The organism is Enterobacter hormaechei ATCC 49162, assembly GCF_001875655.1.
Classification (GTDB): Bacteria; Pseudomonadota; Gammaproteobacteria; order Enterobacterales; family Enterobacteriaceae; genus Enterobacter; species Enterobacter hormaechei.
Window position 1 is genome coordinate 1,941,970 of record NZ_MKEQ01000001.1, and the last position, 230,686, is coordinate 2,172,655.

The following is a 230,686-nucleotide window of genomic DNA, read 5'->3' on the forward strand; positions in this document are numbered from 1 at the left end:
CTGCCAGTGCCCGTCTTTATTAAACAGGCCAAACTGATAGCTATAGGTAAAACGGTTTTCCTGTGCTTCCATTTCCATCCACCAGCCCCAGAACTCGCGTTTTTCGGGTGCAGGCTTCACGTTGACGCAAACAGCCAGGCAGTCGAAAAAAAAGCGATTCTCTTCACACTGCTCTTCTCGAATATACGGGCCAAGAGCCATGAACTTCTTAATCAGTCTACTTTTCGGGTGTCCACTCGGTAACGTCATTGCGATCTCCTTTTGTGAAGCACTGTTTTACCAAACCAACGAAATTTAGCAAACTATTAACACAATCTCTTCGTGATCCAGCGTGTAATCTCTTTAAGCGCTTTGTCAAAATTCTGGTACACGGGGCTGAACGGCACTTCAAGCAGTTTACCCTCCGCAGATGACGACGTGATTAAACGCGACTCCTCTTCCGGGCTAAACGGATCGTTCTTCCAGAAACCGGACATCATCGGGGTTGGGCAACGGCGGCCAAGTAAGCCCTGCGTCTTTAATGAATAACGATTAAGTTCAATGCGTAACGCTTCGTCTGAAGCATCATGCATGCCAAGTCGACTCGCCAACACGTCGAGATACATCTCAGGAACGCTCCCCTGACGCGCAGGATCGCTTAACAGAGCATGTACCACCGGGCCAAGACAGGCGACGGCCTTCAGGCGGGAAGATTCAAGGTAGGCCAGCCGTACCGCGACGTTAGCGCCAAAGCGGAAGCCAAACGCGCCTACCCGGGTGTGGTCAACCCAGGGGATATTCTCCAGCGCTTTTAATGCATGCTGGTGCAGCAGGCTGGAGTCTTGCGTAAGTTTCCATTTGGATGAAAAACCAATTGAAGGCATATCGAGCGTCAGCATGGCGATCCCTTTTGGGGCAAAGTAGCGCTCATACAGGCTGTAATAGTCGATTTGTAACGAGTCCAGCCCACCGCACATCAGAACTGTCGGGAACGGGCCTTCCCCCTCCGGCATGTGCAGGAATCCGGTCACCGGGCTGCCGCCGGGAATGGCGAACTCAATTTCACGCATCCGACCAGGCAGTCGCTGGGCGGCCTCCTCATAAGCCCGGTTTGCCAGCGCCTGCGCCTGCTCCGCCAGTTCGTCGCCTTTTAGATGCGGATAAGCAGCGATGCTGTACAGGTTTGCCGCATGCAGCCAGTGCTTGCCGCTGCGCGTAGCATCTTCTTCCTGGCTCGCTTTTTGCTGCCAAAGCATGGCCTGCTTTGACCATTCGTAGATCCAGTTTCCGCCACGGTAGCCCACCACCGTATCGTAGAGATCGCTGTCGGTGCGCTCAGACTCGCTCATTACGATACGCGCCTGTACGTCGAGGATTTCACGCGGATCGATGCCGCGCCAGATCCACATCAGGCGGTTAATCATTCGATACCAGTGGGGCACGTTTTTACCATCTAACGCTGACTGAACAGCAGGCATTGTCCCCGGATTAAACCGACGCACCAGCGTCGACGTTTCAGGGTGCTTGAAACGGGGTTTGAAGAGAGTTTCGGTGAGATTCGCCTGCGTCATTGCGTTGCCTCCATGGATACGTCATATGAAGACCATTGTAACGCGTGGCAGGCTAAAAAGAACAACGCCCGGCTTAACCGGGCGTGTAAAGTTACGTACTGAAATTAACGACCAGAAATAGGTGGTACGAAGACCACGCCCATATCCCATGGCTGTTCAATCCAGGTATCCTGCGGGATATCAATCACGTAATCATCAACCAGTGGGCGACCCGCAGGTTTCGCGAAGATAGTGACGAAGTGCGCTTTTGGATACATTTCGCGGATAGCGACCGCGGTACCGCCGGTGTCCACCAGATCGTCGATAACGATAAAGCCTTCACCGTCGCCTTCGGCGCGCTTCAGCACTTTCAGTTCACGCTGGTTATCGTGGTCATAGCTGGAGATACATACGGTATCGACATGACGAATACCCAGCTCACGTGCCAGCAGCGCCCCCGGTACCAGACCGCCACGGCTGACGGCAATAATGCCTTTCCACTGCTCGGAAGGCATCAGACGCGCAGCCAGTTTGCGTGCGTGAATCTGCAACATGTCCCAGGTGACGACGTATTTTTCGCTCATGTGAAGTGTCCCAGCCTGTTTATATACGGCTTAAAAAGTGTTCGAGGGGGAAATAGGTTGCGCGAGATTATAGAGATCTGACGCACTAAAAACCAGTGTTACGCGCCATGAGCCTGAGTTTTTACATGCTTAATGCTACCAGCCACGGGAGAAAGTGGTATTCTCAGTTGCATCTCGCAAGCCCGTCTTGTGGTAACGATTAACCTGCTAACCCTGTGACCTGCAACATTGTTTTGCAGCGCAACGACAAGGAGACCTATCGTGTCTGAACTGTCTCAATTATCTCCACAGCCGCTGTGGGATATTTTTGCCAAAATCTGCTCTATTCCGCACCCTTCCTATCACGAAGAACAACTTGCCGAACATATTATGGGTTGGGCGAAGGAAAAAGGTCTGCACGCTGAGCGCGACCAGGTTGGCAACATTCTGATCCGCAAACCTGCCACCGCAGGTATGGAAAACCGCAAGCCAGTGGTATTGCAGGCGCACCTGGACATGGTTCCGCAGAAAAACAACGACACCGTTCACGACTTCACAAAAGACCCGATTCAACCGTACATCGACGGTGAGTGGGTAAAGGCGCGCGGCACAACGCTTGGCGCTGATAACGGCATTGGTATGGCTTCCGCGCTGGCCGTGCTGGCTGACGACAGCGTTGAACACGGTCCGCTGGAAGTGCTGCTGACCATGACTGAAGAAGCGGGCATGGATGGGGCATTTGGTCTCCAGGCGAACTGGCTGCAAGCAGACATTCTGATCAACACCGACTCCGAAGAAGAAGGTGAGATCTACATGGGCTGCGCGGGCGGGATCGATTTCATCTCAACCCTGCCGCTGTCCCGCGAAGCGATCCCTGCGGGGTTCGAGACCTTTAAGCTGACGCTGAAAGGGCTGAAAGGCGGTCACTCCGGCGGTGATATTCACCTGGGCCTGGGCAACGCCAACAAACTGCTGGCACGTTTCCTGGCGGGCCATGCCGCTGAACTGGATCTGCGCCTGGTGGACTTCAACGGCGGTACGCTGCGTAACGCGATCCCTCGCGAAGCCTTCGCGACCGTGGCGGTGCCTGCGGCGAAAGCGGATGAACTGAAAAAACTCGCCAGCGTGTATCTGGATATCCTGAAAAACGAACTGTCAGCCAAAGAGAAAAACCTGACTGTCGTGCTGGAGTCCGTAACAACGGATAAAGCCGCGCTGACTGCGCAGTCTCGTGACACGTTTGTTCAGCTGCTGAACGCAACGCCAAACGGCGTGATCCGCAATTCAGATGTCGCAAAAGGCGTGGTGGAAACCTCCCTGAACGTGGGCGTGGTGACCATGGGCGACGACAGCGCAGAGATCATCTGCCTGATCCGCTCCCTGATCGACAGCGGTAAAGAGTACGTTGTGAGCATGCTGGAATCTCTGGGTACCCTGGCGGGCGCGAAAACGTCTGCAAAAGGTAGCTACCCGGGCTGGCAGCCGGATGCAAGTTCTCCGGTCATGGCACTGGTGCGTGAAACTTATCAGCGACTGTTCAACAGTACCCCGAACATTCAGGTTATTCACGCGGGTCTGGAGTGTGGTCTGTTCAAGAAACCGTATCCGGATATGGACATGGTCTCCATCGGGCCGACCATCACCGGTCCACACTCTCCGGATGAGCAGGTTCACATTGAAAGCGTCGGTCATTACTGGACGCTGCTGACTGAATTGCTGAAAGCGATCCCTGCGAAGTAATTCCTCGTCTGTTGCCCGGTGTCGCTACGCTCACCGGGCCTACGAGTAGCGTAATCTACAGTCCCAGAACCAACTGACGCTCTAGCTGCGGATCCAGCAATGTTACGTGCAGCCCCACCAGCCGGACGCCTCGCCCACCCCGCCGCTCTTCCCACGCCTTTTTCGCCGTCGCGATAAGATCCTCTTTGTTCAGACGCGGCCAGACATGCTCCTGCGTCGTCTGCTGAAAATCGTTAAATTTCAGTTTGATGCCTTGTCGGGCAATGAGCAGATCCGGTTTGATCTTCAGCAAACGTCGTTCAAGCTCAGGATAGAGCTGTTCCGTAATAATGGTTTCACACTCGGTCCAGTCATGAATATCTTCGCTGAGCGTGCGTTCAACCCCGACCGATTTACGCAGCCGTTCGTTGTTGACATCACGATCGTCAATACCCTGACTGCGTTCCCACAATACGCGGCCAAACTTGCCAAAACGCTTAAGCAGCAGCGCCAGATCGCTGCGCTGAACGTCTTCACAGGTGCGTAACCCCATACTTTCCAGCTTCGCGGCGGAGACTTTACCCACACCGGGAATTTTACTGAGCGGCAGCGTTTTTAAAAACGCCGGAACCTCTTCCGGGGTGATGACGTACTGGCCGTTGGGCTTGTTTAAATCGGAGGCGATTTTGGCAAGAAACTTTACCGGCGCAACGCCTGCCGATGCCGTGAGATTCAGCTCGTTAAAAATAGTCTGGCGGATCTCCTGTGCCATCAGGGTGGCGGAGCCGTGGCAGTGCACGCTGTGGGTGACATCCAGATAGGCTTCATCCAGCGATAACGGTTCAATCAGGGAGGTGTAGCGGGAGAAGATCTCCCGAATGTGGCTCGACGCTTCTTTGTAGGCATCAAAACGTCCGGGCAAAAGAGTGAGATGCGGGCACAGTTTCAGCGCCATCGCGGTCGGCATGGCGCTGCGTACGCCAAATTTGCGTGCAGGGTAGTTGGCGGTGCTGATCACACCGCGCTGAACGCGGCTGCCGCCAATGGCGATGGGAATATCCCGCAGCGCCGGGTTGTCACGCATCTCCACTGCGGCAAAAAAGCAGTCCATATCGACATGGATTATTTTGCGCATAGTAAGCCCTCACTCTTTACTGGATAAGTATACAGTAAAGAAATGAGGGTTGAGAAGTGTGCGTGGGAATTGTCGGGTAGCGGCTTTGCCTTACCCGACCTGGAAGACTAAATAATGCGTTGCTGCTCGCGAGCCATCCGCTTTTTCCGTGCATCGCACGGCTCAGGGCAGTCACATACCTTTTCCATACCGATGGAAGAGATGCCTCCGCAGCTGCCCTGAATGCTTTTACGCTTGATGATCCAGCCTAAAGACATACCGAAGATCACCAGCACAAACACCGCAAAAGTCGCCAGAAAGGTCAGCATAATCAGCCTCCGAAATCATCGAGCATGATGTTCTCATCTTCCACACCAAGATCTTTGAGCATCTTGATCACGGCGGCGTTCATCATTGGCGGACCGCACATATAAAACTCGCAGTCTTCCGGTGCCGGATGCTGTTTCAGGTAGTTTTCATACAGCACGTTGTGGATGAAGCCCGTATAACCTGTCCAGTTATCTTCCGGCTGCGGATCGGATAGCGCCACATGGAAGGTAAAGTTAGGGTTATCACGCGCCAGTTGTTCAAACTCATCGTCGTAGAACATTTCACGCAGTGAACGCGCCCCATACCAGAAGCTGATCTTACGCTTGCTGCCGAGTCGTTTGAGCTGGTCAAAGATATGCGAACGCATCGGCGCCATACCCGCACCACCGCCGATAAAGACCATTTCCGCGTCGGTATCTTTGGCAAAGAACTCACCGAACGGGCCAGAAATCGTCACTTTGTCGCCAGGCTTGAGAGACCAGATATACGACGACATCACGCCAGGCGGTGCATCAGGCACATTCGGCGGCGGAGTGGCGATACGCACGTTGAGCATAATAATGCCCTTTTCTTCCGGGTAGTTCGCCATGGAATAGGCGCGAAGCGCTGGCTCTTTAACCTCGGAAACAAAGCGGAAGAGGTTAAATTTATCCCAGTCTGCCCGGTACTCTTCAGGCACGTCGAAGTCGGCATACGCTACAGTGTGTGCCGGACAATCAATCTGAATATACCCGCCCGCGCGGAACGGGACGCTCTCCCCTTCAGGGACACGCAGCTTGAGCTCTTTAATGAACGTGGCTTTGTTATCGTTAGAGATAACTTCGCACTCCCATTTTTTCACGCCGAAGATCTCCTCCGGCAGCTCAATCTTCATGTTCTGGCGCACGGCGACCTGACACGCCAGACGGCATCCCTCTTTCGCTTCACGCTTCGTGATATGCGACAGTTCCGTTGGCAGAATATCACCGCCACCCTCTTTAACCTTCACACGGCACTGTCCACAGGAGCCACCGCCGCCACAAGCAGACGAGACAAATATCCCGTTGCCGGAGAGGGTGTTGAGCAGCTTATCCCCTGCCGGGGTACGGATCTGGTTCTGTGGATCATCATTGATATCAATGATCACATCCCCGGAATTGACCAGCTTCGCACGCGCCGCCAGGATCAGCCCTGACAGCACCAGTACTATCAGCGTGAACATCACCACGCCAAGAATAATTTCCATCTGTTAGCCCTTATAGCTGCACACCGGAGAAGGACATAAAGCCCAACGCCATCAGGCCGGTGGTGATAAAGGTGATCCCTAAGCCACGAAGACCCGCAGGCACGTTGGCATATTTCATTTTTTCACGGATCCCCGCCATGGTGACAATCGCCAGCATCCAGCCGATACCGGAACCGAAACCATACACAACCGATTCACTGAAGTTGTAATCGCGCTGAACCATAAACGAGACGCCACCGAAAATGGCGCAGTTCACCGCGATCAGCGGCAGGAAGATCCCCAGCGCGTTGTACAGCGACGGGAAATACTTATCGAGGATCATCTCCAGGATTTGCACCAGCGCCGCAATCACCCCGATGAAGGTGATGAAGTTCAGGAAGCTGAGATCAATCCCCTCCACCAGCGCGCTGTCCCGCAGCACGAAGTTGAACACCAGGTTGTTAATCGGAACGGAAAGCCCCAGCACAACGGTGACCGCCACCCCGAGACCAAATGCCGTCGAGACCTTTTTAGAAACGGCAAGGAATGTACACATGCCAAGGAAGAAGGCGAGCGCCATGTTTTCAACAAACACCGCGCGCACAAATAAACTCAGGTAATGAGCCATTGTCGGTTACTCCTTTTCCTGCTGTTCAGGCTTCAACGTACGAATCAGCCAGATCAGCAAACCGATAATGAAAAATGCGCTTGGCGCCAGCAGGAACAAGCCGTTCGGCAGATACCAGCCACCGTTCTGTACCGTATCCAGCACCGGAATGCCAAACAGCTTGCCGCTGCCAATAAGTTCGCGCAGGAAACCGACCGTCAACAGGATCACGCCGTAACCCAGGCCGTTGCCGATACCGTCCATAAAGCTCGCCAGCGGCGGCATCTTCATCGCATAGGCTTCAGCACGCCCCATTACGATGCAGTTGGTGATAATCAGACCAACAAACACCGAGAGCTGCTTCGAGGTTTCATAAGCGAAGGCGCGCAGCAGCTGATCGACCACGATCACCAGCGAGGCGATGATCGCCATCTGCACGATGATCCTCACGCTGTTGGGTATGTGGTGGCGGATCATTGAGATAAACATGCTGGAGAACGCTGTCACCAGCGTTACCGCCAGCGTCATGACCACCGCCGTTTCCAGCTTGGTGGTCACCGCCAGAGCCGAGCACACACCCAGCACCTGAAGCGTTATCGGGTTATTGGCTAAAAGTGGGCCAATCAGTACCTTTTTAACTTCTTTCAGTTCACCCGTATCAGCCATTATTCAGCGCTCCTTCACGTACATTCTTCAGGAAGGGACCAAAGCCCAGTTCACCCATCCAGAAATCAAAGCTGTGCTGCACCCCATTAGAGGTGAGCGTGGCGCCGGAAAGGCCATCAACGGCAAATTCATCGCCGGGACGCGCGCCGCCTTTCACCACTTTCAGCGCAGGCTGGCCGTTGTCGTCGAGCACTTTTTTACCGACAAACTGTGCTCGCCAGTTAGGGTTCTCAACTTCCCCACCCAGCCCCGGCGTTTCGCCCTGATCGTAATAAGTGATCCCTTTGACCGTACGGCCATCGGTATCCAGCGCCACGAAGGCGTACATCATCGACCACAAGCCGTTGCCGTAGATGGGCAACACCACTTCCTGTACACGTTTTTGCTCATCACGAACGAGGTAAATCTCCGCGACATTGCTGCGGCGCTTAATGCCTGCCGGATCCTGCGAGGCGTCAAGCGTGGTGCTCATCTGCGGATCTTTCAGCGCCAGCGCCTGGTTGTATTTCGCCGGGTCTTTATCCATCAGCTCGCCGGTTTTTAAATCCACCAGCCGTGCGGTAATACGTTCGGCAAACACCGCGGCGACGTCATCCTTCGTCATGCCTTCCTGCATCAGCCCGGCCACGGCCAGGATGTTACGCTGTTTATCCAGCGCTCGTTGCTCTTGCTGTAGCGGTTTTAACCCTACGGCAGAACCGGCTACCACGATGGAACAGACCAGGCACAGTACCAGCACCACCAGCAGCGTTTTGCTGATGCTGTCGTTATTTTTGATTTCAGCCACGCGCCTTCCTCCGCTTAATGTTGGCGCGCACGACCAGGTAGTCGAACAGCGGCGCAAACAGATTGGCAAACAGAATGGCCAACATCATCCCTTCCGGATAGGCCGGGTTGACCACGCGAATCAGTACACACATCACCCCAATGAGCGCGCCGTAACACCATTTACCTCTGTCGGTAAACGAAGCCGAGACGGGATCGGTGGCCATGAACATCATGCCAAACGCAAAGCCTCCCAGCACGAGGTGCCAGTACCACGGCATGGAGAACATCGGGTTAGTGTCTGAACCAATGAAATTGAAAAGCGTGGCAGTGAGTACCATCCCGAGCATGACGCCCGCGACAATGCGCCAGGACGCCACGCGGCCAAAGAGGATGATGGCCCCGCCGATCAAAATCATCAGGGTAGACACTTCACCGATAGAGCCCGGAATATTGCCGATAAACGCATCAAACCAGGTCACAGCCTGTCCGGTTGCATTATTGACCAGCGTTTCGCCGCCGCCTGCCGCCCACTGTGAGAGTGGCGTCGCGCCGGAGAAACCGTCCGCAGCCGTCCACACCAGGTCGCCCGAGATTTGTGCCGGATAAGCAAAGAACAGGAACGCTCGCCCTGCCAGTGCAGGGTTCAGGAAGTTGCGTCCGGTTCCGCCGAAGATCTCTTTGGCAATGACCACGCCAAAGCTAATCCCCATCGCCGCCTGCCAGAGCGGCAGCGTTGGCGGAACAATCAGCGCAAACAGAATAGAGGTGACAAAGAAACCCTCGTTGATCTCATGCTTGCGAATAATAGCGAACAGAACTTCCCAGAAACCGCCCACGATAAAGACAGTCATATAGATGGGGAGGAAGAAGACAGCGCCCAGCGTCATCATGCTGATCCAGCCAGCATCTGCCGCAAAACTCACTCCCAGTGACTGCGCCAGACGATAGTGCCAGTCAGACTGGATCACCTGCGCCAGCTGTTCTGCATCGTACATATGGTGCAGCGCCGGAATAGTCTGCAACCCAACGTTATACATCCCCCAGAACATGGCCGGGAAGACCGCAAACCACACCAGGATCATCATGCGTTTCAGATCGATGGCATCGCGAACGTGCGCAGCCCCTTTCGTCACCAGACCCGGCGTGTAGAAAATGGTCGATGTCGCTTCATACAGCGGGTAGTACTTTTTGAGCTTCCCTTCGGTAAAGTGCGGCTCAATTTTTTCAAAGAGGTGTTTTAAGCCCATGGTTATCCTTCCTGCTCAATGCGGGTTAACACCTCGCGCAATACGGGTCCATATTCGTATTTACCTGGACACACATAGGTACAGAGCGCCAGATCTTCTTCATCCAGCTCCAGACAGCCCAGCGCCTGGGCGCCGTCGGTATCACCGGCAAGAAGATCGCGCAGCAGCACGGTGGGCAGAATATCCAGCGGCATTACACGTTCGTAGTTGCCAATCGGAACCATTGCGCGCTCACCGCCGTTCGTGCTGGTGGAGAAATTAAACAGCTTATGACGCAGGAAGTGGCCCAGCGTGGTGCGGGTTACGGAGTATTTTTCTGCGCCAGGCAGTACCCAGCCGAACAGCTCTTTCTCGCGCCCTTCAAGTACCACGCTCACCTGAAGATGGAAACGCCCCAGGTACGCGTGCGCATTGACAGCGCGGCGGCCGCTGAGTACTGAACCGGAAATCAGGCGGTTTTCACCCTCTTTCGTTTCCCCCGCAAGCAGTTCATTAATGTCTGCTCCCAGAAGGGTCTTAACCAGACGCGGGTTTACGGCCTGCGGCCCGCCGATAGCGACGATCCGTTCAGCGCACAGCTCACCCGTGGTGAACAGCTTACCAATAGCAATCACGTCCTGATAATTAAGATGCCAGACCTGTTTCGTCAGGCTCACCGGCTCCAGGAAATGAATATGCGTTCCCACCAGCCCGGCCGGATGCGGGCCGGCAAATTCGTTAAAAGCGACCTGCCCTTGCGGATGCCCGCCAAGCTTACCGCCGCTGGCCTGGCAGACATGCACTTTACCCGGCGTCAGACGCGTTAACACGGTGAGACCGGCATCAAAGGCTTTTCGTTCGGCCAGGATAACAGGCTGCGGGTCCGCGCTGAGCGGGTTGGTGTCGATGGCCGTCACGAAGATAGCGGCTGGCACCGTGCCTGGCACGGGCGTTTTGCTAAACGGGCGCGTGCGAAGCGCCGTCCACAGTCCCGACTCCAGCAGTTGAGCCTGCACCGCTTCGCGGCTGAGGGTGGCGAGATCGGCGTCGTCAAAACGCGCAAATTCGCGTTTCTCATCGCCTTCAATTTGAATAACAACCGATTGCAGGACGCGACGCTCACCACGATGGATGGCGACGACGACGCCGCTGGCAGGGGCTGTAAACATAACGCCAGGATTTTTTTTATCCTCGAAAAGCGCCTGGCCTTTTATTACCCGATCGCCTTCCTGAACCAGCATCGCAGGTCGCATGCCCACGTAATCATCACCCACAATAGCGACATGATGAACAATGGCGCCGGTGGTCACGTGCTGTTCAGGCACGCCAGAGATTGGCAGATCGAGTCCTTTTCTGATTTTAAACATGTGTTTAGCAGGTATCCATGAACAACAATCCAGAGAGGCCGGAGTGTACCATTTTCGGCCCGCGCAAGGGCAGTAAATCCGCCGTCCGGCGCGCCGAAATGCGAGCTATTGCGCAAAGTTCCTGGAGTCAGGAGTCTGTGAATGGGTTATAAAGTAAAACTAATTTGTAAACGCAAAGGTTGGCTCTTGCGAAAATCTCCATCGGTGCTAATGTGAGCGCTCCTGTCCAGATTAGTCTGATTTCGGGTGTCTTTTGCCGTTCTGGCAAGTTGGTCATTGTTTTATCAAGGAACCAGTAGTATGCGTAAAATCGCATTGTTCATTGCGATGCTTCTGATACCGTGCATGTCGTTTGCCGGGCTGCTTGGCAGTAATAGTTCAACGACGCCGGTCAGCAAAGAGTATAAACAGCAGTTGATGGGATCCCCGGTTTATATTCAAATCTTCAAGGAAGAGCGCACACTCGATCTGTTTGTCAAAATGGGCGAGACGTATCAGCTGCTCGATAGCTACAAAATCTGTAACTATTCTGGTGGGCTGGGACCGAAACAGCGCCAGGGCGACTTTAAAAGTCCGGAAGGGTTTTACAACGTTCAGCGTAACCAGCTAAAACCGGACAGCCGCTTTTATAAAGCGATTAACATCGGTTTCCCCAATGCCTTTGACCGTGCTCACGGTTACGAAGGTAAATACCTGATGATCCACGGTGCCTGCGTGTCTGTCGGCTGTTATGCGATGACGGATTCCGGCATTGATGAGATTTTCCAGTTTGTCACGGGCGCACTGGTCTTCGGCCAGCCGAATGTTCAGGTCAGCATCTATCCGTTCCGTATGACGGATGCGAATATGGCGCGCCATAAGTACTCCGTTTACACGGATTTCTGGAAACAATTAAAACCGGGCTATGACTACTTCGAGCAGACCCATAAACCGCCGGTGGTGTCCATCGTCAATGGCCGTTACGTGGTGAGTAAACCGCTCAGCCATGAAGTGGTTCAGCCGCAGCTGGCGTCAAATTACGCGGTCCCCGAGACGAAATAGCACCCACTCGCCTGGCATGATCTTCTGCCAGGCTTCGTTGCCCGTCAGCGGCTGCGTCGCAATGACTGTGACCACATCGTTCGGTGTGGTCTCTTTCTGAAAGTCTATCTCCACATCCTGATCGAGCAGCTTTGCAACCCCAAACGGCGCGCGGCGGGTGATCCAGAACAGGTTCGTCGAGCAGAACGCCATCACGTAGCGTCCGTCGGACAGCAGCATATTAAACACGCCTTTTTCACGCAGCTCAGACGCCAGCGAAGCGATATATTTAAACACGGCGGCCATGTTGCCGGGCGTGCGGGGATAACGCTCCGCCAGCTTGTGGAGCAGCCAGCAGAACGCTTTCTCACTGTCCGTTTCACCGACCGGACGGAAGTTGCCCGTCTCCAGTGATTTATAACCCGTAAGCTGCCCGTTATGTGCGTAGGTCCAGTTACGGCCCCACAGCTCGCGCGTAAAGGGATGGGTGTTTTCCAGCGCCACTTCGCCGCGGTTCGCCTGACGGATATGCGCGATCACCGAACAGGATTTAATGGGATAATCCTGCACCAGTCTGGCAATGGGTGAATTAAAACTGGGCTGTGGATCTTTGAACGTGCGACATCCTTTGCCTTCGTAGAAGGTAATGCCCCAGCCGTCTTTATGCGGCCCGGTTCCTCCACCGCGCTGCACCAGTCCGGTGAAACTAAAGCAGATATCGGTTGGCACATTGGCGCTCATCCCGAGCAGTTCGCACATACAGCACCTCCACAAAACGCCTTAACGCAGGAAGGCGTAATTGTTGCAGCCAGTTTGGATTCGGACAGCGCGCAGAAACCGGAGCGTACACGTAGTACGTGAGGATTTCGAGCACTGCCCGGATTCAAAATGGCAAATAAAATAGCCTTCTTACTTAACCATCTCTTTTTCGATCAGTTGTATCAGGATGTGGATCACTTTGATGTGAATTTCCTGAACGCGGTCCGCATAACCGAAGTGTGGAACACGGATTTCAATGTCCGCCGTACCGTCCATCTTACCGCCATCTTTCCCGGTCAGGGTGATCACTTTCATGCCCTTCTCACGCGCGGCGGCAATCGCTTTGATTACGTTAGCGGAGTTACCGGAGGTCGAAATCCCCAGCAGCACGTCACCTTCACGGCCTACGGCTTCAACGTAGCGGGAAAAGATGTGGTCGTAACCGAAGTCGTTGCCTACGCAGGAGATGTGGCTCACGTCGGAAATCGCAATCGCCGGGTAGCCCGGACGGTTTTCGCGATAGCGTCCCGTCAGCTCTTCAGCGAAGTGCATGGCGTCACAGTGGGAACCGCCGTTACCGCAGGAGAGCACTTTACCGCCAGCTTTGAAGCTGTCGGCAAGCAGGACCGCCGCGCGCTGAATAGCGTGAATATTGGCATCATCTTTCAGAAAGTTCGCCAGCGTTTCCGCCGCTTCGTTCAGTTCGTTACGAATAAGATCCTGGTACATGAGGATAATCCTTCAGTATTGATGAAATAACACAGTGGAGTGTACCGGATAGCAGTAAAAGCGAGAAGCTAAAGCCATGCGAATCGTCCGGCGTTTTGATTTTTTGTGCCGGCTAAAACGCGAACAATGTGAACCAGGTTGTAATTATTTTGTAAACACATTGCTAAAGGAAATGACATCAACTACAACCATATCATCACAAGTGGTCAGACCTCCTACAAGCAAGGGAGCTTTTCTTTATGATGATTTTGAGCATTCTCGCAACCGTTGTACTGCTCGGTGTGCTGTTCTATCACCGTGTCAGTTTATTACTGAGTAGCCTGATTCTTCTGGCCTGGACGGCTGCGCTTGGCGTCGCTGGCCTGTGGAATATCTGGGTTCTTGTTCCTCTGGCCATCATTTTGCTGCCGTTCAACCTGACGCCGATGCGTAAGTCGATGATCTCCGCTCCGGTGTTCAAAGGTTTCCGTAAAGTGATGCCGCCGATGTCACGTACAGAGAAAGAAGCGATTGATGCCGGTACTACATGGTGGGAAGGCGATCTGTTCCAGGGCAACCCGGACTGGAAAAAGCTGCACAATTATCCGCAGCCGCGTTTAACCGCCGAAGAACAGGCCTTTATTGATGGCCCGGTGGAAGAAGCGTGCCGCATGGCAAACGACTTCGCCATCACTCACGAAATGGCTGACCTGCCGCCTGAGCTGTGGGCGTATCTGAAAGAGCATCGCTTCTTTGCGATGATCATTAAGAAAGAGTACGGCGGGCTGGAATTCTCCGCTTACGCTCAGGCTCGCGTGTTGCAAAAACTGGCGGGTGTCTCCGGGATCCTGGCGATCACCGTTGGCGTACCAAACTCCTTAGGCCCGGGCGAGCTGTTACAGCATTACGGTACGGAAGAGCAGAAAGATCACTACCTGCCGCGTCTGGCGCGTGGTCAGGAAATCCCATGCTTCGCGCTGACCAGCCCGGAAGCCGGCTCTGACGCTGGCGCGATCCCGGATACGGGCGTGGTCTGCATGGGCGAATGGCAGGGGCAACAGGTGCTGGGCATGCGCCTGACCTGGAACAAACGCTATATCACCCTGGCACCTATCGCCACGGTGCTCGGCCTGGCCTTTAAGCTCTCCGACCCGGAAAAACTGCTGGGTGGGGAAGAAGAGCTGGGCATTACCTGTGCGCTGATCCCAACGTCAACACCGGGCGTTGAAATTGGTCGCCGTCACTTCCCGCTGAACGTGCCGTTCCAGAACGGTCCTACCCGCGGTCAGGATATCTTTGTCCCGATTGATTACATCATCGGTGGCCCGAAAATGGCCGGTCAGGGCTGGCGTATGCTGGTGGAATGTCTGTCGGTGGGCCGCGGTATTACCCTGCCATCGAACTCAACCGGCGGTCTGAAGTCGGTGGCGATGGGGATTGGGGCTTACGCGCATATCCGCCGCCAGTTCAAAATCTCTATCGGCAAGATGGAAGGTATTGAAGAGCCGCTGGCGCGTATTGCGGGCAATGCCTACGTGATGGACGCCGCAGCCTCGCTGATTACCTACGGCATCATGCTGGGCGAAAAACCGGCCGTGCTGTCCGCGATTGTGAAGTATCACTGTACCCACCGCGCGCAGCAGTCGATCATTGACGCGATGGATATCGCAGGCGGTAAAGGCATCATGCTTGGCGAAGGCAACTTCCTGGCGCGCGGCTATCAGGGTGCACCGATTGCTATCACCGTGGAAGGGGCCAACATCCTGACCCGCAGCATGATGATCTTCGGTCAGGGGGCGATTCGTTGCCATCCGTACGTGCTGGAAGAGATGGCCGCCGCGCAGAATAACGACGTGGACGCCTTCGACAAGCTGCTGTTCAAACATATTGGTCACGTGGGCAGTAACAAGGTGCGCAGCTTCTGGCTCGGCCTGACGCGCGGCCTGACCAGCGCGACGCCAACCGGCGATGCGACCAAACGTTACTACCAGCATCTGAACCGTCTGAGCGCCAACCTTGCCCTGCTGTCTGACGTCTCAATGGCCGTCCTGGGCGGTAGCCTGAAGCGTCGCGAACGCATCTCCGCCCGTCTGGGTGATGTGCTGAGCCAGATTTTCCTCGCCTCTGCGGTGCTGAAACGCTATGACGACGAAGGCCGTCAGGAAGCGGATCTGCCGCTGGTGCACTGGGGCGTACAGGATGCGATGTATCAGGCCGAACAAGCAATTGACGACCTGCTGGCCAACTTCCCGAACCGCTTCGTGGCGGGTGCCCTGCGCGTTGTGATCTTCCCGACCGGTCGTCACCATCTGGCGCCGTCTGACAAGCTGGATCACAAAGTGGCGAAGATCTTACAAGTGCCGAGCGCCACCCGCTCCCGTATTGGTCGGGGACAATATCTGGCCCCTACCCCGCATAACCCGGTCGGTTTGCTGGAAGAGGCACTGCTGGACGTGATGGCCGCCGACCCGATTCACCAGAAGATCTGCAAACAGCTGGGCAAAAACCTGCCGTTTACACGACTGGATGAACTGGCAAAACAGGCGCTGGCGGGTGGCATCATCGACAACAGCGAAGCTGCGATTCTGGTGAAAGCCGAGGAGAGCCGTCTGCGCAGTATCAATGTGGATGATTTCGAACCCGAAGAGCTGGCGACACAGCCGGTAAAGCTGCCAGAGAAGCACCGCAAACCTGAAGCGGCATAAGACATTTCATGCCCACAAACCCCGCCCCGCGCGGGGTTTTTTATTGCCACATTTTCTGGTAATGACGTGCTACAGTGTCAAAAAGTGTTTATTAAGGAGCCTGTATCGTGCCTGGTTTAAAGATTTCTGTTTTGCAGCAACCTTTAGTGTGGATGGACGGCCCCGCCAACCTTCGCCATTTTGATCGCCAGCTGGAAGAGATGACCAGACGCGATGTGATTGTCCTGCCGGAGATGTTCACCACAGGTTTCGCGATGGAGGCAGCAAAACAATCTATGCCGCAGGACGAGGTGGTGGCCTGGATGCACGCCAGGGCACAGGAAACAAACGCGCTGATTGCCGGTAGCGTCGCACTCCAGACCGGGCGCGGCCCGGTCAACCGTTTTCTGCTGGTCGAGCCGGAAGGAAAAGTCCATTTCTACGACAAGCGCCACCTGTTTCGCATGGCGGATGAGCATCAACACTATGAAGCCGGAAACGAACGCGTGGTATTTGAATGGCGCGGCTGGCGTATTTTGCCGCTGGTCTGCTATGACCTGCGCTTTCCGGTGTGGTCACGCAACCGCAACGATTATGATTTAGCGCTGTATGTCGCCAACTGGCCTGCGCCACGCTCGCTGCACTGGCAGGCTTTACTGGCAGCGCGCGCGATTGAAAATCAGGCTTATGTTGTTGGCTGTAACCGCGTAGGAACGGACGGCAACGGGCATCACTATCGCGGCGACAGCCGGGTAATCAGTCCGCAGGGTGAAATTATTGCCACCGCCGAGCCGCATCAGGCAACGCGAATTGATGCTGAGATTTCGTTAACGGCGTTAAAAGAGTATCGGGAGAAGTTTCCGGCCTGGCAGGATGCAGACCCGTTTACGATCGGATAAACGCAACCCGCGGTGTTACCCTGGCTTATTGTCTTGCGTAACATCGGGGAAAAGCAGAAATGAAAAAGGCCCACGTTATAAATAACGTGGACCTGAATAGTGGCGGAACGGACGGGACTCGAACCCGCGACCCCCTGCGTGACAGGCAGGTATTCTAACCGACTGAACTACCGCTCCACTGTTCCCGTTTGGGGAACGAGGCGAATATTACGGTTTGCCTCTGAACTCGTCAACGCTTTTTCTCAGGTTTTGAATCGTTTGCTGCAAAATTCACCCAAACGGCGATTTAACAAACGTTTCAGCACATTTTTACGTGCGCCACAGACAGCTTCCGCCCTTCTTCTGTACTAAATCGAGACGAGATTCATGGTTCATCAGTTCTTCATCACTGGCTAAAACAACCCGCAGGCGATTCGCCTGACGCACAATGCGCTGAATCCCCCCTTCATCACGCGTCTGCTGGGATTCATTTTCCATACTGAATTTCATCGACGTTTGCCCGCCGGTCATGGTCAGGTAGACATCGGCCAGGATCTGGGCATCGAGCAATGCGCCGTGCAGCGTTCGCTTGGTGTTGTCTATCTCATAGCGAGAGCACAGAGCATCAAGGCTGTTACGCTTGCCGGGGAACATCTTCCTTGCCAGCGCCAGGCTATCCGTGACCTTACAGAACGTATTCGTCTTGGGAATATCGCGGTTGAGCTTGCTGAACTCATAGTCCATAAAGCCGATATCGAACGACGCGTTATGAATGACAAGTTCCGCACCCCTGATGTAGTCGAGAAATTCATCTGCGACGTCAGCAAAGGTGGGTTTATCCAGCAAAAACTCATCGGCAATCCCGTGAACGCCGAACGCTTCCGGATCCACCAGCCGATCGGGTTTGAGGTAAACGTGGAAGTTGTTGCCCGTAAGACGACGGTTCACCACTTCAACCGCACCAATCTCAATGATTTTGTGCCCTTCGTAGTGAGCGCCAATCTGGTTCATACCGGTGGTTTCGGTATCGAGAACAATCTGGCGAGTAATTGCAGTGCTCATAGCGGTCATTTATGTCAGACTTATCGTTTTACTGAACGTTTCAAATACAGGAAGTCTACCAGAGATGCGTAAACAGGTAGAAATTTTCACCGATGGATCTTGTCTTGGTAACCCAGGGCCCGGCGGCTATGGCGCCATTATGCGCTATCGTCAGCATGAAAAAACTTTTAGTGAAGGCTATTTCCTGACCACCAACAACCGCATGGAGTTGATGGCTGCCATCGTGGCGCTGGAAGCCTTAAAAGAACATTGTGACGTGGTGCTGAGTACCGACAGCCAGTATGTCCGCCAGGGCATTACCCAGTGGATCCATAACTGGAAAAAACGCGGCTGGAAAACCGCAGAGAAAAAACCCGTTAAGAATGTCGATCTCTGGAAGCGTCTTGATGCCGCCCTAGGTCAGCACGAAATCAAATGGGAATGGGTAAAGGGGCACGCAGGTCATCCCGAAAACGAACGCTGTGACGAGCTGGCTCGCGCGGCGGCCTCCAACCCGACCCACGAGGATGCAGGTTATCAGCCTGAATCCTGATCACGGTTTTTTGTACTGCCGCGTGGCCCCCACAGTCTGGCGGATCCGCGTTTTCGATTTGCTTTGCTTCATTGGGTTAAGCGTAAGGGGGATCGTCCTCTTACGCGCCACAATAAATTGCATGCAGCCCAGTGCGGGGAAATGGGTACTTAACAAAACCCCTCCTTTACGCGTCCAGGGAATGACCTGAAAACCTCCGTAGCTCAGCACTTCAAAATTTAACAGTGAAAGCCAGTCCAGCTGGCGCATCAGGGTAAACATGCGGCTGTTATACGGCGGCGTGCGACGCAACACGGGCGTGAGTTTACGTAGCCCCATCAGACTCAGCGGATTGAAGCCGCTCAGGATCAGCCAGCCGTCGTCAATCAAAACGCGGTCCGCTTCCCGCAGCAGGCGATGGGGATCGCTGCACCAGGGCAGAGTGTGGGCGAGCAGACAGGCATCAATGGATTTTTCCGCAAACGGCAAATGCAGCGGATCCGCTTTCACCTGAACCGGAGAGCCATTAAGCGATACGCTAACCTGATGCGAGATAGCGCAGCTTTCGGTATTGATTTCTGCGCTCAGATTGCCAATCTTAAGCAGGTGAAAACCATACATTTTCGCGAGCCAGGGTTTAAGCTGAAGTTCTAACGCCTCGCGATAATATTCACCCCAGGGCAATTCTGCCCAACGTTCCGGTGGTGCGACAGTCTGAGGTATCCTTGCCGGTTTCATCAAAACACCCGCCACGCTATAAGAGGTAATGCATGAATCTTATCAGTATTTCCGCCTTTCAGGACAATTACATCTGGGTTTTAGTCGACGACGATCGCAGATGCATCATTGTGGATCCGGGCGAATCCGCACCGATCCTGCACGCGATAAAAGAAAACGGCTGGCAACCAGAAGCGATTCTCCTTACCCATCACCATCACGATCATGTCGGCGGTGTTCCCGATCTCCTTGCGCACTATCCCCATCTTCCCGTTTACGGACCGGCAGAGACACAAAATAAGGGTACGACGCAAGTCGTTGTAGAAGGCGAAAGTATCCTCATCCTCGGGTGGGAGTTTTCCGTATTTGCTACGCCAGGTCACACTTCCGGTCATCTCTGTTTCTACAGCAAACCTTATCTGTTTTGCGGCGACACGCTGTTTTCCGGCGGCTGTGGACGGCTCTTTGAAGGTACGCCAGAACAAATGTATCAATCTTTACAAAAAATTAATGCACTGCCTGCCGACACCGTCATTTGTTGCGCACATGAGTATACATTAGGGAATATGAAGTTTGCCGCGAGCATTCTGCCAGAGGATCGGGCGATTCAGGATTATTACCTGAAAGTGAAGGAGTTACGTGCAAAAAACCAAAAAACACTGCCCGTAATTCTGAAAAATGAGCGCCAAATAAATTTATTTTTAAGAACGGATAATGCTGATTTAATTAATAAAATTTATCAAGAAACAAATTTGTTACAACCAGAAGCGCGATTTGCATGGTTAAGGTCAAAGAAAGATAACTTCAGATAATTGCGGGTTGCCTTTTCAAATTTTCGCCGTTATCATCGCTCGTCTTTTAAGCAACTATTGACACACACATGAAGGCAAAAGCGATATTACTCGCCTCTGTCCTGCTTGTAGGTTGCCAGTCACAAAACGGCAGCAACGTACAACAGCACGCACAGAGCCTTTCTGCGGCTGGTCAAGGGGAAGCAGGGAAGTTTACGAGTCAGGCGCGATGGTTGGACGATGGGACATCCTTCGCGCAGGAACAAGACTTGTGGGCCTCTATTGGCGACGAGCTAAAGATGGGAATTCCGGAAAACAGCCGGATTCGCGAACAGAAACAGAAGTATTTGAGAAATAAGAGCTATCTCCACGATGTAACATTACGGGCAGAGCCGTATATGTACTGGATAGCCGGGCAAGTTAAGAAACGTAACATGCCTATGGAACTGGTACTACTACCCATAGTGGAGAGCGCTTTTGACCCGCACGCGACGTCTGGCGCCAATGCAGCAGGCATATGGCAGATCATTCCGAGCACAGGGCGAAATTATGGTTTAAAACAGACCCGCAACTACGATGCGCGTCGTGATGTTGTCGCTTCAACGACAGCCGCTCTCGACATGATGCAACGTCTGAACAAGATGTTTGACGGCGACTGGTTATTGACTGTCGCGGCGTATAACAGTGGTGAAGGTCGTGTACTGAAGGCAATGAAAGCGAATAAAGCGCGTGGTAAATCCACAGACTTCTGGTCGCTCTCACTGCCACAGGAAACAAAGATTTACGTACCGAAAATGCTGGCTTTGAGTGACATTCTCAAGAACAGTAAACGTTACGGTGTACAACTGCCAACACCAGACGAAAGTCGTGCACTGGCGCGTGTCCGCCTCAGCAGCCCGGTTGATATTCAACAGGTTGCCGATATGACGGGTATGTCGGTAAGTAAGCTTAAAACCTTTAATGCAGGTGTTAAAGGCTCCACGCTGGGTGCAAGTGGCCCGCGCTATGTGATGGTTCCGCAGAAACACGCGGAGCAGTTACGAGAGTCTTTAGCTTCGGGTGAAATTGCAGCCGTTCAGTCAACGCTGATCGCTGATACGTCGCCTGTAAGCAGCCGCAGCTATAAGGTGCGTTCAGGTGATACGCTTTCAGGTATTGCTTCACGTCTTGGCGTGAATACGAAAGATCTCCAGCAGTGGAATAATCTGCGCGGGTCCAGTCTGAAAGTGGGTCAAACGCTGACCGTAGGTGCAGGTAGCAGCGCACAGCGTCTCGCTAAAAACAGCGATAGTATTACCTATCGCGTACGTAAAGGCGACTCGCTGTCCAGTATTGCTAAGCGTCACGGCGTAAACATCAAAGATGTGATGCGCTGGAACAACGATACTGACAACCTGCAACCTGGCGACCAGCTGACGTTGTTTGTGAAAAACAGCGCTACGCCGGATTCCTGATAGTACGATCGTTTGTTAAAAAGGCACCGATTCCCCTCGGTGCCTTTTTTGTTTATCCCGCTTTTTGCGCTTCAGCCATAATGGTGTCGCTGGTAAACGAACCATCGTAATGCAGTTCAAAGTACGCCTTCACGTCAGCAGAGGCGCTCTCCTGATACAATCGGATCGCCTGCGTCAATGCCTCTGGTGTGCGCATCCGCGCAATCCATGACGCGAACTCCAGCGGCAAACGGTCGGTTATCAGCGAGCGTGAAATCAAACCGGCTTCGGTGATAAACGTCAGCCACTCGCCACTGGAGTAGTTTTGTACGTGCGAGGTATCACGCAGCGCTTCAACCGTCTGGAGCCAGATATTCCGTACCGGATGTCCGGGAGACATTACGTCCATGATGATGAAGGTTCCGCCCGGTTTGAGCACCCGTTTCACTTCCCGTAATGCCTGCCCCACATCATGCCAGTGGTGTGCAGAGTAACGGCTAATCACAACCTCAAACGACGCATCCTCAAAGGGTAAAGATTCCGCGTAGCCCTGGCGCGTCGTGATGTTATTCAACCCTTTCGCTTTCGCCGCCTCAGCAACAACATCCAGCATCTGGCTCGATAAATCATACGCCGTCACCTGAGCGACCTGCCGGGCGGCGGTAAAACTGGCGTGCCCCGCCCCGCAGCCTAAATCCAGCACGTGCGCGTCAGGGAACGCGGCGAGCCGATCACCGAGACGCACCAGATCGCGGCCAGAGGCATGCACGGCGCTGCTCAGATACGCGCCAGCCTGAGAACCGAACTGTTTTTCGACGTTGTCATGATGGGAGTGTGTTGTTGTCATGTTGCTGTCCTTTTATGGGTTAAAAAATAAAGGGCAGCACCCGCACAGGCCTGCCCCACGGCAGACCTGACGCACCATTATTTATCAGGTTTGCCGGGACTGAATTCTACTAGTAGAGGATTATGATCGGAGGCGCGCGTTACCAGAACGGAAGCATCGTGCACGCTTAAACCCCGATAGAAGACGAAATCGAGAGGACGACCAAACGCTTTCTTACGCTGGTCATCGCTAAAACGAACTTCACGCAGCGACATTTCCCGCGCGAAGCGGTACAACGCGTTCATACGCGGACGGCTCCAGGCATTGAAATCCCCGGCCATGATGATCGGCCCACTGTGGTGAGCAATCTGATCGCCAATAGGAAGTAACTGCTTACTGTACACATCAACACCCAGGCTGAAGTTCACCGCATGAATGTTTACCACCATCAACAGCCGGGTATCCGGCAATGGATAGACCGTGACCAGCGCCGATTTTGCCAGACGCAGAATTGGCTCACGTTCACGCAGCGGGCAGCAATAGACCGGATGTGCGGCTGAAAGGGTCATCACCCCAGAAGGATGCTGTGGCAGAACAAAGGCAGGCACCTGGTCGGCTGCGAGATAGTGAGTCGTTGCAAACCTGACCAGCTCTGGCGTGGTTTGCGCCTCCTGTAACAAAACCAGATGCGCATCTTTACCAAAATTTTTAAGTACGGATAACCACTCCGCACGCTGTTGTTTAAAGATGTTCCACACCAGTACGCGAATTTTTTCGTCACTGCTTAATGGCGTGCCCGCAGGTAATGCCTGACCCAGGCTCGCAAACGACCCCGGAGGTAAGATCCTCTCCGCGGGCATTCCGGCAACATAACGCATGGCATAGGTATTTTTTCGCACTTTTGGAAACGACCTCTGTAACATGAACCAGCCCGGAAAACGGACTGGTTCTAATGTTATAGGGATTTTAGGTCACACTTTCAACGCAATTACTGAGAAACCGCTTTCCAGTTTTGTAAGCAAGCACTTACTGATACCTATCCAAGGGCGACGCGAGCGGGTTTATCAAGCCGTCCACTCAGACCAATAAGAAGGAAAGCGACAAGCACAATCACCGCGCCAATCCATGGCGTTTGGGTTAATCCAACGTGTTCAACCGTCTGACCCCCTATAACCGATCCGAGGGCGATACCGATATTGAATGCGGCGATATTCAGGCCGGATGCAACATCCACCGCATTGGGCGTATAACGTTCGGCTTTCTGCACAACATACACCTGCAATCCCGGTACGTTACCAAAAGCGAAAATCCCCATAACCAATACCGTTACCAGCGCGGCGTAATGTGTCGACGCGGTGAACTGGAAAATCATCAGCAGGACAACCAGCGCGGCGAAGATGAATTTCAGCGCCGGTACTGCACCATGCTTATCCGCAAGCTTGCCGCCCCAGATATTGCCGATTGCGACGGAGATACCGTAGCCCAGTAAAATCCAGCTCACTGCGCCCGGAGAAAAACCAGCCAGCTCCTGCATCATCGGTGCAAGGAAGGTGAACGCAGTGAACACCCCACCATAACCCAGAGCCGTAACGGCATAGATCAGCAGCAGGCGCGGGTGTGTAAGAACCTTAACCTGATCGCTCAGGCTGGCGCTCGCACGCCCCGGTATATTCGACGGAACCAACAGCAGGCTGGCCACCAGAGCAATCACCCCCAACAGCGATACCGCGAGGAAGGTTTCACGCCAGCCAAAATGTTGCCCAATAAACGTTCCTAACGGCACGCCGGTGACCAGCGCGACGGTTAAGCCGCCAAACATAATCGCAATGGCTGACGCCGCTTTCTCTTTTGGCACCAGGCTGGTTGCAATAGTGGAACCGATAGAGAAGAAGACACCGTGCGCAAGGCCTGTCAGCAGACGGGCAATGACCAGCGTGGTGTAGTCCGGAGACTGCCACGCCAGAATATTGCCGGCGGTGAAGAGCACCATCAGAGCTACTAACAGTTGTTTACGCGGAAAGCGTCCTGTCAGTGCGGTCAGCACAGGCGCCCCAACCGCGACACCTAACGCATAAATAGATACCAGCAGCCCGGCAGAAGGCAGTGAAATAGCGAGTTGATCAGCAATGGTAGGAACAAGCCCTACGATAACAAATTCGGTCGTGCCGATTGCGAAGGCACTGATCGTCAGGGCAAGAAGCGCCAGTGGCATAAAATACTCCGTCTCTTCAGGATTAAGATGACAGGCAGTATGCGCCAGTGTTTAAATAACAAAAATGGTTAGAATCTCAATAGAATTTTGCAGGTGATGCAATAATGAAAGCCACATCGGAAGAACTCACTATCTTTGTTGCCGTGGTGGAAAGCGGCAGTTTCAGCCGTGCGGCCGAACAGCTCGGGCAGGCGAACTCCGCCGTCAGCCGCTCGGTGAAAAAGCTGGAGATGAAGCTCGGGGTGAGTCTGCTCAACAGAACAACGCGCCAGCTCAGCCTGACGGAAGAAGGTGAACGTTATTTTCGCCGCGTTCAATCCGTTTTGCAGGAGATGGCGGCAGCAGAAACGGAAATTATGGAATCGCGTAGCACCCCGCGTGGGCTGCTACGCATTGATGCGGCGACGCCGGTTGTGCTTCATTTTCTGATGCCGTTAATCAAGCCCTTTCGGGAACGCTACCCGGAGATGACCCTGTCTCTGGTCTCTTCAGAGACGTTTATCAACCTGATTGAGCGTAAAGTTGATGTGGCGATCCGCGCGGGAACCCTGACGGATTCAAGTTTACGCGCTCGCCCTCTCTTCACCAGTTACCGCAAAATTATCGCGTCACCGCAATATATTGCAGAGCATGGCAAACCGGAGACGGTTGAAGAGTTAAAGCAGCATCTGTGTCTGGGCTTTACAGAACCTGTGTCGCTGAATACCTGGCCCGTGGCCTGTCATGACGGACAACTTCATGAGATCACCTGCGGACTTTCGTCTAATAGCGGGGAGACGCTGAAACAGCTATGTCTTGAAGGGAATGGGATTGCCTGCTTATCAGACTATATGATTGATAAGGAAATCGCTGCGGGTCAGCTTGTAGAACTCATGGCTGACAAACGGTTACCTGTAGAGATGCCTTTTAGCGCCGTGTATTACAGTGACAGAGCGGTAAGTACGCGCATACGCGCCTTTATCGACTTCCTGAGTGAACATATCAAAACAGCTCCCGGAGGAGCTGCGTGAGGGTTTAAAGCTACAGAGGGTGGGTTATTTATTAATCCCAGTCAGGTGCTAACCCTTCCGGGCTGACCAGACGATCGTTGCATTCCAGTGCGGCGATCGCTTTTTTATCTTCATGATCAAGCTGAAGATCACGCGCTAACAGGTTACTCGCCAGGTTTTCACGTTTGGTTGAAGACGGGATAACGGCATAGCCTTCACCCATCGCCCATGCCAGGATCACCTGCGCAGCTGTCGCGTTGTGTTTTTCAGCGATGCGTGCAATCACCTCATCTTTCAACGCTTTACCATATGCCAGCGTCATGTAAGAGGTGATGTGAATGCCATGCTGTTGCGCCCAGTCCACAACGTTGCGGTTTTGCAGGTAGGGAGAGAGTTCAATCTGATTGGTGGCAATATTCTCTTTACCCACTGCGGCAATAGCCCTTTCCATCAATGGGATAGTGAAGTTAGAAATGCCAATTTCACGCGTTAAGCCCTGCTCTTTTGCCTCCAGCAGCGCCTGCATGAATTCCTCCACAGAAACGGCATCATCAGGTGATGGCCAGTGGATCAGCGTCAGGTCAACATAATCCGTACGCTGCTTTTTCAGACTTTCCTTCAGGCTTGGGATCAGCTTGTCTTTGCTGAGATTCTCAATCCAGATTTTGGTGGTGATGAAAAGCTCGTGGCGCGGTACGCCGCTCTCTTCGATAGCCTGGCCTACGGCAGCCTCGTTATCATAAATCTGCGCCGTATCAATAGCGCGATAGCCCAGCTCGAGTGCGGTTTTAACAGATGCGATAACAACGTCGTCTTTCAGGCGAAAAGTACCCAGACCCAGTGCAGGGATAGTCATATGATTCCTCAATCGTTATGTTCGTAAACTGAGGAGAATTATCGCTGTGGTTGTTATGACAAAAAAGATCGTAAAACGCAGAGGATTTTTGCTAATTTCGCAATAATTAAACGACAGATAAGAAAAAAGCCCTGAGCGTTAGCTCAGGGCTTTTAATAAGTGGCGGAACGGACGGGACTCGAACCCGCGACCCCCTGCGTGACAGGCAGGTATTCTAACCGACTGAACTACCGCTCCACCGAATACTTCTGTAACCACCGGATTAATGCACCGGCTTACTACTTAATTTGATGCCTGGCAGTTCCCTACTCTCACATGGGGAGACCCCACACTACCATCGGCGCTACGGCGTTTCACTTCTGAGTTCGGCATGGGGTCAGGTGGGACCACCGCGCTAAAGCCGCCAGGCAAATTCTGTTAATCTGTATCAGGCTGAAATGTGATTGTCTGTCTCTTCGCCAAAACATCTTCGGCGTTGTAAGGTTAAGCCTCACGGTTCATTAGTATCGGTTAGCTCAACGCATCGCTGCGCTTACACACCCGACCTATCAACGTCGTCGTCTTCAACGTTCCTTCAGGAGACTTAAAGTCTCAGGGAGAACTCATCTCGGGGCAAGTTTCGTGCTTAGATGCTTTCAGCACTTATCTCTTCCGCATTTAGCTACCGGGCAGTGCCATTGGCATGACAACCCGAACACCAGTGATGCGTCCACTCCGGTCCTCTCGTACTAGGAGCAGCCCCCCTCAATTCTCCAGCGCCCACGGCAGATAGGGACCGAACTGTCTCACGACGTTCTAAACCCAGCTCGCGTACCACTTTAAATGGCGAACAGCCATACCCTTGGGACCTACTTCAGCCCCAGGATGTGATGAGCCGACATCGAGGTGCCAAACACCGCCGTCGATATGAACTCTTGGGCGGTATCAGCCTGTTATCCCCGGAGTACCTTTTATCCGTTGAGCGATGGCCCTTCCATTCAGAACCACCGGATCACTATGACCTGCTTTCGCACCTGCTCGCGCCGTCACGCTCGCAGTCAAGCTGGCTTATGCCATTGCACTAACCTCCTGATGTCCGACCAGGATTAGCCAACCTTCGTGCTCCTCCGTTACTCTTTGGGAGGAGACCGCCCCAGTCAAACTACCCACCAGACACTGTCCGCAACCCGGATTACGGGTCTACGTTAGAACACCAGCCATTAAAGGGTGGTATTTCAAGGGCGGCTCCACGCAGACTGGCGTCCACGCTTCAAAGCCTCCCACCTATCCTACACATCAAGGACCAGTGTTCAGTGTCAAGCTATAGTAAAGGTTCACGGGGTCTTTCCGTCTTGCCGCGGGTACACTGCATCTTCACAGCGAGTTCAATTTCACTGAGTCTCGGGTGGAGACAGCCTGGCCATCATTACGCCATTCGTGCAGGTCGGAACTTACCCGACAAGGAATTTCGCTACCTTAGGACCGTTATAGTTACGGCCGCCGTTTACCGGGGCTTCGATCAAGAGCTTCGCGTTGCCGCTAACCCCATCAATTAACCTTCCGGCACCGGGCAGGCGTCACACCGTATACGTCCACTTTCGTGTTTGCACAGTGCTGTGTTTTTAATAAACAGTTGCAGCCAGCTGGTATCTTCGACTGATTTCAGCTCCGCCCGCAGGGGCTTCACCTACATATCAGCGTGCCTTCTCCCGAAGTTACGGCACCATTTTGCCTAGTTCCTTCACCCGAGTTCTCTCAAGCGCCTTGGTATTCTCTACCTGACCACCTGTGTCGGTTTGGGGTACGATTTCGTGTTACCTGATGCTTAGAGGCTTTTCCTGGAAGCAGGGCATTTATCACTTCAGCACCGTAGTGCCTCGTCATCACACCTCAGCGTTAATAAGGTACCGGATTTACCTGGAACCTCCGCCTACATGCTTAAACCGGGACAACCGTCGCCCGGCTGACATAGCCTTCTCCGTCCCCCCTTCGCAGTAACACCAAGTACAGGAATATTAACCTGTTTCCCATCGACTACGCCTTTCGGCCTCGCCTTAGGGGTCGACTCACCCTGCCCCGATTAACGTTGGACAGGAACCCTTGGTCTTCCGGCGAGCGGGCTTTTCACCCGCTTTATCGTTACTTATGTCAGCATTCGCACTTCTGATACCTCCAGCATGCCTCACAGCACACCTTCAACGGCTTACAGAACGCTCCCCTACCCAACAACGCATAGCGTCGCTGCCGCAGCTTCGGTGCATGGTTTAGCCCCGTTACATCTTCCGCGCAGGCCGACTCGACCAGTGAGCTATTACGCTTTCTTTAAATGATGGCTGCTTCTAAGCCAACATCCTGGCTGTCTGTGCCTTCCCACATCGTTTCCCACTTAACCATGACTTTGGGACCTTAGCTGGCGGTCTGGGTTGTTTCCCTCTTCACGACGGACGTTAGCACCCGCCGTGTGTCTCCCGTGATAACATTCTTCGGTATTCGTAGTTTGCATCGGGTTGGTAAGCCGGGATGGCCCCCTAGCCGAAACAGTGCTCTACCCCCGAAGATGAGTTCACGAGGCGCTACCTAAATAGCTTTCGGGGAGAACCAGCTATCTCCCGGTTTGATTGGCCTTTCACCCCCAGCCACAGGTCATCCGCTAATTTTTCAACATTAGTCGGTTCGGTCCTCCAGTTAGTGTTACCCAACCTTCAACCTGCCCATGGCTAGATCACCGGGTTTCGGGTCTATACCCTGCAACTTAACGCCCAGTTAAGACTCGGTTTCCCTTCGGCTCCCCTATACGGTTAACCTTGCTACAGAATATAAGTCGCTGACCCATTATACAAAAGGTACGCAGTCACCCCATAAAGAGGCTCCCACTGCTTGTACGTACACGGTTTCAGGTTCTTTTTCACTCCCCTCGCCGGGGTTCTTTTCGCCTTTCCCTCACGGTACTGGTTCACTATCGGTCAGTCAGGAGTATTTAGCCTTGGAGGATGGTCCCCCCATATTCAGACAGGATACCACGTGTCCCGCCCTACTCTTCGAGTTCACAGCATGTGCATTTTCGTGTACGGGACTATCACCCTGTACCGTCGGACTTTCCAGACCGTTCCACTAACACACACGCTGATTCAGACTCCGGGCTGCTCCCCGTTCGCTCGCCGCTACTGGGGGAATCTCGGTTGATTTCTTTTCCTCGGGGTACTTAGATGTTTCAGTTCCCCCGGTTCGCCTCGTTAACCTATGTATTCAGTTAACGATAGTGCAACGGATTGCACTGGGTTTCCCCATTCGGACATCGCCGGGTCAAAGGTTCATATCACCTCGCCGGCGCTTTTCGCAGATTAGCACGTCCTTCATCGCCTCTGACTGCCAGGGCATCCACCGTGTACGCTTAGTCGCTTAACCTCACAACCCGAAGATGTTTCACTTCTGATTGCGAAAATTTGAGAGACTCGAACACACATGAGCTGTGTGTCGTTTCAATTTTCAGCTTGATCCAGATTTTTAAAGAGCAAAACTTCGCAGTGCACCTTTTCAGGTTCACTCTGAAGTTTTCTTGTGTTCGCAGTAAAAGATGGTGGAGCTATGCGGGATCGAACCGCAGACCTCCTGCGTGCAAGGCAGGCGCTCTCCCAGCTGAGCTATAGCCCCATCGTAGTCACCTCTGTACCGGTAATTCTTCCTGAGACAAGGCGTGGAATAACGAAGCATACTTCAGTATGTGAGTTATTTCGCAACGCAGTATTCAGGGAGAATTTGGTAGGCCTGAGTGGACTTGAACCACCGACCTCACCCTTATCAGGGGTGCGCTCTAACCACCTGAGCTACAAGCCTGTAGAGGTTTTTTACTGCTGTTTTTCATCAGACAATCTGTGTGGACACTACAAAGGCAGGTTCTTTAAGGTAAGGAGGTGATCCAACCGCAGGTTCCCCTACGGTTACCTTGTTACGACTTCACCCCAGTCATGAATCACAAAGTGGTAAGCGCCCTCCCGAAGGTTAAGCTACCTACTTCTTTTGCAACCCACTCCCATGGTGTGACGGGCGGTGTGTACAAGGCCCGGGAACGTATTCACCGTGGCATTCTGATCCACGATTACTAGCGATTCCGACTTCATGGAGTCGAGTTGCAGACTCCAATCCGGACTACGACGCACTTTATGAGGTCCGCTTGCTCTCGCGAGGTCGCTTCTCTTTGTATGCGCCATTGTAGCACGTGTGTAGCCCTACTCGTAAGGGCCATGATGACTTGACGTCATCCCCACCTTCCTCCAGTTTATCACTGGCAGTCTCCTTTGAGTTCCCGGCCTAACCGCTGGCAACAAAGGATAAGGGTTGCGCTCGTTGCGGGACTTAACCCAACATTTCACAACACGAGCTGACGACAGCCATGCAGCACCTGTCTCAGAGTTCCCGAAGGCACCAAAGCATCTCTGCTAAGTTCTCTGGATGTCAAGAGTAGGTAAGGTTCTTCGCGTTGCATCGAATTAAACCACATGCTCCACCGCTTGTGCGGGCCCCCGTCAATTCATTTGAGTTTTAACCTTGCGGCCGTACTCCCCAGGCGGTCGACTTAACGCGTTAGCTCCGGAAGCCACGCCTCAAGGGCACAACCTCCAAGTCGACATCGTTTACGGCGTGGACTACCAGGGTATCTAATCCTGTTTGCTCCCCACGCTTTCGCACCTGAGCGTCAGTCTTTGTCCAGGGGGCCGCCTTCGCCACCGGTATTCCTCCAGATCTCTACGCATTTCACCGCTACACCTGGAATTCTACCCCCCTCTACAAGACTCTAGCCTGCCAGTTTCGAATGCAGTTCCCAGGTTGAGCCCGGGGATTTCACATCCGACTTGACAGACCGCCTGCGTGCGCTTTACGCCCAGTAATTCCGATTAACGCTTGCACCCTCCGTATTACCGCGGCTGCTGGCACGGAGTTAGCCGGTGCTTCTTCTGCGGGTAACGTCAATTGCTGAGGTTATTAACCTCAACACCTTCCTCCCCGCTGAAAGTACTTTACAACCCGAAGGCCTTCTTCATACACGCGGCATGGCTGCATCAGGCTTGCGCCCATTGTGCAATATTCCCCACTGCTGCCTCCCGTAGGAGTCTGGACCGTGTCTCAGTTCCAGTGTGGCTGGTCATCCTCTCAGACCAGCTAGGGATCGTCGCCTAGGTGAGCCGTTACCCCACCTACTAGCTAATCCCATCTGGGCACATCCGATGGCAAGAGGCCCGAAGGTCCCCCTCTTTGGTCTTGCGACGTTATGCGGTATTAGCTACCGTTTCCAGTAGTTATCCCCCTCCATCAGGCAGTTTCCCAGACATTACTCACCCGTCCGCCACTCGTCAGCAAAGCAGCAAGCTGCTTCCTGTTACCGTTCGACTTGCATGTGTTAGGCCTGCCGCCAGCGTTCAATCTGAGCCATGATCAAACTCTTCAATTTAAAAGTTTGATGCTCAATGAATTAAACTTCGTAATGAATTACGTGTTCACTCGTTGAGACTTGGTATTCATTTAGTGTCCGAGGACATTAAGAATCCATGTCACTTTGAGTGCCCACACAGATTGTCTGATAAATTGTTAAAGAGCAGTTGCGACGCGCTTCAGCGCTCTGTCGCGAGGTGGCGTATATTACGCTTTCCTCTTTCAGAGTCAACCCTGATTTTCAGGATTTTTTCTCTTCAACCGACCGGTCTGTCTGTGAAGTGATTCACATCCGCCGTGTCGATGGAGGCGCATTATAGGGAGCCGCCGAGGAATGACAAGCGGAAAAATGCATTTTTGTTTTAACCGCTCACCTTTTCACCAAAACGTCTATTTTTGGTGCTTTTTAATCTCTTTTGGCAGATCTGCCAGACTCTTTATCACCCAGTCGGCTGCATTTTCTGCTTCTGGGGTGACCGGCTTACCGGTACGCACTAATACTTTAGTACCTACACCTGCCGCCGCCGCTGCCTGCATATCTTCCAGTTTATCGCCCACCATATAAGATGCGGCCATATCAATGTGCAGGAATTCCTGTGCAGAGATAAACATGCCCGGGTGTGGTTTACGGCAATCACAGGTCTGACGATACGCTTCTACGCTTCCCTGCGGGTGATGCGGACAATAATAGATGCCATCAAGATCGACGCCGCGATCGGCCAGGGACCAGTCCATCCATTCCGTCAGCGTCTCGAATTGCGCTTCGGTGAACTTACCACGCGCAATACCAGACTGGTTAGTTACCACCACCAGCGCATAGCCCATCTCTTTCAACTGGCGCATGGCATCTATTACGCCCTCGATAAATTCGAACTCATCGATCTCATGCACATAGCCGTGATCCACATTAATCGTGCCATCACGATCGAGAAAAATTGCGGGTACAGATTTTGCCACCGGTTTGCTCCTGAAAAAGGCTTGTTCAGCTAGTATCTCATGAATCGCAGCGCAATAAAGTGCTCATCGCACAGAGGTGGATTGATTTAGACGTCTGGATGCCTTAACATCCATTTTGTTTACGGTCATTCCCCGTATCTGGCAGAAGAAAATGCCACGGCTAACTTACTTACGATAAAAATAATCTAATGATTAAACTTTCCAATATCACCAAAGTGTTCCAGCAGGGGAACCGAACCATTCAGGCGCTGAACAACGTCAGCCTGCATGTGCCTGCTGGTCAAATTTATGGCGTCATTGGCGCATCGGGTGCAGGTAAAAGTACACTGATCCGTTGTGTTAACCTGCTTGAGCGCCCAACCCAGGGCAGCGTAGAAGTTGGTGGCCAGGAGCTTACCGCCCTCTCAGAAAAAGAACTCACCAAAGCGCGTCGCCAGATTGGCATGATTTTCCAGCACTTTAATCTGCTGGCCTCACGCACCGTTTTCGGTAACGTTGCGTTACCGCTGGAACTGGATAACACACCGAAAGAAGAAGTGACGCGTCGTGTCACCGAACTGCTGGATTTGGTCGGTCTGGGGGATAAGCATGACAGCTACCCGGCAAATCTGTCCGGCGGGCAAAAGCAGCGTGTCGCAATCGCGCGCGCGCTGGCCAGCAACCCAAAAGTGCTGCTGTGCGATGAAGCCACCAGCGCATTAGATCCGGCAACCACACGCTCTATTCTGGAGCTGTTAAAAGACATTAACCGTCGTCTGGGCCTGACTATCCTCCTTATTACGCACGAAATGGATGTGGTGAAACGCATCTGTGACTGTGTGGCAGTCATCAGCAACGGTGAATTGATTGAGCAGGACACGGTGAGCGAAGTCTTCTCGCACCCGAAAACTCCGCTGGCTCAGCAGTTCATCCAGTCCACGCTGCATCTGGATATTCCGGAAGATTATCTGGAACGTTTAAAAACAGACGCAACGCCTGACAGTGTCCCGATGCTGCGCATGGAGTTCACGGGTCAGTCCGTTGACGCACCGCTGCTGTCCGAAACCGCGCGTCGCTTTAACGTGAATAACAACATTATTAGCGCGCAGATGGACTACGCCGGTGGCGTGAAGTTCGGCATTATGCTGACGGAAATGCACGGCACACAGGAAGAAACCCAGGCGGCAATCGCCTGGCTGCAAGAACATCACGTAAAAGTAGAGGTACTGGGTTATGTCTGAGCCGATGATGTGGCTACTGGTTCGCGGCGTTTGGGAAACGCTGGCAATGACCTTCGTATCGGGCTTCTTTGGTTTTGTGATTGGGCTGCCGGTCGGCGTACTGCTGTACGTCACGCGCCCGGGTCAAATTATTGAAAACGCGAAGCTGTATCGCACGCTCTCTGCGCTGGTGAACATTTTCCGCTCTATTCCGTTCATTATTCTGCTGGTGTGGATGATTCCGTTTACTCGCGTGATCGTCGGGACGTCGATTGGTTTGCAGGCGGCTATTGTCCCGCTGACCGTAGGCGCTGCACCGTTTATCGCCCGTATGGTGGAAAACGCCCTGCTGGAAATCCCAACCGGCCTGATTGAAGCCTCCCGCGCGATGGGTGCGACGCCAATGCAGATCGTGCGTAAAGTTCTGCTGCCTGAGGCGCTGCCTGGGCTGGTGAATGCAGCAACCATCACGCTTATCACCCTGGTCGGTTATTCTGCGATGGGCGGCGCCGTGGGTGCTGGCGGTTTAGGCCAGATTGGATATCAGTACGGCTATATTGGCTATAACGCTACCGTAATGAATACCGTTCTGGTATTGCTGGTTGTGCTGGTTTACTTAATCCAATTCTCTGGCGATCGTATCGTCCGGGCTGTTACGCATAAATAACGTTACAAACAACACAAACTCGACGAGTTAAGGACATAACATGGCGTTTAAATTTAAGACCTTTGCAGCAGTAGGCGCACTGATTGGTTCGCTGGCACTGGTGGGTTGCGGTCAGGACGAAAAAGATCCAAACCACATCAAAGTAGGCGTTATCGTCGGTGCAGAGCAGCAGGTTGCTGAGGCCGCGCAGAAAATCGCGAAAGAGAAATATGGTCTGGACGTTGAACTGGTGACCTTCAACGATTACGTTCTGCCGAACGAAGCGCTGAGCAAAGGCGACATTGACGCTAACGCCTTCCAGCATAAACCGTATCTGGATCAGCAGATCAAAGATCGCGGGTACAAGCTGGTTGCTGTCGGTAACACCTTCGTTTACCCGATTGCCGGTTACTCCAAGAAAATTAAATCTCTGGATGAACTCCAGCCGGGTTCACAGGTTGCCGTCCCTAACGACCCAACCAACCTCGGCCGTTCCCTGCTTCTGCTTCAGAAAGTGGGCCTGATTAAACTGAAAGAGGGGGTTGGCCTGTTGCCGACTGTTCTGGACGTAACCGAAAACCCGAAAAATCTGAAAATTGTTGAACTGGAAGCCCCTCAGCTGCCACGTTCTCTGGACGATGCACAGATCGCGCTGGCCGTTATCAACACCACTTACGCCAGCCAGATCGGCCTGACCCCAGCGAAAGACGGTATCTTCGTTGAAGACAAAGATTCCCCGTACGTCAACCTGATCGTGACTCGCGAAGACAACAAAGACGCGGAGAATGTGAAGAAATTCCTCCAGGCATATCAGTCTGAAGAAGTGTACCAGGAAGCCAATAAGGTGTTTAACGGCGGCGCTGTTAAAGGCTGGTAATCTCCCCTCAGTGTAATATCATCAAGACGGGCATTTGCCCGTCTTGTCATTTGTGCGGTCAACTGCTTCAATATCTGACGTTTTGATTATCCACTGAGGAATTATTATGCGTGCTTTACCGATCTGTCTTTTAGCACTGATGCTGAGCGGCTGTTCTATGCTAAGCAGATCTCCTGTTGAACCTGTTCAAAGCACTGCAACCCCGCCAAAAGCGGAGCCAGCAAAACCGAAAGCGCCTCGCGCTGCGCCGGTACGTATTATTACCAAAGCCGACGAACTGGTCGGTAAGCCATTCCGTGAACTGGGCGAAGTAAGCGGCGAATCCTGCCAGGCAACGAATCAGGACTCCCCACCCAATATCCCGACAGCCCGCAAGCGCATGCAGATTAACGCGTCCAAGATGAAAGCCAACGCGGTACTGCTGCACAGCTGCGAAGTCACCAGCGGTACGCCAGGTTGCTATCGCCAGGCGGTATGTATCGGTTCTGCGCTTAACATTACGGCGAAATGAGTTCATTTCAGTTCGAGCAGATAGGCGTTATCCGCTCCCCTTATAAAGAAAAGTTCGCCGTGCCGCGTCAGCCGGGTCTGGTCATGAATGGTGGCGGCGAGCTTCACCTTGTCGCGCCGTATAATCAGGCCGATGCGGTGCGCGGGCTTGAGGCGTTCAGCCATTTATGGGTAGTCTTTGTGTTTCACCAGACCATGGAAGGTGGCTGGCGTCCCACCGTGCGTCCTCCTCGTCTGGGCGGAAATGCCAGAATGGGTGTCTTTGCCACCCGCTCAACCTTTCGTCCCAACCCCATCGGGATGTCTCTGGTCGAACTGAAAGGCATACGCTGTCAGAAAGATCAGGTGATCCTGGAGTTAGGTAGCCTTGACCTGGTTGATGGCACGCCGGTCATAGATATTAAGCCTTACCTGCCCTTTGCCGAAGCGCTGCCGGATGCCCGGGCAAGCTATGCTCAGGACGCACCGCAGGCCGATATGCCGGTTCACTTCACTTCTGAAATAACCACGCAACTCAGCCAGCTGGAAACGCGTTATCCTCGACTGCGTGACTTTATCGTTGAAGTGCTGGCGCAGGACCCCCGTCCCGCCTACCGCAAAGAAGAGGAAGCCGGAAAAACGTACGCCGTCTGGCTGCTGGACTTTAACGTGCGCTGGCGCGTGACTGCGGCGGGTTTTGAAGTGTTTGCCCTGGAACCCAGGTAATTTTGTTCTCCTCTCTTTTGGCATCTTTGCCACACTGGTAAACTAAACCACTTTTTTGTGTCAGGCTGGTGTTTCAGCCTGTTCCAATCGTCGAAATGGAACCGTAACAACATGCGTACTAGCCAATATCTGCTCTCCACTCTGAAGGAGACACCTGCCGACGCCGAGGTGATCAGCCACCAGCTGATGCTGCGCGCCGGGATGATCCGCAAGCTGGCCTCCGGGTTATACACCTGGCTGCCGACCGGCGTGCGCGTCCTGAAAAAAGTCGAAAACATCGTGCGTGAAGAGATGAACAACGCCGGTGCTATCGAGGTGTTAATGCCGGTCGTTCAGCCCTCTGAACTGTGGCAGGAGAGCGGTCGCTGGGAGCAGTACGGTCCTGAACTGCTGCGTATTGCCGATCGTGGCGATCGTCCATTCGTGCTCGGCCCAACGCATGAAGAAGTCATTACCGACCTGATTCGTAACGAGCTGAGCTCTTACAAACAGCTGCCGCTGAACTTCTTCCAGATCCAGACCAAGTTCCGTGACGAAGTGCGTCCACGCTTTGGCGTCATGCGCTCTCGCGAGTTCCTGATGAAAGATGCTTACTCTTTCCATACTTCTCAGGAATCGCTGCAAGAGACCTACGACAAAATGTACGCGGCCTACAGCAAAATCTTCTCCCGCATGGGTCTGGATTTCCGTGCTGTCCAGGCTGATACCGGTTCAATCGGCGGTAGCGCCTCCCATGAGTTCCAGGTACTGGCGCAGAGCGGCGAAGACGATGTGATCTTCTCTGACTCCTCTGATTACGCGGCGAACATCGAATTTGCAGAAGCGCTGGCACCAAAAGAACCACGCGGCGCGGCAACGCAAGAAATGACGCTGGTTGATACGCCAAACGCGAAAACCATCGCCGAGCTGGTTGAGCAGTTTAATCTGCCGATCGAAAAAACCGTAAAAACCCTGCTGGTGAAATCGGCTGAAGGTAGCGCTTATCCGCTGGTTGCCCTGCTGGTGCGAGGCGATCACGAGCTGAACGAAGTGAAAGCCGAGAAACTGCCGCAGGTTGCCAGCCCGCTGACCTTCGCAACGGAAGCGGAGATCCGCGCCGTGGTGAATGCAGGTCCTGGTTCTCTGGGTCCGGTGAACCTGCCTGTTCCGGTGGTCATTGACCGCACCGTTGCGGCGATGAGCGACTTCTCTGCTGGCGCAAACATCGACGGTAAACACTATTTCGGCATCAACTGGGATCGTGACGTAGCGACGCCGGAAGTGGCTGATATCCGTAATGTGGTCGCAGGCGATCCAAGCCCGGACGGCAAGGGTACCCTGATGATCAAACGCGGTATCGAAGTAGGCCACATCTTCCAGCTGGGCGATAAGTACTCGCGTGCAATGAACGCTGCCGTTCAGGGCGAAGATGGTCGTAACCAGGTTCTGACCATGGGCTGCTACGGCATTGGCGTAACGCGCGTTGTTGCTGCCGCTATCGAGCAGAACTATGACGAACGCGGAATCGTCTGGCCGGATAACATCGCGCCGTTCCAGGTGGCGATCCTGCCAATGAACATGCACAAGTCTTACCGCGTGCAGGAGCTGGCTGAGAAACTCTACGCTGAGCTGAGCGCGAAAGGTATCGACGTGCTGATGGATGACCGTAAAGAGCGTCCTGGCGTGATGTTTGCTGACATGGAACTGATCGGTATTCCACACACCATCGTCATCGGCGACCGTAACCTCGACAGCGACGAGATTGAATACAAGTACCGTCGCAACGGCGAAAAACAGATGATCAAGACGGGCGACATTCTTGATTACCTGGTGAAAGCCATCAAAGGTTAAGCAACAAAAAACCCCGCCAGTGCGGGGTTTTTTAATGGCTATATCTTATTTGCTTTCGCAGTCTTTACCCGCAGCAAACTTCGCGTCTTTATCTGCCACCAGCGTCTTCACCAGCTCGCCGCTATCCGGATTTGGCTCCAGCGTAAAATGCCCTTCAACCGTCAGCAACACGGGCTTACTGTCATTGCCGCGCGCGACGGCATAGTCACGCTCCAGTTGGGCATTGTTCGCCACGCTGACTTTCTTCCCGGTAGCACAGTCCGTGAATATCGCCGCATCCGCCATGTAGAAATACATCCCTCGCATCGCCATTGGGGTGGCTGGCAGGGTCGCTTTCACCGGGGCCAACGTGTAGTTGAACTGGGATTCAATCGGATTGCCTTCGCGATCGAGCATTTCCATCCCCTCGCCTTTGGCGCGGAAATACGTTTTATCGCCCGTGGTATCCGTCAATACCAGCTTCTCAGCCGTACGCGCCCATGTTCCGTAAGTTGCGAAAGAAGACGGCTCTTTCGCCCCCTGGTAACGCTGGTTCATTACCCAGGTGCCATCTTTTTGCAGGAACAGAGAGGTTTCGATGCCCTCGCAATCTGCACATGGCAATACGCCGCGCCAGCTCTGCTGCATCGGCTTTAATTCTTCGTTTTGCGTTGGCTGTAGTACCTGCGTTTCTGAACGGTTGTTACAGCCAAAAAGCGCGAACAGGCTTGTCACGGCCAGCGCTGATAATAATGCTTTTTTCACAATACTTTCCTTATGAAAAAGGGTGTCCCTTTCGTCACATTACGGGTGACGGACTTTGCCACGCAGTGATTTTACAGTGGATTTTTGCGCCTTCGATGACAACCGACGTTCTTTCGATGCCCGTGTTGGACGGGTTGCCCGGCGACTTTTTTGCACAGCCGTCAGCTCCTTGATGACCGCGACCAGCCGGGCTATTGCCGCTTCCCGGTTAAGTTCCTGGCTGCGATACTCCTGCGCTTTAATCACCATTACACCCTCGCTGGTGATCAGGTGATGGCTGGCGGCAAGCAGGCTTTCTTTATAATACTCTGGCAGGCTGGAGGCCCGAATGTCAAAGCGCAAATGGATAGCCGTTGAGGCCTTGTTAACGTGCTGCCCCCCTGCTCCCTGGGCACGGATGGCGGTGATCTCCAGCTCGTTATCAGGGATGCTGACGTTTCGGGACAAAACAATCATGATGCGGGCTGCCAGGCCGTGAGATGTATTTCCAGATTATTCTGAGAATCGGAAAGCCAGATAGCCCCGTCCTGAATGGTTGCCTGTAGCGCCATCGTCCGGCTGGCGAACGCACTCAGCTGCGAAAGCTGTTCATCATCCAGATACCAGACGGTCAGGTTTTTGAACTGCGCACATTTATTTTTGATTTGTTGCCACCAGATCTCCGCGGCGCGCTGGTTGTAGGCAAACAACGCCACTTCAGCAGACTGGGTGCACGCCTTTTTGATCCGGCGTTCATCAGGCAGGCCAAGCTCAATCCATAAATCAATACCCAGATGATCGTTGCGCAGCCAGGCTTCCGGTTCATCTTCCGCGCTTAAACCACGGGTAAATTGCAGACGGTCGTCGGCATACTTAATCCACGCCAGCAGACGCAGCATCATGCGCTCCTGGGTTTCAGAAGGGTGACGCGCCAGCGTCAATGACGCATCCAGAAACTGGTTACGGTCAAGATCTGCCACATTGACCACAGCTTTATAAATTGTCGCTTTCAGCGCCATGAGAGAACTCCTTTCGATTCAGGCGTACATTGTAGCGAAAACCGCGGCAAAAGGCTGTTACGAGGTGGTGCTTCCCTCTTATCAAGGCGCTGATATTGCTTAAATGAGTATGGTATAGTCACCTTGCTAAACCGAGTTTAACTTCGTAGGCTTAATGATATCTCACAGTAAGTCAGTACGCTGGCAGGAGGTGATGTGAATAATTATTGTGAGTTGATTCGCAAACGGTATGCGGAAATCGCCAGCGGAGATCTGGGGTACATCCCGGATGCGTTGGGCTGTGTATTGAACGTGCTAAATGAAGTGGCCTCTGATGAGAGCCTTTCTGAATCGGTCAGGGAAAAAGCAGCGTATGCTGCGGCGAATTTACTGGTGAGCGATTATGTCGATGAATGATACTTATCAACCCATCAATTGTGATGACTATGACAACCTCGAACTCGCCTGCCAGCATCATTTAATACTGACGCTGGAGCTAAAAGATGGCGAAGTGCTAAAGGCTAAGGCCAGCGATCTGGTTTCCCGTAAAAATGTGGAATACCTGGTTGTGGAAGATGCAGGTGCAACGCGTGAGCTACGCCTCGACAAGATTGCCAGTTTCAGCCATCCGGAAATCGGCACCGTTGTGGTGAGCGAATCCTGATAACAAACGGGCAGCCAGGCTGCCCGTTACGCTTTCCATTCAAACTTCACACCGGCTTCGGCCCACCCTGCCTGAGTAATAAACACCCCTGCCGCCGCGATGAGCGTGTCGCCGTAAAACAGAAGCGGCGTGGTATCACGTCGCCAGGGCGGAACGCTCTGTTCCTGCCAGATTTTCTTCAGCTTACGCCCGCCGTTACGCCCGACGATATGCAGCATGCCGCTGGCCCTGAAGCGTATGGTGACGTTCTCGTCCGGCTCAGGTAGACGCACATTACCCGATGGGCTTAACGCAACGACACCCGCATTCAACGGTAGCGTTAATGCTTTCGCTGGCGATGGCCAGTCGAGCACAACGTCAGCCATCGACGGCACAGATTTTACCCACCAGAGTTGCCCCTTATAACGCCTGACGTCAAATCCATTCAGATGTATACACGGTGCGGCATCTTCCCGCGCCTCTGCTACTTCCTCCCAGATACGGTTGAGCATCGCCCGGGACGGCATTGCTGCACGATGGGTAGCCAGCCAGCGACGAATCAGAGCAGCCCGACGCACGGGGCTCATCACGTTTAACGGCGCAATGTTCAGGGCACCGTCAGCGGTAATCAGCGAATTCAGCTCCTCGTTCAGCAACTCATCCAGCAAGCTTTCCTGTTCAGCACAAAGCATGGCGCTTCTGGCCGCCGCTTCGGAAAAATGCGCCCAGCGTTCGCTCAAAAGCGGTAAAACGCGCAGACGCAGGAAGTTACGGTCGTAACTGTCGTCCTGATTGCTTTCGTCTTCAATCCAGCGCAGATGATGCTGCTGCGCCCAGGCTTCCAGTGACGCGCGCATCTCGCCCAGCAGCGGACGGATGAGCTCTGTACCGGCAAAATCAGCGCGCTCAGGCATGGCGGATAAACCCGCAGGTCCGCTGCCCCGCTTAAGCGCCAGTAAAAATGTCTCGCACTGATCGTCCAGATGCTGCGCGGTAACTAAGGCTTCTCCAGGCTGTAATGCGCCGGAAAACGCGGCGTAGCGGGCTTTCCGTGCCTGCGCCTCAATACCCAGCCCTTCATCCTCAAGCGTAACGCGCTCAACAATCAGCGGGATTGCCCACCCTGAGCACACCGCTTCGCAGTGCGCCACCCACTCGTCGGCATGTGGGCTTAAGCCGTGATGGATATGCATCGCCCGCAGCTGGACGTCAGGCTCACGGTCACGCCAGAGTTTTAGACGGTGAAGCAATACGGTGGAATCCAGGCCACCGCTAAACCCCACCAGCAGCTGGCGGTAGGGCGAAACGGCGTGCGCGATAGCGGGTAGGGTCATAGAAAATTACACATAAAAAATGCCCGAAGTGAACGGGCATTATCACACAAGACGGTGATTACTGCTGGTAAAGCTCCAGCGGAAGGCCGTCCGGATCGTTGAAAAAAGTGAAACGTTTATCGGTAAAGGGATCGACGCGAATCGCTTCACAGGCCACGCCGTGGGCTTCCAGATGCTTTACCGCACTGTCCAGGTCATCGACGCTGAAGGCCAGGTGGCGCAGGCCGCAGGCTTCCGGGCGCGAAGGACGTGCTGGCGGGAAAGGAAAAGAGAACAGTTCAATCACATATTGTCCGTTTAACGCCAGATCGCCTTTCCAGGAGTCGCGCTCCTCACGGTAGGCCTCGCTTAACAGCGTAAAGCCGAGAACGTCGCAGTAGAACGCCTTACTTTTCGCGTAATCGTTGGCAATGATCGCAATATGATGAACAGCTTTTAAACCCAGCATAGTTTCTCCTTTTTATGATGCCCAGAACGTTACAACCGACAACCTGCCCCTGGCAAGCGGCCCCTTTTATTTTAAGACTCTCACCCAGTACACGCCGTTATCATCGCGTTTCGCACCATGAATATCCGTCTCAAAACCGGGATAGTGGCGCCCCACCGAACAGAGCATCAGCAGGAAATCAAGCACCGCCCGGCTCTCCTCGGTGATCATCTCACCCGGCATCAGCAGCGGCACGCCCGGCGGATAAGGCAGGATCATGTTGGCCGACACGCGTCCGACCAGGTTCTCCAGCTCAACGGTTTCAACCTCCCCTTTTACCTGGCGTTGCCACGCTCTGTGCGGCGTCAGCTTCATTTCCGGCAGGACATCAAATGCCTGCAACATCAGGCGCGGCAGATCATGCTGGCGGATCAGCCTGTGGATCCCCTGGGCCAGATCCTGAATACGCATGTTGCGGTAAAAGTCAGGATCTTCCGCGTAGAGATCAGGCAGCATATTCTTCACCCGCAGGTTCAGATCGTATGCGCGCTTGAACTCCATCAGTCCGCGCAGCAGCCCCATCGCGCGGGTTTTATCGATCCCGATGCTGAACAGGAAGAGCAAATTATAGGGGCCGGTTTTCTCCACCACCACGCCGCGCTCATCGAGGAACTTCGCCACCAGCGCAGCCGGGATCCCCTCCTCACCCATCACGCCCTGCTCATCCATACCCGGCGTCAGGATCGTCACCTTAACCGGATCGAGGAACATATGGTCCGCATCCGCATCCCGGAAGCCGTGCCAGCTCTCCCCCGGCGCGACGGGCCAGCATTCTGCTTCATCAATCTCTTCCGGCTGCCAGATATCAAAGAACCAGCCGTCCGCTTCATCTTTAAGCCGCTGAACCTCTTTACGGAAATGCAGCGCCCGCTCGACCGAACGATTGATCAGGCGTTTACCCGGATTACCCCGCAGCATCGCCGCCGCCGTTTCGATGGACGCCACCAGCGGGTAGCTCGGCGACGTAGTGGTGTGCATCATAAAGGCTTCGTTAAACGTATCCTCGTCGTACTCGCCTTTAATATGGATTAACGAAGCCTGCGAAAACGCGGCCAGCATTTTGTGCGTCGACTGCGTTTCGAAGAACACTTTGCCCGGCACCCGCTCGCCGCTCATCCCGCTTTTACCGGAATAAATCGGGTGGAAATTGGTATAAGGCACCCACGCAGAGTCAAAGTGGATCGACGGCACATCCAGCGTCTGCTTGATCCAGTTCGTGTTGTAAAGCAGCCCGTCATAGGTGGAATTGGTGATCACCGCATGGACGGGCCAGCTTGCCTCGGGGATCGCCGCGATCTTGGTTTCAATGGCGTCATGCGCGAACTCACGGCGAGGAATACCGCCGAGGATCCCCAGTGCATTACGCGTTGGCGACAGCCAGAGAGGCACCACGTCGCTCATCATCAGCAAATGCGCCAGTGATTTATGGCAGTTGCGGTCAATCAGCAGCGTACTGCCGGCAGGCGCGGCGTACATCCCGACGATTTTGTTCGAGGTTGAGGTACCGTTGGTCACCATGTAGCTTTGCTCGGCGCCAAAGGTACGGGCGATGTACTCTTCAGCTTCCAGATGCGGACCGGTATGATCCAGCAGAGATCCCAGCTCGGTAACCGAAATCGACACATCCGCTTTCAGCGTGTTGCCGCCGAAGAAATCGTAGAACAGACATCCCACCGGACTTTTTTGATAGGCCGTTCCCGCCATATGGCCTGGCGTACAGAAGGTGTACTTCCCTTCATTCACATAGGTGAACAGCGCGCGCGTAAACGGCGGTGTGATGTTATCAAGGTATTCACCGGTGTACTGTTGAATGCGGGTCGCAATGTCCTCGGCAACGCCGAGTGAGTATTCGAAAAACCACAGCGCCATACGCATATCGTGCGCGCTGACGTCCATGGTTGAGTGAGTGTTGATAAAGGCGTACAGCGGAAGATATTCGTTGAGCTTATTGATATCGCTGCACAACTCCATGTCGTATTCGTCCCAGTCGAATATCACGCCACAGATACGCGGATTGTGTTCGATAAATTTCAGCAGGTCGGCGCTGTTTTGCGGCCATATCAGCTGATATCCGCGTGCTTTAAGGGCTTGCTCCAGCTCCTTGATAGGTTCGTCTTTATAAAAGACGCCGTGTGGCCCCATGATGGCAATGATGTTCATGGTTTACCTCCTTGAAAAACATCAGATAAGCATAGTTAAGGTAAACGGCAGGTATAAAAAAAGCCGCAACAATGTGCGGCTTTTAGGATAATTGTGAGGCTTACGCGTAACCGTAGGTCATCAGACGCTGATAACGACGGTTGAGCAGATCTTCTTTGCTCAGCACGTCCAGGTCCGCCAGGTCTGCCAGCAGCTGTGCTTTCAGGGAAGCCGCCATCACTTCCGGCTTACGGTGTGCGCCACCCAGTGGTTCAGGGATAACGGTGTCGATCAGCTTCAGCTCTTTCAGACGCGGGGCAATGATGCCCATCGCTTCCGCAGCCAGTGGCGCTTTATCGGCGCTTTTCCACAGAATGGAGGCACAGCCTTCCGGAGAGATAACGGAATAGGTGCTGTACTGTAGCATATTCACTTTATCGCCCACGCCAATGGCCAGCGCACCGCCGGAACCACCTTCACCGATAACGGTACAGATGACCGGCACGCTCAGGCGAGACATCTCACGCAGGTTGCGTGCGATGGCTTCAGACTGACCGCGCTCTTCCGCGCCAACACCCGGGTAAGCACCCGGCGTGTCGATGAAAGTGATGATTGGCATATTGAAACGCTCAGCCATCTCCATCAGACGCAGGGCCTTACGGTAGCCTTCTGGTGCTGGCATACCGAAGTTACGACGGATTTTCTCTTTGGTTTCACGGCCTTTCTGGTGACCAATGATCATCACCGGACGTCCATCCAGACGCGCGATCCCACCGACGATAGCTTTATCGTCAGCGTATGCGCGGTCGCCTGCCAGTTCGTCAAATTCGTCAAACGCCAGGCGGACATAATCCAGGGTGTACGGACGCTGTGGATGACGCGCCAGCTGGGCGATCTGCCATGCGCCGAGATCGGCAAAGATTTTGCGCGTCAGTTCTACGCTTTTTTCGCGCAGACGATGCACTTCTTCGTCGATGTTAATATCCAGTTTTTCATCCTGACGGCTTACGGCTGTCAGAGAATCGATTTTCGCTTCCAGCTCTGCAATCGGCTGTTCGAAATCAAGGAAATTCAGACTCATAGTATTCCTGTATTAGTCAAACTCCAGTTCCACCTGCTCCGAACCAATGAGGCCACGGAGATCGTTCAGTAAACGATCGCTCGGAGAGACACGCCACGTTGCACCAAAGCGCAACCGCGCACGTGCATCCGCCCTCTGATAGTAGAGATGTACTGGAATGGTCCCCGAGCGGTGGGGTTCCAGAGACTGACGGAGTCGGTTTAAAAGCTGGTCATCAATTTGCCTGTCCGTCAGCGAGATAGCAAGCCCGCGAGCATATTTTTCCCGGGCTTCGTCAATGTCCATCACTTCGCGGGCGGTCATTTTAAGCCCCCCGCTGAAGTCATCAAAGCTGACCTGTCCGCTGACGATAAGTATGCGGTCTTTTTCCAGCAATTGCTGGTATTTATCCAGCGCGTCGGTGAACAACATCACCTCCAGACGCCCGGAACGGTCATCCAGGGTACAGATGCCGATACGATTGCCGCGCTTGGTGACCATTACCCTTGCAGCAATCACGAGCCCCGCAGCCGTGGTGATTTTACCACGTTCTGTCGGATGCATGTCTTTAAGCCTGTGGCCGCCGACATAGCGCTCAATTTCTTTGAGGTACTGGTTGATCGGGTGCCCCGTCAGGTACAGGCCTAACGTCTCACGCTCCCCATCCAGCACCACCTGTTCTGGCCAGGGCTGGCAGTTGGAATAAGACTGCTCAATCTGCTCTGGCTCTTCCGCCAGCACGCCGAACATATCCGCCTGGCCAATGGCTTCCGCTTTCGCGTGCTGATCCGCCGCTTTCAGCGCATCGCCAAGCGAGTTCATCAGCGCGGCGCGGTGTGGCCCCAGCCTGTCAAACGCGCCGGACATAATCAATTTTTCCAGCACGCGGCGGTTCAGTTTTTTGGTATCGGTGCGGGCGCACAGATCAAATAACTCGCGGAAATAGCCGCCGTTGTTACGCGCTTCGATGATCGCCTCGATCGGCCCCTCACCCACGCCCTTGATCGCGCCGATCCCATAGACGATTTCCCCGTCATCGTTAACGTGGAAATGATACAGGCCCGAGTTAATATCCGGCGGCAGGATCTTCAGGCCCATGCGCCAGCACTCGTCCACCAGGCCAACCACCTTCTCGGTGTTGTCCATATCGGCGGTCATTACCGCCGCCATAAACTCAGCGGGATAGTGAGCCTTCAGCCACAGCGTCTGATACGACACCAAAGCATAGGCGGCGGAGTGAGATTTGTTAAATCCGTACCCGGCGAATTTCTCCACCAGGTCGAAGATTTTCATCGCCAGTTCGCCATCGACGCCGTTTTTCTTCGCCCCATCCTCAAAGATGGAACGCTGCTTGGCCATCTCTTCCGGCTTTTTCTTACCCATCGCACGACGCAGCATGTCTGCGCCGCCAAGGGTATAACCAGAAAGCACCTGGGCGATCTGCATGACCTGTTCCTGATACAGGATGATGCCGTAGGTCGGCTCCAGTACCGGTTTCAGGCTTTCATGCTGCCACTGCACGTCCGGGTAGGAAATCTCTTCGCGCCCGTGTTTACGGTCGATAAAGTTATCCACCATCCCCGACTGCAACGGGCCCGGACGGAACAGGGCCACCAGCGCGATCATATCTTCGAAGCAGTCAGGTTGCAGACGCTTAATCAAATCTTTCATGCCACGGGATTCAAGCTGGAAGACGGCTGTCGTCTCCGAGCGTTGCAGCATGTCGAAACTTTTCTTGTCATCAAGCGGGATGGCCGCGATATCCAGCGGCGGTTCGCCGTTCTTCTCGCGACGGGCGTTGATCATCTCCAGCGCCCAGTTGATGATGGTTAGCGTACGCAGGCCGAGGAAGTCAAACTTCACCAGCCCGGCGTATTCTACGTCGTTCTTATCAAACTGGGTGACCGGGTGCTGGCCCGCTTCGTCGCAGTACAGCGGCGCGAAGTCGGTAATTTTGGTCGGGGCGATAACCACGCCCCCCGCATGCTTACCGGCATTTCGCGTGACGCCTTCCAGCTTGCGCGCCATGTCGATCAGCGCTTTCACCTCTTCGTCGGCTTCGTAGATTTCCGGCAGCTGAGGTTCGGCTTCAAAGGCTTTCGCCAGGGTCATGCCCGGATCGGGCGGCACCAGCTTAGAGATACGATCGACAAAACCGTACGGGTGGCCCAGGACGCGGCCCACGTCGCGGATAACCGCTTTCGCCGCCATCGTACCAAAGGTAATGATCTGCGAAACCGCATCACGACCGTACATATCAGCCACGTGCTCAATCACCTGGTCGCGTTTTTCCATGCAGAAGTCGACGTCGAAGTCGGGCATGGAGACACGTTCCGGGTTAAGGAAACGTTCGAACAGCAGGTCGAATTCCAGCGGATCGAGGTCGGTGATTTTCAGCGCGTACGCCACCAGCGAGCCAGCGCCGGAACCACGGCCCGGACCAACCGGTACGCCGTTATCCTTCGACCACTGGATAAACTCCATTACGATCAGGAAGTAGCCCGGGAACCCCATCTGGTTGATCACCTGGAGTTCAATATCCAGGCGCTCGTCGTATTCAGGGCGCTTCTCTTTACGAACCGCTTCATCCGGGAAGAGGAATTCCAGACGCTCTTCCAGACCTTCTTTCGATTTCATGACCAGGAAATCTTCCGTGGTCATGTCGCCCGTCGGGAACTGCGGCAGGAAGTATTCGCCGAGACGCACGGTAACGTTACAGCGCTTGGCAATCTCTACGCTGTTTTCCAGCGCTTCCGGGATGTCGGAGAATAGCTCGCACATCTCCTCTTCATTGCGCATGTACTGCTGCGAGGAGTAGTTGCGCGGGCGTTTTGGATCGTCGAGGGTGAAACCGTCGTGAATAGCGACGCGAATTTCGTGCGCGTCAAAATCGCCCGGCTCAAGGAAGCGCACATCGTTGGTGGCCACCACAGGCAGACCACGCTCTTCCGCGAGGGCGACTGCCGCATGCAAATAGCTCTCTTCGTCCGCACGTCCGGTACGGATCAGCTCCAGGTAATAGCGATCCGGGAAATACTCTTCGTAGAACGAGACGCACTGATCCACCAGCGCGTTGTTACCGCGCAGCAGACATTTGCCGACATCTCCCATACGGCCACCGGAGATCAGCAGCAAACCTTCGTTCAGCTCCGCCAGCCAGTCGCGGTCAATCCATGGACCCAGTGCGCCGTAGCCACGCTGGTAGGCCTTTGAGATCAGCAGAGTGAGGTTCTGATAACCCGTGTTATTCATGGCTAACACGGAGATTTGCGTCAGTTCATCGCCGATGAGATCGCTCTGCACGTGAAAATCCGCGCCGACGATAGGCTTTAATCCTGCGCCATGCGCCGTTCCGTAGAACTTCACCAGGCCACACAGGTTGGTAAAATCGGTGATCGCCAGCGCAGGCATGCCAAGCGAGGCCGCCTTTTTTACCAGCGGCCCGGTCTTAGCCAGCCCATCGATCATGGAGTAGTCGCTATGCACCCGCAGGTGTACGAAACGTGGTTCAGCCATCTTCAGATCCCGCGTTACTTAATTGCTTGCGTCTTGATTCAGGACACCAGTCCCAGCGCGCGTTTCACCGGGCCAAAGCTGCGCCGATGATGTTCAGTTGCGCCATGTTCAGCCAGCTTTTCCAGATGGAAAGCCGTTGGATATCCCTTGTGCTGGGCGAAACCATACGCGGGATAAGTGAGGTCCAGCGCGGCCATTTCGGCATCGCGCGTCACTTTGGCAATGATTGACGCCGCACTGATTTCTGCGACGCGGCTATCGCCTTTTACAACAGCCATTGAAGGCATCGGCAGCGCCGGGCAACGATTACCGTCGATCAGCACATATTCAGGCACAATCTTCAGACCAGCAACGGCACGCTGCATCGCCAGCATGGTGGCATGCAGAATATTCAGATCGTCGATCTCTTCCGGCTCTGCGCGCCCGAGACTCCAGGCCAGCGCCTTCTCTTTAATTTCATCGAACAGCGCCAGGCGACGCTTTTCGCTCAGTTTTTTCGAGTCGTTCAGGCCAACGATCGGGCGGGCTGGATCGAGGATCACCGCCGCGGTCACAACGGCACCGACTAACGGGCCACGACCGACTTCATCCACACCAGCAACGAGGTGGGTATGGGGATAAATAAATTCCATCATTGTGCTAACTCCAGCACCGCATCGGCCGCCTGCTCATCAGCATTACAGCGGATCAGTTGATGCAGTTCGCGGAAGGTATCGTGCATCTGGTGACTGGTTTTACCGTTGGCGAGCAGCGGCAGTAATGCCTCCGCCAGCGCCTGCGGCTGGCATTCATCTTGCAAAAGCTCTTTCACCAGCTCGCGACCCGCAAGCAGGTTTGGCAGGGATACGTAATCTGTTTTTACCAGACGCTTTGCCAGCCAGAAGGTAAAGGGCTTCATGCGATAGCCGACCACCATCGGGCATTTCGCCAGCATACACTCCAGCGCAGCCGTACCAGAGGCCAGCAGTGCGGCATCGCTCGCAAACATCGCTTCCCGCCCTTTCCCGTCCAGCAGGCGGACGTGAAGATCCGGGGCGACATCGGCCTTGATACGCTCAAACTGCTCGCGGCGTTTGGCATTCACCAGCGGCACGACCACTTCAAGATCGGGGTACGTCTTGCGAAGAATCTGCGCCGTTTTCAGGAAATCGGCACTGAGCATTTCAACTTCCGCACCCCGGCTTCCCGGCAGCAGCGCCAGACAGTGCACATCATGCGGAATGCCCAGTGCGTCACGCGCGGCGTTTTTATCCGGATCCAGCGGCATGGCATCCGCCATGGTATGACCGATAAAACGGCACGGAACATTAAATCTGTCGTAAAACGCTTTTTCGAAAGGCAGAAAAGCCAGCACCAGATTGGTGGACCGTCCGATTTTGAAAACGCGTTTCTGTCGCCACGCCCACACGGACGGACTGACGTAATGGATCGTTTTGATCCCCTGCTTTTTCAGGTTCCCTTCAAGGGTAATATTGAAATCAGGCGCATCAATGCCGACAAACACATCGGGCTTGAGGTCGGTAAAACGGCGGGTAAGGTCGGCGCGGATATGCAGCAGGCGGCGCAGGCGGCCCAGCACCTCGACGATGCCCATCACGGCCAGCTCTTCCATTTCGTACCAGGCTTCACAGCCTTCGGCCTGCATCAGCGGCCCAGCCACGCCCACAAAGCGGGCATTGGGTACACGGGCTTTAAGCGCGCGGATAAGACCTGCACCAAGAATATCGCCGGAGGTTTCTCCGGCGACCAGGGCGATGGTAAGCGGACGACTGTCGACCATTAACGAATCAGACCACGGGTTGAACGTTCAAAGAATTCCATGAACGTTTTCACTTCAGGGTGCTTATTCGCCAGCTCGGCAATTTCCGGCTTAGCCTCTTCCAGCGTTTTACCGCTACGGTACAGCAATTTGTACGCGTTGCGGATCGCGGTAATTGCTTCGCGGCTGAAGCCACGACGCTTGAGGCCTTCAATGTTCACGCCAAACGGCGTGGCATGGTTGCCCTGCGCAATCACAAACGGTGGGACGTCCTGCGCCACACCGGAGCATCCGCCGACCATCACGTGTGCACCAATGATGCAGAACTGATGGACTGCGGTCATGCCGCCAATAATCGCGAAATCATCGACCGATACGTGTCCCGCCAGCGTTGCGTTGTTGGCGAGAATACAGCGGCTACCCACGGTACAGTCATGCGCAATATGCGCATTAACCATAAACAGGTTGTCGCTGCCCACCTTCGTCAATCCACCGCCTTGCGTTGTACCACGATGAATGGTGACGCTTTCGCGAATGCGGTTACGATCGCCGATTTCCACGCGGGTCGGTTCGCCAGCATACTTAAGATCCTGGTTAACTTCGCCGATGGAGGCGAACTGATAGATCTCATTGTTGCAGCCAATGGTGGTATGACCATTCACGACAACGTGAGATTTCAGTACTGTACCCTCACCAATTTCGACATGGGGTCCAACAATACAAAACGGGCCAATGTGGACGTTAGCGCCAATGATGGCACCCGTTTCCACAATGGCGGTAGGATGAATAAAGGCGGATTTATCAATCACGTATCAGGCCTCCCGGCTACGCGCACACATCATTGTCGCTTCGCAAACAACTTTGCCGTCAACCATAGCTACGCCTTTGAAGCGAGTCAGGCCGCGACGCGTTTTTTCAAAAGTGACTTCCATGATCATTTGATCACCAGGCACGACCGGACGCTTGAAGCGCGCTTCATCGATACCCGCGAAGTAATAGAGTTCACCCGGCTCCAGTTTACCTACGCTTTTAAACGCCAGAATACCGGTTGCCTGTGCCATCGCTTCCAGGATCAACACACCCGGGAAGATAGGCTTACCAGGGAAGTGCCCCTGGAAGAACGGCTCGTTAACGGAGACATTTTTCACTGCGCGCAGAAAACGACCTTCTTCAAAATCCAGCACACGGTCTACCAGTAAAAACGGATAGCGGTGCGGCAGAAGTTCTAAAATCTCTTCAATATGCAGAGTATGAGTGTCAGTAGTCAAAATACTCTTCCTGTCAAATGTACTAAGTAGCAATAATAACACGGCCTGCCGGTTTATAAACAAAGCCGACAGGCCGGGAAATTTAGCGTTAAACGGATGAACGCTTAGTCTTGTTGATCGATTTTGCGCTCAATCGCTTTGAGTCGCTTGCTCATATCATCAATATTCATCACCAGTGCAGCTGTTTTACGCCATACCTTGTTCGGTTGCAGCGGAATACCTGAGGAATAAACGCCAGGCTCAGTGATTGGACGCATCACCATGCCCATCCCCGTCACCGTGACTTTGTCGCATATTTCCATATGGCCATTGATCACGCTGGCACCGCCAATCATGCAGTAACGGCCAATTTTCAGGCTGCCTGCCATGATAACACCACCCGCAACTGCGGTATTGTCGCCAATCACAACGTTATGTGCAATCTGGCACTGATTATCTATGATAACACCGTTACCAATAATGGTGTCGTCAAGCGCACCACGGTCGATGGTTGTGCAAGCGCCGATCTCAACACGATCGCCAATAATCACGCGACCCAATTGAGGGATCTTAACCCAGTTACCCCGATCGTTGGCGTAACCGAATCCGTCAGAACCAATCACCGTGCTGGACTGTACGAGGCAATTCTCGCCAATCTCAACCTCATGGTAGACAGAAACATTGGCCCACAGACGAGTCCCTGCGCCAATTTTCGTATTTTTTCCAACAAAGCAGCCAGGACCAATCACCACGTTATCACCCAGCACTACGCCGGACTCGATAACGGCGTTTGCGCCGATTGCTACGTTGTTACCCAGCTGAGCCGTCGGATCAATCGCAGCACTGGCTGCAATGTTCTGTGCCGGCTGCGGCGTGGTATCAAGAATTTGAGCCATGCGCGCATAGGTCAGGTAGGGATTTTTCACTACCAGTGCAGCGCCAGAGGCAAACGGAAGATCGTCCTGCGTCAGAACAACGGCAGACGCCTGGCACTGGGCCAGGTGTTCACGGTACTTAGGGCTTACCATGAAGGTAATAGTGCCTGCTTTAGCAGATTGCATGGACGCAACAGCGGTGATGACGATATCGCCATCACCGTGTAATTCTGCATCCAACTGCTGAGCTAAATCAGCCAGTCGAATTGAAGGCATTACTTATTTAACCTGTTTCAGAACATCAGCGGTGATGTCTTTAACATCGCTGCTGTTGAATGCAACGGCGTTCGCATCAACAACCAGATCGATGCTCTGATCGGCTGCTACTGCTTTAACGGCAGACTGAATACGCGTCACCAGTTTGCCACGCTCTTCGTTAGAACGACGCTGACGATCCTGCTCGAAAGCCTGCGCTTTCTGAGAGAAGGTCTGGCGCTGAGACATGACATCTTTTTCCAGTTTGCTGCGCTCGCTCGCTTTCATGGTAGAACCATCACGCTGAAGACGCTGCATCTTGGACTGAAGATCACCTTCCATACGTTGCAGTTCGCTCGCACGGCCTTTGAATTCGTTTTCCAGCGTTGCAGAAACACCGGTTTTCTGTGCAACTTGCTGGAACAAATTACCCATGTTGACGATTGCAATTTTGTCCGCTGCCTGAGCAGAAGTTGCCATCGCTAAACCGAGACCTGCAGCTAATAACCACTTTTTCACAATTAACTCCTTACCATCCCATTGGCACCCGAGGGGTGCCGTTCTTTGCGTGGCAAGGCGACCGTTTTACCGATCGCCGGTTGTCAGCGCTACACTGCCAACGCATTCCATTGCAGCGGATTATTACCAGGTTTTACCAATGTTAAACTGGAACTGCTCCGCTTTGTCTCCATCGTATTTCTTAAACGGCTGGGCGTAAGAGAAGACCAACGGCCCCAGCGGTGACATCCATTGTAATGCGATACCTGCGGACATGCGAATGTTGCCCGGATCGCTGTAGTCTGGCACACCAGCTGCACGCATCTGGGCGGTGTTCTCCCAGTTGGTGTCCCACACCGTACCTGCGTCCATAAAGAAGGAGGTACGCACAGAGTTCGCATACTTGTCGCTGATAAACGGCGTCGGCGTGATGAACTCGAGGCTCGCCACGGCCATAGCGTTACCGCCTACCGCATCATCAGAGCTACATACTTGCTTAGGATCACGGCTTGCGCAGTTATCTTCGTCATTACCGCCGTAATAAACCGCTTTCGGACCAATGTTATTGGACTGGAAGCCACGCACGGTGCTTGAACCACCGGCGTAGAAGTTCTCATAGAACGGCAGCTCTTTGCTTCCGATACCGTCACCATAACCCCAACGGGTACGACCCAGAACGACCCACTTGTGATCTTCATCAATTGGGAAGTAGGACGCCGTATCCAGCGTGACCTTGTAGAACTCGTTATCCGAGCCAGGGATAGTCACTTTACCGTTCAGGTTGACGCGTGAACCTTCCGTCGGGAAGTAACCACGGTCAAGACGGTTGTAGGTCCAACCGTAGTTGAAGGTGAAGTCATCCGCGGCGAAACCGTTGTCATCGCTGGAGGTACTCGCCGACTGACCGATGGAGTCCAGATAACGCCACATCGCCACCTGCGGTTGCATGTTGGACAGGTCGTTGTGCACGTACCCTAAACCTGCACGCAGGGTGTTGTATTCGTTAACCGGGAAGCCGAGCGTACCATCCAGACCGTAACTCTTGTTGGTATACGAGGAGAGGTCCGCGTCGTCCGCTTTAAAGTCGTTATAGAAGATACGACCGCCCAGGCTTACACCGTCTACGGTGAAGTATGGGTTGGTAACGGAGAACTCAGAGTAGGTCTGGTAGTCGTTTTTCGTCCCGTTGATACCGACAGAGTAGCCTGTACCCAGCCAGTTATCCTGCTGAACACCGACCTGGAAGCTCACGCCACTTTCAGTACCGTAACCAATACCGAAGTTGAAGCTACCGGTATTACGTTCTTTAACTTTATAGACGACATCAACCTGATCCGGACGACCCGGTACACGCTGAGTATCGGTATCGACCGTTTCGAAGTAGCCCAGACGGTTCAGACGCTCTTTACCCTGGTCTACCAGATCGCTTCCCAGCCATGCCCCTTCCATCTGGCGCATTTCACGGCGCAGAACAGAATCTTTAGAGGTGTCGTTACCTTCGAAGCGGATCTTACGCACGTAGAAACGGTTGCCCGCATCAACGTTAATGTGAAGCTTAACGGTTTTATCCGTGTCGTTAATTTCCGGCTGCGTTTGCACACGCGGATACGCATAACCATAACGGCCGAGCAGCTTCTTAATGCTGTCTTCCATTTTGGTGACTTTAGATCCGCTATACAGATCGCCCGGCTGAATTTTGGTCAGCGATTCAATTTCAGCTGAATGCCCTGCCAGGTTGCCGCTGACTTCAACACCCGAAAGCGTGTACTTATCGCCTTCTGTGATGTTAACGGTAATGTAGATACCTTTCTTGTCCGGAGTCAGACTCACCTGAGTTGAATCGATGTTGAAACGGGCGTAACCGCGATCCAGATAGTAGCTGCGCAGGGTTTCAAGGTCACCCGCCAGTTTCTGTTTCTGGTATTTACGATCGCCCACCACGTTCCACCACGGCACTTCGTCACGCAGCTGGAAGTTGGAGATCAGTTCGTCGGTGCTGAACGCGTGGTTACCCACGATGTTGATTTGCTGGATCTTCGCAGAAACACCTTCCTGGAAGACCAGTTTCAGATCAACACGGTTACGTGGCAGCGGTGTAACAACCGCTTTAACGCTCGCGCTGTATTTACCGACGCTGTAGTAGAAGTCTTCCAGACCTTTTTCAATGTCTGCAAGGGTTGTGCGGTCCAGAGATTCCCCCACACGAACACCCGATGCCTCAAGGTTCTGCTTGAGCATGTCATCTTTCACCGATTTGTTACCGGAGAAAGTGATGCTGGCAATCGTTGGACGTTCTTTTACCTGAACCACCAGCGTATCACCATCGCGCAGGACGCGGACGTCCTCAAAGTTGCCAGTGGCAAACAGAGCACGGATGGTGTTACTGATATCTTCATCATTAACCGTATCGCCGGGGCGCACAGGCATACTGAGGAGGGCCGCACCAACGGCGACACGCTGAAGGCCTTCGAAATGAATATCTTTCACTACGAACCCGTCAGCACCGTATACGGTCGCGCTGCTAAACAGCAGCGACGCTATGAGCAACTTTTTCATCGCCATCGTTATTATGCGTTCTTCCTAACTAACTCTCTTACAACCGAGAGAAATCATTGAAAAGTGCAAGCCCCATTAACAGCACCAGCAAAATCGAGCCAATGCGATAACTAAAGTCTTGAACTCGCTCGGATACCGGTCCGCCTTTTAGCTTTTCAATCGCTAAAAACAGCAGATGGCCCCCATCTAATACGGGAAGCGGGAACAGGTTGATTATCCCCAGGTTCACGCTAATCAGCGCAAGGAACATGAGATAGTAAATCACCCCGAACTCCGCTGACATCCCAGCCCCCTGAGCAATCGAAATTGGCCCACTGAGGTTGTTCAGTTTCACATCACCGGTTATCAATTTCCCCAACATGTTGACCGTTAGCTTCATCAGCTGCCATGTTTTATCCGTGGCCTCAACGATGGCGCTAAACGGCCCATACTGGCGTATTGTTTTGTACTCGTCTGGCAGTGGGATCACTTTCGGCACAACGCCTGCAAACCCTTCCGCCTTACCGCCGCCCGATTTGGTATCCGGGGTGAGGGTCAGTGAGAGCGCACTCCCCTGCCTTTCCACCTCCAGCGCAAGCGGCGTGCCTGGATTATCGCGCACCAGAGTAACAAAGGTCATCCATTGTGTTAATGGCTGACCATCGACTTTAACGATCCTGTCACCCGCTTGTAAACCTGCTTTACTTGCCGCCGACTTGGCCTGTACTTCGGCTAATACCGGCTCGATCTGCGCGCCGCGCGGTCGAATCCCCAATGCGGCGACAGGATCTTCTTTGTCTGGCTCAAAGCGCCAGTGGCGTAAATCCAGCACTTTTTCCTGCCGCTGGTCGGAACCAAAAGGAGATACGCTGACGGTTGTCTGCTCATCACCGATTTTGGCAACCAGTTGTAACCTTACGGCATCCCAATCAGGGGTTTCGATACCATCAATCGCTTTAAGTTCCATTCCCGGTGTAATTTGCGCCGTTGCCGCAACAGAACCCGTGGTGATTTCGCCCACAACCGGGCGTACGCCAGGCACGCCGATGATGAACACCAGCCAGTAGGCGAAGATAGCGAAGATGAAATTGGCTACCGGACCGGCAGCAATGATGGCAGCACGTTGTCCAACGGTTTTGTTGTTAAACGCGCGATGTCGAAGTTCAGGGGCGACAGGCTCAACGCGTTCGTCGAGCATTTTGACGTAGCCGCCCAGGGGAATCAGAGCAATGACAAACTCGGTGCCATGCTTGTCGGTGCGCTTCCAGAGCGATTTACCAAAGCCAATCGAGAATCGCTCTACCCGCACACCACAGCGCCGGGCAACCCAGAAATGGCCAAATTCATGCACGGTAATCAGTACACCCAGTGCAACAATGAACGCCGCCAGATTCCAGAGAATGCTCAGCATAAAACCTTCCGTTATATCGTCCCAAACACCAGTAAAAGCAGGCAAGCAAACACTGGAACAGCCGCAGTAAGGCTGTCAATGCGATCCAGTATTCCGCCATGTCCTGGAATCAGGTGACCACTGTCCTTAATCCCTGCTTCACGCTTAAACATACTCTCGGTTAAATCACCCAGTACCGATGCCAGCGCCGCGAAAATCGAACATACCAGCAGCGTAGAGGGGGCAACCTCAAGATTCGCCCAGACGCCGTAGCCCCAGGAGATGATCGCTGCCGTAAACAGGCCGCCGATGAAACCTTGCCAGGTTTTGCCCGGAGACACCTTTGGCGCCAGTTTATGTTTGCCGAACAGTTTACCAAACATATAGGCCCCGGAGTCAGCCCCCCAGACGAGAATCATCACATAAAGCAGCCATATCGCACCGCTATAGTGGTTTTCATCATAGTGCCAGGCGCGCAGCGCAACCATACCCCAGAAAAACGGCACAATGGTGAGCAGGCCAAAAATAAGGCGCAACACTTTAGAGTTACGCCAGATTGCCGCAGAGCCCGGATAGAAAAGCACTAAAACAAGCGCAGCAATCCACCAGGCCAGCGATATCCATAAGGATCCGGCAACCAGCGGCTGGTGAACATCGTGATGATATTCAGGCAAGGTATACAGCATCAGGGCCAGTAAAAAACCACAGAGTACCGCCAGCCATACCCGCTGAGTGCGCGAGGTAAAGCCGCTAAGCTGCCCCCATTCCCACGCGGCGAGCATACACACCACCAGCGTAACAATGGCGAATCCCACCGGAGGCAGTAAAAACAGCGCTGCGATGACGACGGGTATTAATACAAAAGCGGAAATCAGGCGATACTTCAGCAAAAGCTACCCCCATCAGGCGTTATCGCCACCAGGCTCGGTGCCGCCGAAACGACGCTCTCGATTGGCAAAGGCATGCAGCGCACCTTCAAAGTCTTGTTCATCAAAATCTGGCCAAAGAACATCCGTAAAGTAAAGTTCGGCGTAGGCGATTTGCCACAGCAAAAAGTTACTTATGCGATGTTCCCCCCCTGTCCTTATAACCAAATCCACGGGTGCCAGTTCATTCATGCAGATTTGCTGACTCAGCGCCTCTTCATCAATCTGGTCGGGACTTAACAGCCCTTCCTGAACCTGCTCAGCCAAATGCCGAACCCCCTGGATAATATCCCAGCGTCCGCCGTAATTCGCCGCGATATTGAGCGTCAGGCCGGTATTATTTTCCGTCAGCGCTTCTGCTTTGCGAATCCGTTCCTGTAGACGTGAGTTAAAACGACTGGTATCGCCAATAATACGCAAGCGGACGTTGTGGCGGTGCAGGCTTTTTACTTCACTATCGAGCGCCCACACAAACAGTTCCATCAACGCAGTCACTTCCTGCGCAGGTCGATTCCAGTTTTCACTGCTAAAAGCATAGAGCGTTAACGCATCAATGCCGTTATTGGCGGCAAAAGAAACGGCGCGGCGAACAGATTTCGCCCCAGCTTTATGCCCAAAGGCTCGTATCTTCCCTTGTCTTTTCGCCCAGCGGCCATTGCCATCCATGATGATTGCAACATGGCGACAGCCATGTGCTGGCAAGTTTTCGCTTATTGGTTGATTCGCAGACAACATAACGCGTTTTTAGTCCCTGAAAGGATTTAACGGTACACAGGAATACTGAAGCCTATACATAAAAAAGCCGTGTCAAACCACGGCTTACCTGACCACTTAAAGCCAAATACCTGCGATCAGGTGGCGCAGACTATATCACTGAAGCCCAACGCTAACAAATAGCACGACGACTAGTGCTTGCTTTATCACCAGCTTGCGAGACGTGTCACCTGTTTACGCGCAACAATACGTGCCTGTTCATCCACGGCCAGCACCTCTTCCACGCTCTGCGGCTCACGCAAATCCATCATCTCCAGCACGGATAAATTCAACGCAGCGATGTCGGTAAAGCGGATCTGCTGATTCAGGAATGCGTCAACGGTCACTTCATTGGCTGCATTAAGCGCGGTTGTTGCCGCCTGCCCCTGATCGAAGGCCGTCATCGCCAGTTTCAGGCACGGATAACGGTCGTAATCAGGCTCGCTAAACGTCAGTGAACTCAGCTTGCAAAAATCGAGTGGCTTAACGCCTGATTTTACGCGGTTTGGCCACGCCATCGTATGAGCGATAGGCGTGCGCATATCCGGTTCGCCCAACTGTGCCAGCACGCTGCCGTCCTGATAGCGCACCATCGAGTGAATCACCGATTGCGGGTGGATCAGCACTTCCATCTGTTTCGCCGACGCATTGAACAGCCAGCGAGCTTCAATGTATTCCAGACCTTTGTTCATCATGGTGGCCGAATCGACGGAGATCTTACGCCCCATTGACCAGTTCGGATGGCGACACGCCTGATCCGGCGTCATTGCGCTCAATTCAGACAGTGGCGTTTCACGGAACGGGCCACCAGACCCGGTAAGCAGAATCGACACAACGCCATTCTGCTCCAGGTCAGCGTACCCCAGGTTTTGTTGAAAAGGTTGAGGCAAACTCTGAAAAATCGCGTTGTGCTCGCTATCGACCGGCAAAAGTCGCGCCCCACGCTTTTTAACCGCCTCCATAAAGAGGCGTCCGCAGGTGACCAACGACTCTTTGTTCGCAAGCAGGACATCTTTTCCCGCATCAATAGCGGCAAGCGTCGGCAGAAGACCCGCCGCCCCGACGATTGCCGCCATGACCTGATCAACTTCATCAAGCGCGGCCATATCGCACGCCGCCTGTTGCCCGCTGAGCACCTCGGTACGGCAGCCCTTCTCCTGCAACAGCGCTTTCACCTGCCGGGCGCTCTCTTCATCATCCATCACCGCAAAACGGGGGGTAAACTCCAGGCACTGTTCGACCATTCGCTGCACGTTTTTTCCGGCCACAAGCGCGGCCACGGTGTAACGGTCAGGATTATGACGTACAACGTCGAGAGTGCTGCAACCGATAGAGCCGGTCGAGCCGAGGAGAGTGAGATGCTTCATGAGATGCCCAAAAGTTAGACCAGATAAAAGCAAAACGCCGCCAGCAAGACTCAACGTCCTTCTGAACGGCGTTTATCAGTGTACAGCGAAAATCAGAACTGCATCAGTTCCGCTTCTTTTTCTGCTAGCGCCGCATCAATTTTCTTGATGGCAGCGTCAGTCATTTTCTGAATGTCGTCCTGAGAACGACGATCGTCATCTTCGCTGATCTCTTTTTCTTTCAGCAGTGCTTTCACTTTATCGTTCGCGTCGCGACGTACGTTACGTACGGAAACACGACCCTGCTCAGCTTCACCGCGAACCACTTTGATCAGGTCTTTACGGCGTTCTTCCGTCAGCGGAGGCAGTGGAACGCGGATGTCAGCACCCGCAGAGCTTGGGTTCAGACCCAGGTCAGATGCCATGATCGCTTTTTCAACGGCCGGGCTCATTGAGCGGTCGAACACGTTGATTTTCAGGGTACGGGTATCTTCTACCGTCACGCTCGCCAGCTGACGCAGAGGCGTTGGCGTACCGTAATATTCTACGATGATGCCATCCAGCAGGCTTGGGGAAGCACGGCCAGTACGGATTTTGCTGATTTGGTTTTTGAACGCTTCTACGCATTTGTCCATGCGTACTTCAGCATCTTTTCTGATGTCGTTAATCACGTTACGAATCCTTGAAAACTTGTCTCAGGCAGACTATCCGCCAGCACAGCGCTACAGGTGTGCTAAGTATAGTCGCGTTTAATTCATGACAACGCCAAAGGCGCGCCCGGGTAAGATACCACTTCGAAATAAAGCGGAATCTTACCTGTATTTATCGCCGACGGAAATTATTCCGTGATCAAAGTGCCTTCTTTTTCGCCCATAACAACGCGACGCAGCGCGCCAGGCTTGTTCATGTTGAAGACACGGATCGGCAGTTTGTGGTCACGAGCCAGCGTAAAGGCGGCAAGATCCATCACTTTCAGCTCTTTTTCCAGCACTTCGCTGTAGCTCAGCTGATCGTACATGGTCGCAGACGGATCTTTTGCCGGATCGGCAGTAAACACGCCATCCACTTTGGTCGCTTTCAGCACCACATCGGCTTCGATTTCGATACCGCGCAGGCAGGCTGCGGAATCGGTGGTAAAGAACGGGTTACCCGTACCGGCGGAGAGGATCACCACGCGGTTGTTGCGCAGCAGGCTGATGGCCTCTGCCCAGCTGTAGTTATCGCATACGCCATTCAAAGGAATAGCGGACATCAGGCGAGCGTTCACATAGGCGCGATGAAGCGCATCACGCATCGCCAGGCCATTCATCACGGTTGCCAGCATACCCATGTGGTCGCCCACTACGCGGTTCATCCCCGCTTTCGCCAGACCAGCACCACGGAAAAGGTTGCCACCGCCAATGACCACGCCAACCTGAATACCCAGTTCGACCAGTTCTTTGATTTCCTGTGCCATGCGATCAAGGATGCTTGCGTCAATACCGAAGCCTTCCGATCCTTGCAGCGCTTCGCCACTCAGCTTAAGCAGAATGCGTTTGTACACGGGTTTTGCATTGGTAGCCATGTTTCTTTCCTGAGACTGTCAACGATTAAGATGGGGTTAATTCTGGCGACATGATATGTCGCAAATCAGCACAGCGATACTGGAGCCTGTCTGATTTCGTGAGACGGGTGACAAAAAGAAGCCGCCCTCAGGCGGCTCCTTTTCAATCATTAAGACTGCTTGGACATTGCAGCAACTTCTGCTGCGAAGTCAGTCTCAACTTTCTCGATGCCTTCGCCCACTTCGAAGCGGATGAAGCCAGTTACATCAGCGTTGTGCTCTTTCAGCAGCTGAGCAACAGACTTGCTTGGATCCATTACGAAAGGCTGGCCAGTCAGAGAAACTTCGCCGGTGAATTTCTTCATGCGGCCTTCAACCATTTTCTCTGCGATTTCTTTTGGCTTACCAGACTGCATCGCGATGTCCAGCTGAACCTGGTACTCTTTCTCTACCACTTCAGCAGACACGTCTTCTGGCTTAACGAATTCTGGTTTGCTTGCAGCGATGTGCATTGCCAGCTGTTTAACCAGCTCTTCGTCAGCGCCTTTAGCCGCAACCAGAACACCGATACGCGCGCCGTGCTGGTAAGAGCCCAGAACGTCACCTTCCAGAGAAGCAACGCGACGGATGTTGATGTTCTCACCGATTTTAGCAACCAGCGCAACACGCTCTTCTTCGAACTGTGCTTTCAGAACTTCAACGTCAGTGATTTTGCCTGCAACCGCGGCGTCCAGAACTTTGTTAGCAAATGCCTGGAAACCAGCATCTTTAGCAACGAAGTCAGTCTGGCAGTTAACTTCCAGAATGATGCCGTAGGTGCCGTCGATTTTGGTGATGATCACGCCGTCAGCAGCAACGTTGCCTGCTTTCTTAGCTGCTTTGATCGCACCGGATTTACGCATGTTTTCGATTGCCAGCTCGATATCGCCGTTCGCTTCGGTCAGCGCTTTTTTGCAATCCATCATGCCTGCGCCAGTACGCTCACGCAGCTCTTTTACCAGGGATGCGGTAATTTCAGCCATTCTTAAATCCTCGGGAGATGTGAACTGCCCGGCCGGGAGCCAAACAGTATAAATTGAAAAAAGGGGCCGATAATGGGCCCCTATTCATACACGGTACTAATAAGGGGTAAAACCTTATTATTCAGCTTCTACGAAGCTTTCTTCCGCCTGAGAAGCCAGATCCTGGGAACGGCCTTCACGAACGGTAGCAGCTACAGCGCTCAGGTACAGGCTAACAGCACGGATTGCGTCGTCGTTACCCGGGATAACGAAGTCAACACCGTCCGGATCGGAGTTGGTATCAACGATAGCGAATACCGGGATACCCAGGTTGTTAGCTTCTTTGATTGCGATGTGCTCGTGGTCTGCATCGATTACGAACAGCGCGTCTGGCAGGCCGCCCATATCTTTGATACCGCCCAGGCTGTTTTCCAGCTTGTCCAGTTCACGAGTGCGCATCAGCGCTTCTTTCTTAGTCAGCTTATCGAAAGTACCGTCCTGAGACTGGGTTTCCAGATCTTTCAGGCGCTTGATGGACTGACGAACAGTTTTCCAGTTGGTCAGCATGCCGCCCAACCAGCGATGGTTCACGAAGAACTGGTCGCAGCTGTTAGCAGCATCTTTCACAGCTTCGCTTGCAGCGCGCTTAGTACCAACGAACAGAATCTTACCTTTACGGGAAGAGATCTTGTTCAGCTCAGCCAGGGCTTCGTTGAACATTGGTACAGTCTTCTCAAGGTTGATGATGTGAACTTTGTTACGTGCGCCGAAGATGAAAGGCTTCATTTTCGGGTTCCAGTAACGGGTCTGGTGACCGAAGTGAACACCAGCCTTGAGCATGTCGCGCATGGAAACAGTTGCCATGTTTAAAACCTCTATATTGAAAGTTGGGGTTATGCCTCCACGTATCCCATATTACCGACCCCGAAGGGCACCCCGGAATATGTGCCGATACGTGTGTGTTGTTACACAAAGTGAGATTTGTCGCTCCCGTCCAGCCTGTGTATCTGAGATGGATCGGAAGTCCGGCGCGCTTTATACCACAAAACACGGTCAGAAACCAATAATTGTTGGCGGAGTGTGCTGTTAATGATTCTCAATTTGGCACGGGGTGCGCCTGACTGATACCATTGACAACACTTACACTAGTATTGTCGAAAAAATCGACACCGATGGACAGATTACATGGCTATCTCTATTAAGACACCTGAAGAAATTGAAAAGATGCGCGTCGCCGGTCGTCTGGCCGCGGATGTGCTGGAAATGATCGAACCGTTTGTGAAACCGGGCGTCAGCACTGGCGAACTGGATCGCATCTGTAACGACTATATCGTCAACGAGCAGCACGCGGTTTCCGCCTGCCTCGGCTATCACGGCTTCCCGAAATCCGTCTGCATCTCTATTAATGAAGTGGTGTGCCACGGCATTCCGGATGACGAGAAGCTGCTGAAAGATGGCGACATCGTCAACATCGACGTGACCGTCATTAAAGACGACTACCACGGTGATACCTCTAAGATGTTCATCGTTGGCAAGCCCACCATCCTTGGCGAGCGCCTGTGTAAAGTCACCCAGGAGAGCCTGTACCTGGCACTGAAGATGGTTAAGCCGGGTATCCGCCTGCGTACCCTCGGTGCGGCTATTCAGAAATTTGTGGAAGCGGAAGGTTTCTCCGTGGTGCGCGAATACTGCGGTCACGGCATTGGTCGTGTGTTCCATGAAGAACCGCAGGTTCTGCACTACGATGCAGACGACGGCGGCGTGGTACTGCAAAAGGGCATGACCTTCACTATCGAACCGATGGTCAACGCGGGTGATTACCGCATCCGTACCATGAAAGATGGCTGGACGGTAAAAACCAAAGACAGAAGCTTGTCTGCCCAGTACGAGCATACTATTGTGGTAACAGACAACGGCTGCGAAATTATGACGTTGCGCAAGGATGACACCATCCCGGCGATACTGACGAACATTGAGTAATAAGAAGCCGGCGAATGCCGGCTTTTTTAATGGCGATAGCTTTTTCTTATGGGTGGCGCACGATGAGTAATCTCTTACCCGAACAGTATGCTAACACAGCACTTCCCACCCTCCCCGACCAGCCTGACAACCCGGGCGTCTGGCCGCCGCATGAGCTGACCTGCGCGCATATCAAAGCCCACATGGCGGTTTTCCATCGCTGGCTTGGGAGCGCGTTCGACGCGGGCGTGTCTGCCGAACAGCTTATTGAAGCGCGTACCGAATTTATCGACCAGCTCCTGCAACGTTTGTGGATCGACTACGGTTTCGGCCAGGTGAGCGACGTCGCGCTGGTTGCGGTCGGCGGTTATGGCCGGGGTGAACTGCATCCGCTCTCGGATATCGACCTGCTGATCCTCAGCCGCAAAAAGCTGCCGGACGAACAGGCGCAGAAAATCGGTGAATTGCTGACGCTGCTGTGGGACGTCAAACTGGAAGTGGGCCACAGCGTGCGCACCCTGGAAGAGTGTCTGCTGGAAGGGTTATCTGACCTGACCGTCGCCACCAACCTGATTGAAACCCGCCTGCTGATTGGCGACGTCGCGCTGTTCCTCGAACTGCAAAAGCACATATTCAGCGACGGCTTCTGGCCCTCGGAAAAATTCTTCGCCGCGAAGGTCGACGAACAAAACCAGCGTCACCAGCGTTATCACGGCACCAGCTATAATCTCGAACCGGATATCAAAAGCAGCCCCGGTGGCCTGCGCGATATCCACACCCTGCAATGGGTCGCCCGCCGCCATTTTGGGGCAACATCGCTGGACGAAATGGTCGGTTTTGGTTTTCTGACCGAAGCCGAACGTAACGAACTTAATGAGTGTCTGCATCTGCTCTGGCGCATCCGTTTTGCCCTGCACCTGGAAGTCACCCGCTACGATAACCGCCTGCTGTTTGATCGTCAGCTTAGCGTGGCGCAGCGCCTGAATTATCAGGGCGAAGGCAACGAGCCGGTCGAGCAGATGATGAAGGATTTCTTCCGCGTCACCCGCCGCGTCTCTGAGCTGAATCAGATGCTGTTACAGCTGTTCGATGAGGCGATCCTCGCGCTGACGGCAGACGAAAAACCGCGTCCGATTGATGACGAATTTCAGCTGCGCGGCACGCTGATCGATCTGCGCGACGAAACGCTGTTCATTCGCGAACCGGAAGCGATCCTGCGCATGTTCTACACCATGGTGCGCAACAGCACGATCACCGGGATCTACTCCACCACCCTGCGCCATTTACGCCATGCACGGCGTCATCTGAAGCAGCCGCTGTGTTACATCCCAGAGGCGCGCTCGCTATTTCTGAGCATGCTTCGTCATCCGGGCGCCGTCAGCCGCGGTCTGCTGCCGATGCACCGCCACAGCGTATTGTGGGCCTATATGCCGCAGTGGTCGCATATTGTCGGGCAGATGCAGTTCGACCTGTTTCACGCCTATACGGTAGATGAGCACACGATCCGCGTCATGCTGAAGCTGGAAAGTTTCGCTAAAGAAGAGACGCGATCCCGCCATCCGCTGTGCGTTGATCTGTGGCCGCGTCTTTCTCACCCGGAACTGATCCTGATCGCCGCTCTGTTCCATGATATCGCCAAAGGACGCGGCGGCGACCACTCGGTGCTGGGCGCACAGGACGTGCTGAAATTTGCCGAGCTGCACGGCCTGAACTCGCGTGAGACACAGCTTATCGCCTGGCTGGTTCGCCATCATCTGCTGATGTCGGTTACCGCTCAACGTCGTGATATTCAGGATCCGGAAGTCATCAAGCAGTTCGCCGAAGAGGTGCAAACGGAGAACCGCCTGCGCTACCTGGTTTGTCTGACGGTGGCCGATATCTGCGCCACCAACGAAACCCTGTGGAACAGCTGGAAGCAGAGCCTGCTGCGCGAATTGTATTTCGCCACCGAAAAACAGCTGCGACGCGGGATGCAAAACACCCCGGACATGCGCGAGCGTGTGCGCCACCATCAGTTGCAGGCGCTGGCCCTGCTGCGCATGGATAACATCAACGAAGAGGCGCTGCATCAAATTTGGGCGCGCTGTCGCGCTAACTACTTTGTGCGCCACAGCCCAAACCAGCTTGCCTGGCACGCCCGGCATCTGCTGAAGCATGACCTGACGAAACCGATGATTCTGCTCAGCCCGCAGGCCACGCGTGGCGGAACGGAGATCTTTATCTGGAGCCCGGACCGGCCTTATTTGTTTGCAGCGGTCTGTGCCGAGCTGGACAGGCGTAACCTGAGCGTTCACGACGCGCAGATTTTTACCACCCGCGACGGCATGGCGATGGATACCTTTATTGTGCTGGAGCCAGACGGTAGCCCGCTGTCGTCGGATCGTCACGAAGGAATACGCTTCGGTCTGGAGCAGGCTATCACCCAGCGCAGCTGGCAGCCACCGCAGCCGCGTCGCCAGCCGGCAAAACTGCGCCACTTTACCGTCGATACCGAGGTCAATTTCCTGCCAACCCATACGGATCGTAAATCGTTTCTTGAACTGATCGCGCTCGACCAGCCAGGACTGCTCGCCCGCGTCGGCCAGGTTTTTGCCGATCTGGGAATTTCGCTTCACGGCGCCCGAATTACAACCATTGGCGAGCGAGTAGAAGATTTATTTATAATCGCCACCGCCGACCGGCGTGCCCTTAATAATGACCTGCAACTTGAAGTGCAACAACGGTTGACAGCAGCCCTCAATCCAAACGATAAAGGGTGACGTGTTTTTTAGTGAAATGGAAAGAGTAAACAATGCAGCAGTTACAGAACGTTATTGAGTCCGCTTTTGAGCGTCGCGCCGACATCACTCCGGCAAATGTGGATACCGTGACCCGTGAAGCGGTTAACCAGGTTATTTCCCTGCTGGATTCCGGCGCGCTGCGCGTGGCAGAAAAAATCGACGGTCAGTGGGTCACTCATCAATGGCTGAAGAAAGCTGTGCTGCTCTCTTTCCGTATCAACGATAACCAGGTTATCGACGGAGCAGAAAGCCGCTACTTCGATAAAGTGCCAATGAAATTTGCGGAGTACGACGAAGCGCGCTTCCAGAAAGAGGGCTTCCGCGTAGTACCACCGGCGGCGGTTCGTCAGGGTGCCTTCATCGCACGCAACACCGTGCTGATGCCATCCTACGTGAACATTGGCGCCTACGTTGACGAAGGCACCATGGTGGACACCTGGGCTACCGTCGGCTCCTGTGCGCAGATCGGTAAAAACGTTCACCTGTCCGGCGGCGTGGGCATCGGTGGCGTTCTAGAGCCACTTCAGGCTAACCCAACCATCATTGAGGACAACTGCTTCATCGGCGCACGTTCCGAAGTGGTTGAAGGCGTGATCGTAGAAGAAGGTTCTGTGATCTCCATGGGCGTCTACATTGGCCAGAGCACCCGCATTTACGATCGCGAAACCGGTGAAATCCACTACGGCCGCGTTCCAGCCGGTTCCGTTGTGGTTTCCGGCAACCTGCCGTCTAAAGATGGCAAATATAGCCTGTACTGCGCGGTCATCGTGAAAAAAGTGGACGCGAAAACCCGCGGTAAAGTGGGCATCAATGAACTGCTGCGCACCATCGATTAATCGGGTATAACAAAAAGCGGGGGCAACCCCGCTTTTTTTATATCCGAAGGTGGCGAAAATAGATTTTTTCGTTAATTATTCATAGGTTATGTTGAGATCAAGGGTACCGCTATGTACGATAATCTGAAAAGTCTGGGCATTACCAATCCTGATGAAATTGATCGTTATAGTCTCCGCCAGGAAGCCAATAACGATATTTTGAAAATCTATTTTCACAAGGACAAAGGAGAGTTTTTCGCCAAAAGCGTGAAGTTTAAATATCCACGCCAGCGTAAGACCGTTGTCGCTGACGGTATCGGTCAGGGATATAAAGAAGTACAGGAAATCAGCCCTAACCTGCGCTACGTGATCGACGAACTTGATCAAATCTGCCAGCGCGATCGCAGCGAAGTCGATCTGAAACGTAAGATCCTTGACGACCTGCGTCACCTTGAAAGCGTTGTCACCAATAAGATCAGCGAAATTGAAGCGGATCTTGAGAAATTGACGCGGAAATAAAAGCAAAACGGCAATCCTTGATTGCCGTTTTTAATGTTTGCGCCCTCTCCCCGTGGGAGAGGGATGGGGTGAGGGCACCAGACCGCACTCAGTCATCTCTGTTCATCCAGCTGCAACGCCACATACAGCAGTAGCCGGTCGTCGAAATTTCCTAAATCCAGCCCCGTCAGTTCCGAGATCCGGTTTAGCCTGTACTCCAGCGTATTCCGGTGAATAAACAGCGCTTTTGACGTTGCCAGCGGCTGCACGTTATGCCGGAACCACGCCTGCAACGTGCGGCGCAGCAGCCCGTTGTTGTCCATCGCTTTCAGACGCACCAGCGGACGCGCCAGCTCGTTGGCCTGCCAGCCACCGCGCAGGCTGTCGAGCAGGACCGGCAGCATCAGATCCTGATAAAAATAACTGCGGCTCTCCGGCATGCGCTGTTTACCCACCATCATAGTAGTGCGCGCCGTTCGCCATGAACGGGCGATACTTCCCGGCCCGGTAAAGTAATTCCCCAGCGCGACGCGAAAACGGAGCTGACCGTTCTCCTTCATGCGCTCGATGAGTAACTCAACGCGACGACGATGATCTTCCGCGTCCCAACGGCCAAACTGATTAAGTGCAGGCTTGAGCACCACCATCTCGGTTAAAGAGACAATCGCCACCAGGTTGTTACGCTCGGGGGTCGCCAGCATATTTTGCAGCTGCTGTAGCTCCACCATGGCGCTGTCCACACCAAGCTGGCCGCTATCCACCTCGATAACGGCGACCACGCGCGGCTGATTCAGGTCGATACCCAGACGCTGCGCCCACTCGCTCAGGGCAGGCGTGTGCTCTTCCGCCTGAATCAAGTTCATCACCAGCTCTTCACGCAGGCGGCTGTCCTGGGCAAGCAGGTGCATCAGACGCGACTGCTCCAGCATCATCTCCGCCGTCATGCAGACCAGTTCGCCGTATTTACGCAGCGATTCAGGATCGCCGGTCAGACCGATAACGCCAACAATTTCCCCTTCCAGACGCAGCGGCAGGTTGATCCCCTGTCGGACCCCGTGCAGATGTTTCGCCACGGCGTCATCGATGTCGACCACGCGCCCCTGAGAGAGCACCAGCAACGCTCCTTCGTGCAATTCACCAATACGCTCACGATCGCCGCTGCCGATAATGCGCCCTCGGGCGTCCATTACGTTGATATTGGTATCAATGATGCGCATGGTGCGCGCCACGATATCCTGCGCCATTTTGGTATCAAGATGCCAGCCAGCCATATAACCCTCCCGTGAGCAGAGCTCAAGCATAGGGAAGTTCAGCTAAGGCTGCATTGTGCAGATGCCCAAAGGCAGAGAGAGATGTATGGAGTTGTGGGAAAGGTCACAGAAAAGAGAAAGCCCCTGCGAACAGGGGCTTAAGAAGATTACTGCATCAGGAGATAAATAGAGGTATCACCACGCTGAATATTCAGCGCCAGCACGGACGGCTTGCTGTCGAGAATTTTGCGCAGTTCAGCGATGTTTTTCACCGGCTGCTGGTTCGCGCCCATGATCACATCACCTTTTTTCAGGCCGATACGGGCAGCAGGTGAGTTCGCTTTCACGTTGTTCACCACCACGCCTTTATCTGCCCCTTTGTTGCTCATCTCAGCACCTTCAATACCGCTGAAGATGGTGCTGGAATCCACCTGATTCTGGCTGCTCTGTTGCAGTTCCAGGCTCACGTTAACCGGCTTACCTTCACGCAGCAGGCCGAGGGTCACTTTACTGCCGATTGGCATAGAACCCACTTCCGCACGCAGGGCTGCAAAGCTGCTGATCGGTTTACCGTTCAGCGAGGTGATCACGTCACCCGCTTTAATGCCAGCTTTCGCCGCCGAGGAGTTCGGCATAACCTGGCTTACGAATGCGCCGCGCTGAGCGTCCACTTTCATCGCTTTCGCCAGCTCGGAGTTCAGTTCGGTACCCATGATACCCAGCTCACCGCGTTTCACCTGTCCATACTGCACCATCTGCGCAGTCAGGTTTTTCACCATGTTGCTCGGGATAGCAAAGCCGATACCGATGTTGCCACCGTCCGGTGCCAGGATAGCGGTGTTGATACCGATCAGCTCACCGTTCAGGTTAACCAGCGCACCGCCGGAGTTACCGCGGTTAATTGCCGCATCCGTCTGGATGAAGTTTTCATAGTTTTCCGCGTTCAGGCCGCTACGCCCCAGCGCAGAGACGATACCCGAAGTCACGGTTTCGCCCAGACCAAACGGGTTACCGATGGCGACGGTGTAGTCACCGACGCGCAGCGCGTCAGAGTCGGCAAGTTTAATCGCCGTCAGGTTCTTCGGATCCTGGATTTGGATCAGCGCGATGTCGGAGCGCGGGTCTTTACCGACCACTTTGGCGTCAAATTTACGACCATCGCTCATCTGCACTTTAATGGTGCTGGCGTTATCTACCACGTGGTTATTGGTCACCACGTAGCCTTTCGCTGCATCAATAATGACGCCCGAGCCGAGTGCCATGAATTTCTGCTGCTGGCCGCCGCCCTGACCGTCATCCCCTGCACCGCCGCCCTGACAGAACGGGGAACTCTGGAATGGCGAACCGTCCTGGCAGAATGGCGAATTGTCGCCGAAGAACTGCTGGAAATTACGCGGCATACGCGGCGTATTGACGGTTGTGCTGCCCTCAACGTTAATACTCACCACCGATGGCATCACTTTTTCGAGCATCGGGGCCAGGCTTGGCATCTGCTGCGCAGTCGCTGCCGAGGAAGCTGTCTCGGCCGCCATCGCCAGAGGGGACAGCGCTAAACCTAAACTCAGAGCCAGTGCACTCATTGCTAATGTGGTTTTTTTCATGTTTCTCAATCTCGATTTACCAGATAACGCAAAATTGCTGTGTAACTCAGATTCGTTTTATACCGCTTAGTTCCGGGAATAAGTTTATGGAAAAAGTAAAAATTTATTGGCCGTCTTTACAAAACTCATGGCTTATTCAACGGCCATAAGCTTGCGGTATTCATCCCAGGCATACAAATCTGTCATTCCACTGATATAGTCCTGGATAAGACGACAGCGATAATAATATTCCAGAACTGGCCATTGGGAAGAATGGCGATCTATTTTACTGACGGCTTCAATGTATGCCAGCCGGTGGCGGGTTGAAAGCTTCTGATAGAGACGAGATTCAATCGGCAGGCGGCGAACACGTTCATTTTCGACCAGCTCGCTGAACTCATCGACCGTCAGCTGGAGCAGCGGGCCATAAATTTCCAGCAACCCGCTGATAACCCGGTATCCTTGCAGCTCCAGCTGTTCGACATCCGGGTGACTGAAAACGTGGCGAACGGCCACGTTTTTATATAATTCAAGCAGCTGACTAAAACTGCTCTCATCTTCCAGCAGGGCATGATTAAATTCCCCGCTAAATATCATCGGCAAATTATCAATGAAACGGGCGGCCGCATACGGCACCAGTTTATTCAGCGTGTTGACCCGCAAATACATAAAGAACTGGTCTTCGGTACTACGACTTAGCGAATTTGAACGCGATTTATCCCAGGCATTCTCCACGACCTGCGCAAACAGAGAACCTTTTTCATGCTCTCCCCAGGCATCATGAAGATGCTGGTACAGTTCCTCGACGCTGAATATTCTTTTTTCCACTGCGTCTTCCAGATCGGCCACGCAATAAGAAATGTCGTCAGCGGCCTCCATAATCCACGTCAATGGAAAACGGCCATTGGGCGTCAGGGAAAGTTCTTTACGCAACCGCGCGATGTACCCTTCTTCTGATAGGTAATAGCCCGGTTTTTTCATCAGGTAGCTATGGGTGGCGGGCGTTTCTCCGGTCCACCATGCGGGACGCGTATATTTAAGAATACAGCCCACCTGCGCCCAGGTCAGATTCATGCGCATCAGGGAGTGCACCAGGCGGATCCCCTGCGCGTTACCTTCGAAATGGCACAGATCCTGACGCACCTTACGGCGCAGATCGTTCAGGCTATCTTCACCTTCACGCAGGCATAAATCGCGTACCACACAGCGGTCGTCGCTGAGCGGCTGGCTTATGGCGTCAGAGGGAAAAAGCCGCTGTTTAAACCAGTCGTTGATGGCGGCCTCGCCGAAGTGACCAAAGGGAGGATTGCCGATATCGTGCATCAGGCAGGCCATCTCAACGATACTTTCGAACGGCCCGGTCAGTTCATCCAGCCCGTAGGTGTCGAGCAGACGTTGCTCTTTAAGGCGGCTGAGGATCTCTTTTGCAATGTAGCGCCCCACCTGCTGCACTTCCATGGAGTGCGTTAACCGCGTACGCACCGCGGCGTTACGCTCCAGCGGGAACACCTGGGTTTTTTGCTGTAACCGGCGGATGGCGGGCGAGTTGATGATGCGTCCGCGATCGCTCTCGAAAATACGCAGGATTTCATGTTCATTCTTTTCGCCCTGCGGCGAACGGTAACGTCGGTGCCAGTTAATTTTGGTGCGAAAATCGATTGGTGACATGTGCTCCCCCGCGTGAGAATGCGTTTCCCCTTAACCGCATGATAGACTATGCATCTTAACAAGGCACATCGCGAGTAAATCTATGAAAATCGGCATTATTGGTGCAATGGAAGAAGAAGTTACGCTGCTGCGTGACAAAATTGAGAACCGTCAGACCCTCTCCCTCGGTGGCTGTGAAATCTATACCGGCCAGTTGAACGGCGTTGACGTGGCTCTGCTGAAATCAGGCATCGGTAAAGTTGCAGCTGCACTGGGCGCGACCCTGCTGCTTGAACGCTGCAAGCCTGACGTTATCATTAATACGGGTTCTGCGGGCGGGCTGGCGCCGACGCTGAAAGTGGGTGATATCGTGGTTTCCGACGAAGCGCGTTACCACGATGCAGATGTCACCGCATTCGGCTACGAATATGGTCAGCTTCCGGGCTGCCCGGCCGGGTTTAAAGCGGATGATAAGCTGATTGCCGCCGCTGAAAGCTGCATTAACGAGCTTAACCTCAATGCGGTGCGTGGCCTGATCGTCAGCGGCGATGCCTTTATCAACGGCTCTGTCGGTCTGGCGAAAATCCGTCATAACTTCCCGCAGGCTGTCGCCGTTGAGATGGAAGCCACGGCGATTGCACACGTGTGCCATAACTTCAGCGTGCCGTTCGTGGTCGTTCGTGCGATTTCTGACGTGGCGGACCAGCAGTCCCACATCAGCTTCGACGAATTCCTGGCCGTGGCGGCCAAACAGTCCACCGTGATGGTGGAAACCCTGGTGCAGAAACTGGCGCGTGGGTAAGTTGTCGTTCAGGGCGCTGGCCGCCCTGCTTCTGCTCGCCCCGGCCTGGCTCATCGCCGCACCGCGGGTGATCACTCTCTCCCCTGCCAATACGGAACTGGCGTTTGCCGCCGGGATCACGCCCGTTGCGGTGAGCAGCTTTTCCGATTATCCCCCTCAGGCCGCCCACATCGAACAGGTTGCCACCTGGCAGGGAATGAATCTGGAACGCATCGTGGCGCTGAAGCCCGATCTGGTCCTCGCCTGGCGCGGCGGTAATGCCGAACGGCAGGTAAATCAGCTCTCGTCGCTGGGAATAACGGTGAAATGGGTGGACGCGGTGAGCATCGAACAGGTCGCGCAGGCCCTTCGCGAACTCGCGCCCTTCAGCCCTACTCCACAACGCGCCGTGCAGGCTGCACAGCAGATGCTCAACGACTATGCTGCGCTAAAAACCCGGTACGGTACGCAACCGAAACAACGCGTTTTTCTGCAATTTGGCAGCCAGCCGCTGTTCACTACCGGGAAAGGTTCGATCCAGAATCAGGTGCTTGAGACCTGTGGGGGTGAGAACATCTTTGCCGAAAGCCGTATCCCCTGGCCGCAGGTCAGCCGTGAGCAGGTTCTGGCGCGACAACCGCAGGCCATCGTGGTGGTCGGAAATGCGAGCGAGATTCCTAAAATAGAACAATTCTGGCATCAGCAGCTTAAAATTCCGGTCATCGCACTCAACAGCGACTGGTTTGAACGCGCCAGCCCGCGTATTATCCTCGCCGCAAAACAACTCTGTGCCAAACTGGCAGAGAGTCACTCAAACAGATAAATACCCCCTTCGAGGATTTAACGATGCTCGTGTATTGGCTGGATATTCTTGGCACAGCCGTTTTTGCTATCTCCGGCGTTTTGCTTGCCGGAAAACTACGCATGGATCCGTTTGGCGTCCTGGTGCTCGGCGTTGTTACGGCGGTGGGAGGCGGAACGATCCGCGATATGGCGCTGGCAAACGGCCCGGTATTCTGGGTAAAAGATCCCACGGATCTGGTGGTGGCGATGGTCACCTGTCTGTTAACCATCGTGCTGGTTCGTCAGCCTCGCAGACTGCCAAAATGGATATTGCCGGTGCTGGATGCCGTCGGTCTGGCGGTCTTTGTGGGGATAGGCGTGAATAAAGCCTTTAATGCCGGGACTGGCCCGCTGGTGGCAATCTGCATGGGCGTGTTAACCGGCGTGGGCGGAGGGATTATTCGCGACATACTGGCGCGAGAAGTCCCGATGATCCTGCGAACGGAAATCTACGCGACGGCCTGTATTATCGGGGGGATTGTTCACGCCACGGCGTATTACACCTTTGCTGTCCCGCTGGAGAATGCGGCGATGCTGGGGATGGTGGTGACGCTGGCGATCCGTTTAGCGGCGATACGCTGGCACCTGAAGCTGCCGACGTTTGCGCTGGATGAGAATTCAAGATAGGTGTCGTTTATAGGCCCGGTGACGCTTCGCTTACCGGGCCTACAATCTGCATTCAGGCTTAAATACTGAACGAAGAACCACACCCGCAGGTGCTGGTCGCATTGGGGTTAGTCACCACAAAGCGTGAACCTTCCAGACCTTCAGTGTAGTCCACTGAACCGCCTACAAGATATTGCAGGCTCATCGGGTCAACCACCAGCGCGACGCCCTGTTTCTCGATAGTCATATCACCATCGTTGACCTGATCGTCAAAGGTAAAACCATACTGGAAGCCGCTACAGCCGCCACCGGTAATATAAACACGCAGTTTCAGATCCGGATTGTCCTCGTCGGCAATCAGGGTTTTCACTTTTTTCGCTGCTGCTTCGGTAAATTCCAGCGGCAACGCTACGTCATCACTCATCTTATGCTCCCATGAATACTGCGACTGCTATTGGGCAAAAATCACCCAATTCTTGTTGTCATTATCTAATACCCTGGTAATTCATTCAAGTATTCTGCTTCAGGGCCTGCTCAGCTTCCTGTTTCGCCAGGGTACGGGCAAGAATGGTGGAGTATAGCGGTTTTCCACCCAGGAATTGGGCTAATAGTGTCGCGCCGAGACAGGTAATGATCATTGGCAAAATGAGCTGGTAATTGTCGGTCATTTCCAGCACCAGCACGATCCCGGTCAGCGGCGCGCGCAGGGAGGCCGCCAGCAGCGCCCCCATTCCCGCAACCGCAAACGTCCCCGCATCCAGATGGTAGGCCGGGAAGCCTGCCGCCGCCGCCATCCCGAACGCCGTGCCCAGCAGCGTACCCAGCGCCAGCATTGGGGCAAAAATGCCGCCCGGTGCGCCGGAGGAGAAGCATAATACCGTGGTGATGACGCGAGAAATAAACATAAACAGCAGCAGGCCAACGCTGAAATTCCCCGCCGCGGCAATGGGAATCAGACCGAAACCGCCGCCCGCCGCATTCGGTTCGATAAAACCGAGGATCCCGCACACGCCGCCGAGCAGGCCGCCCACCAGCACCCATTTGGTGGTATTGCCGCCGTGGATGCGCTGAAACATATCCTGCGCACGTAAAATCAGGGTATTGAACAGCGGGCCGACGATGCCAAAAATCATCCCCAGCACCAGATACAGCCACAGGGTATTGACCGGCGCGTTGGTCAGCTTGCCTACCTCAATCACCGCGCCTTCGCCGTTGACGATGCGAAAGACGATGCTCGACATAATCACGCCGGTAAACACCGCTTTAATGGAGATAAGGTTGTAGCGGAACTGAGCGCGCATCTCTTCGATGATAAACAGTATCCCCGCCAGCGGTGCGTTAAACGCCGCCGACAGCCCCGCCGCGGCCCCCGTCGCCAGCAGCGTATGGCGCGCTTCAGCGCTGCGCATGCGGAACAGATCGCCAACCATGCGTCCGACGTTGCCGCCCAGCTGTACCGTCGGCCCTTCCCGTCCGAGCACCATGCCCGCCCCGAGCGTCCCCATGCCACCGATAAATTTTACCGGGAGCACCCGCCACCAGCGGACCGGACGCAACTCCTCCAGCGCCCCCTCAATTTCAGGGATCCCCGAGCCGCCGGCTTCGGGCGCGAATTTACGCACCAGAAAATACCCCACCATGGCAAACAGCGCTGAAAGTCCAAATGCCAGCACCCAGACCAGCCATTCCCGATCGGCAAAGCTGGCGACGGTACCAATGCGCCAGTTGAGTACCGCATTGACCGCTTTCTCGAACGCGACACCCACCAGCCCGGCCAGCGTACCGACCACGGCGGCTGCCAGCAGAATGGCTAACGGGGTTTTGTCACGGTTGAGCAGCCGCCGGATACTGACCCGGTGCTTCGCGCGCGTAAATTGTTGTTGTTCAAATGAAGGCGTGTTCTCGTTCATTACCTGTTCTGTTTCGTCATACAAAAGGCCGCAGGGATTCTACCAGAGACAATCCCCTCGTCCTCTGAAAAATACTTAACAATTGTTAAGCCTTCTGAGGGGCAAAAATTTTATAACCTCTTCCGAATCACTTAGAATAGCTGCCTTAACTTATTTCTACGAACCAGGAACGACGCCATGAGCAAGTCTGAAAACCTCTACAGCGCAGCCCGCGAGCTTATCCCAGGCGGCGTGAACTCACCTGTGCGCGCCTTTACCGGCGTGGGTGGCACCCCGCTGTTTATCGAACGTGCGGATGGCGCATATCTGTATGATGTGGATGGCAAAGCCTATGTCGATTATGTCGGCTCCTGGGGCCCGATGGTACTGGGCCACAACCACCCGGCGATCCGCAACGCGGTGATTGAAGCCGCTCAGCGCGGTCTGAGCTTCGGCGCGCCAACCGAGATGGAAGTCAAAATGGCGGAGCTGGTCACCGAGCTGGTGCCTACGATGGACATGGTGCGTATGGTGAACTCCGGTACCGAAGCGACCATGAGCGCTATCCGCCTGGCACGCGGTTTTACCGGCCGTGACAAGATCATCAAGTTCGAAGGTTGTTATCACGGCCATGCCGACTGCCTGCTGGTGAAAGCCGGTTCCGGCGCGCTGACCCTCGGTCAGCCAAACTCGCCTGGCGTACCAGCGGATTTCGCGAAGCACACCCTGACCTGCACCTACAACGATCTGAACACCGTTCGCGCGGCGTTCGAGCAGTATCCGCAGGAGATTGCCTGCATCATCGTTGAACCGGTGGCGGGCAACATGAACTGCATTCCACCGCAGCCGGATTTCCTGCCGGGCCTGCGCGCGCTGTGCGATGAGTTCGGCGCGCTGCTGATTATCGACGAAGTGATGACCGGTTTCCGCGTGGCGCTGGCGGGGGCGCAGTCATACTACGGCGTGGAGCCGGATCTGACCTGCCTCGGTAAAATCATCGGCGGCGGCATGCCTGTCGGCGCGTTTGGTGGTCGTAAGGACGTGATGGAAGCCCTGGCTCCAACCGGTCCGGTTTACCAGGCGGGTACGCTCTCCGGCAACCCTATTGCGATGGCGGCGGGCTTCGCCTGTCTGACCGAAGTGGCGCAGCCGGGTATCCATGAAACCCTGACGGACCGGACGACGCAGCTGGCAAACGGCCTGCTGGAAGCCGCTGAAGACGCGGGTATTCCGCTGGTGGTAAACCACGTGGGCGGCATGTTCGGGATTTTCTTCACCGAGGCAAAAACCGTGACCTGCTATCAGGACGTGGTGAAGTGCGACGTGGAACGCTTCAAACGCTTCTTCCACCTGATGCTGGAAGAAGGCGTGTACCTGGCGCCGTCAGCGTTTGAAGCGGGCTTTATGTCCGTGGCGCACAGCGAAGAAGATATCAATAACACCATCGACGCAGCGCGTAAGGTGTTTGCGAAGCTTTAAGGGCATTGCCGGGTGGCGCTAACGCTTACCCGGCCTACGATGTTCCCCCTCTCCCACAGGAGAGGGCATTACCGACTCTGCTTTCTCAGCAGATAAATAAAGTACGGCGCGCCAATAAAGGTCGACAGCAGGCCCGCCGGGATCTGATACGGGAACAGCACCATCCTTCCACACCAGTCAGCAAAGACCAGGATCACCCCCCCCGTCAGTGCTGAGATCACGATATGCGGCAAAGTCCTGCGAAAGCCCATCATACGGGCGATATGCGGCGCCATTAATCCGACAAAACTGAGCGGGCCGATAGTCATGGTGGCCGTCGCCGTCAGGCACGCGGCCAGCAGCAACAGGGCGATACGCGTTGGTGTCAGCGCCACCCCGACCGCGCGTGCAGTGTCCCCACCCAGCGGCAAAATGGTCATCCAGCGACGGCACAGCGGCACAATCGCCAGCAGCACGATCATCACGATCCCGGTATGCACCACCTGACTGCCAGTAGCGTTGTATGTTGAACCGGAAATCCATGTCAGGATCTGCGCCATGCGCGGATCGCCGCTCGCCTGCAACATCATCAGCAGCATGGTAAACGCGGTGCTGAGCGCCATCCCGGCCAGCAGCATGCGGTGAGGTGAGAACCCCCCTCGCCCGGAAGCGATCAGAATAATCATCAGCGTGACAGCCGCACCGATGCTGCCGGCAGGCATCAGCCAGCCGAACGCATTCCCCGGCACGAGGAACAGCATCAACACTACGCCAAACGCGGCCCCGGAACTGATCCCTAATACTTCCGGGCTTGCCATCGGGTTGCCGGTGAGACGCTGGATTATACAGCCCGCCACCGCCAGCATGACGCCCGCAATCAGCGCGGAGAAGATCCGCGGCCAGCGCCACTGCATGAGTTCATGCAGCAAATCCCCCGTCGCCCAGTGCCAGCCCGTGGCGTCGCGTCCCAGTGAAAGTGCGGCAAACGAGGCGATAATCAACACCACAAGCCCGGCAAGGCTGAACCACACCACCGACTGGCGCTCGGCATGTACTTTATCTCCGGCATCCATTGCCGGGGCGCTCATGCTGCGCAGGCGCGGCAGCAGCCACAGCAGCAGCGGCGCGCCGATCAGGGCGGTCACCGAGCCGGTGGAGACTTCCATCCAGACGCGCGCCAGCCAGAGAATGAGTTGATCGGAAAGCCAGAGGATCAGCGCGCCAATCAGCGGGGCCAGCATCAGACGCGCCAGCAGACGGCGCGCGCCGAGCATTTTTGCCAGCAATGGCGCAAACAGGCCGATAAAACCGATGATGCCGACGGCGTTAACCAGTAACGCGCTCAGCACAATCGCCAGGGTCAGGGCTGCCAGACGCGCCAGCGACAGCGCCAGCCCCAGATTGCGCGCCACACCGTCATCCAGGCCCATCAGCGTGAGCGGACGCAGCAGCAGCAGCGTCAGCACCACGCCGCCGAACAGCTGCGGCCACAGGCGCTGGACGATACTCCAGTCGGTCTGGGTGAGCGTGCCGGTACTCCACATAAACATGCTTTGCAACTGGTCGTGGTGAAACAGTACCAGCAGTTGGTTGATCGCCCCGCAGTAGAGGCTGACGACCAGCCCCGCGAGGATCAGCGTGACCGGCGAGAGACGTTTTCCCCAGGCCACGCCAAAGACCAGCGCCCCCACCACGCACGCACCTGCCAGCGCGGCGAACTGCGCGGTTAATGCGCCCGGCAGGGTCCAGAGAGTGGTAATGGTGATCCCCAACTGAGCCCCCGTCGCCACGCCCAGCGTGGTCGGCTCCGCCAGCGGGTTACGCAGCACCTGCTGAAACAGTACGCCCACCAGCCCCAGCCCCGCCCCGACCAGCAGAGAGATAGCCAGACGCGGCAGCAGGCTGTAGTGGAACAGCATTTGCTGAATATTATCGATATCCGGCGCGGCAAACGCGGCTACCCACTGATCCCGGGGTAACGCCGTGGTCAGGTTAAAGCCGGTTAACGCCAGGGCCGCCAGAAAAATGAGCGCCAACAGTAACATCGGGAAACGGGCCATCCGCGTGCTCATGCCTTGCCTCCCAGTGCATTGTCCAGCACGCGAGCAAAATGCATGGCCGACAGCGTCGCACCGTAAAACCAGACCGCTGGCGCGCGCAGGAAGCGCCGCTCGCGCACGAACGGCATTGCCTGCCAGAGCGGGGTCGCCATCAGGGTTTGCATTTCGCGCTCATTGCCGTGGTCAAAGCACAGAACATCGACATCACGAAATGCCGCCAGACGGTCAATACCTACGGCGGTACTGCCCCAGAACGTCATCTCGCCTTCCCAGGCATTACGAATGCCAAAGCTGTCGAGCACTTCCTGGAACAAACAGTTTTTTCCAAAAACCAGCATATGGCGGGCATCCAGCAGAGTCACCATCAGCAAAGGCCGATCGCCACGGTGGGCAAAGCGCGGCTTAAGGGAACTAATCAGCGCATCAAATTCATCGAGGTGTTTTTTCGCTTCAGCCTCACGGTTGAGGAACTGCGCCATCTCGTGGATGGAATTTTTGGCCATGGTCAGCGGCTTTTTACCGTCGCTAAAGGAAAAGCCCCGTCCGGGGGCAATCTTTGCCATGGTCTCTTCCGACGGGCCATACCCCGCAGACCAGAATAAATAAGACGGTTTCATCTGGGTGAGAAGCTCAAGGTTCGGCTCCGTACGCAGACCGATGTCGATGACGGAGTCCGGCAGTTTGGGCTCATTCACCCACAGGGTGTAGTTGGGAATATCGGCCACGCCGTAAGGCGTCACGCCCAGCGCCATCATCAGTTCGACGGGCAACCACTCCAGCGCCACGATGCGGTGCGGATCGATAGCGGCAGCGCGGGCCTGGCCCATCTTTAACAGCAGCGGTGAGAGCGCCATGGCCGTCAGCAGGCGACGGCGGCTAATGAATGTTGATTCCAGCATCAGTAGACAAAGCTCACGGGTGCAGCCCCGGCCGGGTGAGGCAAGATGCCCATAGGAATGCCGTAGATATGCTCCAGCGTTTCGCTGCGCATCAGTTCGGCAGGCGTGCCCTGAGCGATCATTTCACCGCCGCGCAGCGCCACCAGATAGTCGCAATAGCGCGCGGCCATATTGATATCATGCAGAACGGCAATCACCGTCAGGCCACGCTGTTGGCTTAAGCGATGCACCAGCGCCAGGACGTCGACCTGATGCGCAATGTCCAGCGCCGACGTGGGTTCGTCGAGCAGCAGGCAGCGGCTGTCCTGTGCCACCAGCATCGCGATCCACGCGCGCTGACGCTCGCCACCGGACAGGCTATCCACCAGACGGTGCGCCAGCGGTTTTAACCCAACCAGCGCGATCGCCTCTTCCACTTTCTCTCTGTCAGCGACGCCAAAACGCCCGAGCGCACCGTGCCACGGATAACGTCCAATCGCTACCAGCTCGCGCACCGTCATGCCCTCCGCCTGCGGTAACTGCTGCGGCAGATAGGCCACCTTGCGGGCAAAGGCCTTACTGTTCCAGCTCGCCAGCGGCTGGTCATCCAGCAGAATGTCACCCTCGGACGGCGGCTGATGGCGGCCCAGCATCTTCAATAACGTCGATTTACCGGAACCATTGTGCCCGATTAAACCGGTCACTTTACCTGCGGGAAACGTCAAAGAGAGCGGATGCAGCAAGGTGCGCCCGGGTACGCGAAAGGAGAGATTGTTGAGCGTGAAGGTGGAGTCGGATTGCGTTTTATTATCCTGCATGTCAGCCAACTTAAATAAAAAGGGCACGGCGAACCGTGCCCATAAAGAGGTTAGAAGCGGAAGGTCGCCGTGGCAACAACCTGGCGTCCTGCTCCCCAGTAGCATGCATACTCACTGTAGCAGCTGGAGACGTATTCCCGGTCAAAGATGTTGTTCACGTTGACGCCGACGGAAGAGCCCGGCAGACCGAAGCGCGCCAGATCGTATTTCACGGTCGCATCCGCCAGGGCATAACCCGCGACGTTAAAGGACTCATAGGCTTTAGGCGATGCTGCGGAGTAGTACGTCACTGTGTTTCCGATGTAACGCGCGCCCGCACCGACGGTCAGGCCACTCAGCGCCGTCTCGTGGAAGGTGTAGTCCGCCCACAGGGATGCCATATTACGCGGTACTTCCGCCGGACGACGGCCTTCATACCAGGTATCGTGAGTATATTCCGCATCGGTATAGCTGTAAGCCGCCGTCACGTTCACGTTAGCCGACACCGCCGCTTTCGCTTCCAGCTCAAAGCCACGGGAGCGAATTTCACCGCCCTGCACGCTAAAGCCGCTGGTCGGGTTCGCCGGATCGGCAGTCAGGTTGTTGTTCTTGGTCAGCTGGTATACCGCTGCCGTCACCACAACAGGCAGATCTTTCGGAACATACTTCACGCCTGCTTCATACTGCTTGCCGCGCGCCGGATCGAACGGTTTGCCGCCCTGGGTGGTACCAGAGAGCGGTTCGAAGGATTCACTGTAGCTGAAGTATGGGGTAATCCCGTTGTCGAACAGGTAGTTAATGCCCCCGCGCCAGGTGAACGCCTGATCGTTAATTTCCGCGGTGGTGCCGTTATTACGGTTAAAGGCAGACGTTTTCGCAAAGTCATAGCGGCCACCCAGGGTGAGTACCCACTTATCCCATTCCGCCTGATCCTGCGCATAAAGCCCGGTCTGCTCCTGGCGATTGAGCATGGCATACGGGAAGTTCACATTGACGTTCGCATTGCCGTGCTGCGGATTGTTCATACTGATCGGATCGGCAGTACCGTAGTCAGCATCGATGTCATTGCGCATACGAAGGTAATCCACGCCCGTCAGCAGCGTATGGTCAACGGCGCCGGTCGCGAATTTCGACTGGAGCTGTGTATCAACGGTGAACGAGTTGAGATCTTCATCTGAGCGCACGTACGCCCGGCTGATCTGGGCCGGGGCGATATAGCCGTTACCGTACACTGAACGGTAAAGCGTGTTGATTTTGGTGTAACGCAGGTTCTGACGCACGGTGAAGGTGTCGTTAAATTCATGCGCGAAGCTGTAACCCACCATTTTCTGACGACGGGAGATCTTATTGTCTTCATCGCCTTCGTTAAAATCGGTCGGCAGCTTGTGCGCCTTTCCGGCTGCATCATAGTAAGGCACAACGGTACCTTCACGCGGCAGCCAGCCATAGTAGCCTGCATCCGGATCGCTCTGGAAGTTGCTCAGGAAGGTGAAATCGGTTTTATCATCAGGACGCCAGCTGAAAGACGGTGCAATCGCGTAACGAGTAGACTTCACCATTTCCTGCTGCGCGTTCTCGCTGCGGCCCAGGCCGGTCAGACGGTAGGACCACACGCCGTCATCGTCAATCGCGTCGCTGAAATCAAACCCAGTCTGCCAGAGGTTATCCGTCCCCATTTTGAACTGAATTTCTTTCAACGGTTCCGTGGTAGGACGCTTGCTGACCATACTCACTACGCCGCCCGGATGGCTTTTGCCATACAGTACGGACGTCGGGCCACGCAGCAGCTCTACGCGCTCAAGGAAGTACGGATCCATGGACGCTTCAGAGTAGTTGTCACCCTGCAACTTCATACCATCCAGATACTGGTTGGTATTCACGGTGCTGGAGGTCGTGAAACCACGAATCGAAACCACATCGTACGTTGTTGATGCGCCGCGCGTAGCGAACACGCTTGGGGTATAGGCCAGCGCCTGTTTCACCGTCCCCGGTTGTTTCATGTCCATCTCTTCACGTGTGACCACGGAAATAGACTGCGGGGTTTTCTCGATCGGTGTATCGGTTTTCGTCGCCGTTGCGGTACGTTTTGCCGCAATGGTCGGTGCAGGACCCCAGGCACTTTCCTGCGCTGCCGGTGCGGCAGTCACGGTGATAGTTTCTTCTTTGTTGGGGGTTTCAGCGGCCTGTGCATAAGCAGACATGCCGGCAACCGCTGTGGCTACGACGGCTGCGAGTTTACGCAGCGACGTGTTAATTGGCTGAGCAGTATTGGAAAGCGCCATGATGGATCTCTGATGGAAAAGGTGAATGATAACGTAAACGAGAATTATTATTATGACCGCAGAATAATATGCGAAACGCTGACGGCATAGCAAGCGATATGCGGCCCTACAAGAATTAAGGGTTTAAGAAATAATCAACGGAAAATAGGTCGTTAATCAGGATTGAAAACGGGGTTAAGAAAATGAGTTGCTGAGGTAAAAAAATACCCCCTTCCGCAGAAGGGGGTATGTGTCAGTTCCCGCCGAACATATCCTTGATCCAGCCAGCGACGCCGTCGCTGTCTTTCTTCTCTTCCTGCTGCTGCGGCTGTTGCTGTTGCTGCTGCGGCTGAGAAGACTGGTCAAACGGATTGCCCGTTGGCTGCTCCGGCTGGCTTTGCTGGCACAGCGCATCCGGATTGGTCGTCCAGACCGGCAGCGAACGTACACCACCGCCGCAAATGAAGTTACCCGAGCTGTCCACGCCCATATCGACGATATCTTCCGGCGCAACGAGGTTCAACGGCACCGGAGACTGATTCGCGAGGTAGCGCTGGTAAATCGACATCGCGCCGCTTGCACCATACAGTCTGGTCGGCTGGTTGTTATCGCGGCCCACCCAGGTAATGACCACTTCACGACCATCAATACCGGCAAACCAGGTATCCACGTTGTTGTTGGTGGTCCCGGTTTTCCCCGCCAGATGCAGGCCAGGATATTTCGCCCCCAGCTGACGGCCCGTACCACGCTGGACAACCTGCTGCATGGTCCACAGCGTCATGTAAGCCGCCTGCGCCGGAACGGCACGTTCAGCCTGCGGGAAGCTTTGATACAACACGGAGCCATCTTCGGCAATCACCGAACGCAGGGCGGAAAGCGGCGCACGGTTACCGCCGCTGGCGATGGTCTGGAACGCCTGGGCCACTTCGATTGGCGTCAGGTTAAGCGCCCCCAGGATCATGGCTGGCACAGGGTGCAGCTGATCTTTCGGCACGCCCAGCTTCTGCCAGGTATCGGTGATGGCGGGCAGGCCCAGCGCCATCCCGAGGTTCACCGTAGGCACGTTCATTGAGCGGGTTAACGCATCCACCAGCATCACCTGACCGCTGAACTGTCTGTCATCGTTCTGCGGAGACCATACCTGACCATTAGGCTGGCGCAGGGAGATAGGCGCATCGGCAATCCAGGTGTTCAGGCGGTAAAGATTCGGCTGGCTCAGCGCGGTCAGATACGTTGCCGGTTTTGCCAGAGAACCAATTGAACGACGCGCCTGCATCGCGCGGTTGTAGCCCGCATACTGCGGCTCGGCACCGCCCACCATCGCGCGAACTTCGCCGGTGTTGCGGTCAACCACCACCATCGCGGTTTCCAGATCGCTCAGCTTACGCTGCTTCTTCAGAACCGGAATGCCTTCTACCGCCGCTTTTTCTGCCGCATCCTGCGCCACGGAATCAAAGGTAGTGAAGATCTTCACGCCGGAGAGATCTTTAACTTTATCCCCGAGCTTCGACTGCAACTCCTGACGCACCATCTGCATAAACGCAGGCTGCGGAGAGATCACCCCACCGCGCGGCTGAACGCCCAGAGGACGCGCGCTCAGCATGTCGTACAGCTCCTGGTCAATCACCTGCTGTTGTTGCAGCAGACGCAGCACCAGGTTACGACGCTCCAGCGCCAGTTTCGGGTTACGCCACGGGTTGTAGATCGACGCGCCTTTCACCATGCCCACCAGCAGTGCCTGCTGGTCGAGACTCAGCTCTTCCACCGGACGGCCAAAGTAGTACAGGCTCGCCAGCGGGAAGCCGCGGATCTCGTTATCACCGCTCTGACCGAGGTACACCTCGTTCATGTACAACTCAAGGATACGATCCTTGCTGTAGCGCGCATCCATTAGCACGGCCATGTACGCTTCGTTGGCTTTACGCCAGTAAGAGCGTTCGCTGGAGAGGAACAGGTTTTTCACCAGCTGCTGGGTGAGCGTACTCGCGCCCTGCACCGTACGTCCGGCGGTCAGGTTCGCCAGCACCGCACGACCAATGGAGTAGAGGCTAATACCGTCGTGCTCGTAGAAGTGGCGATCCTCGGTTGCCAGCAGGGTATCCACCAGCAGATCCGGGAAGCCGTTACGCGCCACGAACAGGCGCTGTTCGCCGTTTGCAGACGACAGCATGGTGATGAGACGCGGATCGAGACGGAAGAAACCGAACTGGCGATCGTTATCCATGTTCTCAATGGTTTCCAGACGATCGCCATCAAAGGTCAGACGCGCGCGCACCTGCCCCTCTTTGCTGTCCGGGAAGTCGAACGGACGGCGGATCATCTCAATGCTTTTCGCCTGGACGGTAAATTCGCCCGGACGGGTCATTTTCGTGACCTGCCGATACTGCGTGGCTTGCAGCAGCTTCACCATCTCGTTCTTGCTGATGGACATGTCCGGCTCAAGGTTCACCATGCGGCCATACACTGCCGCAGGTAATTGCCACACTTTCCCGTCGATACGGCTGCGGATCTTCTGATCCAGATAAACGCCGTAAATCGCGATCAGAACAACAAAAACAATGAACAGCTTCAGCAACAGCCAGAACCAGCCGCGCTTACCACGAGGCTTACGCCCTTTGCCTTTCCCTTTACGCGGCATCGGTTCTTCATCCTCATAATCGTCTTCATAGTCATCGTCATACTCCTCATCTCTGAGGCGACGACGGCTTACCTTTTCTTTCGCCGGACGCGTTGGCTTTCCCTTACGTCCTATTGGCTCGCGGTCATTCCCCGCCATGCTTTTTCTCCGCAACATTCAGGCGCAAAGGCCAGATTTTCTTATCCTGCACAGGTCAGTGAAAGAAGAAATCTCTCAAAGTGTGTTTCTCCCTCTCCCCGTGGGAGAGGGCCGGGGTGAGGGCATCAGGCCGCACTTTCCCCATTACGAATATTTCTTCGTGCGCCGTGTCGGCGCGGTATTCGCCGGATCGTCCGGCCAGACGTGTTTGGGATAGCGCCCTTTCATCTCTTTCTGCACTTCACGATAGCTCCCCGCCCAGAACGCCCCGAGATCGCGGGTGATCTGCAATGGACGATGCGCAGGCGAAAGCAGCTCAAGCACTAACGGCACACGCCCTTCAGCAATGGACGGCGTGGTGGCCTCACCAAACATCTCCTGCATCCGAACCGCCAGCGCGGGCGGATTATCCTCATGATAACGAATGGCAATCCGGCTTCCGGTTGGCACAGTGTAATGCCCAGGCAGTTCACTATCCAGACGTTGACGTAACGACCAGTCCAGTAAATTCTGTAACGCTGCCTTAACATCAAGCGCCTTAAGAGCACGCAGCGAGTGTACGCCGCTCATCTGCGGCAGTAGCCACTGTTCCAGCGTCGCGAGCAGCGTCTCATCATCCACCGTCGGCCACCCCTGTTCCGGCAGCCACTTCGCGGCACAGTGCAGGCGAATGCGATACTGTTCGGCCTCCGGCGTCCAGTTCAGTACGCTTAGCCCTTTTTCCCGAATGCCGTTCAGCATCGCCTGGTGTAACTCTTCTTCCGACGGCTTCGCCAGCGGTTTCGTCCCGAGCGTCAGTTTACCAATCTGACGACGACGAAACGCCTTCAGCGTGCCCTGGGCATCGTCCCACTCCACGATGTCCGATTGCTGAAGCAGCTGCGGACAGGCGCGCGTCAGGGCGTCAATATCCACGGCTATCGCCTGCAAAATACGCGCGTCCGGGGAGTGGCTGCCCTGTAACAGCAGAGGGGCAATCAGCCACTCATGTCGCGTCAGCGCATCGTCGCTGTCCAGCATCGCGCCCATCCCGTTTGCCAGCTGATAACGACCATCCAGCCCGCGACGGCGTGCGATCCTGTCCGGGAAGGCCTGGGCCAGCAGAGGGGGAATGTTATCGCTGTCAGGTGAACCGCCCCGGCAATTCAGGCGTTTACACAGCTGCTGCGCCCGTTGTTGCCAGTTTCCCTGGTTGCGTGAAAAGGCCTGCCCCAGATCGCTGCTGCCACCGCGCGGCGGCTCCTCAAGAATAGCCGCCAGTTTTGCCGCCGTGGCAATTTCATCTTCGCCCTGCGCGGCCACCAGCATCGCCGCCAGACGCGGATCGTTGCCCAGTGCCGCCATTTTCTGGCCGCGCGCCGTCAGACGTTCGCCTTCCAGCGCGCCAAGCTGGGTCAGCAAGGTGCGCGCGGCGGCGAGGTTCACGACAGGCGGAGGATTAAGCCAGGTGAGCTGGTCAGGATCCGGGCAGCCCCACTGCATCAGATCCATCACCAGCCCGGAGAGATCGCTTTGTAAAATCTCTGGCGTGCTCTGCAATGCCGCACGCTCCGCCTGCTCGGCGCTGGTTAAATGCAGGCAAATACCCGGCTCAAGACGCCCTGCTCGCCCTGCGCGCTGCACCATCGAGGCCTGGCTGATGCGCTGCGTCAGCAGCCTGGTCAACCCGGTACGCGGATCAAAACTGGCCACCCTCTCCTGGGTACTGTCCACCACCAGACGAATACCTTCGATGGTCAAACTGGTTTCCGCGATATTGGTCGCCAGCACCACTTTGCGCTGCCCCGCCGGTGCGGGAAGGATCGCCTGGCGCTGTTCGGCCAACGGCAGCGCACCGTAGAGCGGACACAGCATAACGTCACTGTTCACACGGGATGCCAGTTGCTCCTGTACGCGCTGGATTTCGCCTACGCCGGGTAAAAACAGCAGCAGCGAGCCGGGTTCCTGACGAAGTAATTCGGCGGTGGCGGTGGCCACGGCTTCGTCAAAGCGCTGATGGGCAGGAAGCGGCTGATAACGGCGCTCGACCGGGAACGCACGCCCTTCAGAGGAGATCATCGGCGCGTCAGGGAGCGTCTGCCGGAGCCGCTCGTTATCCAGCGTCGCCGACATAATCAGCAGCCGAAGGTCGTCGCGCAGCCCCTGCTGAACGTCGAGCAGCAGCGCGAGGGCCAGATCGGCCTGGAGGCTGCGCTCGTGAAATTCATCAAGGATCACCAGCCCGACGCCGGTCAGCTCCGGATCGTTTTGCAGCATACGGGTGAGAATGCCTTCAGTTACCACCTCCAGCCGCGTGGACGGGCCAACGCAGGTTTCGGCGCGCATCCGGTACCCTACCGTCTCGCCCGGTTTTTCATTCAGCAGTTCCGCCAGGCGCTGCGCCACATTGCGTGCCGCCAGCCTGCGCGGCTCCAGCAGGATAATTTTCCCGCTGATGTTCCCCGCGCGCAGAATTTGCAGGGGCAGCCAGGTGGATTTACCCGCTCCCGTGGGCGCGCTGAGCAAAACCTGCGGTGCATGTGCTAAGGCGGCAAGAAGCTCAGGAAGGACGACGGCAACGGGCAAAGAGGACACTTACGGCTCCAGAGGGTTAACATTAATCGGCGTACATTGTAGCATCGGCGCATATCATTACCGAGTCTTGCGCATGTCTGAATCAAAACGGCTATTCTTCGCCATTGAATTACCCACCACGCTTCAACGGCAAATTGTTCGCTGGCGCGCCAGCCACTTCCCCGCGGACGCGGGCCGCCCCGTCGCCGCCGCCAATATGCACCTGACGTTAGCGTTTCTCGGCGATGTAAGCGCTGAAAAGCAGCGTGCGTTAAGCGCAATGGCCGGACGCATTGCTCAGCCGGGGTTTACGCTGCATCTTGATGATGCCGGGCAATGGCTGCGCTCTCGGGTGGTCTGGCTGGGGACGCGTCAGCCCCCTCGAGGGCTGCTCCAGCTCGCAAACATGCTGCGGGCGCAGGCCGCGCGCAGCGGCTGTTATCAAAGCCCGCAGCCGTTTCATCCCCACATCACCCTGCTGCGCGATGCGGGTCAGGCCACGGCTATCCCGCCACCGGGCTTTCACTGGTCCTTTCAGGTGAATGAATTTGCGCTTTACGAATCTGTCTTTGTACAAGGACGCACCCGCTATACGCCGCTCCAGCGCTGGACGCTGGGCGACACGCTAAGGAATTCTGATGAAGTTTAGCCCTGCCCTCCAGCCCGCCACGCTGATCCAGCGTTACAAACGCTTTCTCGCTGACGTGATCACGCCTGAGGGCGAAACGCTCACCCTGCACTGCCCCAACACCGGTGCCATGACCGGTTGCGCCACGCCGGGTGACACGGTCTGGTATTCCACATCAGAAAATACTAAACGCAAATATCCCCATACCTGGGAAATGACCGAGACGCAAAACGGGGCATTTATTTGCGTGAATACCCTGCGCGCAAATCAGCTGGTTAAGGAAGCCCTGACAAATGGAATTTTTCCTGAACTGATTGGTTACGGCACGCAAAAAAGCGAAGTGAAATATGGCGATGAAGGCAGCAGAATTGATTTTCTGTTACAGGCGGAAGACCGGCCTGAGTGCTATATTGAAGTGAAATCAGTGACGTTAGCGGAACAGGAAAACGGCTTCTTTCCGGATGCGGTAACGCTACGTGGCCAGAAGCATCTGCGAGAGCTAATGAGTGTAGCGGCGGCGGGCAAGCGCGCCGTGTTGCTGTTTGCGGTTCTGCATTCAGCCATTGAACGGTTTTCCCCGGCCCGTCATATTGATCCTAAATACGCGCAATTGTTGAATGAGGCACAAAAGCAGGGGGTAGAGATTTTCGCTTATAAAGCGGAACTTTCTGCCGATAATATGACTCTGAGATCGTCTCTTCCCATTGTCTTATAAGGGATTAGACGATTGACTAATAAGTGTTCTGGCCGCGTGCGCAAATACGCTTTTCCTCACAGGGTTGTCAAGTGTTACGTTTAGATAATTGCCATACGGAAAAGCATCTGCTATTTATAGCGACCTGATTTTTCCCCCAACACGGGGATCGATAGTGCGTGTTAAGGAGAAGCAACATGCAAGAAGGGCAAAACCGTAAAACATCGTCCCTGAGTATTCTCGCCATCGCTGGGGTGGAGCCGTATCAAGAGAAGCCGGGCGAAGAGTATATGAACGAAGCCCAGCTGTCGCACTTCAAGCGTATTCTTGAAGCATGGCGTAATCAACTCAGGGATGAAGTCGATCGCACCGTTACACATATGCAGGATGAAGCTGCTAACTTCCCGGACCCGGTCGACCGTGCCGCTCAGGAAGAAGAGTTCAGCCTCGAACTGCGTAACCGTGACCGCGAGCGCAAACTGATCAAAAAGATCGAAAAAACGCTGAAGAAGGTCGAGGACGAAGATTTTGGCTACTGCGAATCCTGCGGTGTTGAAATCGGCATTCGTCGCCTGGAAGCGCGTCCAACAGCCGATCTGTGCATCGACTGTAAAACGCTGGCAGAAATCCGCGAAAAACAGATGGCTGGCTAACGCCTGCCCTCTCACTACTCTGCTAAGGCGGGAGTCTCTCCCGCCTTGTTACCGTTGATATGTCTGAATCTCACTATATTGGGCGCTTTGCGCCATCTCCCTCCGGTGAATTACACTTCGGCTCATTAATTGCCGCGCTCGGCAGCTACCTACAGGCTCGCGCCCGTCAGGGTAAATGGCTGGTCCGCATTGAAGATATCGATCCTCCGCGTGAAGTTCCCGGTGCAGCAGAAACTATTCTGCGTCAGCTGGAACATTACGGTCTTCACTGGGACGGCGAGGTACTCTGGCAGTCTCAGCGCCATGATGCCTACCGTGAACGTCTGGCGTGGCTTGCTGAACAGGGCCTTTCCTATAACTGTACCTGCACGCGCGCGCGTATTCAGAGCGTAGGTGGCGTTTATGACGGCCACTGCCGTACGCGGCACAACGGCCCTGAAAATGCCGCCGTACGGCTGATACAGCGTTCTCCGGTGATGCAGTTTACCGACGCACTCTCAGGCACCATTCAGGCGGATGAACGCCTGGCGCGTGAAGATTTTATTATTCACCGTCGTGATGGTTTGTTTGCCTATAACCTGGCGGTGGTGGTTGATGACCATTTCCAGGGCGTCACGGAAATCGTGCGTGGGGCAGATCTGGTTGAGCCTACCGTGCGGCAAATATCGCTTTATCAGCAGTTTGGCTGGACGGTGCCGGATTACATCCATCTGCCGCTGGCGGTCAATGAACAGGGAAATAAGCTGTCAAAACAGAATCATGCCCCGGCGCTGCCTGACGGCGATCCGCGCCCGGTTTTGATCGACGCGCTGCGATTTCTCAACCAGAATGTAACGCAGGAATGGCAGGAGCTGAGTCTGGATGAATTGCTGAAAAGGGCGATTGCTGACTGGTCGCTTATGACCGTGCCAAAAATCCAGCATTCTCAAATGCGTTGCGCTGAGCTATGATTAGCCGCTTTTTTGATAACAAAACACACTACGAGGTGTACTATTTTTACCCGAGTCGCTAATTTTTGCCGTAAAGTGCTGAGCCGCGAAGAGAGCATGGCGAACGACGCTATTGCACAGCCACACATGTCGGTCATTCCGCGTGAGCAGCACAATATTTCCCGCAAAGATATCAGTGAAAATGCCCTCAAGGTGCTCTATCGTCTGAATAAAGCAGGCTACGAGGCCTATCTCGTCGGCGGCGGGGTTCGCGATTTACTGCTGGGCAAAAAACCAAAAGATTTCGACGTGACGACCAGCGCCACGCCTGAACAGGTGCGTAAATTATTCCGCAACTGCCGTCTGGTTGGCCGCCGTTTCCGTCTGGCGCACGTGATGTTTGGGCCGGAAATTATTGAAGTGGCGACCTTCCGCGGTCATCACGAAGCGGGCGTCAACGATCGCACGACTTCCCAGCGCGGCCAAAACGGCATGCTGCTGCGCGACAACATCTTCGGCTCTATTGAAGAAGATGCCCAGCGTCGCGATTTCACCATCAACAGCCTTTACTACAGCGTGGCGGACTTTACCGTACGCGATTACGTTGGCGGCATGCAGGATCTGAAAGATGGCCTGATTCGCCTGATCGGCACGCCGGAAACGCGCTATCGCGAAGATCCGGTCCGGATGCTGCGCGCCGTGCGTTTCGCCGCCAAGCTGAATATGCGCATCAGCCCGGAAACCGCAGAGCCGATCCCGCGCCTGGCGACGCTGATTAACGACGTGCCCCCTGCCCGTCTGTTTGAGGAGTCGTTAAAGCTGCTCCAGGCAGGCTACGGGTTTGAAACCTACAATCTGCTGCGTGAATACAACCTGTTCCAGCCGCTGTTCCCGACCATTACCCGCTACTTCACCGAAAACGGTGACAGCGCAATGGAGCGGATAATTGCGCAGGTACTGAAGAACACGGATACCCGTATTCATAACGATATGCGTGTGAATCCGGCGTTCCTGTTCGCGGCCATGTTCTGGTATCCGCTGCTGGAAACGGCGCAGCGCATCACCCAGGAGAGCGGTCTCGCCTATTATGATGCGTTCGCGCTGGCGGCAAACGACGTGCTGGACGAAGGCTGTCGCACGCTGGCGATCCCGAAACGGATCACCACGCTGGTGCGTGATATCTGGCAGCTTCAGCTGCGTATGTCCCGCCGTCAGGGTAAACGCGCCTGGAAGCTGATGGAGCATCCGAAGTTCCGCGCCGCGTTCGATCTCCTCTCTCTGCGTGCTGAAGTTGAAAGGAATCAGGAGCTACAGCGTCTGGCGCAGTGGTGGGGCGAGTTTCAGGTTTCTGCGCCACCGGAGCAGAAAGATATGCTTACGGATCTGGATGATGAGCCGGCACCGCGCCGTCGTCACCGTCGCCCGCGTAAGCGCGCACCGCGTCGTGAAGGCACGGCATGACCCTTGCGTATATCGCCATCGGCAGCAATCTGGCCTCTCCGCTGGAGCAGGTTAACGCTGCCGTGCAGGCCCTGGGGGAGATCCCCCACAGCCGCATTGTTGCGCTCTCCTCATTTTACCGTACGCCACCGCTCGGCCCGCAGGATCAGCCTGATTATCTGAACGCCGCCGTGGTGCTGGAAACGACCCTTGACGCAGAAACGCTGCTGGATAATACCCAGCGTATTGAGCTACAGCAGGGTCGCGTTCGCAAAGCCGAACGCTGGGGACCGCGCACGCTCGATCTCGATATTATGCTTTTCGGTCGCGAGGTGATTAACACCGAACGCCTCACCGTTCCGCACTACGACATGAAAAATCGGGGGTTTATGCTCTGGCCGCTGTTTGAAGTCGCGCCCGATCTCACCTTCCCTGACGGCACCTCGCTGCAAGCCGTTCTGCAACATCTCAACGCGGATAAACCGGCCCGCTGGTAATCCCGTCTCCGCATCGATTAGCCATTCATTATTTGTGGTTAATCGATTGCCTAAAATCATTGTTCCCTCGAATGTTACTGTTAGAATGCGCAAAGATTCGCTTTTGGGTCATCAGGAAACAGTATGAAACCAACCACCATCTCCTTATTGCAGAAATGCAAACAGGAAAAAAAACGCTTCGCCACTATCACCGCGTATGACTACAGCTTCGCAAAACTGTTTGCCGAAGAAGGGATCAACGTCATGCTGGTCGGAGATTCGTTAGGGATGACGGTACAAGGACATGATTCCACTCTGCCGGTCACGGTCGAGGATATTGCTTACCACACCCGCGCCGTGCGCCGGGGTGCCCCCGCCTGCCTGCTGCTTTCCGATCTGCCGTTTATGGCCTACGCCACCCCGGAACAGGCCTTCGAAAATGCGGCGACAGTGATGCGCGCCGGTGCCAATATGGTCAAAATAGAAGGCGGCGCCTGGCTGGTCGATACGGTGAAAATGCTCACCGAGCGCGCCGTGCCGGTTTGTGGCCATTTGGGCCTGACGCCGCAGTCTGTCAACATCTTTGGCGGCTACAAGGTTCAGGGACGCGGCGATGCGGCGCAGACCCTGTTTGATGATGCCGTGGCGCTGGAAGCCGCAGGCGCGCAGCTGCTGGTGCTGGAGTGCGTGCCGGTTGAACTGGCCAGGCGTATCACGGAGGCGCTGTCGATTCCGGTGATCGGCATCGGCGCGGGCAACGTGACCGATGGCCAGATCCTGGTCATGCACGACGCCTTCGGGATCACCGGCGGACACATTCCAAAATTCGCCAAAAATTTCCTGACAGAAGCAGGCGACATGCGTGCTGCTGTGCGGCAGTATATTGCCGAGGTTGAGTCCGGCGTCTATCCGGGCGAAGAACACAGTTTCCATTAAGGAGTCTCGTTGTGCTAATCATTGAAACCCTGCCGCTGCTCCGCCAGCATATTCGTCGCGCGCGTCAGGAAGGTAAACGTATCGCCCTGGTCCCAACCATGGGCAATCTGCATGACGGCCATATGAAGCTGGTCGATGAGGCGCGTGCGCGGGCAGATATCGTGGTGGTGAGTATCTTCGTTAACCCAATGCAGTTTGACCGCGCCGACGATCTGGCACGCTATCCGCGCACCCTTCAGGAAGATTGTGAGAAGCTCAAAAAACGTCATGCGGATATCGTCTTCGCACCGGCCCCGGCGGATATCTACCCGCAGGGCACCGACGAAGCCACCTTCGTTGACGTTCCGGGCATTTCCACCATGCTGGAAGGAGCAAGCCGTCCAGGCCATTTCCGCGGCGTTTCCACCATCGTCAGCAAGCTGTTTAACCTGGTGCAACCGGACATCGCCTGCTTTGGCGAGAAAGATTTCCAGCAGCTGGCGCTGATCCGCAAAATGGTTGCCGACATGGGCTACGACATTGAGATCGTCGGCGTGCCGATTGTGCGTGCGAAAGACGGTCTGGCGCTCAGCTCCCGTAACGGCTATCTAACCGCCGAGCAGCGCAAGATCGCGCCGGGCTTAAGCAAGGTGATGAACACCATGGCCGAACAGCTTCTGGCGAAAGCGTTAAGTTCCGAGGAGATCGTCGCTCTGGCGGAACAGTCGCTGAACGACAACGGCTTGCGCGCTGATGATATTCAAATTCGTGATGCGGATACGCTGCTTGAACTCACGGAGTCCAGCAAACGCGCGGTGATTCTGGTGGCGGCATGGCTCGGTCAGGCACGCCTTATTGATAATAAAGTCGTTGAGCTGGTGTAGTTCTTCACTCCTGAAAATTGAAGGTAAACGTAATGATTCGCAAAATGCTGCAAGGTAAGCTTCACCGTGTGAAAGTCACCCAGGCCGACCTGCACTATGAAGGCTCCTGCGCGATAGATCAGGATTTTCTCGACGCGGCGGGTATTCTTGAAAACGAAGCCATAGATATCTGGAATGTAAACAACGGCAAACGCTTCTCAACGTATGCGATCGCCGCCGAGCGCGGATCGAAAATCATCTCTGTTAATGGCGCTGCGGCGCACTGCGCAGATGTAGGTGATATCGTGATTATTGCCAGCTTTGTCATGATGTCTGATGAGGAAGCGCGCCGCTGGCAGCCGAAAGTCGCCTACTTCGAAGGTGACAACGACATGAAACGCACCGCGAAAGCCATTCCGGTTCAGGTAGCCTGATCCTCACCTTTCAGGGCTGTAAACCTTACAGCCCTTTTCCCTTCTCTCTCATATTCCATATATATAAATTATATTTCACAGAAATATTTCATTATCAATTTTACACCATTGAAATAATTTCGCTTGCAATAAAGGGACATTGCCCTGACAATTTTCACCCCTTAATTCCCCCCCCCCAAAGAGAAACCTTTATCACGCCCATAATATATTCACCGCAAAACTGAAATATAATTATACATTCTCAAACATTATTAAACGCAAATCTTATTCAGTGTCTTAACCATCTAATTTCACTTACATAAAATATAATATTATTCAAAAGATATAGTTTTGCTTAATGACAACCTAATAAAAACTAAATATTAAACGCCGATAAAATAATATTATCATTAGTCTGTTCTATGAATTCACAGAACAAATATTTAGCGGCAAATCAAATATTTTTTTATAAATGGATGTTTAACATGTTTAACAAAACGATTTTAGCTACTGCTGTGGCGGTTATGGCAATGGGTTCTGTTTCGGTCATGGCTGCTGACGTTGGCGTGATTACTTTTGATGGTGCGGTCACCGATACCACCTGCGTAATCACCACCAACAACGGCGTTGATGCCAACAACGTCACCGTAACCCTGCCAGTTGTTAAAAAAGCTGACGTGGAAAAAACCACCGTTGACGCAGGCGTGGGTTCTAAGGAGTTTGAACTGCACCTGAGCAAATGCCCGGATACCGTGAAAAAGGCCTCCGCCGTATTTACCTCCCAGCAGTTCGCAGACCTGTCAAACGGTACGCTGAAAACTGACCCAACCGTGGCTGGCGCGGCTAACAACGTCAGCCTGGCGCTGTTCAACAACACCGCAGCCCTGACCGACCGTATCAAAGTGGGCCAGCCGGGCACAGCAACACAGACTGTGGACATTACCGCAGGCGAAGGCACCCTGGCTTACCGCGTTGCGTACGTACCGAGCGCAGACTGGAAGTCAGGCACCAATGACATCACTTCCGGTAAAGTCAGCAGCAACGCAACCTTCACCATGGTCTACCCGTAATCGTTTGATTAATACATGCGCTCACGGATGAGGTGGGCGCATTTTTTGTTTAAGGATAAATATGATGCGCCCCATTAAAACGTGTTTCACCGCGCTTATGTTAAGTGCGGCTTTTTGCGTTTCCCATTCAGCCTTTGCCGATATTGTTATCTCCGGCACCCGCGTTATTTACCCGCAGTCGGCAAAAGACGTGACGGTAAAAATGGAAAACCGCGGTAATAAACCCTTATTAGTTCAGACATGGCTGGATGATGGCCGTGACACCGCTAACCCACAGGAAATAAAGCTGCCGTTTATCGTCACGCCGCCGGTTTCCCGCGTTGACGCGGCAAAAGGCCAGACGGTACGTATTACCTATCTTGGTCAGCCTTTGCCCGCAGACAGAGAAACAATGTACTGGTTTAACGTGCTGGAAGTACCACCAAAAAGCAAAGACGTTGATGCGCAGAATATGCTGCAACTGGCATTCCGCACGCGTATCAAAATGTTTTATCGCCCGGACGGCCTGAAAGGCGAACCGGCAGTCGCGGCTGGCCAGCTGAAATGGTCCCAGCAAGGCAGCACCCTGACGGCGCGTAACGACTCTCCGTTCTATGTCTCGATAGCGAGAATGGACGCCACGATCGGCGGCAAGAAAATTGAGATTGAGCCGCACTACGTTTCGCCGTTTGCCACCCAGAGCTACAGCGTAAAAGAAGCTGCATCAGCGCGAATTTCCAAAGTCACCTACATCTCAATCAATGATTATGGTGGCTCTGAAAACCACGACGCAAACGTGAATTGATCGCCATACCAACAAAAATTGACGTTCAACTTTTAGCCGCTAACGGATTAGTGATTGTATGTTATTTCGCCGCTCATTACTTTGTCTTGCCATCTGCACGGCCCTACAGACTACAGCTTATGCCGCTGAAGCCCCGGCTGCGCCATCTTCAGAGAGCGAAGAGGTCGAATTCAACGATCAGTTTTTGTTCAATACCGGAACAAGCATTGATGTTAGCCGCTTTTCCCGGGGCAACCCGGTGGTGCCCGGCACGTTTAAAACGCAGGTCACCCTTAACGGACAGAAAAAGCTGCTGACCGATTTCACCTTTAAAGATAACGGTACGCCGCGCGCTACCCCGTGTTTTACGGCGAAACTGTTGCTACAAGCAGGCGTAAAAGAAGCGCGTCTGAAAGAGGTGACAAGCGAGGAGAGTTTCGACGATCGCGCACAGGAGAGCTGCCTTACGCTCGACAAGGCTCTGCCGGGGTCGTCCTGGGACTACGATCCGGGCACCCAGGAGCTTAGCCTCAGCGTGCCGCAAATTTATATCGATCGCCGCCCCGGCGGTTATGTCGATCCTTCCCTTTGGGATGATGGCATAACCGCGGGCATGCTCTCTTACGATCTTAACGCCTGGCACAGCGAAGGTTCCAGCGGCTCAGAAGACACCGTCTACGCGGGGCTGAAGTATGGTCTGAATCTGGGCCCCTGGCGTTTGCGCTCGCGCGGAATGCTCGACTGGGATCAGGACGACGGTACCGACTATTCCAGCCAGGAAGTTTACCTACAGCGAGACATCACGGCGCTTCGCGCGCAGATGCTGATTGGCGACTCTTACACCCGCGGTGAAACCTTTAACTCGTTCAGCCTGCGTGGTCTGCGCATGTATAACGACGACCGTATGCTGCCGGGCGGGATTTCCACCTACGCGCCAACCATACGCGGCGTGGCAAACAGCAACGCCAAGGTCACCGTCACCCAGGGCGGAAACAAAATCTATGAAAGCACGGTGCCACCGGGCGCGTTTGAGATCGACGATCTCAGCACCACCGGCTACGGCAGCGATCTGATCGTTACCATTGAAGAGTCTGATGGTAGCAAGCGCACCTTCTCGGTGCCCTACTCGTCCGTCAGCCAGATGCTGCGCCCGGGCTATAGCCGCTGGGATATCGGCGTGGGCGAACTGCACGATACCGGCATGCGGGATAAACCGCGCGTCGGCTACCTGACGGGCTACTACGGTCTGAGCAGCCTGTTTACCGGCTATGCGGGTATGCAATATATGGACACCGGCTACTGGTCTGGCTTGCTCGGTCTGGCGATGAATACCCGCATCGGTGCCTTTGCGCTGGATGTCACCCACTCCGATGCGGATGTGGATGGCATTGGCAAGCTGAAAGGCCAGAGCTACCGCCTCTCCTGGAGTAAGTTGCTGGAAGATACCAACACCTCGTTTAACGTCGCGGCCTACCGCTTCTCAACGGAAGACTTCCTGACGCTGAACGACGCCGCATCGCTGGCGGAAGATGTGAAGTATCGCGATACCGAACGTAACCCGGGCGACACCGGCGAAGATGTGTATAACCACTTCCAGCGTATGAAGAACCAGGTCCAGCTCAACGTCAGCCAGCCGGTTCGCGTTGGAGAGGAGGATTACGGCTCGCTGTACGCCACCGGAAGCTGGCAGGACTACTGGACAGAGTCCAGCTCCTCTTCACAGTTCTCCGTCGGCTACAACAACAGCTTCTGGCTGGGCAGCTACAGCGTTTCCCTTCAGCGAACCTACGATGAGTACGGTGAAAAGAATGACAGCATCTATCTCAGCCTGACGATCCCGCTGGAAAATCTGCTGGGCCATAACAAACGTCCGGGTGGATTCTCGACGGTGTCGGCCAACATGAACTCGGACTTCAAAGACAGTACTTCTTTTAACACCAGCGCGAATGGTAACACCGACGATTACCGCTTCAGCTACAGCGTCAACACCAGCACCAGCCGGGCAAACAGCGGCGATCTTAACCAGATCGGCGGTTACGGTAACTATAACAGCCCGTATGGCCCGCTCAGCCTGTCGGCCTCCGCCTCTGACGACAACAGCCGTCAGTACTCCCTGAGCTACAGCGGCGGCATGCTGGTGCATTCCGGCGGTATTACGCTGGCACCGGGAAGCATTGGCGATACCGACACGCTGGCGCTGGTCAGCGCACCGGGCGCCAAAGGCGCTCACCTGACCGTGGGTGACGGCGTCATTGGTAGCTCCGGCTACGCCATCATGCCGTATCTCTCCGCCTACCGTGAAAACACGGTCGGGATTGATATCTCGCAGCTTGAGTCCGACGTCGAGGTGAAAAGCACCAGTACAGTGGCGGTGCCGCGCAGCGGCGCGGTTCTGCGCGTGGATTTCGAAACCGATCAGGGGCGTTCGTTGCTGCTCGATCTGCATCGTTCCGACAACAGTTTTATTCCGCTCGGAGCGGACGTGCTTAATGAACAGGGTCAGTCGGTGGGTTCCGTCGGACAGGCGGGCCAGGCCTACGTGCGCGGCGTTGAAGACAGCGGCACGTTACGCGTGGTGTGGGGCAACGAGGTGAACAACGCCTGCACCGTCACCTACCGGATTACGGCATCGGCACAGAAAGTGGGGCTGACAACCATGCTCACCAACCAGACATGTCAGATGCAATGATTTTTTAACAGGGAGTTAATTTGAATGAAGAAAATGATGTTACTGACGCCGCTCAGCACCCTGCTGGTGCTGGCGCTGAGCTCACAGGCGATGGCCGCAAGCCTTGACGTCACGTTTACGGCAACGCTGCGTGAAACCACCTGCGACATGAAAATCGAGGGCGGCACCGGTGATGGAAACAATAATACCATTCCCATTGGTACTGGCGGTAAAACCAGTCTGGCAGATATCGTCAGCGGCTCGGATGCGGCAAGTACCACGTTCAAGCTGAAGATTGTTAATTGCCCGGCCAGCCTGGCGAAGCTGAAAACCACGGTAACAGGCTCAGCATCCGGGTATGTTAAAGCAGGCATTGTCAATGCGGCCACCACTTCCCCTGCGGATTACATGGCAGTGACCGTTGCGCGTGTTTCCGCGCCAGATGCGCCGTTTGAAGTTAACTCTACCGATGACAGCAAACGTCTGGTCTGGACGACGGCAGAAATCAGCAGCAAAGAAGTACCGCTGGTGGCGCGTCTGGTTGAGACCCAGGCTGGGAAAGCCACGACCGGTAACTTTAGCGCCATCGCTACTTTTAACTTTACTTACGAATAAGCGGAAGGATACGCAATGATGAAAATGAAACCGTCCACCCTGATTGCGCTGGCCGTTTCCGCGGGGTTGTTCTCTGGTGCCGCCAGCGCCATTACCGGTACCAGCAGCGTGAAGGCGACATTTACCTCTACGATTGAGGCCGGTACCTGTACCGCACAGATTCAGGACGCCAGCAGTAAGGCCATTTCCACGCTGCCCTTTGGTGATGTTTTCAAATCAGACCTGGTTGCACAAAGCCGCAGCGAGCCCTTCAAGATCGCGTTTTCCGGTTGCGCAGGCGTGAAAACGGCCACCGTGACGGTACAAAAAAAATCCTGTTCCGGTGCGAATGCTGACGGTGACTCCTTCGCAGCGGGTAATGCCACGGCATTCGAAGTATGGAAAGGGACAGCGGGCAACGGCACCCTTTTAAGCTGTAACACGCCGACAGACCAAAAGGTGACCATCAGCAGCGGAGCGGCGAAGCTCGATTTAGCGGCGCGCATTGTGTTAGCCAAAGGTCAAACGATTGATAAAGTCACGACGGGTAACGTCAGCGTGCCGGTCACTTTCGTTGTGACCTACCAGTAACACAATACAGGGGCAGAACAGCCATGTTGCACAACCATCAAAAGGTGCTAAGAAGATTCACCGTCCTGGCCGCACTGCTAACCTGGTATTGGTCTGCCCCATGCCTGTCCGCTGAGACAGGCATGGATATTACACTCAATGCCAACATTGTCGAAAACACCTGCCAGGTGTCGATCCCTGACGACGGTCAGGTGCATTTACCGACGGTGAGTAAATACTGGTTTTATAACCCGGACGGCAGCAACCGCCTGATGCCGACAGACGCCGCCTCCGGCACGCTTTTTAAGGTCCGGGTGGAAAGCTGCGGGGATGACGGCGCGAGCGTGCAAAAACTGAATTTCAGCTTCCAGCCGCAAAGCAAACAGTGGCCGACCGCAAGCCGCCAGGTGTTTATCAATGAAACGCCCGTCGCCGAAGGGGGCGCGGAAAATACCGGCGTGGTGATATTTTCGAAAGCTTTAAATACCAACGTCCTCAATGCCGACGGCACCTCCAGCGTGGTGCTGGATGCCGGAACGGGCAGCTGGGCGAAAGACTATCAGTTCTACGCGCGCTTGCAGAACACCGGCACGGTTAAGGCCGGGAAAGTCACCAGCCGCGTCGTTGTCGATGCGACGTACAACTAGAGTAAAAGGGAAAAGATACTCATGAAACAAAAAGGACAAATAGATGTAATTGCCCTGACAAAGCTCCTCATTGGGGCGTTGTGCCTGGTGCAAAGCTATGCCTATGCCAATGAATGCCATTTTGGCGCAGAAGGTGAAGGCGGCACCTCCACCATTATCAACGGCACCTCAAGCACGCCGGTCTATTTCATAGAGCAGCTACAGTTTGACCACCCCAATGTTATAGAAATTGGCGGGCCTTACGAGGCAAAGCTGACTCCTCCTCTCTGGTCTGAGTGTGACCCAGGTGGTGATGGCAAAGGGATGGAGAATATTACCTATGACTCTTTCGGTGAGGATGTGGCGAAATGGCCCACCAACATACCAGGGATTTATTATGCCGTTCGCGTCTATAGCAATAATAACCCCGGAGCCTGGTTTAAGACGACCAACGGTAAATGGGCATCGCTGGGCGTTCAGGCGCCAAACGAAAGTAAAGACTGGAAGATCCAGATCAAGCTTTATCAGACCCAGGAATTTAGCGGTAACCTGAACTACAGCACAAAAATCACCCCGCAGGCATCGAAGCGGATCGGCGGTATGTCGATTGGCAATCACACTGACAGCGACAACCTGCCCTGGTGGTTTGAGGTCACGACGGCCAGCTTCAGCATTCCCGTTTCGGCATCAACCTGCCAAACGGCAATGGTGAATAACGGCTCTAATACCGTCGATTTTGGCGAAGTGATGGCCTCCGATATCAGGGATACGTCCTTTTTCCCACGAAAGTATTTCAGCCTTCAACTCAGGGGCTGTAATAACGTGACGGCTATTCAGTATAAGGTGACGTCCAAAACGGCTGACGGGACCGGCGCGTACATCCCCAATTCGCTGACATCGTCAGATGCGGCGACAGGCGTCGTCGCCGGGTTTTCGAAGATATTCATTACTAACCCTCCGAATGGTGGAGACATCAATGACCCGGCGTTTGTGTACGTGCCCTTATACGGCGAAGGTGGCAGTTACGTTTCAGGGACCAACTCAAGCATCGATCTGCCGTTCGAGGCATGGATGGGCAGGGACTGGGCTACTCCCGTTAAGCCAGGCAATTACCGGGGCATCGCCACCTTCACCATAAACTATTTATGATTCACCCCTGCGGCTGATTGCTGATCAGCCGCGACATGGTCTCCAGCGAATCCGTTCTTAAAATATACAAACGTTTCAGTAAGAACGGATTATCCCCCGGCTTCACCTTCCCTTTCACCGTTGTCACCGCCAGATGAAAACCGGCATCATTGGCCGCCTTTATCGCTTTATTGTCATACCCGCCAAACGGGTACGAAACATAGAGCACGCGCGGATTAAACTGCGCCAGCGCCCGGCGCGAACGTTCAAAATCGAACAGGATCACGTGATAGCTGCGGCTCAATAAGATAGGGTGTTTATACCCATCCACACGATGCAGGAAGTGGGTGTGAGACTGAATGTCGAACACATCCTGAATGGCCTTGATTTCCTGAACGCTCATAAACTGTAGCGATTTCGGGTCCCACTTCTGAGGGTGGCCTTTGATTCGTGACGAAATGATAAACGCCGTCGCATTGAAGCCATACTCTTTCAGCACCGGATACGCGTAGCGGCTCACCGACTTCAGGCCGTCGTCAAAGGTAATCACCACCGCCTTCGCGGGCAGGTTCATTTTATTACGCACGTAGCCTTCCAGCTGGTACATCGTCAGCGTGGTGTAACCCTGATCGCGAAGCCAGGTCATCTGGTTGCTGAACGCGCGCACACTGGTGGTCGTGGAGGTGTGACGAAAACGGGTGTTCTCTTCATCACGCAGGATATGGTGGTAGGTCAGCACCGGGATGCCGTTATCTTCCTGGGCATCCAGGCTGCTGATCCACGCCAGGCGGTTACCGATGCGGATCTGATACCAGGTCTGGTTCAGGCGGTCTTTCAGCTTATTCAGAATCGGATAACGCAGGTTGGCGCTCAGGGTGCCAAACGGCGCACTTCCGCTGCTGGGAGCGTTATACACCGGGGTATCTTTCCAGGTGATGAGGTTTTGATTACTGAGCGGCTTGTTCAGATCGCCCAGGCTATCCTCCACGCGCTGCTTACCCTGCACTTTCTCAAGGTGGTCTTTATCAATAAAACCGGTCCCGAACCCGAAGCGAAATTCATAGTAATCCGCCGCGGCCGGAAAGACGGCGAGGATCTGCCCGGCGCGGACATTGCCCACGTTCACGACGGCATTTCCCACCTGCGCCCAGATGGCCGCATCTTCGGTGGTTTGCATATATTGGGCAGGTAGGCCTTGCTGACTGGTCAGGCTGGCAGACGCTCCACCGGAAACCAGTAGCAGAAGGATAAAGATAAGGCGCATGAGCATGGGATATAAATCGACACGGAAAATCAGTCGCCATTGTAGCAAAAGCGACATCAATACCAATGTTTAATGCTTATACAGATCGTGAAGCAGGACGAAAGGCGGGTTCTTCTGCTGCTGGTGCCACAGGCTGCTCACGCCCGGCGCACCCTGCGCCACAATGGCGTGGCGAAACTCAGCGCTGCTTAACGTTGCCCGCAGCGGATACATCGCTTCAAGTAATGGCAGGCTGATACCGGAGATCACTTCGCAGTTATCGTGCTTATGGCTCATTAACGCCGCTGAACGGTAAGGCGCCGCGCCCGATCTGTCGGTAAGAAAAATCACGCCGTCACCGGTGTCAGTTTCATGCAGCGCGTCGCACATCATCCGGCTGAGCATATTGGTACTCAGCCCTCGCCAGTAATTTACCGCACGACATTGCGCCAGAGGGCCAAATTTGGCCTCCAGCTTCAGGAACATTTCCTGTGCCTCTTCATCGTGGCAGGTGATAACCCAACCCAGCATAACGTCTCTCCTTAGCAGGCGAGTAGTTTACCCGGGTGAAGGTTAGTTTACGGTGATAACTGTCAAAGAAAGTGCCCGGCAGACAGAACGTCGCCGGGCTGAAGTTTAGCTACGCAACCCACGTCCACGCTGGATCAGATACCAGCACAGCAAATAGAACGCCACGATAAATACCGCCAGCACCACAACGGTGGTGAACAGCGGGACATCGGTAATGCCGAGGAAACCAAAGCGGAAACCGCTGATCATATAGACAATGGGGTTCAGGTGCGACAGCGCCTGCCAGAACGGCGGCAGCAGCGTCAGGGAGTAAAACACCCCGCCCAGATAGGTCAGCGGCGTCAGCACGAAGGTCGGGATCAGGCTGATGTCATCGAACGTTTTGGCGAACACCGCGTTCAGCAGACCGGCCAGTGAGAACAGGATCGCCGTCAGCAATAATGTAAGCGCCACGAACAGCCACGAATGCACCTGGAACGGGACGAAGAACAGCGAAATCGCCGTCACCAGGATCCCCACGCAGAGACCGCGCGCCACGCCGCCGCCCACGTAACCGGCGATGATGACGTGCGTCGGCACTGGCGCCACCAGCAGCTCTTCAATGTTGCGCTGGAACTTAGCGCTGAAGAACGACGAGGCCACGTTGGCATAGGCATTGGTGATCACCGCCATCATGATCAGGCCCGGCACGATAAACTGCATATAGGTGAAACCGTGCATCTCACCGATGCGGGAACCAATCAGATTACCGAAAATGATGAAGTAGAGCGTCATGGTGATCACCGGCGGCACCAGGGTTTGCACCCAGATGCGCATAAAGCGGTTAATCTCTTTCGCCCAGATGCTTTTCAGCGCGACCCAGTAAAGATGCGTCATGCCTTGTCTCCTTGTTTATCGTGCACCAGAGAGACAAACAGCTCTTCCAGTCGGTTCGCTTTGTTACGCATACTTAATACCTGAATGCCCTGCGCGCTCAGCTGAGAAAACACGCTGTTGATCCCCTGCTCGCGCAGCACTTCCACTTCCAGCGTCGAGGTATCGACCAGGCGATAGTTATACCCCTCCAGCTTAGGCAGGGCGCTTTTCGCCGCCAGATCGAGGATAAAAGTCTCTGATTTCAGCTTGGAGAGCAGATTTTTCATCGAGGTGTTTTCCACCAGCTCGCCATGCTGAATGATGCCGATGTTGCGGCACAGCATTTCCGCCTCTTCCAGGTAGTGCGTGGTCAGAATGATTGTCGTCCCTTTATCATTCAGATCCTTCAGGAAGCCCCACATGGAACGACGCAGTTCAATATCCACGCCCGCGGTCGGTTCATCGAGGATGAGCAGCTTTGGCTCATGCATCAGCGCACGGGCAATCATCAGGCGGCGTTTCATCCCCCCGGATAACATCCGCGCACGCTCGTTACGTTTTTCCCACAGGTCAAGCTGTTTCAGGTACTTTTCGCTGCGCTCAAGCGCCTCTTTGCGCTCAACGCCATAGTAACCCGCCTGGTTAACAACAATCTGCTGCACCGTCTCGAACGGGTTGAAGTTGAACTCCTGCGGCACCAGCCCCAGCTGGCGCTTGGCGTTCACCACATCTTTTTGCAGATCGTAGCCAAACACGCTGACGCGGCCCGAGGTTTTGTTGACCAGCGAGCTAATGATCCCGATGGTGGTGGATTTCCCCGCCCCGTTCGGCCCCAGAAGCGCATAGAAATCTCCCGCTTCGACTTTAAGATCTATCCCGCGCAGCGCCTGAACGCCCCCCGGGTAGGTTTTTTTGAGCTGTTCAAGCTCCAGTGCAATCGCCATGAATTCAACTTACCTTAAGTTCTGACACACGTTGTGTGGTTTCATTAAAAGTCGGGTTACCCTATAGTAGCGCAACGCAATCACTTGGTTACAGGTCGCTAACCTCCATGAACGACATAGATACACTCATCAGCAACAATGCACTATGGTCAAAAATGCTGGTGGAGGAAGACCCCGGATTTTTTGGAAAACTCGCACAGGCGCAGAATCCGCGCTTTCTCTGGATTGGATGTTCCGACAGCCGCGTCCCCGCCGAACGTCTGACCGGTCTTGAACCGGGCGAACTGTTTGTTCACCGCAATGTGGCTAACCTGGTTATTCATACCGATCTCAACTGCCTTTCGGTTGTTCAGTATGCCGTTGACGTTCTGGAGGTTGAACACATCATTATTTGTGGCCACTACGGCTGCGGCGGTGTACAGGCGGCGGTCGAAAATACAGAGCTGGGGTTAATCGATAACTGGCTGCTGCATATCCGTGATATCTGGTTCAAACATAGCTCACTGCTGGGCGAAATGCCGCAGGAGCGCCGTCTCGACACGCTGTGTGAGCTGAATGTGATGGAGCAGGTGTATAACCTGGGCCACTCTACCATTATGCAGTCGGCATGGAAACGCGGGCAAAAGGTCTCTATCCACGGCTGGGCGTACGGTATTCACGACGGCCTGCTGCGCAATCTGGAAGTGACCGCCACCAACCGTGAAACGCTGGAACAGCGTTACCGCTCGGGAATTGCCAACCTCAAGCTTAAGCACGTTAACCACAAATAAACAAAGCCGGGTGGCGGCTGCGCCTTACCCGGCCTACAAGAGCCTTTCGTAGGCCCGGTAAGCGGAGCGCCACCGGGCAACACGCCACGATTACTCGTCCAGCATCACGACCTTGCCAACATACGGCAAATGACGATAACGCTGCGCGTAATCAATGCCGTAACCCACCACGAATTCGTCCGGGATGGAGAAACCCACAAACTCCACCGGCACCTGCACTTCACGGCGCTCAGGCTTATCCAGCAGGGTACAAATCGCCAGTGATTTTGGTTCACGCAGGCTCAGGATCTCACGCACTTTTGAGAGCGTGTTGCCGGAGTCGATGATGTCCTCAACGATCAACACATCTTTGCCACGAATATCTTCATCCAGATCTTTCAGGATTTTCACATCACGGGTTGTGGACATGCCGCTGCCGTAGCTGGAGGCGGTCATAAAATCGACCTCGTGTGGCACCTGCACCTCACGGCACAGGTCTGCCATGAACATGAAAGAGCCACGCAACAGACCGACCAGCACCATCTCGCTGCCGCTGTCCTTGTAATGTTCGGTGATTTGACGACCCAGTTCGGCGATACGCGCTTTGATCTCGGCTTCCGGGATCATCACTTCAACAGTATGTTTCATATTACTAACCAAATGATTTTAGTGAAAATCTCTCAATGCGGATGACTCTCGCTCCGGCATCGATACGCAAGCCAGCCATTATACCAGCAAATGGATAACCCTGGCGTATGAGTTATAAAAGCAATATTTGTGATTCCGATCACAGTTGTTAATACCTATAATTAATTGCTAGCAAATAATTAACAAAACTGACGAGTACTTTTCTATGGCTGAAACAAAAACTAAACAGCCGCGTCTACTGGTGACATTAACAGCCGCGTTTGCCGCATTCTGCGCGCTGTATTTGTTAATCGGTGGCGTATGGCTGGTCGCTATTGGCGGCTCCTGGTACTACCCGATTGCGGGTCTGGTTATGGTTGGCGTAACCATCCTGCTCTTACGCAGAAAACAATCTGCTTTGTGGCTGTACGCAGCGTTACTGCTCGCAACCATGATCTGGGGCGTCTGGGAAGTCGGGTTCGACTTCTGGGCGTTGACGCCGCGCAGCGACATTCTGGTCTTCTTCGGTATCTGGCTGATCCTGCCGTTTGTCTGGCGTCGTCTGATCGTCCCTTCCAGCGGTGCCGTGGCCGGTCTGCTCGTTGCCCTGCTGATTAGCGGCGGCATCCTGACCTGGGCCGGATTCAACGATCCACAGGAGATCCACGGTACGCTGAACACAGAAGCCACGCCAGCTGCGGCTATCTCGCAGGTGGCTGACGGCGACTGGCCAGCCTATGGTCGTAATCAGGAAGGTCAACGTTACTCCCCGCTGAAGCAGATCAACGCGGACAACGTGAAAAACCTGAAAGAAGCCTGGGTATTCCGTACCGGCGACCTGAAGATGCCAAACGATCCGGGTGAGCTGACCAACGAAGTGACCCCGATTAAAGTAGGCAACATGCTCTACCTGTGTACGGCGCACCAGCGTCTGTTCGCGCTCGACGCGGCCACCGGTAAAGAGAAATGGCACTTTGATCCACAGCTGAACTCTAACCCATCGTTCCAGCACATCACCTGCCGTGGCGTCTCTTACCACGAAGCGCGTGCCGATAATGCCAGCCCGGACGTCATTGCCGACTGCCCTCGCCGCATTATGCTGCCGGTGAACGATGGTCGCCTGTTTGCCATCAACGCTGAGACCGGCAAGCTGTGCGAAACCTTCGCCAACAAAGGCATCCTGAATCTTCAGACCAACATGCCGGACACCACGCCGGGTCTGTATGAGCCGACCTCCCCGCCAATCATCACCGATAAAACCATCGTGATTGCCGGTTCGGTAACGGATAACTTCTCTACGCGTGAAACCTCCGGCGTTATCCGTGGTTTCGACGTGAACACCGGTAAACTGCTGTGGGCCTTCGACCCGGGCGCGAAAGATCCCAACGCGATCCCATCGGATGAACACACCTTTACCTTCAACTCGCCAAACTCCTGGGCGCCTGCCGCGTATGACGCGAAGCTGGACCTGGTATACCTGCCGATGGGCGTGACCACGCCGGATATCTGGGGCGGTAACCGTACGCCAGAGCAGGAACGTTACGCCAGCGCCATCGTGGCGCTGAACGCAACGACCGGTAAACTGGCATGGAGCTACCAGACCGTTCACCACGATCTGTGGGATATGGATATGCCGTCCCAGCCGACGCTGGCGGACATTACCGTTAACGGCAAAACCGTTCCGGTGATTTACGCCCCGGCGAAAACCGGCAACATCTTCGTTCTTGATCGCAGCAACGGTAAGCTGGTTGTTCCAGCGCCGGAAAAACCGGTTCCGCAGGGCGCGGCCAAAGGCGACTACGTCAGCAAAACGCAGCCGTTCTCTGACCTGAGCTTCCGTCCGAAGAAAGATCTCAGCGGCGCAGACATGTGGGGTGCCACCATGTTTGACCAGCTGGTGTGCCGCGTGATGTTCCACCAGCTGCGCTACGAAGGGATTTTCACTCCGCCATCAGAGCAGGGTACGCTGGTCTTCCCGGGTAACCTGGGGATGTTCGAATGGGGTGGGATCTCCGTTGACCCTAACCGTCAGGTCGCTATCGCTAACCCAATGGCGCTGCCGTTCGTGTCCCGTCTGATCCCACGCGGTCCGGGTAACCCAATGGAGCAGCCGAAAGACGCGAAAGGCAGCGGTACCGAAGCCGGTATCCAGCCGCAGTATGGCGTGCCTTACGGCGTGACCCTGAATCCGTTCCTCTCTCCGTTCGGCCTGCCGTGTAAACAGCCTGCCTGGGGTTATATCTCCGGTCTGGATCTGAAGACCAATAAGATCGTCTGGAAGAAACGTATTGGTACGCCACAGGACAGCATGCCGTTCCCGATGCCGGTTCCGGTGCCGTTCAATATGGGTATGCCAATGCTGGGTGGCCCAATCTCCACCGCCGGTAACGTGCTGTTCATCGCGGCAACCGCAGATAACTACCTGCGCGCGTACAACATGACCAACGGTGAGAAGCTGTGGCAAGGCCGTCTGCCTGCCGGTGGACAGGCAACACCGATGACCTATGAAGTGAATGGCAAGCAGTACGTTGTCATCTCTGCGGGTGGTCACGGTTCGTTTGGCACGAAGATGGGCGACTATATTGTCGCGTATGCGTTACCTGACGAAAACAAGTAACTGAAAAGCCCGGTGGCGCTAACGCTTACCGGGCCTACGGGTGCCCTATGCAGGCCGGGTAAGGCGAAGCCGCCACCCGGCTTTTTTATACGGTAAAGCCCAGCATCATCCCCGTATCTTCGTGCTCCAGCAGATGACAGTGGGCCATATAGGCAAACTCTTTCGGCGCCTCGTGGTCAAACTTCACCAGCACCTCGCTGACGCCGCCTTCCACTCTAACCGTATCTTTCCAGCCCATGCGATGCGCCTCCGGCGCTTTACCATTTTCAGAAAGAATGCGGAACTGCGTGCCGTGGATATGGAACGGGTGCAGCATCATGTCACCTTCGCCTGAAATCACCCAGCGCTCGAACTGCCCCTTCGTGGCGGCAAACATCGGGGTAGTCATATCAAATGCTTTACCGTTGATGCGGTTGGCATTGTGGAAATCAAACCCATGACCGCCGTGATCCATGCCGCCCATTTTGCCGTGGTCCATATTCATATGGCCCATCATCTGTCCGTGGTGCATTCCCGCCATGGCCTGATTGCCGTACTTCTTCATCAGTGCCTGCATGCCCATCATGTCGAGCATAGGATCCATGGAGAGCTGAAGTTTACGCTGCGTAAGCCCATCCAGTGACGGGAGTGCTGGCAGCGTGGTGAGGGTGTCCGGCAGCGTACCAGAGGCGGTGATCTGTAGCGGCTGAATGCGCAACACCGGATGCGGTTTATCAAACGGCGCAACGGCCATCCCCATCTGGCTGACCGGCAGAGTCACCAGATCAAACGGTTTGCCGTCACTGATGTCCACCAGCACCTCGAAGCGCTCGCCCATCAGCATCGGTAGCTCGCTCACTTTTACCGGCTCCGGCAGCAGACCGCCGTCGCTTGCCACCACGTAAAGCGGGCGTTTATCGCTAGTGGCAAAGTTCAGCGAGCGGGCATTACAGCCGTTAAGCAGGCGTAAGCGCAGCCAGCCTTTTGGCGCGGCATGCTGCGGGTAGATCGCGCCGTTGGTCAGTAGCGTATCGCCAAACCAGCCCACCGCCGCGCTCATTACGTCCAGCTGATAGTCAATTTGCCCGTCAGCGCCGAATTTTTTGTCCTGCACAATCACCGGGATATCATCGATACCCCACTGTTTCGGCAGGCGCAGCAGGCGGCTTTCATCGTCTTCAATCAGCACCAGACCGGCCAGCCCCATCGCGACCTGATGGCCCGTTTTGCCATGTTGATGCGGGTGGAACCAGCAGGTCGCCGCACGCTGGTCAGGGGTAAAGGTTACGCTGCGTTTACCGCCAGGCTTGATGATGCCCTGAGGCCCCCCATCCACTTCGCCCGGCACTTCCAGACCGTGCCAGTGCAGCGTGGTCTCTTCCGCAAGCGTGTTATGAATGTCTACCGTCACCGCCTTCCCTTTGCGTAACTGCAACGCCGGGCCGAGCAGATTACCGTTATAACCCCACGTTGTCGCAGCGTGCTGACCGAACGTGGTTTTACCGACCTGCACAACAAGCTGAATGCGGCTACGGGCATCTGCGGCGAGTAATTCAGGAATGGGTAAAGCCGGTCTGTCGGCGGCAAAAACGGCGCGGCTCCAGAGTGGTAACGCGCTGGCAACCCCCAGCGCGGCAGAATATTTCAAAAAATCACGACGTTGCATGTGCATTTCCTTATTTCCAGCAGGCGATCTTTTGAGCATAAACCCTCCCCTTACCGGAAGGTCAAGCACGGCGGCAATAATAAAGATCGTCGGCCTGGCATCAAGTATGCTAACGTTAATTTTCCGTGATGCAGTGGTAAAGGCAATGAAGACGTTTTTCAGAACAATTTTGTTCGCCAGCCTGATGGCGATGTGTGCGAACAGTTATGCGCTAAGTGAAAACGAAGCGGAAGATATGGCCGATTTAACGGCAGTTTTTGTTTTTCTGAAGAACGATTGTGGTTACCAGAATTTACCCAATGGGCAAATTCGTCGCGCACTGGTCTTTTTTGCCCAGCAGAACCAATGGGACCTCAGCAACTACGACAGCTTCGACATGAAGGCGCTCGGTGAAGACAGCTACCGTGATTTAAGCGGTATTGGCATTCCCACTGCTAAAAAATGCAAAGCGCTGGCTCGCGATTCACTCAGCCTGCTCGCCTACGTGAAGTAACCTTCCCGACGCCCCTTGTTGACCCGCTAACCGCTTCACGGCGGTTTTTGTTGCGCCCATCTGCCGGATGTAATGGATGTTAACGAAGGAGGTGCTCCCCATGACCGATAAAACGGTATGGCAAGAAACGCTGCATGACCAGTTTGGTCAGTATTTTGCCGTGGATAACGTGCTTTATCATGAAAAAACCGATCATCAGGATTTGATCATCTTCGAAAACGCTGCCTTTGGCCGCGTAATGGCGCTGGACGGCGTGGTGCAAACCACCGAGCGCGACGAGTTTATCTATCATGAAATGATGACCCACGTTCCGCTGCTGGCCCACGGCCACGCGAAGCACGTGCTGATTATCGGTGGCGGCGACGGCGCGATGCTGCGTGAAGTCTCCCGCCATCAGAATGTCGAAACCATCACCATGGTGGAAATCGATGCCGGGGTGGTGTCATTCTGCCGCCAGTATCTGCCCAACCACAATGCCGGTAGCTATGACGATCCGCGTTTTAACCTGGTTATCGACGATGGCGTTAATTTTGTTAACCAGACTACGCAAACGTTTGATGTCATTATCTCTGACTGTACCGACCCTATCGGTCCGGGCGCGTCGCTGTTTACCTCGTCGTTTTACGAAGGCTGCAAGCGCTGCCTGAATCCAGGCGGGATTTTTGTGGCGCAAAACGGCGTCTGCTTCCTGCAACAGGATGAAGCGCTTGATAGCCACCGTAAGCTGAGCACCTATTTTGCTGACGTCAGCTTCTATCAGGCGGCGATCCCCACGTACTACGGCGGGATCATGACCTTTGCCTGGGCGACGGATAACGACGTTCTGCGCCATCTCTCCACCGAAATTATCCAGGCCCGCTTCCATCAGGCCGGGCTTCAGTGCCGATACTACAATCCGGCGATCCACACCGCAGCCTTCGCGTTGCCTCAATATCTGCAAGACGCGCTGTCCTCAAAGGAGGTGAACTAATTGAAAAAGCTTAAACTGCATGGCTTTAACAATCTGACCAAAAGCCTGAGTTTTTGTATTTACGATATCTGCTACGCCAAAACAGCAGAAGAGCGCGATGGTTACATCGCCTATATCGATGAACTCTACAACGCCAACCGTCTGACCGAGATCCTGTCAGAGACCTGCTCAATTATCGGCGCGAACATCCTGAATATCGCGCGCCAGGATTATGAACCTCAGGGTGCGAGCGTCACCATTCTGGTGAGCGAAGAGCCGGTTGATCCGAAGCTTATCGACAAAACCGAGCACCCCGGCCCGCTGCCGGAAGTGGTTGTCGCCCACCTGGATAAAAGCCACATCTGCGTGCACACCTACCCGGAAAGCCACCCCGAAGGCGGGCTGTGCACGTTCCGCGCGGATATTGAAGTGTCGACCTGCGGCGTGATTTCCCCGCTGAACGCGCTGAACTATTTAATCCACCAGCTGGAATCCGATATCGTCACCATTGATTATCGCGTGCGCGGTTTTACCCGTGATATCAACGGGATGAAGCACTTCATTGATCATGAGATCAACTCCATTCAGAACTTCATGTCCGAGGACATGAAGTCGCTGTACGACATGATGGATGTGAACGTCTATCAGGAGAATATCTTCCATACCAAGATGATGCTTAAAGAGTTCGATCTTAAGCACTATATGTTCCACACGAGACCGGAAGATTTAAGTGAAGAGGAGCGTAAGGTCATTACCGACCTGCTCTGGAAAGAGATGCGCGAAATCTACTACGGCCGCAATATTCCGACCGTGTAAACGTGACCCGGAGCAGGGACGCTTCGGGAGTTACTTCTGTTTCATAAAGTCGCGGTAGGCGTTCACCACGCTCAGGAAGTCTTCCACGCCGCACAGCGACAGGCTCTCTTCGTCGTAGTAGCTCATCCCCTCTTCCATCTCATCACCCGAGAACTCAAGCTGGTTGGCGCGCACCATCACCTCTTCGCCATCCATCCACAGGGTGTACTCATGCCCGGCGCGCTGCCAGGATCGTTCACTGCCTTTCACCGTTTCCGCCGCCTGTTCGACTTCATCCAGCAGCGCGAGGTTCTCTTTCACCTCTTCGTTAAACCAGTGTCCAACGGCTTCGTGGCCCATCGACATACGCACTTTCACCACACCGGTGATGTCGCGCAGAAATTCGTAATCCATAGCGTTTTCCTCTGCAAAGCCATTAGGGTAATTATCGCAGCAGAGAGGAAGAAAAAAAGCGGGAGAGGCGGGAGGAATGAAAATAAAAAAAGAATCCCCCCTCACCCTGCCCCTCTCCCCAAAGGGGAGAGGGAATATAACCCCCCTCGCCCCTTTGGGGAGAGGGGATGGGGGTGAGGGGTCGTTTTTTATACCGCGGTCTGGAAGATCACCCCGTCAGCCTTCTCGGTATACTGAGAGAGCTGGTCGAAGTTCAGATAGCGATAGGTATCCACCGCCGTCTTATCAACCTGAGCCACAAAGGTCTGGTACTCTTCCGGCGTTGGCAGTTTGCCAATCAGCGCCGCAACCGCCGCCAGCTCCGCAGAGGCCAGGTAGACGTTCGCCCCGGTACCTAAACGGTTCGGGAAGTTACGGGTAGAAGTGGACACCACCGTCGCACCGTCGGCCACGCGCGCCTGGTTACCCATGCACAGTGAGCAGCCAGGGATTTCGATACGCGCTCCGCTCTTACCAAACACGCTGTAGTAACCCTCTTCGGTCAGCTGCGCCGCATCCATACGGGTTGGCGGTGCCACCCACAGACGGGTCGGCAGCTGGCCTTTGTGGGTATCCAGCAGCTTACCGGCAGCGCGGAAGTGGCCGATGTTGGTCATGCAGGAGCCGATGAACACTTCGTCGATCTTATCGCCCTGCACGTCAGAGAGCAGACGCGCATCGTCCGGATCGTTCGGTGCACACAGGATTGGCTCTTTGATATCCGCCAGATCGATCTCAATTACCGCCGCGTACTCTGCGTCAGCATCGGCTTCCAGCAGCTGCGGATCCGCCAGCCATTTTTCCATGCCCTGGATACGACGCTCCAGCGTACGGCGGTCACCGTAGCCTTCTGCAATCATCCACTTCAGCAGCACGATGTTGGAGGTCAGATACTCAATAATCGGCTCTTTGTTCAGCTTGATGGTACAGCCCGCCGCAGAACGCTCGGCGGAGGCATCGGTCAGCTCGAACGCCTGTTCCACTTTCAGATCCGGCAGACCTTCAATTTCCAGGATACGGCCAGAGAAGATGTTTTTCTTGCCTTTCTTCTCAACGGTCAGCAGACCCTGTTTGATGGCATACAGCGGGATCGCGTGCACCAGGTCGCGCAGGGTAATGCCAGGCTGCATTTTGCCTTTGAAGCGCACCAGGACGGATTCCGGCATGTCCAGCGGCATCACGCCAGTCGCGGCAGCAAACGCCACCAGACCGGAGCCCGCCGGGAAGGAGATCCCAATCGGGAAACGGGTGTGGGAGTCACCGCCGGTACCCACGGTATCCGGCAGCAGCATGCGGTTCAGCCAGGAGTGGATGACGCCATCGCCCGGACGCAGGGATACACCGCCGCGGTTCATGATGAAGTCTGGCAACGTGTGGTGCGTGGTGACGTCAACCGGCTTCGGATACGCCGCGGTGTGGCAGAAGGACTGCATCACCAGGTCAGACGAGAAGCCCAGGCACGCCAGGTCTTTCAGTTCGTCACGGGTCATTGGGCCAGTGGTGTCCTGAGATCCCACGGAGGTCATTTTCGGTTCACAGTACGCGCCAGGACGGATACCGGCGACGCCGCAGGCACGACCCACCATTTTCTGTGCCAGCGAGAAGCCGCGATTGCTTTCCGCCACATCTTTCGCCTGACGGAACACGTCACTGTGTGGCAGACCCAGCGCTTCACGCGCTTTGGTGGTCAGGCCACGGCCGATGATCAACGGGATACGGCCACCGGCACGCACTTCGTCGATCAGCACGTCGGTTTTCAGCTCGAAGCTGGCCAGCAGTTCGTTGGTTTCGTGGTTGCGCACTTCGCCTTTATACGGGTAGACGTCAATCACGTCGCCCATGTTCAGGTTGCTCACGTCCACTTCAATTGGCAGCGCGCCCGCATCTTCCATGGTGTTGAAGAAGATTGGCGCAATTTTGCCGCCGAGGCACAGGCCGCCGCCGCGCTTGTTCGGCACGTGCGGAATGTCGTCGCCCATGAACCACAGCACGGAGTTGGTAGCGGACTTACGGGAAGAGCCGGTACCGACAACGTCACCGACGTAAGCCAGCGGGAAGCCTTTCTTCTGAAGTGCTTCGATCTGTTTGATTGGGCCAACAACACCCGGCTGATCCGGCTCAATGCCTTCACGGGCGTTTTTCAGCATCGCCAGGGCGTGCAGAGGGATATCCGGGCGAGACCACGCATCCGGTGCCGGAGAGAGGTCGTCGGTGTTGGTTTCACCGGTCACCTTAAAGACGGTCACGGTGATTTTTTCCGCCAGCGCCGGGCGGTTCAGGAACCATTCGGCATTAGCCCAGGACTGCATCACCTGCTTCGCGTATACGTTGCCCGCTTTGGCTTTTTCTTCTACATCATAGAAGTTATCGAACATCAGCAGCGTGGAAGAGAGCGCTTTAGCGGCAATCGGTGCCAGCTTGTCGTTATCCAGCGCGTCAATCAGCGGATGAATGTTGTAACCACCCTGCATGGTGCCGAGCAGTTCAATGGCTTTTTCAGGAGTAACCAGTGGGGAGGTGGCTTCGCCTTTGGCGATAGCAGCAAGGAATCCGGCTTTTACGTAGGCAGCTTCATCTACGCCAGGCGGTACGCGGTTGATCAACAGATCTAACAGGAATTCTTCTTCGCCCTCAGGCGGGTTCTTCAGCAGCTCGACGAGCGCGGCCATTTGGGTTGCATCTAACGGTTTGGGTACAATTCCCTCGGCGGCACGTTCTGCTACGTGCTTACGGTATTCTTCTAGCACGACGGTTCTCCTCGCTCTCATTGTCATATGCGGCGGGCGTTCTCTTCACGCTCCTGTGAGACAGCAGTTTGTAGGGTAAATGCCCGATACCGCGTCGGGCAGCATAGCAGGATTTCTGCACAGTGTTAATCTGTTTACAAAAAAGCAACATTAAAAAATTTGCTGAATCGTTAAGCATGGTGTAGCAGGGAGACGAGACGAATTTGGGGCACAAAAAAACCGCCTGATAGCGGTTTATTTGTTGCCTTGCGGTGGTAGCACACCGGGTTGGCAGATTTGCGGCAACACCAACGTGAAATATTGTGCATCACCGCCAGTTAGCTTGCAAGCCACTATCACGCTTTTGCGTAGCGCCTTCCCATTACGTATGAAAGCCCATGTAATTGCATTTTTTGCCTTCTTCAGAACCATTGAATTGACTATTCTTCTCCGCGGCCTGCTTCGCTGGTGTAGCAACCAGTCACCGGGCCCGGGAGCAGTTCCGTAACCTACGCGGCAACACCAACTTGCCTAGTTCTGCCTTTCCCGGTGAAGAATGAACCCGCGTAGCCTGTACAGGAACGCACGCAATGGAGATGCGAATCACTGCGCTGATCGTTGTGATCGGTTTACTGCTAACCGCGCTGCACGGTGGCTGGAATATATCCGACATCACGGTGCTGTTTGTAGTTAACCTCGGCAACTAGCTGCTGGCCGCTCGCAAGAGCGGCCTTCTGAATCCCCAGCGGTTTTTACCGCATCGCATATAATTGTGTAATAAATGCACACACTCTTTATCCGGACGTACCAGACGCTTCCCAATAAAAGTCAAAACAGTAAAAGACGGGTGATTGATACTCACGCCAACCGTAACGCCTCACGGCACAGCGCTTGTCTCGTTGGAGTCATTTTATGAAGTTGCCCTTTAAGCCACATCTGCTTGTCCTTCTGTGCAGTGCCGGGCTGTTTGCCGCCTCTGGCGTGATGTTTGTCAAAAGCCGTGCAACGGAGCCTGTTGCACCGGCCCCCATCGCACAACAACCGGCAGCACCGGCTACGCCTGCTGCGGCACAGCCCGCCCCAGTCGTCACGCCAACTTATACTGCGGCGCAAATCGATCAGTGGGTTGCTCCCATTGCGCTCTACCCGGATGCCCTGCTGTCGCAGATCTTAATGGCGTCCACCTACCCGTCTAACGTTATCCAGGCAGCGCAGTGGTCCAAAGACAACCCTAAAATGGAAGGAGACGCTGCGATTCAGGCCGTTGCCAGCCAGCCCTGGGATCCCAGCGTAAAATCGCTGGTCGCGTTCCCTCAGCTGATGTCGCTGATGGGTGAAAACCCGCCGTGGGTACAAAATCTGGGCGATGCGTTTCTCGCACAGCCGAAGGACGTGATGGATTCGGTGCAACGCTTGCGCCTGCTGGCACAACAAACCGGTGCGCTGCAATCCACGCCGCAGCAGACGGTCACCACCGTAACGAAGCCCGCACCGGCAAAAACAACATCAACAACGGCAACGGAAACAACCACCAGCCCGACCGTTATTAAGATCGAGTCCGCCGATCCGCAGGTGGTTTACGTCCCCACCTATAACCCGAATACGGTTTACGGTACATGGCCCAACACCACTTACCCGCCGGTGTATCTGCCGCCCTCCCCCGGCGAGCAATTCACCGACAGCCTGGTCAAAGGTTTAGGTTTCAGCCTCGGGGTCGCAACAACCTATGCCATCTTCAGCAATATCGACTGGGATGATGACGATGACTGGGATCATCACCATGATGACTGGGATAATCGCGGCGGCTATAACCACAACGGTGACAACAACATCAATATTAACGTTGATAACTTCAACAGAATCAGCGGGCAGCATCTCACCGATATCAATCGCACCTGGCAGCACAATCCGGCCTATCGTGAGGGCGTTCCGTACCCAAATAACCAGCTGGCTAACCGTTTCCACTCCACAAATACCGCCACCGGCCTGAGCGCAACGCAGCAAAAGCCGGTTAATCGCGACAGCCAGCGCCAGGCCGCGCTCAGCCAGATGGAGAAATCAACGGGGAAAACTCTCCCGCACACAGGCTCGCGGGATGCTCAGCGTCTGGCCTCGACGCAGCAGTTAAAGCAGATTTCGCAGCGCAATAACTACCGTGGGTATGACACCAGGCCGCAGACCGTAAAACGCGCGAGTGCGCCGCAGCGTGAACATCATCAGGCTGCCGTGCACAGACAGGAGAAGCGGGTTTCACAGACGGTACAGCAGCCAGCCAGGCTGCATCGGGCCAATGCCCTGAGCGGCAACGACAGCCGCTCCGCGAACTGGCAGGCGCAGCAGCAGCGCGGGGCACAAAGCCGGCAGCTCGTTACTCGTCAACATCAGCCGCGCCAGCTCACTGGCGAACGCGCTGAACGCCATGAATTCCGTCATCGTTAAGGGAGCCGACATGAAACGTCAATTACTCAGTGGAATGGTGTTGTTCATGGTCTCGGCGACCGTCATGGCCCAGCAATCGTTCAGTTCACCAGAACAGGCGACCAGTGCGCTGGCAAGCGCCATCAGCGAGCAAAACGAAAGTGCCATGAACAACCTGCTCGGTGAAAACTGGCGCGATTTTCTGCCGCCCGAAGGCGTTGATCCTGATGCGGTCGATCGCTTCCTGCGCGACTGGAAAGTGCGTCATAACACCGTTGTCGAAGGGGATACGGCGCATCTTGTGGTCGGAGACAGCGGCTGGCAGCTTCCCATTCCGGTAATCAAAACCGCCTCCGGCTGGCAGTTTGACATCAAAGAAGGGGCCGAGGAGATCCTCACCCGCGAAATTGGGCGTAACGAACTCGCCGCCATTGAAGCCCTGCATGCCTACGTGGTTGCTCAGCAGAGCTACTTTGCGATGAACCAGACATACGCGCAGAAGATAGTCAGTTCTGAAGGGAAAAAGGACGGGCTGTACTGGCCCGTTTCGCCTGGCGAAGCGCCAAGTCCGCTTGGCCCGGCGTTCAGTCCGAAAGAGCCAGGTGCGGGATACCACGGCTATCGCTTCCGCATCCTGCCAGATAATAACGGCTTTGCGATGGTGGCCTGGCCGGTTAGTTACGGCCAGTCAGGAGTGATGAGTTTTATGATCAATCAGGATGACAAAGTGTACCAGAGCAATCTCGGCGGTGAGTCAGCCAGGAAAGCCCAGGCATTGACCATGTACAGACCCGATACATCCTGGCAACCCGTTGCGCCTTGATAGTATGATTGCACTTCGCCAGCAGGGGCGAGAGAGTGAGGAAAACGCCTCCAAAGAGGCGTTTACAGAGCTGAAGAGGCTTATTTCGTCTATGCTTTCAGGCAAGTACAGATGAATTATTTAACAAAGCTATAGGTAACATTCCCCTGCAAATCTGCTGGCATCTTTGTGATATCTGTTCTGGCCTCTTCGCCCCATTCAAAGAGACGACCATCGTTGCGCAGAGCGCAAAAACGATAGCCGCAGGCATAGATAGCACGAATATCATAGAGCTCGTTTGCAACAGGCGTGGTGTCACCGCCCTCCCCAGGATGCCCCCAAGCCACTACGGAACCATCACGGCGAAGCGCGGCAAAAGCCCCCCATCCAGCGGACAGAGAAACCACATCGGACAAATCCGCAGGCATCTTTTTTTCAAAATGTGTAGCAGATCCCCAGCAGTACACTTTTCCTTCAGAAGTTAAAAAAGCATAACTGCTATTAGCTGCCCCCTGGACATCTATAATATTCGTCAGACTGGCAATCTCCTCCGGAAGCTCGACCAGAGAATAATCCTGCCCCCAAAACACGACGCTGCCGTTCTGTCTCAAGGCAATAAAAGTCGAACTGGTACAATGTACGGAAACAATATCCGTCAGACTGGCGATGTTATCCGGAATGACAGCACCATACCGGGTACTTCCCCATGAAAAAATACTGCCTGAAGCTCTGAGTGCGACAAATGCACCAACGTTGCTATAAAGGGTGATCACATCATTCACTTCTTTCAGATGTACCGGCAACTCACCACCATAGGCTGCATCCCCCCAGGTAATAACATGGCCATTTTGGGTAATTCCCGCAAAGGCATATTCTGTAGTCTGGATGGCAATGAAGTCTTTACGCTCGGCAATGTCTGCTGGAAAATCATTATGTGAAGTACCATCTGTCCACTGCACTACCTGGTTATTAGCCCGCAATGCCAGATAGGTATAATTACCCTGATCTGTAAAATATTGGGCCACTTTAATATCTACAATATCATCCAACGCCGCCACGTTATCCGGTAAAGGGTTATCATCATCGACGGACCAGGTAAATACCTGACCATTGGCATTAACCGCAGCAGACACATCCCAGCCACCGTAAACGGCTCTGACGTTATGATTTCGATCGCTTGTTGGTGATGTACCACCATTTTGGGGCATTCCCCACGCTTCAACAGTACCGTCATTTTTAATGACCGCTAATGCGGAACCCGAACCACCAAAATTACTGATATTAATGACGTCACCCAGTCGATAAACATCGGAATTTGCCAGCAAGCGTACATCTGGACGAGTGTCAGTAAAAACGGGGCCGGTAAAGCGAGATGTGGTCTCATCTTCATACCACCAGTCAACGCTCACCGGTTGCAGCGTTTCTTTATCCAGGGCAACGAGTTTATGCGTCGCACTTGCCCAGCAACTTCCTGATTGAGTTCTGGCCCCCATTACTTTTAAATCACGAATATCAGATGTTAATTCATTACTTTTCATAATAATACCCTTTCTGGAGTAAAGTAATCATCCGAACAGTAATACACCCTTTATAATTTAAGTCAAATTAACTAACCCACTATTAAAAACAATAAAAATATTGGAAACATATAATCGCTTTTAAAAAAGAATTGGAATAATTTGAACTATAAATACACTCGCCAATTAGCATATAAATAATTGATTGGTTTTCTTATTAACATTAACAGTTAGCAATTTGGAATTACAGCCAAAAAAAACGCCTCCATCGGAGGCGTTTCGCAATCAAGAAGAAACTTATTTCTTCTTCGCTTTCGCGTTTGGCAGGTCGGTGATGCTACCTTCAAACACTTCTGCCGCCAGGCCAACGGACTCGTGCAGAGTCGGGTGAGCGTGGATGGTCAGCGCGATGTCTTCCGCGTCACAGCCCATTTCGATAGCCAGACCGATTTCACCCAGCAGCTCGCCGCCGTTGGTACCGACAATCGCACCACCGATCACACGGTGAGTCTCTTTGTCGAAGATCAGTTTGGTCATACCGTCTGCGCAGTCGGACGCGATAGCACGGCCAGAAGCAGCCCACGGGAAGGTGGCGGTTTCGTAGCTGATGCCTTTCTCTTTCGCTTCTTTCTCGGTCAGACCGACCCATGCCACTTCTGGCTCGGTGTAGGCGATAGATGGGATCACTTTCGGATCGAAGTAATGCTTCATGCCAGCGATAACTTCAGCGGCAACGTGACCTTCGTGAACACCTTTGTGCGCCAGCATTGGCTGACCGACGATATCGCCGATAGCAAAGATGTGCGGCACGTTGGTGCGCAGCTGTTTGTCAACGCGGATGAAGCCACGGTCGTCCACTTCCACGCCAGCTTTGCCCGCGTCGAGGTTTTTACCGTTCGGCACACGACCGATCGCCACCAGCACGGCGTCGTAACGCTGTGGTTCGGATGGGGCTTTTTTGCCTTCCATGGAAACGTAAATACCGTCTTCTTTCGCTTCAACGGCAGTCACTTTGGTTTCCAGCATCAGGTTGAACTTCTTGCTGATGCGTTTGGTGAAGACTTTAACGATGTCTTTGTCGGCAGCCGGGATAACCTGGTCGAACATTTCAACCACGTCGATCTTTGAACCCAGCGCATGGTACACGGTCCCCATTTCCAGACCGATGATGCCGCCGCCCATAACCAGCAGACGCTCAGGAACGGTTTTCAGCTCCAGCGCATCGGTGGAATCCCACACGCGTGGATCTTCATGTGGAATGAATGGCAGTTCGATTGGGCGAGAACCTGCCGCGATGATCGCGTTGTCGAAGTTGATCACGGTTTTGCCGTTTTCGCCTTCCACTTCCAGGGTGTTCGCACCGGTGAATTTACCCAGACCGTTTACCACTTTCACTTTACGGCCTTTGGCCATACCCGCCAGACCGCCGGTCAGCTGAGTGATAACTTTCTCTTTCCAGGTACGAATTTTGTCGATATCGGTTTTCGGCTCGCCGAAGACGATACCGTGTTCAGCCAGCGCTTTGGCTTCTTCGATAACTTTCGCTACGTGCAGCAGCGCTTTAGAAGGGATACAGCCGACGTTCAGACAAACACCGCCGAGGGTGTTGTAACGTTCTACGATGACGGTTTCCAGACCTAAATCCGCGGCGCGAAATGCTGCGGAGTAACCTGCCGGGCCTGCCCCAAGTACTACGACCTGAGTTTTGATTTCTGTGCTCATCATGACCTCTTAATGTATACCCGTCGTCCACCGGGTCGTTCTATCCGCCCGTATTTTACAAAATTGTTAACAATTTTGAAACAACAAACGGCTCACGAATTATCGCTTTCACCAATAACCTCAAAAACCCCATGAGATTATCAGAAAAAAGCCGGCCGACTGGCCGGCTTTTCGATTACATCACCAGGCGGCGAATGTCGCTCAGCATGTTGTTGATGATGGTGATGAAACGCGCACCATCAGCCCCGTCGATCACGCGGTGGTCGAAGGACAGAGAGATTGGCATCATCAGACGCGGCACGAACTCTTTGCCATTCCACACCGGCTCCATCGCGGACTTGGACACACCGAGGATAGCCACTTCCGGCGCGTTAACAATCGGCGCGAAGTGGGTGGTACCCAGGCCGCCGATGCTGGAGATAGTAAAGCAGCCGCCCTGCATTTCGCCGGCAGTCAGCTTACCATCACGCGCTTTTTTGGAGATGGTGGTCAGTTCACGGGACAGCTCGGTAATGCTCTTCTTGTTCACGTCTTTGAAGACCGGAACAACCAGACCATTTGGCGTATCAACCGCAACACCGATGTTGATGTATTTCTTCAGCGTCAGCTTCTGGCCATCTTCGGACAGGGAGCTGTTGAAGCGTGGCATCTGCTCAAGGGCAGCGGCAACCGCTTTCATGATGAAGACCACTGGGGTGAATTTCACGTCCAGCTTACGCTTCTCAGCTTCGGCGTTCTGCTGCTTACGGAACGCTTCCAGATCGGTGATATCGGTTTTGTCGAAGTGGGTAACGTGCGGGATCATCACCCAGTTACGGCTCAGGTTCGCACCAGAGATTTTCTGGATACGGCCCAGCTCCACTTCTTCGATTTCACCGAACTTGCTGAAGTCCACTTTCGGCCATGGCAGCATGCCCGGGATACCGCCGCCAGCGGCTGCCGCAGGTGCAGCTTCGGCGCGTTTCACCGCGTCTTTCACGTAAGCCTGAACGTCTTCGCGCAGGATGCGACCTTTACGGCCTGTACCCTTCACTTTCGCCAGGTTCACACCGAATTCGCGCGCCAGGCGGCGAATCAGCGGGGTAGCGTGGACGTAAGCGTCGTTTTCAGCGAACTCTGATTTTTCTGCTTTCGCAGCAGGGGCAGCCGCTGGTTTAGCAGCCTGAGCCGGTGCAGCAGCCGGTGCCGGAGCAGCCGCGGCAGCTGGAGCGGCGGCAGGCGCCGCGCCTTCCACTTCGAAGACCATGATCAGAGAGCCGGTAGACACTTTGTCGCCGGTGCTGATTTTGATCTCTTTAACAGTACCCGCGAACGGCGCAGGCACTTCCATAGAAGCTTTGTCGCCTTCTACGGTGATCAGTGACTGTTCAGCGGCAACTTTGTCGCCCACTTTCACCATCACTTCGGTCACTTCAACTTCGTCACCGCCGATGTCCGGTACGTTAACGTCTTTCGCGCCGCCAGCCGCTGCTGGTGCAGCAGCCTGTGCCGGAGCAGCTTCCGCTTTCGCTGGAGCCGCAGCGCCTTCAGCGCCCGCCACTTCGAAAATCATGATCAGGGAACCCGTGGACACTTTGTCACCGGTGTTGATTTTGATCTCTTTAACGGTACCGGCGAACGGTGCAGGTACTTCCATAGAGGCTTTGTCGCCTTCTACGGTGATCAGTGACTGCTCAGCCGCAACGGTGTCGCCCACTTTCACCAGGATTTCAGTGACTTCTACTTCGTCACCGCCGATGTCAGGCACGTTCACTTCTTTCGCTGCCGCGGCAGCGGCTGGAGCAGCGGCGGCCGGAGCGGCTTCTTTCTTCTCTTCCTGCGCAGGTGCAGCAGCTGCTGCACCGTCGGCGGAATCGAAAATCATGATCAGTTTGCCAGTCTCGGTTTTATCGCCAACAGAGACTTTGATCTCTTTAACGATGCCAGCCTGAGGAGACGGGACTTCCATAGAGGCTTTGTCGCCTTCTACGGTAATCAGCGACTGTTCAGCTTCAACTTTGTCGCCCACTTTGACCAGGATCTCGGTGATTTCAACTTCATCAGCCCCGATGTCCGGTACATTGATTTCGATAGCCATTATTCTTTTACCTCTTACGCCAGACGCGGGTTAACTTTATCTGCATCGATGTTGAATTTGGTAATTGCGTCCGCAACCACTTTCTTATCGATTTCGCCACGTTTAGCCAGTTCGCCCAGTGCTGCTACAACCACGTAGGAAGCATCAACTTCGAAGTGGTGACGCAGGTTTTCGCGGCTGTCAGAACGACCGAAGCCGTCAGTACCCAGTACGCGATAATCATCAGCTGGAACGTAAGTACGAACCTGCTCTGCGAACAGTTTCATATAGTCAGTAGACGCCACCGCTGGCGCGTCGTTCATCACCTGAGCGATGTACGGAACGCGTGGGGTTTCCATTGGGTGCAGCATGTTCCAGCGCTCACAATCCTGGCCATCACGCGCCAGTTCAGTGAAGGAAGTCACAGAGTACACGTCGGAACCCACACCGTAGTCTTTCGCCAGGATCTGCGCTGCTTCACGAACGTGACGCAGGATAGAACCGGAGCCCAGCAGCTGAACTTTACCTTTGCTACCTTCAATGGTTTCGAGTTTGTAGATACCTTTACGGATACCTTCCTCGGCACCTGCTGGCATTGCCGGCATGTGGTAGTTTTCGTTCAGGGTGGTGATGTAGTAGTAAATGTTCTCTTGCGCTTCACCGTACATGCGCTGCAAGCCGTCATGCATGATGACTGCCACTTCGTACGCGTAAGACGGGTCGTAAGAGATACAGTTCGGGATAGTCAGAGACTGAATGTGGCTGTGGCCATCTTCGTGCTGGAGACCTTCACCGTTCAGGGTCGTACGACCAGAAGTACCACCGATCAGGAAGCCGCGAGCCTGCTGGTCGCCTGCCTGCCAGCACAGGTCACCGATACGCTGGAACCCGAACATGGAGTAGTAAATGTAGAACGGGATCATCGGCAGGTTGTTGGTGCTGTAAGAGGTCGCAGCAGCCAGCCAGGATGCGCCTGCACCCAGTTCGTTGATACCTTCCTGAAGGATCTGACCTTTCTCGTCTTCTTTGTAGTAGGCAACCTGCTCACGGTCCTGCGGGGTGTACTGCTGGCCGTTCGGGCTGTAGATACCGATCTGACGGAACAGACCTTCCATACCGAAAGTACGCGCTTCGTCGGCGATGATTGGAACCAGACGATCTTTGATCGACTTGTTCTTCAGCATCACGTTCAGGGCACGAACGAAAGCGATGGTGGTAGAGATCTCTTTGTTCTGCTCTTCCAGCAGCTGAGAGAAGTCTTCCAGCGCTGGCAGTTCTAGCTTCTCGGTGAAGTTAGGCTGACGAGCAGGCAGGTAGCCTTTCAGTGCCTGACGACGTTCGTGCAGGTACTTGTGCTCTTCAGACCCTTCCGGGAAGGTGATGTAAGACAGGTTTTCAACCTGCTCATCGGTCACTGGAACGTTGAAACGGTCGCGGATATAACGCACGCCGTCCATGTTCATTTTCTTAACCTGGTGAGCGATGTTTTTACCTTCTGCGGTATCACCCATGCCGTAACCTTTGATGGTGTGGGCCAGGATCACAGTCGCTTTACCTTTGGTTTCACGCGCTTTTTTCAGTGCAGCGTAAACTTTCTTCGGATCGTGACCACCGCGGTTCAGCGCCCAGATCTGCTCATCAGTCCAGTCTGCAACCAGGGCTGCGGTTTCAGGATATTTGCCGAAGAAGTGCTCACGTACGTAGGCACCGTCTTTGGATTTGAAGGTCTGGTAGTCGCCGTCAACGGTTTCGTTCATCAGCTGGATCAGTTTACCGCTGGTGTCTTTACGCAGCAGCTCATCCCAACGACCGCCCCACATCACTTTGATCACGTTCCAGCCTGCACCTGCGAAGATGCCTTCCAGCTCGTTGATGATCTTGCCGTTACCGGTTACCGGACCATCCAGACGTTGCAGGTTACAGTTGATGACGAAGCACAGGTTGTCCAGCTTCTCACGGGTCGCGATGGTGATCGCGCCTTTAGATTCTGGTTCATCCATCTCACCGTCGCCCAGGAAGGCGTAAACGGTCTGCTCAGAGGTGTCTTTCAGACCACGGTGTTCCAGGTACTTCAGGAATTTAGCCTGGTAGATCGCACCGATTGGACCCAGACCCATAGATACGGTCGGGAACTGCCAGAACTCAGGCATCAGTTTAGGGTGCGGGTAAGAAGACAGACCCTTACCGTGAACTTCCTGACGGAAGTTGTTCATCTGCTCTTCAGTCAGACGACCTTCCAGGAAGGCGCGTGCATAGATGCCCGGAGAGATGTGGCCCTGGAAGTAAACCAGATCGCCGCCATCTTTCTCGTTCGCTGCACGGAAGAAGTGGTTGAAGCACACTTCGTAAATGGTCGCAGAAGACTGGAAGGACGCCATGTGGCCACCCAGCTCCAGGTCTTTCTTGGATGCGCGCAGAACGGTCATGATGGCGTTCCAGCGGATTGCAGAACGGATACGGCGTTCCAGATCCAGATTGCCCGGGTATTCCGGTTCGTCTTCGACGGCAATCGTGTTTACGTAGTTGCTAGCCCCTGCACCTGAAACCACTTTCACGCCGCCTTTGCGTGCTTCTGAAAGCAGCTGATCAATCAGATACTGAGCGCGCTCAACACCTTCTTCACGGATGACCGATTCGATCGCCTGTAGCCAGTCGCGAGTTTCGATCGGATCCACGTCATTTTGGAGACGTTCTGACATGGGGGTATTCCTTATCTATCTAATACGTTGATTTGTCTGGAACCTGTCCCATTGTATTTTCGCCAGAAAACACAATAAGACAGGTTCTGCGTTTAGTTGCCGCGCTCTAAAAGTACCTGGCGCTTAATCCTTTCGTTGCTGTATGCGGCGTAATGAACGTTCGCGACGCGATTGTTCACGGCTGCGGTCCAGCAAGATTTCCTCAATGAAAGCCAGATGGCGGTGCGACGCTTCGCGCGCCTGCTCCGGTTCCCCGGCCATTATCGCCTCGAATACTCGGGTGCGATGGTTGCTTACCAGCGGGAGCATCTCCCGACGGGCATACAACAATTCAAAATTCTGACGAACGTTCTGGGCCAGCATCGGCTCCATGCAGCGTAGCAGATGGAGGAGCACCACGTTGTGTGCTGCTTCGGTGACGGCGATTTGATACTGGACAACGGCGCTGGACTCGGCGTCTAAATCGCCGGACTGCTGTGCCCGTTCAATGGCCTGATGCAGCTCGCGAATACGCACGCGGTCTTCATCAGTGCTGCGAAGGGCGGCGTAATAGGCCGCGATACCTTCCAGCGCGTGACGGGTCTCAAGCAGATCAAACTGGGATTCTGGGTGGTCAGAGAGAAGTTCTACCAGCGGGTCGCTGAAGCTCTGCCACAGGCTGTTTTGCACAAAGGTTCCGCCACCCTGGCGACGGAGCAACAGGCCCTTTGCTTCGAGACGTTGAATCGCCTCACGCAGAGAGGGACGTGAAACGTCGAACTGTTTTGCCAGCTCGCGTTCTGGCGGGAGTTTCTCGCCCGGGCGCAGTGTCCCTTCGAGAATTAAAAACTCCAGCTGCTGCTCAATCACATCGGAAAGTTTTGGTTGGCGAATTTTGCTGTAGGCCATATTCCCTGTCTTACGCCTTTTTGCCCTGAGTCAATTGGTCTTACCAATTTCATGTTCGTATCGCTAAAGTAACAAAGTATTCACCTTCTGTCCATATTGGTTTTGATTGAAATCAGTAAACCCGGCACATTTTAACAACCTTACAGAACTAACGTTTCAGGAATGTAACTTTGCACAAATGAAATGGTTACTACCAAAGAGGCAGTTTTAACCATAATGAAACGAGGGTTTTTGCAATCTGAAGCGATTCAACAGGGCAAAAAATGAAAATTCACCCTCTTCTGCCGCATTTCTATTCTATAGGTTGGGGTAGGAGGGGTTAACGTACCGATTTACAATTGGTTTCTTTTTATTCAAGTCGTCATCATCCCTTCATAAAGCAGGTGCATTCGCTGGCACTTATCACTATTCTGGCGCTAACGGAAGCCATCTCCGCTTTTTTCGGTATCGTTAACCGTAAAGAAATAAATACAGAATATGGACTTTCATAATTACACACGCACAGCGTGAACATAACAACCACACACGAGGTTTCAAATGGAAGCTCAACAGCATGGCGATCAGCTAAAGCGCGGCCTTAAAAACCGCCATATTCAGCTCATCGCCCTGGGCGGTGCTATTGGTACTGGCCTGTTTCTGGGCAGTGCATCGGTTATCCAGTCGGCCGGTCCGGGCATTATTCTGGGTTACGCGATTGCGGGTTTCATTGCGTTTCTGATCATGCGCCAGCTTGGTGAAATGGTCGTTGAGGAGCCGGTCGCAGGCTCCTTCAGCCACTTCGCCTATAAATACTGGGGCAGCTTCGCGGGCTTCGCCTCCGGCTGGAACTACTGGGTGCTGTACGTCCTGGTTGCCATGGCTGAACTGACCGCCGTCGGGAAATACATCCAGTTCTGGTATCCCGAGATCCCCACCTGGGCGTCGGCGGCGGCCTTCTTCGTTATTATCAACGCCATTAACCTGACCAACGTAAAAGTGTTCGGTGAGATGGAATTCTGGTTTGCCATCATCAAAGTGATTGCCGTTGTGGCGATGATCATCTTCGGCGGCTGGCTGCTGTTCAGCGGAAACGGCGGCCCGCAGGCAACCGTACGCAACCTCTGGGAACAGGGCGGCTTCCTGCCGCACGGCATGACCGGCCTGGTGATGATGATGGCGATCATCATGTTCTCATTCGGCGGTCTGGAGCTGGTGGGCATCACCGCCGCAGAAGCCGATAACCCGGAGCAGAGCATCCCGAAAGCCACTAACCAGGTTATCTATCGTATTCTGATCTTCTATGTAGGCTCCCTGGCAGTCCTGCTCTCCCTGCTGCCATGGACGCGCGTCACGGCGGATACCAGCCCGTTTGTGCTCATCTTCCACGAGCTGGGCGATACCTTTGTGGCGAACGCGCTCAACGTCGTGGTGCTGACCGCCGCGCTCTCCGTTTATAACAGCTGCGTTTACTGCAACAGCCGTATGCTGTTCGGCCTGGCGCAACAGGGCAACGCACCGAAAGCGCTGCTTACCGTTGATAAGCGTGGCGTACCGGTTAATACCATCATCGTGTCGGCGGTCGTGACGGCGCTGTGCGTTCTGATTAACTACCTGGCACCGGAATCTGCCTTCGGCCTGCTGATGGCGCTGGTGGTTTCCGCGCTGGTGATCAACTGGGCGATGATTAGCCTCGCGCACATCAAGTTCCGCCGTGCCAAGCACCAGCAGGGCGTAACCACCCGCTTCCCTGCCCTGCTCTATCCGCTGGGGAACTGGGTTTGCCTGCTGTTCATGGCAGCTGTGCTGATCATCATGCTCATCACCCCGGGCATGGCGATTTCCGTATACCTGATCCCGGTCTGGATTGCGATCCTCGGCGTGGGCTATATGGTGAAACAGAAAAATGCCAAAACGGTGAAAGCGCACTAAGTGTTTTCTCGCTGTACTCGCGGTTGCGGGTACAGCGTCTTGTTACCTTCCTCACAAATTCGCGCCAACAGCAAAATCCTCCATATCACCGCCTTTATATTGCAACGCATATATTCGTTTGCCAGCGAATAATTCTCTCCATACCGAACCCCGGAGAGCTGTCGATGAATAACAACAAACTGTCAGTAAAAGAAAAGATCGGCTATGGCATGGGTGACGCCGGATGCAACATTATCTTTGGCGCCATCATGTTATTTGTTAACTATTTTTATACGGATATTTTTGGTCTGGCTCCTGCACTGGTTGGCGTTTTGCTCCTGTCCGTACGCGTCATTGATGCCGTAACGGACCCAATCATGGGCGCGATTGCCGACCGGACCCGCAGCAAATATGGCCGGTTTCGTCCATGGCTGCTGTGGATTGCCTTCCCCTACGCGCTGTTCAGCATTCTGATGTTCACCACGCCGGAGTGGAGCTATAACAGCAAAGTTATCTATGCGTTTGTCACCTACTTCCTGCTGTCACTCACCTATACCGCCATCAACATTCCGTACTGCTCGCTCGGCGGCGTGATCACCAACGACCCGAAAGAGCGCGTTGCCTGCCAGTCCTATCGTTTTGTAATGGTTGGTATCGCCACGCTGCTGCTGTCGCTAACGCTCCTGCCGATGGCCGACTGGTTCGGAGGGGACAACAAAGCCAAAGGCTATCAGATGGCGATGACCGTGCTGGCGCTGATTGGTACCTGCATGTTCCTGTTCTGCTTCGCCACGGTGCGTGAGCGCGTGCGTCCGGCGGTGCAAACCCACGACGAACTGAAAAACGACCTGAAGGACGTGTGGAAGAACGACCAGTGGGTGCGGATTCTGCTGTTAACGCTGTGCAACGTCTGTCCTGGCTTTATCCGCATGGCGGCCACCATGTATTACGTGACCTGGGTAATGGGGCAAAGCACCCATTTCGCCACGCTGTTTATCAGCCTGGGCGTTGTCGGCATGATGTTCGGCAGTATGCTGGCGAAAGTGCTGACCGACCGCTGGTGTAAGCTGAAGGTCTTCTTCTGGACCAACATCGTGCTGGCCATTTTTTCTACCGCTTTTTACTTCTTCGACCCGAAAGCCACCGTCACCATTGTGGTGCTCTATTTCCTGCTTAATATCCTGCACCAGATCCCTTCCCCGCTGCACTGGTCCCTGATGGCCGACGTGGATGACTACGGTGAGTGGAAAACCGGGAAACGCATCACCGGGATCAGCTTCTCCGGCAACATCTTCTTCCTGAAGCTGGGTCTGGCGATTGCCGGGGCGATGGTGGGCTTCCTGCTCTCCTGGTACGGTTATGACGCAGGCGCAAAAGCGCAGAGCGCGGACGCCATCAACGGGATTGTGCTGCTCTTTACCGTCATTCCTGGCATTGGATACTTGATTACCGCGGGCGTAGTACGTCTGCTGAAGGTGGATCGCGAAACCATGAAGATGATCCAGTCCGATCTGGAAAAGCGTCGCACCAACTATCGCGAACTGAACGATTATCAGGAACTCAAAGCCGTCGAGACAAAATAAGGAAAGCCGAATGCAAACCTGGCCCAACCCGTTTATTGAACAACGCGCCGACCCGTATATCCTGCGCCACGAAGGACAATACTACTTTATTGCCTCCGTGCCGGAGTATGACCGGCTGGCGATCCGCCGCGCGGACTCGCTGGAAGGTTTACGCGACGCTAAAGAGGTGGTTGTCTGGCGTAAGCCCGACACCGGCCCGATGAGCCAGCTGATTTGGGCACCGGAGCTGCACCACATTGACGGCAAGTGGTACATCTATTTTGCCGCCACGCATACCCAGGCGCTTGATCAGCTCGGGATGTTCCAGCATCGCATGTTCGCCATTGAATGCGCAGATCGCGATCCGCTCACCGGTACGTGGGTGGAAAAAGGGCAAATCAAAACCCCGTTTGACACCTTCGCGCTGGATGCCACCACCTTTGTTCATCAGGGTAAACGCTGGTATCTGTGGGCGCAAAAAGCCCCGGACATTTCCGGTAACTCCAATCTTTACCTGTGTGAAATGGAAAATCCGTGGACGCTGAAAGGCGAGCCGGTGATGCTCAGTAAACCAGAATTTGACTGGGAGTGTCGCGGGTTCTGGGTCAACGAAGGCCCGGCGGTGCTGTTCCATGGCGATAAGCTTTTTATCAGCTACTCCGCCAGCGCCACCGACGAAAACTACTGCATGGGGCTACTGTGGACAGAGATAAGCGCCGATCCGCAAAACCCGGCAAACTGGCATAAATCCCCGCGCCCGGTGTTCGTCACCAGCTACGAAAACCGTCAGTACGGGCCTGGCCATAACAGCTTCACGCAGACGCCGGAAGGCGACGATGTGCTGGTCTATCACGCGCGAAACTACACTGAAATAGAGGGCGATCCGCTTTACGATCCGAATCGCCATACTCGCATGAAGCTCGTCCGCTGGGACGAAAACGGGATGCCTGACTTCGGCATCCCGCCTGCGGATACGCTGTAACGGCTTCGGCGCGCTGGTTCAGACCAGCGTGCCGTAAATCGTCAGTAGCGCCACAATGACCACCACCACAAACGACGTTTTCTTCGCCATCGAGACGGCAGCTTTTGGCGTTTCGACTTTGTCCGTGTGCGGCTCACGCGCCAGCGAGAATTGTGCCAGTCGGGTCAACACCTGATACTGCGCGGTATGGCGGTCTGCCAGAGAAGCAAACCACGCGGGCAACGCTTTTTCACCGTGGCCGATAAGAGCATAAACAACCCCTACCAGACGCACCGGAAGCCAGTCGAGCACGTGCAGGATGGCATCAATGCCGGACTGTAGACGTTCATGCGGCGTCAGGTAGCGGGCAAGCCATGTCTGCCAGGCGCGGAGGAACGCATAGCCCATCAACAGTACCGGTCCCCACGGGCCGCCCACCACAAACCAGAACAGCGGCGCCAGGTAGTAGCGGAAGTTGATCCACAGCAGCGCGTTTTGCAGCTCGCGCAGGAACTCGCGTTCATCGCAGTCCGGCGGTACGCCGTGGATCATCGTCAGCTCGCTCGCCATCGCGCCGCGCGCGTGGGCATCATCCCGGGAGGCGGCCTTAAGGTAGGCGTGATAGTGCAAACGCACCTTGCCCGCACCAATACACAACACGCCGAGCAGGATCCACACCACCAGCAGCGGCACGTTGAAAAAGAGGCCATAAAGCGAGCGCAGGAGCAGAAACGTAATCGCCATCACACCTGCCGTCATCAGCAGCGTGCGCAGCATGGAAAAATGCCTGATGCGGCGGAATAACACTTCCAGCCGATGATCCAGATGCCAGTGCTCACCGAGCTTAAAGAGGCGTTCAGCGATCATAACCAGCAGCATGGTAAACAACGTCATGTTATCTCCTTATCTGACGACGTGGTAAGCATGGCGTGAAACCGGGACCAGTCAAACGCCGGGCCGGGGTCGGTTTTTCTTTCGGGGGCGATGTCACTGTGCCCTGTTATATTTTCGGCTATTGCGGGATAGCGCGCGATTAACGTTTGCGTCACAGCAACCAGTTTCTGATACTGCGCATCGGTGTAAGGCGTGGTGTCCGTTCCTTCCAGTTCAATCCCGATAGAGAAATCGTTGCAGCGCTCGCGCCCCTGATACAGCGACACGCCTGCATGCCAGGCACGCTTATCAAAGGGAACATACTGAACCACTTCGCCATCACGACGGATCAGACAGTGCGCCGATACGCGCAAATGCGCAATCTCAGCAAAGAAGGGGTGGGCATCGGGATCTATCGTTCCAGTGAATAACGCATCGATCCACGGACCGCCAAACTCACCCGGCGGGAGACTAATATTGTGAACCACCAGCAGTGTGGGCTTTTCATCCTCCGGGCGGCAGTCGTGGTGCGGCGACGGTACATGCCGCGCGTCCACCAGCCATCCGTCTTCTAACAACATGCTGGAACTCCTTATCTATGGTGCTGTTACTCGGTTCAGAGTAGCATGTTTCAATATTATGATTCGTTACCAATTTGGAGTTTTATCATGCCGCCTCGCCGCTATAACCCCGACCACCGACGTGACGCGCTTCTGGAACGTATTAATAGTGATATCCCGGCAAGCGTTGCCCATGCCCTGAAAGAAGATCTCGGCGGCGACGTCAGCGCCGATAACGATATTACCGCCCAATTGTTGCCAAAAGAGACGCGCTCGCACGCGGTGATTATCACCCGCGAAGCGGGAGTGTTCTGCGGCAAACGCTGGGTTGAAGAGGTCTTTACCCAGCTGGCGGGCAACGACGTGCAGGTAACATGGCACGTTGAAGACGGTGATGCGGTCACGGTGAATCAGCCACTGTTTGAGCTGGACGGCCCTTCCCGCGTCTTGCTGACCGGCGAACGCACCGCACTCAATTTTGTGCAAACGCTCTCTGGTGTCGCCAGTGAAGTACGCCGCTACGTTGACCTGCTGGCGGGTACGCGCACCCAGCTGCTGGATACCCGTAAAACCCTGCCGGGCCTGCGTACCGCGCTGAAGTACGCGGTGCTCTGCGGCGGCGGCGCTAACCATCGTCTGGGGCTATCCGATGCCTTCCTGATCAAAGAGAACCACATTATTGCCTCTGGCTCGGTGCGTCAGGCGGTGGAAAAAGCCTTCTGGCTGCATCCGGATGTGCCGGTCGAAGTGGAAGTGGAAACGCTGGAGGAGCTGGACGAGGCCATTAAAGCGGGGGCTGACATCATCATGCTCGATAACTTCAACACGGAGCAGATGCGTGAAGCGGTCAAACGCACAAACGGCCAGGCGCAGCTTGAGGTGTCCGGCAACGTGACGTTCGACACCATCCGCGAATTTGCTGAAACCGGCGTCGATTACATCTCCGTTGGCGCTCTGACCAAGCATGTACGCGCCCTCGACCTCTCGATGCGCTTCAAATAATTTGTCCTCCCCTCTCCGCCCGGAGAGGGGAAATACGAAACCGCTCGCAATTACGCTGTCCTTCACTGCAACACTGAATCATTTCCCTGAAAGCCCCTTCACGTTCACGCTTTTGCCCCTCGTTTCTGCGCGCTGGCACTGCCACAGTAGCGCCACTTAACGTAAGGAGCAGACATGAACAGACAACAAGGATTTACCCTGATTGAGCTAATGGTGGTCATTGGCATTATTGCCATCCTGAGCGCGATTGGCGTCCCGGCCTATCAGAACTACCTGCGAAAAGCGGCGCTCACCGATATGCTGCAAACGTTTATCCCCTACCGCACCGCCATAGAACTTTGCGCCCTGGATCATGGTGGCGTGGAGCGCTGCGACGCAGGCACCAATGGCATCCCCTCGCCCGCAACCACACGTTACGTTTCAGCGATGAGCGTGGCAAAGGGGACCGTATCGTTAACAGGGCAGGAAAGCCTTAACGGGCTTGAAGTGCTCATGACACCGATCTGGAGCGACGGTAACGGTATGACGGGCTGGACGCGTGACTGCAAAGTTGCGTCCGACACGGCGCTCAAACAAGCCTGTGAAGATGTTTTCCGCTTCGACAACAACTGACAGGAGTGGACAATGAATACCGAACAGCTTATGACGCTCTGTCAGCGCCATCACGCACTGCTACTCGCAAGCGACACCGATATGATCAGCATTGCGGTGGTGGGTAATCCTGCCTCTGAGCTGATGGAGGCGTTACGCTTCGCCACGCAGAAACGTATTGATATTGAGTGCTGGACGGCCGAACGGATGGAAAAACGGCTCCAGTCCGCCTCATCCTCACATCTGCCGGGCATAGCGCCAAACTCAGCCGCTGATGTGCTCAATACAACGTTGCAGCAGGCAGTAAACCAGCGGGCGTCTGACATCCATATTGAACCGACGGAGCACAGCTACCAGATCCGTTTGCGAATCGACGGTGTTCTTTACCCGCAACCGCCGATCTCTGCCGCCCTCGGTACGACGCTTGCCGCGCGCCTGAAGGTGCTGGGCCAACTGGATATTGCGGAGCGCCGCCTGCCGCAGGACGGTCAGTTTACGGTGGAGCTGGCAAGCGTCCCCGTCTCTTTTCGTATCGCAACCCTTCCCTGTAGCGGTGGAGAAAAAATCGTGCTTCGTCTGCTTCACCAGGTGCAGCAAGCGCTGGAGCTTGAACAGCTGGGGATGAGTGCAGACCAGCAGGCCCGTTTTGCCGGTGCGCTTAACAGCCCTCAGGGGTTAATTCTGGTCACCGGCCCGACCGGTAGCGGGAAAACGGTAACGCTGTACAGCGCGTTGCAGGCGCGAAATACCCCTGACGTCAATATTTGTAGCGTGGAAGATCCCGTTGAAATCCCGCTTGCAGGCTTAAACCAGACGCAGATTAATCCTCGTGCGGGGCTGACCTTCCAGAGCGTGCTGCGCGCCCTGCTCAGGCAGGATCCTGACATCATTATGGTGGGTGAAATTCGTGACGGCGAAACGGCAGAAATTGCCATCAAGGCCGCACAAACCGGGCATCTGGTGCTGTCCACGCTCCATACTAACTCAACGACTGAAACGCTGGTACGGCTGCAACAGATGGGCGTCGCGCGCTGGATGATCTCCTCGGCACTCTCAATGGTGATTGCCCAGCGGCTGGTGCGCCGGTTATGCCCGTACTGCCGACAGGAAGCCAGCCGCCACACCGAATTACCGCGCGCGTTGTGGCCCCGGCCGCTTCCTCGCTGGCAACCTACCGGCTGCGATCGCTGTTACCACGGTTTTTATGGTCGCGTAGCCATTTTTGAAGTGCTCGTCATCGACGACACACTCCGGCAGGCCATTGCCAGCGGAGCAAGCACGGAGGTGATTGGATCCAGCGCACGTCAGGCGGGAATGACCTCTTTGTTTGAGCATGGCTGCATGGCCGTGGAGCAAGGGCTGACTACGCTCGAAGAGCTGTTGCGTATCCTGGGAATGCCCGATGGCTGCTAATTCACTCTGGCGCTGGCGTGCCCTGACCTCCGGTGGGGACGTGCAAACTGGCACCCTCTGGGCCATAGACCGTGACGCAGCTTACACGGCTCTGGTGCTTAAACAGCTGCACCCGCTGGCGCTAAACCGCTGCCAGCAGCGCCACCGATGGCAGGTGCAGCACTGCTACGATATTTTTCGCCAGCTCGCCACGCTGCTACAGGCCGGACTCACGCTGTCCCAAAGCCTGCACATGCTGGCGGAACAGCATCCTTTACACCAGTGGCAGGCGCTGCTGCACAGTCTTGCTGATGACCTGAGCGAAGGCTGCGCCCTGTCGGAGTCCATGAAGAAATGGCCTGACGTGTTTAGCCCACTTTATGTCTCGATGGTAAAAACGGGTGAGCTGACGGGAAAGCTTGAAGCGTGCTGTCGCCAGCTTGCGCAGCAGCAAAAATCTCAGCAGCAGCTAAATGCTAAGGTGAAGAAAGCGCTGCGCTACCCGCTGATCATCCTGACGCTGGCCTTTTTCGTGGTGCTGGCGATGGTGACGCTGGTTTTGCCGGAGTTTGCTGCAATCTACAAAACGTTTAACACCCCGCTCCCTTTGCTCACGCAGGCAGTCATGGGGCTGGCGGCCCTGGTTCAGGCGCACATCCTCACCCTTTTGGCTCTGCTTGTAGTGATGATTCTCCTCGCCTGTAAACTGCGGCGGCATCCGCGCTGGCAGTATGTCTTGTTACACGTACCGGTAATGGGCACGCTGTCGCGCGGGCAAAAACTGGGGCAGATTTTTACCGTGCTGTCATTAACCCAGCAGGCCGGAATTGCCTTTTTACAAGGCCTGGAGAGTGTGGAAGAGACCGTTGAGCGTGGCTACTGGCAGGACAAAATCCGCGGGATACGCAGCGATATCGAACAGGGGATGCCCGTGTGGTCCTCCTTCCAGAAGGCCTCTGTTTTTACGCCATTGTGTATTCAGCTCATTCGCACCGGAGAAGTGTCGGGTTCACTGGATGTGATGCTGATGAATCTGGCCCGCCACCATACGGAACAGACATTTCAGCAGGCAGACAATCTGGCGGCGCTTCTTGAGCCTTTGCTACTGGTCGTGACGGGACTGATTATCGGCACGCTGGTGGTGGCGATGTATCTGCCGATTTTCCATCTGGGGGATGCAATGAGTGCGGGGTAATGCTGGCGCACGAACGCGCGCCAGCCGTAGCCGTCAGAGGCTATTAAATACGCGGTTTTCCTGCTCCTGAACGCGGATAAACGTCGTGCGTTTGGTCAGCTCTTTCAGGCGGGAAGCTCCAACGTAGGTGCAGGCAGAACGCAGACCGCCGAGGATATCGCGCGCCGTGTTTTCAACCGGACCACGCAGGGGCAGCTTAACGGTTTTGCCTTCCGCCGCACGGTATTTCGCGACACCACCCACGTGACGGGTCATCGCAGATTCAGAGCTCATTCCGTAGAACAGCATGAATTTCTCGCCGTTCTCTTCCACGACGGTACCGCCGCTCTCTTCGTGGCCTGCCAGCATGCCGCCGAGCATCACGAAGTCAGCGCCGCCGCCGAAGGCTTTTGCGACATCGCCTGGCATAGTGCAGCCACCGTCGCTGATGATCTGGCCGCCCAGTCCGTGCGCAGCGTCAGCGCATTCAATTACCGCAGACAGCTGCGGATAACCCACACCGGTTTTCACGCGCGTGGTGCATACGGACCCAGGACCAATACCCACTTTCACAATGTCGGCACCGGAGAGGATCAGCTCTTCACACATTTCACCGGTCACCACGTTGCCCGCAATGATGGTTTTGTTTGGCCAGGCTTCACGCGCCTTGCTGACGAACTGGACGAAATGCTCGGAATAACCGTTTGCCACGTCAATGCAGACAAAATTCAGCGCCGGATTTGCGTTCAGGATCTGTTTGGTTTTCTCGAAATCTGCATCAGACGTACCGGTCGAGACCATCACATGCTTCACCACGTCAGCCGGGGCGGAGGCGACAAACGCATTCCACTCCTCAGGGCTGTAGTGTTTGTGTACCGCAGTAAGGATGTCGAATTGCGCCAGTGCGGTCGCCATCTCGAAAGTTCCGACGGTGTCCATGTTGGCCGCGATGATCGGCACGCCAGACCACGTCTGACCGGAATGCTTAAAGGTGAATTGACGTTCGAGTTCAACGTCTGAGCGACTTTTCAGTGTAGAGCGTTTAGGGCGGATAAGAACGTCTTTGAAACCTAACTTCAGATCTTCTTCGATACGCATGTGCGGATTCCTGGGGTTAGAGGCAAATATATTAAAAGCACAACTCCAGTGACGCTATCATACGCACTAATACCTGCTCCGCAAGACTGCGAAATTCTCTTTTTTTACGCTACAATCCTATAAATTTACCTGGTAAAAAGCGGGTAAAGAGAACTAAACATTCGCTGTTGTAAGTTTGAATTTTAAGCAACTGATTTTAAAAATGAATAATTCCCAGGATCTGATTTAATGGGGTATATCGTCGCATTAACCGGCGGCATCGGTAGTGGTAAAAGTACCGTTGCGCACGCGTTTGCTCGTCTCGGCATCACGATTATCGACGCCGATATCATTGCCCGTCAGGTGGTAGAACCGAATACACCCGCCTTAAACGCCATCGAAGCGCATTTTGGTCGCCGTGTGATACAGGCTGACGGTACCCTGAACCGTCGCCAGCTGCGTGAATGCATATTTTCTGATTCTTCGGAAAAGGCCTGGCTTAATGCCTTGCTCCACCCCATTATCCATCAGGAAACTCAGCGTCAAATTGCCGCAGCCCGTTCGCCCTATGTGATGTGGGTGGTTCCGCTCCTGGTAGAAAATCAGCTGCATAAGAAAGCCGATCGGGTACTGGTGATTGATGTTGCACCCGAAACGCAAATCCAGCGAACCATGACCCGCGACCACGTTTCGCGTGAACATGCAGAACAAATTCTTGCCGCACAGGCCACGCGCGAAGCGCGCCTCGCCGTTGCGGATGATGTTATTGATAATAACGGCGCACCAGATGCTATTGCATCGGATGTTGCTCGTCTGCACGCGCAGTATCTGACCTTCGCCGCGCAGGCCGTTGCACAGGAAAAACCATAATGTCGACTCATATTCTTTTTGAGCACCCGCTTAACGAAAAAATGCGTACCTGGCTACGCATAGAATTTCTTATTCAACAGCTTTCACAACATCTGCCTGTCAACGATCACGCCACCGCGTTGCATTTTTTCCGCAACGTGGGCGATCTGCTTGATGTGATTGAACGCGGCGATGTCCGCACTGAGCTGTTGAAAGATCTGGAGCGTCAGCAGCGTAAGTTACAGGCCTGGGCCGAAGTACCGGGCGTGGATCAAAGTCGAATTGACGCTTTACGCCAGCAGCTGAAAAACAGCAGCACGACGCTGATGGCCGCGCCGCGCGTCGGGCAATTTTTACGTGAGGACCGTCTGATTGCGCTGGTGCGCCAGCGCCTGAGCATACCGGGCGGGTGCTGTAGCTTTGACCTGCCGACGCTGCATATGTGGCTGCACATGCCGCAGGAACAGCGCGATCGCCAGGTGAACGGCTGGCTGAGCAGCCTGGAGCCGATGAATCAGACGTTATCGCTGATCCTCGATCTTGTGCGTAACTCTGCCCCGTTCCGCAAGCAAACCAGTCTCAACGGTTTCTATCAGGATAACGGCGACGACGCCGATCTTCTGCGTCTGAATCTGTCTCTTGGCGAGCAGCTTTACCCGCAAATTTCCGGACATAAAAGCCGTTTCGCGATCCGCTTTATGCCGCTGGACAGTGAACATGGCACCGTGCCGGAACGCCTCGATTTTGAACTGGCCTGTTGTTAAGGAGTGCCAATGTCTGACGTAACTACCGTAAGCTGCCCAACCTGTGGCAAAACTGTCGTCTGGGGTGAAGTGAGTCCATTTCGCCCATTCTGCTGCAAGCGCTGTCAGTTGATTGACCTGGGCGAATGGGCGGCGGAAGAGAAACGCATTCCGAGCGAAGGCGATCTCTCTGATAGTGATGACTGGAGCGAAAACCAGCAATAACGTTCAAAGCCTGCTGGCGCTTCGCTTAGCAGGCCTAAGGTTGGGCAACCAGCCGGAGGATCACAGGCTCATTGGCAGGCGGGAATTTTTCCGCATCGCTGGCCTGAAGTTCAATCCAGCTACCTGGCTGCCCCTCTTTTCCCCAGGGCTCACCTTCCCAGTTTTCCACCAGCCAGAACCACAGCGTAATGTGACGATCCGGGAACTGGTACTCCAGCTTATCGAACAGCGTTGCGCCAAGCGGGGTGATGCCCACCTCTTCCTGAAGCTCGCGCACCAGCGCCTGCTCCGGCGTTTCACCTGATTCGATTTTCCCGCCCGGGAATTCCCATTTGTTAGCCATGTGCGCATCGGCGGCACGCTGGGTTATGAAGATCTGGTTTTTCGGGTTGCGAATGATCCCGACAGCAATTTGCAGTGTTTTCATGGTGTCACTTCCATAAAAAAGGCGCAGATATCTGCGCCTTTTCAATTTGTTATGTTCTTAGCTCAGACGGCCGTGGCACGCCTTGTATTTTTTGCCAGAACCGCATGGGCACGGATCGTTACGACCGACCTTACGATCGCCCGTCTGCGCTGCGATTGCCGCTGCGGCTTCGCTTTCATCGGTCTGATGGCTCAGCTGCTGCATCTGTGCCAGACGCTCAGCTTCTTCACGGCGCTGCTGCTCCATCGCTTCCACTTCTTCCGGCATACGCACCTGAACCTTGCTCAGGGTGCTGATGACTTCATACTTCAGCGATTCCAGCATGGCAGCAAACATGGAGAAGGATTCACGCTTGTACTCCTGCTTCGGATCTTTCTGCGCATAACCACGCAGGTGGATACCCTGACGCAGGTAGTCCATCGCCGCCAGATGTTCTTTCCACAGGGAGTCCAGCGTCTGCAACATCACGCCTTTCTCGAAGTGACGCATCATCTCGGCGCCAACCACTTCTTCCTTACGCTTGTAGACGTCCAGCGCGGTTTCGTAAATACGTTCGCGCAGGGTCTCTTCGTGCAGCTCAGGCTCTTTGTCCAGCCACTCTTTGATTGGCAGTTCGAGATCGAAGTCGTTTTTCAGACGTTCCTGCAAGCCTTCGATATCCCACATCTCTTCCAATGACTGCGGTGGAATGTGCGCGTCGATAGTGGCTTTGAACACATCTTCACGAATGCTGTTGATGGTTTCGCTCACGTCGGACACGTCCAGCAGTTCGTTACGCTGGGTGTAGATCGCACGACGCTGGTCGTTGGCAACGTCATCATATTCCAGCAGTTGCTTACGAATATCGAAGTTGCGGCTTTCCACTTTACGCTGGGCGTTAGCAATCGCTTTGGTGACCCACGGGTGCTCAATGGCTTCGCCTGGCTTCATGCCCAGCTTACGCATCATGCCAGACACACGGTCAGAGGCGAAAATACGCATCAGCGCATCTTCCATAGACAGGTAGAAGCGGGAAGAACCGGCATCACCCTGACGACCCGCACGACCACGCAGCTGGTTATCAATACGACGAGATTCGTGACGCTCGGTACCAATGATGTGCAGACCACCGGATGCCAGCACCGCGTCGTGACGCACCTGCCAGTCGGCTTTGATCTGCGCAATTTGCTCTGGGGTTGGGTTTTCCAGCTCCGCCACCTCGGCCTGCCAGCTACCACCGAGCATAATATCGGTACCACGACCCGCCATGTTGGTGGCGATGGTCACGGCAGCCGGATAACCCGCCTGCGCAACGATATCCGCTTCTTTAGCGTGGAACTTGGCGTTCAACACGTTGTGCTTGATGCCTGCTTTGGTCAGCTCGTTAGACACCACTTCGGATTTCTCGATGGAGATGGTCCCCACCAGTACCGGCTGGCCATTGGCAGTACGGTCGCGAATATCTTCGATGATCGCCTGAATTTTTTCCGCTTCGGTCATGTACACCAGGTCCGGCATATCTTTACGGATCATCGGACGGTTGGTTGGCACAACCACGGTATCCAGCTTATAGATGGAGCTGAATTCAAACGCTTCGGTATCGGCAGTACCGGTCATCCCCGCCAGCTTCTCATACAGACGGAAGTAGTTCTGGAAGGTGATGGAGGCCAGCGTCTGGTTTTCGTTCTGAATGTCCACGCCTTCTTTGGCTTCCACAGCCTGGTGCAGGCCATCGGACCAGCGACGCCCCTGCATGGTACGACCGGTGTGTTCATCGACGATGATGACTTCACCGTCTTTGACGATGTAGTCAACGTCGCGGGTAAACAACGCATGCGCGCGCAGTGCGGCCGTTACGTGGTGCATCAGCATGATGTTGCTCGGGGAGTACAGAGACTCGCCCTCTTCCATAATGCCTTCAGCCACCAGCAGCTCTTCGATTTTCACCAGGCCGCGTTCGGTCAGGTTGACCTGACGTGCTTTTTCATCCACGGAGAAGTGGCCTTCACCCTGGAAGGTATCAGAGTCTTCTTTCTCCTGACGCAGCAGGTGAGGAATGATTTTGTCGACTTTACGGTACATCTCGGAGCTGTCTTCAGCCGGGCCGGAGATGATCAGCGGGGTACGCGCTTCATCGATCAGAATGGAGTCAACCTCATCCACCAGCGCATAGTGCAGTTTACGCTGGACGCGCTCTTCCGGGCTGAACGCCATGTTGTCACGCAGGTAGTCGAAGCCGTATTCGTTGTTGGTGCCGTAGGTGATGTCCGCATTGTACGCTTCACGTTTGGCCGGTGCCGGCAGGCCGGACATGTTAATGCCCACGGTCATACCGAGGAATTCGAACAGTGGACGGTTGTTTTCGGCGTCACGCTGCGCCAGATAGTCGTTGACGGTAACAACGTGAACGCCCTTACCGGTCAGCGCGTTCAGGTATGCTGGCAGCGTTGCGGTCAGGGTTTTACCTTCACCGGTACGCATTTCCGCAATGCAGCGCTCGTTGAGCACCATCCCGCCCAGCAGCTGCACGTCGAAGTGACGCATGCCGAACACGCGTTTACTGGCCTCACGCACTACGGCGAAGGCTTCCGGGATCAGGCTCTCTAAGGTTTCGCCTTTCTCCAGACGCGCGCGGAATTCCGCGGTTTTCGCTTTCAGCTCATCATCAGAGAGCTTCTCCATCGCCGGTTCCATACCGTTGATGACGTTCACAGCTTTGCGCATGCGGCGCAGGGTACGATCGTTACGACTACCAAAAACTTTGGTTAACAATTTGATTAGCATAATAAATTCTCAAACGCCCCAGACGGGCAGATAAATTAAGGTATTGAAAAAGGTTAATTTAGCTGAGGCGTTGTGGCCCGGCACGGATGCCATGAACCTGGCTAATCCATGTCGAAACAGAGAAGGATGCGGGGGAAACAAAATCCGTTTGCGCCGTCTGAGTCACGGTCACAGGCGGCTGGTTATCCTGCGTCAGAAGCGCATTAAGCGTATCGAGCAGGGCAAGATGCTGAGCCTGAACCGGCAGCGTCTCTTCGGCAACAGGCATCGTTTGCGGCGCCATCGCGAACGACAGATGGCGAATAACCGTGCGAATGGCGTGTTGCTGCCAGTAATCAACGGAGAAATTAGGACGACGGCTGGCTTCAAGCCATGCGAGATTAGTAAAATTAACCCGCGTAGTAAGATCGTGTTTGGTGGTGCTGGAACGGGTGGGTGTCGCCGCGTCTGCACTGTTGCTGAGCACAGGCAAGCCGAAACTCGCCGCGACCATCCCTAATAAGAGATGCGGCCAGAAGTAACGTCTGCCAAATTGTCGCCAGCGCGTCAGTATTCCGCTCACTTGCTCCACCACGTTCGCCCGCCAGTGCAGGCTGAGTTCAGTTATTCTTTTTTAGCGCCCAGATATTACCACTAAAGCCAATATACAGCAGCAGGAATGACACCTTGCAGCAGGTAAAAACGGTCAATAATGCAGCGAACACACCGTTATTCGGCACCCGACACAGGCCGAGGGTGAGAGGGACAATTAAAGAAGGGTAGAAATAAAAACGACTGGCTTCCCTGGTCGGAGAGAGTACCAGGTGAACCAGTCGCTTTTCTTACGAAACGGTGTGAACCGTTACGCCAGGACCATAGTTGGTGCTTTGAACGCCAGCGGCAGTTCAGCTTCGTCTTCGAAGGTCACGTACTCCCAGGCTTCCTGTTTTGCCAGGACTGCCTGCAACAGTTTGTTGTTCAGTGCATGACCGGATTTAAACGCGGTAAAGGCACCAATGATATTGTGACCACACATGAAGAGGTCGCCGATCGCGTCCAGCATTTTGTGACGAACAAATTCATCTTCAAAACGCAGGCCGTCTTCGTTCAGTACGCGATAATCGTCAACAACGATGGCACAATCGAAGCTGCCGCCCAGGCACAGGCCGCGGGATTGCAGATATTCGATATCACGCATAAAGCCGAAGGTACGTGCTCGGCTGATCTGACGCATAAACGCATCCGCAGAGAAGTTCATCGCATAGCGCTGGGTGCTGGAGTCAATCGCCGGATGGTTAAAATCGATGGTGAAGTCCAACGAGAAACCATTGTACGGTTTGAATTCAGCCCATTTGTCGCCATCTTCGACGCGAACGGTCTCTTTAATGCGAACAAATTTCTTCGCGCAGTTCAGTTCTTCGATGCCGGCATCCAGCAACAAATAAACGAACGGAGCAGCACTCCCGTCCATAATCGGGATCTCTGGCGCATCGACTTCAACAATAATGTTGTCGATACCCAGACCCGCCAGGGCGGCGTTCAGGTGCTCTACGGTAGAAATCCGCACGTCATGCTCGTTCACCAGACAAGTACAGAGCATAGTATCACGCACAGATTTGGCATCGGCCGGAAAATCTACCGGTGGATTCAAGTCGGTGCGACGATAGATGACCCCGGTATTGGCCGGCGCAGGGCGTAACGTCAGCGTGACTTTCTTGCCGGTATGTAAACCGACACCCGTCGCCTGAACGATACGTTTAAGTGTCCTTTGTTTGATCATCGTATAATCTCGCCAAATTAACTATCCAACCGAGAGTGTATATCACTAACGGTGGGCCAGTTTAGCACAAAGAGCGCAAATCCCCAAATTCCAGCCAATTCTTAGTCAGCTTGCTTACGCAGGAACGCCGGGATATCCAGATAATCTGGCTCTTTTGCCGTTTGTGGAGTCGGGTCGTTCACCACTTTCGCAGCCGGTTTTTGCTCCTGAGTCAGAGGCGCCATGCCGTGCTGCTGGTAACGATCCATCACCGGCTGCTGAGTCTGTTTATTGGTCACCAGGGTGATCTCAGGACGCTTGTCCATACCGATACCGGTGGCCACAACGGTCACACGCAGTTCGTCGTTCATTTCCGGGTCAAGGGAGGTACCGATCACGACGGTCGCGTTGTCAGAGGCGAATGCACGGATGGTGTTACCCACGGTTTCGAACTCATCCAGACGCAGGTCAAAGCCAGCGGTGATGTTGACCAGCACGCCGCGCGCACCAGACAGATCGATATCTTCCAGCAGTGGAGAAGAGATCGCCATTTCAGCGGCTTCTTCCGCACGGTCTTCACCGCTTGCCACGCCAGAGCCCATCATCGCGTAGCCCATCTCGGACATCACGGTGCGAACGTCTGCAAAGTCAACGTTCATCAGGCCAGGACGGGTAATCAGTTCAGCGATACCCTGAACCGCGCCTTTCAGCACGTCGTTTGCCGCGCCAAAGGCGTCCAGCAGAGAGATACCGCGACCCAGCACTTTCAGCAGTTTGTCGTTCGGGATGGTAATCAGAGAGTCCACGTGTTTGGACAGCTCGGTGATACCCTGCTCCGCGAAAGCCATACGCTTCTTGCCTTCAAAGTTGAAAGGCTTGGTCACGACAGCAACGGTCAGAATACCTAAATCTTTAGCGACTTCCGCCACAACAGGTGCTGCACCGGTACCTGTACCGCCGCCCATACCCGCTGCGATGAAGACCATGTCTGCACCGTCCAGTGCAGCGCGCAGCGCTTCACGATCTTCTTCAGCCGCGTTGCGGCCCACTTCCGGGTTAGCCCCTGCTCCCAGACCTTTGGTGATGCCACCACCGATCTGAATCGTCTGGCCAACAGCCGTTTTACGCAGTGCCTGCGCATCGGTGTTCACCGCGAAGAATTCAACACCTTCAATGCGCTCGCGCACCATGTGCTCTACGGCGTTACCGCCGCCGCCACCGACGCCGATGACTTTAATCACCGCGTCGTTGGTTAATTCCATAGGTTCAAACATAATCTCTCTCTCCGTTGTGCCTGTCGCCCGAGACCGCTAATTCTCTCCGGTCTCTTAAAAAATTAAAATTCTTTTCGCAACCAGGTGTTAAGTCGTTTGACCCACGACCCCACCGAGACGCGTTTTTCCACCTCTGCCTCACCACTTAAATGGGATTCTTTCCCGTAGTGCAGCAGGCCCACCGCCGTTGAATAGTACGGCTCCTGAGCATAATCCGTTAAACCGGTGATATTCAGCGGCGCACCAATACGCACCTGCGTATGGAACACGCGCTGAGCGCAGGCCGCAAGACCTTCAATTTGCGCTGCCCCGCCGGTTAATACAATCCCCGCCGCGAGATGATGTTTCACACCCTGCTGGCGAAGCTGTTCCTGTAACTGCAAAATCTCTTCGTTGACCAGGTTGAGCAGCTCGGTATAACGCGGCTCAATTACCTCTGCCAGCGTCTGGCGTTGCAGGCTGCGCGGCGGTCGCCCCCCTACGCTCGGCACCTCAACGCTCTCGTCTTTGCCGACGATAGAGCCCAGCGCGCAACCATGGCGCACTTTAATCGCCTCTGCATCGCTCGGTGGCGTACCAAAGGCGTAAGCGATATCGCTGGTTACCACATTCCCGGCGTACGGGATCACTTTGGTGTGGCGCAGCGCACCGCCGGTATACACGGCCATGTCCATTGTACCACCACCAATATCGACCACACAGACGCCCAGTTCACGTTCGTCTTCGGTCAGTACGGAGTAGCTCGCGGCAAGACCGGCGAAAATTAGTTGGTCAACTTTCAGGCCACAACGTTCAACGGCTTTTACAATGTTCTTTGCCATATCGTTGTGACATGTGATCAGGTGCACTTTTGCCTGCATACGCACGCCCGACAGACCGACCGGATTCTTGATGCCTTCCTGGTAGTCGATCGCGTATTCCTGCGGGATCACATGCAGCACACGGTGCTCGTCGCGAACACGCACGGATTTCGCCGTGTGGACAACGTTCTCCACGTCTTCCTGCGTCACTTCTTCTTCGGAAATCGGCACCATACCGATTTCATTCTGGCAGCTGATGTGCTTACCAGAAAGGGCCAGATAGACAGAGGAAATCTGGCAATCTGCCATCAATTCAGCCTGGTCGATGGCGCGCTGAACGCATTTCACCACCGACTCAAGGTCGTTTACCCCACCTTTATCCATACCACGGGAAGGGCAGCTGCCCACGCCAATGATATTGACCATACCGTCGGGCAGAACTTCCCCTACCAAAGCGGCAACCTTCGCGGTGCCAATCTCCAGTCCTACTACCAATTTTCTGTCCGTCGACTTGATCATTGTTGTTCTGCCTGTACCTGTGCCTGATTTTGTTGCTGATTAGGTTCCTCGACCGGAGCCGGCTCCCAACCGACTGCTGCGCCTGAGTCATAGCGCAAATCAACGTAGCTTATCCGTTTGCCATCCGCCTGCGCCTGCTGCTGTAAAACCGGGTAAAGTTCTACAAATCGCGCCAGACGTTTCATTGTGTCGCCACGGCCAAGATTGAGCTTAATGCCATTCGTTAAGGTCAACTGCCAGGAACGGCGCGCCGTCATCGCAGCATCTTTTAACGTAAAGCGATCCTTAGCCAGCACCTGCCCCATCTCACGAAAACCCTGCAATACTTCGTTTTCGCTGCCTTCCGGGCCATACAACATCGGTAAATTCTGCTTGTTGACACGATCGCTCGGGACGCTGAACGAATTTCCGTCTACGTCAACCATATGCTGATCATTCCAACGCGCAATCGGCACATATTCAACCAGATGAATCTTCAATTCATCAGGCCATTGCTTTCTGACACTCGCCTGTTTTATCCACGGCAGACGTTCAATCTGACTCTGAATAATGTTGACGTCCTGCGTCATAAAGGTGCCAGGCGACCCAAGCGCCAGAATCGACTGGCGAATATCATCATTACGCGTGTAGTGACGCTCCCCGGTCACCACCAGCTTCGACAGCGGCAACCGCTGCGCGTCTTCCATCCAGCCCAGCACCATCCAGCCGCTGATAAACACGGTGCACAGCACCCCGAGCAGGAAGATGATCCCTGCAAGACGCGTTCCATTACTCCGGCGCGAAGAGGAATATTCTTCTTCGTCATCGCGGTTGCGCGTGTTCAATGCAGCCTGAGACATATCAGCCCGCCTGGTCCAGAATACGTACGACTAATTGCGAGAAGCTCATTCCCGCCTGACGCGCCGCCATCGGCACAAGGCTATGGCTGGTCATACCCGGAGACGTATTTGCTTCCAGCAGATAAAATTGCCCGTCACCGTCAAGCATCACGTCAATGCGTCCCCAGCCACGACATCCCAGAACATTCCAGGCTTTAAGCACCAGAGACTGTAATTCGGCCTCACGTGCTGCTTCAAGACCAGCTGGGCAGAAATATTGCGTCTCATCAGAGAGATACTTCGCCTCATAATCATAGAAGACTCCGGCGGGTTGGATGCGAATTGACGGTAAAATTTCTTCGCCAAGCATCGCGACGGTAAATTCGGGTCCGCTAAGCCATTTTTCAATCAGAACTTCTTCATCATGTTGAAATGCCAGTGCTAAAGCGTCAGCCAAATCTACAGCTTTATCAACTTTAGACATTCCCACGCTCGACCCTTCACGGCTCGGCTTAACAATAACCGGTAAGCCCAGTGCCGCAATGCGTGTATTAACGCTGTCCGACAGGCCCAATTCAAATTCACGACGCGTCAGTGCAACCCATGGCGCAACGGGCAGACCCGCGCCCTGCCACAGCAGTTTGCTGCGCAGCTTATCCATGGAGATGGCCGATGCCATTACGCCGCTGCCGGTATACGGCATACCGATCAGCTCCAGCAGCCCCTGTAACGTGCCATCTTCACCGCCGCGACCGTGCAACGCGATAAAGGCTTTATCGAAGCCCATCGCTTTCAGTTGCGTAACGTCCACCTCTTTCGGATCAACCGGGTGCGCGTCTACGCCACCTTCACGCAGGCCCGCCAGCACGGCAGCGCCCGAATTCAGGGAAACTTCGCGTTCAGCGGAAGTGCCGCCAAACAGGACAGCAATCTTATCAGCCATGACGCTCGTCCTCCTGAGTTTGCGGCTTCAGTTTGATTTCAGCTAAGGTACGGGCGATTTTGCCGATATTTCCCGCGCCCTGAATCAGGATCAGATCGTTACCTGTCAGGACCGGGGCGAGCATTTCAGCTACCTGCGCCGGGTCGGGAACCAGAATAGGATCCACTTTACCGCGTCCGCGGATGGTACGACATAAAGAACGACTGTCCGCGCCCGGAATTGGCGTTTCACCCGCGGCATACACATCCAGCATCAGCAGGGTATCAACCTGCGAAAGCACGTTGGCAAAATCGTCGTACAGATCGCGAGTACGCGTGTAACGGTGCGGCTGGAAGATCATGACCAGATTCTTTTCCGGCCAACCCGCGCGTGCCGCTTTGATGGTTGCGTCCACTTCGGTCGGGTGGTGACCGTAATCGTCAACCAGCATCGCTGTGCCAGGCTTACCGTTTACTGGCTCCAGCGGGAATTCACCGAGGAAGTCGAAGCGACGGCCCGTCCCCTGGAAACTCTCCAGCGCGCGCAGGATCGCCTCATCGTCAATGCCTTCTTCTGTCGCAACAGCCACCGCCGCCGCCGCATTGAGAGCGTTGTGACGTCCCGGAGCGTTCAGGGTCACATGCAGAAGCTCTTTATCCTGACGTGCCAGTGTAAAATGCCCCTGCGCACCAACCTGCTTATAATCTTCTACGCGTACATCAGCGTCTTCACTGAAGCCGTAGGTCGTAATTTGACGCCCGACGCGCGGCAGCAGCTCGCGAATAACCGGGTCGTCCACGCACATCACCGCACGGCCATAGAACGGCAGGTTGTGCAGGAAATTGATAAAGGTCTGCTTTAAGTTCTCGAAGTCGCCCTGGTAGGTATCCATATGGTCAGCTTCGATATTGGTGACAATCGCCACCATCGGCTGGAGATGCAGGAACGACGCATCGCTCTCATCCGCTTCTGCAATCAGATAACGGCTGTGGCCCAGACGCGCGTGTACGCCAGCGGCTTTCACCAGACCACCGTTGACGAATGTCGGATCGAGACCCGCTTCCGCATAAATGCTGGAGACCATCGCTGTTGTGGTGGTTTTGCCGTGCGTACCGGCCACCGCAATGCCGTGACGGAAACGCATCAGTTCCGCCAGCATTTCCGCGCGACGGATCACCGGAATACGCGCCTCATGCGCCGCAACGATTTCCGGGTTATCCGCAGAGATCGCGCTGGACACCACAACCACGCTCGCATCGCTCACGTTTTCCGGGCGATGATTGAAATAGATAGTCGCCCCCAGCGACGCCAGCTGCTGCGTAACAGGGTTTGGCGCCAGGTCAGACCCGCTGATCTGATAACCTTCGTTAGCTAACACTTCGGCAATACCGCCCATGCCAGCACCACCGATGCCGACAAAGTGAATGTGCCGGACGCGACGCATCTCGGGCACGATAGAACGCAGTTTTGCCAGTTGTTGTGTATTCATTCTCTAAACGCCATCGACTACTTCAAAAAAATCGTGCAGCGCAACACGCGCTGCGAGAATTATGCCTGGGCTGCCAGGCTCACTTCTTTTGCCACCCGTTCCGTTGCATCCGGGATAGCGGTCGCGCGTGCGCGATGCGCCATCTCCAGTAATACATCCCGGTTCCAGCCCGCCAGGGTGGTGGCGACCGCATCGGCGGTAAATTGTGGCTGCTCAAAAATCTTCGCGGCACCCGCTTTCTCAAGCGGCAGCGCATTCCAGTACTGCTGTCTGTCTTTGTGCTGGAACGGCACGAACAGCGCCGGCAAACCGGCGGCGGCGATTTCGCTCACCGTCAGCGCGCCCGAACGACAGACCACGACATCGGCCCAGGCATAGGCTGCGGCCATATCATCAATAAATTCAGTCACTTTATGCTGCGGCTGACCTTCCTGCGCGTAGGCCTGCTCAACGGTCTGCTGAGCGCCCTTCCCGCTCTGGTGCCAGAGGGTCACGGCATCACCCAGTTTTGCCGCAACCTGCGGCATCGTCTGGTTTAAAATACGTGCGCCCTGGGAACCGCCGACGACCAGCACGCGCACCGGTCCTTCGCGCCCCGCCAGACGCGCATCTGGCAGCGGCAGCGCCAGCACGTCCACACGCACCGGGTTCCCTACAACATCCGCTTTCGGGAATGCCCCAGGGAAGGCCTGCATAACTTTGGTGGCGATTTTTGCCAGCCATTTGTTGGTCAAGCCAGCAATACCGTTCTGCTCATGCAGAACAACGGGGATGCCCAGTGACCACGCCGCCAGTCCGCCAGGACCGGAAACATAACCGCCCATGCCGAGAACGACGTCGGGCTTAAAACGCTTCATAATGGCGCGCGCCTGACGCCAGGCATTGAAAATGCGCACCGGCGCCAGCAGCAGCGCCTTGATCCCTTTGCCACGAAGGCCAGAAATACGAATAAAGTCGATCTCGATACCGTGTTTTGGTACCAGGTCGGCTTCCATACGGTCTGCGGTTCCCAGCCAGCGTACCTGCCAGCCCTGTTCCATTAAATGGTGCGCAACCGCCAGTCCCGGGAACACGTGTCCGCCGGTACCGCCTGCCATCACCATTAACCGCTTCGGTTGATTCATCGTGAACCTCGTGTAAACGCCTGGGCTTTCTCCAGACGCGTCTCATAATCTATGCGTAACAAAAACATGATGGCTGTCGACATGATCAACAGACTCGAACCACCATAACTGATCAACGGCAACGTCAGACCTTTGGTCGGCAGCATACCCGCCGCCGCCCCTACGTTTACCAGCGCCTGGAAGCTAAACCAGATACCAATTGAGCAGGCCAGGAAACCGGAGAAGCGGTGGTCGATCTCTAGCGCTTTTCGGCCAATCGACATGGCGCGGAAAGCGACGAAGAATACCATTAATAGCGCCAATACCACACCGATATAACCCAGCTCTTCACCAATAATGGAGAAGATGAAGTCGGTGTGCGCCTCCGGTAAATACTCCAGTTTTTGCACCGAGTTGCCCAGGCCTTGTCCCCAGACTTCGCCGCGGCCAAACGCCATCAGCGACTGCGTCAGCTGATAACCGCTGCCAAAGGGATCTTCCCACGGGTTCCAGAATGAGGTCACACGGCGGATACGGTATGGTTCAGCGAGGATCAGCAGCACCACCGCCGAAATCCCCATTCCAATGATGGCGATGAACTGCCAGAGCTTCGCCCCTGCCAGGAACAGCATTGCCAGCGTGGTGACAAACAGTACGACTACCGTACCGAGGTCGGGCTGTGCCAGCAGCAGGATCGCGAGCACCAGAATCACGCCCATCGGTTTTAAGAAGCCGCGCAGGTTGTTGCGCACTTCATCAACTTTACGCACCAGGTAGTTCGCCAGATAGCAGAACAGTGACAGCTTGGTGAACTCCGCTGGCTGAATACGCAGCGGCCCGAAGGCAATCCAGCGCGATGCCCCGTTAACGGAACTGCCGACAACCAGTACGATCAACAGCATGATGATTGAGGCGATGAGCATGGCGGTGCTGTGCCGCTGCCAGAACGACATCGGCAGGCGTAAGGTGATCATTGCCAGGCAGAACGCGAGAATGATGTACAGCCCGTCACGCTTGGCAAACAGAAACGGATCGTTTGCCAGACGCTGTCCGACTGGCATTGACGCCGAGGTGACCATAATAAAGCCGATCGCCGCCAGCCCCAGCGTAAGCCAGAACAGCGTGCGGTCGTACATGATCAGGCTGTCGGAATCTTTATCCCGTGAAGCCATCACCCAGCCTTTCAGCGCCGTAAACAGCCATACCAGGATACCAAATCCTGGCAGGCGCGGCATTTTCAGGCGAGGGAGAGATAAACGCATCAGCCTAACTCCTTCGCCAGGCGGGTAAAGAGATCGCCCCGCTGTTCGAAATTCTTGAATTGATCGAGGCTGGCACAGGCTGGCGAGAGCAGCACCATATCGCCGGGCTTCACGCGTGGGGCGATAAGCCGCATCGCCTGCTCCATGGTCTCGGTTTGCTCGGCAACCTCAGGACGCAATGCCGCCAGCTCACTGCCATCGCGACCAAAGCAATACAGGCGCACGTTATCGCCGTTGAGGTACTGCTTCAACGAGGAGAAGTCAGCCGATTTACCGTCGCCGCCCAGCAGCAGATGCAGCGTGCCATCAACGTGCAGACCGTTCAATGCCGCCTCGGTGCTCCCCACGTTGGTCGCTTTGGAATCGTTAATCCAGCGTACGCCGTTGTGCTCCAGCGCCAGCTGGAAGCGGTGCGCCAGGCCGGTAAAGGTGGTCAGCGCCTTCAGGCTTGAAGATCGCGGCAGGCCAACGGCATCCGCCAGCGCCAGCGCCGCCAGGGCATTGGTGTAGTTATGCTGGCCGGAAAGCATCATCTCTTTCACGTTCAGCACCTTCTCACCTTTCACCCGCAGCCAGGTTTCGCCCTGCTGACGATTAAGGTGATAGTCACCCATGTTAATACCGAAGCTGATGCAGCGATCGTCTGCGCCGCGCACCGGCATGGTGAGTGCATCATCGGCATTCACGACGCAAACTTTGGCATTTTCATAAACACGCAGCTTGGCCGCGCGGTACTGCTGCAAGCCGAACGGATATCTGTCCATATGATCTTCGGTGACGTTGAGGATCGTCGCCGCCGCCGCATGCAGACTTGAAGTGGTTTCCAGCTGGAAACTTGAAAGCTCCAGAACGTACAGCTCGCACCCTTTATCCAGCAGCATCAGTGCAGGCAGGCCAATATTACCGCCGACGCCGACATTTTTGCCCGCCGCCTTCGCCATTTCCCCCACCAGCGTGGTGACGGTGCTTTTACCGTTCGAACCGGTAATGGCAACGATTGGCGCCTGCGCTTCCCGGCAGAACAGTTCGATATCGCCAACAATCTCAACGCCAGCCTCCGCCGCGGCACTCAGCGAAGGATGCGCCAGCGCCATACCCGGGCTGGCAACAATCAGATCGGCGGCCAGCAGCCACTCATCATTCAGACCACCCAGGTGGCGTTCAACCTGCTCCGGCAGCTTGTCCAGACCCGGCGGAGAGACACGCGTGTCCATCACGCGCGGCGTCACGCCGCGCGCAAGGAAAAAGTCCACGCAGGAGAGACCAGTAAGGCCCAACCCGATGATAACGACTTTTTTGCCCTGGTAATCTGCCATGATTAACGTACCTTCAGCGTTGCCAGGCCAATCAGCACCAGCATCAGCGAAATAATCCAGAAACGCACAATGACGCGCGGCTCCGGCCAGCCTTTCAGTTCATAGTGGTGGTGAATCGGTGCCATACGGAAGATGCGCTGACCGCGCAGCTTGAAGGAACCGACCTGCAAAATCACCGACAGGGTCTCAACCACAAACACACCGCCCATGATCACCAGCAGGAACTCCTGACGCAGCAGCACGGCGATAATGCCCAGTGCACCGCCCAGCGCCAGTGAACCGACGTCGCCCATAAAGACCTGCGCCGGATAGGTGTTGAACCACAGGAAGCCCAGACCCGCCCCGACAATCGCCGTACAGACGATCACCAGTTCACCCGCGTGGCGCAGATAAGGAATGTGCAGATAATTAGCAAAGTTCATGTTACCGGTCGCCCACGCCACCAGCGCGAAGCCGCCAGCGACAAACACGGTTGGCATGATCGCCAGGCCGTCCAGACCATCGGTCAGGTTGACGGCGTTACCGGTGCCGACGATGACAAAATAGGCCAGCAAGATGTAGAACAGCCCCAGCTGCGGCATCACGTCTTTGAAGAACGGCACCACCAGCTCGGTGGCCGGGGTGTCTTTTCCTGCCAGGTAAAGCGCAAACGCCACGCCCAGCGCAATTACTGACATCCAGAAATACTTCCAGCGGGCAATCAACCCTTTGGTGTCTTTGCGCACAACTTTGCGGTAGTCATCCACAAAACCGATGATCCCGTAGCCAACCAGAACGGTCAGCACGCACCACACGTAAGGGTTGGACGGATAAGCCCACAGCAGAACGGAAACCACAATCGCAGTCAGGATCATGATCCCGCCCATGGTCGGCGTACCGCGCTTGCTGAAATGCGATTCCGGACCGTCGTTACGCACAACCTGGCCGAAAGAGAGTTTTTGCAGACGGGCAATCATGCGCGGGCCCATCCACAGCGAGATGAACAGCGCAGTCAGCAGGCTGACGATGGCGCGAAACGTCAGATAGGAAAAGACGTTAAAGCCTGAATAATATTTGACCAAATGTTCGGCCAGCCAAACTAACATGTCCCGTTCTCCTGTAATGCGTGCACAACCTCTTCCATGGCGGCACTACGTGAACCTTTAACTAAAACAGTCACAATCTGTTTTTCTGCAATCAATGCCTTCAGGCGTTCGATCAGTGCAGATTTATCGGCAAAATGTTCGCCAACTTCACTGGCATCAGAGATAGCCTTGCTCAGCGTGCCTGCGCTCAATACGCGGTCAAGCCCTGCGGCTTTCGCCGCTTCGCCAACCTGAACATGGCAGGCTTCGCTTTCATCACCCAGCTCGGCCATATCGCCAACAACCATCACGCGGTAGCCCGGCATCTCAGACAAGACCTGCACGGCCGCCGTCATGGAGCCGACGTTGGCGTTGTAGGAGTCATCCAGCAGGAGTTTGTTTTCAGCCAGCTGGATCGGGAACAGACGCCCCGGCACGGCTTTTAAATTCGCCAGACCCGTTTTGATCGCAGCGTGTGAGGCACCCACCGCCATTGAGAGCGCGGCCGCAGCAAGCGCATTGGCGATGTTATGACGACCCGGCAGGGGGAGCAGCACGTCGATGTCGCCCGTTGGGGTTGTGAGGGTGAACTCGGTGCCGTGTGACGTCACATGAATGTTGGTCGCCGAAAAATCACTGTTTGCCGCATTCGGTGAGAAGCGCCAGGTTTTGCGTGAACCAATGATGCTCTGCCAGTTCAGCCAGTCGTTGTTATCGGCATTCATAATGGCGATGCCGTCATCCGGCAGGCCGGTATAAATTTCACCTTTCGCTTTTGCCACACCGGCCAGCGAACCAAAACCTTCAAGATGTGCCGCCGCCAGGTTATTCACCAGCGCCGCTTCCGGACGCGTCAGGCTCACGGTCCAGGCGATTTCGCCCTGATGGTTGGCCCCTAACTCAATCACCGCATATTCATGCTCGTGGGTCAGGCGCAGCAGCGTCATCGGCACACCGATGTCATTATTAAGATTGCCCGCCGTATAAAGCGTGTTACCGCACTGGCTAAGGATCGCCGCCGTCATCTCTTTAACGGAGGTTTTACCCGAGGAGCCCGTCAGCGCCACGACGCGAGTCGGCACCTGCTGACGAACCCATGCCGCCAGCTCGCCAAACGCCAGGCGCGTATCTTTCACCACAATCTGCGGCAAATCGATATCGAGCTTACGACTGACCAACAGCGCGCCCGCGCCGTTTTCTTTGGCCTGTTGCGCAAAATCGTGGGCGTCAAAACGTTCGCCCTTCAGCGCCACAAACAGGCAGCCCGCCGTCACCTTACGGGTGTCGGTGGTCACAGCCTCAATGGTCAGATCCTGACCGTGCAGCATCCCCTGCAATACCGCAGCGGCCTGGCTTAACGTAATGCTAATCATGCCACCACTCCCAGCAGACGCGCTGCCGTCACGCGGTCGGAGTAATCGAGACGACGATTGCCGACAATCTGATAATCTTCATGACCTTTACCGGCCAGCAGAACCACATCGTTCTCCTGCGCCTGCATAATGGCGTTAGTCACGGCCTCCGCACGGCCTTCGACCACGCGCGCACGGCCCGCATCCAGCATGCCCGCCAGAATGTCATTGATAATGGCGCGCGGCTCTTCGGTACGCGGGTTGTCATCGGTCACCACCGGAATATCCGCGAACTGCTCAGCGATCGCGCCCATCAGCGGACGTTTGCCCTTATCGCGATCGCCGCCGCAGCCAAACACGCACCAGAGCTTACCTGCGCAATGCAGGCGCGCCGCTTCCAGCGCTTTTTCCAGCGCATCCGGCGTGTGGGCGTAATCCACGACCACCGTCGGCTTGCCCGGAGCGCTGAACACTTCCATGCGGCCACAGACCGGTTGCAGACGCTCAGCCGTTTTCAGCAGATCCGCCATCGGATAACCCAGCGCCAGCAGCGTCGCCAGCGCCAGCAGCAGGTTACTGACGTTAAAAGCCCCCATCAGGCGGCTTTCAATTTCACCTTCGCCCCAGGTGGAAGCAAAGCGGATCGTTGCCCCGCTGTCGTGGTAGTTCACCTCAACGGCCTTCAGCCAGCGGCCACGACAGTTTGGATTGATGCGATCTTCCATCGACACCGCTACCGCATCCGGCAGTTTTTCCAGCCAGCGACGACCGACTTCGTCATCGGCGTTGATGATGGCCTGCCCGTGGTGGTGAGTGGAATAAAGCAGCCATTTCGCCGCTTCGTAGTGCTCCATATCACCATGATAATCAAGGTGATCGCGGCTCAGGTTAGTAAAGACAGAGGCAGCGAATTTCAGCGCTGCCACGCGGTGTTGTACCAGCCCATGGGAGGAAACTTCCATCGCCGTGAAGGTCGCCCCCTGCTCTGCAAGGCCTGCCAGCACACGCTGCACGTCAACCGCCGAGCCAGTGGTGTTTTCCGTCGGGCTTACTTTGCCCAGAAGACCGTTCCCCACCGTGCCCATGACGGCGCCGGTTTCGCCCAGCAGCTGCGCCCACTGCGCCATCAGCTGAGTGGTGGTGGTTTTTCCGTTGGTTCCAGTCACGCCAACCAGTTTTAACTGGTCGGAAGGTTCGTTGTAAAAACGTCCTGCCAGCGCGGAGAGACGCTCATTCAGTTGGCTGAGATAGATGACCGGCACGCCGTGCATTTCACGGATCTCACCGTCTGTTGCCTCATCTTTGGCCTCAGCAATAATGGCAGCAACACCTTGCGCAATCGCCTGCGGGATATAACGACGCCCGTCCGCCTGATGACCCACCACTGCCACAAAAAGATCGCCAGAAGCCGCTACGCGGCTGTCCAGTACCATCTCTCGCAGTGCTCGCGCAGGTAGCATAGGCACCCACGGAGCAAGAAGGTCGCGCAAATTACGATCTGCCACCTGTTCCCTCGCCTTGATTAATTACAAATTCACTTTTTTCGCCCGTCGCCAGCGCATCCGGTTCAATGTTCATGGTGCGCAACACGCCGCCCATAATAGCCCCGAACACAGGCGCGGAGACGGCGCCGCCGTAGTATTTACCCGCCTGCGGATCGTTGATAACGACCACCAGCGCAAAACGCGGATTGCTTGCAGGCGCTACGCCTGCGGTATAGGCAATGTATTTGTTGATATAGCGGCCGTCCGGCCCCACTTTTTTCGCCGTACCGGTTTTAATGGCGATGCGATAGCCCTTAATCGCGGCCTTCACGCCACCACCACCGGGCAGCGCGACGCTTTCCATCATATGCACGACGGTACGAACGATAGATTCCGGGAAAACACGTTCACCGGGAACCGGTGGATCAACTTTGGTGATCGACAGCGGACGATAAATGCCATAGCTGCCAATCGTTGCGTAGACTCGCGCTAACTGTAACGGGGTTACCATTAGCCCGTAGCCGAAAGAGAAGGTGGCCCTCTCTATGTCAGACCACCGTTGTTTTTGAGGATATAAGCCACTGCGTTCTCCGACCAACCCCAAATTGGTCGCCTTTCCCAGCCCAAAACGTGAGTAAGTATCTACTAACGCTGAGGACGGCATCGCTAACGCCAGTTTTGACACACCGACGTTACTCGACTTCTGTAAAACCCCGGTCAGGGTCAGTTCGCTGTAACGTGCCACGTCTTTAATTTCGTGACCGTTAATTCGATAAGGGATCGTATTCAGAACGGTATTTTCGTTGACGATGCCTCGCTGTAGAGCCGTCATCACCACCATGGGTTTTACGGTTGAGCCGGGTTCAAACACATCAGTGATGGAGCGGTTACGCATTGCATCTTTTGCTGTACCGGCAAAATTGTTCGGGTTATATGAGGGGCTACTGGCCATCGCCAGCACTTCACCTGTCGCCACATCCACCAGCACGGCACTGCCCGATTCCGCCTTGTTAAACGCGACGGCGTTGTTCAGCTCACGATAGACCAGCGCCTGCAAGCGCTCATCAATACTCAGGGCCAGGTTGTGCGCGGCCTGGCTGTCTGTCGAGGAAATGTCTTCAATGACGCGACCATAGCGGTCTTTACGCACGATTCGCTCACCAGGCTGGCCGGTAAGCCATTTGTCGAAGCTTTTTTCTACGCCCTCAATCCCCTGGCTATCCACGTTGGTGAAGCCAATCAGGTGTGCGGTGACTTCGCCGGAAGGATAGTAACGGCGGGATTCTTCCCGCAGATGAATGCCGGGCAGCTTCAGTTTCTTAATGTAGTCAGCCATGTCAGGGTTCACCTGACGGGCAAGATAGATGAAGCGCCCTTTCGGGTTGGCGTTAACGCGTGACGCCAGCTGATCCAGCGGCATTTTCAACGCGTCTGAGAGCGCCTTCCAGCGGTTATCAAGGGTGATCCCGCCTGCGTCGTGTAGCTCTTTAGGATCGGCCCAGATCGCCTTCACCGGCACGCTCACCGCCAGCGGACGGCCGGAGCGGTCAGTGATCATCCCACGAGAGGTAGACACTTCCTGCACGCGCAGAGAACGCATATCACCCTGACGCACCAGCATGTCAGGCGCGATGATTTGTAGCCATGCCACGCGTCCAAGCAGGAAACCCAGCGCCAGTAAAATGCAGCCGCAAAGCAACGCAAAACGCCAACTGACAAAGTTGGCCTGTTCTTCCTGGCGTTTTGGTTTTAGCGTTTTTGCCGCTGCTTTCATGCGTCGCGTTTTCCCTTATTTTTGTACTACGATATTTTCCTGCGAAGGATCAACATGCTGCAATTGCAGTTTTTCCGTTGCGATCCGTTCAACCCGGCTGTGATCGCCAAGCGCGTTTTCTTCAAGGATCAGATTTCGCCATTCAATATCCAGCGCATCGCGTTCCAGTACCATCTGTTCGCGCTGCGCAGTTAATAAACGGGTATGGTGAGCGGTGGTAACCACCATGACTGCCGTCACAATGATGCAAATGAACAAGCAGAGTGGCAGCTTCCCAAACCGCAAAAGATCGTCGCCGATCACGCCAGGCAAGGCATGGCGCTCGTTGCTTCCTAACGATCCCTTAACTTTGCTTAGGGTCTCTGTCACTCTGCTGATCATGCGTTCGTCCTCTCTGCAATACGCAGCACTGAACTACGGGCACGTGGATTCTCTGCCACCTCTTCTTCGCCCGGCATCAACTTGCCTAATGCTCGCAACTGACGGCCTCCCAGCTTTCTGAGTTGTTCTTCCGTCATCGGCAGCCCTGCTGGAACCTGTGGACCGCGGCTCTGTTCACGCATAAAGCGTTTTACGATGCGATCTTCCAGCGAATGGAAGCTGATGATGGATAACCGCCCACCCGGGGCCAGCACGTCGAGCGAGCTTTTTAGCGCCAGCTCTATTTCCTCCAGTTCACTGTTTACCCAGATACGAACCGCCTGGAAGGTACGGGTCGCAGGATGTTTGTGCTTGTCCTTCACCGGCGTTGCCGCCGCGATGACTTCTGCCAGCTCTTTGGTACGGGTCATTGGCTCAACGCGGTTGCGTTCCACGATGGCGCGGGCAATACGTTTGCCAAAGCGTTCTTCGCCAAAGGTTTTGATCACCCAGGCGATATCCGCTTCGTCAGCAGTTTGTAACCATTCTGCGGCAGACTGACCGCGAGTAGGGTCCATACGCATATCCAGCGGTCCATCACGCATAAAGGAGAAGCCGCGTTCTGCATCATCAAGCTGGGGTGAAGAGACGCCAAGATCGAGAAGAATCCCGTCGATCTTGCCCGTCAGGCCGCGCTCGGCTACGTAATCCGCAAGCGCAGAGAAAGGTCCATGCACGATGGAAAAGCGAGGATCATCGATGGTTTGCGCAACGGCAATCGCCTGAGGATCGCGGTCAATTGCCAGCAGGCGTCCTTCCGCTCCAAGCTGAGAGAGGATCAAACGCGAGTGACCACCGCGACCAAAAGTGCCATCAATATAGATGCCGTCTGGACGAATATTCAGGCCGTTAACGGCCTCATCCAGCAGCACCGTTGTATGTTTATAATTTTCCATCATATTTATAGAGACAAGTCCCGCAGCCGTTCCGATAATGTTGCGGAATCAGACTGCTCAGCGTCGATATCTTCCTTGACCTGTTGATACCAGGTCGTTTCGTCCCACAGTTCAAACTTGTTGAACTGCCCGACCAGCATCACTTCTTTAGTCAGACCGGCATGTTGCCGCAACACAGGCGCAATCAATAATCGCCCGGCGCTATCCATCTGACATTCACTGGCATGTCCCAATAACAGCCGCTGTACGCGGCGTTCCTGCGGGTTCATGCTCGACAGTCGCGACAGCTTTTGCTCAATGATTTCCCATTCAGGCAAAGGGTAAAGCAGCAGGCAGGGGGAGTTGATGTCAATGGTGCAAACCAGTTGACCCGAAGCGTTCTCGATCAGCTGGTCGCGGTATCGGGTTGGTACCGATAAACGCCCTTTGCTGTCGAGATTGACTAACGTTGCTCCACGGAACATGCCAGCCTCACCCCTCCTCACCACTTTAACCCACAAATTCCCACCTGAAGGAGTTTACGGAGCGAGGGAAAAGCTTGTCAAGCCAGGACTCTCTCCGTATGGACCCGAAACCATCCTATTTACAGAGTAAGCGTGACCTGGCTAATAACTACACAACTGGCGAGGCAAAATTAACGTTATGAATATTTGTAAGAAAAAAACCGAATATGCACACGAGCGTTAAGACTCACTCAATATCATCGCAGGGAAATATAAAGTGTCAGTTTGCGACGCGGGCAGCATTTTAAGGCATATCGCCGGGGGATAACAGCACCAGATTAATCCCAAGGCAATATGGATCCGTGCGTGTGTACTGAGGCCTGGCGGGGGGGAGTAAAAATGGCTGAATATTCATCGGCTGGCGCCTGTTTGTAACAAAACAATACAAAGAAATGCCCGTTAAAATTTATAAATGCGTTTTTTAACGCCAAAAAGGATTCAGAAAAATAGCAGGCTATCAATCTTAGAGATAAATCCTAATTTTTATCCGGGAATTATTTGCCGCAATAAATGGGCTGCAAAAGGGGCAGTTTTACCGCCCCTGAGAAAATATTAATGGCGGCTCAAAATTCCGCGCCGGTAGAGATTACGTTTGATACGCGTCAGCCCGGGTTTCGGTTTGCGGGGTTCGTCCAGACTTGCCAGAACAATCTCAAGCACGCGCTCGGCGACGTCGCGGTGACGCTGAGCCACGGCCAGCACCGGACATTGCAGGAAGTCGAGCAGTTCGTTATCGCCGAAGGTCGCAATCGCCAGATCGGATGGCAGCTTACCGTCACGACGTAATGTTACGTCCATCACCCCCTGCAACAGGGCAAACGAGGTGGTAAACAACGCCTGCGGCATGGGGTGCGTTTCCAGCCATTTCTCAAACAGCTGAGCAGCCGCTTCCCGCTCATAGCTGTTGGCATACAGATAATGAACGTCACGCGGATCGTCTTTCCACGCCGTACGGAACCCTTGTTCACGCAGGAAGCTCACGGAAAGTTCAGGTAACGCGCCGAGATACAGCACCGTTTCAGCCGGGAAGGTACGCAGCTCGGCAGCCAGCATTTCTGCATCGTCCTGATCGGCACCGACGACGCTGGTGAAATGTTCGCGATCAAGCGCACGATCGAGTGCCACAATCGGGAACGGATCGTTCGCCCAGCGCTGATAGAAAGGATGCTCTGGTGGTAAAGAAGTCGACACAATGATGGCGTCAACCTGACGTTGCAGCAGATGCTCAATGCAGCGCATCTCGTTGTCGGGCTGATCTTCGGAGCAGGCAATCAGCAGCTGATAGCCACGCTGACGCGCCTGACGTTCCAGATAGTTGGCGATACGGGTATAGCTGGTGTTTTCCAGGTCCGGGATCACCAGACCAATCGAGCGGGTGCGCCCGGCACGTAAACCTGCGGCGACAGCATTCGGATGGTAATTATGCTCACGAACGACTGCCATTACTTTCTCAACGGTCTTATCGCTGACACGGTACTGCTTTGCTTTACCGTTAATCACATAGCTGGCCGTGGTTCTCGACACGCCGGCGAGCCGGGCGATTTCATCCAGTTTCACAATTGCCCCTCAAAAAAGAAAAAGTCCATGGCCCTGTCAAGGTTATGGTTAAATATTTTAACATCTAAACGCAGAATAGCTTTCACGGCAACCGCTTTTGTCCGCGTTGTCGGCGGATTACGCAAAAAAAAGCCCGGCTTTGGCTACCGGGCTGAAAGAGGCGAACCTTTTGCGCTACTCACGCATGATTTTATCGCCGCGCGAGAGGCCAACCACGCCAGAGCGCGCAACTTCAACAATTTTTGCCACATCCCTGACAGAGGCCAGGAACGCATCCAGCTTATCGCTCGTTCCGGCAAGCTGAACAGTATATATAGAAGGCGTGACGTCGATGATCTGCCCACGGAAAATATCCGTGTTGCGCTTGACCTCTTCACGGCCATAACCGCTGGCCTGAATTTTCACCAGCATCACTTCACGTTCGACGTAAGCCCCCTGCCCCAGCTCGCTGACGCGCAACACGTCCACCAGCTTATGCAATTGCTTTTCGATCTGCTCAAGCACCTTCGCATCGCCGACAGTCTGGATCGTCATGCGGGAGAGCGTGGGATCATCGGTCGGCGCCACGGTCAGGCTTTCAATGTTGTAGCCGCGCTGCGCAAAAAGCCCAATGACGCGCGACAGTGCGCCCGACTCATTTTCCAGTAATACAGATAATATCCGGCGCATATCAGGTTCTCTCCGTTTTGCTTAACCACATTTCATCCATACCGCCACCACGAATATGCATCGGATAAACGTGTTCTGTACCGTCAACGATGACATCCATGAAGACGAGGCGATTGTTTTTAACGTGTTCAAGCGCTTCGCCGAGCTTCGCTTCCAGCTCAGACGGATCGGTTACCCGCATGCCAATATGGCCATAGGCTTCAGCCAGACGGACAAAGTCCGGAAGTGACTTCATATAAGACTGGGAGTGACGGCCAGAATAAATCATATCCTGCCACTGTTTCACCATGCCGAGGTAACCGTTATTCAGGTTAAGCACCAGCACTGGCAGCTCATATTGCAGTGCGGTAGAAAGTTCCTGAATATTCATCTGGATACTGCCATCACCCGTCACGCAGATAACCGTTTCGTCTGGCAACGCCAGCTTCACCCCCAGCGCGGCGGGCAGACCAAAGCCCATCGTGCCCAGCCCGCCTGAGTTGATCCAGCGACGCGGTTTATCAAACGGGTAATACAGGGCTGCGAACATCTGATGCTGGCCCACGTCAGACGTGACATACGCATCGCCCTTCGTCAGACGCCAGATCGTCTCGATCACCGCCTGCGGCTTGATGTTCTCACTTTGCGTGTCGTATTTAAGGCACTGACGACCACGCCATTGCTCGATTTGCTGCCACCAGTCGCGGATCTCGTCCAGCGGTTGAGATGCGGTCTCCTGCGCCAGCAGATCCAGCATTTGATCCAGCACCTGTCGGGCATCCCCCACGATCGGCACATCCGCCGGCACCGTTTTAGAGATAGAGGTAGGATCGATATCAATGTGCAGCACCGTCGCATTCGGACAGTATTTCGCCAGGTTGTTGGTGGTGCGATCGTCAAAACGCACGCCGACGGCAAAAATCACATCTGAATTGTGCATCGTCATATTGGCTTCATAGGTGCCGTGCATACCCAGCATGCCCAGCGCCTGACGGTGAGTGGCCGGAAATGCCCCCAGCCCCATCAGCGATGACGCGACAGGAAGATTAAGCTTCTCAATCAGTTCGCGTAGTTGCGTTTCACAGGCTGCATTGACGGCGCCGCCCCCCACGTAGACTACGGGTTTTTTCGCAGCCAGCAGCGTTTGCAGCGCACGCTTAATCTGGCCTTTATGCCCTTGCGTTGTCGGATTATACGAACGCATGCTCACCGACTCAGGCCACAGGTAAGGCAGTTTATTTGCCGGATTGAGAATATCTTTTGGCAGATCGACAACCACTGGCCCGGGACGACCGCTGGCGGCCAGCCAGAAGGCTTTTTTCAGCACGCCCGGGATATCTTCCGTTTGCTTAACCAGAAAGCTGTGCTTCACCACGGGGCGTGAGATCCCCACCATGTCGCACTCCTGAAACGCATCATAGCCAATCAGTGACGTCGCCACCTGACCGGAGAGAATGACCAGTGGAATGGAGTCCATATACGCAGTCGCAATGCCGGTAATGGCATTGGTCGCCCCCGGACCGGAAGTGACCAGCACAACCCCCACTTCGCCGGTGGCGCGGGCCAGGCCGTCAGCCATATGCACAGCCGCCTGTTCATGACGAACCAGAACGTGATCGATTCCGCCTACCGTGTGCAGCGCATCATAAATATCGAGAACCGCCCCTCCGGGATAGCCGAACACTTGTTTCACGCCCTGATCGATAAGCGATCGGACGACCATTTCCGCGCCAGACAACATCTCCATGCTTTGCCTCCAGGCTTTTGTTATAGACGGTCTACGGAATTCATTTCCGCGCCGTCTTCTGACAGGGTAAACCCGTCTTATAATGTGCAGAGTGATTGATACCTTAACCGCTCGTTATGAGGCAGGCAATTAGCAAACGGAATGCGGGAAAGGGCAATAAAAGCAGAAAAAACAGCTGTCAGGCACGAATGTGGTGAATTCGTCTGGTATGAGTGGAGAGACTAATAATTCGTCTCTTAAAAAGAGGATGAATCAGGAAATCATCTATTTTTAAGCATCCGCGAGTCACAAAAAAAAATCGTGCAGTACAAAATAGTGTTTGTATAAAAAATCACAGAATAAACCGCATGCCGCCATGCGGTTTATTCCCCCTGACTTATCGACGACAAATATTGATCAGCAGCTCTTCCATCCACTGATGCCCTTTATCCCGACCCGCGGCTTCATGCCAGGAGAGATAACAGGTACGGCTATTAAGCTTGAGCGGCAGAGGTAAAATTTGCAGGCTCAGCGATTCAGAGAACTCTTCAGCAAGCCAACGTGGTGCAATAGCGACTAACTGCGTCTGAGAAACGACATTTAATACGCTGACCATGGCCATGCCCTGATAGGCCACGCTGGCTTGTTTATCGGCTGTGTCATACCACGGCTGACTGAAGGAGGCATATCTGTCGAGAGCAACAACGGCGTGCTGCTCGCTATAAACATCGCTTTCACGCAGCGGTGAATTCATGCGTGGATGTTTTTTGCTGGCGACTAATACCATTTCATCTTTGAATAATGGAACACAGGCAAACTCTGGACGGCGAAACTCTTCGTAGCCCAGAACGAACTCCGTTTCCTGATAACGAAGCTGGTGCTCAGTGTTTTGATTCAGTGATGATTTAAAAACAAGATGAATATTAGGGGCGATCTGTTCAACTTTATTATATATAACAGACGTCAAATAATTATCTAACGGACTGCAAACGCAGAGATGGAAAACCCGCTCACTGCTTAAAGGTTCAAAACCCGAGCCGGGAAGCTCATTTTGAACCAGCTGTAGCGCCTGACGAATTGAACCGAATAGCTGGAATGCACGCGCCGTGGGCTGAATACCTCTGCCATAACGGACGAATAACTCGTCGTTAAACATCACCTTAAGTCTGGCTACGGCATTACTCACGGCAGGTTGAGACATTCCCAGAGATTGTGCTGCTCGCGTGATATTCTGCTCCTGCATAACTGCATCAAATACAGTTAACAGGTTGAGATCCACTGTGCGTAACTGAGGCTTAACGCCATCATAAGCCTGTGGTTGATTAATATTATTTTCTGGCATTTCTGACTCCACTGTCACGCTAAATTCCCTTTGCCAAAGTACAGTAATAACTTCGAAAAATATGATTTACCATGCATATACAACAAGCGAAAGGAAATTATTTAAAATTCGGAATATATAAAGAACCTTCATTCAAAAGATGGCATTTGGCATCCCGTAAATGAAAAGCTAAAAAACGTTCAAATGATATCTGTAACTTTAATGCAGGCATGAAACCATAAACCGGGCAAATATACAATCACCGCCCTCGTTAATAATGACTTAAGTATTATTAAACTATGAAGGGCGGACACCGTGAATTCATTAACAAAATGATATCAATATTGATAACTTTCCCACCCGCAATCCATTCACAGGACTTATAACTCAATGAAATAAAACGTATTCCATTTCACAGCATAACGGTAAAAATACTGTGTTCAATTGCTACCAATTATATTCAAATTATTCCAGAGATGAATCATCAGTCCAATAATAGACAATTAAATCGGTTAGCTACATCAAAACCAGCACAATTAGCTAATGTGTTTATCCTGTGTTGCGTGGCCGTTTTGCCTGAGAGGGGTTGACATGCGTCGGCGTATCCAGTACCACTAAAAGCATATCGCATTCACCTGGAGCACAATTCATGATTCGCACCCTTCGTTTCACCGGTCTACTACTACTAAACGCATCCACTGTGCGCGGTAGACTGGCGGGCGAAATTCAGCGTTGAATCGTCTTCAGTAAAACGAGAAACCCGCGCCACTGCGCGGGTTTTTTTATGCTCGTAGCAAGGCGCCCTAAGACAGACAAGGACCTAACCCATGAGCCAGCAAGTCGTTATTTTCGATACTACTTTACGTGACGGTGAACAGGCATTACAGGCGAGCCTGAGTGTTAAAGAAAAACTGCAAATTGCGCTGGCCCTCGAACGTATGGGTGTAGACGTAATGGAAGTCGGCTTCCCTGTCTCCTCGCCGGGTGATTTCGAGTCAGTACAGACCATCGCCCGCACCATTAAAAACAGCCGCGTGTGCGGTCTGGCTCGCTGCGTTGAGAAAGATATCGATGTGGCTGCGGAATCCCTGAAAGTTGCAGAAGCCTTCCGTATCCATACTTTTATTGCCACCTCCCCTATGCACATTGCGACCAAGTTGCGCAGCACGCTGGATGAAGTAATCGAACGTGCGGTGTATATGGTCAAACGCGCGCGTAACTACACCGATGACGTCGAATTCTCCTGTGAAGATGCGGGACGCACGCCGATTGAAGATTTGGCCCGTGTGGTAGAAGCCGCCATCAATGCCGGTGCCAGAACCATCAACATCCCGGACACCGTCGGCTACACCATGCCGTTTGAGTTCTCCAACATCATTACCGGCCTGTACGATCGCGTGCCAAATATTGATAAAGCCATTATCTCCGTTCACACCCATGATGATTTGGGTCTGGCCGTAGGCAACGCCATCGCCGCCGTCCACGCCGGTGCACGCCAGGTAGAAGGCGCGATGAACGGCATCGGCGAACGTGCCGGTAACTGCTCACTGGAAGAAGTGATCATGGCGATCAAGGTGCGCAAAGACATCATGAACGTGCACACCCGCATTAATCATCACGAAATCTGGCGCACCAGCCAGACCGTCAGCCAGATTTGCAACATGCCAATTCCGGCGAATAAAGCGATTGTTGGCACTGGCGCGTTCGCTCACTCCTCCGGTATCCACCAGGATGGCGTGCTGAAGAACCGTGAAAACTACGAAATCATGACGCCGGAGTCCATCGGTCTGAACCAGGTTCAGCTGAACCTGACCTCACGCTCTGGCCGCGCGGCGGTGAAACACCGTATGGAAGAGATGGGTTATCAGGACAGCGACTACAACATGGATCAGCTGTACGACGCGTTCCTGAAGCTGGCTGACAAGAAAGGCCAGGTATTCGATTACGACCTGGAAGCGCTGGCATTCATCAACAAACAGCAGGAAGAGCCAGAGCACTTCCGTCTGGACTACTTCACCGTTCAGTCAGGCTCAGGCGATATCGCTACCGCTTCCGTCAAGCTGGCCTGCGGGGATGAAATCAAAGCGGAAGCCGCCAACGGTAACGGCCCTGTGGATGCTATTTACCAGGCGATTAACCGCGTCACGGAGTACGACGTAGAGCTGGTGAAATACGACCTGACGGCGAAAGGGCACGGTAAAGACGCCCTGGGCCAGGTGGATATTGTCGTCAATTACAACGGTCGCCGCTTCCACGGCGTGGGTCTGGCGACAGATATCGTCGAATCCTCCGCGAAAGCGATGGTGCATGTCCTGAACAACATCTGGCGCGCCGCCGAAGTCGAAAAAGAGTTGCAACGCAAAGCTCAGAATAAAGAGAACAACAAGGAAACCGTGTGATGTCGAAGAATTACCATATTGCTGTGTTGCCGGGTGACGGTATTGGCCCGGAAGTGATGGCACAGGCGCTGAAAGTACTGGAAGCCGTTCGTTCGCGTTTTGCGATGAAAATTACCACCAGCCACTACGACGTGGGCGGTATTGCGATTGATAACCACGGTACACCGCTGCCGAAAGGGACTGTGGAAGGCTGCGAGAATGCCGACGCTGTACTGTTCGGCTCCGTGGGGGGGCCTAAGTGGGAACACCTGCCGCCAGCCGGGCAGCCAGAGCGCGGCGCGCTGCTGCCGCTGCGTAAACATTTCAAACTGTTCAGCAACCTGCGTCCGGCGAAACTGTACCCGGGGCTGGAAGAGTTTTGTCCGCTGCGCGCGGACATCGCGGCCAACGGTTTCGACATCCTGTGCGTGCGTGAGCTGACTGGCGGCATTTACTTCGGCCAGCCAAAAGGTCGCGAAGGCAGCGGTCAGCATGAGAAAGCGTTTGATACCGAGGTCTATCACCGTTTCGAAATTGAACGTATCGCCCATATCGCGTTTGAGTCAGCGCGCAAGCGCCGCCGTAAAGTGACCTCCATCGATAAGGCGAACGTCCTCCAGTCGTCTATTTTGTGGCGCGAAATTGTCAGTGAAATCGCTAAGCAGTACCCGGACGTTGAGCTGTCGCACATGTACATCGACAACGCGACGATGCAGTTGATCAAAGATCCGTCCCAGTTTGACGTGCTGCTGTGCTCCAACCTGTTCGGCGATATTCTGTCTGATGAGTGCGCGATGATCACCGGTTCCATGGGGATGCTGCCCTCCGCCAGCTTGAACGAAGAAGGCTTTGGTCTGTACGAGCCTGCGGGCGGCTCCGCGCCGGATATCGCAGGTAAAAACATCGCTAACCCGATTGCGCAGATCCTCTCTCTGGCCCTGCTGCTGCGCTACAGCCTGGATGCAGGCGATGCAGCAACCGCAATTGAAAACGCCATTAACCGGGCGTTAGAAGAAGGCGTCCGTACCGGTGATTTAACACGCGGCACGGCGGCAGTCAGTACCGATGAAATGGGCGACATTATTGCCCGCTATGTCGCTGAAGGGGTGTAATCATGGCTAAGACGTTATATGAGAAATTGTTTGATGCGCACGTTGTTTACGAGGCGCCAGACGAAACCCCGCTGCTGTACATTGACCGCCATCTGGTGCACGAAGTGACCTCCCCTCAGGCATTCGACGGACTGCGTGCGCACAAGCGCCCGGTGCGTCAACCGGGGAAAACCTTTGCCACGATGGATCACAACGTCTCCACCCAGACTAAAGACATTAATGCCTCTGGCGAGATGGCGCGTATCCAGATGCAGGAGCTGATCAAGAACTGCAACGAATTTGGCGTGGAGCTGTACGATCTGAACCACCCGTATCAGGGTATCGTCCACGTGATGGGGCCTGAGCAGGGTATCACTCTGCCTGGCATGACCATCGTCTGCGGTGACTCCCACACCGCGACACACGGCGCATTCGGCGCCCTGGCGTTCGGGATTGGGACCTCTGAAGTTGAGCACGTTCTGGCGACACAGACCCTGAAACAGGGCCGCGCCAAAACCATGAAGATTGAAGTGAAGGGTAAAGCCGCACCGGGCATCACCGCGAAAGATATCGTGCTGGCGATTATCGGCAAAACCGGGAGCGCGGGCGGCACCGGTCACGTGGTGGAATTCTGCGGCGACGCCATCCAGGCGCTGAGCATGGAAGGTCGCATGACCCTGTGTAACATGGCCATTGAGATGGGCGCCAAAGCAGGCCTGGTCGCGCCGGACGAAACCACCTTTAACTATGTGAAAGGCCGTCTGCATGCGCCGAAGGGTCAGGATTTTGACGACGCGGTCGCGTACTGGAAAACCCTGAAAACGGACGAGGGGGCAATTTTTGATACCGTTGTGACGTTACAGGCGGAAGAGATTGCGCCGCAGGTCACCTGGGGCACCAACCCGGGCCAGGTGATTTCCGTCAACGACAGCATTCCTGACCCGGCCTCCTTTGCCGATCCGGTCGAACGCGCCAGTGCGGAAAAAGCGCTGGCTTACATGGGGCTGAAACCCGGCGTACCGCTGACCGACGTGAGCATTGATAAAGTGTTCATCGGCTCCTGCACCAACTCCCGTATCGAAGATCTGCGTGCAGCGGCAGAGATTGCCAAAGGCCGCAAAGTGGCGCCGGGCGTGCAGGCGCTGGTAGTGCCAGGCTCCGGGCCGGTGAAAGCCCAGGCGGAAGCGGAAGGTCTGGATAAGATCTTTATTGAAGCAGGCTTCGAGTGGCGTTTGCCTGGTTGCTCCATGTGCCTGGCGATGAACAACGACCGCCTGAATCCGGGCGAGCGTTGTGCCTCCACCAGCAACCGTAACTTTGAGGGTCGTCAGGGTCGCGGTGGGCGCACCCACCTGGTCAGCCCGGCAATGGCCGCCGCTGCGGCAGTGACCGGTCATTTCGCCGATATTCGCAGCCTGAAATAAGGAGACAATCATGGCAGAGAAATTTACCCAACACACGGGCCGGGTTGTCCCGCTGGACGCCGCTAACGTCGATACCGATGCGATCATTCCAAAGCAGTTTTTGCAGAAAGTGACGCGCACGGGTTTTGGTGCACATCTGTTCAACGACTGGCGTTTTCTCGATGATAAAGGCGAAGTTCCTGATCCGGAGTTTGTCCTGAACTTCCCGGAATACAAAGGAGCATCCATTCTGCTGGCACGGGAAAACTTCGGCTGCGGCTCGTCACGTGAACATGCGCCATGGGCATTGACCGACTACGGCTTTAAGGTGGTTATCGCCCCGAGCTTCGCGGATATCTTCTACGGCAACAGCTTCAACAACCAGCTGCTGCCGGTGACGCTGAGTGACGAGCAGGTCGATGAACTGTTTGCGCTGGTACAGGCGAATCCGGGGATTTCGTTTGAGGTGGATCTGGAAGCCGAAGTGGTGAAAGCCGGGGATAAGACCTACAGCTTCAGCATTGATGCTTTCCGCCGCCACTGCATGCTGAACGGTCTGGACAGCATTGGCCTGACGCTCCAGCACGAGGACGCCATCTCCGCCTACGAGAAAAAACAGCCTGCGTTTATGGGCTAAAGGCAATGGCCCGCAGGGTGCGGGCCATTGATAAGGGTGCGTTGAGGCTCAACCACTCTGGAGAGGCGGGGAAAGTTTCCCCGCCAATACCGCTAACGTTTTGCTTCGTAAGCCAACACTGCCGCCAGCTCTGTTTTCTCCTGTCTGAAGTGCAGCTCGCACAGCGAGTCGCGTACCATCCAGGTGAAGATCAACAGCGTCGTACAGATCAGAAACAAACCTAACAGCAGAGTACGTTTTGGCATTCCAGCCTCCTTATTGCTTTTCGGCAATGAAGAGACTAACCTCGCAATGTTGGTTGTGAAGTTGGTCTCCCCATCAGTTTTTTGATGTGGGACTCTCCACTGTTTGCCTCTTGCGAAAGCCTGAGGCAAACAGCCTCAAGCACCCGCCACGCACTCTATGCGCCTTCTCTGCGCCTGTCAGAAAGTCGTTTCATTTCGTGAAGCCGCCTTCCAGAATCAAACGTCTTTAACCCGGCAGGTCAACATCAGCGTGACCACCGAAATCGCTGCAATCACCCAGTAAACCGAGGCATGGCCATAGCTTTGCGACAGCGCGCCCTGAATCACCCCTGCCAGAATCACCCCGGTAGAAATACTGTTGGTAAAGAGCGTGGTCGCGGAGCCTGCGCGCCCCGGCATTAAATCCTGGAACCAGAGCATGCCGATCCCGGCAACGATGCCAATAAACACCGCGTTAAACAGCTGCAACGCCAGCAAGGCTTCACGCGAATGGAAAAGGATCAGCCCCGCGTAGAACAGTACCCCAGCCGCCACGGCGACGATCATCATCCGACGCTTTCCGAGACGTTTGACGTAGTAACCCGCCAGAATCATCGCCGGGATCTCCAGCCCGGCAGCGGTGCCCATCAGAATACCCGCGAGCTTGTCCGGCAGTCCCAGATCGCTGCTGATCCACAGCGGCATATCAATGATGTACATGGTGTTGCAGGTCCACATCAGCGTGGAGGCGATAAACAACAGGCGAACGTTTTTATCCTGCCAGCCGCTCACCTGGGTGATGGGTTTGTCCATCGTCTGCTCTACGCGCGCCACTGATGGCAGCGCAAAGGCTATCAGCGCCAGGCTGATGGCAAAAATCCCCGCAGCGATGGTGAACATGGCGGTGAAACCGTAATTCAGCGCCAGCATGAACGCCAGCGGAGGGCCGATGACCCACGCGAGAGAGAGCTGCGCGCGCATCACCGAGCTGAACATCACCACTTCCCGCGCCGAGTTGTCGGCGTACTCCCGGGCCAGGGCGAAGAGCTGCGGCATGGCGGTATTCGCGAGCGAGGCCAGCAGTACGCCGCAGGTGATAAGGGTCAGGTAATGGCGGTTGAAGGCAAACAGCAGAGCGTTGCCCACGGCCATGGCGCAACAAAAGAGGATCAGCTTACGGCGATCGCCCTGGCTGTCGGATCGTTTCGCCAGCCCCAGGCTGACGAGGATCCCGGCAATGGCGTTGACGGTATAGAACAGGCCCACCCAAAACGGCTGCGCCCCCACCTCGCGGCTGAGAAACAGGCTTAGCGTCGGCGCCTGTAGCGCACCGGCCACGCCCATCATGAAGGCCACCAGCATAAAAGCGGCGTACACGCCGTTCAGGCGTCGCCCCATCGTCATCAACCAGAGCATGCGCAAGTCCTTATGAAAGCGAATCGAATTGGGTGAAATAGTAAACGAAAAAAGCCAGCAAAAACATTTTGCTGGCGGGTGATTAGCACCAATACTCAGTCACACATGATCGAGGCGAGTTAGCGAGAAGAGGTCGGTTTCGTAACGTCCCACTGCATCAGTTCTTCTAACGTTTTCAGCCGCTGCTCTGCGCACTGGCGGGCCAGCCAGGACGATCCTTTTGTCGCTGAAAAGTACTGCTGATAAAACTGACGTGCGGTAGACCTCTTCATAATTTACCTCCTCGCTTCATCGGGAAGCATTATTGGCCTAATATAGGGATTAATAAATTGCTGATTTTTTGTCAGGAGTTCCTCTTTTATGCCATCCGGTCGACTGCAACAACAATTTATCCGCCTCTGGCAGTGCTGCGAGGGGCAATCGCAGGAGACCACGCTCAACGAGCTGGCTGAGCTTCTCAACTGCTCCCGGCGTCATATGCGTACCCTCCTTAACACCATGCAGCAGCAGGGCTGGCTGAACTGGGAGGCCGAGGCCGGACGCGGCAAGCGCTCGCGCCTGACATTCCTTTATACCGGCCTGGCATTACAGCAACAGCGGGCGGAGGATCTGCTGGAGCAGGACCGCATCGATCAGCTGGTACAACTGGTAGGCGATAAAGCCGCCGTACGCCAGATGCTGGTCTCGCATCTCGGGCGCAGCTTTCGTCAGGGACGCCACATTCTGCGGGTGCTTTACTATCGCCCAATGAAAAATCTGTTGCCCGGTACGGCGTTACGTCGTTCAGAAACCCACATGGCCAGACAGATTTTCAGCGGCCTGACGCGGATAAATGAGGAAAATGGGGAACTGGAAGCGGATATTGCCCACCACTGGCAGCAGCTTTCCCCCCTGCACTGGCGTTTCTTTTTACGCCCCGGCATTCATTTCCACCATGGACGCGAACTGGAGATGCGTGACGTTATCGACTCTTTAACGCGCGCCCGTACCCTGCCGCTCTACTCACATATCGCACAGATCCACTCCCCGACGGCCTGGACGCTGGATATTGAGCTGTCGCAGCCGGACAAATGGCTGCCGTGGCTTCTGGGCTATGTCCCCTCGATGATCCTGCCTGCCGAGTGGCGATCCCTGAACAATTTTTCCAGCCTGCCGATTGGTACGGGCCCCTACGCCGTTTCGCGGAACAACAACAATCAGCTTAAGATCCGCGCCTTTGATGACTACTTTGGGTATCGGGCGCTGATCGACGAAGTGAACGTCTGGGTGTTACCGGATCTCAACGAAGAGCTGAGCGCAGGCCTGACCCTGGAAGGGCCAACGGCTGGCGAAAAAGCGTTCGAGAGCCGCCTGGAGGAGGGCTGCTACTACCTGCTCTTTGACAGCCGCAGCCATCGCGGAGCAAACCACGACGTCCGCAAGTGGATCAGCCATATTCTGGCGCCCGCTAACCTGATTTATCACGCCGAGGAGCAATACCAGACCTGGTGGTTCCCGGCCTATGGCCTGCTTCCGCGCTGGCACCATGCGCAGCCCGTGCGCAGTGAAAAACCTGCCGGACTGGAGACCATCACCCTCAGCTACTATCGCGATCACATTGAGCATCGTTTCATCGCGAAGATCATGAGCACGCTGCTGGCGGCCGAAGGCGTGACGCTGGCGATACAGGAAGTCGATTATGATGAATGGCACCGCGGGGATGTCGTTAGCGATATCTGGCTCAACAGCGCGAACTTCACGCTGCCGCTTGATTTCTCGCTCTTTTCTCACCTGTATGAAGTGCCCCTGATTCAGCACTGTATCAACCGGGACTGGCAGCAGGACGCCGCGCGGTGGCGGGCAGGCGAAATGGATCTGGCCGCCTGGTGTCAGGAACTCCTGGCCGGGCAGACGATCGTACCGCTGATCCACCACTGGCTGCTGATCCAGGGACAGCGCAGCATGCGCGGCCTGCGGATGAATACCCTGGGCTGGTTTGATTTTAAATCCGCCTGGTTTGCGCCGCCGGAGCCATAACGCTTTCGTAATATTCACCAAATCATTACAATAACGCCGTTCTCAACGGGGTGCTGCATCACTGATGTGCGCTGAGATAATACCCGTCGAACCTGATCCGGATAACGCCGGCGAAGGGATTTGAGGCTGTCTCTCAAAATCCTTTGCCACTCAACCCTGAGGTGCAAAGTGTTAAAAAACGTTCTTCCTCTGCTGTCGCTGTTTGCGCTGCCTGTTTTTGCTAAGCCCGTTCTGACGGTCTACACCTACGACTCCTTCTCCGCCGACTGGGGCCCTGGCCCTGTGGTCAAAAAAGCCTTTGAAGCCGACTGCAACTGCGAGCTGAAATTCGTGGCGCTGGAAGATGGTGTGTCGCTGCTCAACCGTCTGCGCATGGAAGGCAAAAACAGCAAAGCCGACGTGGTGCTGGGGCTGGATAACAACCTGCTGGAAGCCGCCACCCAAACCAGACTGTTCGCCAAAAGCGGCGTGGCGGCAGATGCCGTCAACGTGCCGGGCGGCTGGAAAAACGACACCTTTGTTCCCTTTGATTACGGCTACTTTGCGTTCGTCTACGACAAAAATAAGCTGAAGAACCCGCCAAAAAGCCTGAAAGAGCTGGTCGAAAGCGACCAGAAGTGGCGCGTGATTTATGAAGATCCGCGTACCAGCACGCCGGGTCTGGGGCTGCTGCTGTGGATGCAAAAGGTCTACGGAGACAAAACGCCGGAAGCGTGGCAGAAGCTGGCCGCGAAAACCGTTACCGTCACCAAAGGCTGGAGCGAAGCCTACGGCCTGTTCCTGAAAGGCGAAAGCGACCTGGTACTGAGCTACACCACCTCTCCGGCCTACCACATTATCGCCGAGAAGAAAGATAACTACGTCGCCGCGAACTTTGCTGAAGGACATTATTTGCAGGTGGAAGTGGCTGCCCGCACCGCCGCGAGCAAACAGCCGGAGCTTGCTGAAAAATTCCTGAAATTTATGGTTTCACCGGCCTTCCAGAATGCTATTCCGACAGGAAACTGGATGTACCCTGTCACTGACGTTGCGCTGCCGGCAGGTTTTGAGCAACTGAACAAACCGCAAACCTCACTGGAATTCACGCCGCAGCAGGTTGCCGCCCAGCGTGCCGCATGGATAAGCGAATGGCAACGCGCCGTCAGCCGCTGATCCCCGGCTGGTTAGTTCCCGGGCTGCTCGCCGCCATACTGATGGTGGTCGTCAGCCTGGGGGCATTCCTTGCGCTGTGGTTTAACGCGCCAGAGAGCGATCTGCTCGCCCTCTGGCACGACAGCTATCTCTGGCACGTCATTCGTTTCTCCTTCTGGCAGGCGTTTCTCTCCGCACTGCTGTCGACGATCCCGGCTATCTTCCTCGCGCGCGCACTCTATCGCAGACGTTTCCCCGGCAGACTGGCCCTGCTACGGCTGTGCGCGATGACGCTCATCCTCCCGGTACTGGTGGCGGTGTTCGGGATTCTGAGCGTCTACGGTCGGCAGGGCTGGCTGGCCTCCCTCTTCAGCCTGCTTGGCCTGGAATGGACCTTCTCCCCCTACGGCCTGAAAGGCATTCTGCTGGCGCATATTTTTTTCAATATGCCGATGGCGACGCGCCTCTTTTTACAGGCGCTGGAAAACATTCCCGGCGAGCAGCGCCAGATTGCCGCCCAGCTTGGCATGCGCGGCTGGTCGTTCTTCCGTTTTGTCGAATGGCCGTGGCTGCGACGCCAGATCGCCCCGGTTGCCGCGCTGATTTTTATGCTCTGCTTCGCCAGCTTTGCGACCGTGCTTTCTCTCGGCGGCGGGCCGCAGGCCACCACCATTGAGCTGGCGATCTATCAGGCCTTAAGTTACGACTACGATCCGGGGCGCGCCGCGCTGCTGGCGATCGTCCAGATGGTGTGCTGTCTGGCACTGGTGTTACTCAGCCAGCGGCTAAGCAAAGCGATCCCCGCAGGCAGTAATAACGTGACTGGCTGGCGCGATCCGCAGGACAGCCTGCACAGCCGCGTCTCGGATTTCATGCTGATCGCGCTGGCACTCCTGCTTCTGCTGCCCCCGCTGCTGGCCGTTATCGTTGATGGCCTGAATCGCAATGTGGTGTCGGTACTGCAACAGCCTGTCCTGTGGCAAGCGACGTGGACCTCATTGCGCATCGCGCTGGCAGCCGGGCTATTGTGTGTGATCCTGACCATGATGCTGCTCTGGAGTAGCCGCGAACTCTACGCGCGTCATGCCCGCAAAGCCGGACAGGCGCTGGAGCTGACGGGCATGCTGATCCTGGCGATGCCGGGCATTGTGCTGGCGACCGGATTCTTTTTACTGTTTAACAGCACCCTCGGCCTGCCGGAAAGCGCCGACGGCATCGTCATTTTTACCAACGCCTTAATGGCCATCCCGTATGCGCTGAAGGTGCTGGAAAACCCGATGCGGGATGCAAACAGCCGGTATAGCCTCCTGTGCCAGTCCCTTGGCATTATGGGCTGGCGGCGGCTGAAGGTGGTCGAGCTACGCGCCCTGAAACGACCGCTCGCCCAGGCGCTGGCCTTTGCCTGCGTGCTGTCGATTGGCGATTTTGGCGTAGTCGCCCTCTTTGGCAACGAAGATTTCCGCACGCTGCCGTTCTGGCTTTATCAGCAAATTGGCTCTTATCGCAGTCAGGATGGCGCGGTCACGGCGCTGCTCCTGTTGCTGCTGTGTTTTGCCTTATTTACCGTTATCGAAAAACTTCCGGGGCGTGATGTTAAAACTGACTGATGTAACCTGGCTTTATGAGCACCTGCCAATGCGTTTTACCCTCTCCGTTCGTCAGGGAGAGCGAATCGCAGTGCTTGGCCCAAGCGGGGCCGGAAAAAGTACCCTGCTCAATCTGATTGCCGGTTTTTTGCAGCCTGCCAGCGGGTCGATCGTCATTGATAACGGCGAGTATACCTACGCTCCACCGGCTAAGCGTCCGGTGTCGATGCTGTTTCAGGAAAACAATCTGTTTAATCACCTTACGGTGTGGCAGAACATCGCGCTGGGTATGGATCCGGGCTTAAAGCTCAACGCTGCGCAACGTCAGAAGCTGGAGGCGATCGCCGGACAGATGGGCCTGTCTGCGTTTATCCCCCGACTACCGGGCGAACTTTCCGGCGGCCAGCGTCAGCGCGTGGCATTGGCTCGTTGCCTGGTACGCGAACAGCCGCTGCTGCTGCTCGACGAACCCTTTTCGGCACTCGACCCGGCCCTGCGTCAGGAGATGCTCTCGCTGGTTGAAGAGGTATGCAAGCGCGAGCAACTGACGATGCTGATGGTGTCGCACAGTATTGAGGATGCTGCCCGCATCGCGCCGCGATCGGTAGTGATCGCGGAGGGACGCATTTTATGGGATGGAGAAACAGAAGAACTTCTGAGTGGTAACGCGGGGGCATCTTCATTGTTGGGCATTCGTGCGGTCTGACGCCCTCACCCTGGCCCTCTCCCACGGGGAGAGGGAAAACACCTTAACGGCTCACGACCTTCAACAGGATCTCGCCATATACCGGCATCAGCGGGTGGCGGATCAGCGCCACCAGCGCGACCACGGCCACGCCCAGCATCAGCGGAGCCAGCCAGAGCAGGCGCGTGCGCGGGAGATAGCGCGTCAGACGATCGACACTGGCTTTCGCACTGCGCCATAAGCGCCAGCAGAGCCAGACCGCCAGCCACAGCAGCACCGCCGTTGCCAGCAGCAGCCATTTAAACTCACCGCTTTGCATACCGTCAGGGATATCAATAGCCGCGCCCGCCAGGATCCCCGGCAGGAAGTAAAACGGCGGCCAGAAGACGCAGCCGATGATGTTCGGCACCACGAATTTCGCGACGGGCAGATCCAGCATCCCGGCAACCATTGGCACCAGCGGACGCGTTGGGCCAACGAAGCGCCCCACGAGGATGGTGAACATGCTGTGCTGATGCAGCGCGTGCTCGGTTTTATCCAGCAAGGCTTTGTTCTTTTTCATAAACGACCAGCGGTGCAGCGGCTTCTTAAAGCGCCAGCCCAGCCAGAAGGAGATCCAGTCCCCCAGTAAACAGCCGATAATACCGGCCATCCACGCCTGCCAGAAATTGACTTCGCCGCTGCCGATAAGCGCGCCAAGCCCCGCCATCATCACGGTGCCGGGCAGGATCAGCCCAACCAGCGCAAGCGATTCCAGAAACGCCACCAGCGCCACGGCGATGAGCGAATACATAACGGACTGGGTAATAAAATGTTCCAGCAATGCCTGCATAACTATTCCGGTCAGAAAACGAATCAGCGATTCTGCTTAGCGCCCCGCACCGCGTCAAGGCATCAATTGTCTGAATAGTTTACAGGATGCGCCTGAAGTTCACCTGAATGTTTACCGATTATTCACATCCCGCGCGAAATTCGCTCGGGCTGGCCCCGGTGCACTTCTTAAACACGCGAGAGAAATAGAGCTGATCTTCAAAGCCCACGTTACGTCCGACGGTGGCGATAGGCATTCGGGTGGTGCTAAGCAGGAGTTTCGCCTGGCTGATGCGCTGATCCTCACGCCAGCTGAGCACGCTCACCCCAAGCTGCTGGCGGAAGAGATGAGAGAGCCGTGACGGCGACAGGCACACGTGCTGGGCGACGCTGGCAATATCAAACTGGCTGTCGGCCAGATGGTCGCTGATGTACTGACAGGCATCGCGGACGCGGTTGTCCAGCGGCGGGTTAAGGGATTCGTTGATGGCTTCCATGCGGCGCAGCAGCACCTGTTCAAGCAGGTTAATCGCCAGCAGTTCGGCGTAGCGTCCGCCCGCCTGCCCCGCTTCAATAATCTGTGCGAACAGCTCACGGAACTGTGCCAGATGCGCCTCATCCGGGCGATAAAAACCGGTATGGGCGAAAATGGCTGGCCATGAGAGCCATTCCTGCCAGTAGGCACGCGGACGGAAATAGACCCACTGGTGATACCACTCTTTGGCATCCGGGTGTCGCCCGTAGTGGTGGATCTCCCCCGGCGGGAACAACAGCATATCGCCAGGGCGACAGATGAACTGCTGATCACCGTTTTTGATCACCCCTTCTCCGCGTACGGTCAGGTTCAGGATATATCCCTTCATACCAAGAGGGCGGTCGACGTAGAAATCGAGATATCCCTCGGCCTCAATGGGCGTCAGCCCCGCCACCAGATGGGCGTTAAATGAGTAGCCCGGCAGTAAGGGATCGTTTTGCGGTTCGGCCATAGATTCAGTTCTCCCAAGGGTCCTGAAGGAAACCAATTGTCCATATCGATAAAAGCAGGTTAAAAATGGCCCGCGAAAAGATCCAAAAGGCATCACGCCTCTTTTACGTCCGCCATGTTTCAGCCTTTCCCCCTGATTTCTCCGCCAGTACAGGCAGATAAGCAGTAACAAAAGTGTCTATAAGTACGGCAGAAATGTCCACATTGAATATTTGCACGGCGTCACACTTTCCGTTGCTACAGCAATTTAGTCCATAAGATTAGCGGATCCTGCCTGACGATTTTTGTCCCCAGTCTCTAATGTTCTTCCATAACCTGTTTTTTGGATGGAGCAACACCATGGCAATTGCAATTGGCCTCGATTTTGGCAGCGACTCAGTTCGCGCGCTGGCAGTGGACTGTACGACTGGCCTGGAGATAGCAACCAGCGTTGAGTGGTATCCGCGCTGGCAAGAGGGGCGCTACTGCGATGCGCCGAACAACCAGTTCCGCCACCACCCGCGTGATTACATTGAATCAATGGAAGCGGCGATCAAAACCGTGCTGGCGGAGCTGACGGACGCCCAGCGGGCCGATGTGGTGGGGATTGGCGTCGACAGTACCGGCTCAACGCCTGCTCCTGTCGATGCCGAAGGCCGCGTGCTGGCGCTGCGCCCGGAATTCGCCGATAACCCGAACGCCATGTTCGTGCTGTGGAAAGACCATACCGCCGTGGAAGAGGCGGAAGCCATCACCCGCTTATGCCATCAACCAGGCAAAACGGACTACTCCCGCTACATCGGCGGGATCTACTCCAGCGAGTGGTTCTGGGCCAAGATCCTGCACGTTACCCGCGCGGACGCGTCGGTCGCACAGGCTGCGGCGTCATGGATTGAGCTGTGCGACTGGGTTCCCGCCCTGCTCTCCGGCACCACCCGCCCGCAGGATATCCGCCGCGGCCGTTGCAGCGCCGGGCATAAATCGCTGTGGCATGAAAGCTGGGGCGGTCTGCCTCCGGCGGCGTTCTTCGACGAACTCGACCCGATCATCAACAAAAACCTGACATACCCGCTGTTTACCGACACCTTCACCGCCGATATTCCGGTCGGCACGCTCTGTGAAGAGTGGGCGACGCGTCTCGGCCTGCCGCAAAACGTGACCATTTCCGGCGGCGCCTTCGACTGCCATATGGGTGCCGTGGGCGCAGGTGCGCAGCCAAACACGCTGGTGAAAGTTATCGGCACCTCCACCTGTGACATTCTGACGGCAGATAAAACCAGCGTCGGCGACCGCGCGGTGAAAGGCATCTGCGGTCAGGTTGACGGCAGCGTGGTGCCTGATTTTATCGGCCTTGAAGCGGGTCAGTCCGCCTTCGGTGACATCTACGCCTGGTTTGGCCGTGTGCTCGGCTGGCCACTGGATCAGCTGGCTGTCGCGCATCCTGAACTGAAAACGCAGATTACCGCGAGCAAAAAACAGCTCCTGCCGCAGCTTACAGAAGCCTGGGCAAAAAATCCGTCTCTCGACCACCTGCCGGTCGTGCTGGACTGGTTCAACGGCCGCCGCACGCCGTTCGCCAACCAGCGTCTGAAAGGGGTGATTACCGATCTCAACCTGGCGACCGACGCGCCCGCGCTGTTTGGCGGCCTGATTGCCGCCACCGCGTTCGGCGCGCGCGCCATTATGGAGTGCTTCATCGACCAGGGCATTGACGTGAACAACGTGATGGCGCTGGGCGGCATCGCCCGTAAAAACCCGGTGATTATGCAGGCCTGCTGCGACGTGCTGAACCGGCCGCTGCAAATTGTGGCCTCCGATCAGTGCTGTGCGCTGGGCGCCGCGATTTTCGCTGCCGTGGCCGCAGGCGTTCATGCGGATATCCCGACCGCGCAACAGCATATGGCGAGCGCCGTCGAAAGTACGCTCCAGCCACAGACTCAGCAGGCACAACGCTTTGAACAGCTTTATCAGCGCTACCAGCAATGGGCAAAAAGCGCCGAACTTCACTATCTCCCTGTCGCCGCCCCGGCCAAAAGCACCGCGGACACTACGGCAACCCTGACACATTAAGGACACGATGATGACCATTTTTAATAATTATGAAGTGTGGTTTGTGATTGGCAGCCAGCATTTGTACGGACCGGAAGCGTTGCAGCAGGTGACGAAACACGCGGAGCACGTTGTGAATGCGCTGAACGCGGAAGCTAAACTGCCGTGCAAACTGGTGCTGAAGCCGCTGGGAACCACCCCGGACGAAATCACCAACATCTGCCGCGATGCCAATTACGACGACAAATGCGCCGGCCTGGTGGTGTGGCTGCACACCTTCTCACCGGCCAAAATGTGGATCAACGGCCTGGCTATCCTCAACAAACCGCTGCTGCAATTCCACACGCAGTTCAACGCCTCCCTGCCGTGGGACAGCATCGACATGGACTTTATGAACCTGAACCAGACCGCGCACGGCGGCCGCGAGTTCGGCTTCATCGGCGCGCGTATGCGTCAACAGCATGCCGTGGTGACCGGCCACTGGCAGGACGGCCAGGCACAAAAACGCATTGGCTCCTGGATGCGTCAGGCGGTCTCCAAGCAGGATACCCGTCACCTGAAAGTGGTGCGTTTCGGCGACAACATGCGCGAAGTGGCGGTTACTGACGGTGATAAAGTGGCCGCACAGATCAAGTTTGGCTTCTCCGTCAACACCTGGGCGGTGGGCGACCTGGTGCAGGTGGTGAACGACATCAGCGATGGCGACGTTAACGCGCTGGTGGACGAGTACGAAAGCAGCTACCGCCTGACGCCTGCGGCACAGGTCAACGGCGACAAGCGCCAGAACGTGCTGGATGCCGCTCGAATTGAGCTGGGCATGAAGCGTTTTCTGGAACAGGGCGGCTTCCATGCCTTCACCACCACCTTTGAAGACCTCCACGGCCTGAAACAGCTCCCGGGACTGGCGGTACAACGTCTGATGCAGCAGGGCTACGGCTTTGCGGGCGAAGGCGACTGGAAAACTGCCGCTCTGCTTCGCATCATGAAGGTGATGTCGACCGGTCTACAGGGCGGCACCTCTTTTATGGAGGACTACACCTACCACTTCGAGAACGGCAACGATCTGGTGCTCGGCTCGCACATGCTGGAAGTGTGTCCCTCCATCGCGGTTGAAGAGAAACCGATCCTCGACGTGCAGTACCTCGGTATTGGCGGCAAAGCGGATCCGGCCCGTCTGATCTTCAACACCCGTACCGGCCCGGCCATCAACGCCAGCCTGATCGACCTCGGCGACCGCTTCCGCCTGCTGGTGAACTGCGTCGATGCGGTTGAAACCCCGCACTCTCTGCCGAAGCTGCCGGTCGCCAACGCGTTGTGGAAAGCGCAGCCTGATCTGCCAACCGCGTCAGAGGCCTGGATCCTGGCGGGTGGCGCGCACCACACCGTCTTCAGCCACGCGCTTGACCTGAACGATATGCGTCAGTTCGCCGAGTTGCACGACATCGAGCTGACCGTGATTGATAACGACACCCGTCTGCCAGCCTTTAAAGACGCGCTGCGCTGGAACGAAGTCTATTACGGTACAAAACGCTAAGTACGCAATGCCCGGTGGCACTGCGTTTACCGGGCCTACGATCCTGTAGGCCGGATAAGCGAAGCGCCATCCGGCACTGGAGACAACCATGTTAGAAGATCTCAAACGTCAGGTGCTCGAAGCCAACCTGGCGCTGCCAAAACATAACCTGGTGACCCTGACCTGGGGCAACGTCAGCGCCGTTGACCGGGAAAAAGGGCTATTCGTGATCAAGCCTTCGGGCGTGGATTACACGGTGATGACCGCAGAAGATATGGTGGTGGTCAGCATCGAAACGGGTGAAGTGGTGGAAGGCAACAAAAAACCCTCTTCCGATACGCCCACCCACCGCCTGCTGTATCAGGCCTTCCCGACCATTGGCGGCATTGTGCACACCCATTCGCGTCACGCGACCATCTGGGCGCAGGCGGGCCAGTCCATTCCGGCTACCGGTACCACCCACGCGGACTACTTCTACGGCACCATTCCCTGCACGCGTCTGATGACCGATGCGGAGATCAACGGTGAATACGAGTGGGAAACGGGGAACGTGATTGTCGAAACCTTTGAAAAACAGGGTATCGACGCGGCGCAAATGCCCGGCGTACTGGTGCACTCCCACGGCCCGTTTGCCTGGGGTAAAAATGCGGAAGATGCGGTGCATAACGCGATCGTGCTGGAAGAAGTTGCCTACATGGGGATCTTCTGCCGCCAGCTGGCGCCGCAACTGCCGGATATGCAGCAAACCCTGCTGGATAAGCATTACCTGCGCAAACACGGCGCGAAAGCGTATTACGGGCAATAGAGTGTAGGCCGGATAAGCGCAGCGCCATCCGGCTAAGCAGACACTGTATAAAACCCCAGCAAACCCACCTCAACCAGGCTATAATCAGGCCTGGTTTTGTTTTATGGGATAGCGGCGTGGCACAGGCGCAAGAAGGCTTTTTACTGACCCGACACTGGCGGGATACCCCTCAGGGTACGGAGGTTGCGTTCTGGCTGGCAACGGACAACGGTCCGCTGCACGTTACGCTGCCGCCGCAGGAGTCCGTGGCTTTTATTCCCGAACACCACGTCGAAAAGGTCAAACAGCTGCTGCACGGTGAAAACGGCTGGCGCCTCACGCCGCTTGAACTGAAAGATTTTCATCGCCAGCCCGTGCATGGCCTCTACTGCCGCGCCCATCGCCAGCTGATGCGCTATGAAAAACTGCTCCGCGACGCGGGCGTGACGCTCTACGAAGCGGATATCCGTCCACCGGAACGTTTTCTGATGGAGCGGTTTATCACTGCCCCCGTCTGGGTGGACGGCACCGCGCAGAACAGCAGTCTCGTTAACGCGCGCCTCAAGCCTAACCCGAATTATCGTCCACCGCTGAAGTGGGTCTCGCTGGATATAGAAACGACCCGCCACGGTGAACTGTACTGCATCGGCCTTGAAGGCTGCGGGCAGCGGGTTGTCTATATGCTCGGGCCGCCGAACGGCGATGCGTCCGCGCTGGATTTTCATCTGGAGTACGTTAACAGCCGCCCGCAACTGCTGGAGAAGCTTAACCAGTGGTTTGCCGAGCATGACCCGGATGTATTGATCGGCTGGAACGTGGTGCAATTTGACCTGCGCGTGCTGCAAAAACATGCCGAGCGTTACCGCATCCCGCTGATGCTGGGGCGCGGCAACAGTGAGCTGGAGTGGCGCGAGCACGGATTTAAGAACGGCGTGTTCTTTGCCCAGGCCAACGGTCGCCTGATTATCGACGGCATCGAGGCGCTGAAATCGGCCTTCTGGAACTTCTCGTCTTTCTCGCTAGAAGCGGTAGCACAGGAATTGCTCGGTGAAGGCAAATCCATCGACAATCCCTGGGACCGAATGGACGAGATCGACCGGCGCTTTAACGAGGATAAACCGGCGCTCGCTACCTATAACCTGAAAGATTGCGAGCTGGTGACGCAGATTTTCCACAAAACCGAGATCATGCCCTTCCTGCTTGAGCGCGCAACGGTAAACGGTCTCGCGGTCGACAGGCACGGCGGCTCGGTAGCGGCCTTCAGCCACCTCTATTTCCCGCGGATGCATCGGGCGGGCTATGTCGCGCCTAATCTCGGGGACGTGCCGCCGCAGGCCAGCCCCGGCGGTTACGTGATGGACTCCCGGCCAGGATTATATGACTCCGTTCTGGTACTGGATTATAAAAGCCTGTACCCGTCGATTATCCGCACGTTCCTGATTGACCCGGTGGGGCTGGTGGAGGGGATGGCGCAGCCAGACGATGCGCACAGCACCGAAGGTTTTCTCGGGGCACGCTTCTCGCGCGAAAAACACTGCCTGCCTGAAATTGTGGGCAACATCTGGCACGGCCGGGACGAGGCGAAACGCCACGGCAATAAGCCGCTGTCACAGGCGCTGAAAATCATTATGAACGCCTTTTACGGCGTGCTGGGCACCAGCGCCTGCCGCTTCTTTGATCCCCGTCTGGCGTCGTCCATCACCATGCGCGGGCACGACATTATGCGCCAGACAAAAGCGCTGATCGAATCCCGGGGCTATGACGTGATTTATGGCGACACCGACTCCACCTTTGTCTGGCTGAAAGCCGCCCATTCAGAAGACGATGCCGCGCAAATCGGCAAAGAACTGGTCGCTTTCGTGAACGCCTGGTGGCAGGAACAATTGCAAAAAGAGCGGTTAACCAGCGCGTTAGAGCTGGAGTTTGAAACCCATTTCGCCCGCTTTTTAATGCCGACCATTCGCGGGACCGACCAGGGCAGCAAGAAGCGCTACGCCGGACTGATTCAGGAAGGCAACACGCAGCGGATGGTGTTTAAAGGGCTGGAGACAGTGCGCACCGACTGGACGCCGCTGGCGCAGCAGTTCCAGCAGACACTCTATCTGCGGGTGTTTCGCAATGAGCCTTATCAGGATTATGTGCGCGACACCATCGCCAGCCTGATGGCGGGCGAACTTGACGCGCAGCTGGTGTATCGCAAGCGCCTGCGCCGCCCGCTGGCGGAGTATCAGCGTAACGTTCCCCCCCCCGTGCGTGCCGCGCGGCTGGCGGACGAAGAGAACGTTCGCCGGGGACGCGCGCCGCAGTATCAGAACCGGGGAACAATCAAATACGTCTGGACAACTAACGGTCCGGAGCCCGTTGATTACCAGCAGTCTCCGTTCGATTACGATCACTACCTCACCCGCCAGCTTCAGCCGGTTGCGGAGGGAATTTTACCGTTCATCGATGACGACTTTGCTACACTAGTGACAGGACAACTTGGGCTATTTTGACGCGTGACGAAACCGTTGCCATCCAGTACCATAGCGCCCTTTCCATTCCCGGACCCATTTTTCGATGACCGTCTTTTTTGACGGGGTCGAACTATTGCCTGCAATTAAAGATTAGAGCCGAACAACTATGCCTTTTACACTTGGTCAACGCTGGATCAGCGATACAGAAAGCGAACTTGGATTAGGAACCGTCGTTGCCGTCGATGCGCGCATGGTTACCCTCCTTTTCCCTGCTACCGGTGAAAACCGCCTGTACGCTCGCAATGACTCCCCTGTTACCCGCGTAATGTTCAACCCGGGTGACACCGTGACCAGCCACGAGGGCTGGCAGCTGAAGGTTGAAGACGTAAAAGAAGAGAATGGACTGCTCGCCTACATCGGAACGCGTCTTGATACCGACGAGACGAATGTCATCCTGCGCGAAGTGCTGCTCGACAGCAAACTGGTTTTCAGCAAGCCGCAGGACCGTCTGTTTGCCGGGCAAATCGACCGAATGGATCGCTTCTCCCTGCGCTACCGCGCGCGTAAGTTCCAGAGTGAACAGTACCGCATGCCGTGGAGCGGCCTGCGCGGTCAGCGTACCAGCCTGATCCCCCACCAGCTGAATATCGCCCATGATGTGGGCCGTCGCCATGCGCCTCGCGTGCTGCTGGCTGACGAAGTGGGCCTGGGTAAAACCATCGAAGCAGGCATGATCCTGCACCAGCAGCTGCTCTCTGGCGCCGCCGAGCGCGTGCTGATTGTGGTGCCGGAAACGCTGCAACACCAGTGGCTGGTCGAAATGCTGCGCCGCTTTAACCTGCGCTTCTCCCTGTTCGACGACGAGCGCTATGCCGAAGCCCAGCACGACGCGGACAACCCGTTTGAAACCGAACAGCTGGTGATCTGCTCCCTGGACTTCGTGCGCCGCAGCAAGCAGCGCCTGGAGCACCTGTGCGACGCGGAATGGGATCTGATGGTCGTCGACGAAGCACACCACCTCGTCTGGAGCGAAGACGCGCCAAGCCGTGAATACATGGCGATTGAGCAGCTTGTCGAGCGCGTACCGGGCGTTCTGCTGCTGACCGCAACGCCGGAGCAGCTGGGCCTTGAGAGCCACTTCGCCCGTCTGCGCCTGCTCGACCCGAACCGCTTCCACGATTTTGAGCAGTTTGTTGAGGAACAGAAAAACTACCGTCCGGTGGCAGACGCCGTCGCGCTGCTGCTGGCAGGTAATCGTCTCTCTAACGATGAACTTAACACCCTGAGCGATCTGATTGGCGAGCAGGATATCGAGCCGCTTTTGCAGGCCGCGAACAGCGACAGCGATAACGCGGGATCTGCGCGTAAAGAGCTGATCGACATGCTGATGGACCGTCACGGCACCAGCCGCGTGCTGTTCCGTAACACCCGTAACGGCGTGAAGGGGTTCCCGAAACGCGAGCTGCACACCATCAAACTGCCGCTGCCGACCCAGTACCAGACGGCGATTAAAGTCTCCGGCATTATGGGCACCCGTAAATCTGCGGAAGATCGCGCGCGCGACATGCTCTACCCGGAGCAGATTTATCAGGAATTTGAAGGGGACACCGGCACCTGGTGGAACTTCGATCCGCGCGTGGAGTGGTTGATGGGTTATCTGACCGCGCACCGTTCCCGGAAGGTGCTGGTGATCTGCGCCAAAGCAGCCACCGCCCTGCAACTGGAACAAGTGCTGCGCGAGCGCGAAGGTATTCGCGCTGCCGTGTTCCACGAAGGCATGTCTATTGTCGAGCGCGACCGCGCCGCAGCCTGGTTTAGTGAAGAGGACAGCGGCGCGCAGGTTATGCTGTGCTCCGAAATCGGTTCTGAAGGCCGTAACTTCCAGTTCGCCAGCAATCTGGTGATGTTCGATCTGCCGTTTAACCCGGATCTGCTGGAGCAGCGTATCGGGCGTCTGGATCGTATCGGTCAGGCGCATGATATTCAGATCCACGTGCCGTATCTGGAGAAAACCGCCCAGTCCGTTCTGGTTCGCTGGTATCACGAAGGTCTGGATGCGTTTGAACACACCTGCCCGACCGGTCGCACCATTTACGATCAGGTGCATGCGGATCTGATCGGTTACCTCGCGGCCCCGGAAAACACCGAGGGTTTTGATGAGCTGATCAAGTCCTGCCGCGAGAAGCACGACGCCCTGAAAGCCCAGCTGGAACAGGGGCGCGATCGCCTGCTGGAGATCCACTCCAACGGCGGTGAAAAAGCGCAGCAGCTTGCCGAAAGCATCGAAGAACAGGACGACGACACCAGCCTGATCAGCTTCTCTATGAACCTGTTCGACATCGTCGGCATTAACCAGGACGATCGCGGTGAGAACATGATCGTCCTGACCCCGTCCGATCATATGCTGGTGCCGGATTTCCCGGGCCTGCCGGAAGACGGTTGCACTATCACCTTTGAGCGTGATGTGGCGCTGTCGCGCGAAGACGCACAGTTCATCACCTGGGAACACCCGCTGATCCGCAACGGTCTGGATCTGATCCTCTCCGGCGATACCGGCAGCAGCACCATCTCCCTGTTGAAGAACAAAGCCTTGCCTGTGGGCACACTGCTGGTGGAGCTGATCTACGTTGTGGAAGCGCAGGCGCCGAAACAGCTTCAGCTTAACCGCTTCCTGCCGCCAACGCCGGTGCGTCTGCTGCTGGATAAAAACGGTACAAATCTGGCCGGTCAGGTGGAGTTTGAAAGCTTCAACCGTCAGCTGAGCGCGGTGAACCGTCATACCGGCAGCAAGCTGGTGAATGCGGTGCAACAGGACGTGCATGCCATTCTGCAACTGGGTGAAACCCAGGCCGAAAAAGCGGCCAGAGCGCTGATCGATGCGGCGCGCAGTGAAGCCGGTGAGAAGCTGTCTGCCGAGCGGTCGCGTCTGGAAGCGTTGAAAGCGGTGAACCCGAACATTCGTGACGATGAACTGGCCGCAATCGAGAGCAACCGCCAGCAGGTACTGGAAAGCCTGAATCAGGCGGGATGGCGTCTCGACGCCCTGCGTCTTATCGTTGTGACGCATCAGTAAGCGGAGCGCAAGATGATAATGGAGCCCTACAATCCCCCGATGGATCCGTGGCTGGTCATTCTGTATCAGGACGAGCACATTATGGTGGTCAACAAGCCGAGCGGCTTGTTGTCCGTGCCGGGGCGTCTGGACGAGCATAAAGACAGCGTGATGACGCGTATCCAGCGTGATTATCCTGAGGCCGAGTCTGTCCATCGTCTGGATATGGCGACCAGCGGTGTGATTGTGGTGGCGCTGAATAAAACGGCAGAACGCGAGCTGAAGCGTCAGTTCCGCGAGCGTGAGCCGAAGAAGCAGTATGTCGCGCGCGTCTGGGGTCATCCGGCGCAGGCGGAAGGGCTGGTAGATTTACCGCTGATTTGCGACTGGCCGAACCGGCCTAAGCAGAAAGTGTGTTATGAAACCGGCAAGGCCGCGCAAACCGAGTATGAAGTGCTGGAGTATGCGCCAGATAACACCGCGCGCGTCCTGCTAAAACCGATTACCGGGCGCTCCCACCAGCTGCGAGTGCATATGCTTGCGCTGGGTCATCCTATTCTGGGGGACAGATTCTATGCGCCGCCGGAAGCGCTGGCGTTAGCGCCGCGCCTGCAACTGCATGCGCAGACGCTCACCATCACCCACCCGGCGTTCGGCAACGCCATGACCTTTAAGGCGCCGGTGGATTTCTGAAAAAATGGCCCGACAGTGTCGGGCCATTTTTTTATTTGAAACCTTTCTGCTCTTTAATCAGCTCGTAGGCTTTCTGGATTTCCTGCGCTTTCTGTTTCGCCATCTCCATCATCTCTGGCGGCAGACCTTTCGCCACCAGCTTATCCGGATGGTGCTCGCTCATCAGTTTGCGATAGGCGCGTTTGATGGTCGTGGCATCGTCAGAGGGCTTCACGCCAAGCACGTTACAGGCATCTTCAAGCGTAGGGCCACGCTGCGCCTGCTGCCAGCCGCCGCCAGAGGATTGGTGCTGATAACCGCCGCCAAAGTGCGCGCCACCCTGCATCATGCGCAGGAACTGGTCGAACTGCATGCGGGAAATGCCCAGCTCTTCGGCAATCACATACAGAACGTCCCGTTCATTCGGATGCAGAGAACCATCCGCGAAGGCAGCCTGGATTTGAATTTCCAGAAACATCCGAATTAAATCAAAGCGCCCGAAACAGATGCTACGGAACTGCCGCATTTTTTCACGCAGCGGGTAGTGATCGGATTTGCCAATCCGAAACGCATTCTGCGCCGCGATGCGGGATTCGCCGTGCAAATTCATGCGATCCATAAAGACGCTGGCAACCTGAATATCGGCTTCCGTTACGCGCCCTTTTGATTTGGTTAAATGCCCCATCACCTCGAAGGTGGTGGAGAAAAAGAGTGACTGGCGCTCGCGCTGGTTGGCAAACCAGGCCATTTTGCGGCTGCGTGCTTTGTCAAACATATGGCCGATAATGAGGCCAAGAACGACACCCCAGAATCCGGCACCCATAATAATTGCGAACGCAACGCCGATTATTTTACCCCAATACTGCATATACTCCCCGAATGGTCATGTTCCTGGCCGACGCAACGCCATCATTACAGTGGTCGCGCCACGGTCAATTGAGGGACATCGCCTATAATTTGCATTATCATACTCGTCATTCGATAGCGAGCCTAACACTCTGGCGCGCAAACGGGCAGGATTAACGCTGGTACTGCGCTGATGAGTAAGATAGTCTCTGAGCGTTTGTAAGCCGTAGCCACTGATGACGGAACAATAAAATACAACGTATGAAAAAACGTATCCCCACCCTTCTGGCCACAATGATTGGCACCGCCCTGTATAGCCAACAGGGACTCGCAGCCGATCTCGCCTCGCAGTGTATGCTTGGCGTCCCAAGTTACAATCGCCCACTGGTGAAAGGCGATACGAATGACTTACCCGTCACCATTAATGCCGACAGCGCAAAAGGTAATTATCCTGACAACGCGACCTTTACGGGCAATGTCGATATTAACCAGGGAAACAGCCGCCTGCTGGCTGACGAAGTGCAATTGCACCAGAAGCAACCGGAAGGTGCCCAGGCGCCTGTCCGTACCGTGGATGCGCTGGGTAATGTGCACTATGACGACAACCAGGTCATCCTGAAAGGTCCGAAAGCCTGGTCGAATCTGAATACCAAAGATACCAACGTCTGGGAAGGTGATTACCAGATGGTGGGTCGTCAGGGGCGCGGTACCGCAGACCTGATGAAACAGCGCGGCGAAAACCGCTACACCATTCTTGAAAACGGCACGTTTACCTCCTGTTTGCCAGGGTCAAATACCTGGAGCGTTGTGGGCAGTGAAGTGATCCATGACCGTGAAGAACAGGTTGCTGAGATCTGGAACGCCCGTTTTAAACTTGGCCCAGTGCCTATTTTCTATAGCCCTTACCTGCAACTTCCCGTGGGTGACAAACGTCGTTCAGGTTTCCTGATCCCGAACGCCAAGTACAGCACGTCGAACTACTTTGAGTTCTACCTGCCGTACTACTGGAACATTGCGCCCAACATGGACGCCACGATCACGCCGCACTATATCCATAAGCGCGGTAACATCATGTGGGAGAACGAGTTCCGCTATCTGACCAAGGCGGGCGCGGGTCTGATGGAGTTTGATTATCTGCCATCAGATAAGGTGTTCCAGGACGAGCATCCGAGCGAAGGTGATAAGCACCGCTGGATGTACTACTGGAAGCACGCCGGGGTATTAGATCAGGTGTGGCGCTTCAACATCGACTACACCAAAGTCAGCGATCCGTATTACTTCAACGACTTTGACTCAAAATACGGTTCGAGTACCGACGGTTACGCCACGCAGAAATTCAGCGTGGGCTACGCCATTGAGAACTTTGACGCGACGGTGTCGACCAAGCAGTTCCAGGTGTTTGATACGCAATCGCGTAGTACCTATGGTGCCGAGCCGCAGCTGGACGTGAACTGGTACCAGAACGATGTGGGGCCTTTCGACACGCGCGTTTACGCTCAGGCGGTCCATTTCGTCAACACCAACTCGGATATGCCGGAATCAACGCGTCTGCATATCGAGCCGACGATCAATCTGCCGTGGTCAAACGACTGGGCGAGCCTGAATACCGAAGCCAAAGTGATGGCCACCCACTACCAGCAGAAGAATCTGGACTGGTATAACAAACGCTATGGCACCGATCTTGAAGAATCGGTAAACCGTACGCTTCCGCAATTCAAAATGGACGGGAAGCTGATCTTCGAACGTGATATGGCTCTTCTCGCGGATGGATACACCCAGACGCTTGAGCCACGTATGCAGTATCTGTACGTGCCATATCGCGATCAGAGCAAAATTCAAAACTACGACTCGTCGTTCCTGCAATCTGACTATAGCGGTCTGTTCCGTGACCGTACCTACGGCGGCCTTGACCGTATCGCGTCTGCTAACCAGTTAACGACCGGCGTCACAACGCGCGTATATGATGATGCTGCCGTTGAACGTTTTAACGTTTCTGTTGGTCAAATCTACTATTTCACCGAGTCTCGTACCGGTGATGACGACATTAACTGGGAGAAAGACAACAAAACGGGCTCACTGGTATGGGCGGGCGACACCTACTGGCGCATGACGGATCGTTGGGGTCTGCGCGGTGGTGTTCAGTACGATACACGACTGGACAATATCGCGACGGGCAGTGCTGCCATCGAATATCGTCGTGATGAAGACCGCATGTTGCAGTTGACGTACCGTTACGCCAGCCCGGAGTATATCCAGGCGACGCTGCCAAACTATGCGAATACAGACCAATACAAAGACGGTATTTCACAGGTGGGTACCGCCGCGAGCTGGCCGATCGCCGATCGTTGGTCAGTCGTCGGTGCCTACTACTATGACACGAATGCCCAAAAACCTGCTGACCAGATGCTGGGTCTGCAATATAACTCCTGCTGTTACGCAATACGTGTCGGTTACGAACGCAAACTTAACGGCTGGGATACGCAAAACAGTCAGGGCAAATATGATAACGTGATTGGCTTTAATATCGAGTTGCGCGGCCTGAGTTCTAACTACGGTCTGGGCACGCAGCAGATGCTGCGCTCGAACATTCTGCCGTATCGTAGTTCATTGTAATGTGCTTGATTTACAACGTAATCCGCTTTGCGGTTAATTGAAATGGAAAAAGTATGAAGAACTGGAAAACGCTGCTACTCGGTGTCGCTATGGTTGCGAATACCAGCTTCGCGGCCCCACAGGTTGTCGATAAAGTCGCGGCTGTGGTTAACAACGGCGTCGTGCTTGAAAGTGACGTTGACGGTTTGATGAAATCTGTAAAGCTCAACTCGGGTCAAGCAGGTCAGCAACTTCCGGATGACGCTACGCTGCGCCACCAGATCCTGGAACGTCTGATCATGGATCAGATTGTCCTGCAAATGGGCCAGAAAATGGGTGTGAAGATCTCTGACGAGCAGCTCGATCAGGCGATCGCCAACATTGCAAAGCAGAACAACATTACCCCGGACCAGATGCGTAGCCGCCTGGCCTATGACGGCATCAGCTATGCCACCTACCGTAATCAGATTCGTAAAGAGATGCTGATTTCAGAAGTGCGTAACAATGAAGTCCGTCGCCGCGTCACCATCCTGCCTCAGGAAGTAGATGCCCTGGCAAAACAGGTGGGGAATCAGAATGACGCCAGCACTGAGCTGAACCTGAGCCACATCCTGATCCCTCTGCCGGAAAACCCAACCTCCGATCAGGCGGCTGCGGCGGAAAGCCAGGCACGCGCTATCGTTGAGCAGGCGCGTAATGGCGATGACTTCGGCAAACTGGCTATCACGTACTCCGCTGACCAGCAGGCGCTGAAAGGCGGCCAGATGGGCTGGGGCCGTATTCAGGAGCTGCCCTCTCTGTTTGCCCAGGCGCTGAGCACTGCGAAGAAAGGCGACATCGTCGGTCCAATCCGTTCCGGTGTGGGCTTCCACATTCTGAAAGTGAACGACCTGCGCGGTCAGAGCCAGAACATTTCGGTTACCGAAGTGCATGCGCGTCATATTCTGCTTAAACCGTCTCCGATCATGACTGACGATCAGGCCCGTGCGAAACTGGAACAGATCGCCGCAGACATCAAGAGCGGTAAAACCACCTTTGATAAAGCGGCAAAAGAGTTCTCTCAGGACCCTGGCTCTGCTAACCAGGGCGGTGACCTGGGTTGGGCGGCAGCCGATATTTACGATCCGGCTTTCCGCGATGCGTTAATGAAGCTGAATAAAGGCCAGATGAGCGCGCCTGTGCACTCTTCCTTTGGCTGGCACCTGATCCAGCTGATGGACACCCGCAACGTGGATAAAACCGACGCGGCGCAGAAAGACCGCGCGTATCGCATGCTGTTTAACCGTAAGTTCTCTGAAGAAGCCGCAACCTGGATGCAGGAACAACGCGCCAGTGCTTACGTGAAAGTGTTGAGCAACTAATGAAACCGCATCGTGTGGTGATCACTCCCGGCGAACCCGCCGGGATTGGGCCTGACCTTGTGGTTCAGCTCGCCCAGCGCAGCTGGCCGGTAGAGTTGGTTGTCTGCGCAGATGCAACACTGTTACAAGACCGGGCTGCTTTGCTTGGTCTGCCTTTAACGCTCCTCCCTTACGTTGAAGGCCAGCAGCCTGCACCGCAGCAGGCTGGCACCCTCACCCTGCTTTCTGTCCCGCTCCGTGCGCCTGTTGTCCCCGGTGAGCTACATACCGAAAACGGCCACTACGTTGTCGAGACGCTGGCGCGCGCCTGTGACGGTTGCCTTCAGGGCGAATTTGCTGCCCTGATCACCGGTCCGGTGCATAAAGGCGTAATCAACGACGCGGGCATTCCGTTTACCGGGCATACCGAATTTTTCGAAGAGCGTTCGCACAGCCCGAAAGTGGTGATGATGCTGGCAACCGAAGCGATGCGCGTTGCGCTGGTAACTACGCACCTGCCGATCAAAGCCATTCCTGATGCGATTACGCCTGACCTCCTGCGTGAGATCATTGGCATTTTGCATCACGATCTGCAAACCAAGTTCGGCATTCCGCAGCCGCACGTTCTGGTCTGTGGTCTGAATCCGCATGCGGGCGAAGGCGGACATATGGGCACCGAAGAGATCGACACCATCATTCCGGTGCTGGAAGAAATGCGGGCGAAAGGGATGCACCTCAGCGGGCCTCTGCCTGCCGACACCCTTTTCCAGCCCAAATACCTGGATAATGCTGACGCTGTGCTCGCGATGTACCACGATCAGGGCCTGCCCGTGCTAAAATACCAGGGATTTGGCCGCGGGGTGAATATCACCCTCGGTTTACCCTTTATTCGAACGTCCGTTGACCACGGTACTGCGCTGGATCTGGCAGGCCAGGGAAAAGCGGATGTCGGCAGTTTTATTACGGCGCTTAATCTCGCCATCAAAATGATAGTTAATACTCAATGACTAATCGAGTCCATCAGGGCCACTTAGCCCGTAAACGCTTCGGGCAAAACTTCCTCAACGATCAGTTTGTGATCGACAGTATCGTTTCTGCCATTAATCCGCAGAAAGGCCAGGCCATGGTCGAAATCGGCCCGGGTCTTGCCGCGCTGACCGAGCCGGTTGGCGAACGCCTTGACGAACTGACCGTTATCGAACTCGACCGCGATCTGGCCGCGCGTCTGCAAACGCACCCGTTCCTCGGGCCGAAGCTGACGATTTATCAGCAGGATGCGATGACCATGAACTTTGGCGAACTGTCAGAAAAAATGGGACAGCCGCTGCGCGTGTTCGGTAACCTGCCGTACAACATCTCCACCCCGCTGATGTTCCATCTGTTTAGCTATACTGATGCCATTGCCGACATGCACTTCATGTTGCAAAAAGAGGTCGTTAACCGTCTGGTTGCAGGGCCGAACAGTAAAGCGTATGGTCGTTTAAGCGTGATGGCGCAATATTACTGCAACGTGATCCCGGTATTAGAAGTACCGCCTTCCGCGTTCACGCCACCGCCAAAAGTTGATTCTGCGGTTGTCCGCCTCGTGCCACATAAAACGATGCCGTACCCGGTCAAAGATCTGCGCGTGCTGAGCCGTATTACGACAGAAGCCTTTAACCAGCGCCGTAAAACGATTCGTAACAGCCTTGGCAATCTGTTTACCGTTGACGTGTTAGCTGAGTTGGGCATCGACCCGGCAATGCGTGCGGAAAATATTTCCGTAGAGCAGTACTGCAAGCTGGCTAATTACATCAGCGCCAATGCGCCGCCGAAGGAGAGCTAAGCCATGATTGATTCGCCCCGCGTCTGTGTTCAGGTTCAAAGCGTCTACATTGAGTCCCAATCCACACCGGATGAAGAACGTTTTGTCTTTGCTTATACCGTAACCATTCGCAATCTGGGGCGGATGCCTGTGCAACTGCTCGGGCGCTACTGGCTTATCACCAACGGCAACGGCCGTGAAATTGAAGTCCAGGGTGAAGGTGTGGTCGGTGAACAACCCCATATCGCCCCTGGCGAAGAGTATCAGTACACCAGCGGTGCGGTAATTGAAACGCCGCTGGGTACCATGCAAGGCCATTACGAAATGGTCGACGCCGACGGTAATGCCTTCCGCATTGCTATTCCTGTGTTCCGTCTCGCCGTACCTACACTTATTCATTAATCTAATGTCTACATATCTGATTGGCGACGTTCACGGTTGCTACGATGAACTGATCGCATTATTAAAACAGGTCGACTTCACCCCCGGGCAGGACACGCTCTGGCTGACGGGCGACTTAGTGGCGCGCGGTCCCGGTTCCCTGGACGTCCTCCGCTATGTCAAATCGCTGGGTGACAGCGTGCGCATGGTGCTGGGCAACCACGATCTGCATCTGCTGGCCGTATACGCCGGGATCAGCCGTAATAAGCCGAAAGACCGCATTACTCCCCTGCTTGAAGCACCGGATGCCGATGAGTTGCTCAACTGGCTGCGTCGCCAGCCGCTGCTCCAGATTGACGAAGAGAAAAAGCTGGTGATGGCCCATGCAGGCATCACGCCCCAGTGGGATCTTGAGACGGCAAAAACCTGCGCGCGCGACGCGGAAGCGGTGCTGGCGAGCGACTCCTATCCGTTCTTCCTTGATGCGATGTACGGCGACATGCCGAACAACTGGAGTGATGACCTCAGCGGCCTGGCGCGACTGCGTTTTATCACCAATGCCTTTACACGGATGCGCTACTGCTTCCCGAACGGGCAGCTGGATATGTATTGCAAAGATACGCCGGAAAATGCACCTGCGCCGCTTAAGCCGTGGTTTGCGATTCCGGGCCCCGTGACAAACGACTACAGCGTGGTCTTTGGACACTGGGCATCGCTGGAAGGAAAAGGCACCCCGGAAAATATCTATGCGCTGGATACCGGATGCTGCTGGGGCGGGGATTTAACCTGCCTGCGCTGGGAAGATAAAACTTACTTTGTGCAGCCATCCAACCGACAGCTGGACTTAGGTGAGGGTGAGGCGGTCGCCTCCTGAGGATGTTTATCCTCTCCCTTTGGGGAGAGGATAAAACCGTTAACGACGTTCCAGAATTTCGAAGCAGTAGCTGTGTGAGTTCTGCGTATCCGCATCGTGAAATTCACTGAATACGGACTCCCACTCGTCCGGATCGTAATCCGGGAAATGGGTATCCCCTTCCACTTCCGCATCAATGTGCGTCAGATACAGTTTCTGCGCTTTTGGCAAGAACTGCTCATACACACGACCACCGCCGATCACCATGATCTCTTCGGCATCGCCGCAGGCGGCAATTGCTTCATCAACGGACTTAACCCATTGAACGCGATCGTCAGTGCCCGGCTGGCTACTGATCACAATATTCTTACGACCCGGCAATGGACGACCAATCGACTCCCAGGTCAGGCGGCCCATCACTACCGGCTTGTTTAACGTAGTACGTTTAAACCATGCGAGATCGGCAGGCAGGTTCCACGGCATGGCGTTTTCCATGCCGATAACGCGGTCTACCGCCAGCGCTGCAATCAGACTGATCATTGAAAATTTCCCGGATGCAAAAAATTGCCGCCACTATACGGAAAGCTTAATCTTTCGTCGACTGGCGGCAGGGTAAAGAATTAGAAATTTTTTAATATTGCTGGCAACTCCACTTCACGCAGAAGGGTTACTCTGCGGTTCATCCGCAGGATCACCGGTATGCTTGCCCTCTTCCGTTCCTTGCCAGCCATGGCGCTGAACCAGCGACAGGTGATTACGATCCTCATTGATGATCTCCGTCAGCATGGTACTGGTGCGTTTAAACACCGCTGCGCGTTCGGTTGCCGTACTGCTCGCCATCGCCACCATCTCCTCCACCATCTCATGATTAAAACGGCGGAAAAGATCTGCACGCTCACGCGCTTCATACGCGCCAAGCCCGAGGCTTTCCAGCGCCATGCGGCCAGATTTGAGCGCACCTTCAAAGGTTTCACGTTCAGGCGCTGCCACTCCAGCCTGACGCAGCTGGATGTAATGATCGACATCGCGCGCGCGGGAAATAATGGTCAAATGCGGAAAGTGTTCTTTGACCAGCTCAACCATCTGCATGCTGGTCTCAGGATCGTCGATGGCGTTAATCAGCACCTCGGCCTTCGCCGCTCCGGCGGATTCCAGCAGGTCAACCCGGGTCGCATCGCCGTAAAACACCTTCATATCGAATTTACGCAGCGTATCGACATGGTCAGGATCGTGATCGAGGATAACCATTTTCACACCGCTGGAGAGCAGTAAACGGCCGGTGATCTGCCCGAAGCGGCCAAATCCGGCGATGATCACGCGCGGTTGCTCCTCGTCGATCTCATCGGCTTCTCGCTCCTGTTCGCTTCCTGCTTTTTCCAGGCGCGTCAGCAGCACCAGCAGGATCGGCGTTGCGGCCATCGACAGCGCGACCGCCAGCGTCAGGGCTTTTGCCCATTCGGGATCGAGTACATTTGCCATTTGCGCAGCGCCAAAGACCACGAAAGCAAACTCACTCCCCTGCCCCAGCAGCACGGCAAACCAGCGGCGCTGCGGTTTTGGCACATTTAACGGGCGGGCAATCAGCCACAGCATCGCCATTTTAATGACCAGGAAGCCCACCAGCAGAATGATGATGCGCAGCGGATGGGTTACCAGCGTCCCGAAGTCGACAGACATCCCGACGCCGATGAAAAACAGCCCCAGCAGCAATCCTTTAAACGGTTCGATATCGCTTTCCAGCGCGTGACGGTATTCGGAGCTTGCCAGCAAGACCCCGGCAAGGAAGGCGCCCATTGCCATCGACAGCCCGGCCTCTTCCAGCAACAATCCAAAACCAAACACCAGGAATAACGCAACGGCGCTGAAGACTTCGCGCAGGCCAGAGCGAGCAACAAAGCGCAGCAGCGGACGCGTTACGTAACGACCCAGCAGAACAACCAGCGCCAGCGCACCGACCACCTTCAGCGCCGATAATGCAAATGCCCCCAGCGTCGTAGATGCGCCGCTGGTTGCCAGCAGCGGGATCATCGCCACCAGCGGGATCGCGGCAATATCCTGGAACAACAGCACGGAGAAGGTGCTACGCCCCATTTGCGACACCGTCAGGTTACGCTCGTTCATTGCCTGCATGGCTATCGCCGTCGAGGAGAGCGCCAGCGTCATGCCAATCAGCGCCGCGACTTTCCACTCCATTCCGAGCAGGATACAGAATCCGCCGAGCAGCAAACCGCAGGCCAGCATTTGCAGAGCGCCTCCGCCAAACACCGAGGCGCGCAGTTTCCACAGCCGCTGCGGATCCAGCTCCAGGCCAATCACGAACAGCATCAGCACCACGCCGATTTCTGCAAAATGCAGGATCGACTCGGCATCCGTCACCAGCCGAAAGCCCCAGGGGCCAATGACACATCCGGCAATCAGATAGCCGAGCACCGAGCCAAGCCCCAGGCGAACCGCCACGGGCACAATTAATGCCGCCGCGCCGAGGTAAATCAGCGCCTGTATCAGCGTATGGCTATCCATTGTGGGCCTCCTGCCACTCAAGCAAGCGTTGTTTGTAGTGACGAGCCTGCGCCTGCAAGGTTTCATCGTCACAGACAAAGGTACAGTGCATCGCAAAAGGCGGAAGCCAGTTCAGACCACAGTAAAGGGCCGTCGCCTGTAGCGGTTGCGCCAGCACCTCAAAGCCGGGGAAAGCACCAATATCAAAGTGGCTTTCCCCCCCGCCGGTGGTTACGGCCCACATCAGGCTTTTGCCCTGTAGCGCGTTGCCGCCGTGTCCGTATGCCCAACCGTGGGAGAAAACTTTGTCGATCCACAGTTTCAGCAGCGGAGGGGTGCTGTACCACTGCATTGGATGCTGCCAGACGATCAGGTCGGCACGGGAGAGCGCCTCCTGTTCAGCAGCGACATCGATATTAAAGTCTGGATAGCGTTGATAGAGGGAACGTATCTCTACGTTTTCAAGCGTCCTTGCCTGCTCAAGCATCCGCTTATTGGCATGCGAGTGCTGCGGATAGGGGTGCGCATAAATTATCAGAACCATGAATATGCCTGTCTTTTACTTTTCTTGTAGCAATGAGTGTAGACAGTTACCACCCCGACTGAAAGGGACTAACTAAGGCCGTCAGGTAAAACGCAAGTATTGGCAATCTTCTCAACCGTGCCCACGTTACCGCGGCTCAAGAAAGCGAGCGAGGTGTGTAATGAATTCATATTATAAAGCAGTCATACTCAAACATATTATTAACGGATGTTTTTAGAATATCTTAAGTCATTATGTAATAAATTAACCTGTACATAACCCCTTGAAAAAATAATAATTTTATGCTCTTTTTTTGAGTTCACCTTTTTACGCGATCAATATACGTTTTCATACACGTTAACTTGATGTTCCCTTCTCACTCAAATGGATGTGTACATGAGCAATAAACGCTTTAATTTAAACAATACAACTAAAACTCTGGGAAAGATATTTCCTGCCTTGTTAATATGTACGCCAGTAGTTGCATTTTCTGCCACCATTGACCAATCAACATCTGTCCCTCAAAATTTCTCCACCGATACTGAATATGTTATAAATCAAGATGTCACGATATCTTCCGCAGATAGTGAAGCGGCGGTATCTGTCTCTGGATTTACTACCACCAACGCCACTAATAATGGCAATATTTCTGGCGCGGGAAATGGCCTGGATATTAATACTGGTGATCAGAGCATGGTAATTAATAATGGCATCGGTGCAACCATTTCCTCCACCACCGCAAATGCTGTTAATATTCAGTCAATGCTCGGTAATTTTACTAACAGTGGAAATATTATCGGCGCGGAAAATGGCATAGCTGTCAGCGAAAACTCTTCCGCAGTAACCATTATCAATACCAGCACTGGAATAATAAAAGGAAAAACGGGTCTAAGTACTCACGTTGGCATTGGCATTAATAACAGTGGCGCAATTATAGGTACAAATGGTGATGCTATTATGGCAACTCATGGCAACACCAAGCTTACTAACAGTGCCCTTGTGCAGGGAACCGAGAACGGTATCAATGTAAAAGATACTGCAAAATTGGATATCAAGAATAGCGGAACGATTAGTGGCGATACAGCCGCTATTATGTTTGCCAGTAATAAAAATAACGCCCTGGTGCTTGATACGGGTTCCGTCCTTGTCGGTGACGTTATTTCCACCAATTCCACGGGAAACAATCTCTCTCTGATCGGCACCGGCACAGAAGACAGTAACTTTGTTGGCCTGAATGAAGGCGACGGCTTTGCCAGCGTCACAATGAACGGCGAAAGCTGGGCGCTGTCGGGCGATCTCGACATTATTGGCTCTGGCGATTCCTTACTGGTAGAGACCGGCGCATTAACCCTGTCGGGTGCGGTATCCAACACCGGTAATACACGCGTTGCCAAAGATGCCTCTCTGCAACTGGGTGATGGCGAAAAAACCGCAACGCTCAGCGGTGGACTGACTAACAACGGTACCGTCATTTTTAATCAGGGCAGTGATTTCACGTTTGCCACCGATATGACCGGTAGCGGTAACGTCGAAAAAGTAGACGCCAACACTCTGACCCTGACGGGCAATAATAGCTACACAGGGGATACCGTTCTGCACGGCGGCACCACGCTGGTCGCCAGCGGCGCGCAACTTGGTGTCGAGGGCAGTAACGCCACCGTTACCGTTGAAAACGGCGCGACCTTTGCCACCGCAGGTGAAGTGAACAACAACGTTGCTATTCTTACCGGCGGTACGCTGGCAGCGTGGAATGCGGTTCAGGGTAACGCAACGCTGCGCGGGGCCGGGGTGGATACCGTGAATGGCAACGTGACAAACGGCGGCACGCTGCTGCTCGCCGCGGCTGATAATAGCGTTGGCAATAATTTTACGATTAACGGCGACTACACCGGTTCTGCCGGCAGCCAGATTGTGATGAACAGCACCCTGGGTGAAGATAATGCGCCAACCGACCACCTCACCATTACCGGCAGCAGCTTTGGTCAGTCCGGCGTAAGCATCTCCAACATTGGCGGTGCAGGCGCTCAAACCATTAACGGAATGGAAATTGTAAACGTAGGTGGCAGTTCCGAAGCCCAGCTGACGCTGGCTGCACCCGTTGTTGCTGGCGCTTATGAATACAATCTTTATCAGCACGACGACGGCAACTGGTATCTGGAATCAAAGGCAACACCTTCTGATGAACCTACCGACGACACCGACGGCGATAACACTGACGGCGGTGACAACACCGACAACGGCGGTAACACCGACAACGGCGGCAACACCGACAACGGCGGCAATACCGACAACGGCGGCGACACCGACAACGGCGGCAACACCGATAACGGCGGCAACACCGACAACGGCGGCAACACCGACAACGGCGGCAACACCGACAACGGCGGCAACACCGACAATGGCGGCGACACCGACAACGGCGGTAACACCGACAACGGCGGTAACACCGACAACGGCGGCAATACCGACAACGGTGGAAACAACGCGCCAGAAGTCATGGCACCAGAAGTCGGCGCTTACTTAGGTAACTACCTCGCAGCGCAGAGCATGTTCCTGCATAAGCGTGACGACCGTGACCAGATCACCTTCCGCAATGAAGAGGATCTGAACACCTGGATGTACGTTAAGGGTCGCTATCACGAGAACGATGCCGGTGGCGATAAAGTCAGCTATGACACCACCACCACCGTCCTGCAAGTCGGCAGTGATTTCATGAGCAAGCCAATGGACAACGGTATCCTGCGTGCCGGTGGTATGTTCGGTGCAGGCCAGGCGAAAACCCACTCTGATGCGAAGCACAACGTGCGTGATGCACAGGGTAAAGTGGATGGCTTCAATGTTGGGCTGTACGCCACCTGGCAGGAAGATCAGAAATTACGTCTTGGCAGCTACATTGATACCTGGGCCGCTTATAGCTGGTACAACAACAAAGTGACCAGCAACCGCAACGATGAAGACTACGATAGCGAAGGTTTCGCCGCGTCTGTTGAAGTCGGTCATGCGTGGGTTATCAAGTCTGAAAACGAACGTACCTGGAAGATCGAGCCACAGGCACAGGTGATCTACAGCTATCTCGATCAGGAGAACCACACCGATCGCGACGGCGTTCGTGTGACCACGCTGGATAATGACAGCGTCTTCGGACGTCTGGGCGTGAAATCCAGCTACTTCCAGCAGAATGACGTCACGGCCTGGCAGCCGTATGTTGCGGTTAACTGGCTGAAAGGTGCAGGTCAAAACGATCTGGCCTTTAACGACGAGACCGTCAGCAACGACACGCCGGAAGATCGTGGTCAGTTAGAGCTGGGCGTCACCGGCAACCTGAACGAGACCACAACGATCTCCCTGCGCGCCAGCGGCGAATGGGGTGAGAACAGCTATGCCGCTTACGGCGGTCATATTTTGTTAAACCACCGCTGGTAATCTGACTGCATAACGCAAAAAAGCAGTGGCATTTGCCACTGCTTTTTTTTTAATTATCCAGTTCACCCATTGATTTAACCTGGTCACGGTTAATCTGCTCGGTTTGTCCGGTTTCGGCGTTTTTATAGGATACCAGACCGGTATCGTCATCCACCTGCGGTTTCCCGTCAGTCACGATGGTTTTGCCATCGGTGGTTTTTACGGCCTGATTAGACGAACAGCCCGCCACGGTGAACATTGCAGTGGCAGCCAGAACGGAAGCGATCAGTAGTTTATTTTGCATGGTGTTTTCCCCTGCTCTCAGTTGAATTTTCGTTATCGACCTGACTATTTTAGGCTAACTGACTGAAAGCGGATGAAAAACCAGAAGGTTCTTAAGATGGATAAAGAAAATCACAGGGCGGGTAAGCGAAGCGCCACCCGCCATTTGCCCGGCGGCGCTAACGCTTGCCGGGCCTGTGCAGATTACTTACTAATCTGAGCGTGCATTTCCTGCACCGAAATCACCTTCTCAGTGGCATCCGCATTCAGCGCCATGGCTGTCGCGAAACCGCCGTTCAGGGTGGTGTCATAGTGCACTTTGTACTGGAGCGCGCTGCGGCGAATCAGCTTGGAGTCTTCAATCGCCTGGCGACCTGCGGTGGTGTTAATGATGTAGGTGTACTCGCCATTCTTAATGCGATCCTGAATGTGCGGACGACCTTCATGCACTTTGTTCACCAGACGCGGATTAATGCCCGCTTCACCCAGCACAATCGCCGTACCGTGAGTGGCGTCCAGCTCGAAGCCCTGCTTCAGCAGCTTGGCGGCCAGGTCAACGACGCGCTCTTTATCGCCTTCGCGAACGGAGAGCAGCGCACGACCCGATTTCTTCATGGTGGAGTTACTGCCCAGCTGTGCTTTCGCAAACGCTTCTGCGAAGGTACGGCCCACGCCCATCACTTCCCCGGTAGAGCGCATCTCTGGCCCTAACAGCGGGTCAACGCCCGGGAATTTGTTGAACGGCAGCACCACCTCTTTCACCGAGTAGTACGGCGGGATGATTTCTTTGGTCACGCCCTGCTGAGCCAGCGTCTGGCCTGCCATCACGCGCGCCGCCACTTTCGCCAGCGGAATACCGGTCGCTTTAGAGACGAACGGTACGGTACGCGCTGCACGCGGGTTGACTTCAATCAGATAGACTTCGTTGTCTTTTACCGCGAACTGAACGTTCATCAGGCCACGAACCTGCAACTCAAAGGCCAGCTTCTGCACCTGCTGGCGCATCACGTCCTGAATCTCCTGGCTCAGGGTGTACGCTGGCAGAGAACAGGCGGAGTCACCGGAGTGCACGCCCGCCTGCTCGATGTGCTCCATGATGCCGCCAATCAGCACCATTTCGCCGTCGCAGATGGCGTCCACGTCCACTTCCACCGCGTCGTCGAGGAAGCGGTCGAGCAGCACTGGCGCATCGTTGGAAACGCTCACTGCCGTCTGGAAGTAGCGACGCAGGTCGGCTTCGTCGTAGACGATTTCCATCGCGCGGCCGCCCAGGACGTAGGATGGACGCACCACCAGCGGGTAGCCAATCTCTTTCGCTTTCTCAACGGCCATTTCAATCGCGGTCACGGTGGCGTTCGCTGGCTGTTTCAGCTTGAGACGGTCAACCGCCTGCTGGAAACGCTCGCGGTCTTCCGCACGGTCAATCGCATCCGGGCTGGTGCCGATGACCGGCACGCCTGCGGCTTCCAGCGCGCGCGCCAGCTTCAGCGGAGTCTGGCCGCCGTACTGCACGATCACGCCTTTTGGCTTCTCGATGCGCACAATTTCCAGCACGTCTTCCAGCGTAACCGGCTCGAAGTAGAGGCGGTCGGAGGTGTCGTAGTCGGTAGAAACCGTTTCCGGGTTACAGTTGACCATGATGGTCTCGTAACCGTCTTCGCGCAGCGCCAGCGAGGCGTGCACGCAACAGTAGTCGAACTCGATGCCCTGGCCGATACGGTTTGGACCGCCGCCCAGCACCATAATCTTGTCGCGGTCGACGGACGGGTTCGCTTCGCACTCGTCTTCATAGGTGGAGTACATGTACGCGGTGTCGGTAGAGAACTCTGCCGCACAGGTGTCGACGCGCTTGTAAACCGGGTGCAGGTCATACTGGTCGCGCAGCTTGCGGATCTCCGCTTCACGCACGCCCGCCAGTTTAGCCAGACGCGCATCGGCAAAGCCTTTACGCTTCAGCACTCGCAGGAAGTCTGCGTCCAGGCCGTTGATGCCCAGCTCCGCCACTTTCTCTTCCAGGCGCACCAGCTCTTCAATCTGCACCAGGAACCAGCGGTCGATGTTAGTCAGATTAAATACGCCGTCGACGGAGAGGCCCGCGCGGAAGGCATCGGCGATGTACCAGATACGCTCTGCGCCCGCGTCTTTCAGCTCACGGCGGATTTTGGTCAGTGCTTCCGGGTCGTCCAGGCTGACTTTCGGGTCAAAGCCGGTCGCGCCCACTTCCAGGCCGCGCAGCGCTTTTTGCAGGGATTCCTGCTGCGTGCGGCCAATCGCCATGACTTCACCAACAGATTTCATCTGGGTCGTCAGGCGGTCGTTGGCGCCAGCGAATTTTTCGAAGTTGAAGCGTGGAATTTTGGTCACAACGTAGTCGATGGACGGTTCGAAGGACGCTGGCGTGCGGCCACCGGTAATGTCGTTCATCAGCTCGTCAAGGGTGTAACCCACCGCCAGTTTCGCCGCCACTTTCGCAATCGGGAAGCCGGTGGCTTTGGAGGCCAGCGCGGAGGAGCGGGACACGCGCGGGTTCATTTCGATAACAATCAGACGACCGGTTTTCGGGTTCACCGAGAACTGCACGTTAGAGCCGCCGGTTTCCACGCCGATTTCACGCAGTACCGCCATCGAGGCGTTACGCATGATTTGATACTCTTTGTCGGTCAGCGTTTGCGCTGGCGCAACGGTGATGGAGTCGCCGGTGTGGATCCCCATCGCATCGAAGTTTTCGATGGAGCAGACGATGATGCAGTTGTCGTTCTTATCACGCACCACTTCCATCTCGTACTCTTTCCAGCCAATCAGCGATTCATCAATCAGCAGCTCTTTGGTTGGGGAGAGATCCAGGCCACGCTCGCAAATTTCTTCAAACTCTTCGCGGTTGTAGGCAATGCCGCCGCCGGTGCCGCCCATGGTGAACGATGGACGGATGATGCACGGATAGCCCACGTCAGCCGCAACGGCCAGCGCTTCTTCCATATTGTGCGCAATACCGGAACGTGCGGTGTCGAGGCCGATTTTTTTCATTGCCACGTCGAAGCGGCGACGGTCTTCTGCTTTATCAATCGCGTCGGCGGTGGCACCAATCATGGTTACGCCGAACTCTTCCAGCACGCCCTGACGCTCCAGCTCCAGCGCACAGTTCAGCGCCGTCTGGCCGCCCATGGTTGGCAGGACCGCGTCCGGGCGCTCTTTCTCGATAATTTTGCGTACCACTTCCCAGTGAATCGGCTCGATGTAGGTCGCATCAGCCATTTCCGGGTCGGTCATGATGGTTGCCGGGTTTGAGTTGACCAGGATGACGCGGTAACCCTCTTCACGCAGGGCTTTACATGCCTGCGCGCCGGAATAGTCAAATTCACAGGCCTGGCCGATGACAATCGGGCCAGCGCCAAGGATCAGGATGCTTTTTATGTCTGTACGTTTTGGCATGGTTTTCTCAGCTCCTGATTATTTAGCGGTCTTACGGTATTGCTCGATAAGTTCGATGAAGTGATCGAACAGCGGCGCGGCGTCGTGTGGGCCGGGGCTGGCTTCAGGGTGGCCCTGGAAGCTGAACGCAGGCTTATCGGTGCGATGGATACCCTGCAAGGTGCCGTCGAACAGTGATTTGTGCGTCACGCGCAGGTTAGCTGGCATTGTCGCTTCATCCACAGCGAAACCGTGGTTCTGCGCGGTGATCATCACCGTGTTGTTATCGATGTCTTTCACCGGGTGGTTACCACCGTGGTGGCCGAACTTCATCTTGACGGTGTTCGCCCCGCTCGCCAGCGCCAGCAGCTGATGGCCGAGACAGATGCCGAATACCGGGATATCGGTTTCGAGGAAGGACTTGATGGCGTCGATAGCGTAATCGCACGGCGCCGGGTCGCCAGGACCGTTAGAAAGGAAGATACCGTCTGGATTCATTTTCAGAACATCTTCCGCAGACGTTTGTGCCGGAACAACTGTCAGGCGGCAGCCGCGGTCAACCAGCATACGCAGGATGTTGCGCTTGGCGCCAAAATCGTAGGCCACCACGTGGAATGGCAGCTCGCTCTCTGGTTTCGCTTCCGGCAGGTCGCCTTCCAGCGTCCAGCTTCCCTGCGTCCAGCTGTAGGCTTCAGCGGTGGTCACTTCCTTCGCCAGGTCCATACCGTTCAGGCCCAAGAAGGCTTTCGCTTTTTCCAGCGCCAGCGTTGCATCAAGGTTATCCCCTGCGATGATGCAGCCGTTTTGTGCCCCTTTCTCGCGCAGCAGACGCGTCAGCTTACGCGTATCGATATCGGCAATCGCCACAATGTTATGGCGCTTCAGGTAAGAAGAGAGGTCTTCGGTGTTGCGGAAGTTGCTGGCAATCAGCGGCAGGTCGCGAATGACCAGGCCTTGCGCATGTACCTGAGAGGATTCTTCGTCAGCCGCATTGGTGCCGACATTGCCGATATGAGGATAAGTAAGAGTAACGATTTGGCGAGAATAGGAAGGATCAGTGAGGATTTCTTGATAACCGGTCATTGAAGTATTGAAAACGACTTCCCCAACCGCCGAACCCGTTGCCCCTATGGCCCGACCGATAAACTGGGTTCCGTCTTCCAGAACCAATAGCGCTGACTTAATCAAAACACCCTCCAGAGAATATTCACTCACTTTATTTGCATATTAATTCATAACCATGTCATGGATCAATGCAAATGTGTTGCCAGCGGATTTTTGGCAAACGGCGGCATTCTGGGGATTTGCCCGGTAAAAGTCAACTTAAAACGGATATTTTGTTTATTCTTTTGCAAGCCTGGCGGCTGGATTTCGAATTAAGCGGCAAAAAGATCATCTAAATCACCGTGAAAACCGCTTGCGTGCCCAGTTTAATAGAAATGAGCGTCGAACGGGAATAAAAAGTGGACCAAACGGTCAAAATTTACAATCCAGCAACACAAAACAGCAGGAATAAGGTCATTTTTAAGTGCTTGAAGGCGATAAGTATTGATAATTGATAAAATAAAAGGGCAATAATATATTGCCCTATGCAATCAAATGCTTACGACTGCAATAACCACATCACGATGGGTAATAACACTTACAAATCGTTGAGATTCAGGACGTCACGCATATCAAAAATACCGTTAGACTTACCTTTTAACCACAGAGCGGAGCGTACCGCTCCGTTTGCAAACGTCATGCGGCTGGATGCTTTATGCGTGATTTCGACTCTTTCGCCAATATCAGCGAACATGGCGGTATGTTCGCCGACGATATCTCCCGCGCGAACCGTAGCAAACCCAATGGTGCCAGGAACACGCTCGCCAGTGTGACCTTCCCGAGAATAGACCGCGATGTCTTTCAAATCTTTATCCATTGCATATGCAATCGCTTCGCCCATCGCCAGCGCCGTGCCTGACGGCGCATCGACTTTGTGGCGATGATGTGCTTCGACAATTTCAATGTCGGTATAGTCGCCCATCACCTTCGCCGCCTTCTCCAGCAGTTTCAGCATGACGTTAACGCCCACGCTAAAGTTTGCCGCAAAGACAATCGCAATCTCCCTGGACGCATCCTGAATGGCTTGCTTACCGGCCTCGTCAAAACCAGTGGTGCCAATCACCATCCCTTTACCGTGCTGACGGCAAAACGCCAGATGAGCCAGCGTGCCTTCAGGGCGGGTAAAATCGATGAACACGTCAAAGTCGTCTTTCACGGCCTCAAGGCTGCTCTGCACGGTAACGCCCGTCTGACCTGCGCCCGCCAACTCGCCTGCATCGGCTCCCAAAAGCGATGAACCTTCACGCTCCAGCGCCGCGCCAAGCGCTACGCCATCCATCTGTAGTGCCGCCTGAATCAGCTGACGGCCCATACGTCCGCCCGCGCCCGCAATGGCGACGCGGATCTGTGCATCATGCATAGTTATTCTCTTACGTTAAAATGATGTAAATCGTTTTCAGATTAACCAGCCTTCGCAGAGGCCGCCACAGAAAACGCCGATAATTAGAAATTAATGATAAACAGGGAGAGATATCAGTGAAAGACATGATCGTCAGCGAAAACCGCATGATTCCCGCACGACCAGCGCAGGCGGCAGGATGATACGTTTGGCGGGTTCATCATTGCCCTGTATCCGGCTGTACAGTAACTCCCCCGCCTTACGACCAATCTCTTTCGCCGCCACTGATACGGTGGTCAATGCGGGCTGCACCAGAGCCGCTTCGGTAATATCATCAAAACCGACCAGCGCAAAATCGCGTCCCGGCTCACGGCCCATCTTGCGTAAGCTTTGCATCACTCCCAGCGCCACGACATCCTGATAGCAAATCGCCGCGCTGATGTGTGGATGCTCAAGGAGTAACGCCTCCGCCACGCGCGCACCGTCGCTTTGGCTGGCGTGTGAGGTTCTGATCCAGGCAGGATTCGGCGTCACCCCGTACTCAAGCAGCTTGCTGGTAAAGCCGCCAATACGCTGTGCCCGGGAGCCCGAATTCTGGCTCCCCCCGATGAACGCAATGTGCCGATGGCCCATTCTGAGCAGATGCTCCGTCGCCATCTGCGTGCCTAAGAAGTTATCCGTTCCGACAAAATCAAAATCTGGATCGTTCAGCGGGCGCACAACCATGATCGCCGGAATATTGCGCCGCTTCAGCCCCTCAAAAAAGGCCTGGGGCGTTTCCCGGGCCGCGCACAGCACCATACCACTAACGTTATTCCGCATAAGTGAATCAACAAATTTTTGCTGTCGCTCTGCCGATTCCTCGCTGTTCGCCAGAAAAAGCAGCAGCTCATGGCGCTCCATTTCATGACTTAGCCCTGCCGTCATCTCGCTGTAAAAAGGGTTGGTAATATCGTGCAAAAGCAGCCCGACCTGGTTACTGCGGCGGTTACGTAAATTGGCTGCCGTCTGGTTATAGACATAGCCGGATTCATCCAGCGCCTTCAGCACACGTTCGCGCGTGCTTTGCGAGATACGGCCTTTGTTGCAGAGCACCATCGAGACCGTCGCCGTTGACACGCCGGCGCGTTTCGCGACATCGGCCAGTGTAATTCCCGTCATGTTGTCTCCTTTCATCATCTCTACAGGTTAATCGAATAACCTATTTTTTGCATTTTTCCCTGTGAGACTCTTCACATTACCGCTGAGGATCTGGATGCGATTCGCATTTATGGCGGGTTAATCGCGTTAACCACTCTTCTCAAACACGGTTAATCGAATAACCTTAAATAACGATTACGGAGGATACAATGACAACCTACGACAAATTTCCCACTGTAGCGATAAAGGGATATGACGACAGCGCCTGGCAAGGCTGGGAGGCGATTACCCGCGTCCTTGAGGCAAAAACCCAACAGCGCAGCCGTACGGTGCTGGTGATGGATTGCTATCCGGGCGTGCGCATGACCGAGCTTGAAGAGAACGTGCTGCCGCGGCTACGTCCGACGCTGGCGATCAATGCCGAACAGGCGCGACGGGATGAGGGTGCCATCCATGAGATGCTGGCGCGCAACCTCACGGACGATCGCGTTTTTGGCGTACTCTCCTGCCACCAGCCTGGTGAGTTTTTCGATGCTGCGCGTCTGAAGACCTTACAGGAGCAGGTGAACCAGTGTACCGAGGGGCTGATTGTGATTTACGGGCCCGGTGCGACGCTTGTCCATCCGGGTGATGTGCTGGTGTATGCCGATCTGCCGCGCTGGGAGATCCAGCAGCGTATGCGCAGCGGCGAGATGGGAAACTGGGGCGCAGAGAATCAGCAGGAAGATATGCTTCGTCGCTACAAGCGCGCCTTTTTTGTCGAGTGGCGCGTCTTCGACCGCCACAAAACGCCGCTGCTCAGGCGCACCGATTTTTTACTGGATACAACCCAGGCGAACCAGCCCGCGATGGTCAGCGGCGAGGCCTTGCGAGCCGGGCTGAAGCAAACTACCACTCAGCCTTTCCGCGTGGCGCCCTTCTTCGATCCCGGCGTCTGGGGCGGCCAGTGGATGAAACAGCAATTCGATCTCGATCCCTCTGCACCCAATTACGCATGGTGTTTTGACTGCGTGCCCGAGGAGAACAGCCTGTTACTGCGTTTTGGCGCAGTGCGGATCGAGATCCCCTCTCTGGATCTGGTTCTGCTTGAGCCTCGTGCTCTGCTGGGCGAGAAAGTTCACGCACGTTTCGGCGCAGAGTTCCCGATCCGCTTTGACTTCCTCGACACCATGGGTGGCCAGAATCTGAGCCTCCAGGTCCACCCCATTACTGAGTACATCCAGCAGCAGTTTGGGATGCATTATACCCAGGATGAGAGTTATTACATTCTGGAAGCCGAGCCGGGTGCCGTCGTCTATCTGGGGACCAAAACCGGTACCGACCCTGAGGCCATGATGGACGATCTCAGGCGCGCGGGTCGCGGTGAAAAACCGTTTAATGACGACCACTTCGTTAATCAGATCCCGGCGAAAAAGCACGACCATTTCCTGATCCCGGCAGGGACGGTGCACTGCTCCGGCGCGGGAACCATGGTGCTGGAGATCAGCGCTACGCCGTATATCTTCACTTTCAAACTGTGGGACTGGGGTCGCCTGGGCCTGGACGGGCTCCCGCGCCCGGTACACCTGGAACACGGTGAAAAGGTAATCGACTGGGAGCGCGACACGCAGTGGGTACATCAGCATCTGGTGAATCAGTTCGAACCTGTCGCGGAAGGAAACGGCTGGCGCGAAGAGCGTACTGGCCTGCACGAGCGTGAATTTATCGAAACCCGCCGCCACTGGTTTAGCGAACCCGTTGTGCACCACACCGGCGGCGGCGTAAATGTACTGAATCTGGTAGAGGGCGACGAAGCAATTGTCGACAGCCCAACCGGTGCATTTGAGCCGTTTACCGTTCATTACGCCGAAACCTTCATCATTCCGGCAAGCGTAGGTGAGTATCGCATTTCACCGTCCTCCCGTGCTTGCGGACAACCGCTTGCGACCATCAAAGCCTGGGTAAGGAGCTAACGATGATTCATTTTATTGTCGCTACTCACGGTCCATTAGCCACCGCGCTACTGGAGAGTGGCCGGATGGTGTACGGCGACCTTCCCAACGTACACGCCGTTTGCCTGACTGAACAGGCGGGAATAGAGGGCTTCCGGCAGGATTTCAGCGCCACGCTGAAAGCGGCAAGCGCCAACGCCGAAGGTGTGCTGGTGTTATGCGACATGCAAAGCGGCACGCCGTGGAACGTGGCCTGTGAGGCCGCGTTTACCCCTCTCACGCAGCCGCCGGTCGCCGTGGTGGCTGGCGTTAACTTCCCGATGCTGCTGCAAACCGACGAAGTGATGATGGCACGCGACGTTCATCATGCTGCCGCACAGCTTATCGAACTCACACTGCCGACGCTGGTACAGGCGAAACCGGCGGATACTGCACAGACAGACGATTTTTAAGGAGCCGCATATGAGTATTTCTTTTGTACGCATTGACGACCGCGTGATCCACGGGCAGCTCATTACGCGCTGGGCCAGGGAGCTGCCCTGCGACGGCATCGTTGCCATTGACGATGCCGTCGCGGCCGATCCGCTGTTATCGTCGGTCATGAAAGGGGCCGTATCAGACACCAAAGTGTGGCTGTTCGATACGGCAACCGCGATCGAAAAACTGCCAAAAGTGATTGCCAGCGAGAAACGCTATTTCGTGATTGGTAAATCACCACTCACGCTACAGCGCATTGAGCAGGCAGGCATTAGCCTGAAAAACAGCAACGGGAAAATTAACGTGGGGCCAATGAGCGCCCGGGCTAACACGATCACCATCGGCCCGAACCAATCGGTAACGCCAGATGAAGCGGCGGCGTTCGAATGGCTGACCGGACAGGGGCATGCGATTGAATTCCGCCTGGTTCCCGATGCCAGTTTTTATACCTGGCAGGATGCCAGACAAAAGCTGAAATAAGGAGCAGATCATGATTATCGAAGCGGCTTTAATTGGCCTGCTGTGTTATCTGGGCGCACTCAGTAGTCCGTGGCTTTTAGGGCTAACGGGCGGCTGGTATCTCATCTCCCGACCGCTCATTTCCGGGATGCTGGTTGGCCTGATCCTGGGCGATATCAAAACCGGGATCATGATTGGCGTAGCGGTACAGGCGGTGTATATCGCAATGGTGACGCCCGGCGGCTCAATGCCAGCAGATTTGAACTTTGTGGCATATCCGGCCATTGCGCTGGGGATACTTTCCGGCAAAGGACCTGAGGTTGCCGTCGCGCTGGCGGCGACTATCGGAATCGCCGGAACCATTCTCTTCAATGCGATGATGGTGCTGAACTCCTTCTGGAACCATCGTGCGGATGTGGCGCTGGAGAACGGCGACGAGCGCGGGATCTACCTCAACAGCGCTATCTGGCCGCAGGCGATGAACTTTGTGCTGCGCTTTGTGCCTACCTTTATCGCCGTCTTTTTCGGCGCACAGTACATTAGCGGGTTTATGGACAGCCTGCCGCACATCGTCCTCTCCACCATGAATGTGCTGGGCGGCATTTTGCCCGCCGTCGGTATTGCCATCCTGCTTAAGCAGATCATCAAAAGCTATAGCATGCTCATCTACTTCCTGGTGGGCTTCGTCTGTATCGTGTTTCTGAAACTCAATATGGTCGCGCTGGTGATCGTGGGCGCCCTGCTGGCACTGATTCATTACAACTATAAACCCGAGGCACCGCAGGCCGTGGCTTCAGCACCTGTCCCTGACGACGAGGATGAATTCTGATGGAAGAACGTAAACTCACCCGCAAGGATCTGCGCCGCTGCTGGCGAGCGTGGATGATGCACAACCTCTCCTCAATGAGCTTTGAACGCCTTGAATCCTTCGGCTTTTGCCTCAGCATGCTACCGGTCGCAAAAAAGCTCTATCCCGACGCGGCACAACGTACCGAGATGCTGCGCCGTCACGCGTCGTTCTACAACACGGAGCCACAGATTGGCGCGATCGTTAACGGTATGGCGCTGGGGCTGGAAGAGAAAAAAGCCAACGGCGAGCCGATTGATGGTGAAACCATAAACACCCTGAAGGTAGGCCTGATGGGGCCGATCGCCGGGATCGGCGATTCCATGATCCCCGGCATGCTGATCCCGATCCTGCTCAGCATCGGGATGGCGCTGGCGGCAGGCGGAAATATCCTCGGCCCGCTGTTTTATACCGTTGCCTGGCTGGCCATCATCATCCCTGGCTCCTGGTTCCTGTTTCTGAAAGGCTACCAGATGGGTTCCGGCTCCGTGGAGATGCTGGTGAGCAGCAAATCCACCCGGCTACGGGAAGCACTCTCGCTACTGGGCGTATTTGTCATGGGCGGCGTGGCGGCCAGCTACGTTAAGCTCGGCACCGGGCTGGAATTTATCACCCGGGATGGGGTTAACATTCACCTTCAGCAGATGCTGGACGGTATTTTCCCACAGTTGCTTCCGCTGGCGGTGGTCCTGGGGACCTGGTATCTGATGGCAAAACGCGGCGTGTCGCCGGTGAAAGCCATGGCATTACTGCTTATACTGGCAGCGCTTGGCGTGGCATCAGGTTTGTTTGCAGGATAAGAAAACCGGGGCAACGCCCCGGCTTTTTATGGATGGAAGTTATTCCACAGCTCTGCCGCTTTATCGGGACGCGAAATAAACTGGAACCGCGCGGGCTCATCAATAAACTGCTGATAAACAGGCGCATCAGTAATACCGAACTCCAGATAACTGCGCGGTGTAACCATCTGCAAACGCCCTGGTCTGTAATGACTGTTGTGCTGCCAGACAATATGATCCCCCTGAACTAAGGGATACCAGGCCAGACCTTTTCGCGCACGAACGGCCTCATACTCAAAGCCATATTCCCGATCGCACCACGCGCCAAAGGTCAGCGGCTCATTGGGCGAGGCCGAAATCGTCGCATGACCCCAACCAGGAGGGACCAGTACCTTTTCACCTGGCCCCGCGAGCACCGCAAAACAGCGTCCCGGATCGTCGTCCACATATTCCTGCATGTAGATAATCGCTTTACCCTGCCAGATTTCATACAGTTCAGGCGGCGACCATCCGCTGTGCTGGCTAATGCGGTGAACATGTCCCTGGCTGCGGACCGGCTCATCGCCAAGCGTGCCTGCCGCGTAGGTTACCACACCAAAAAGCAGCATGCGTTTTTCGAGTTCCTGCCTGTCCGCCAGACGCGCCACGTCCATCGCGATGGCATACACCTGTTCAGGCCCTTCGCAGTCCGGATTGCGCAGCGACGGGCGGATCTGATCCAGCGTTCTGATCTCCGGCATCGGCCCGGTAACGTCCTCTCCGTAGCAAAAACCGAGCGGCTGACGGGTGATGGTCATATCAAGGCCATAGTTAGCCATGGCGCACCTCGTAACCTTTCCCGGAAGCAAAGATCCGCACGGTGAAGCCCTCTGCCAGCGCCGCATAGTCGTGTCCCGCGATACTCGGCCAGACGGCAAGGGAGGACAGCGTCTCGTTGCCAGTGTTAATCAAGCGATGTGCGGTAAAAGGCGGAATAATATGCACGGAGCCTGCCGTCACCTGCTCAAGCCGCGCGTCGCCCGCCTCCGTTTGCAGCAGCAGCAAGCCAACTCCGCGCAGGCCAAAATAGACCTCGCCCTGTTCGCGGCGCTGGTGAAAATGGCCGCGCGTCATAAAGAACTCACCGCCAATCTTCCCTGCATAAAGGTGTGTTACCCCAACGAAAAGTGCCCCTTCCCCCACGGGGGAGTCCAGGACGTCTACGTCATACACGCTTTTTTGAGGATCGCCGCACGTCCACGCCTCGCCGTCCGAGAAGATATCGGGAAGATCCGTAAGACGAGTCGTTTTGCGGGTAAGAGGCCCGCCAGCTAGCGCGCCGGTTGCCCACGCCACCTGAGGTGGCAGAAAGATGTCTGAAGTCATATTGGTCTCCGGCCCAAGGAGAACAGCAGTATCATCATGACAGATTAAACGATTAACCCGCTCGTAAAATGCGTTACTATTGATGGTGAATCACAGTTAACCAGAAACAAAAATGCCGGAAGCTTTCACCACCGGCATTTTTAAGGCTGAAAGGAGGTTACTCCACTTCGCGGGCGTCGATTCGCAGCTCTTTCGGCACTTCAAAGACAATATTCTCTTCACGGCCTTCCAGCGGCACCGCTTCGCCACCGCCCATCTCTTGCAGGCGGGCAATGACGTTCTGCACCAGAATATCCGGCGCAGACGCGCCAGCCGTCACACCGACACAGGCCGCGTTTTTCACCCACGCTTCCTGAATGTCCGTTGCGTCGTCGATCAGGAACGCCGCTTTCCCCATACGCTGCGCCAGTTCGGCCAGACGGTTGGAGTTAGAGGAGTTTTTCGAGCCGACCACCAGCACCACGTCCGCCTGCTCCGCCAGCGCACGCACCGCTTCCTGACGGTTGGTGGTGGCGTAGCAGATATCATCTTTACGCGGCCCGACGATTTTCGGGAAGCGCTGACGCAGGGCGTCAATCACGTCAGAGGTGTCGTCTACGGAGAGCGTTGTCTGGGTCATAAACGACAGACGCGCTTCGTTTTTCACGTTCAGCGTAAAGACGTCTTCCGGCGACTCAACCAGATACATGCCCCCTTCCGGATTGCTGTACTGGCCCATGGTGCCTTCGACTTCCGGATGACCGGCATGGCCAATCAGAATCGACTCTTCACCACGACGGCTGGCGCGCGCCACTTCCATATGCACCTTGGTCACTAAAGGACAGGTGGCATCGAATACGGTCAGATCGCGGCTTTTGGCTTCGTTACGCACCGCCTGTGAAACGCCGTGGGCAGAGAAGATCAGGATTGCACCGTCCGGCACTTCGCTGATCTGCTCGATGAAAATCGCCCCGCGCTCGCGCAGGCTGTCCACCACGTAGCGGTTGTGCACCACTTCGTGACGCACGTAAATCGGCGCGCCGTAAATCTCCAGCGCGTTTTCAACAATGCTGATAGCGCGGTCTACACCGGCGCAGAAGCCGCGCGGGTTAGCCAACAGGATCTGCATTTCAGGCCTCCAGTGCCGGATCGATCTCCAGCACTTCTACATCAAAATGAACGGTACGCCCGGCAAGCGGATGGTTGAAGTCAACGGTGATGGAGTCCCCGTTGATTTCGCGGATCACGCCAGGCATTTCGCTGCCGTCCATAGCGGTAAAGAGCATGATCGCCCCTACTTCCGGTTCGCCCGCATCCATAAACTCACGGCGCGAGAAATATTGCACCAGGTCCGGGCTTGGCACACCAAATGCGGCATCCGGCTCCAGCGAAAATGCCTTTTTCTCGCCCTCTTTCAGGCCAAGAAGCTGCTGCTCAAGACCTTCAGACAGGGACGTGTCGCCAAGACGAAACAGGGCAGGTTTGCCGTTATTGCGGGTGGATTCAGCCGTGGAGCCATCATCCAGCTTCAGCGTGAAGTGGACGAGAACCGCGCTGTTGCTCTGTACGGATTTAGACATGCAAATTGCTCTTTAGTGTTGTCTCGCCTGTGTGCCGGGTGGCACTTCGCTTACCCGGCCTACAAGTGTCGGCATTGACAATTAAACCTGCTCTTTCGCAGCCGGTTTTGGCAAGAAGCCTTCCAGCACGATTAACGCCGCACCAACGCATATTGCGCTATCGGCGAGGTTAAAGGTCGCGAAGTGCCAGTCGCCGACGTAGAAGTCGATCATATCGACCACAAAGCCGTGCCACAGGCGGTCAAACAGGTTACCCAGTGCGCCGCCAATGATCAGCGCGTAGGCGATGTTATTCAGCTTTTGCGTGGCCTTCGAGCGGTACATCAGCACCGCCAGCACGACGCAGATACCGATCGCGATACCTGCGAAGAACCAGCGCTGCCAGCCACCGCTGTCGGCAAGGAAACTGAACGCCGCGCCGTAGTTACGGGCGTAGTGCAGGTTAAGCGACGGGAACAGCGGGACCGTATCCCCCAGAGCGAAATTCTGGAGGATCAGGAACTTGCTGCCCAAATCAATAATCAGCACCACCACAACCAGCCACAGCCAGCGCAGTCCTGTTGAACAGAGAGTTTTACTCATCAGGCAAACTTACGTTTTTCGCCGTCACCGGCGACGTTGCTTACACAGCGTCCGCAAATGTCTGCGTGTTCCGCCACCTGACCGACATCAGTGGTGTAATGCCAGCAACGCGGGCATTTTTCACCGTCGGCTTTGCTCAGAGCGACTTTCAGTCCTTTGAGCAGTTCGCTCTGCTGAGCATCAGCAGAAGCCTCGGCATAATCCGCAACTTTCGCACCGGAGGTCAACAGGACAAATCGTAATTCATCGCCCAGCGCGGTCAGCTTCGCGGCCAGCTCAGGCTCTGCGTACAGGGTCACCGTCGCTTCCAGAGAGCCACCGACTTTCTTGTCCGCACGCGCCTGCTCGATAACCTTGTTCACTTCGCCACGCACTTTCAGCAGCTCGTCCCAGTAAGCATCGTTCATCGCCTCGGTGCTGGAGAGGTCAAACAGACCTTCGTACCACTCGCCGGTGAACACATACTTCTCGCGGTCGCCCGGCAGGTAGCCCCAGATTTCATCCGCGGTGAAGGACATGATCGGCGCCATCCAGCGTACCAGCGCTTCTGCGATGTGGAATAGCGCGGTCTGGCAGCTACGACGCGCCACGCTGTCCGCTTTCGCGGTGTACTGGCGGTCTTTTATGATGTCGAGGTAGAACGAGCCCATCTCGATGGAGCAGAAGCGCATCAGGCGCTGCACCACTTCGTGGAAGTCGTAAGACTCATATGCCTTAACGATGTCTTCCTGGGCCGCTTTCGCACAGCCTACCGCCCAGCGATCGAGCACGACCATCTCTTCCGGTTTAACCATGTCTTTCACTGGATCAAACCCGTTCAGGTTCGCCAGCAGGAAGCGCGCGGTGTTACGGATACGACGATAGCTGTCAGCCGCACGTTTCAGGATCTCGTCAGACACCGCCATTTCGCCGGTGTAGTCGGTAGAGGCCACCCACAGACGCAGAATGTCTGCGCCCAGCTTATTCATCACGTCCTGCGGAGAAACGGTGTTACCGATGGACTTGGACATCTTACGGCCCTGACCATCCACGGTGAAGCCGTGAGTCAGAACCTGACGGTAAGGTGCTTTGCCCTTCATGGCGGTGGAGATCATCAGGGATGACATGAACCAGCCGCGGTGTTGGTCGGAACCTTCCAGATACATGTCGGCAGCGTGACCGGCAAATTCCGGACGCACGTCAACCACGGAAGAGTGGGTAGACCCGGAGTCGAACCACACGTCCAGGGTATCCGGCACTTTCTCGTAGTTGTCCGCGTCCGCGCCCAGGATGTCGCGGGCGTCGAGATCCCACCACGCCTGAATGCCGTCAACTTCAACGCGCTTCGCCACTTCTTCCATCAGTTCCAGGGTGTTCGGGTGCAGTTCCTGCGTCTCTTTATGCACGAACAGCGACATCGGCACGCCCCAGGTACGCTGACGGGAGATACACCAGTCAGGACGGTTAGCCACCATCGATTCGATACGCGCCTGGCCCCAGTCAGGGATCCACTGCACGCCTTTGATCTCTTTCAGTGACTGCTCGCGCAGGCCTTTCTGATCCATGCTGACGAACCACTGCGGGGTCGCACGGAAGATGATCGGGGTCTTATGGCGCCAGCAGCACGGATAGCTGTGCTGCATTTTCTCAACGTGCAGCAGTGCGCCGCGATCACGCAGCATGTCAACGATGATATCGTTCGCCTTGAAGACGTTGATACCGTCCAGCGCCGGGTACGTGCCTGGCAGGTAAGAGCCGTCCGGGCCAACCGGGTTGGCGATTTCCAGACCGTATTTCAGGCTGATGTTGTAGTCGTCAGGACCGTGGCCACCGGCGGTATGTACCGCACCGGTACCCGCGTCCAGCGTCACGTGGTCGCCCAGGATCGCCGGAACGTCAAAGTCCAGGAACGGGTGTTTGAAGCGCATCAGCTCCAGCGCGTCGCCTTTTACGGTGCCCAGCACGGAGTAGTCGGTGATGTTCGCGCGCTTCAGCACGCTCTCAACCAGATCTTTCGCCAGGATAACCGCGCGGCCATCAATCTGCACCAGCGCGTACTCAAACTCACCGGACAGGGAAATAGCACGGTTGGCTGGCAGCGTCCACGGGGTGGTGGTCCAGATAACCAACGAGATTGGGCCGCTTACGCCAGGCAGACCAAATTTAGCTTTGATCGCATCCTGATCGACCGCTTCGAAAGCCACGTCGATAGAAGGGGAGGTTTTGTCGTAATACTCCACTTCCGCTTCTGCCAGCGCAGAGCGGCAATCTACGCACCAGTGCACCGGCTTCGCGCCCTTGTGCAGGTGGCCGTTACCGATGATTTTGCCCAGCGCACGGATGATGTTCGCTTCGGTTTTGAAGTCCATGGTCAGGTACGGGTGCGACCAGTCGCCCAGCACGCCCAGACGGATGAAGTCAGCGCGCTGACCGTCCACCTGGGTGGCGGCGTATTCGCGGCATTTCGCGCGGAACTCGGCGGCGGTGAACTTCTCACCCGGCTTGCCGAACTCTTGCTCCACTTTCAGCTCGATTGGCAGACCGTGGCAGTCCCAGCCCGGAACGTAAGGCGAGTCATATCCCGCGAGTCCTTTGGACTTCACGATAATGTCTTTCAGAATCTTGTTTACAGAGTGACCAATATGAATGCTGCCATTCGCATATGGAGGGCCATCATGCAGAATGAAGGTTTTTTTGCCTTTTTTGGCTGCACGAATGATGCCGTACAGGTCATCATCGGTCCAACGCGCCAGCATTCCCGGTTCACGCTTGGCGAGATCGCCGCGCATCGGGAACCCTGTTTCCGGCAAATTCAGGGTTGATTTATAGTCACTCATCAGATTCTCGGTTCCGTATTTATCACGTAGGCAGTTAAGCCGGTTCTAAAGCCCAAAAAACTCGCGGGCCGTTAATTCATCTCGCGCGATTTGCGCCTTAAGTTCGTCCAGCGAAGAGAATCGCTGTTCATTGCGTATTTTTTTACGCAGTATCACATCTATATGGCGACCGTAGAGGTCCATTACAACGTCCAGCAGGTGTACTTCTAACTGTTGACGTACACCGGCAACGGTTGGACGTGTGCCAATGTTGGCAACACCGTAGAAAGGCTTCTCGCCCAGTCCTGCCACTTCCACCGCATATACCCCTTTAACCGGGGAGACCTGACGACGCAGCGGTATATTCGCCGTCGGGAAACCTATCGTGCGGCCCAGCGCATCGCCATGGACCACGCGACCTGAAATCGTGAACGGATGGCCCAGCAGCGTTTCTGCCGTGTCCAGATCATCGTTCGCCAGCGCCTGACGTACCGCCGTGCTGCTGACGCGCACCCCGCCCTCGCAGAAGGTCATTGTACTGGTGACGTCAAACCCGTACTCCAGGCCAGCCTTCTGTAATAACAAGAAATCGCCCTGACGACCAGCGCCAAAGCGGAAATCATCGCCCACGGCAAGAAACTGCACGCCAAGCTGCCTGACCAACAGGTCACTGACGAAGTTTTGTGCGGTCAGCGCGGCAAAGCGACGGTCGAACCGTATGCACAGGACGTAGTCTACCCCTGACTCCGCCAGGTAGCGTAACTTCTCGCGCAGACGAGTCAGCCGCGCGGGAGATTTCTCGCCTGCAAACAGCTCCAGCGGCTGAGGCTCGAAAATCATCACCACGACCGGCAGGCCTCGCGCCTCGCCTTCTTTACGCAATCCCTGCAACAGCGCCTGATGCCCACGATGCACGCCGTCGAAATTACCAATGGTCAGCACGCACCCGTGCGGGGCCTGACTGAGATTATGTATGCCGCGTATCAGCTTCATGACTGGCTCAAAACAGTGAAAATCGCCAAAGTATACCTTGTACAGCGGTTAACGTTAACCGGCGATTGTTCACGCTAAACAGAAAGCTGTATGATTTCATCACGCTGACCTTTCACAGCAAAAAAATCTGCCCGTGAACTGCGATTTTTACGCCGAAAAG

At 55.1% G+C, this 230,686-nt stretch carries 198 protein-coding genes, 4 tRNA genes, 3 rRNA genes, 1 pseudogene and 1 riboswitch (2 of these 207 running past the window's edge); of the genes and pseudogenes, 84 read left to right on the forward strand and 122 right to left on the reverse strand.

Going from position 1 to position 230,686, the window contains the following annotated elements; all coding sequences use genetic code 11:
- From crl to gpt, 3 genes are all read right to left on the reverse strand, one after another.
- Positions 1-249, reverse strand: the 5' portion of a protein-coding gene (gene crl / locus BH712_RS09855; RefSeq protein WP_006809999.1) for a sigma factor-binding protein Crl. It extends 153 nt beyond the left edge of the window; 249 of the gene's 402 nt are visible here — the first part of the coding sequence; it begins with the start codon at positions 247-249; its stop codon lies beyond the left edge, outside the window.
- Positions 250-305: 56 nt separating this feature from the next.
- The gene (gene frsA / locus BH712_RS09860) at positions 306-1,550 is read right to left on the reverse strand and encodes an esterase FrsA (RefSeq protein WP_006810000.1); all 1,245 of its coding nucleotides are present in this window, start codon (positions 1,548-1,550) and stop codon (positions 306-308) included.
- 104 nt (positions 1,551-1,654) lie between these two features.
- A complete protein-coding gene (gpt, locus tag BH712_RS09865) occupies positions 1,655-2,113 on the reverse strand; it encodes a xanthine phosphoribosyltransferase (protein ID WP_003863205.1) in 459 nt (152 codons plus the stop codon).
- A gap of 261 nt (positions 2,114-2,374) precedes the next feature.
- Between gpt and pepD the strand changes: the two genes are divergently transcribed.
- Positions 2,375-3,832 carry a cytosol nonspecific dipeptidase gene (pepD, locus tag BH712_RS09870; protein ID WP_006810001.1) on the forward strand — a complete coding sequence of 486 codons (1,458 nt, stop codon included), beginning with the start codon at positions 2,375-2,377 and terminating at the stop codon, positions 3,830-3,832.
- Positions 3,833-3,887: 55 nt separating this feature from the next.
- Here pepD and dinB read toward each other — a convergent pair whose 3' ends face one another.
- The 8 genes from dinB to BH712_RS09910 all read right to left on the reverse strand — a co-directional run bounded on the left by dinB (position 3,888) and on the right by BH712_RS09910 (position 11,093).
- Positions 3,888-4,946 (reverse strand): DNA polymerase IV, encoded by a 1,059-nt coding sequence (gene dinB / locus BH712_RS09875; protein WP_006810002.1) that lies wholly within the window; start codon positions 4,944-4,946, stop codon positions 3,888-3,890.
- Positions 4,947-5,053: 107 nt separating this feature from the next.
- Positions 5,054-5,254 carry a (Na+)-NQR maturation NqrM gene (gene nqrM, locus BH712_RS09880; RefSeq protein WP_003863212.1) on the reverse strand — a complete coding sequence of 67 codons (201 nt, stop codon included), beginning with the start codon at positions 5,252-5,254 and terminating at the stop codon, positions 5,054-5,056.
- A gap of 2 nt (positions 5,255-5,256) precedes the next feature.
- Positions 5,257-6,480 (reverse strand): NADH:ubiquinone reductase (Na(+)-transporting) subunit F, encoded by a 1,224-nt coding sequence (gene nqrF / locus BH712_RS09885; protein WP_006810003.1) that lies wholly within the window; start codon positions 6,478-6,480, stop codon positions 5,257-5,259.
- Between the two features lie 10 nt (positions 6,481-6,490).
- A complete protein-coding gene (gene nqrE, locus BH712_RS09890) occupies positions 6,491-7,087 on the reverse strand; it encodes an NADH:ubiquinone reductase (Na(+)-transporting) subunit E (protein WP_006810004.1) in 597 nt (198 codons plus the stop codon).
- Positions 7,088-7,093: 6 nt separating this feature from the next.
- Entirely contained in the window at positions 7,094-7,732 is a 639-nt protein-coding gene (locus BH712_RS09895) for an NADH:ubiquinone reductase (Na(+)-transporting) subunit D (RefSeq protein ID WP_003863219.1), read from the reverse strand.
- On the reverse strand, positions 7,725-8,519 hold the full coding sequence (locus BH712_RS09900) for a Na(+)-translocating NADH-quinone reductase subunit C (protein WP_006810005.1): 795 nt from the start codon (positions 8,517-8,519) through the stop codon (positions 7,725-7,727). Before BH712_RS09900 ends, BH712_RS09895 begins: the two co-directional genes overlap by 8 nt.
- Positions 8,512-9,747, reverse strand: coding sequence for an NADH:ubiquinone reductase (Na(+)-transporting) subunit B (locus tag BH712_RS09905; protein ID WP_006810006.1), 1,236 nt, complete (start codon positions 9,745-9,747; stop codon positions 8,512-8,514). The genes BH712_RS09900 and BH712_RS09905 overlap by 8 nt, the downstream gene beginning before the upstream one ends.
- A gap of 2 nt (positions 9,748-9,749) precedes the next feature.
- Positions 9,750-11,093 carry a Na(+)-translocating NADH-quinone reductase subunit A gene (locus tag BH712_RS09910; RefSeq protein WP_006810007.1) on the reverse strand — a complete coding sequence of 448 codons (1,344 nt, stop codon included), beginning with the start codon at positions 11,091-11,093 and terminating at the stop codon, positions 9,750-9,752.
- 300 nt (positions 11,094-11,393) lie between these two features.
- On the opposite strand from BH712_RS09910, the gene dpaA reads away from it, so the two are divergent.
- Entirely contained in the window at positions 11,394-12,134 is a 741-nt protein-coding gene (gene dpaA / locus BH712_RS09915) for a peptidoglycan meso-diaminopimelic acid protein amidase (protein ID WP_006810008.1), read from the forward strand.
- Here dpaA and BH712_RS09920 read toward each other — a convergent pair.
- Entirely contained in the window at positions 12,105-12,872 is a 768-nt protein-coding gene (locus BH712_RS09920; RefSeq protein ID WP_006810009.1) for a class II glutamine amidotransferase, read from the reverse strand. The two genes, dpaA and BH712_RS09920, sit on opposite strands and share 30 nt — an antisense overlap.
- A 150-nt stretch (positions 12,873-13,022) precedes the next feature.
- Positions 13,023-13,601 (reverse strand): D-sedoheptulose 7-phosphate isomerase, encoded by a 579-nt coding sequence (gene lpcA / locus BH712_RS09925; RefSeq protein WP_003863232.1) that lies wholly within the window; start codon positions 13,599-13,601, stop codon positions 13,023-13,025.
- A gap of 239 nt (positions 13,602-13,840) precedes the next feature.
- Between lpcA and fadE the strand changes: the two genes are divergently transcribed.
- Together fadE and BH712_RS09935 are read left to right on the forward strand one after the other, a co-directional pair.
- The gene (gene fadE, locus BH712_RS09930) at positions 13,841-16,285 is read left to right on the forward strand and encodes an acyl-CoA dehydrogenase FadE (protein WP_006810010.1); all 2,445 of its coding nucleotides are present in this window, start codon (positions 13,841-13,843) and stop codon (positions 16,283-16,285) included.
- 107 nt (positions 16,286-16,392) lie between these two features.
- On the forward strand, positions 16,393-17,163 hold the full coding sequence (locus BH712_RS09935; protein WP_006810011.1) for an amidohydrolase: 771 nt from the start codon (positions 16,393-16,395) through the stop codon (positions 17,161-17,163).
- A 100-nt stretch (positions 17,164-17,263) separates the two neighbouring features.
- Here the strand turns inward: BH712_RS09935 and BH712_RS09940 are convergent.
- Positions 17,264-17,340: transfer RNA gene (locus BH712_RS09940), tRNA-Asp, on the reverse strand.
- 132 nt (positions 17,341-17,472) lie between these two features.
- Positions 17,473-18,204, reverse strand: a complete 732-nt coding sequence (gene dnaQ, locus BH712_RS09945) for a DNA polymerase III subunit epsilon (protein ID WP_003863237.1) — start codon at positions 18,202-18,204, stop codon at positions 17,473-17,475.
- Here dnaQ and rnhA point away from each other — a divergent pair.
- A complete protein-coding gene (rnhA, locus tag BH712_RS09950) occupies positions 18,158-18,736 on the forward strand; it encodes a ribonuclease HI (RefSeq protein ID WP_160840538.1) in 579 nt (192 codons plus the stop codon). The genes dnaQ and rnhA overlap by 47 nt on opposite strands.
- Here rnhA and BH712_RS09955 read toward each other — a convergent pair whose 3' ends face one another.
- The gene (locus BH712_RS09955) at positions 18,737-19,453 is read right to left on the reverse strand and encodes a class I SAM-dependent methyltransferase (RefSeq protein WP_006810013.1); all 717 of its coding nucleotides are present in this window, start codon (positions 19,451-19,453) and stop codon (positions 18,737-18,739) included.
- Between the two features lie 32 nt (positions 19,454-19,485).
- Here BH712_RS09955 and gloB point away from each other — a divergent pair, with 32 nt between their 5' ends.
- Both gloB and mltD read left to right on the forward strand, forming a co-directional pair.
- Positions 19,486-20,244: a hydroxyacylglutathione hydrolase gene (gene gloB / locus BH712_RS09960; RefSeq protein ID WP_006810014.1), complete on the forward strand. Its 759-nt coding sequence runs from the start codon at positions 19,486-19,488 to the stop codon at positions 20,242-20,244.
- Between the two features lie 68 nt (positions 20,245-20,312).
- Entirely contained in the window at positions 20,313-21,677 is a 1,365-nt protein-coding gene (mltD, locus tag BH712_RS09965; protein WP_006810015.1) for a murein transglycosylase D, read from the forward strand.
- 52 nt (positions 21,678-21,729) lie between these two features.
- Here the strand turns inward: mltD and BH712_RS09970 are convergent, their stop codons facing one another.
- The 3 genes from BH712_RS09970 to BH712_RS09980 form a co-directional block, all read right to left on the reverse strand.
- Complete coding sequence (locus BH712_RS09970) at positions 21,730-22,503, reverse strand: class I SAM-dependent methyltransferase (protein WP_006810016.1); 774 nt, start codon at positions 22,501-22,503, stop codon at positions 21,730-21,732.
- 77 nt (positions 22,504-22,580) lie between these two features.
- Positions 22,581-23,381: an endonuclease/exonuclease/phosphatase family protein gene (locus tag BH712_RS09975; RefSeq protein ID WP_032673787.1), complete on the reverse strand. Its 801-nt coding sequence runs from the start codon at positions 23,379-23,381 to the stop codon at positions 22,581-22,583.
- 137 nt (positions 23,382-23,518) lie between these two features.
- Positions 23,519-24,694, reverse strand: coding sequence for an MFS transporter (locus BH712_RS09980; RefSeq protein ID WP_006810018.1), 1,176 nt, complete (start codon positions 24,692-24,694; stop codon positions 23,519-23,521).
- Positions 24,695-24,798: 104 nt separating this feature from the next.
- Between BH712_RS09980 and yafC the strand changes: the two genes are divergently transcribed.
- Complete coding sequence (gene yafC / locus BH712_RS09985; protein WP_006810019.1) at positions 24,799-25,704, forward strand: DNA-binding transcriptional regulator YafC; 906 nt, start codon at positions 24,799-24,801, stop codon at positions 25,702-25,704.
- A 31-nt stretch (positions 25,705-25,735) separates the two neighbouring features.
- On the opposite strand, the gene dkgB is transcribed toward yafC, so the two are convergent.
- From dkgB to gmhB, 8 genes are all read right to left on the reverse strand, one after another.
- A complete protein-coding gene (dkgB, locus tag BH712_RS09990) occupies positions 25,736-26,539 on the reverse strand; it encodes a 2,5-didehydrogluconate reductase DkgB (RefSeq protein ID WP_006810020.1) in 804 nt (267 codons plus the stop codon).
- 160 nt (positions 26,540-26,699) lie between these two features.
- Positions 26,700-26,776, reverse strand: a tRNA-Asp gene (locus BH712_RS09995).
- A 55-nt stretch (positions 26,777-26,831) separates the two neighbouring features.
- Positions 26,832-26,947 (reverse strand): 5S ribosomal RNA (rrf, locus tag BH712_RS10000).
- Positions 26,948-27,018: 71 nt separating this feature from the next.
- Positions 27,019-29,923, reverse strand: a 23S ribosomal RNA gene (locus tag BH712_RS10005).
- A 170-nt stretch (positions 29,924-30,093) separates the two neighbouring features.
- Positions 30,094-30,169: transfer RNA gene (locus tag BH712_RS10010), tRNA-Ala, on the reverse strand.
- A 106-nt stretch (positions 30,170-30,275) separates the two neighbouring features.
- Positions 30,276-30,352: transfer RNA gene (locus BH712_RS10015), tRNA-Ile, on the reverse strand.
- A 70-nt stretch (positions 30,353-30,422) separates the two neighbouring features.
- Positions 30,423-31,964 (reverse strand): 16S ribosomal RNA (locus BH712_RS10020).
- The 16S, 23S and 5S rRNA genes sit together here with 3 tRNA genes alongside, the layout of an rRNA operon.
- A 371-nt stretch (positions 31,965-32,335) precedes the next feature.
- Positions 32,336-32,902: a D-glycero-beta-D-manno-heptose 1,7-bisphosphate 7-phosphatase gene (gene gmhB, locus BH712_RS10030; RefSeq protein ID WP_006810021.1), complete on the reverse strand. Its 567-nt coding sequence runs from the start codon at positions 32,900-32,902 to the stop codon at positions 32,336-32,338.
- Between the two features lie 188 nt (positions 32,903-33,090).
- Here gmhB and metN point away from each other — a divergent pair, with 188 nt between their 5' ends.
- The 6 genes from metN to proS all read left to right on the forward strand — a co-directional run bounded on the left by metN (position 33,091) and on the right by proS (position 38,669).
- Complete coding sequence (gene metN, locus BH712_RS10035) at positions 33,091-34,122, forward strand: methionine ABC transporter ATP-binding protein MetN (protein WP_006810022.1); 1,032 nt, start codon at positions 33,091-33,093, stop codon at positions 34,120-34,122.
- The gene (locus tag BH712_RS10040) at positions 34,115-34,768 is read left to right on the forward strand and encodes a methionine ABC transporter permease MetI (protein WP_003856130.1); all 654 of its coding nucleotides are present in this window, start codon (positions 34,115-34,117) and stop codon (positions 34,766-34,768) included. Before metN ends, BH712_RS10040 begins: the two co-directional genes overlap by 8 nt.
- Positions 34,769-34,808: 40 nt before the next feature.
- Positions 34,809-35,624, forward strand: a complete 816-nt coding sequence (gene metQ / locus BH712_RS10045; protein ID WP_006810023.1) for a methionine ABC transporter substrate-binding lipoprotein MetQ — start codon at positions 34,809-34,811, stop codon at positions 35,622-35,624.
- A gap of 106 nt (positions 35,625-35,730) precedes the next feature.
- A complete protein-coding gene (rcsF, locus tag BH712_RS10050) occupies positions 35,731-36,135 on the forward strand; it encodes an Rcs stress response system protein RcsF (RefSeq protein ID WP_003856133.1) in 405 nt (134 codons plus the stop codon).
- Complete coding sequence (tsaA, locus tag BH712_RS10055) at positions 36,132-36,839, forward strand: tRNA (N6-threonylcarbamoyladenosine(37)-N6)-methyltransferase TrmO (protein WP_006810024.1); 708 nt, start codon at positions 36,132-36,134, stop codon at positions 36,837-36,839. The genes rcsF and tsaA overlap by 4 nt, the downstream gene beginning before the upstream one ends.
- 111 nt (positions 36,840-36,950) lie before the next feature.
- A complete protein-coding gene (gene proS, locus BH712_RS10060; RefSeq protein WP_006810025.1) occupies positions 36,951-38,669 on the forward strand; it encodes a proline--tRNA ligase in 1,719 nt (572 codons plus the stop codon).
- A 45-nt stretch (positions 38,670-38,714) separates the two neighbouring features.
- On the opposite strand, the gene nlpE is transcribed toward proS, so the two are convergent.
- The 3 genes from nlpE to BH712_RS10075 are packed head-to-tail and all read right to left on the reverse strand — an operon-like array spanning position 38,715 to position 40,411.
- The gene (gene nlpE / locus BH712_RS10065; RefSeq protein ID WP_006810026.1) at positions 38,715-39,413 is read right to left on the reverse strand and encodes an envelope stress response activation lipoprotein NlpE; all 699 of its coding nucleotides are present in this window, start codon (positions 39,411-39,413) and stop codon (positions 38,715-38,717) included.
- Positions 39,414-39,452: 39 nt separating this feature from the next.
- Entirely contained in the window at positions 39,453-39,869 is a 417-nt protein-coding gene (gene arfB / locus BH712_RS10070; protein WP_006810027.1) for an alternative ribosome rescue aminoacyl-tRNA hydrolase ArfB, read from the reverse strand.
- Entirely contained in the window at positions 39,866-40,411 is a 546-nt protein-coding gene (locus BH712_RS10075; protein ID WP_006810028.1) for a YaeQ family protein, read from the reverse strand. The genes arfB and BH712_RS10075 overlap by 4 nt, the downstream gene beginning before the upstream one ends.
- Positions 40,412-40,606: 195 nt before the next feature.
- Here BH712_RS10075 and BH712_RS10080 point away from each other — a divergent pair, with 195 nt between their 5' ends.
- Together BH712_RS10080 and rof are read left to right on the forward strand one after the other, a co-directional pair.
- The gene (locus tag BH712_RS10080; RefSeq protein ID WP_006810029.1) at positions 40,607-40,807 is read left to right on the forward strand and encodes a YaeP family protein; all 201 of its coding nucleotides are present in this window, start codon (positions 40,607-40,609) and stop codon (positions 40,805-40,807) included.
- Positions 40,794-41,054 carry a Rho-binding antiterminator gene (gene rof, locus BH712_RS10085; protein WP_003856148.1) on the forward strand — a complete coding sequence of 87 codons (261 nt, stop codon included), beginning with the start codon at positions 40,794-40,796 and terminating at the stop codon, positions 41,052-41,054. Before BH712_RS10080 ends, rof begins: the two co-directional genes overlap by 14 nt.
- Positions 41,055-41,080: 26 nt before the next feature.
- Here rof and tilS read toward each other — a convergent pair whose 3' ends face one another.
- The 20 genes from tilS to rpsB all read right to left on the reverse strand — a co-directional run bounded on the left by tilS (position 41,081) and on the right by rpsB (position 64,561).
- A complete protein-coding gene (gene tilS, locus BH712_RS10090) occupies positions 41,081-42,367 on the reverse strand; it encodes a tRNA lysidine(34) synthetase TilS (protein WP_006810030.1) in 1,287 nt (428 codons plus the stop codon).
- 58 nt (positions 42,368-42,425) lie between these two features.
- Positions 42,426-42,815, reverse strand: coding sequence for a VOC family protein (locus tag BH712_RS10095; protein WP_006810031.1), 390 nt, complete (start codon positions 42,813-42,815; stop codon positions 42,426-42,428).
- 66 nt (positions 42,816-42,881) lie between these two features.
- Positions 42,882-45,014, reverse strand: a complete 2,133-nt coding sequence (locus BH712_RS10100) for a lysine decarboxylase LdcC (protein ID WP_006810032.1) — start codon at positions 45,012-45,014, stop codon at positions 42,882-42,884.
- Positions 45,015-45,114: 100 nt separating this feature from the next.
- Complete coding sequence (gene accA, locus BH712_RS10105) at positions 45,115-46,074, reverse strand: acetyl-CoA carboxylase carboxyl transferase subunit alpha (RefSeq protein ID WP_006810033.1); 960 nt, start codon at positions 46,072-46,074, stop codon at positions 45,115-45,117.
- Between the two features lie 12 nt (positions 46,075-46,086).
- The gene (gene dnaE / locus BH712_RS10110) at positions 46,087-49,569 is read right to left on the reverse strand and encodes a DNA polymerase III subunit alpha (protein WP_006810034.1); all 3,483 of its coding nucleotides are present in this window, start codon (positions 49,567-49,569) and stop codon (positions 46,087-46,089) included.
- 38 nt (positions 49,570-49,607) lie between these two features.
- Positions 49,608-50,204 carry a ribonuclease HII gene (gene rnhB / locus BH712_RS10115; RefSeq protein ID WP_006810035.1) on the reverse strand — a complete coding sequence of 199 codons (597 nt, stop codon included), beginning with the start codon at positions 50,202-50,204 and terminating at the stop codon, positions 49,608-49,610.
- Positions 50,201-51,349 (reverse strand): lipid-A-disaccharide synthase, encoded by a 1,149-nt coding sequence (gene lpxB / locus BH712_RS10120; protein ID WP_006810036.1) that lies wholly within the window; start codon positions 51,347-51,349, stop codon positions 50,201-50,203. Before lpxB ends, rnhB begins: the two co-directional genes overlap by 4 nt.
- Complete coding sequence (lpxA, locus tag BH712_RS10125) at positions 51,349-52,137, reverse strand: acyl-ACP--UDP-N-acetylglucosamine O-acyltransferase (protein WP_003856164.1); 789 nt, start codon at positions 52,135-52,137, stop codon at positions 51,349-51,351. Before lpxA ends, lpxB begins: the two co-directional genes overlap by 1 nt.
- Positions 52,138-52,140: 3 nt before the next feature.
- Positions 52,141-52,596, reverse strand: a complete 456-nt coding sequence (gene fabZ, locus BH712_RS10130) for a 3-hydroxyacyl-ACP dehydratase FabZ (protein WP_003856165.1) — start codon at positions 52,594-52,596, stop codon at positions 52,141-52,143.
- A gap of 104 nt (positions 52,597-52,700) precedes the next feature.
- Positions 52,701-53,726, reverse strand: coding sequence for a UDP-3-O-(3-hydroxymyristoyl)glucosamine N-acyltransferase (lpxD, locus tag BH712_RS10135; RefSeq protein WP_006810038.1), 1,026 nt, complete (start codon positions 53,724-53,726; stop codon positions 52,701-52,703).
- A 3-nt stretch (positions 53,727-53,729) separates the two neighbouring features.
- On the reverse strand, positions 53,730-54,224 hold the full coding sequence (gene skp / locus BH712_RS10140; protein WP_006810039.1) for a molecular chaperone Skp: 495 nt from the start codon (positions 54,222-54,224) through the stop codon (positions 53,730-53,732).
- A 123-nt stretch (positions 54,225-54,347) separates the two neighbouring features.
- On the reverse strand, positions 54,348-56,765 hold the full coding sequence (gene bamA, locus BH712_RS10145) for an outer membrane protein assembly factor BamA (protein ID WP_006810040.1): 2,418 nt from the start codon (positions 56,763-56,765) through the stop codon (positions 54,348-54,350).
- A gap of 31 nt (positions 56,766-56,796) precedes the next feature.
- Positions 56,797-58,149 (reverse strand): sigma E protease regulator RseP, encoded by a 1,353-nt coding sequence (gene rseP / locus BH712_RS10150; RefSeq protein WP_006810041.1) that lies wholly within the window; start codon positions 58,147-58,149, stop codon positions 56,797-56,799.
- An 11-nt stretch (positions 58,150-58,160) separates the two neighbouring features.
- The gene (cdsA, locus tag BH712_RS10155; protein ID WP_003856175.1) at positions 58,161-59,018 is read right to left on the reverse strand and encodes a phosphatidate cytidylyltransferase; all 858 of its coding nucleotides are present in this window, start codon (positions 59,016-59,018) and stop codon (positions 58,161-58,163) included.
- A gap of 12 nt (positions 59,019-59,030) precedes the next feature.
- Positions 59,031-59,789: a (2E,6E)-farnesyl-diphosphate-specific ditrans,polycis-undecaprenyl-diphosphate synthase gene (gene ispU, locus BH712_RS10160; RefSeq protein WP_032673638.1), complete on the reverse strand. Its 759-nt coding sequence runs from the start codon at positions 59,787-59,789 to the stop codon at positions 59,031-59,033.
- 185 nt (positions 59,790-59,974) lie between these two features.
- Positions 59,975-61,174 carry a 1-deoxy-D-xylulose-5-phosphate reductoisomerase gene (gene ispC / locus BH712_RS10165; RefSeq protein ID WP_006810043.1) on the reverse strand — a complete coding sequence of 400 codons (1,200 nt, stop codon included), beginning with the start codon at positions 61,172-61,174 and terminating at the stop codon, positions 59,975-59,977.
- 92 nt (positions 61,175-61,266) lie between these two features.
- A complete protein-coding gene (gene frr / locus BH712_RS10170; RefSeq protein WP_003856180.1) occupies positions 61,267-61,824 on the reverse strand; it encodes a ribosome recycling factor in 558 nt (185 codons plus the stop codon).
- A gap of 167 nt (positions 61,825-61,991) precedes the next feature.
- Positions 61,992-62,717 carry a UMP kinase gene (gene pyrH / locus BH712_RS10175; protein WP_003856194.1) on the reverse strand — a complete coding sequence of 242 codons (726 nt, stop codon included), beginning with the start codon at positions 62,715-62,717 and terminating at the stop codon, positions 61,992-61,994.
- A 149-nt stretch (positions 62,718-62,866) separates the two neighbouring features.
- The gene (tsf, locus tag BH712_RS10180) at positions 62,867-63,718 is read right to left on the reverse strand and encodes a translation elongation factor Ts (protein WP_006810044.1); all 852 of its coding nucleotides are present in this window, start codon (positions 63,716-63,718) and stop codon (positions 62,867-62,869) included.
- 117 nt (positions 63,719-63,835) lie between these two features.
- Positions 63,836-64,561, reverse strand: a complete 726-nt coding sequence (gene rpsB, locus BH712_RS10185) for a 30S ribosomal protein S2 (protein ID WP_003856207.1) — start codon at positions 64,559-64,561, stop codon at positions 63,836-63,838.
- 321 nt (positions 64,562-64,882) lie between these two features.
- Here rpsB and map point away from each other — a divergent pair, with 321 nt between their 5' ends.
- From map to BH712_RS10205, 4 genes are all read left to right on the forward strand, one after another.
- Positions 64,883-65,677 (forward strand): type I methionyl aminopeptidase, encoded by a 795-nt coding sequence (gene map / locus BH712_RS10190; protein WP_006810045.1) that lies wholly within the window; start codon positions 64,883-64,885, stop codon positions 65,675-65,677.
- A 62-nt stretch (positions 65,678-65,739) separates the two neighbouring features.
- Complete coding sequence (glnD, locus tag BH712_RS10195) at positions 65,740-68,415, forward strand: bifunctional uridylyltransferase/uridylyl-removing protein GlnD (protein WP_032673788.1); 2,676 nt, start codon at positions 65,740-65,742, stop codon at positions 68,413-68,415.
- A 32-nt stretch (positions 68,416-68,447) separates the two neighbouring features.
- Positions 68,448-69,272 (forward strand): 2,3,4,5-tetrahydropyridine-2,6-dicarboxylate N-succinyltransferase, encoded by an 825-nt coding sequence (gene dapD, locus BH712_RS10200; protein WP_006810047.1) that lies wholly within the window; start codon positions 68,448-68,450, stop codon positions 69,270-69,272.
- A gap of 111 nt (positions 69,273-69,383) precedes the next feature.
- On the forward strand, positions 69,384-69,770 hold the full coding sequence (locus BH712_RS10205) for a DUF3461 family protein (RefSeq protein WP_003856216.1): 387 nt from the start codon (positions 69,384-69,386) through the stop codon (positions 69,768-69,770).
- A 92-nt stretch (positions 69,771-69,862) separates the two neighbouring features.
- Here the strand turns inward: BH712_RS10205 and BH712_RS10210 are convergent, their stop codons facing one another.
- The 3 genes from BH712_RS10210 to dgt form a co-directional block, all read right to left on the reverse strand.
- Positions 69,863-71,020 carry a CdaR family transcriptional regulator gene (locus tag BH712_RS10210; RefSeq protein WP_003856217.1) on the reverse strand — a complete coding sequence of 386 codons (1,158 nt, stop codon included), beginning with the start codon at positions 71,018-71,020 and terminating at the stop codon, positions 69,863-69,865.
- 146 nt (positions 71,021-71,166) lie between these two features.
- Positions 71,167-72,600, reverse strand: a complete 1,434-nt coding sequence (gene degP, locus BH712_RS10215; protein WP_006810049.1) for a serine endoprotease DegP — start codon at positions 72,598-72,600, stop codon at positions 71,167-71,169.
- 132 nt (positions 72,601-72,732) lie between these two features.
- The gene (gene dgt, locus BH712_RS10220; RefSeq protein ID WP_006810050.1) at positions 72,733-74,247 is read right to left on the reverse strand and encodes a dGTPase; all 1,515 of its coding nucleotides are present in this window, start codon (positions 74,245-74,247) and stop codon (positions 72,733-72,735) included.
- An 82-nt stretch (positions 74,248-74,329) separates the two neighbouring features.
- On the opposite strand from dgt, the gene mtnN reads away from it, so the two are divergent.
- Genes mtnN through BH712_RS10235 form a run of 3 tightly spaced genes read left to right on the forward strand, consistent with a single transcriptional unit; the run spans position 74,330 to position 76,477 of the window.
- Positions 74,330-75,028 (forward strand): 5'-methylthioadenosine/S-adenosylhomocysteine nucleosidase, encoded by a 699-nt coding sequence (mtnN, locus tag BH712_RS10225; RefSeq protein WP_003856223.1) that lies wholly within the window; start codon positions 74,330-74,332, stop codon positions 75,026-75,028.
- Positions 75,021-75,830 carry a vitamin B12 ABC transporter substrate-binding protein BtuF gene (gene btuF / locus BH712_RS10230; protein WP_006810051.1) on the forward strand — a complete coding sequence of 270 codons (810 nt, stop codon included), beginning with the start codon at positions 75,021-75,023 and terminating at the stop codon, positions 75,828-75,830. Before mtnN ends, btuF begins: the two co-directional genes overlap by 8 nt.
- Positions 75,831-75,853: 23 nt before the next feature.
- Complete coding sequence (locus BH712_RS10235; protein ID WP_006810052.1) at positions 75,854-76,477, forward strand: TRIC cation channel family protein; 624 nt, start codon at positions 75,854-75,856, stop codon at positions 76,475-76,477.
- A gap of 58 nt (positions 76,478-76,535) precedes the next feature.
- On the opposite strand, the gene erpA is transcribed toward BH712_RS10235, so the two are convergent.
- Together erpA and clcA are read right to left on the reverse strand one after the other, a co-directional pair.
- On the reverse strand, positions 76,536-76,880 hold the full coding sequence (gene erpA / locus BH712_RS10240) for an iron-sulfur cluster insertion protein ErpA (protein WP_003856230.1): 345 nt from the start codon (positions 76,878-76,880) through the stop codon (positions 76,536-76,538).
- Between the two features lie 85 nt (positions 76,881-76,965).
- The gene (gene clcA, locus BH712_RS10245) at positions 76,966-78,366 is read right to left on the reverse strand and encodes a H(+)/Cl(-) exchange transporter ClcA (protein WP_006810053.1); all 1,401 of its coding nucleotides are present in this window, start codon (positions 78,364-78,366) and stop codon (positions 76,966-76,968) included.
- Between the two features lie 177 nt (positions 78,367-78,543).
- Between clcA and hemL the strand changes: the two genes are divergently transcribed.
- A complete protein-coding gene (gene hemL / locus BH712_RS10250; RefSeq protein WP_006810054.1) occupies positions 78,544-79,824 on the forward strand; it encodes a glutamate-1-semialdehyde 2,1-aminomutase in 1,281 nt (426 codons plus the stop codon).
- Between the two features lie 68 nt (positions 79,825-79,892).
- On the opposite strand, the gene fhuB is transcribed toward hemL, so the two are convergent.
- From fhuB to hrpB, 6 genes are all read right to left on the reverse strand, one after another.
- Entirely contained in the window at positions 79,893-81,875 is a 1,983-nt protein-coding gene (gene fhuB, locus BH712_RS10255) for a Fe(3+)-hydroxamate ABC transporter permease FhuB (protein WP_006810055.1), read from the reverse strand.
- Positions 81,872-82,762 (reverse strand): Fe(3+)-hydroxamate ABC transporter substrate-binding protein FhuD, encoded by an 891-nt coding sequence (gene fhuD / locus BH712_RS10260; protein ID WP_006810056.1) that lies wholly within the window; start codon positions 82,760-82,762, stop codon positions 81,872-81,874. The genes fhuB and fhuD overlap by 4 nt, the downstream gene beginning before the upstream one ends.
- The gene (fhuC, locus tag BH712_RS10265) at positions 82,762-83,559 is read right to left on the reverse strand and encodes a Fe3+-hydroxamate ABC transporter ATP-binding protein FhuC (protein ID WP_032673639.1); all 798 of its coding nucleotides are present in this window, start codon (positions 83,557-83,559) and stop codon (positions 82,762-82,764) included. The genes fhuD and fhuC overlap by 1 nt, the downstream gene beginning before the upstream one ends.
- 50 nt (positions 83,560-83,609) lie before the next feature.
- A complete protein-coding gene (gene fhuA / locus BH712_RS10270; RefSeq protein ID WP_006810058.1) occupies positions 83,610-85,820 on the reverse strand; it encodes a ferrichrome porin FhuA in 2,211 nt (736 codons plus the stop codon).
- Between the two features lie 232 nt (positions 85,821-86,052).
- Positions 86,053-88,575, reverse strand: coding sequence for a bifunctional glycosyl transferase/transpeptidase (gene mrcB / locus BH712_RS10275; RefSeq protein WP_032673640.1), 2,523 nt, complete (start codon positions 88,573-88,575; stop codon positions 86,053-86,055).
- 144 nt (positions 88,576-88,719) lie between these two features.
- A complete protein-coding gene (gene hrpB, locus BH712_RS10285; protein ID WP_006810060.1) occupies positions 88,720-91,149 on the reverse strand; it encodes an ATP-dependent helicase HrpB in 2,430 nt (809 codons plus the stop codon).
- A gap of 73 nt (positions 91,150-91,222) precedes the next feature.
- On the opposite strand from hrpB, the gene thpR reads away from it, so the two are divergent.
- The 16 genes from thpR (at position 91,223) to BH712_RS10370 (ending at position 105,579) form a co-directional block, all read left to right on the forward strand.
- Positions 91,223-91,777, forward strand: coding sequence for an RNA 2',3'-cyclic phosphodiesterase (gene thpR / locus BH712_RS10290; protein ID WP_006810061.1), 555 nt, complete (start codon positions 91,223-91,225; stop codon positions 91,775-91,777).
- Positions 91,767-92,471, forward strand: coding sequence for a DNA/RNA nuclease SfsA (gene sfsA / locus BH712_RS10295; RefSeq protein WP_006810062.1), 705 nt, complete (start codon positions 91,767-91,769; stop codon positions 92,469-92,471). Before thpR ends, sfsA begins: the two co-directional genes overlap by 11 nt.
- Positions 92,472-92,647: 176 nt before the next feature.
- Positions 92,648-93,103 carry an RNA polymerase-binding protein DksA gene (gene dksA, locus BH712_RS10305; RefSeq protein ID WP_001155232.1) on the forward strand — a complete coding sequence of 152 codons (456 nt, stop codon included), beginning with the start codon at positions 92,648-92,650 and terminating at the stop codon, positions 93,101-93,103.
- Between the two features lie 59 nt (positions 93,104-93,162).
- A complete protein-coding gene (gluQRS, locus tag BH712_RS10310; protein WP_006810063.1) occupies positions 93,163-94,053 on the forward strand; it encodes a tRNA glutamyl-Q(34) synthetase GluQRS in 891 nt (296 codons plus the stop codon).
- A 42-nt stretch (positions 94,054-94,095) separates the two neighbouring features.
- Positions 94,096-95,493: a polynucleotide adenylyltransferase PcnB gene (pcnB, locus tag BH712_RS10315; RefSeq protein WP_071850070.1), complete on the forward strand. Its 1,398-nt coding sequence runs from the start codon at positions 94,096-94,098 to the stop codon at positions 95,491-95,493.
- Positions 95,490-95,969 carry a 2-amino-4-hydroxy-6-hydroxymethyldihydropteridine diphosphokinase gene (gene folK, locus BH712_RS10320; RefSeq protein WP_006810065.1) on the forward strand — a complete coding sequence of 160 codons (480 nt, stop codon included), beginning with the start codon at positions 95,490-95,492 and terminating at the stop codon, positions 95,967-95,969. The genes pcnB and folK overlap by 4 nt, the downstream gene beginning before the upstream one ends.
- Before the next feature lie 123 nt (positions 95,970-96,092).
- On the forward strand, positions 96,093-96,884 hold the full coding sequence (gene panB / locus BH712_RS10325; RefSeq protein ID WP_006810066.1) for a 3-methyl-2-oxobutanoate hydroxymethyltransferase: 792 nt from the start codon (positions 96,093-96,095) through the stop codon (positions 96,882-96,884).
- A gap of 11 nt (positions 96,885-96,895) precedes the next feature.
- Positions 96,896-97,747: a pantoate--beta-alanine ligase gene (gene panC, locus BH712_RS10330; protein WP_006810067.1), complete on the forward strand. Its 852-nt coding sequence runs from the start codon at positions 96,896-96,898 to the stop codon at positions 97,745-97,747.
- A 32-nt stretch (positions 97,748-97,779) separates the two neighbouring features.
- Positions 97,780-98,160 (forward strand): aspartate 1-decarboxylase, encoded by a 381-nt coding sequence (gene panD, locus BH712_RS10335; protein WP_006810068.1) that lies wholly within the window; start codon positions 97,780-97,782, stop codon positions 98,158-98,160.
- Positions 98,161-98,624: 464 nt separating this feature from the next.
- Complete coding sequence (locus BH712_RS10340) at positions 98,625-99,209, forward strand: fimbrial protein (RefSeq protein WP_032673642.1); 585 nt, start codon at positions 98,625-98,627, stop codon at positions 99,207-99,209.
- Positions 99,210-99,270: 61 nt separating this feature from the next.
- Complete coding sequence (locus BH712_RS10345; protein WP_006810070.1) at positions 99,271-99,993, forward strand: fimbrial chaperone; 723 nt, start codon at positions 99,271-99,273, stop codon at positions 99,991-99,993.
- 58 nt (positions 99,994-100,051) lie between these two features.
- Positions 100,052-102,661 (forward strand): outer membrane usher protein, encoded by a 2,610-nt coding sequence (locus tag BH712_RS10350; protein ID WP_006810071.1) that lies wholly within the window; start codon positions 100,052-100,054, stop codon positions 102,659-102,661.
- Positions 102,662-102,685: 24 nt separating this feature from the next.
- Positions 102,686-103,255, forward strand: a complete 570-nt coding sequence (locus BH712_RS10355; protein WP_006810072.1) for a fimbrial protein — start codon at positions 102,686-102,688, stop codon at positions 103,253-103,255.
- 24 nt (positions 103,256-103,279) lie between these two features.
- A complete protein-coding gene (locus BH712_RS10360) occupies positions 103,280-103,825 on the forward strand; it encodes a fimbrial protein (RefSeq protein ID WP_032673789.1) in 546 nt (181 codons plus the stop codon).
- 23 nt (positions 103,826-103,848) lie between these two features.
- Positions 103,849-104,451 carry a fimbrial-like protein gene (locus tag BH712_RS10365; protein WP_006810074.1) on the forward strand — a complete coding sequence of 201 codons (603 nt, stop codon included), beginning with the start codon at positions 103,849-103,851 and terminating at the stop codon, positions 104,449-104,451.
- Between the two features lie 21 nt (positions 104,452-104,472).
- Entirely contained in the window at positions 104,473-105,579 is a 1,107-nt protein-coding gene (locus BH712_RS10370) for a fimbrial protein (RefSeq protein ID WP_006810075.1), read from the forward strand.
- A 1-nt stretch (position 105,580) separates the two neighbouring features.
- Here BH712_RS10370 and BH712_RS10375 read toward each other — a convergent pair whose 3' ends face one another.
- The 4 genes from BH712_RS10375 to BH712_RS10390 all read right to left on the reverse strand — a co-directional run bounded on the left by BH712_RS10375 (position 105,581) and on the right by BH712_RS10390 (position 109,131).
- Positions 105,581-106,828, reverse strand: coding sequence for a polysaccharide deacetylase family protein (locus BH712_RS10375; RefSeq protein WP_032673645.1), 1,248 nt, complete (start codon positions 106,826-106,828; stop codon positions 105,581-105,583).
- Positions 106,829-106,891: 63 nt separating this feature from the next.
- Positions 106,892-107,332 (reverse strand): PTS sugar transporter subunit IIA, encoded by a 441-nt coding sequence (locus BH712_RS10380; protein ID WP_006810077.1) that lies wholly within the window; start codon positions 107,330-107,332, stop codon positions 106,892-106,894.
- 105 nt (positions 107,333-107,437) lie between these two features.
- Entirely contained in the window at positions 107,438-108,208 is a 771-nt protein-coding gene (locus BH712_RS10385) for an ABC transporter permease (protein WP_006810078.1), read from the reverse strand.
- Positions 108,205-109,131: an ABC transporter ATP-binding protein gene (locus BH712_RS10390; protein ID WP_003856300.1), complete on the reverse strand. Its 927-nt coding sequence runs from the start codon at positions 109,129-109,131 to the stop codon at positions 108,205-108,207. The genes BH712_RS10385 and BH712_RS10390 overlap by 4 nt, the downstream gene beginning before the upstream one ends.
- 107 nt (positions 109,132-109,238) lie before the next feature.
- Between BH712_RS10390 and can the strand changes: the two genes are divergently transcribed.
- A complete protein-coding gene (gene can, locus BH712_RS10395) occupies positions 109,239-109,901 on the forward strand; it encodes a carbonate dehydratase (protein WP_003856301.1) in 663 nt (220 codons plus the stop codon).
- A 90-nt stretch (positions 109,902-109,991) separates the two neighbouring features.
- On the opposite strand, the gene hpt is transcribed toward can, so the two are convergent.
- Positions 109,992-110,528, reverse strand: coding sequence for a hypoxanthine phosphoribosyltransferase (gene hpt, locus BH712_RS10400; RefSeq protein WP_006810079.1), 537 nt, complete (start codon positions 110,526-110,528; stop codon positions 109,992-109,994).
- Positions 110,529-110,733: 205 nt separating this feature from the next.
- Between hpt and BH712_RS10405 the strand changes: the two genes are divergently transcribed.
- A complete protein-coding gene (locus BH712_RS10405) occupies positions 110,734-113,124 on the forward strand; it encodes a glucose/quinate/shikimate family membrane-bound PQQ-dependent dehydrogenase (protein WP_006810080.1) in 2,391 nt (796 codons plus the stop codon).
- 85 nt (positions 113,125-113,209) lie between these two features.
- On the opposite strand, the gene cueO is transcribed toward BH712_RS10405, so the two are convergent.
- Positions 113,210-114,769 carry a multicopper oxidase CueO gene (cueO, locus tag BH712_RS10410; RefSeq protein ID WP_006810081.1) on the reverse strand — a complete coding sequence of 520 codons (1,560 nt, stop codon included), beginning with the start codon at positions 114,767-114,769 and terminating at the stop codon, positions 113,210-113,212.
- Positions 114,770-114,914: 145 nt separating this feature from the next.
- On the opposite strand from cueO, the gene BH712_RS10415 reads away from it, so the two are divergent.
- From BH712_RS10415 to speD, 3 genes are all read left to right on the forward strand, one after another.
- Entirely contained in the window at positions 114,915-115,262 is a 348-nt protein-coding gene (locus BH712_RS10415; protein WP_003856306.1) for a YacC family pilotin-like protein, read from the forward strand.
- Positions 115,263-115,362: 100 nt separating this feature from the next.
- Positions 115,363-116,232: a polyamine aminopropyltransferase gene (gene speE / locus BH712_RS10420; RefSeq protein ID WP_032673646.1), complete on the forward strand. Its 870-nt coding sequence runs from the start codon at positions 115,363-115,365 to the stop codon at positions 116,230-116,232.
- Positions 116,233-117,027, forward strand: coding sequence for an adenosylmethionine decarboxylase (speD, locus tag BH712_RS10425; protein ID WP_006810084.1), 795 nt, complete (start codon positions 116,233-116,235; stop codon positions 117,025-117,027).
- Between the two features lie 30 nt (positions 117,028-117,057).
- On the opposite strand, the gene yacL is transcribed toward speD, so the two are convergent.
- Positions 117,058-117,420: a protein YacL gene (yacL, locus tag BH712_RS10430; protein WP_003856309.1), complete on the reverse strand. Its 363-nt coding sequence runs from the start codon at positions 117,418-117,420 to the stop codon at positions 117,058-117,060.
- 188 nt (positions 117,421-117,608) lie between these two features.
- Positions 117,609-120,206: a bifunctional aconitate hydratase 2/2-methylisocitrate dehydratase gene (acnB, locus tag BH712_RS10435; protein ID WP_032673647.1), complete on the reverse strand. Its 2,598-nt coding sequence runs from the start codon at positions 120,204-120,206 to the stop codon at positions 117,609-117,611.
- An 891-nt stretch (positions 120,207-121,097) separates the two neighbouring features.
- Between acnB and BH712_RS10445 the strand changes: the two genes are divergently transcribed.
- Together BH712_RS10445 and BH712_RS10450 are read left to right on the forward strand one after the other, a co-directional pair.
- Positions 121,098-122,624: a DUF3300 domain-containing protein gene (locus BH712_RS10445; RefSeq protein ID WP_006810087.1), complete on the forward strand. Its 1,527-nt coding sequence runs from the start codon at positions 121,098-121,100 to the stop codon at positions 122,622-122,624.
- Positions 122,625-122,634: 10 nt separating this feature from the next.
- On the forward strand, positions 122,635-123,426 hold the full coding sequence (locus BH712_RS10450) for a DUF2950 family protein (protein ID WP_032673648.1): 792 nt from the start codon (positions 122,635-122,637) through the stop codon (positions 123,424-123,426).
- A 116-nt stretch (positions 123,427-123,542) separates the two neighbouring features.
- On the opposite strand, the gene BH712_RS10455 is transcribed toward BH712_RS10450, so the two are convergent.
- The 5 genes from BH712_RS10455 to pdhR all read right to left on the reverse strand — a co-directional run bounded on the left by BH712_RS10455 (position 123,543) and on the right by pdhR (position 132,287).
- Positions 123,543-124,943 carry a hypothetical protein gene (locus BH712_RS10455; protein WP_102765760.1) on the reverse strand — a complete coding sequence of 467 codons (1,401 nt, stop codon included), beginning with the start codon at positions 124,941-124,943 and terminating at the stop codon, positions 123,543-123,545.
- Positions 124,944-125,219: 276 nt separating this feature from the next.
- On the reverse strand, positions 125,220-126,644 hold the full coding sequence (lpdA, locus tag BH712_RS10460) for a dihydrolipoyl dehydrogenase (RefSeq protein WP_032673649.1): 1,425 nt from the start codon (positions 126,642-126,644) through the stop codon (positions 125,220-125,222).
- A gap of 175 nt (positions 126,645-126,819) precedes the next feature.
- Positions 126,820-128,721 (reverse strand): pyruvate dehydrogenase complex dihydrolipoyllysine-residue acetyltransferase, encoded by a 1,902-nt coding sequence (gene aceF / locus BH712_RS10465; RefSeq protein ID WP_006810092.1) that lies wholly within the window; start codon positions 128,719-128,721, stop codon positions 126,820-126,822.
- A 14-nt stretch (positions 128,722-128,735) separates the two neighbouring features.
- The gene (gene aceE, locus BH712_RS10470; RefSeq protein WP_006810093.1) at positions 128,736-131,399 is read right to left on the reverse strand and encodes a pyruvate dehydrogenase (acetyl-transferring), homodimeric type; all 2,664 of its coding nucleotides are present in this window, start codon (positions 131,397-131,399) and stop codon (positions 128,736-128,738) included.
- A gap of 123 nt (positions 131,400-131,522) precedes the next feature.
- Positions 131,523-132,287, reverse strand: coding sequence for a pyruvate dehydrogenase complex transcriptional repressor PdhR (gene pdhR, locus BH712_RS10475; RefSeq protein ID WP_006173806.1), 765 nt, complete (start codon positions 132,285-132,287; stop codon positions 131,523-131,525).
- A 537-nt stretch (positions 132,288-132,824) separates the two neighbouring features.
- Between pdhR and aroP the strand changes: the two genes are divergently transcribed.
- The 3 genes from aroP (at position 132,825) to BH712_RS10495 (ending at position 136,718) form a co-directional block, all read left to right on the forward strand.
- On the forward strand, positions 132,825-134,195 hold the full coding sequence (gene aroP, locus BH712_RS10485) for an aromatic amino acid transporter AroP (protein ID WP_006810094.1): 1,371 nt from the start codon (positions 132,825-132,827) through the stop codon (positions 134,193-134,195).
- A 164-nt stretch (positions 134,196-134,359) separates the two neighbouring features.
- Entirely contained in the window at positions 134,360-135,757 is a 1,398-nt protein-coding gene (locus BH712_RS10490) for a glycoside-pentoside-hexuronide (GPH):cation symporter (protein WP_006810095.1), read from the forward strand.
- A gap of 10 nt (positions 135,758-135,767) precedes the next feature.
- A complete protein-coding gene (locus BH712_RS10495) occupies positions 135,768-136,718 on the forward strand; it encodes a glycoside hydrolase family 43 protein (RefSeq protein ID WP_006810096.1) in 951 nt (316 codons plus the stop codon).
- Between the two features lie 18 nt (positions 136,719-136,736).
- Here BH712_RS10495 and ampE read toward each other — a convergent pair whose 3' ends face one another.
- Both ampE and ampD read right to left on the reverse strand, forming a co-directional pair.
- On the reverse strand, positions 136,737-137,591 hold the full coding sequence (gene ampE / locus BH712_RS10500; RefSeq protein WP_006810097.1) for a beta-lactamase regulator AmpE: 855 nt from the start codon (positions 137,589-137,591) through the stop codon (positions 136,737-136,739).
- Positions 137,588-138,151 (reverse strand): 1,6-anhydro-N-acetylmuramyl-L-alanine amidase AmpD, encoded by a 564-nt coding sequence (gene ampD, locus BH712_RS10505; RefSeq protein ID WP_006810098.1) that lies wholly within the window; start codon positions 138,149-138,151, stop codon positions 137,588-137,590. The genes ampE and ampD overlap by 4 nt, the downstream gene beginning before the upstream one ends.
- Positions 138,152-138,238: 87 nt before the next feature.
- Between ampD and nadC the strand changes: the two genes are divergently transcribed.
- The 4 genes from nadC to hofC all read left to right on the forward strand — a co-directional run bounded on the left by nadC (position 138,239) and on the right by hofC (position 142,310).
- A complete protein-coding gene (gene nadC / locus BH712_RS10510; RefSeq protein ID WP_032673651.1) occupies positions 138,239-139,132 on the forward strand; it encodes a carboxylating nicotinate-nucleotide diphosphorylase in 894 nt (297 codons plus the stop codon).
- A 174-nt stretch (positions 139,133-139,306) separates the two neighbouring features.
- Positions 139,307-139,744: a prepilin peptidase-dependent pilin gene (ppdD, locus tag BH712_RS10515; protein WP_006810100.1), complete on the forward strand. Its 438-nt coding sequence runs from the start codon at positions 139,307-139,309 to the stop codon at positions 139,742-139,744.
- Positions 139,745-139,756: 12 nt separating this feature from the next.
- Positions 139,757-141,136: a type II secretion system protein GspE gene (gspE, locus tag BH712_RS10520; RefSeq protein ID WP_006810101.1), complete on the forward strand. Its 1,380-nt coding sequence runs from the start codon at positions 139,757-139,759 to the stop codon at positions 141,134-141,136.
- Positions 141,126-142,310, forward strand: coding sequence for a protein transport protein HofC (gene hofC / locus BH712_RS10525; protein WP_006810102.1), 1,185 nt, complete (start codon positions 141,126-141,128; stop codon positions 142,308-142,310). Before gspE ends, hofC begins: the two co-directional genes overlap by 11 nt.
- Before the next feature lie 33 nt (positions 142,311-142,343).
- Here the strand turns inward: hofC and BH712_RS10530 are convergent, their stop codons facing one another.
- Complete coding sequence (locus BH712_RS10530; protein ID WP_006810103.1) at positions 142,344-143,387, reverse strand: GMP reductase; 1,044 nt, start codon at positions 143,385-143,387, stop codon at positions 142,344-142,346.
- Between the two features lie 228 nt (positions 143,388-143,615).
- On the opposite strand from BH712_RS10530, the gene coaE reads away from it, so the two are divergent.
- From coaE to yacG, 3 genes are read left to right on the forward strand one after another with little or no spacing between them, the layout of a single operon-like run.
- Positions 143,616-144,236 (forward strand): dephospho-CoA kinase, encoded by a 621-nt coding sequence (gene coaE / locus BH712_RS10535; protein WP_006810104.1) that lies wholly within the window; start codon positions 143,616-143,618, stop codon positions 144,234-144,236.
- Positions 144,236-144,979 carry a cell division protein ZapD gene (gene zapD, locus BH712_RS10540; RefSeq protein WP_006810105.1) on the forward strand — a complete coding sequence of 248 codons (744 nt, stop codon included), beginning with the start codon at positions 144,236-144,238 and terminating at the stop codon, positions 144,977-144,979. Before coaE ends, zapD begins: the two co-directional genes overlap by 1 nt.
- 9 nt (positions 144,980-144,988) lie before the next feature.
- Positions 144,989-145,183 carry a DNA gyrase inhibitor YacG gene (gene yacG / locus BH712_RS10545; protein ID WP_006810106.1) on the forward strand — a complete coding sequence of 65 codons (195 nt, stop codon included), beginning with the start codon at positions 144,989-144,991 and terminating at the stop codon, positions 145,181-145,183.
- A gap of 34 nt (positions 145,184-145,217) precedes the next feature.
- Here yacG and mutT read toward each other — a convergent pair whose 3' ends face one another.
- From mutT to leuO, 23 genes are all read right to left on the reverse strand, one after another.
- Positions 145,218-145,610, reverse strand: a complete 393-nt coding sequence (gene mutT / locus BH712_RS10550) for an 8-oxo-dGTP diphosphatase MutT (RefSeq protein ID WP_006810107.1) — start codon at positions 145,608-145,610, stop codon at positions 145,218-145,220.
- A 57-nt stretch (positions 145,611-145,667) separates the two neighbouring features.
- Positions 145,668-148,373, reverse strand: coding sequence for a preprotein translocase subunit SecA (gene secA / locus BH712_RS10555; protein ID WP_006810108.1), 2,706 nt, complete (start codon positions 148,371-148,373; stop codon positions 145,668-145,670).
- A 58-nt stretch (positions 148,374-148,431) separates the two neighbouring features.
- Positions 148,432-148,935, reverse strand: a complete 504-nt coding sequence (gene secM / locus BH712_RS10560) for a secA translation cis-regulator SecM (protein WP_006810109.1) — start codon at positions 148,933-148,935, stop codon at positions 148,432-148,434.
- Between the two features lie 279 nt (positions 148,936-149,214).
- Complete coding sequence (gene lpxC, locus BH712_RS10565; RefSeq protein WP_006810110.1) at positions 149,215-150,132, reverse strand: UDP-3-O-acyl-N-acetylglucosamine deacetylase; 918 nt, start codon at positions 150,130-150,132, stop codon at positions 149,215-149,217.
- A gap of 101 nt (positions 150,133-150,233) precedes the next feature.
- Positions 150,234-151,385 carry a cell division protein FtsZ gene (gene ftsZ, locus BH712_RS10570; protein ID WP_003856338.1) on the reverse strand — a complete coding sequence of 384 codons (1,152 nt, stop codon included), beginning with the start codon at positions 151,383-151,385 and terminating at the stop codon, positions 150,234-150,236.
- A gap of 62 nt (positions 151,386-151,447) precedes the next feature.
- A complete protein-coding gene (ftsA, locus tag BH712_RS10575; RefSeq protein ID WP_003856340.1) occupies positions 151,448-152,704 on the reverse strand; it encodes a cell division protein FtsA in 1,257 nt (418 codons plus the stop codon).
- Positions 152,701-153,543, reverse strand: coding sequence for a cell division protein FtsQ (gene ftsQ, locus BH712_RS10580; RefSeq protein WP_006810111.1), 843 nt, complete (start codon positions 153,541-153,543; stop codon positions 152,701-152,703). The genes ftsA and ftsQ overlap by 4 nt, the downstream gene beginning before the upstream one ends.
- 1 nt (position 153,544) lies before the next feature.
- Complete coding sequence (locus BH712_RS10585; RefSeq protein ID WP_006810112.1) at positions 153,545-154,465, reverse strand: D-alanine--D-alanine ligase; 921 nt, start codon at positions 154,463-154,465, stop codon at positions 153,545-153,547.
- Entirely contained in the window at positions 154,458-155,933 is a 1,476-nt protein-coding gene (murC, locus tag BH712_RS10590) for a UDP-N-acetylmuramate--L-alanine ligase (RefSeq protein ID WP_006810113.1), read from the reverse strand. Before murC ends, BH712_RS10585 begins: the two co-directional genes overlap by 8 nt.
- Before the next feature lie 59 nt (positions 155,934-155,992).
- Complete coding sequence (gene murG / locus BH712_RS10595; protein WP_006810114.1) at positions 155,993-157,057, reverse strand: undecaprenyldiphospho-muramoylpentapeptide beta-N-acetylglucosaminyltransferase; 1,065 nt, start codon at positions 157,055-157,057, stop codon at positions 155,993-155,995.
- Complete coding sequence (gene ftsW, locus BH712_RS10600; protein WP_006810115.1) at positions 157,054-158,298, reverse strand: cell division protein FtsW; 1,245 nt, start codon at positions 158,296-158,298, stop codon at positions 157,054-157,056. Before ftsW ends, murG begins: the two co-directional genes overlap by 4 nt.
- A complete protein-coding gene (gene murD / locus BH712_RS10605; protein WP_006810116.1) occupies positions 158,298-159,614 on the reverse strand; it encodes a UDP-N-acetylmuramoyl-L-alanine--D-glutamate ligase in 1,317 nt (438 codons plus the stop codon). Before murD ends, ftsW begins: the two co-directional genes overlap by 1 nt.
- A 2-nt stretch (positions 159,615-159,616) precedes the next feature.
- On the reverse strand, positions 159,617-160,699 hold the full coding sequence (gene mraY, locus BH712_RS10610) for a phospho-N-acetylmuramoyl-pentapeptide-transferase (RefSeq protein ID WP_003856353.1): 1,083 nt from the start codon (positions 160,697-160,699) through the stop codon (positions 159,617-159,619).
- A complete protein-coding gene (murF, locus tag BH712_RS10615) occupies positions 160,693-162,051 on the reverse strand; it encodes a UDP-N-acetylmuramoyl-tripeptide--D-alanyl-D-alanine ligase (protein ID WP_006810117.1) in 1,359 nt (452 codons plus the stop codon). The genes mraY and murF overlap by 7 nt, the downstream gene beginning before the upstream one ends.
- Positions 162,048-163,535 carry a UDP-N-acetylmuramoyl-L-alanyl-D-glutamate--2,6-diaminopimelate ligase gene (murE, locus tag BH712_RS10620; RefSeq protein WP_032673652.1) on the reverse strand — a complete coding sequence of 496 codons (1,488 nt, stop codon included), beginning with the start codon at positions 163,533-163,535 and terminating at the stop codon, positions 162,048-162,050. Before murE ends, murF begins: the two co-directional genes overlap by 4 nt.
- Complete coding sequence (gene ftsI / locus BH712_RS10625; protein ID WP_003856361.1) at positions 163,522-165,288, reverse strand: peptidoglycan glycosyltransferase FtsI; 1,767 nt, start codon at positions 165,286-165,288, stop codon at positions 163,522-163,524. Before ftsI ends, murE begins: the two co-directional genes overlap by 14 nt.
- A gap of 15 nt (positions 165,289-165,303) precedes the next feature.
- Entirely contained in the window at positions 165,304-165,669 is a 366-nt protein-coding gene (gene ftsL, locus BH712_RS10630) for a cell division protein FtsL (RefSeq protein WP_003856363.1), read from the reverse strand.
- Positions 165,666-166,607 carry a 16S rRNA (cytosine(1402)-N(4))-methyltransferase RsmH gene (gene rsmH / locus BH712_RS10635; RefSeq protein ID WP_003856366.1) on the reverse strand — a complete coding sequence of 314 codons (942 nt, stop codon included), beginning with the start codon at positions 166,605-166,607 and terminating at the stop codon, positions 165,666-165,668. Before rsmH ends, ftsL begins: the two co-directional genes overlap by 4 nt.
- A gap of 2 nt (positions 166,608-166,609) precedes the next feature.
- Complete coding sequence (gene mraZ, locus BH712_RS10640) at positions 166,610-167,068, reverse strand: division/cell wall cluster transcriptional repressor MraZ (protein ID WP_006810119.1); 459 nt, start codon at positions 167,066-167,068, stop codon at positions 166,610-166,612.
- Positions 167,069-167,659: 591 nt separating this feature from the next.
- A complete protein-coding gene (gene cra, locus BH712_RS10645) occupies positions 167,660-168,664 on the reverse strand; it encodes a catabolite repressor/activator (protein ID WP_003856369.1) in 1,005 nt (334 codons plus the stop codon).
- Between the two features lie 174 nt (positions 168,665-168,838).
- On the reverse strand, positions 168,839-169,333 hold the full coding sequence (ilvN, locus tag BH712_RS10650; RefSeq protein WP_001252742.1) for an acetolactate synthase small subunit: 495 nt from the start codon (positions 169,331-169,333) through the stop codon (positions 168,839-168,841).
- A gap of 1 nt (position 169,334) precedes the next feature.
- Positions 169,335-171,059 (reverse strand): acetolactate synthase 3 large subunit, encoded by a 1,725-nt coding sequence (gene ilvI / locus BH712_RS10655; protein ID WP_006810121.1) that lies wholly within the window; start codon positions 171,057-171,059, stop codon positions 169,335-169,337.
- A 376-nt stretch (positions 171,060-171,435) separates the two neighbouring features.
- The gene (gene leuO / locus BH712_RS10660) at positions 171,436-172,380 is read right to left on the reverse strand and encodes a transcriptional regulator LeuO (protein WP_006810122.1); all 945 of its coding nucleotides are present in this window, start codon (positions 172,378-172,380) and stop codon (positions 171,436-171,438) included.
- 628 nt (positions 172,381-173,008) lie between these two features.
- On the opposite strand from leuO, the gene leuL reads away from it, so the two are divergent.
- The 5 genes from leuL (at position 173,009) to leuD (ending at position 177,868) form a co-directional block, all read left to right on the forward strand.
- Positions 173,009-173,095, forward strand: a complete 87-nt coding sequence (leuL, locus tag BH712_RS25375) for a leu operon leader peptide (protein WP_057979999.1) — start codon at positions 173,009-173,011, stop codon at positions 173,093-173,095.
- 91 nt (positions 173,096-173,186) lie between these two features.
- Positions 173,187-174,758: a 2-isopropylmalate synthase gene (gene leuA / locus BH712_RS10665; RefSeq protein WP_000082916.1), complete on the forward strand. Its 1,572-nt coding sequence runs from the start codon at positions 173,187-173,189 to the stop codon at positions 174,756-174,758.
- Entirely contained in the window at positions 174,758-175,849 is a 1,092-nt protein-coding gene (gene leuB / locus BH712_RS10670; protein WP_006810123.1) for a 3-isopropylmalate dehydrogenase, read from the forward strand. The genes leuA and leuB overlap by 1 nt, the downstream gene beginning before the upstream one ends.
- Before the next feature lie 2 nt (positions 175,850-175,851).
- Positions 175,852-177,252 (forward strand): 3-isopropylmalate dehydratase large subunit, encoded by a 1,401-nt coding sequence (gene leuC / locus BH712_RS10675; protein WP_006810124.1) that lies wholly within the window; start codon positions 175,852-175,854, stop codon positions 177,250-177,252.
- Positions 177,253-177,262: 10 nt separating this feature from the next.
- Complete coding sequence (gene leuD / locus BH712_RS10680) at positions 177,263-177,868, forward strand: 3-isopropylmalate dehydratase small subunit (protein ID WP_006810125.1); 606 nt, start codon at positions 177,263-177,265, stop codon at positions 177,866-177,868.
- 92 nt (positions 177,869-177,960) lie between these two features.
- Here leuD and BH712_RS10685 read toward each other — a convergent pair whose 3' ends face one another.
- From BH712_RS10685 to sgrT, 3 genes are all read right to left on the reverse strand, one after another.
- A complete protein-coding gene (locus BH712_RS10685; protein WP_010427008.1) occupies positions 177,961-178,113 on the reverse strand; it encodes a Hok/Gef family protein in 153 nt (50 codons plus the stop codon).
- Positions 178,114-178,329: 216 nt separating this feature from the next.
- Positions 178,330-179,508 (reverse strand): sugar efflux transporter, encoded by a 1,179-nt coding sequence (locus tag BH712_RS10690; RefSeq protein ID WP_006810127.1) that lies wholly within the window; start codon positions 179,506-179,508, stop codon positions 178,330-178,332.
- 119 nt (positions 179,509-179,627) lie between these two features.
- Positions 179,628-179,780 (reverse strand): glucose uptake inhibitor SgrT, encoded by a 153-nt coding sequence (gene sgrT / locus BH712_RS10695; protein WP_000831173.1) that lies wholly within the window; start codon positions 179,778-179,780, stop codon positions 179,628-179,630.
- Between the two features lie 88 nt (positions 179,781-179,868).
- Between sgrT and sgrR the strand changes: the two genes are divergently transcribed.
- The 4 genes from sgrR to thiQ all read left to right on the forward strand — a co-directional run bounded on the left by sgrR (position 179,869) and on the right by thiQ (position 184,947).
- Positions 179,869-181,524, forward strand: a complete 1,656-nt coding sequence (sgrR, locus tag BH712_RS10700) for an HTH-type transcriptional regulator SgrR (protein ID WP_006810128.1) — start codon at positions 179,869-179,871, stop codon at positions 181,522-181,524.
- Positions 181,525-181,560: 36 nt separating this feature from the next.
- A riboswitch (TPP riboswitch) is annotated at positions 181,561-181,661 on the forward strand.
- A gap of 31 nt (positions 181,662-181,692) precedes the next feature.
- Complete coding sequence (thiB, locus tag BH712_RS10705) at positions 181,693-182,676, forward strand: thiamine ABC transporter substrate binding subunit (RefSeq protein WP_006810129.1); 984 nt, start codon at positions 181,693-181,695, stop codon at positions 182,674-182,676.
- A complete protein-coding gene (gene thiP / locus BH712_RS10710) occupies positions 182,652-184,262 on the forward strand; it encodes a thiamine/thiamine pyrophosphate ABC transporter permease ThiP (RefSeq protein ID WP_006810130.1) in 1,611 nt (536 codons plus the stop codon). The genes thiB and thiP overlap by 25 nt, the downstream gene beginning before the upstream one ends.
- A complete protein-coding gene (gene thiQ / locus BH712_RS10715; protein ID WP_006810131.1) occupies positions 184,246-184,947 on the forward strand; it encodes a thiamine ABC transporter ATP-binding protein ThiQ in 702 nt (233 codons plus the stop codon). Before thiP ends, thiQ begins: the two co-directional genes overlap by 17 nt.
- 43 nt (positions 184,948-184,990) lie before the next feature.
- Here thiQ and BH712_RS10720 read toward each other — a convergent pair whose 3' ends face one another.
- Together BH712_RS10720 and araC are read right to left on the reverse strand one after the other, a co-directional pair.
- Positions 184,991-185,758, reverse strand: coding sequence for a DedA family protein (locus tag BH712_RS10720; RefSeq protein WP_006810132.1), 768 nt, complete (start codon positions 185,756-185,758; stop codon positions 184,991-184,993).
- Between the two features lie 118 nt (positions 185,759-185,876).
- Entirely contained in the window at positions 185,877-186,722 is an 846-nt protein-coding gene (araC, locus tag BH712_RS10725) for an arabinose operon transcriptional regulator AraC (RefSeq protein WP_000840168.1), read from the reverse strand.
- Positions 186,723-187,060: 338 nt separating this feature from the next.
- Here araC and araB point away from each other — a divergent pair, with 338 nt between their 5' ends.
- The 6 genes from araB to rluA all read left to right on the forward strand — a co-directional run bounded on the left by araB (position 187,061) and on the right by rluA (position 197,247).
- Positions 187,061-188,770, forward strand: a complete 1,710-nt coding sequence (gene araB, locus BH712_RS10730; protein WP_032673654.1) for a ribulokinase — start codon at positions 187,061-187,063, stop codon at positions 188,768-188,770.
- 10 nt (positions 188,771-188,780) lie between these two features.
- Entirely contained in the window at positions 188,781-190,283 is a 1,503-nt protein-coding gene (gene araA / locus BH712_RS10735) for an L-arabinose isomerase (RefSeq protein ID WP_032673655.1), read from the forward strand.
- Between the two features lie 88 nt (positions 190,284-190,371).
- Entirely contained in the window at positions 190,372-191,067 is a 696-nt protein-coding gene (gene araD, locus BH712_RS10740) for an L-ribulose-5-phosphate 4-epimerase (protein WP_006810135.1), read from the forward strand.
- 116 nt (positions 191,068-191,183) lie between these two features.
- Positions 191,184-193,541 carry a DNA polymerase II gene (gene polB, locus BH712_RS10745; protein WP_006810136.1) on the forward strand — a complete coding sequence of 786 codons (2,358 nt, stop codon included), beginning with the start codon at positions 191,184-191,186 and terminating at the stop codon, positions 193,539-193,541.
- 127 nt (positions 193,542-193,668) lie between these two features.
- Positions 193,669-196,575, forward strand: coding sequence for an RNA polymerase-associated protein RapA (gene rapA, locus BH712_RS10750; RefSeq protein ID WP_006810137.1), 2,907 nt, complete (start codon positions 193,669-193,671; stop codon positions 196,573-196,575).
- A gap of 12 nt (positions 196,576-196,587) precedes the next feature.
- A complete protein-coding gene (gene rluA / locus BH712_RS10755; RefSeq protein WP_006810138.1) occupies positions 196,588-197,247 on the forward strand; it encodes a bifunctional tRNA pseudouridine(32) synthase/23S rRNA pseudouridine(746) synthase RluA in 660 nt (219 codons plus the stop codon).
- A gap of 31 nt (positions 197,248-197,278) precedes the next feature.
- On the opposite strand, the gene djlA is transcribed toward rluA, so the two are convergent.
- Positions 197,279-198,094, reverse strand: a complete 816-nt coding sequence (gene djlA, locus BH712_RS10760) for a co-chaperone DjlA (protein WP_006810139.1) — start codon at positions 198,092-198,094, stop codon at positions 197,279-197,281.
- Positions 198,095-198,333: 239 nt separating this feature from the next.
- Here djlA and lptD point away from each other — a divergent pair, with 239 nt between their 5' ends.
- The 6 genes from lptD to apaH are packed head-to-tail and all read left to right on the forward strand — an operon-like array spanning position 198,334 to position 205,063.
- A complete protein-coding gene (gene lptD, locus BH712_RS10765) occupies positions 198,334-200,685 on the forward strand; it encodes an LPS assembly protein LptD (protein WP_006810140.1) in 2,352 nt (783 codons plus the stop codon).
- A gap of 53 nt (positions 200,686-200,738) precedes the next feature.
- Positions 200,739-202,025: a peptidylprolyl isomerase SurA gene (gene surA, locus BH712_RS10770; protein WP_006810141.1), complete on the forward strand. Its 1,287-nt coding sequence runs from the start codon at positions 200,739-200,741 to the stop codon at positions 202,023-202,025.
- Complete coding sequence (pdxA, locus tag BH712_RS10775; protein WP_006810142.1) at positions 202,025-203,011, forward strand: 4-hydroxythreonine-4-phosphate dehydrogenase PdxA; 987 nt, start codon at positions 202,025-202,027, stop codon at positions 203,009-203,011. Before surA ends, pdxA begins: the two co-directional genes overlap by 1 nt.
- Complete coding sequence (rsmA, locus tag BH712_RS10780; protein ID WP_006810143.1) at positions 203,008-203,829, forward strand: 16S rRNA (adenine(1518)-N(6)/adenine(1519)-N(6))-dimethyltransferase RsmA; 822 nt, start codon at positions 203,008-203,010, stop codon at positions 203,827-203,829. Before pdxA ends, rsmA begins: the two co-directional genes overlap by 4 nt.
- Before the next feature lie 3 nt (positions 203,830-203,832).
- Positions 203,833-204,210: a Co2+/Mg2+ efflux protein ApaG gene (apaG, locus tag BH712_RS10785; RefSeq protein WP_003856425.1), complete on the forward strand. Its 378-nt coding sequence runs from the start codon at positions 203,833-203,835 to the stop codon at positions 204,208-204,210.
- Between the two features lie 4 nt (positions 204,211-204,214).
- On the forward strand, positions 204,215-205,063 hold the full coding sequence (gene apaH, locus BH712_RS10790) for a bis(5'-nucleosyl)-tetraphosphatase (symmetrical) ApaH (protein WP_006810144.1): 849 nt from the start codon (positions 204,215-204,217) through the stop codon (positions 205,061-205,063).
- A gap of 39 nt (positions 205,064-205,102) precedes the next feature.
- Here the strand turns inward: apaH and folA are convergent, their stop codons facing one another.
- The 3 genes from folA to kefF all read right to left on the reverse strand — a co-directional run bounded on the left by folA (position 205,103) and on the right by kefF (position 208,085).
- Positions 205,103-205,582: a type 3 dihydrofolate reductase gene (gene folA, locus BH712_RS10795; protein WP_006810145.1), complete on the reverse strand. Its 480-nt coding sequence runs from the start codon at positions 205,580-205,582 to the stop codon at positions 205,103-205,105.
- A gap of 114 nt (positions 205,583-205,696) precedes the next feature.
- Entirely contained in the window at positions 205,697-207,562 is a 1,866-nt protein-coding gene (gene kefC / locus BH712_RS10805) for a glutathione-regulated potassium-efflux system protein KefC (protein WP_006810146.1), read from the reverse strand.
- Positions 207,555-208,085, reverse strand: coding sequence for a glutathione-regulated potassium-efflux system oxidoreductase KefF (gene kefF / locus BH712_RS10810; protein WP_006810147.1), 531 nt, complete (start codon positions 208,083-208,085; stop codon positions 207,555-207,557). The genes kefC and kefF overlap by 8 nt, the downstream gene beginning before the upstream one ends.
- 375 nt (positions 208,086-208,460) lie before the next feature.
- On the opposite strand from kefF, the gene BH712_RS10815 reads away from it, so the two are divergent.
- Positions 208,461-211,487: an autotransporter family protein gene (locus BH712_RS10815; RefSeq protein WP_174269502.1), complete on the forward strand. Its 3,027-nt coding sequence runs from the start codon at positions 208,461-208,463 to the stop codon at positions 211,485-211,487.
- Positions 211,488-211,536: 49 nt separating this feature from the next.
- Here the strand turns inward: BH712_RS10815 and BH712_RS10820 are convergent, their stop codons facing one another.
- From BH712_RS10820 to BH712_RS10840, 5 genes are all read right to left on the reverse strand, one after another.
- Positions 211,537-211,770 carry a YgdI/YgdR family lipoprotein gene (locus BH712_RS10820; RefSeq protein WP_003856439.1) on the reverse strand — a complete coding sequence of 78 codons (234 nt, stop codon included), beginning with the start codon at positions 211,768-211,770 and terminating at the stop codon, positions 211,537-211,539.
- A gap of 182 nt (positions 211,771-211,952) precedes the next feature.
- Positions 211,953-215,177 (reverse strand): carbamoyl-phosphate synthase large subunit, encoded by a 3,225-nt coding sequence (carB, locus tag BH712_RS10825; protein WP_006810149.1) that lies wholly within the window; start codon positions 215,175-215,177, stop codon positions 211,953-211,955.
- An 18-nt stretch (positions 215,178-215,195) separates the two neighbouring features.
- The gene (gene carA / locus BH712_RS10830) at positions 215,196-216,344 is read right to left on the reverse strand and encodes a glutamine-hydrolyzing carbamoyl-phosphate synthase small subunit (RefSeq protein WP_032673656.1); all 1,149 of its coding nucleotides are present in this window, start codon (positions 216,342-216,344) and stop codon (positions 215,196-215,198) included.
- 454 nt (positions 216,345-216,798) lie between these two features.
- Positions 216,799-217,620 (reverse strand): 4-hydroxy-tetrahydrodipicolinate reductase, encoded by an 822-nt coding sequence (gene dapB, locus BH712_RS10835; RefSeq protein WP_006810152.1) that lies wholly within the window; start codon positions 217,618-217,620, stop codon positions 216,799-216,801.
- Positions 217,621-217,752: 132 nt separating this feature from the next.
- The gene (locus BH712_RS10840; protein WP_032673657.1) at positions 217,753-218,760 is read right to left on the reverse strand and encodes a LacI family DNA-binding transcriptional regulator; all 1,008 of its coding nucleotides are present in this window, start codon (positions 218,758-218,760) and stop codon (positions 217,753-217,755) included.
- 188 nt (positions 218,761-218,948) lie between these two features.
- On the opposite strand from BH712_RS10840, the gene BH712_RS10845 reads away from it, so the two are divergent.
- From BH712_RS10845 to BH712_RS10865, 5 genes are read left to right on the forward strand one after another with little or no spacing between them, the layout of a single operon-like run.
- Positions 218,949-220,691, forward strand: coding sequence for a class I mannose-6-phosphate isomerase (locus BH712_RS10845; RefSeq protein WP_006810155.1), 1,743 nt, complete (start codon positions 218,949-218,951; stop codon positions 220,689-220,691).
- A 2-nt stretch (positions 220,692-220,693) separates the two neighbouring features.
- Positions 220,694-221,122, forward strand: coding sequence for a PTS sugar transporter subunit IIA (locus BH712_RS10850; protein ID WP_006810156.1), 429 nt, complete (start codon positions 220,694-220,696; stop codon positions 221,120-221,122).
- 10 nt (positions 221,123-221,132) lie between these two features.
- A complete protein-coding gene (locus tag BH712_RS10855; protein WP_006810157.1) occupies positions 221,133-221,627 on the forward strand; it encodes a PTS sugar transporter subunit IIB in 495 nt (164 codons plus the stop codon).
- Between the two features lie 10 nt (positions 221,628-221,637).
- Positions 221,638-222,435: a PTS mannose/fructose/sorbose/N-acetylgalactosamine transporter subunit IIC gene (locus BH712_RS10860; protein ID WP_006810158.1), complete on the forward strand. Its 798-nt coding sequence runs from the start codon at positions 221,638-221,640 to the stop codon at positions 222,433-222,435.
- The gene (locus tag BH712_RS10865) at positions 222,435-223,253 is read left to right on the forward strand and encodes a PTS system mannose/fructose/sorbose family transporter subunit IID (RefSeq protein ID WP_006810159.1); all 819 of its coding nucleotides are present in this window, start codon (positions 222,435-222,437) and stop codon (positions 223,251-223,253) included. Before BH712_RS10860 ends, BH712_RS10865 begins: the two co-directional genes overlap by 1 nt.
- 26 nt (positions 223,254-223,279) lie before the next feature.
- On the opposite strand, the gene BH712_RS10870 is transcribed toward BH712_RS10865, so the two are convergent.
- From BH712_RS10870 to BH712_RS25295, 8 genes and pseudogenes are all read right to left on the reverse strand, one after another.
- Positions 223,280-224,050 (reverse strand): glucose-6-phosphate isomerase family protein, encoded by a 771-nt coding sequence (locus BH712_RS10870; RefSeq protein ID WP_006810160.1) that lies wholly within the window; start codon positions 224,048-224,050, stop codon positions 223,280-223,282.
- Positions 224,043-224,597, reverse strand: coding sequence for a glucose-6-phosphate isomerase family protein (locus tag BH712_RS10875; RefSeq protein ID WP_006810161.1), 555 nt, complete (start codon positions 224,595-224,597; stop codon positions 224,043-224,045). Before BH712_RS10875 ends, BH712_RS10870 begins: the two co-directional genes overlap by 8 nt.
- A 157-nt stretch (positions 224,598-224,754) precedes the next feature.
- Positions 224,755-225,705 (reverse strand): 4-hydroxy-3-methylbut-2-enyl diphosphate reductase, encoded by a 951-nt coding sequence (ispH, locus tag BH712_RS10880; protein ID WP_006810162.1) that lies wholly within the window; start codon positions 225,703-225,705, stop codon positions 224,755-224,757.
- A 1-nt stretch (position 225,706) separates the two neighbouring features.
- Complete coding sequence (gene fkpB, locus BH712_RS10885) at positions 225,707-226,156, reverse strand: FKBP-type peptidyl-prolyl cis-trans isomerase (protein ID WP_006810163.1); 450 nt, start codon at positions 226,154-226,156, stop codon at positions 225,707-225,709.
- Between the two features lie 81 nt (positions 226,157-226,237).
- Positions 226,238-226,738 (reverse strand): signal peptidase II, encoded by a 501-nt coding sequence (gene lspA, locus BH712_RS10890; protein WP_006810164.1) that lies wholly within the window; start codon positions 226,736-226,738, stop codon positions 226,238-226,240.
- Positions 226,738-229,554 (reverse strand): isoleucine--tRNA ligase, encoded by a 2,817-nt coding sequence (gene ileS / locus BH712_RS10895; RefSeq protein ID WP_006810165.1) that lies wholly within the window; start codon positions 229,552-229,554, stop codon positions 226,738-226,740. Before ileS ends, lspA begins: the two co-directional genes overlap by 1 nt.
- 45 nt (positions 229,555-229,599) lie before the next feature.
- Positions 229,600-230,526, reverse strand: a complete 927-nt coding sequence (ribF, locus tag BH712_RS10900; RefSeq protein WP_006810166.1) for a bifunctional riboflavin kinase/FAD synthetase — start codon at positions 230,524-230,526, stop codon at positions 229,600-229,602.
- 7 nt (positions 230,527-230,533) lie between these two features.
- Positions 230,534-230,686 (reverse strand): annotated as a pseudogene (locus tag BH712_RS25295) (DUF2575 domain-containing protein) (its annotated part continues 53 nt past the right edge of the window); the annotation flags it as partial.

Bases quoted from the DNA above. Each gene is read 5' to 3' on its own strand.
- gspE (WP_006810101.1), top strand. From the start codon at position 139,757: ATGAATACCGAACAGCTTATGACGCTCTGTCAGCGCCATCACGCACTG.
- BH712_RS10380 (WP_006810077.1), bottom strand. From the start codon at position 107,332: ATGCTGGGTTGGGTTATCACCTGCCACGATGAAGAGGCACAGGAAATG.
- BH712_RS10530 (WP_006810103.1), bottom strand. From the start codon at position 143,387: ATGCGTATCGAAGAAGATCTGAAGTTAGGTTTCAAAGACGTTCTTATC.
- ileS (WP_006810165.1), bottom strand. From the start codon at position 229,554: ATGAGTGACTATAAATCAACCCTGAATTTGCCGGAAACAGGGTTCCCG.
- pdhR (WP_006173806.1), bottom strand. From the start codon at position 132,287: ATGGCCTACAGCAAAATTCGCCAACCAAAACTTTCCGATGTGATTGAG.
- bamA (WP_006810040.1), bottom strand. From the start codon at position 56,765: ATGGCGATGAAAAAGTTGCTCATAGCGTCGCTGCTGTTTAGCAGCGCG.
- ppdD (WP_006810100.1), top strand. From the start codon at position 139,307: ATGAACAGACAACAAGGATTTACCCTGATTGAGCTAATGGTGGTCATT.
- BH712_RS10875 (WP_006810161.1), bottom strand. From the start codon at position 224,597: ATGACTTCAGACATCTTTCTGCCACCTCAGGTGGCGTGGGCAACCGGC.
- dkgB (WP_006810020.1), bottom strand. From the start codon at position 26,539: ATGACTATCCCTGCACTGGGTCTGGGTACTTTTCGCCTGAAAGACGAC.
- accA (WP_006810033.1), bottom strand. From the start codon at position 46,074: ATGAGTCTGAATTTCCTTGATTTCGAACAGCCGATTGCAGAGCTGGAA.
- BH712_RS10845 (WP_006810155.1), top strand. From the start codon at position 218,949: ATGACAACCTACGACAAATTTCCCACTGTAGCGATAAAGGGATATGAC.
- BH712_RS10405 (WP_006810080.1), top strand. From the start codon at position 110,734: ATGGCTGAAACAAAAACTAAACAGCCGCGTCTACTGGTGACATTAACA.
- BH712_RS10355 (WP_006810072.1), top strand. From the start codon at position 102,686: ATGAAGAAAATGATGTTACTGACGCCGCTCAGCACCCTGCTGGTGCTG.
- BH712_RS10455 (WP_102765760.1), bottom strand. From the start codon at position 124,943: ATGAAAAGTAATGAATTAACATCTGATATTCGTGATTTAAAAGTAATG.
- thpR (WP_006810061.1), top strand. From the start codon at position 91,223: ATGTCTGAATCAAAACGGCTATTCTTCGCCATTGAATTACCCACCACG.
- zapD (WP_006810105.1), top strand. From the start codon at position 144,236: ATGTCGACTCATATTCTTTTTGAGCACCCGCTTAACGAAAAAATGCGT.
- gpt (WP_003863205.1), bottom strand. From the start codon at position 2,113: ATGAGCGAAAAATACGTCGTCACCTGGGACATGTTGCAGATTCACGCA.
- rsmH (WP_003856366.1), bottom strand. From the start codon at position 166,607: ATGATGGAAAATTATAAACATACAACGGTGCTGCTGGATGAGGCCGTT.
- BH712_RS10490 (WP_006810095.1), top strand. From the start codon at position 134,360: ATGAATAACAACAAACTGTCAGTAAAAGAAAAGATCGGCTATGGCATG.
- dnaQ (WP_003863237.1), bottom strand. From the start codon at position 18,204: ATGAGCACTGCAATTACTCGCCAGATTGTTCTCGATACCGAAACCACC.
- map (WP_006810045.1), top strand. From the start codon at position 64,883: ATGGCTATCTCTATTAAGACACCTGAAGAAATTGAAAAGATGCGCGTC.
- ftsZ (WP_003856338.1), bottom strand. From the start codon at position 151,385: ATGTTTGAACCTATGGAATTAACCAACGACGCGGTGATTAAAGTCATC.
- ftsQ (WP_006810111.1), bottom strand. From the start codon at position 153,543: ATGTCTCAGGCTGCATTGAACACGCGCAACCGCGATGACGAAGAAGAA.
- aroP (WP_006810094.1), top strand. From the start codon at position 132,825: ATGGAAGCTCAACAGCATGGCGATCAGCTAAAGCGCGGCCTTAAAAAC.
- araD (WP_006810135.1), top strand. From the start codon at position 190,372: ATGTTAGAAGATCTCAAACGTCAGGTGCTCGAAGCCAACCTGGCGCTG.
- araC (WP_000840168.1), bottom strand. From the start codon at position 186,722: ATGGCCGAACCGCAAAACGATCCCTTACTGCCGGGCTACTCATTTAAC.
- pdxA (WP_006810142.1), top strand. From the start codon at position 202,025: ATGAAACCGCATCGTGTGGTGATCACTCCCGGCGAACCCGCCGGGATT.
- mutT (WP_006810107.1), bottom strand. From the start codon at position 145,610: ATGAAAACACTGCAAATTGCTGTCGGGATCATTCGCAACCCGAAAAAC.
- ftsA (WP_003856340.1), bottom strand. From the start codon at position 152,704: ATGATCAAGTCGACGGACAGAAAATTGGTAGTAGGACTGGAGATTGGC.
- apaH (WP_006810144.1), top strand. From the start codon at position 204,215: ATGTCTACATATCTGATTGGCGACGTTCACGGTTGCTACGATGAACTG.
- BH712_RS09910 (WP_006810007.1), bottom strand. From the start codon at position 11,093: ATGTTTAAAATCAGAAAAGGACTCGATCTGCCAATCTCTGGCGTGCCT.
- BH712_RS10450 (WP_032673648.1), top strand. From the start codon at position 122,635: ATGAAACGTCAATTACTCAGTGGAATGGTGTTGTTCATGGTCTCGGCG.
- murG (WP_006810114.1), bottom strand. From the start codon at position 157,057: ATGAATCAACCGAAGCGGTTAATGGTGATGGCAGGCGGTACCGGCGGA.
- apaG (WP_003856425.1), top strand. From the start codon at position 203,833: ATGATTGATTCGCCCCGCGTCTGTGTTCAGGTTCAAAGCGTCTACATT.
- rsmA (WP_006810143.1), top strand. From the start codon at position 203,008: ATGACTAATCGAGTCCATCAGGGCCACTTAGCCCGTAAACGCTTCGGG.
- murD (WP_006810116.1), bottom strand. From the start codon at position 159,614: ATGGCAGATTACCAGGGCAAAAAAGTCGTTATCATCGGGTTGGGCCTT.
- mrcB (WP_032673640.1), bottom strand. From the start codon at position 88,575: ATGGCGGGGAATGACCGCGAGCCAATAGGACGTAAGGGAAAGCCAACG.
- carB (WP_006810149.1), bottom strand. From the start codon at position 215,177: ATGCCAAAACGTACAGACATAAAAAGCATCCTGATCCTTGGCGCTGGC.
- folA (WP_006810145.1), bottom strand. From the start codon at position 205,582: ATGATCAGTCTGATTGCAGCGCTGGCGGTAGACCGCGTTATCGGCATG.
- murF (WP_006810117.1), bottom strand. From the start codon at position 162,051: ATGATTAGCATTACGTTAAGCCAGGCCGCTGCGGTATTGCAGGGGATG.
- BH712_RS10340 (WP_032673642.1), top strand. From the start codon at position 98,625: ATGTTTAACAAAACGATTTTAGCTACTGCTGTGGCGGTTATGGCAATG.
- hemL (WP_006810054.1), top strand. From the start codon at position 78,544: ATGAGCAAGTCTGAAAACCTCTACAGCGCAGCCCGCGAGCTTATCCCA.
- ribF (WP_006810166.1), bottom strand. From the start codon at position 230,526: ATGAAGCTGATACGCGGCATACATAATCTCAGTCAGGCCCCGCACGGG.
- BH712_RS10095 (WP_006810031.1), bottom strand. From the start codon at position 42,815: ATGCTGGGTTTAAAAGCTGTTCATCATATTGCGATCATTGCCAACGAT.
- cueO (WP_006810081.1), bottom strand. From the start codon at position 114,769: ATGCAACGTCGTGATTTTTTGAAATATTCTGCCGCGCTGGGGGTTGCC.
- dapB (WP_006810152.1), bottom strand. From the start codon at position 217,620: ATGCATGATGCACAGATCCGCGTCGCCATTGCGGGCGCGGGCGGACGT.
- coaE (WP_006810104.1), top strand. From the start codon at position 143,616: ATGGGGTATATCGTCGCATTAACCGGCGGCATCGGTAGTGGTAAAAGT.
- aceF (WP_006810092.1), bottom strand. From the start codon at position 128,721: ATGGCTATCGAAATCAATGTACCGGACATCGGGGCTGATGAAGTTGAA.
- mltD (WP_006810015.1), top strand. From the start codon at position 20,313: ATGAAGGCAAAAGCGATATTACTCGCCTCTGTCCTGCTTGTAGGTTGC.
- lpxD (WP_006810038.1), bottom strand. From the start codon at position 53,726: ATGCCTTCAATTCGACTGGCTGATTTAGCTCAGCAGTTGGATGCAGAA.
- thiQ (WP_006810131.1), top strand. From the start codon at position 184,246: ATGTTAAAACTGACTGATGTAACCTGGCTTTATGAGCACCTGCCAATG.
- dgt (WP_006810050.1), bottom strand. From the start codon at position 74,247: ATGTCACCAATCGATTTTCGCACCAAAATTAACTGGCACCGACGTTAC.
- metN (WP_006810022.1), top strand. From the start codon at position 33,091: ATGATTAAACTTTCCAATATCACCAAAGTGTTCCAGCAGGGGAACCGA.
- rcsF (WP_003856133.1), top strand. From the start codon at position 35,731: ATGCGTGCTTTACCGATCTGTCTTTTAGCACTGATGCTGAGCGGCTGT.
- nadC (WP_032673651.1), top strand. From the start codon at position 138,239: ATGCCGCCTCGCCGCTATAACCCCGACCACCGACGTGACGCGCTTCTG.
- BH712_RS10685 (WP_010427008.1), bottom strand. From the start codon at position 178,113: ATGCCAAAACGTACTCTGCTGTTAGGTTTGTTTCTGATCTGTACGACG.
- BH712_RS09895 (WP_003863219.1), bottom strand. From the start codon at position 7,732: ATGGCTGATACGGGTGAACTGAAAGAAGTTAAAAAGGTACTGATTGGC.
- ftsI (WP_003856361.1), bottom strand. From the start codon at position 165,288: ATGAAAGCAGCGGCAAAAACGCTAAAACCAAAACGCCAGGAAGAACAG.
- BH712_RS10385 (WP_006810078.1), bottom strand. From the start codon at position 108,208: ATGACGCATCTTTACTGGGTCGCGCTGAAAAGCATCTGGGCGAAAGAG.
- araB (WP_032673654.1), top strand. From the start codon at position 187,061: ATGGCAATTGCAATTGGCCTCGATTTTGGCAGCGACTCAGTTCGCGCG.
- dnaE (WP_006810034.1), bottom strand. From the start codon at position 49,569: ATGGCTGAACCACGTTTCGTACACCTGCGGGTGCATAGCGACTACTCC.
- speE (WP_032673646.1), top strand. From the start codon at position 115,363: ATGACCGATAAAACGGTATGGCAAGAAACGCTGCATGACCAGTTTGGT.
- rpsB (WP_003856207.1), bottom strand. From the start codon at position 64,561: ATGGCAACTGTTTCCATGCGCGACATGCTCAAGGCTGGTGTTCACTTC.
- yacG (WP_006810106.1), top strand. From the start codon at position 144,989: ATGTCTGACGTAACTACCGTAAGCTGCCCAACCTGTGGCAAAACTGTC.
- BH712_RS10865 (WP_006810159.1), top strand. From the start codon at position 222,435: ATGGAAGAACGTAAACTCACCCGCAAGGATCTGCGCCGCTGCTGGCGA.
- metQ (WP_006810023.1), top strand. From the start codon at position 34,809: ATGGCGTTTAAATTTAAGACCTTTGCAGCAGTAGGCGCACTGATTGGT.
- proS (WP_006810025.1), top strand. From the start codon at position 36,951: ATGCGTACTAGCCAATATCTGCTCTCCACTCTGAAGGAGACACCTGCC.
- mtnN (WP_003856223.1), top strand. From the start codon at position 74,330: ATGAAAATCGGCATTATTGGTGCAATGGAAGAAGAAGTTACGCTGCTG.
- leuA (WP_000082916.1), top strand. From the start codon at position 173,187: ATGAGCCAGCAAGTCGTTATTTTCGATACTACTTTACGTGACGGTGAA.
- fadE (WP_006810010.1), top strand. From the start codon at position 13,841: ATGATGATTTTGAGCATTCTCGCAACCGTTGTACTGCTCGGTGTGCTG.
- BH712_RS10840 (WP_032673657.1), bottom strand. From the start codon at position 218,760: ATGACGGGAATTACACTGGCCGATGTCGCGAAACGCGCCGGCGTGTCA.
- lpdA (WP_032673649.1), bottom strand. From the start codon at position 126,644: ATGAGCACAGAAATCAAAACTCAGGTCGTAGTACTTGGGGCAGGCCCG.
- leuB (WP_006810123.1), top strand. From the start codon at position 174,758: ATGTCGAAGAATTACCATATTGCTGTGTTGCCGGGTGACGGTATTGGC.
- BH712_RS10205 (WP_003856216.1), top strand. From the start codon at position 69,384: ATGTACGATAATCTGAAAAGTCTGGGCATTACCAATCCTGATGAAATT.
- BH712_RS10690 (WP_006810127.1), bottom strand. From the start codon at position 179,508: ATGCTCTGGTTGATGACGATGGGGCGACGCCTGAACGGCGTGTACGCC.
- BH712_RS09980 (WP_006810018.1), bottom strand. From the start codon at position 24,694: ATGCCACTGGCGCTTCTTGCCCTGACGATCAGTGCCTTCGCAATCGGC.
- mraZ (WP_006810119.1), bottom strand. From the start codon at position 167,068: ATGTTCCGTGGAGCAACGTTAGTCAATCTCGACAGCAAAGGGCGTTTA.
- fhuB (WP_006810055.1), bottom strand. From the start codon at position 81,875: ATGAGCACGCGGATGGCCCGTTTCCCGATGTTACTGTTGGCGCTCATT.
- BH712_RS10350 (WP_006810071.1), top strand. From the start codon at position 100,052: ATGTTATTTCGCCGCTCATTACTTTGTCTTGCCATCTGCACGGCCCTA.
- ispU (WP_032673638.1), bottom strand. From the start codon at position 59,789: ATGTTGTCTGCGAATCAACCAATAAGCGAAAACTTGCCAGCACATGGC.
- BH712_RS09905 (WP_006810006.1), bottom strand. From the start codon at position 9,747: ATGGGCTTAAAACACCTCTTTGAAAAAATTGAGCCGCACTTTACCGAA.
- glnD (WP_032673788.1), top strand. From the start codon at position 65,740: ATGAGTAATCTCTTACCCGAACAGTATGCTAACACAGCACTTCCCACC.
- pyrH (WP_003856194.1), bottom strand. From the start codon at position 62,717: ATGGCTACCAATGCAAAACCCGTGTACAAACGCATTCTGCTTAAGCTG.
- erpA (WP_003856230.1), bottom strand. From the start codon at position 76,880: ATGAGTGATGACGTAGCGTTGCCGCTGGAATTTACCGAAGCAGCAGCG.
- BH712_RS10860 (WP_006810158.1), top strand. From the start codon at position 221,638: ATGATTATCGAAGCGGCTTTAATTGGCCTGCTGTGTTATCTGGGCGCA.
- fhuA (WP_006810058.1), bottom strand. From the start codon at position 85,820: ATGGCGCTTTCCAATACTGCTCAGCCAATTAACACGTCGCTGCGTAAA.
- secA (WP_006810108.1), bottom strand. From the start codon at position 148,373: ATGCTAATCAAATTGTTAACCAAAGTTTTTGGTAGTCGTAACGATCGT.
- thiP (WP_006810130.1), top strand. From the start codon at position 182,652: ATGGCAACGCGCCGTCAGCCGCTGATCCCCGGCTGGTTAGTTCCCGGG.
- sgrR (WP_006810128.1), top strand. From the start codon at position 179,869: ATGCCATCCGGTCGACTGCAACAACAATTTATCCGCCTCTGGCAGTGC.
- mraY (WP_003856353.1), bottom strand. From the start codon at position 160,699: ATGTTAGTTTGGCTGGCCGAACATTTGGTCAAATATTATTCAGGCTTT.
- sfsA (WP_006810062.1), top strand. From the start codon at position 91,767: ATGAAGTTTAGCCCTGCCCTCCAGCCCGCCACGCTGATCCAGCGTTAC.
- nqrF (WP_006810003.1), bottom strand. From the start codon at position 6,480: ATGGAAATTATTCTTGGCGTGGTGATGTTCACGCTGATAGTACTGGTG.
- nqrE (WP_006810004.1), bottom strand. From the start codon at position 7,087: ATGGCTCATTACCTGAGTTTATTTGTGCGCGCGGTGTTTGTTGAAAAC.
- BH712_RS10585 (WP_006810112.1), bottom strand. From the start codon at position 154,465: ATGGCTGATAAGATTGCTGTCCTGTTTGGCGGCACTTCCGCTGAACGC.
- dapD (WP_006810047.1), top strand. From the start codon at position 68,448: ATGCAGCAGTTACAGAACGTTATTGAGTCCGCTTTTGAGCGTCGCGCC.
- leuO (WP_006810122.1), bottom strand. From the start codon at position 172,380: ATGCCAGAAAATAATATTAATCAACCACAGGCTTATGATGGCGTTAAG.
- panD (WP_006810068.1), top strand. From the start codon at position 97,780: ATGATTCGCAAAATGCTGCAAGGTAAGCTTCACCGTGTGAAAGTCACC.
- ispH (WP_006810162.1), bottom strand. From the start codon at position 225,705: ATGCAGATCCTGTTGGCTAACCCGCGCGGCTTCTGCGCCGGTGTAGAC.
- dinB (WP_006810002.1), bottom strand. From the start codon at position 4,946: ATGCGCAAAATAATCCATGTCGATATGGACTGCTTTTTTGCCGCAGTG.
- kefF (WP_006810147.1), bottom strand. From the start codon at position 208,085: ATGGTTCTGATAATTTATGCGCACCCCTATCCGCAGCACTCGCATGCC.
- yafC (WP_006810019.1), top strand. From the start codon at position 24,799: ATGAAAGCCACATCGGAAGAACTCACTATCTTTGTTGCCGTGGTGGAA.
- BH712_RS10370 (WP_006810075.1), top strand. From the start codon at position 104,473: ATGAAACAAAAAGGACAAATAGATGTAATTGCCCTGACAAAGCTCCTC.
- ftsW (WP_006810115.1), bottom strand. From the start codon at position 158,298: ATGCGTTTATCTCTCCCTCGCCTGAAAATGCCGCGCCTGCCAGGATTT.
- folK (WP_006810065.1), top strand. From the start codon at position 95,490: ATGACCCTTGCGTATATCGCCATCGGCAGCAATCTGGCCTCTCCGCTG.
- BH712_RS10375 (WP_032673645.1), bottom strand. From the start codon at position 106,828: ATGCTCATGCGCCTTATCTTTATCCTTCTGCTACTGGTTTCCGGTGGA.
- ispC (WP_006810043.1), bottom strand. From the start codon at position 61,174: ATGAAGCATCTCACTCTCCTCGGCTCGACCGGCTCTATCGGTTGCAGC.
- fhuC (WP_032673639.1), bottom strand. From the start codon at position 83,559: ATGCAGGATAATAAAACGCAATCCGACTCCACCTTCACGCTCAACAAT.
- BH712_RS10850 (WP_006810156.1), top strand. From the start codon at position 220,694: ATGATTCATTTTATTGTCGCTACTCACGGTCCATTAGCCACCGCGCTA.
- BH712_RS10495 (WP_006810096.1), top strand. From the start codon at position 135,768: ATGCAAACCTGGCCCAACCCGTTTATTGAACAACGCGCCGACCCGTAT.
- tilS (WP_006810030.1), bottom strand. From the start codon at position 42,367: ATGACCCTACCCGCTATCGCGCACGCCGTTTCGCCCTACCGCCAGCTG.
- djlA (WP_006810139.1), bottom strand. From the start codon at position 198,094: ATGCAGTATTGGGGTAAAATAATCGGCGTTGCGTTCGCAATTATTATG.
- BH712_RS10365 (WP_006810074.1), top strand. From the start codon at position 103,849: ATGTTGCACAACCATCAAAAGGTGCTAAGAAGATTCACCGTCCTGGCC.
- lspA (WP_006810164.1), bottom strand. From the start codon at position 226,738: ATGAGTAAAACTCTCTGTTCAACAGGACTGCGCTGGCTGTGGCTGGTT.
- can (WP_003856301.1), top strand. From the start codon at position 109,239: ATGAACGACATAGATACACTCATCAGCAACAATGCACTATGGTCAAAA.
- lpcA (WP_003863232.1), bottom strand. From the start codon at position 13,601: ATGTACCAGGATCTTATTCGTAACGAACTGAACGAAGCGGCGGAAACG.
- leuC (WP_006810124.1), top strand. From the start codon at position 175,852: ATGGCTAAGACGTTATATGAGAAATTGTTTGATGCGCACGTTGTTTAC.
- lpxC (WP_006810110.1), bottom strand. From the start codon at position 150,132: ATGATCAAACAAAGGACACTTAAACGTATCGTTCAGGCGACGGGTGTC.
- lpxB (WP_006810036.1), bottom strand. From the start codon at position 51,349: ATGGTCGACAGTCGTCCGCTTACCATCGCCCTGGTCGCCGGAGAAACC.
- tsf (WP_006810044.1), bottom strand. From the start codon at position 63,718: ATGGCTGAAATTACCGCATCCCTGGTAAAAGAGCTGCGTGAGCGTACT.
- dksA (WP_001155232.1), top strand. From the start codon at position 92,648: ATGCAAGAAGGGCAAAACCGTAAAACATCGTCCCTGAGTATTCTCGCC.
- lptD (WP_006810140.1), top strand. From the start codon at position 198,334: ATGAAAAAACGTATCCCCACCCTTCTGGCCACAATGATTGGCACCGCC.
- fkpB (WP_006810163.1), bottom strand. From the start codon at position 226,156: ATGTCTAAATCCGTACAGAGCAACAGCGCGGTTCTCGTCCACTTCACG.
- BH712_RS10040 (WP_003856130.1), top strand. From the start codon at position 34,115: ATGTCTGAGCCGATGATGTGGCTACTGGTTCGCGGCGTTTGGGAAACG.
- BH712_RS09970 (WP_006810016.1), bottom strand. From the start codon at position 22,503: ATGACAACAACACACTCCCATCATGACAACGTCGAAAAACAGTTCGGT.
- murC (WP_006810113.1), bottom strand. From the start codon at position 155,933: ATGAATACACAACAACTGGCAAAACTGCGTTCTATCGTGCCCGAGATG.
- gloB (WP_006810014.1), top strand. From the start codon at position 19,486: ATGAATCTTATCAGTATTTCCGCCTTTCAGGACAATTACATCTGGGTT.
- ilvI (WP_006810121.1), bottom strand. From the start codon at position 171,059: ATGGAGATGTTGTCTGGCGCGGAAATGGTCGTCCGATCGCTTATCGAT.
- fhuD (WP_006810056.1), bottom strand. From the start codon at position 82,762: ATGCTGGAATCAACATTCATTAGCCGCCGTCGCCTGCTGACGGCCATG.
- BH712_RS10820 (WP_003856439.1), bottom strand. From the start codon at position 211,770: ATGCAAAATAAACTACTGATCGCTTCCGTTCTGGCTGCCACTGCAATG.
- BH712_RS10390 (WP_003856300.1), bottom strand. From the start codon at position 109,131: ATGGCGATTGCACTGGAGCTTGAACAGCTCAAAAAAACCTACCCGGGG.
- BH712_RS10210 (WP_003856217.1), bottom strand. From the start codon at position 71,020: ATGGCTGGCTGGCATCTTGATACCAAAATGGCGCAGGATATCGTGGCG.
- degP (WP_006810049.1), bottom strand. From the start codon at position 72,600: ATGAAAAAAACCACATTAGCAATGAGTGCACTGGCTCTGAGTTTAGGT.
- sgrT (WP_000831173.1), bottom strand. From the start codon at position 179,780: ATGAAGAGGTCTACCGCACGTCAGTTTTATCAGCAGTACTTTTCAGCG.
- panB (WP_006810066.1), top strand. From the start codon at position 96,093: ATGAAACCAACCACCATCTCCTTATTGCAGAAATGCAAACAGGAAAAA.
- BH712_RS10415 (WP_003856306.1), top strand. From the start codon at position 114,915: ATGAAGACGTTTTTCAGAACAATTTTGTTCGCCAGCCTGATGGCGATG.
- hpt (WP_006810079.1), bottom strand. From the start codon at position 110,528: ATGAAACATACTGTTGAAGTGATGATCCCGGAAGCCGAGATCAAAGCG.
- arfB (WP_006810027.1), bottom strand. From the start codon at position 39,869: ATGATTGTTTTGTCCCGAAACGTCAGCATCCCTGATAACGAGCTGGAG.
- BH712_RS10075 (WP_006810028.1), bottom strand. From the start codon at position 40,411: ATGGCGCTGAAAGCGACAATTTATAAAGCTGTGGTCAATGTGGCAGAT.
- BH712_RS10870 (WP_006810160.1), bottom strand. From the start codon at position 224,050: ATGGCTAACTATGGCCTTGATATGACCATCACCCGTCAGCCGCTCGGT.
- tsaA (WP_006810024.1), top strand. From the start codon at position 36,132: ATGAGTTCATTTCAGTTCGAGCAGATAGGCGTTATCCGCTCCCCTTAT.
- BH712_RS10855 (WP_006810157.1), top strand. From the start codon at position 221,133: ATGAGTATTTCTTTTGTACGCATTGACGACCGCGTGATCCACGGGCAG.
- dpaA (WP_006810008.1), top strand. From the start codon at position 11,394: ATGCGTAAAATCGCATTGTTCATTGCGATGCTTCTGATACCGTGCATG.
- frsA (WP_006810000.1), bottom strand. From the start codon at position 1,550: ATGACGCAGGCGAATCTCACCGAAACTCTCTTCAAACCCCGTTTCAAG.
- nqrM (WP_003863212.1), bottom strand. From the start codon at position 5,254: ATGCTGACCTTTCTGGCGACTTTTGCGGTGTTTGTGCTGGTGATCTTC.
- rluA (WP_006810138.1), top strand. From the start codon at position 196,588: ATGATAATGGAGCCCTACAATCCCCCGATGGATCCGTGGCTGGTCATT.
- ilvN (WP_001252742.1), bottom strand. From the start codon at position 169,333: ATGCGCCGGATATTATCTGTATTACTGGAAAATGAGTCGGGCGCACTG.
- surA (WP_006810141.1), top strand. From the start codon at position 200,739: ATGAAGAACTGGAAAACGCTGCTACTCGGTGTCGCTATGGTTGCGAAT.
- rapA (WP_006810137.1), top strand. From the start codon at position 193,669: ATGCCTTTTACACTTGGTCAACGCTGGATCAGCGATACAGAAAGCGAA.
- araA (WP_032673655.1), top strand. From the start codon at position 188,781: ATGACCATTTTTAATAATTATGAAGTGTGGTTTGTGATTGGCAGCCAG.
- kefC (WP_006810146.1), bottom strand. From the start codon at position 207,562: ATGGATAGCCATACGCTGATACAGGCGCTGATTTACCTCGGCGCGGCG.
- BH712_RS10100 (WP_006810032.1), bottom strand. From the start codon at position 45,014: ATGAACATCATTGCCATCATGGGGCCACACGGCGTCTTTTATAAAGAC.
- leuD (WP_006810125.1), top strand. From the start codon at position 177,263: ATGGCAGAGAAATTTACCCAACACACGGGCCGGGTTGTCCCGCTGGAC.
- gluQRS (WP_006810063.1), top strand. From the start codon at position 93,163: ATGTCTGAATCTCACTATATTGGGCGCTTTGCGCCATCTCCCTCCGGT.
- BH712_RS10360 (WP_032673789.1), top strand. From the start codon at position 103,280: ATGAAACCGTCCACCCTGATTGCGCTGGCCGTTTCCGCGGGGTTGTTC.
- yacL (WP_003856309.1), bottom strand. From the start codon at position 117,420: ATGGATTACGAATTTCTGCGCGACATCACCGGTGTGGTGAAAGTGCGT.
- ampD (WP_006810098.1), bottom strand. From the start codon at position 138,151: ATGTTGTTAGAAGACGGATGGCTGGTGGACGCGCGGCATGTACCGTCG.
- hofC (WP_006810102.1), top strand. From the start codon at position 141,126: ATGGCTGCTAATTCACTCTGGCGCTGGCGTGCCCTGACCTCCGGTGGG.
- rof (WP_003856148.1), top strand. From the start codon at position 40,794: ATGTCGATGAATGATACTTATCAACCCATCAATTGTGATGACTATGAC.
- rseP (WP_006810041.1), bottom strand. From the start codon at position 58,149: ATGCTGAGCATTCTCTGGAATCTGGCGGCGTTCATTGTTGCACTGGGT.
- BH712_RS10445 (WP_006810087.1), top strand. From the start codon at position 121,098: ATGAAGTTGCCCTTTAAGCCACATCTGCTTGTCCTTCTGTGCAGTGCC.
- BH712_RS09955 (WP_006810013.1), bottom strand. From the start codon at position 19,453: ATGAAACCGGCAAGGATACCTCAGACTGTCGCACCACCGGAACGTTGG.
- leuL (WP_057979999.1), top strand. From the start codon at position 173,009: ATGATTCGCACCCTTCGTTTCACCGGTCTACTACTACTAAACGCATCC.
- ftsL (WP_003856363.1), bottom strand. From the start codon at position 165,669: ATGATCAGCAGAGTGACAGAGACCCTAAGCAAAGTTAAGGGATCGTTA.
- ampE (WP_006810097.1), bottom strand. From the start codon at position 137,591: ATGACGTTGTTTACCATGCTGCTGGTTATGATCGCTGAACGCCTCTTT.
- clcA (WP_006810053.1), bottom strand. From the start codon at position 78,366: ATGAACGAGAACACGCCTTCATTTGAACAACAACAATTTACGCGCGCG.
- BH712_RS10235 (WP_006810052.1), top strand. From the start codon at position 75,854: ATGCTCGTGTATTGGCTGGATATTCTTGGCACAGCCGTTTTTGCTATC.
- rnhB (WP_006810035.1), bottom strand. From the start codon at position 50,204: ATGATGGAATTTATTTATCCCCATACCCACCTCGTTGCTGGTGTGGAT.
- BH712_RS09920 (WP_006810009.1), bottom strand. From the start codon at position 12,872: ATGTGCGAACTGCTCGGGATGAGCGCCAATGTGCCAACCGATATCTGC.
- BH712_RS10345 (WP_006810070.1), top strand. From the start codon at position 99,271: ATGATGCGCCCCATTAAAACGTGTTTCACCGCGCTTATGTTAAGTGCG.
- BH712_RS10720 (WP_006810132.1), bottom strand. From the start codon at position 185,758: ATGCAGGCATTGCTGGAACATTTTATTACCCAGTCCGTTATGTATTCG.
- BH712_RS10815 (WP_174269502.1), top strand. From the start codon at position 208,461: ATGAGCAATAAACGCTTTAATTTAAACAATACAACTAAAACTCTGGGA.
- aceE (WP_006810093.1), bottom strand. From the start codon at position 131,399: ATGTCAGAACGTCTCCAAAATGACGTGGATCCGATCGAAACTCGCGAC.